Annotated in this window: 203 protein-coding genes, 8 tRNA genes and 4 pseudogenes (2 of these 215 only partly in view); 89 read left to right on the top strand and 126 right to left on the bottom strand. The window is 55.8% G+C overall.

Annotated features, from left to right (window positions below; genetic code table 11):
* The 3 genes in view from ACQG2G_RS16475 to ACQG2G_RS16485 are tightly spaced (at most 2 nt apart) and all read left to right on the top strand, a layout consistent with a single transcriptional unit that may run on beyond the window.
* Nucleotides 1-525, top strand: partial view of a hypothetical protein gene (locus tag ACQG2G_RS16475; RefSeq protein ID WP_061772508.1) — the 3' portion only. 504 nt of this gene lie to the left of the window's left edge; 525 of the gene's 1,029 nt are visible here — the last part of the coding sequence; its start codon lies beyond the left edge, outside the window; it ends in the stop codon at nt 523-525.
* A 2-nt stretch (nt 526-527) separates the two neighbouring features.
* Nucleotides 528-1,616: an AAA family ATPase gene (locus tag ACQG2G_RS16480; RefSeq protein WP_048970724.1), complete on the top strand. Its 1,089-nt coding sequence runs from the start codon at nt 528-530 to the stop codon at nt 1,614-1,616.
* Nucleotides 1,616-2,437, top strand: coding sequence for a hypothetical protein (locus ACQG2G_RS16485; protein WP_061772507.1), 822 nt, complete (start codon nt 1,616-1,618; stop codon nt 2,435-2,437). Before ACQG2G_RS16480 ends, ACQG2G_RS16485 begins: the two co-directional genes overlap by 1 nt.
* 177 nt (nt 2,438-2,614) lie before the next feature.
* Here ACQG2G_RS16485 and ACQG2G_RS16490 read toward each other — a convergent pair.
* A pseudogene (locus tag ACQG2G_RS16490) lies at nt 2,615-3,749 on the bottom strand (IS3 family transposase).
* 59 nt (nt 3,750-3,808) lie between these two features.
* Here ACQG2G_RS16490 and ACQG2G_RS16495 point away from each other — a divergent pair.
* The 3 genes and pseudogenes from ACQG2G_RS16495 to ACQG2G_RS16505 all read left to right on the top strand — a co-directional run.
* Nucleotides 3,809-4,082, top strand: a pseudogene (locus tag ACQG2G_RS16495) (tyrosine-type recombinase/integrase); the annotation flags it as partial.
* 201 nt (nt 4,083-4,283) lie between these two features.
* Nucleotides 4,284-5,201: a HamA C-terminal domain-containing protein gene (locus ACQG2G_RS16500; protein ID WP_048970730.1), complete on the top strand. Its 918-nt coding sequence runs from the start codon at nt 4,284-4,286 to the stop codon at nt 5,199-5,201.
* 1 nt (nt 5,202) lies between these two features.
* Nucleotides 5,203-7,362, top strand: coding sequence for a DEAD/DEAH box helicase (locus ACQG2G_RS16505; protein WP_061772506.1), 2,160 nt, complete (start codon nt 5,203-5,205; stop codon nt 7,360-7,362).
* 380 nt (nt 7,363-7,742) lie between these two features.
* On the opposite strand, the pseudogene ACQG2G_RS16510 reads toward ACQG2G_RS16505, so the two are convergent.
* Nucleotides 7,743-8,072: pseudogene (locus tag ACQG2G_RS16510) on the bottom strand (phage polarity suppression protein); the annotation flags it as partial.
* A 469-nt stretch (nt 8,073-8,541) separates the two neighbouring features.
* On the opposite strand from ACQG2G_RS16510, the gene ACQG2G_RS16515 reads away from it, so the two are divergent.
* Nucleotides 8,542-9,342 carry a DUF4225 domain-containing protein gene (locus ACQG2G_RS16515; protein ID WP_061772505.1) on the top strand — a complete coding sequence of 267 codons (801 nt, stop codon included), beginning with the start codon at nt 8,542-8,544 and terminating at the stop codon, nt 9,340-9,342.
* Here ACQG2G_RS16515 and ACQG2G_RS16520 read toward each other — a convergent pair.
* A complete protein-coding gene (locus ACQG2G_RS16520) occupies nt 9,323-9,634 on the bottom strand; it encodes a hypothetical protein (protein ID WP_045901478.1) in 312 nt (103 codons plus the stop codon). The genes ACQG2G_RS16515 and ACQG2G_RS16520 overlap by 20 nt on opposite strands.
* A 125-nt stretch (nt 9,635-9,759) precedes the next feature.
* On the opposite strand from ACQG2G_RS16520, the gene ACQG2G_RS16525 reads away from it, so the two are divergent.
* Both ACQG2G_RS16525 and ACQG2G_RS16530 read left to right on the top strand, forming a co-directional pair.
* On the top strand, nt 9,760-10,329 hold the full coding sequence (locus tag ACQG2G_RS16525; protein WP_248078631.1) for a hypothetical protein: 570 nt from the start codon (nt 9,760-9,762) through the stop codon (nt 10,327-10,329).
* Nucleotides 10,326-10,739 (top strand): DUF7079 family protein, encoded by a 414-nt coding sequence (locus ACQG2G_RS16530; protein ID WP_248078633.1) that lies wholly within the window; start codon nt 10,326-10,328, stop codon nt 10,737-10,739. The genes ACQG2G_RS16525 and ACQG2G_RS16530 overlap by 4 nt, the downstream gene beginning before the upstream one ends.
* Before the next feature lie 111 nt (nt 10,740-10,850).
* Here the strand turns inward: ACQG2G_RS16530 and ACQG2G_RS16535 are convergent, their stop codons facing one another.
* The 7 genes from ACQG2G_RS16535 to ACQG2G_RS16565 all read right to left on the bottom strand — a co-directional run bounded on the left by ACQG2G_RS16535 (nt 10,851) and on the right by ACQG2G_RS16565 (nt 17,496).
* The gene (locus ACQG2G_RS16535; RefSeq protein ID WP_013098374.1) at nt 10,851-11,861 is read right to left on the bottom strand and encodes a TauD/TfdA family dioxygenase; all 1,011 of its coding nucleotides are present in this window, start codon (nt 11,859-11,861) and stop codon (nt 10,851-10,853) included.
* Between the two features lie 87 nt (nt 11,862-11,948).
* Nucleotides 11,949-12,488: a 3-isopropylmalate dehydratase gene (locus ACQG2G_RS16540; RefSeq protein ID WP_061772504.1), complete on the bottom strand. Its 540-nt coding sequence runs from the start codon at nt 12,486-12,488 to the stop codon at nt 11,949-11,951.
* A complete protein-coding gene (locus ACQG2G_RS16545) occupies nt 12,478-13,833 on the bottom strand; it encodes a 3-isopropylmalate dehydratase large subunit (RefSeq protein ID WP_061772503.1) in 1,356 nt (451 codons plus the stop codon). The genes ACQG2G_RS16540 and ACQG2G_RS16545 overlap by 11 nt, the downstream gene beginning before the upstream one ends.
* Nucleotides 13,834-13,941: 108 nt before the next feature.
* Nucleotides 13,942-15,168, bottom strand: coding sequence for an MFS transporter (locus ACQG2G_RS16550; protein WP_061772502.1), 1,227 nt, complete (start codon nt 15,166-15,168; stop codon nt 13,942-13,944).
* Nucleotides 15,165-15,770, bottom strand: a complete 606-nt coding sequence (locus tag ACQG2G_RS16555; RefSeq protein WP_061772501.1) for an L-threonylcarbamoyladenylate synthase — start codon at nt 15,768-15,770, stop codon at nt 15,165-15,167. Before ACQG2G_RS16555 ends, ACQG2G_RS16550 begins: the two co-directional genes overlap by 4 nt.
* Nucleotides 15,771-15,782: 12 nt before the next feature.
* A complete protein-coding gene (locus ACQG2G_RS16560; RefSeq protein ID WP_061772500.1) occupies nt 15,783-17,009 on the bottom strand; it encodes an HlyD family secretion protein in 1,227 nt (408 codons plus the stop codon).
* Between the two features lie 10 nt (nt 17,010-17,019).
* Nucleotides 17,020-17,496 (bottom strand): YbhB/YbcL family Raf kinase inhibitor-like protein, encoded by a 477-nt coding sequence (locus ACQG2G_RS16565; RefSeq protein ID WP_013098380.1) that lies wholly within the window; start codon nt 17,494-17,496, stop codon nt 17,020-17,022.
* 235 nt (nt 17,497-17,731) lie between these two features.
* Between ACQG2G_RS16565 and ACQG2G_RS16570 the strand changes: the two genes are divergently transcribed.
* Together ACQG2G_RS16570 and ACQG2G_RS16575 are read left to right on the top strand one after the other, a co-directional pair.
* A complete protein-coding gene (locus tag ACQG2G_RS16570; RefSeq protein WP_023620864.1) occupies nt 17,732-18,511 on the top strand; it encodes an L-threonylcarbamoyladenylate synthase in 780 nt (259 codons plus the stop codon).
* Between the two features lie 38 nt (nt 18,512-18,549).
* Nucleotides 18,550-19,143, top strand: coding sequence for an L-threonylcarbamoyladenylate synthase (locus ACQG2G_RS16575; RefSeq protein WP_013098382.1), 594 nt, complete (start codon nt 18,550-18,552; stop codon nt 19,141-19,143).
* Here the strand turns inward: ACQG2G_RS16575 and ACQG2G_RS16580 are convergent.
* Nucleotides 19,127-20,041 (bottom strand): LysR family transcriptional regulator, encoded by a 915-nt coding sequence (locus tag ACQG2G_RS16580; RefSeq protein ID WP_013098383.1) that lies wholly within the window; start codon nt 20,039-20,041, stop codon nt 19,127-19,129. The genes ACQG2G_RS16575 and ACQG2G_RS16580 overlap by 17 nt on opposite strands.
* Nucleotides 20,042-20,381: 340 nt before the next feature.
* Here ACQG2G_RS16580 and ACQG2G_RS16585 point away from each other — a divergent pair, with 340 nt between their 5' ends.
* The 9 genes from ACQG2G_RS16585 (at nt 20,382) to ACQG2G_RS16625 (ending at nt 40,190) form a co-directional block, all read left to right on the top strand.
* Nucleotides 20,382-21,788 (top strand): MFS transporter, encoded by a 1,407-nt coding sequence (locus tag ACQG2G_RS16585; RefSeq protein WP_080453193.1) that lies wholly within the window; start codon nt 20,382-20,384, stop codon nt 21,786-21,788.
* A gap of 183 nt (nt 21,789-21,971) precedes the next feature.
* Entirely contained in the window at nt 21,972-22,328 is a 357-nt protein-coding gene (locus ACQG2G_RS16590; RefSeq protein ID WP_013098385.1) for a hypothetical protein, read from the top strand.
* A 696-nt stretch (nt 22,329-23,024) separates the two neighbouring features.
* Nucleotides 23,025-33,662 (top strand): BapA/Bap/LapF family large adhesin, encoded by a 10,638-nt coding sequence (locus ACQG2G_RS16595; protein WP_248078635.1) that lies wholly within the window; start codon nt 23,025-23,027, stop codon nt 33,660-33,662.
* Between the two features lie 83 nt (nt 33,663-33,745).
* The gene (locus ACQG2G_RS16600) at nt 33,746-35,149 is read left to right on the top strand and encodes a TolC family outer membrane protein (RefSeq protein ID WP_045294743.1); all 1,404 of its coding nucleotides are present in this window, start codon (nt 33,746-33,748) and stop codon (nt 35,147-35,149) included.
* Nucleotides 35,146-37,338, top strand: a complete 2,193-nt coding sequence (locus ACQG2G_RS16605) for a type I secretion system permease/ATPase (protein ID WP_061771961.1) — start codon at nt 35,146-35,148, stop codon at nt 37,336-37,338. The genes ACQG2G_RS16600 and ACQG2G_RS16605 overlap by 4 nt, the downstream gene beginning before the upstream one ends.
* A 10-nt stretch (nt 37,339-37,348) precedes the next feature.
* Nucleotides 37,349-38,518 carry an HlyD family efflux transporter periplasmic adaptor subunit gene (locus ACQG2G_RS16610; RefSeq protein ID WP_086528237.1) on the top strand — a complete coding sequence of 390 codons (1,170 nt, stop codon included), beginning with the start codon at nt 37,349-37,351 and terminating at the stop codon, nt 38,516-38,518.
* Between the two features lie 323 nt (nt 38,519-38,841).
* Complete coding sequence (locus tag ACQG2G_RS16615; protein ID WP_080453047.1) at nt 38,842-39,279, top strand: hypothetical protein; 438 nt, start codon at nt 38,842-38,844, stop codon at nt 39,277-39,279.
* 253 nt (nt 39,280-39,532) lie between these two features.
* Complete coding sequence (locus ACQG2G_RS16620) at nt 39,533-39,832, top strand: type II toxin-antitoxin system RelE/ParE family toxin (RefSeq protein ID WP_014832979.1); 300 nt, start codon at nt 39,533-39,535, stop codon at nt 39,830-39,832.
* 10 nt (nt 39,833-39,842) lie between these two features.
* Nucleotides 39,843-40,190, top strand: a complete 348-nt coding sequence (locus tag ACQG2G_RS16625) for a HigA family addiction module antitoxin (RefSeq protein WP_038980942.1) — start codon at nt 39,843-39,845, stop codon at nt 40,188-40,190.
* Nucleotides 40,191-40,336: 146 nt separating this feature from the next.
* On the opposite strand, the gene ACQG2G_RS16630 is transcribed toward ACQG2G_RS16625, so the two are convergent.
* On the bottom strand, nt 40,337-41,068 hold the full coding sequence (locus ACQG2G_RS16630) for a helix-turn-helix domain-containing protein (RefSeq protein ID WP_038980944.1): 732 nt from the start codon (nt 41,066-41,068) through the stop codon (nt 40,337-40,339).
* 98 nt (nt 41,069-41,166) lie between these two features.
* On the opposite strand from ACQG2G_RS16630, the gene ACQG2G_RS16635 reads away from it, so the two are divergent.
* Nucleotides 41,167-41,586, top strand: a complete 420-nt coding sequence (locus tag ACQG2G_RS16635) for a nuclear transport factor 2 family protein (protein ID WP_061771959.1) — start codon at nt 41,167-41,169, stop codon at nt 41,584-41,586.
* A 2-nt stretch (nt 41,587-41,588) separates the two neighbouring features.
* On the opposite strand, the gene ACQG2G_RS16640 is transcribed toward ACQG2G_RS16635, so the two are convergent.
* The 3 genes from ACQG2G_RS16640 to ACQG2G_RS16650 form a co-directional block, all read right to left on the bottom strand.
* Nucleotides 41,589-42,107 (bottom strand): DUF6622 family protein, encoded by a 519-nt coding sequence (locus ACQG2G_RS16640; RefSeq protein ID WP_061773058.1) that lies wholly within the window; start codon nt 42,105-42,107, stop codon nt 41,589-41,591.
* 85 nt (nt 42,108-42,192) lie between these two features.
* The gene (locus ACQG2G_RS16645) at nt 42,193-43,374 is read right to left on the bottom strand and encodes a PLP-dependent aminotransferase family protein (protein WP_061771958.1); all 1,182 of its coding nucleotides are present in this window, start codon (nt 43,372-43,374) and stop codon (nt 42,193-42,195) included.
* A 19-nt stretch (nt 43,375-43,393) separates the two neighbouring features.
* Nucleotides 43,394-44,281 carry a LysR family transcriptional regulator gene (locus ACQG2G_RS16650; RefSeq protein WP_040023513.1) on the bottom strand — a complete coding sequence of 296 codons (888 nt, stop codon included), beginning with the start codon at nt 44,279-44,281 and terminating at the stop codon, nt 43,394-43,396.
* Between the two features lie 97 nt (nt 44,282-44,378).
* Between ACQG2G_RS16650 and ACQG2G_RS16655 the strand changes: the two genes are divergently transcribed.
* The gene (locus ACQG2G_RS16655) at nt 44,379-44,981 is read left to right on the top strand and encodes a short chain dehydrogenase (protein WP_061771957.1); all 603 of its coding nucleotides are present in this window, start codon (nt 44,379-44,381) and stop codon (nt 44,979-44,981) included.
* Here ACQG2G_RS16655 and ACQG2G_RS16660 read toward each other — a convergent pair.
* From ACQG2G_RS16660 to ACQG2G_RS16680, 5 genes are all read right to left on the bottom strand, one after another.
* On the bottom strand, nt 44,975-45,709 hold the full coding sequence (locus ACQG2G_RS16660; RefSeq protein ID WP_061771956.1) for a class I SAM-dependent methyltransferase: 735 nt from the start codon (nt 45,707-45,709) through the stop codon (nt 44,975-44,977). The two genes, ACQG2G_RS16655 and ACQG2G_RS16660, sit on opposite strands and share 7 nt — an antisense overlap.
* A gap of 74 nt (nt 45,710-45,783) precedes the next feature.
* Complete coding sequence (locus tag ACQG2G_RS16665) at nt 45,784-46,782, bottom strand: transketolase family protein (RefSeq protein ID WP_072200340.1); 999 nt, start codon at nt 46,780-46,782, stop codon at nt 45,784-45,786.
* Nucleotides 46,782-47,627 carry a transketolase gene (locus ACQG2G_RS16670; protein WP_013098399.1) on the bottom strand — a complete coding sequence of 282 codons (846 nt, stop codon included), beginning with the start codon at nt 47,625-47,627 and terminating at the stop codon, nt 46,782-46,784. The genes ACQG2G_RS16665 and ACQG2G_RS16670 overlap by 1 nt, the downstream gene beginning before the upstream one ends.
* Nucleotides 47,628-47,639: 12 nt before the next feature.
* Entirely contained in the window at nt 47,640-48,389 is a 750-nt protein-coding gene (locus tag ACQG2G_RS16675) for a glucose 1-dehydrogenase (protein WP_348595940.1), read from the bottom strand.
* Between the two features lie 35 nt (nt 48,390-48,424).
* Nucleotides 48,425-49,756, bottom strand: a complete 1,332-nt coding sequence (locus ACQG2G_RS16680) for an MFS transporter (protein WP_013098401.1) — start codon at nt 49,754-49,756, stop codon at nt 48,425-48,427.
* 215 nt (nt 49,757-49,971) lie between these two features.
* Here ACQG2G_RS16680 and ACQG2G_RS16685 point away from each other — a divergent pair, with 215 nt between their 5' ends.
* The gene (locus ACQG2G_RS16685; protein WP_348595939.1) at nt 49,972-50,892 is read left to right on the top strand and encodes a LysR substrate-binding domain-containing protein; all 921 of its coding nucleotides are present in this window, start codon (nt 49,972-49,974) and stop codon (nt 50,890-50,892) included.
* A 95-nt stretch (nt 50,893-50,987) separates the two neighbouring features.
* Here the strand turns inward: ACQG2G_RS16685 and ACQG2G_RS16690 are convergent, their stop codons facing one another.
* The 6 genes from ACQG2G_RS16690 to ACQG2G_RS16715 all read right to left on the bottom strand — a co-directional run bounded on the left by ACQG2G_RS16690 (nt 50,988) and on the right by ACQG2G_RS16715 (nt 58,582).
* Nucleotides 50,988-52,367 carry an amidohydrolase family protein gene (locus ACQG2G_RS16690; protein ID WP_094084778.1) on the bottom strand — a complete coding sequence of 460 codons (1,380 nt, stop codon included), beginning with the start codon at nt 52,365-52,367 and terminating at the stop codon, nt 50,988-50,990.
* Nucleotide 52,368: 1 nt separating this feature from the next.
* Nucleotides 52,369-53,325 carry a carbamate kinase family protein gene (locus ACQG2G_RS16695; protein ID WP_205918721.1) on the bottom strand — a complete coding sequence of 319 codons (957 nt, stop codon included), beginning with the start codon at nt 53,323-53,325 and terminating at the stop codon, nt 52,369-52,371.
* A complete protein-coding gene (locus ACQG2G_RS16700) occupies nt 53,322-54,902 on the bottom strand; it encodes a xanthine permease (protein WP_013098405.1) in 1,581 nt (526 codons plus the stop codon). The genes ACQG2G_RS16695 and ACQG2G_RS16700 overlap by 4 nt, the downstream gene beginning before the upstream one ends.
* Before the next feature lie 11 nt (nt 54,903-54,913).
* Nucleotides 54,914-56,329, bottom strand: coding sequence for a DUF1116 domain-containing protein (locus tag ACQG2G_RS16705; protein WP_013098406.1), 1,416 nt, complete (start codon nt 56,327-56,329; stop codon nt 54,914-54,916).
* Nucleotides 56,329-57,870: an acyl-CoA synthetase FdrA gene (fdrA, locus tag ACQG2G_RS16710; protein ID WP_029883714.1), complete on the bottom strand. Its 1,542-nt coding sequence runs from the start codon at nt 57,868-57,870 to the stop codon at nt 56,329-56,331. The genes ACQG2G_RS16705 and fdrA overlap by 1 nt, the downstream gene beginning before the upstream one ends.
* Nucleotides 57,871-57,976: 106 nt before the next feature.
* On the bottom strand, nt 57,977-58,582 hold the full coding sequence (locus ACQG2G_RS16715) for an ankyrin repeat domain-containing protein (protein WP_014832999.1): 606 nt from the start codon (nt 58,580-58,582) through the stop codon (nt 57,977-57,979).
* 318 nt (nt 58,583-58,900) lie between these two features.
* On the opposite strand from ACQG2G_RS16715, the gene ACQG2G_RS16720 reads away from it, so the two are divergent.
* Nucleotides 58,901-59,830, top strand: a complete 930-nt coding sequence (locus ACQG2G_RS16720) for a LysR substrate-binding domain-containing protein (protein ID WP_236275359.1) — start codon at nt 58,901-58,903, stop codon at nt 59,828-59,830.
* Here ACQG2G_RS16720 and ACQG2G_RS16725 read toward each other — a convergent pair.
* Nucleotides 59,803-59,985, bottom strand: coding sequence for a YqaE/Pmp3 family membrane protein (locus ACQG2G_RS16725; RefSeq protein ID WP_236275356.1), 183 nt, complete (start codon nt 59,983-59,985; stop codon nt 59,803-59,805). The two genes, ACQG2G_RS16720 and ACQG2G_RS16725, sit on opposite strands and share 28 nt — an antisense overlap.
* Before the next feature lie 178 nt (nt 59,986-60,163).
* On the opposite strand from ACQG2G_RS16725, the gene ACQG2G_RS16730 reads away from it, so the two are divergent.
* Nucleotides 60,164-60,685 carry a rhodanese family protein gene (locus ACQG2G_RS16730; protein ID WP_057072122.1) on the top strand — a complete coding sequence of 174 codons (522 nt, stop codon included), beginning with the start codon at nt 60,164-60,166 and terminating at the stop codon, nt 60,683-60,685.
* 79 nt (nt 60,686-60,764) lie between these two features.
* Entirely contained in the window at nt 60,765-60,944 is a 180-nt protein-coding gene (locus ACQG2G_RS16735) for a hypothetical protein (RefSeq protein WP_023621597.1), read from the top strand.
* Between the two features lie 38 nt (nt 60,945-60,982).
* Here ACQG2G_RS16735 and stpA read toward each other — a convergent pair whose 3' ends face one another.
* Nucleotides 60,983-61,387 carry a DNA-binding protein StpA gene (gene stpA, locus ACQG2G_RS16740; protein ID WP_013098413.1) on the bottom strand — a complete coding sequence of 135 codons (405 nt, stop codon included), beginning with the start codon at nt 61,385-61,387 and terminating at the stop codon, nt 60,983-60,985.
* A gap of 479 nt (nt 61,388-61,866) precedes the next feature.
* Here stpA and alaE point away from each other — a divergent pair, with 479 nt between their 5' ends.
* Nucleotides 61,867-62,316 carry an L-alanine exporter AlaE gene (gene alaE / locus ACQG2G_RS16745; protein ID WP_013098416.1) on the top strand — a complete coding sequence of 150 codons (450 nt, stop codon included), beginning with the start codon at nt 61,867-61,869 and terminating at the stop codon, nt 62,314-62,316.
* Between the two features lie 32 nt (nt 62,317-62,348).
* Here the strand turns inward: alaE and ACQG2G_RS16750 are convergent, their stop codons facing one another.
* The gene (locus ACQG2G_RS16750; RefSeq protein WP_013098417.1) at nt 62,349-62,693 is read right to left on the bottom strand and encodes a DUF2002 family protein; all 345 of its coding nucleotides are present in this window, start codon (nt 62,691-62,693) and stop codon (nt 62,349-62,351) included.
* A 160-nt stretch (nt 62,694-62,853) separates the two neighbouring features.
* Here ACQG2G_RS16750 and ACQG2G_RS16755 point away from each other — a divergent pair, with 160 nt between their 5' ends.
* The 13 genes from ACQG2G_RS16755 (at nt 62,854) to leuA (ending at nt 78,096) form a co-directional block, all read left to right on the top strand.
* Entirely contained in the window at nt 62,854-63,180 is a 327-nt protein-coding gene (locus ACQG2G_RS16755; protein ID WP_029883716.1) for a DUF883 domain-containing protein, read from the top strand.
* Between the two features lie 243 nt (nt 63,181-63,423).
* On the top strand, nt 63,424-63,663 hold the full coding sequence (nrdH, locus tag ACQG2G_RS16760) for a glutaredoxin-like protein NrdH (RefSeq protein ID WP_013098419.1): 240 nt from the start codon (nt 63,424-63,426) through the stop codon (nt 63,661-63,663).
* Nucleotides 63,660-64,070, top strand: coding sequence for a class Ib ribonucleoside-diphosphate reductase assembly flavoprotein NrdI (nrdI, locus tag ACQG2G_RS16765; protein ID WP_029883717.1), 411 nt, complete (start codon nt 63,660-63,662; stop codon nt 64,068-64,070). Before nrdH ends, nrdI begins: the two co-directional genes overlap by 4 nt.
* Complete coding sequence (nrdE, locus tag ACQG2G_RS16770; protein WP_248766604.1) at nt 64,043-66,187, top strand: class 1b ribonucleoside-diphosphate reductase subunit alpha; 2,145 nt, start codon at nt 64,043-64,045, stop codon at nt 66,185-66,187. Before nrdI ends, nrdE begins: the two co-directional genes overlap by 28 nt.
* A 9-nt stretch (nt 66,188-66,196) precedes the next feature.
* Nucleotides 66,197-67,156 (top strand): class 1b ribonucleoside-diphosphate reductase subunit beta, encoded by a 960-nt coding sequence (gene nrdF / locus ACQG2G_RS16775; protein ID WP_020684925.1) that lies wholly within the window; start codon nt 66,197-66,199, stop codon nt 67,154-67,156.
* A 333-nt stretch (nt 67,157-67,489) separates the two neighbouring features.
* Nucleotides 67,490-68,692: a glycine betaine/L-proline ABC transporter ATP-binding protein ProV gene (gene proV / locus ACQG2G_RS16780; protein WP_013098423.1), complete on the top strand. Its 1,203-nt coding sequence runs from the start codon at nt 67,490-67,492 to the stop codon at nt 68,690-68,692.
* Nucleotides 68,685-69,749 (top strand): glycine betaine/L-proline ABC transporter permease ProW, encoded by a 1,065-nt coding sequence (proW, locus tag ACQG2G_RS16785; protein WP_013098424.1) that lies wholly within the window; start codon nt 68,685-68,687, stop codon nt 69,747-69,749. Before proV ends, proW begins: the two co-directional genes overlap by 8 nt.
* A 9-nt stretch (nt 69,750-69,758) precedes the next feature.
* Nucleotides 69,759-70,754 (top strand): glycine betaine/L-proline ABC transporter substrate-binding protein ProX, encoded by a 996-nt coding sequence (proX, locus tag ACQG2G_RS16790; RefSeq protein WP_013098425.1) that lies wholly within the window; start codon nt 69,759-69,761, stop codon nt 70,752-70,754.
* Between the two features lie 624 nt (nt 70,755-71,378).
* A complete protein-coding gene (locus ACQG2G_RS16795) occupies nt 71,379-72,563 on the top strand; it encodes an MFS transporter (protein ID WP_013098426.1) in 1,185 nt (394 codons plus the stop codon).
* 314 nt (nt 72,564-72,877) lie between these two features.
* Nucleotides 72,878-73,408 (top strand): transcriptional repressor MprA, encoded by a 531-nt coding sequence (mprA, locus tag ACQG2G_RS16800; protein WP_013098427.1) that lies wholly within the window; start codon nt 72,878-72,880, stop codon nt 73,406-73,408.
* A 129-nt stretch (nt 73,409-73,537) separates the two neighbouring features.
* On the top strand, nt 73,538-74,710 hold the full coding sequence (gene emrA, locus ACQG2G_RS16805) for a multidrug efflux MFS transporter periplasmic adaptor subunit EmrA (RefSeq protein WP_013098428.1): 1,173 nt from the start codon (nt 73,538-73,540) through the stop codon (nt 74,708-74,710).
* 16 nt (nt 74,711-74,726) lie between these two features.
* Entirely contained in the window at nt 74,727-76,274 is a 1,548-nt protein-coding gene (gene emrB, locus ACQG2G_RS16810; RefSeq protein ID WP_013098429.1) for a multidrug efflux MFS transporter permease subunit EmrB, read from the top strand.
* Nucleotides 76,275-76,440: 166 nt separating this feature from the next.
* Complete coding sequence (gene leuA, locus ACQG2G_RS16815; RefSeq protein ID WP_348595938.1) at nt 76,441-78,096, top strand: 2-isopropylmalate synthase; 1,656 nt, start codon at nt 76,441-76,443, stop codon at nt 78,094-78,096.
* Here leuA and ACQG2G_RS16820 read toward each other — a convergent pair.
* From ACQG2G_RS16820 to mltB, 19 genes are all read right to left on the bottom strand, one after another.
* Nucleotides 78,074-78,847 (bottom strand): AraC family transcriptional regulator, encoded by a 774-nt coding sequence (locus ACQG2G_RS16820; protein ID WP_094084772.1) that lies wholly within the window; start codon nt 78,845-78,847, stop codon nt 78,074-78,076. The genes leuA and ACQG2G_RS16820 overlap by 23 nt on opposite strands.
* Before the next feature lie 53 nt (nt 78,848-78,900).
* On the bottom strand, nt 78,901-79,416 hold the full coding sequence (gene luxS, locus ACQG2G_RS16825) for an S-ribosylhomocysteine lyase (protein ID WP_013098432.1): 516 nt from the start codon (nt 79,414-79,416) through the stop codon (nt 78,901-78,903).
* 153 nt (nt 79,417-79,569) lie between these two features.
* The gene (gene gshA / locus ACQG2G_RS16830; protein ID WP_013098433.1) at nt 79,570-81,114 is read right to left on the bottom strand and encodes a glutamate--cysteine ligase; all 1,545 of its coding nucleotides are present in this window, start codon (nt 81,112-81,114) and stop codon (nt 79,570-79,572) included.
* 83 nt (nt 81,115-81,197) lie between these two features.
* Nucleotides 81,198-81,626, bottom strand: coding sequence for a YqaA family protein (locus ACQG2G_RS16835; RefSeq protein ID WP_014833021.1), 429 nt, complete (start codon nt 81,624-81,626; stop codon nt 81,198-81,200).
* Nucleotides 81,623-82,189, bottom strand: a complete 567-nt coding sequence (gene yqaB / locus ACQG2G_RS16840; RefSeq protein WP_020686219.1) for a fructose-1-phosphate/6-phosphogluconate phosphatase — start codon at nt 82,187-82,189, stop codon at nt 81,623-81,625. The genes ACQG2G_RS16835 and yqaB overlap by 4 nt, the downstream gene beginning before the upstream one ends.
* Before the next feature lie 117 nt (nt 82,190-82,306).
* Nucleotides 82,307-82,383, bottom strand: a tRNA-Arg gene (locus ACQG2G_RS16845).
* 197 nt (nt 82,384-82,580) lie between these two features.
* Nucleotides 82,581-82,657 (bottom strand) — tRNA-Arg (locus tag ACQG2G_RS16850).
* A 29-nt stretch (nt 82,658-82,686) separates the two neighbouring features.
* Nucleotides 82,687-82,763: transfer RNA gene (locus ACQG2G_RS16855), tRNA-Arg, on the bottom strand.
* Between the two features lie 64 nt (nt 82,764-82,827).
* A tRNA-Arg gene (locus ACQG2G_RS16860) sits at nt 82,828-82,904 on the bottom strand.
* Between the two features lie 4 nt (nt 82,905-82,908).
* Nucleotides 82,909-83,001 (bottom strand) — tRNA-Ser (locus ACQG2G_RS16865).
* A 343-nt stretch (nt 83,002-83,344) separates the two neighbouring features.
* Complete coding sequence (gene csrA, locus ACQG2G_RS16870) at nt 83,345-83,530, bottom strand: carbon storage regulator CsrA (RefSeq protein WP_000906486.1); 186 nt, start codon at nt 83,528-83,530, stop codon at nt 83,345-83,347.
* 241 nt (nt 83,531-83,771) lie between these two features.
* Complete coding sequence (gene alaS, locus ACQG2G_RS16875) at nt 83,772-86,399, bottom strand: alanine--tRNA ligase (RefSeq protein WP_029883887.1); 2,628 nt, start codon at nt 86,397-86,399, stop codon at nt 83,772-83,774.
* A 131-nt stretch (nt 86,400-86,530) separates the two neighbouring features.
* Nucleotides 86,531-87,031: a recombination regulator RecX gene (gene recX, locus ACQG2G_RS16880; protein ID WP_061772096.1), complete on the bottom strand. Its 501-nt coding sequence runs from the start codon at nt 87,029-87,031 to the stop codon at nt 86,531-86,533.
* Between the two features lie 68 nt (nt 87,032-87,099).
* The gene (recA, locus tag ACQG2G_RS16885; RefSeq protein WP_013098438.1) at nt 87,100-88,158 is read right to left on the bottom strand and encodes a recombinase RecA; all 1,059 of its coding nucleotides are present in this window, start codon (nt 88,156-88,158) and stop codon (nt 87,100-87,102) included.
* Nucleotides 88,159-88,247: 89 nt separating this feature from the next.
* On the bottom strand, nt 88,248-88,745 hold the full coding sequence (gene pncC / locus ACQG2G_RS16890; protein ID WP_013098439.1) for a nicotinamide-nucleotide amidase: 498 nt from the start codon (nt 88,743-88,745) through the stop codon (nt 88,248-88,250).
* Between the two features lie 130 nt (nt 88,746-88,875).
* On the bottom strand, nt 88,876-89,754 hold the full coding sequence (locus ACQG2G_RS16895; protein WP_061772095.1) for a metal ABC transporter substrate-binding protein: 879 nt from the start codon (nt 89,752-89,754) through the stop codon (nt 88,876-88,878).
* 14 nt (nt 89,755-89,768) lie between these two features.
* On the bottom strand, nt 89,769-90,629 hold the full coding sequence (locus tag ACQG2G_RS16900) for a metal ABC transporter permease (RefSeq protein ID WP_248078643.1): 861 nt from the start codon (nt 90,627-90,629) through the stop codon (nt 89,769-89,771).
* On the bottom strand, nt 90,626-91,279 hold the full coding sequence (locus ACQG2G_RS16905; protein WP_023620635.1) for a metal ABC transporter ATP-binding protein: 654 nt from the start codon (nt 91,277-91,279) through the stop codon (nt 90,626-90,628). Before ACQG2G_RS16905 ends, ACQG2G_RS16900 begins: the two co-directional genes overlap by 4 nt.
* A gap of 242 nt (nt 91,280-91,521) precedes the next feature.
* Entirely contained in the window at nt 91,522-92,622 is a 1,101-nt protein-coding gene (gene mltB / locus ACQG2G_RS16910; protein ID WP_023620633.1) for a lytic murein transglycosylase B, read from the bottom strand.
* Between the two features lie 274 nt (nt 92,623-92,896).
* Here mltB and srlA point away from each other — a divergent pair, with 274 nt between their 5' ends.
* From srlA to gutQ, 7 genes are all read left to right on the top strand, one after another.
* Nucleotides 92,897-93,460 carry a PTS glucitol/sorbitol transporter subunit IIC gene (gene srlA / locus ACQG2G_RS16915; RefSeq protein ID WP_061772049.1) on the top strand — a complete coding sequence of 188 codons (564 nt, stop codon included), beginning with the start codon at nt 92,897-92,899 and terminating at the stop codon, nt 93,458-93,460.
* Nucleotides 93,457-94,416, top strand: a complete 960-nt coding sequence (srlE, locus tag ACQG2G_RS16920; RefSeq protein WP_020689263.1) for a PTS glucitol/sorbitol transporter subunit IIB — start codon at nt 93,457-93,459, stop codon at nt 94,414-94,416. The genes srlA and srlE overlap by 4 nt, the downstream gene beginning before the upstream one ends.
* 12 nt (nt 94,417-94,428) lie before the next feature.
* Entirely contained in the window at nt 94,429-94,791 is a 363-nt protein-coding gene (gene srlB / locus ACQG2G_RS16925) for a PTS glucitol/sorbitol transporter subunit IIA (protein ID WP_013098446.1), read from the top strand.
* A 14-nt stretch (nt 94,792-94,805) separates the two neighbouring features.
* Complete coding sequence (gene srlD, locus ACQG2G_RS16930) at nt 94,806-95,585, top strand: sorbitol-6-phosphate dehydrogenase (RefSeq protein ID WP_013098447.1); 780 nt, start codon at nt 94,806-94,808, stop codon at nt 95,583-95,585.
* Between the two features lie 67 nt (nt 95,586-95,652).
* On the top strand, nt 95,653-96,012 hold the full coding sequence (gene gutM, locus ACQG2G_RS16935; protein WP_013098448.1) for a transcriptional regulator GutM: 360 nt from the start codon (nt 95,653-95,655) through the stop codon (nt 96,010-96,012).
* A 63-nt stretch (nt 96,013-96,075) separates the two neighbouring features.
* Nucleotides 96,076-96,849 carry a glucitol operon DNA-binding transcriptional repressor SrlR gene (gene srlR, locus ACQG2G_RS16940; protein ID WP_013098449.1) on the top strand — a complete coding sequence of 258 codons (774 nt, stop codon included), beginning with the start codon at nt 96,076-96,078 and terminating at the stop codon, nt 96,847-96,849.
* Entirely contained in the window at nt 96,842-97,807 is a 966-nt protein-coding gene (gutQ, locus tag ACQG2G_RS16945) for an arabinose-5-phosphate isomerase GutQ (protein ID WP_013098450.1), read from the top strand. Before srlR ends, gutQ begins: the two co-directional genes overlap by 8 nt.
* On the opposite strand, the gene norR is transcribed toward gutQ, so the two are convergent.
* Complete coding sequence (gene norR / locus ACQG2G_RS16950; protein WP_058650466.1) at nt 97,804-99,318, bottom strand: nitric oxide reductase transcriptional regulator NorR; 1,515 nt, start codon at nt 99,316-99,318, stop codon at nt 97,804-97,806. The two genes, gutQ and norR, sit on opposite strands and share 4 nt — an antisense overlap.
* Before the next feature lie 184 nt (nt 99,319-99,502).
* Between norR and norV the strand changes: the two genes are divergently transcribed.
* Together norV and norW are read left to right on the top strand one after the other, a co-directional pair.
* On the top strand, nt 99,503-100,945 hold the full coding sequence (norV, locus tag ACQG2G_RS16955) for an anaerobic nitric oxide reductase flavorubredoxin (protein ID WP_236275343.1): 1,443 nt from the start codon (nt 99,503-99,505) through the stop codon (nt 100,943-100,945).
* Nucleotides 100,942-102,075: an NADH:flavorubredoxin reductase NorW gene (norW, locus tag ACQG2G_RS16960; RefSeq protein ID WP_038984768.1), complete on the top strand. Its 1,134-nt coding sequence runs from the start codon at nt 100,942-100,944 to the stop codon at nt 102,073-102,075. Before norV ends, norW begins: the two co-directional genes overlap by 4 nt.
* A gap of 286 nt (nt 102,076-102,361) precedes the next feature.
* Here the strand turns inward: norW and ACQG2G_RS16965 are convergent, their stop codons facing one another.
* The 4 genes from ACQG2G_RS16965 to ACQG2G_RS16980 form a co-directional block, all read right to left on the bottom strand.
* Nucleotides 102,362-103,384: a HoxN/HupN/NixA family nickel/cobalt transporter gene (locus ACQG2G_RS16965; RefSeq protein ID WP_038984766.1), complete on the bottom strand. Its 1,023-nt coding sequence runs from the start codon at nt 103,382-103,384 to the stop codon at nt 102,362-102,364.
* A gap of 1 nt (nt 103,385) precedes the next feature.
* The gene (gene hypF, locus ACQG2G_RS16970) at nt 103,386-105,602 is read right to left on the bottom strand and encodes a carbamoyltransferase HypF (protein WP_094084765.1); all 2,217 of its coding nucleotides are present in this window, start codon (nt 105,600-105,602) and stop codon (nt 103,386-103,388) included.
* Nucleotides 105,603-105,608: 6 nt separating this feature from the next.
* Nucleotides 105,609-106,154, bottom strand: coding sequence for an electron transport protein HydN (gene hydN, locus ACQG2G_RS16975; protein WP_014833044.1), 546 nt, complete (start codon nt 106,152-106,154; stop codon nt 105,609-105,611).
* Nucleotides 106,155-106,288: 134 nt separating this feature from the next.
* Nucleotides 106,289-107,302 (bottom strand): LacI family DNA-binding transcriptional regulator, encoded by a 1,014-nt coding sequence (locus ACQG2G_RS16980; protein ID WP_094084807.1) that lies wholly within the window; start codon nt 107,300-107,302, stop codon nt 106,289-106,291.
* Between the two features lie 215 nt (nt 107,303-107,517).
* On the opposite strand from ACQG2G_RS16980, the gene ascF reads away from it, so the two are divergent.
* Together ascF and ACQG2G_RS16990 are read left to right on the top strand one after the other, a co-directional pair.
* Complete coding sequence (gene ascF, locus ACQG2G_RS16985) at nt 107,518-108,969, top strand: PTS cellobiose/arbutin/salicin transporter subunit IIBC (protein WP_013098459.1); 1,452 nt, start codon at nt 107,518-107,520, stop codon at nt 108,967-108,969.
* A gap of 18 nt (nt 108,970-108,987) precedes the next feature.
* Nucleotides 108,988-110,412, top strand: coding sequence for a 6-phospho-beta-glucosidase (locus ACQG2G_RS16990; protein WP_061772206.1), 1,425 nt, complete (start codon nt 108,988-108,990; stop codon nt 110,410-110,412).
* Between the two features lie 67 nt (nt 110,413-110,479).
* Here the strand turns inward: ACQG2G_RS16990 and hycI are convergent, their stop codons facing one another.
* The 9 genes from hycI to hycA form a co-directional block, all read right to left on the bottom strand.
* Entirely contained in the window at nt 110,480-110,953 is a 474-nt protein-coding gene (gene hycI, locus ACQG2G_RS16995) for a hydrogenase maturation peptidase HycI (RefSeq protein WP_061772253.1), read from the bottom strand.
* Nucleotides 110,946-111,356 carry a formate hydrogenlyase maturation HycH family protein gene (locus ACQG2G_RS17000; RefSeq protein WP_061772252.1) on the bottom strand — a complete coding sequence of 137 codons (411 nt, stop codon included), beginning with the start codon at nt 111,354-111,356 and terminating at the stop codon, nt 110,946-110,948. The genes hycI and ACQG2G_RS17000 overlap by 8 nt, the downstream gene beginning before the upstream one ends.
* Nucleotides 111,353-112,120 (bottom strand): NADH-quinone oxidoreductase subunit B family protein, encoded by a 768-nt coding sequence (locus ACQG2G_RS17005; RefSeq protein WP_014833050.1) that lies wholly within the window; start codon nt 112,118-112,120, stop codon nt 111,353-111,355. Before ACQG2G_RS17005 ends, ACQG2G_RS17000 begins: the two co-directional genes overlap by 4 nt.
* Complete coding sequence (locus tag ACQG2G_RS17010) at nt 112,120-112,662, bottom strand: formate hydrogenlyase complex iron-sulfur subunit (protein WP_061772251.1); 543 nt, start codon at nt 112,660-112,662, stop codon at nt 112,120-112,122. Before ACQG2G_RS17010 ends, ACQG2G_RS17005 begins: the two co-directional genes overlap by 1 nt.
* A gap of 9 nt (nt 112,663-112,671) precedes the next feature.
* On the bottom strand, nt 112,672-114,381 hold the full coding sequence (hycE, locus tag ACQG2G_RS17015; protein WP_047361446.1) for a formate hydrogenlyase subunit HycE: 1,710 nt from the start codon (nt 114,379-114,381) through the stop codon (nt 112,672-112,674).
* 15 nt (nt 114,382-114,396) lie between these two features.
* On the bottom strand, nt 114,397-115,320 hold the full coding sequence (locus ACQG2G_RS17020; protein WP_061772250.1) for a respiratory chain complex I subunit 1 family protein: 924 nt from the start codon (nt 115,318-115,320) through the stop codon (nt 114,397-114,399).
* Nucleotide 115,321: 1 nt separating this feature from the next.
* Nucleotides 115,322-117,136: a formate hydrogenlyase subunit 3 gene (hycC, locus tag ACQG2G_RS17025; RefSeq protein ID WP_236275337.1), complete on the bottom strand. Its 1,815-nt coding sequence runs from the start codon at nt 117,134-117,136 to the stop codon at nt 115,322-115,324.
* On the bottom strand, nt 117,133-117,741 hold the full coding sequence (locus ACQG2G_RS17030; protein WP_061772202.1) for a 4Fe-4S binding protein: 609 nt from the start codon (nt 117,739-117,741) through the stop codon (nt 117,133-117,135). The genes hycC and ACQG2G_RS17030 overlap by 4 nt, the downstream gene beginning before the upstream one ends.
* Nucleotides 117,742-117,811: 70 nt before the next feature.
* Nucleotides 117,812-118,276 carry a formate hydrogenlyase regulator HycA gene (gene hycA / locus ACQG2G_RS17035; RefSeq protein ID WP_013098469.1) on the bottom strand — a complete coding sequence of 155 codons (465 nt, stop codon included), beginning with the start codon at nt 118,274-118,276 and terminating at the stop codon, nt 117,812-117,814.
* Nucleotides 118,277-118,486: 210 nt separating this feature from the next.
* Here hycA and hypA point away from each other — a divergent pair, with 210 nt between their 5' ends.
* The 10 genes from hypA (at nt 118,487) to ACQG2G_RS17085 (ending at nt 128,416) form a co-directional block, all read left to right on the top strand.
* On the top strand, nt 118,487-118,837 hold the full coding sequence (gene hypA, locus ACQG2G_RS17040; protein ID WP_014833056.1) for a hydrogenase maturation nickel metallochaperone HypA: 351 nt from the start codon (nt 118,487-118,489) through the stop codon (nt 118,835-118,837).
* A 3-nt stretch (nt 118,838-118,840) separates the two neighbouring features.
* Nucleotides 118,841-119,704, top strand: a complete 864-nt coding sequence (gene hypB, locus ACQG2G_RS17045; protein WP_020689279.1) for a hydrogenase nickel incorporation protein HypB — start codon at nt 118,841-118,843, stop codon at nt 119,702-119,704.
* On the top strand, nt 119,695-119,967 hold the full coding sequence (locus ACQG2G_RS17050) for a HypC/HybG/HupF family hydrogenase formation chaperone (RefSeq protein ID WP_020689280.1): 273 nt from the start codon (nt 119,695-119,697) through the stop codon (nt 119,965-119,967). The genes hypB and ACQG2G_RS17050 overlap by 10 nt, the downstream gene beginning before the upstream one ends.
* A gap of 2 nt (nt 119,968-119,969) precedes the next feature.
* Nucleotides 119,970-121,091, top strand: coding sequence for a hydrogenase formation protein HypD (gene hypD, locus ACQG2G_RS17055; RefSeq protein ID WP_020689281.1), 1,122 nt, complete (start codon nt 119,970-119,972; stop codon nt 121,089-121,091).
* On the top strand, nt 121,088-122,098 hold the full coding sequence (gene hypE, locus ACQG2G_RS17060) for a hydrogenase expression/formation protein HypE (RefSeq protein WP_061772239.1): 1,011 nt from the start codon (nt 121,088-121,090) through the stop codon (nt 122,096-122,098). The genes hypD and hypE overlap by 4 nt, the downstream gene beginning before the upstream one ends.
* Before the next feature lie 62 nt (nt 122,099-122,160).
* Nucleotides 122,161-124,233: a formate hydrogenlyase transcriptional activator FlhA gene (gene flhA / locus ACQG2G_RS17065; protein WP_061772240.1), complete on the top strand. Its 2,073-nt coding sequence runs from the start codon at nt 122,161-122,163 to the stop codon at nt 124,231-124,233.
* Nucleotides 124,234-124,384: 151 nt separating this feature from the next.
* A complete protein-coding gene (locus ACQG2G_RS17070; protein ID WP_013098477.1) occupies nt 124,385-125,383 on the top strand; it encodes an ABC transporter substrate-binding protein in 999 nt (332 codons plus the stop codon).
* Entirely contained in the window at nt 125,383-126,420 is a 1,038-nt protein-coding gene (locus tag ACQG2G_RS17075; protein ID WP_061772241.1) for a FecCD family ABC transporter permease, read from the top strand. The genes ACQG2G_RS17070 and ACQG2G_RS17075 overlap by 1 nt, the downstream gene beginning before the upstream one ends.
* A complete protein-coding gene (locus ACQG2G_RS17080; RefSeq protein ID WP_058683698.1) occupies nt 126,420-127,181 on the top strand; it encodes an ABC transporter ATP-binding protein in 762 nt (253 codons plus the stop codon). Before ACQG2G_RS17075 ends, ACQG2G_RS17080 begins: the two co-directional genes overlap by 1 nt.
* 14 nt (nt 127,182-127,195) lie before the next feature.
* On the top strand, nt 127,196-128,416 hold the full coding sequence (locus ACQG2G_RS17085) for an MDR family MFS transporter (RefSeq protein ID WP_248078665.1): 1,221 nt from the start codon (nt 127,196-127,198) through the stop codon (nt 128,414-128,416).
* Between the two features lie 5 nt (nt 128,417-128,421).
* Here ACQG2G_RS17085 and ACQG2G_RS17090 read toward each other — a convergent pair whose 3' ends face one another.
* Complete coding sequence (locus ACQG2G_RS17090) at nt 128,422-128,766, bottom strand: nitrous oxide-stimulated promoter family protein (protein ID WP_061772022.1); 345 nt, start codon at nt 128,764-128,766, stop codon at nt 128,422-128,424.
* A gap of 174 nt (nt 128,767-128,940) precedes the next feature.
* Between ACQG2G_RS17090 and ACQG2G_RS17095 the strand changes: the two genes are divergently transcribed.
* A complete protein-coding gene (locus tag ACQG2G_RS17095) occupies nt 128,941-129,186 on the top strand; it encodes a SymE family type I addiction module toxin (RefSeq protein WP_013098482.1) in 246 nt (81 codons plus the stop codon).
* On the opposite strand, the gene ACQG2G_RS17100 is transcribed toward ACQG2G_RS17095, so the two are convergent.
* Nucleotides 129,164-129,643, bottom strand: coding sequence for a hypothetical protein (locus ACQG2G_RS17100; protein WP_061772023.1), 480 nt, complete (start codon nt 129,641-129,643; stop codon nt 129,164-129,166). The genes ACQG2G_RS17095 and ACQG2G_RS17100 overlap by 23 nt on opposite strands.
* Nucleotides 129,640-130,455, bottom strand: a complete 816-nt coding sequence (locus tag ACQG2G_RS17105; RefSeq protein ID WP_038984748.1) for a winged helix-turn-helix domain-containing protein — start codon at nt 130,453-130,455, stop codon at nt 129,640-129,642. The genes ACQG2G_RS17100 and ACQG2G_RS17105 overlap by 4 nt, the downstream gene beginning before the upstream one ends.
* Before the next feature lie 522 nt (nt 130,456-130,977).
* On the opposite strand from ACQG2G_RS17105, the gene mutS reads away from it, so the two are divergent.
* The gene (mutS, locus tag ACQG2G_RS17110) at nt 130,978-133,539 is read left to right on the top strand and encodes a DNA mismatch repair protein MutS (RefSeq protein WP_029883183.1); all 2,562 of its coding nucleotides are present in this window, start codon (nt 130,978-130,980) and stop codon (nt 133,537-133,539) included.
* A 140-nt stretch (nt 133,540-133,679) separates the two neighbouring features.
* On the opposite strand, the gene ACQG2G_RS17115 is transcribed toward mutS, so the two are convergent.
* From ACQG2G_RS17115 to ACQG2G_RS17125, 3 genes are read right to left on the bottom strand one after another with little or no spacing between them, the layout of a single operon-like run.
* Nucleotides 133,680-133,901 (bottom strand): non-oxidative hydroxyarylic acid decarboxylases subunit D, encoded by a 222-nt coding sequence (locus ACQG2G_RS17115; protein ID WP_013098486.1) that lies wholly within the window; start codon nt 133,899-133,901, stop codon nt 133,680-133,682.
* Between the two features lie 10 nt (nt 133,902-133,911).
* Nucleotides 133,912-135,339, bottom strand: a complete 1,428-nt coding sequence (locus ACQG2G_RS17120; RefSeq protein ID WP_348595937.1) for a non-oxidative hydroxyarylic acid decarboxylases subunit C — start codon at nt 135,337-135,339, stop codon at nt 133,912-133,914.
* A complete protein-coding gene (locus ACQG2G_RS17125; RefSeq protein ID WP_248078649.1) occupies nt 135,329-135,931 on the bottom strand; it encodes a non-oxidative hydroxyarylic acid decarboxylases subunit B in 603 nt (200 codons plus the stop codon). Before ACQG2G_RS17125 ends, ACQG2G_RS17120 begins: the two co-directional genes overlap by 11 nt.
* Before the next feature lie 172 nt (nt 135,932-136,103).
* On the opposite strand from ACQG2G_RS17125, the gene ACQG2G_RS17130 reads away from it, so the two are divergent.
* A complete protein-coding gene (locus ACQG2G_RS17130) occupies nt 136,104-136,511 on the top strand; it encodes a MarR family winged helix-turn-helix transcriptional regulator (RefSeq protein WP_020689291.1) in 408 nt (135 codons plus the stop codon).
* On the opposite strand, the gene ACQG2G_RS17135 is transcribed toward ACQG2G_RS17130, so the two are convergent.
* On the bottom strand, nt 136,508-137,395 hold the full coding sequence (locus ACQG2G_RS17135) for a LysR family transcriptional regulator (protein WP_061771973.1): 888 nt from the start codon (nt 137,393-137,395) through the stop codon (nt 136,508-136,510). The two genes, ACQG2G_RS17130 and ACQG2G_RS17135, sit on opposite strands and share 4 nt — an antisense overlap.
* A 109-nt stretch (nt 137,396-137,504) precedes the next feature.
* Between ACQG2G_RS17135 and ACQG2G_RS17140 the strand changes: the two genes are divergently transcribed.
* Both ACQG2G_RS17140 and ACQG2G_RS17145 read left to right on the top strand, forming a co-directional pair.
* On the top strand, nt 137,505-138,713 hold the full coding sequence (locus ACQG2G_RS17140; RefSeq protein WP_061771972.1) for an MFS transporter: 1,209 nt from the start codon (nt 137,505-137,507) through the stop codon (nt 138,711-138,713).
* The gene (locus ACQG2G_RS17145; protein ID WP_061771971.1) at nt 138,710-139,087 is read left to right on the top strand and encodes a DUF4440 domain-containing protein; all 378 of its coding nucleotides are present in this window, start codon (nt 138,710-138,712) and stop codon (nt 139,085-139,087) included. Before ACQG2G_RS17140 ends, ACQG2G_RS17145 begins: the two co-directional genes overlap by 4 nt.
* A gap of 51 nt (nt 139,088-139,138) precedes the next feature.
* Here the strand turns inward: ACQG2G_RS17145 and rpoS are convergent, their stop codons facing one another.
* The 13 genes from rpoS to cysG form a co-directional block, all read right to left on the bottom strand.
* The gene (rpoS, locus tag ACQG2G_RS17150; protein WP_013098493.1) at nt 139,139-140,131 is read right to left on the bottom strand and encodes an RNA polymerase sigma factor RpoS; all 993 of its coding nucleotides are present in this window, start codon (nt 140,129-140,131) and stop codon (nt 139,139-139,141) included.
* Nucleotides 140,132-140,190: 59 nt separating this feature from the next.
* The gene (gene nlpD, locus ACQG2G_RS17155; protein ID WP_023620533.1) at nt 140,191-141,315 is read right to left on the bottom strand and encodes a murein hydrolase activator NlpD; all 1,125 of its coding nucleotides are present in this window, start codon (nt 141,313-141,315) and stop codon (nt 140,191-140,193) included.
* A gap of 116 nt (nt 141,316-141,431) precedes the next feature.
* Nucleotides 141,432-142,058: a protein-L-isoaspartate(D-aspartate) O-methyltransferase gene (locus tag ACQG2G_RS17160; RefSeq protein WP_061771970.1), complete on the bottom strand. Its 627-nt coding sequence runs from the start codon at nt 142,056-142,058 to the stop codon at nt 141,432-141,434.
* Nucleotides 142,052-142,813 (bottom strand): 5'/3'-nucleotidase SurE, encoded by a 762-nt coding sequence (gene surE / locus ACQG2G_RS17165; RefSeq protein ID WP_029883175.1) that lies wholly within the window; start codon nt 142,811-142,813, stop codon nt 142,052-142,054. Before surE ends, ACQG2G_RS17160 begins: the two co-directional genes overlap by 7 nt.
* Nucleotides 142,794-143,843 (bottom strand): tRNA pseudouridine(13) synthase TruD, encoded by a 1,050-nt coding sequence (gene truD, locus ACQG2G_RS17170; RefSeq protein WP_061771969.1) that lies wholly within the window; start codon nt 143,841-143,843, stop codon nt 142,794-142,796. The genes surE and truD overlap by 20 nt, the downstream gene beginning before the upstream one ends.
* Complete coding sequence (gene ispF, locus ACQG2G_RS17175) at nt 143,840-144,319, bottom strand: 2-C-methyl-D-erythritol 2,4-cyclodiphosphate synthase (protein WP_013098499.1); 480 nt, start codon at nt 144,317-144,319, stop codon at nt 143,840-143,842. The genes truD and ispF overlap by 4 nt, the downstream gene beginning before the upstream one ends.
* Nucleotides 144,319-145,029 carry a 2-C-methyl-D-erythritol 4-phosphate cytidylyltransferase gene (gene ispD / locus ACQG2G_RS17180; RefSeq protein ID WP_061771968.1) on the bottom strand — a complete coding sequence of 237 codons (711 nt, stop codon included), beginning with the start codon at nt 145,027-145,029 and terminating at the stop codon, nt 144,319-144,321. The genes ispF and ispD overlap by 1 nt, the downstream gene beginning before the upstream one ends.
* Nucleotides 145,030-145,048: 19 nt before the next feature.
* Complete coding sequence (ftsB, locus tag ACQG2G_RS17185; protein ID WP_003862095.1) at nt 145,049-145,360, bottom strand: cell division protein FtsB; 312 nt, start codon at nt 145,358-145,360, stop codon at nt 145,049-145,051.
* Between the two features lie 166 nt (nt 145,361-145,526).
* Nucleotides 145,527-145,853, bottom strand: coding sequence for a DUF3561 family protein (locus tag ACQG2G_RS17190; protein ID WP_013098502.1), 327 nt, complete (start codon nt 145,851-145,853; stop codon nt 145,527-145,529).
* 58 nt (nt 145,854-145,911) lie between these two features.
* Nucleotides 145,912-146,517, bottom strand: coding sequence for an adenylyl-sulfate kinase (cysC, locus tag ACQG2G_RS17195; protein ID WP_061771967.1), 606 nt, complete (start codon nt 146,515-146,517; stop codon nt 145,912-145,914).
* On the bottom strand, nt 146,517-147,941 hold the full coding sequence (cysN, locus tag ACQG2G_RS17200; RefSeq protein WP_020689300.1) for a sulfate adenylyltransferase subunit CysN: 1,425 nt from the start codon (nt 147,939-147,941) through the stop codon (nt 146,517-146,519). The genes cysC and cysN overlap by 1 nt, the downstream gene beginning before the upstream one ends.
* Before the next feature lie 9 nt (nt 147,942-147,950).
* Nucleotides 147,951-148,859: a sulfate adenylyltransferase subunit CysD gene (cysD, locus tag ACQG2G_RS17205; protein WP_008499613.1), complete on the bottom strand. Its 909-nt coding sequence runs from the start codon at nt 148,857-148,859 to the stop codon at nt 147,951-147,953.
* A 9-nt stretch (nt 148,860-148,868) separates the two neighbouring features.
* Complete coding sequence (gene cysG / locus ACQG2G_RS17210; RefSeq protein WP_165768984.1) at nt 148,869-150,218, bottom strand: siroheme synthase CysG; 1,350 nt, start codon at nt 150,216-150,218, stop codon at nt 148,869-148,871.
* A 246-nt stretch (nt 150,219-150,464) separates the two neighbouring features.
* Here cysG and ACQG2G_RS17215 point away from each other — a divergent pair, with 246 nt between their 5' ends.
* Nucleotides 150,465-151,508, top strand: coding sequence for an aminopeptidase (locus ACQG2G_RS17215; RefSeq protein WP_061771966.1), 1,044 nt, complete (start codon nt 150,465-150,467; stop codon nt 151,506-151,508).
* Nucleotides 151,509-151,579: 71 nt separating this feature from the next.
* Here ACQG2G_RS17215 and cysH read toward each other — a convergent pair whose 3' ends face one another.
* Genes cysH through cysJ form a run of 3 tightly spaced genes read right to left on the bottom strand, consistent with a single transcriptional unit; the run spans nt 151,580 to nt 155,847 of the window.
* Nucleotides 151,580-152,314 (bottom strand): phosphoadenosine phosphosulfate reductase, encoded by a 735-nt coding sequence (cysH, locus tag ACQG2G_RS17220; RefSeq protein ID WP_020689303.1) that lies wholly within the window; start codon nt 152,312-152,314, stop codon nt 151,580-151,582.
* Nucleotides 152,315-152,329: 15 nt separating this feature from the next.
* Entirely contained in the window at nt 152,330-154,042 is a 1,713-nt protein-coding gene (gene cysI, locus ACQG2G_RS17225; RefSeq protein ID WP_020689304.1) for an assimilatory sulfite reductase (NADPH) hemoprotein subunit, read from the bottom strand.
* Nucleotides 154,042-155,847, bottom strand: coding sequence for an NADPH-dependent assimilatory sulfite reductase flavoprotein subunit (cysJ, locus tag ACQG2G_RS17230; RefSeq protein WP_061771965.1), 1,806 nt, complete (start codon nt 155,845-155,847; stop codon nt 154,042-154,044). Before cysJ ends, cysI begins: the two co-directional genes overlap by 1 nt.
* 306 nt (nt 155,848-156,153) lie before the next feature.
* Here cysJ and queD point away from each other — a divergent pair, with 306 nt between their 5' ends.
* Entirely contained in the window at nt 156,154-156,516 is a 363-nt protein-coding gene (queD, locus tag ACQG2G_RS17235; protein ID WP_010434567.1) for a 6-carboxytetrahydropterin synthase QueD, read from the top strand.
* 88 nt (nt 156,517-156,604) lie between these two features.
* On the opposite strand, the gene queE is transcribed toward queD, so the two are convergent.
* From queE to ACQG2G_RS17250, 3 genes are read right to left on the bottom strand one after another with little or no spacing between them, the layout of a single operon-like run.
* Nucleotides 156,605-157,276 (bottom strand): 7-carboxy-7-deazaguanine synthase QueE, encoded by a 672-nt coding sequence (gene queE / locus ACQG2G_RS17240; RefSeq protein ID WP_013098510.1) that lies wholly within the window; start codon nt 157,274-157,276, stop codon nt 156,605-156,607.
* A gap of 54 nt (nt 157,277-157,330) precedes the next feature.
* Nucleotides 157,331-158,038 carry an N-acetylmannosamine-6-phosphate 2-epimerase gene (locus tag ACQG2G_RS17245; RefSeq protein ID WP_023620545.1) on the bottom strand — a complete coding sequence of 236 codons (708 nt, stop codon included), beginning with the start codon at nt 158,036-158,038 and terminating at the stop codon, nt 157,331-157,333.
* A complete protein-coding gene (locus ACQG2G_RS17250) occupies nt 158,038-159,597 on the bottom strand; it encodes a maltose/glucose-specific PTS transporter subunit IIC (protein WP_248078653.1) in 1,560 nt (519 codons plus the stop codon). The genes ACQG2G_RS17245 and ACQG2G_RS17250 overlap by 1 nt, the downstream gene beginning before the upstream one ends.
* Before the next feature lie 166 nt (nt 159,598-159,763).
* Here ACQG2G_RS17250 and ACQG2G_RS17255 point away from each other — a divergent pair, with 166 nt between their 5' ends.
* Both ACQG2G_RS17255 and ACQG2G_RS17260 read left to right on the top strand, forming a co-directional pair.
* Nucleotides 159,764-160,588, top strand: a complete 825-nt coding sequence (locus ACQG2G_RS17255) for a MurR/RpiR family transcriptional regulator (protein ID WP_029883910.1) — start codon at nt 159,764-159,766, stop codon at nt 160,586-160,588.
* A gap of 356 nt (nt 160,589-160,944) precedes the next feature.
* Nucleotides 160,945-162,054, top strand: a complete 1,110-nt coding sequence (locus tag ACQG2G_RS17260; protein ID WP_048971732.1) for an SDR family oxidoreductase — start codon at nt 160,945-160,947, stop codon at nt 162,052-162,054.
* Between the two features lie 53 nt (nt 162,055-162,107).
* On the opposite strand, the gene eno is transcribed toward ACQG2G_RS17260, so the two are convergent.
* From eno to rlmD, 5 genes are all read right to left on the bottom strand, one after another.
* Entirely contained in the window at nt 162,108-163,406 is a 1,299-nt protein-coding gene (gene eno / locus ACQG2G_RS17265) for a phosphopyruvate hydratase (protein WP_013098515.1), read from the bottom strand.
* A gap of 81 nt (nt 163,407-163,487) precedes the next feature.
* Complete coding sequence (pyrG, locus tag ACQG2G_RS17270; RefSeq protein ID WP_013098516.1) at nt 163,488-165,125, bottom strand: glutamine hydrolyzing CTP synthase; 1,638 nt, start codon at nt 165,123-165,125, stop codon at nt 163,488-163,490.
* A gap of 223 nt (nt 165,126-165,348) precedes the next feature.
* Complete coding sequence (gene mazG / locus ACQG2G_RS17275; protein WP_029883908.1) at nt 165,349-166,140, bottom strand: nucleoside triphosphate pyrophosphohydrolase; 792 nt, start codon at nt 166,138-166,140, stop codon at nt 165,349-165,351.
* A 66-nt stretch (nt 166,141-166,206) separates the two neighbouring features.
* A complete protein-coding gene (gene relA, locus ACQG2G_RS17280; RefSeq protein WP_013098518.1) occupies nt 166,207-168,438 on the bottom strand; it encodes a GTP diphosphokinase in 2,232 nt (743 codons plus the stop codon).
* 51 nt (nt 168,439-168,489) lie between these two features.
* The gene (gene rlmD / locus ACQG2G_RS17285; protein WP_013098519.1) at nt 168,490-169,788 is read right to left on the bottom strand and encodes a 23S rRNA (uracil(1939)-C(5))-methyltransferase RlmD; all 1,299 of its coding nucleotides are present in this window, start codon (nt 169,786-169,788) and stop codon (nt 168,490-168,492) included.
* Nucleotides 169,789-169,845: 57 nt separating this feature from the next.
* Between rlmD and barA the strand changes: the two genes are divergently transcribed.
* A complete protein-coding gene (gene barA / locus ACQG2G_RS17290) occupies nt 169,846-172,605 on the top strand; it encodes a two-component sensor histidine kinase BarA (protein ID WP_061771909.1) in 2,760 nt (919 codons plus the stop codon).
* Between the two features lie 79 nt (nt 172,606-172,684).
* On the opposite strand, the gene ACQG2G_RS17295 is transcribed toward barA, so the two are convergent.
* The 8 genes from ACQG2G_RS17295 to syd all read right to left on the bottom strand — a co-directional run bounded on the left by ACQG2G_RS17295 (nt 172,685) and on the right by syd (nt 181,025).
* Complete coding sequence (locus tag ACQG2G_RS17295; protein ID WP_061771908.1) at nt 172,685-173,815, bottom strand: glycerate kinase; 1,131 nt, start codon at nt 173,813-173,815, stop codon at nt 172,685-172,687.
* 77 nt (nt 173,816-173,892) lie between these two features.
* Nucleotides 173,893-175,230 (bottom strand): glucarate dehydratase, encoded by a 1,338-nt coding sequence (gene gudD, locus ACQG2G_RS17300; protein WP_061771907.1) that lies wholly within the window; start codon nt 175,228-175,230, stop codon nt 173,893-173,895.
* A gap of 15 nt (nt 175,231-175,245) precedes the next feature.
* A complete protein-coding gene (locus ACQG2G_RS17305) occupies nt 175,246-176,586 on the bottom strand; it encodes an enolase C-terminal domain-like protein (protein WP_020689314.1) in 1,341 nt (446 codons plus the stop codon).
* Complete coding sequence (gene gudP, locus ACQG2G_RS17310) at nt 176,586-177,941, bottom strand: galactarate/glucarate/glycerate transporter GudP (RefSeq protein WP_013098524.1); 1,356 nt, start codon at nt 177,939-177,941, stop codon at nt 176,586-176,588. Before gudP ends, ACQG2G_RS17305 begins: the two co-directional genes overlap by 1 nt.
* Before the next feature lie 334 nt (nt 177,942-178,275).
* A complete protein-coding gene (locus tag ACQG2G_RS17315; RefSeq protein ID WP_020689316.1) occupies nt 178,276-178,722 on the bottom strand; it encodes a flavodoxin in 447 nt (148 codons plus the stop codon).
* 15 nt (nt 178,723-178,737) lie between these two features.
* Nucleotides 178,738-179,523, bottom strand: a complete 786-nt coding sequence (truC, locus tag ACQG2G_RS17320; protein ID WP_013098526.1) for a tRNA pseudouridine(65) synthase TruC — start codon at nt 179,521-179,523, stop codon at nt 178,738-178,740.
* Nucleotides 179,520-179,849 carry a YqcC family protein gene (locus ACQG2G_RS17325; RefSeq protein WP_061773053.1) on the bottom strand — a complete coding sequence of 110 codons (330 nt, stop codon included), beginning with the start codon at nt 179,847-179,849 and terminating at the stop codon, nt 179,520-179,522. Before ACQG2G_RS17325 ends, truC begins: the two co-directional genes overlap by 4 nt.
* A gap of 630 nt (nt 179,850-180,479) precedes the next feature.
* Nucleotides 180,480-181,025: a SecY-interacting protein gene (gene syd / locus ACQG2G_RS17330; protein ID WP_013098528.1), complete on the bottom strand. Its 546-nt coding sequence runs from the start codon at nt 181,023-181,025 to the stop codon at nt 180,480-180,482.
* 68 nt (nt 181,026-181,093) lie between these two features.
* Between syd and queF the strand changes: the two genes are divergently transcribed.
* From queF to xni, 5 genes are all read left to right on the top strand, one after another.
* A complete protein-coding gene (gene queF, locus ACQG2G_RS17335; protein ID WP_061771906.1) occupies nt 181,094-181,936 on the top strand; it encodes an NADPH-dependent 7-cyano-7-deazaguanine reductase QueF in 843 nt (280 codons plus the stop codon).
* A 116-nt stretch (nt 181,937-182,052) separates the two neighbouring features.
* The gene (ppnN, locus tag ACQG2G_RS17340; protein ID WP_348595936.1) at nt 182,053-183,417 is read left to right on the top strand and encodes a nucleotide 5'-monophosphate nucleosidase PpnN; all 1,365 of its coding nucleotides are present in this window, start codon (nt 182,053-182,055) and stop codon (nt 183,415-183,417) included.
* 511 nt (nt 183,418-183,928) lie between these two features.
* Complete coding sequence (locus ACQG2G_RS17345) at nt 183,929-185,224, top strand: HAAAP family serine/threonine permease (protein WP_013098531.1); 1,296 nt, start codon at nt 183,929-183,931, stop codon at nt 185,222-185,224.
* A 65-nt stretch (nt 185,225-185,289) separates the two neighbouring features.
* Nucleotides 185,290-186,657 carry an L-serine ammonia-lyase gene (locus tag ACQG2G_RS17350; protein ID WP_020689323.1) on the top strand — a complete coding sequence of 456 codons (1,368 nt, stop codon included), beginning with the start codon at nt 185,290-185,292 and terminating at the stop codon, nt 186,655-186,657.
* A 112-nt stretch (nt 186,658-186,769) separates the two neighbouring features.
* Nucleotides 186,770-187,525 carry a flap endonuclease Xni gene (gene xni, locus ACQG2G_RS17355; protein ID WP_044157526.1) on the top strand — a complete coding sequence of 252 codons (756 nt, stop codon included), beginning with the start codon at nt 186,770-186,772 and terminating at the stop codon, nt 187,523-187,525.
* 42 nt (nt 187,526-187,567) lie between these two features.
* Here xni and rlmM read toward each other — a convergent pair whose 3' ends face one another.
* The 4 genes from rlmM to ACQG2G_RS17375 form a co-directional block, all read right to left on the bottom strand.
* Nucleotides 187,568-188,668, bottom strand: coding sequence for a 23S rRNA (cytidine(2498)-2'-O)-methyltransferase RlmM (gene rlmM / locus ACQG2G_RS17360; RefSeq protein WP_061772529.1), 1,101 nt, complete (start codon nt 188,666-188,668; stop codon nt 187,568-187,570).
* Entirely contained in the window at nt 188,661-189,056 is a 396-nt protein-coding gene (locus ACQG2G_RS17365) for a DUF423 domain-containing protein (RefSeq protein ID WP_003862756.1), read from the bottom strand. Before ACQG2G_RS17365 ends, rlmM begins: the two co-directional genes overlap by 8 nt.
* Nucleotides 189,057-189,095: 39 nt before the next feature.
* Entirely contained in the window at nt 189,096-190,013 is a 918-nt protein-coding gene (gene gcvA / locus ACQG2G_RS17370) for a glycine cleavage system transcriptional regulator GcvA (protein ID WP_023622031.1), read from the bottom strand.
* A gap of 349 nt (nt 190,014-190,362) precedes the next feature.
* Entirely contained in the window at nt 190,363-190,590 is a 228-nt protein-coding gene (locus ACQG2G_RS17375; protein WP_008499648.1) for a YgdI/YgdR family lipoprotein, read from the bottom strand.
* Nucleotides 190,591-190,782: 192 nt separating this feature from the next.
* Between ACQG2G_RS17375 and csdA the strand changes: the two genes are divergently transcribed.
* The gene (csdA, locus tag ACQG2G_RS17380; protein ID WP_348595935.1) at nt 190,783-191,988 is read left to right on the top strand and encodes a cysteine desulfurase CsdA; all 1,206 of its coding nucleotides are present in this window, start codon (nt 190,783-190,785) and stop codon (nt 191,986-191,988) included.
* Nucleotides 191,988-192,434 carry a cysteine desulfurase sulfur acceptor subunit CsdE gene (csdE, locus tag ACQG2G_RS17385; RefSeq protein WP_023622033.1) on the top strand — a complete coding sequence of 149 codons (447 nt, stop codon included), beginning with the start codon at nt 191,988-191,990 and terminating at the stop codon, nt 192,432-192,434. The genes csdA and csdE overlap by 1 nt, the downstream gene beginning before the upstream one ends.
* On the opposite strand, the gene tcdA is transcribed toward csdE, so the two are convergent.
* Together tcdA and mltA are read right to left on the bottom strand one after the other, a co-directional pair.
* The gene (tcdA, locus tag ACQG2G_RS17390; RefSeq protein WP_014833111.1) at nt 192,425-193,231 is read right to left on the bottom strand and encodes a tRNA cyclic N6-threonylcarbamoyladenosine(37) synthase TcdA; all 807 of its coding nucleotides are present in this window, start codon (nt 193,229-193,231) and stop codon (nt 192,425-192,427) included. The two genes, csdE and tcdA, sit on opposite strands and share 10 nt — an antisense overlap.
* A gap of 76 nt (nt 193,232-193,307) precedes the next feature.
* Nucleotides 193,308-194,405 carry a murein transglycosylase A gene (gene mltA, locus ACQG2G_RS17395; protein ID WP_020689328.1) on the bottom strand — a complete coding sequence of 366 codons (1,098 nt, stop codon included), beginning with the start codon at nt 194,403-194,405 and terminating at the stop codon, nt 193,308-193,310.
* A gap of 209 nt (nt 194,406-194,614) precedes the next feature.
* Here mltA and ACQG2G_RS17400 point away from each other — a divergent pair.
* The 3 genes from ACQG2G_RS17400 to ACQG2G_RS17410 all read left to right on the top strand — a co-directional run bounded on the left by ACQG2G_RS17400 (nt 194,615) and on the right by ACQG2G_RS17410 (nt 194,912).
* Nucleotides 194,615-194,691, top strand: a tRNA-Met gene (locus ACQG2G_RS17400).
* 34 nt (nt 194,692-194,725) lie between these two features.
* A tRNA-Met gene (locus ACQG2G_RS17405) sits at nt 194,726-194,802 on the top strand.
* 33 nt (nt 194,803-194,835) lie between these two features.
* Nucleotides 194,836-194,912, top strand: a tRNA-Met gene (locus ACQG2G_RS17410).
* 88 nt (nt 194,913-195,000) lie between these two features.
* Here ACQG2G_RS17410 and amiC read toward each other — a convergent pair.
* Complete coding sequence (gene amiC, locus ACQG2G_RS17415; protein WP_013098541.1) at nt 195,001-196,254, bottom strand: N-acetylmuramoyl-L-alanine amidase AmiC; 1,254 nt, start codon at nt 196,252-196,254, stop codon at nt 195,001-195,003.
* Between the two features lie 227 nt (nt 196,255-196,481).
* On the opposite strand from amiC, the gene argA reads away from it, so the two are divergent.
* Nucleotides 196,482-197,813, top strand: a complete 1,332-nt coding sequence (gene argA, locus ACQG2G_RS17420; protein ID WP_013098542.1) for an amino-acid N-acetyltransferase — start codon at nt 196,482-196,484, stop codon at nt 197,811-197,813.
* Between the two features lie 54 nt (nt 197,814-197,867).
* On the opposite strand, the gene recD is transcribed toward argA, so the two are convergent.
* The 12 genes from recD to rppH form a co-directional block, all read right to left on the bottom strand.
* Nucleotides 197,868-199,688, bottom strand: coding sequence for an exodeoxyribonuclease V subunit alpha (gene recD / locus ACQG2G_RS17425; RefSeq protein ID WP_061772162.1), 1,821 nt, complete (start codon nt 199,686-199,688; stop codon nt 197,868-197,870).
* Nucleotides 199,685-203,227, bottom strand: coding sequence for an exodeoxyribonuclease V subunit beta (gene recB, locus ACQG2G_RS17430; protein WP_061772161.1), 3,543 nt, complete (start codon nt 203,225-203,227; stop codon nt 199,685-199,687). Before recB ends, recD begins: the two co-directional genes overlap by 4 nt.
* Nucleotides 203,224-206,106 carry a pitrilysin gene (gene ptrA / locus ACQG2G_RS17435; RefSeq protein ID WP_061772160.1) on the bottom strand — a complete coding sequence of 961 codons (2,883 nt, stop codon included), beginning with the start codon at nt 206,104-206,106 and terminating at the stop codon, nt 203,224-203,226. Before ptrA ends, recB begins: the two co-directional genes overlap by 4 nt.
* Before the next feature lie 140 nt (nt 206,107-206,246).
* On the bottom strand, nt 206,247-209,621 hold the full coding sequence (gene recC / locus ACQG2G_RS17440) for an exodeoxyribonuclease V subunit gamma (RefSeq protein WP_248078662.1): 3,375 nt from the start codon (nt 209,619-209,621) through the stop codon (nt 206,247-206,249).
* Between the two features lie 12 nt (nt 209,622-209,633).
* Nucleotides 209,634-209,957: a prepilin-type N-terminal cleavage/methylation domain-containing protein gene (locus ACQG2G_RS17445; protein ID WP_013098547.1), complete on the bottom strand. Its 324-nt coding sequence runs from the start codon at nt 209,955-209,957 to the stop codon at nt 209,634-209,636.
* On the bottom strand, nt 209,942-210,343 hold the full coding sequence (locus tag ACQG2G_RS17450; RefSeq protein ID WP_013098548.1) for a DUF2509 family protein: 402 nt from the start codon (nt 210,341-210,343) through the stop codon (nt 209,942-209,944). Before ACQG2G_RS17450 ends, ACQG2G_RS17445 begins: the two co-directional genes overlap by 16 nt.
* Nucleotides 210,340-210,903 (bottom strand): prepilin peptidase-dependent protein, encoded by a 564-nt coding sequence (locus tag ACQG2G_RS17455; protein ID WP_061772117.1) that lies wholly within the window; start codon nt 210,901-210,903, stop codon nt 210,340-210,342. The genes ACQG2G_RS17450 and ACQG2G_RS17455 overlap by 4 nt, the downstream gene beginning before the upstream one ends.
* Nucleotides 210,894-211,358 carry a prepilin peptidase-dependent protein gene (locus ACQG2G_RS17460; RefSeq protein ID WP_061773065.1) on the bottom strand — a complete coding sequence of 155 codons (465 nt, stop codon included), beginning with the start codon at nt 211,356-211,358 and terminating at the stop codon, nt 210,894-210,896. Before ACQG2G_RS17460 ends, ACQG2G_RS17455 begins: the two co-directional genes overlap by 10 nt.
* A 184-nt stretch (nt 211,359-211,542) precedes the next feature.
* Complete coding sequence (gene thyA / locus ACQG2G_RS17465; RefSeq protein ID WP_013098550.1) at nt 211,543-212,337, bottom strand: thymidylate synthase; 795 nt, start codon at nt 212,335-212,337, stop codon at nt 211,543-211,545.
* Between the two features lie 6 nt (nt 212,338-212,343).
* A complete protein-coding gene (lgt, locus tag ACQG2G_RS17470; protein WP_013098551.1) occupies nt 212,344-213,219 on the bottom strand; it encodes a prolipoprotein diacylglyceryl transferase in 876 nt (291 codons plus the stop codon).
* Between the two features lie 347 nt (nt 213,220-213,566).
* Nucleotides 213,567-215,813 carry a phosphoenolpyruvate--protein phosphotransferase gene (gene ptsP / locus ACQG2G_RS17475; RefSeq protein ID WP_061772118.1) on the bottom strand — a complete coding sequence of 749 codons (2,247 nt, stop codon included), beginning with the start codon at nt 215,811-215,813 and terminating at the stop codon, nt 213,567-213,569.
* 12 nt (nt 215,814-215,825) lie between these two features.
* Nucleotides 215,826-216,356 (bottom strand): RNA pyrophosphohydrolase, encoded by a 531-nt coding sequence (gene rppH / locus ACQG2G_RS17480; RefSeq protein ID WP_013098553.1) that lies wholly within the window; start codon nt 216,354-216,356, stop codon nt 215,826-215,828.
* A gap of 442 nt (nt 216,357-216,798) precedes the next feature.
* Between rppH and ACQG2G_RS17485 the strand changes: the two are divergent.
* The 6 genes and pseudogenes from ACQG2G_RS17485 to ACQG2G_RS17510 form a co-directional block, all read left to right on the top strand.
* Nucleotides 216,799-216,885: pseudogene (locus ACQG2G_RS17485) on the top strand (hypothetical protein); the annotation flags it as partial.
* A gap of 154 nt (nt 216,886-217,039) precedes the next feature.
* A complete protein-coding gene (gene mutH, locus ACQG2G_RS17490) occupies nt 217,040-217,732 on the top strand; it encodes a DNA mismatch repair endonuclease MutH (RefSeq protein WP_013098554.1) in 693 nt (230 codons plus the stop codon).
* Nucleotides 217,733-217,860: 128 nt separating this feature from the next.
* Nucleotides 217,861-218,079 (top strand): YgdI/YgdR family lipoprotein, encoded by a 219-nt coding sequence (locus ACQG2G_RS17495; protein WP_013098555.1) that lies wholly within the window; start codon nt 217,861-217,863, stop codon nt 218,077-218,079.
* A 132-nt stretch (nt 218,080-218,211) separates the two neighbouring features.
* Nucleotides 218,212-219,252: an NADP(H)-dependent aldo-keto reductase gene (locus ACQG2G_RS17500; RefSeq protein ID WP_013098556.1), complete on the top strand. Its 1,041-nt coding sequence runs from the start codon at nt 218,212-218,214 to the stop codon at nt 219,250-219,252.
* Between the two features lie 306 nt (nt 219,253-219,558).
* Nucleotides 219,559-220,584 (top strand): IS110 family transposase, encoded by a 1,026-nt coding sequence (locus ACQG2G_RS17505; protein WP_048971459.1) that lies wholly within the window; start codon nt 219,559-219,561, stop codon nt 220,582-220,584.
* Between the two features lie 638 nt (nt 220,585-221,222).
* Nucleotides 221,223-222,365 carry an IS481 family transposase gene (locus ACQG2G_RS17510; protein WP_426722958.1) on the top strand — a complete coding sequence of 381 codons (1,143 nt, stop codon included), beginning with the start codon at nt 221,223-221,225 and terminating at the stop codon, nt 222,363-222,365.
* A gap of 83 nt (nt 222,366-222,448) precedes the next feature.
* On the opposite strand, the gene lplT is transcribed toward ACQG2G_RS17510, so the two are convergent.
* Together lplT and aas are read right to left on the bottom strand one after the other, a co-directional pair.
* A complete protein-coding gene (lplT, locus tag ACQG2G_RS17515; protein ID WP_061771866.1) occupies nt 222,449-223,642 on the bottom strand; it encodes a lysophospholipid transporter LplT in 1,194 nt (397 codons plus the stop codon).
* Nucleotides 223,635-225,794 (bottom strand): bifunctional acyl-ACP--phospholipid O-acyltransferase/long-chain-fatty-acid--ACP ligase, encoded by a 2,160-nt coding sequence (gene aas / locus ACQG2G_RS17520; protein ID WP_038420521.1) that lies wholly within the window; start codon nt 225,792-225,794, stop codon nt 223,635-223,637. Before aas ends, lplT begins: the two co-directional genes overlap by 8 nt.
* A 422-nt stretch (nt 225,795-226,216) precedes the next feature.
* Between aas and galR the strand changes: the two genes are divergently transcribed.
* A complete protein-coding gene (gene galR, locus ACQG2G_RS17525; RefSeq protein WP_013098559.1) occupies nt 226,217-227,233 on the top strand; it encodes an HTH-type transcriptional regulator GalR in 1,017 nt (338 codons plus the stop codon).
* On the opposite strand, the gene ACQG2G_RS17530 is transcribed toward galR, so the two are convergent.
* The 4 genes from ACQG2G_RS17530 to ACQG2G_RS17545 form a co-directional block, all read right to left on the bottom strand.
* On the bottom strand, nt 227,194-227,670 hold the full coding sequence (locus ACQG2G_RS17530; protein WP_040021659.1) for a GNAT family N-acetyltransferase: 477 nt from the start codon (nt 227,668-227,670) through the stop codon (nt 227,194-227,196). The two genes, galR and ACQG2G_RS17530, sit on opposite strands and share 40 nt — an antisense overlap.
* Nucleotides 227,667-228,440: a GntR family transcriptional regulator gene (locus ACQG2G_RS17535; RefSeq protein WP_013098561.1), complete on the bottom strand. Its 774-nt coding sequence runs from the start codon at nt 228,438-228,440 to the stop codon at nt 227,667-227,669. Before ACQG2G_RS17535 ends, ACQG2G_RS17530 begins: the two co-directional genes overlap by 4 nt.
* A 90-nt stretch (nt 228,441-228,530) precedes the next feature.
* On the bottom strand, nt 228,531-229,958 hold the full coding sequence (locus ACQG2G_RS17540) for a glycoside hydrolase family 1 protein (protein ID WP_061771864.1): 1,428 nt from the start codon (nt 229,956-229,958) through the stop codon (nt 228,531-228,533).
* Between the two features lie 7 nt (nt 229,959-229,965).
* Nucleotides 229,966-230,686, bottom strand: partial view of a PTS sugar transporter subunit IIC gene (locus ACQG2G_RS17545; RefSeq protein WP_013098563.1) — the 3' portion only. Its footprint extends 605 nt past the window's final position; 721 of the gene's 1,326 nt are visible here — the last part of the coding sequence; its start codon lies beyond the right edge, outside the window — the gene reads right to left on this strand; its stop codon occupies nt 229,966-229,968.

Here is a 230,686-nt window from a genome sequence, read left to right on the forward strand (position 1 = left end):
GAAAAGATATTGGACCTGGCAACATATAGTCTTGAGCGGCACGATTTTTCAGGACTTCCCGCTGAAAAAAACATGAACAGGCTGTTGCTGCGGATGCAGACCGATCTGTTTTACGGTCTGCTAATCTACTTTATGAAAAGCCATTGGTGGGACATTAGTGGGCATCATCATTTGGGACATGATGCGTTTTCACGTAGCAACGCACTGGAACGCTTGTATTCGCATGACATCGCGCCGTCTGACGATCTCGATTATGCGTTAAACAAGCTGACAATGATGCTTGATGATGGTAACAGGAAGGCTCAACAAGCATTCAACGACATTGTCAATTCTGTCCGGTCGATTCTGAACGCACATACATTTGGTGCGCGCACTGTCGGGAAAAATTATATCACTCGTATGAAACGTTCTGGTCCTGATGAGTTCAGTCTGCTCGATTATCTTTACGAAAATGTCACTGGCAGAGTGCCGCCGTTGAACTTGACCCGATCCATGACCATTCGCGATCTCGCTGGAATTCTCTGATAATGATTAAGCAATTACATCTAAAAAACTTCAAATGTTTCACTGAACAACAATTTGAGTTTTCGCCACTGACAGTATTTTGTGGCTCTAACTCTGCCGGTAAATCCACGGCTATACAGTCTCTTCTGAGTATTATTCAGAATAGTGATGCGATGGCAAACGGGAAGTTCAGACTAGATGGAAAGCTGTTCAGCTTTGGAAAGCTTAAAGATCTATTATCGCATCATCCGGTTGATAACGAAATAGTCATTAAAACCGACTCTTTCAGCGTGACGTTGATCGCTGATGATCTTAACAGTAAAGAGTGTCTCATTCAGGACGGCCATATTACGGATCTGGGTTACCTAACATCTCTGTTGAAAAATGATTTTGTCTATCTATGTGCTGAACGATTTGGCCCCCGTTCGAGCTTTGAGATAGGTACCCGTGAAGATACTCTAGAAATGGGGATATTTGGTGAGTTTGCGCTTGCAAACTATCACAAATATCAGGATAAGCCTGCACCAAATCAGGCATTTGCCAGGGTAGTCTGCTCTCATCTATTCACCGGACATGATGCAACCGCACAAGTTGTGTATACAGATGCTCTGGTCCGTGAAGCGATGAACAGAGTATGTCCAGGGTTCGCAATGCAAGTGAATGAGGCGGAGGAGATAGACAGGATATACAATCTTTACACTGCGGGTTCAGAGAACATCAGACCAATCAATGTTGGATTTGGCGTAAGCTATGTGCTCCCTATTATTATCAGCGCTGCGTTAATCCGTCCTGGTGGCACGCTGATTGTGGAAAACCCGGAGGTTCACCTCCATCCCCGCGCGCAATCCTCTCTGGTTCAGATTCTCTGTACGCTTTCACAAACGGGCGTACAAGTTATTATTGAAACTCACAGTGATCACATCATTAATGGTATTCGTGTTTTTGCAAAGGATCATTCATTTGATGAACGGGAAAACATCATTCATTCAGTGACGGACAAAGGGGGGAAACGACAGGTTAAACCCATTCATATTGACAAGGATGGCAACCTGACCGCCGTTGATGAAGGATTTTTTGACCAGATAACTAAAGACTTAATGAGGCTGTTCTGATGGATGTATCCATTAATGACTTGTCTTTTAAAGGGCAGTTTACCTCCTTCAGTGAGATTGAAGCGTGCGTGAATGATCTGATGGCTGTCACTCAGGTGGCAGAGGAGCTTGCCGGGTATAAGCCTGTTCGACGCACGCGAGGACTGGCTGGGCGGATGCTAACGAGGACAGAGAGCCTGCGGTCTTATATGAACAGTTTGTACGGCACTGGACGCGCTGCAGATGAAAAGCTGCTTCAATCAATTCTGCTGACATTCGTCAAAGGGCCTTTTATACCGGATGATGCCTTCGATGATCAGGTTCGTGGCGCTGTGAGTATCTGCGGTGATGTCGTGGACGATACGGCCTTGCATGCCTGCTTTTCGCGAAAGGATGAATCTATTCATGCGGTGATTTCAGCATCATTCCATCCGTATGATTCAGTCCCAGAGATCCGGGTTGCCAGCAACGGCTGTGCGCAAGTGCCGGTACTTAATTTTGTTTCAAGCACACAGTGTACCCCGTTGCTGAGGTATTACGATGCCAATCCAAAGCATGAACTCAAAACCGATAAGCTTGTTAATAACAATGTTCATACGAAAATGGATCTTGACAGTGACACTGCTCTGGCCTGCCTTAGAGACGGTATGCAGGTTATCGGGGATCGGTATGTCTATGGGTATCACAATGAGAAATGGTATGAATTTCGGCCTCATGAGGATGGGCGTTACCATGGTTTCCCGATAGTAGATCCGGGCAATGAAGGCACACTTAATCGTATTATCCGTGTGTTTGGTGAGCCGCCCTACTCTCCTGCAGGATACCAGTTCTGTCTAGCATAATTGACGTTCGGGTTTACCTGGCGTTGGGTAGCCGGTCAGTGGGAAGAGACTTGTAAACCTACGTCTATATATTTAGCACATGCTCCGTAAGCCATCACCCAATTTGAACGGCCTCCTATATAGTTGAACAATTTACTCATAATGGACTGAACCCACAACAGTAGACATTTCCTGTCCTCACGACGAGGCCTGTTCAAAGGCCTCCGGACTGACGCCGCCGAGATGACTGTGGCGCCGGGTCCGGTTGTAGTACACTTCAATGTAATCGAAGATATCCGCCCGGGCCAGATCCCTGGTTTTATATATGCGTTTTCTGATCCGTTCTTTTTTCAGCGAACTGGAGAACGATTCGGCCACCGCATTATCCCAGCAGTTGCCACGCCTGCTCATGCTCGGCGCCAGGTTATTGGCCCGGCAGAAGCGCTGCCAATCGTCACTGCCGTACTGGCTGCCCTGATCGCTATGTACAATAACCTCGCCGTCCGGTTTTCGACGCCACACGGCCATCATCAGAGCGTCCAGCGCGAGTTCGCGAGAAAGAGTGGGCTTCATCGACCCGCCAACCACGTTACGGGCGAAGAGATCGATAACCACCGCCAGATACAGCCAGCCCTGCCAGGTGCGAATATAAGTAATATCGGTGACCCAGACCTGATTGGCCCAGACAACAGTAAACTGTCGCTGCACACGATTAGGCGCAACCACTGAAGGTCTGCCAGCGATACGACGTGGAGCTTTATAGCCGCGCACGGCTTTAATCCGGTTCAGTTGCATAATACGGCCCACCCGATTTTTACCGCAGGTTTCCCCGATTTCGTTCAGGTCGCCATGAACCTGGCGGTAACCGTATACGCCTCCGCTCAGTGAATAGGAGTCACGGATAAGCGTCAGCAGACGCTGGTTATCTTTATCCCGCGCGGAGACCGGGTTATGCAGCCACGCATAAAACCCGGCCCGGGCAACTCACAACACCCGCACATCGTCATGACACCCCATACAGTGCGGTGCTCATTGATGAAGCGGTACTTCAGTCGGGCTTCCTTGCAAAGTACCGCGCGGCCTTTCTCAGAATGTCCCATTCTTCCTCAGTGCGCTTCAGTTGGGCCCTGAGCCTCAGGATTTCGCTTTTCGCTTCCAGTAAATCACGGGCATACTGCTCGCTGTTATCGGGTTTAATTGCCCGCAACCACTTTTAGAGACTGTGTGTTGAAACGCCCAGCCGGTCAGAAACTTCGGCGACGGAATAACCGCGTTCCGTTATCTGACAGACGGCTTCTTCCTTAAATTCAGATGTAAATCGTGGTGTGCCCATACGCTCCTCCTATGCTCAAACTATAGGGCAGGATCGTCTACCGGGGCGGGGTCAGTCCAATTCTTGAAGTGATGAAGCCCGTTAGCGCTCATCGTGACCATGTTTTCCTAAGTTGGAACGATCCAAAACAACCGATGAATATTCAGACTGCTAATGCCACTATAAAACGTATCGGCTATGGTGGAAAACTTGTTGCTCATGGCCTTCGACCTATAGCAAGTACTGCAATGAATGGAATTGCCTTTAATGCCGATGTGATTGAGGCATCTTTAGCGCATAACGATAAAAAATGAGATTAGGCGTATATATAATCGCTCAATATACTCAGATTAACGCATTGTTCTAATGGATTGGTGGGGTGTTTGTTCGTAAATTTTAACCGAAAAACACTCAAACAACTGTTTAAATAAACATGGTTTTATTACCAGTTTTTTTTGTTTTGAATAAATATTATCTTTAGCTTCTTATCAACCAAGAACTTAATGAGAGTCATGAAAGACTCTTACTAAAAACAATAGAATTGCGAGGAATAAAATGGATTTTGATATTCTTATTGATCAAAGCCTTTCATCTTTCGTTACCGGAGGCGGGCCAAGCCAAATATCAAATAACAGTCTCCTCTCTATTATTAATGATTTCGAAGATGGAAGTTGGAGATATCAAAAATTTCACAGATTCATCTGGGATAATATTTTACAAACAGCTCTTTCAAACCAAGAAAGAGAAGCCTTAATTGATGGCCCATTCACCTCACTTGCTCTTGCATCAAAAAACCTTAGACTTACTGATAGCGAACAAGACATAAGTAAAGGAAGCGAACTTGCGGAAATATTTTTGTATGGGATAATGCGACACCACTTCAATGCATTACCTGTCGTACCTAAAATATTCTATAAACAAAACAGCCAAGATAATGCAAAAGGTGCTGATAGTGTACATGTTGTCATTGTAGATAATAATAATTTCTCATTATGGTTTGGTGAAGCCAAATTCTACAACAGTATCGAAGATGGTCGTTTCGACACTATAATAACCTCTGTAAAAAATTCAATTACAACAGAAAAACTAAGAAAAGAGAACAGTATAATATTAAATACCCAAGATCTATATGAATTAGTACAAGATGAAAAATTAAAACTTAAAATATCGGACACATTATCTTCTAATAATTCAATGGATAATATTAAACCTTTACTCAATATACCAATTTTCATTTTGCATGAGTGTCCTATAACAGAAAACTCACACAGTTTATCTGAAAGTTATAAATCCTCCATAACTGAAATGCATAAAGAGCGAGCTCAAGCTTTTTTTAAAAAACATCAAGAAAAGATTAAAGATATTTATGACTATGATAAAATTAAATTTCATTTAATACTGTTCCCTGTACCAAAAAAAGAAATAATAATTGATAAATTTGTAAGTACTGTACGATATCATAAGGAGCAATAATATGGATAATGAATTCAATAAAGATTGCAATGGAGAGTATCATGCAGAACCTACACTACAGGATGAATACATCTTCTCGCACTGCCAAAGTATAAACATTCTAATTGAGCAAAGAAATTATAATGAGGCTAGAAACAACCTCATTTCATTATTAGACTATCATAAAAAAAATAACCTTCACTACAATCCTCTTGTGAACCATCTTATTAGAGCATTAGGGTTATATCCATATCTTCAAACAGACACCTCTGAATGGCATGATAGATTGGTCTATGACCTATTTAAAGTTGATGTAGGATTAGCTAACCCTATAACACTACATCGAGAGCAATCATTAATTTTAAAAAGGCTATTGAGCGGAGAAAACCTAGCAATTAGTGCCCCAACTAGCTTCGGGAAAAGCTTTATTATTGACGCTTTCATATCACTAAAAAAACCTAATAATGTATTAATAATTGTACCAACGATATCCCTCACTGATGAAACTCGTAGAAGATTACATAGGAAATTCTCCTCACAATATAAAATAATCACTACTGCAGATGTTGACCTCTCCGAAAAAAACATCTTTGTATTTCCTCAAGAAAGGGCTATAAGCTATCTTGAAAAAATTGAACATTTAGATCTTTTCATTATTGATGAATTTTATAAAGCCAGTGAGAAACATGATAGAGACAGAGCACCGGCCTTAATAAAGGCAATAATGAAATTTACTAAAATTGCAAAGCAACGTTATTATTTAGCACCAAACATTAGTGAGATCACAAATAACCCGTTTACTAAAGGAATGGAGTTTGTAAAAATAGATTTTAATACTGTTTTTTTGGAAAAGCATGATCTTTCCAAAGAAATAAAAGAAGATGACACTAAAAAATCTAAAGCACTGTTAGAGATCCTTTCAAATACTGACGGGAAGACTTTAATATATGCAGGTACATATAAAAACATTGAAAAAATATCAAACCTTATTTTAAAAACTGAATTCTCTCATGAACCGTATCTTTTGAAAGAATTTTCAAATTGGTTAAAGATTAATTATTCTCAAAATTGGAAACTTGCCAAACTAATTGAGAAAGGAATGGGTATACATAATGGACGATTGCACCGTTCTATCAGTCAGTTACAAATCAAACTCTTCGAGGAAAAGCACGGAATCAAAAACATTGTTTCGACGTCCTCCATTGTGGAGGGAGTAAATACATCAGCTGAAAATGTTGTAATTTGGCAATGTAAAAATGGAAGTAGTAACCTTAAAGATTTTACATACAAGAATATCATTGGCCGAAGTGGGCGGATGTTCAAACATTTTATTGGTAAAGTGTATTTACTATCAGCACCTCCTCAAGAGGAATACAACGAATTGGATTTAACCATTCCTGAGTCTCTTGTGGGTGGAATTGACGAGATTGAGTATAAAAATGATTTAACGCCGGAGCAAATTTCCGCTATCATTGCGTACAAGGAAGAAATGAGATCTATTTTAGGGCATGATACCTTTAATAAACTGTTAAATGAAGGAGCTTTCAAATCTAGTGATTACTTACTAATAAGAGATATAGCCATTGATATAGCAAGCAAACCAAATGAATGGGCAAATATTGCATACCTTAATTCAAATAACCCCGATGAATGGGACTACTACTTATATAAAATAATTAATCTACAACCTGCCGGATGGGGTGGTAGATACTCTAAATTCGTTTCATATATTAAGGTCGCAAGTTTAAACTGGAAATATACAATCCCACAAATTTTAGATACTCTATCTAATGACGGAATAACAATCGATGATTTCTTTGAATTCGAGAAAAATCTAACATTTAAGTTAACCTCACTTTTAAATGATGTTAACGTTTTACTATCTGAATTACTGCCTAATAAAAAAACAGACATATCGCCATTTATATTTAAAACATCAAACGCGTTTCTTCCCCCAATTGTTTATCAGTTAGAAGAATATGGTCTACCTCGCATGCTTACAAAAAAAATATCGATTACTTACAAAATAAACTTCGAAAGCGAATCTTTAACTTTGCATAATATTATTGATCATTTAAAGGGCATAGAATCAATTATAGGGTTGTCAACGTCAATGGATGCAAGCCCTATGGAGGAGTATATCTTGAATAATTTCCTTGAAGGTGTGACATATAACCGATAAGTGAAATGCCGAATGACAGGTCGCAATGAAATTCACACCACTTAAAATTAGGCTAGTCTCAAAAGTAAATTATGCACTTAAAGACACAAATTCTTGTCTGAATAGAAGCGTGTGCTTGAGTCATAGCCATTTTAAATTAAGCACCTTCGATTTCGCGCGCAATGCTCTCCCCGCCTGCCCGTTTAAGGGGGCGCTTTTAATGCAGGTGTATGACCGGCCTCAAGGCACGCCAGTGCTGGCGCTGGCGGGGATACAGTGTCGGGAAAACGCATGCAAAACCATGCACCTTATGCATGCATGGCTTTTTTTAGGGAAAACAGCGGGATTTTCGGGAATTTTTGAAAGGACTATTGCGCGGCCAGTTCTGCGCGTCGGCGGGTTTAATTCAGGTTCTGTGCAGGCATGAATTTTTCACGACTATCACCGCGCGAAGCCGCGTCAGGCCTGAATCCGATGGCCGTTAAAATGTCATTATCCTGCGCCGAATAATTAATTTTTTCACCGGTGACCAGCCAGACCTGCAGCGCCTCACGTAGATAGTCGATCGAGTGCTGCGTGGCGCAGCGCTGAATGGCGGAATGCTGCCCGGAATAATTCATCAGCTCCGGGGCAAGGGCGGCGGCCAGCTCCGCGCCGTGCGCCTGCATAAAATCATTCAGACGGTTACGGATGCTGATGCACTGCCCTTCTTCGTGCGAATGAAGCAAGCTTTTCGCGGTTTGCCTTTTCGACCTACGTTAGTTCATCCCTGACTTGCAGCCAGGTGGAAATGCTTGCCTGACTCCCCATACCTTTGAGTAGTGTCAGTATGATCACTTTAGTCTCTTCGGATGGCTATCCATACTTGTGCGCCAGCCCATTAAACGGCTACCGCCCATTTAGACATAGCAGCACTATCATTGCCCAAAAGATAGTGAGAATCAGCATCGAGTACTATGTCAGAAAGTATCTATTCCGGCATCAGTTTATAATACACCGTCAGAGACATGCAGTTCTTTATTACATGTATTACTAATTGAATACAATTCGGCTGGGGTGTTACAGCATATCATAAAGGTAGCAAAGAGGTCTTTTCTGGATTATGAAAATTGCTCCTGCATAGCAATAATATATACAAACGAATATAGATTGTTATATGCTCTTGGCCGATGCTACCGTAAATCGTACATGAGGGTAATAATGGATATTTCGCTTCTTACAGGACAACGGACTAACGCATGGTCAGCGACCATGATTAATCTTGAAGCTAGAAAACTCATTAACACAGCAAACATGGTAGCGGCTAGCCACCTCAAAGATGGGCTCACCAGAATTCAGTTCATGGAAGACATTAAGTCTTTCATCACTGAGCAATTTTCTCTTGCCCGCAAAGCGAAGTCTGATGAAGAAGGGATTTCCTACATAAAAAATCTAAGGGCAGAGAATGAAAATCTTCTTGAACAGGATCGGCTACTCAGGACGAAAGCTGCACAGATTTATGCCAAAGTTGAATTCATCAAGGAAAACAACAAAATCGTTGGCTATGTGATCTCCGCTGTGCAGATTGTTTTTGCAGGTTTACAAGCCGCAGGTGGATTGATCCTTGCTAGTTCAATGACACCTGTCGGGGTCTTGTTGGGTGCCACATTAGTGATTGATGCGGCAAATACCGTATCCAGAGAAGTAAATAATCAATTACTGAACAAACCTGGGTCACAAGGGTTTGTTGCTGACACAGCGATGTCAGTAGCGGAGTTTATGGGATTTCGCAGTGAAACAGGTCTGGCAGCCTATAAAACGGTAAGTCTTGCTGCAAATGCGTACAGCGTATTCGGTTTACTTCGAAAACCAGGCTCCTGGCGCCTGTTTTATTTTATGCGCTCAGATTTTTACAGAAAAATGGACTCAATGAGTCGGCCAAAACTAACTATGAAAATCATCGGATATGGCATAAACGCAAAAATCGTTTTCGACTTACTGACTATTGATAATCCTTCCTAAACCGCCAGGCTTTATAAGTTAACTTGAGGGGGGTCATCCAGCAGAAGATACCAAAGATAAACAGTACAGCTACACCTGATGAGATGATATTTTCTGGGGACGCGAAGCACACTGCCAGGATGAACAGAACGATAAGTATGGCTGAAAGAATGACAATCCCTTTAAATCGATTTGAAAGAGCAGGAAGCAAAATATCCAATGTAGTACTTTGCGTATCCGCATAGCGTTTAAGCTTTTGAAGCTCTTCTTTTGTAAAACCAGATTTAAGTAACACTTCTTCCGATATCGCCACGTCATTCCCCTTCCTTCTACGCGAAGCCAGTATACCGAGATCTCAGAAAAAAAAAACTACAACCCCCGAATGCGGCTCTCTAGTGATAAATTCAGTAACATGAACAGTTCTACAGCCAGGCAAATTTGTTTGCCAGCAAACCATCAAAAGCTTATGTTTTCTTCTTAGCAAATCCACAGCCACAGAACGCTTCCAGTCCAGACATGGAAACATACCCGAAATTAATGATGCAGCAGGTTCAATCACTCTCTCTGATATTAACCCGCGAAGCGAACGAGTTAACCCAGGCTCAGTGTGAAGTCATACTCAATGGCGAAAGCACGGGTATTCTCATTCCCGGGCACATACTGGAAGCCGTGGTTCAGGTTAATGACCAGCGTTATATCCTGTTTCTGACAGACGATGTCATTTTCGAGGAATCGTTGACCATTGCCCTTATCGACGTGCATGACGGGCTTAAAGAAATTGTTCGTTTAGGTAATGAATACTCGACAGGAAGTTTTGCTGATCTCCAGATCACTGACGATAGCGTGAAGTTCAGGTTTATTGGGGATTATATCTGGACAGTGGAAGTATCAGATTCACCTCGCTTGCGCCTCCCTTTTATTTCCGACCCGAAAGGCGTTAAACGGAAGTCAGGCCTGAAAAAATACATAGCAATTTCTGCAACTCCCTCGCCGGAAAACATCAGTTGAAGCCATTATTTAACAGAATACTCACCTTAACTGACGTAGAGCTGATCGCCCGCGTCCCCGTCTGGCACGCCTTATCAGAACTTTTTTCCGGGCGTGAACTCCAGGAGTATGACTATCAATGGATGGCAGAGGTGCTGAAAAAATCCGGATTAAACCGGGAAGAGATCTTCAGAATTGTGGATGAGGAAGTCGCCCCTGCTCTACAGGCTAACCTGCTTTACAACCCAACGCCGGTGATGGACGGTTGGTCAGAAAAAGACATCAAACGGCTTGTGACAGCGTATTTGAACAGAAAGCCGACAATTATCGAACGCATCATTCCGGCCCGGGTACTTTTAAAACAACGGCGCAAACACATCAGCAAGGAACTTAACAGGCTATCCGCTGAGCTTGATAACGGCTTGTCATAAGTTATAAAGCGAGATGATGACCAAAGAACGTTAATAGCACAGGCCTTCCCGCAAAAACAAAAGCCCGCACACCTCAGGCATGCGGGCTTTTTTATACCAGCAAGGTCACCCTTACTCGGCGACCACAAACCCCGGCAGATCGGCATCGAAGTAGTTGTGATACATATTCATCACCTCGGGATTACGGAAGCTGTAGGTTTTCAGCAGCCAGCGTTTTTCCGCTGAGTATGGATCTCTCACCTGGATGATTTCCCGGTTGTGTAAAGAGTCCTGATTGGCGAAGGAGAACAGGTCGCCTTTGTTAATAGCAACGCGGCCTTTTGCCGCTTTGGTGATGGCCACCTTAAGGTCAATTAATGCTTTGATCGCCTCTGCTGGCGCATCCGGAGAATACGTTGTGCGTGTGTCGTAGTAACGGAAAGTATGAATATTCTCCAGGATCGGATGCAGCTCAGAATCAATCTGGCTGGCGTTCGAGTCGCGAGAGTATTCATCAAAAGGGGTAATAAAAAGTGGCTTTCGTAACCACTCCTGGGATTCAGCCTTCAAATTATCCAGAATCGCTTTACCGTCCAGGTAGCCGGTAAAAATCAGGTTTTCTTCGCTGCAACGCATGCCTAATAAACTGAGAAAATCAGCACGTACCGGGTGAGCGGTGCGATCGTTGTGGTAATAAAGTTCGCCGTCCGTTTTTTGCGTTTGTGTGTTGCTGTATTTTTTGTCGGCATAAACATCATGGAAAAAATCACCGTTGTTGCGCGTACGGTAGGCCAGTAACGGTGAGTCGGTGAGCTGAGCGAACAGCTCCAGCAGCGCCTCTCCTACAAAGGTGAGCTTTTTGGCGTACTTATCGTTAACGGGATTGGACTGATCAAATTCTGGAATGATGGTGTCGAGTGGTACGTTTTTTAATAAATGCGCGTTAATGCCTTGATCCTTGCGCTCTTGCCTGACGCGCTCACAGGCCTGAACAAAAAAAGTGGGCACCAGACCATTTTCAATGAGTTCGGTGATGGACTGCTTGAAGAGTTTGTAGTCTGTATACGGGCTGATGGTGACACGGCTGATAAGTTTTGATAGCTCATCTTTTTGAAGATCGTTAAACTCTAGCTGGGTGATCATAGTTTGATTGCCTTATGTACGCTCAAAACAGACGCTGCACCCTGAGAAAGTAAGGCGTCTTGTTTTGAGTCTTATGGTTGTATTGGATTAAATCTTTCCTGTTTGCCTTGCGTAAGCGAACAAGCCACCGGCGGCGACAATGTTCGCAAGTTCCCCTACCGGAGCGGTTTTCAGAATCCCATCAGCAGTACCAATCTGATGAGCGTCTAAATCGATTTCAATGGTATCCCCCGTTTTCAGCGCACGGATATCACTGCCTTCATTCAGCGTGACGGGCATGATTTGCCCCGTGGATACACAGTTGCGGAAAAATATGCGGGCGAACGACTGGGCGACGACGGCCTTCACACCGGATGCTCCCAGAGCCACCACCGCATGCTCGCGTGATGAGCCACAGCCGAAATTTTTCCCGGCCACAATAAAGTCATAACCGGCTCGCTGCGTCTGCGGGTTAATAAACGGCAGCGCCCCTTCCGGCAGTCCGCACATGGCGAGCGTTGCCAGCTCTTCACGCCCCTCGGCAGAGGCCGGGTTAATTTTCAAATATTCAGCCGTTAATATCTGGTCGGTATCGATATTGTCGCCTAACACATAAACTGTACCGCGCATTACGTTATTAATAGTCATTAGTTAAGTACCGTTCTGGATTAGTAATAAAACCGGCCACTGCCGCAGCAGCCACTGCATAAGGAGAGGCCAGATAAATCATCGCGCCTTTATTTCCCATCCGCCCCACAAAGTTACGGTTGGTGGTGGAGATCACGCTTATCGGATCCCTGACTCTCCCAAAGGTGTCCGCTGGCCCGCCGCAGCAAGCTGCGCAGCCGGGTTCAGAAGATAATTTAACGCCAGCCCGGGTCAGAATTTCATACACGGATCGGCCCTTCACCTGGGTGGTGATCAGATTATGAAAAACCTCTTTGGTCGCGGGAACGGCGTAGGTTGGGATGGCCACCTTGCGCTGCCACAGTATTTCCGCAGCAGCGATAAAATCATCCGTTTTACCGCCCGTGCAGGAGCCAATATAGGCTTGCGAAATGGCAATATTTTCCAGCTGTGTCACTGCCACCACATTATCCGGTGAGTGTGGCCGCGCAATCACGCTGGTTAATGCTGAGACGTCAATATCAATCGTGCGGACGTAATGCGCATTTTCATCAGGCGTCACCACGGAATACGGGACGGTGGTTCTGGTCGCCAGGTAATCCAGCGTGGCCTGATTTGGCACCATAATGCCGTTTTTAGCCCCGCACTCCACAACCATATTGCACATCGTCATTCGCTCTTCGACCGATAATTCATCGATGACGTTGCCGGTAAATTCGATGGCATTATAGGTCGCCCCTTCCACGCCCAGCTCTTTCATTAACACCAGAATTAAATCTTTCGCCTGAACGCTTTTCGCTTTTTTACCGTAGTAATTCACTTTTATGGTGGCGGGAACCATCAACGGGATCTCCCCCGTACCCAGGGCGTACGCCCCGTCGGTGATCCCCACGCCAATGGCGAAGGTGCCAAAGGCCCCGGCGGTCACGGTGTGAGAATCGGTCCCCAACAACACCTCTCCCGGCCGGGTGTGTCCCCCTTCCGCCAGGCCGATATGACACACGCCTTTATAGTCCGGGGTGCCCACATCATAAAAATGGGTAATATTTTGCGCTTTTGCGAATTCCCGCATTACCCGAATATTTTGATTTGCCTGCGGGTCGGCGGAATAAACAAAGTGGTCAGGGATCATAATAAAACGATCCGGGTTCCAGACTTTTGCCTCTTCACCAAATTCTTTTTTAAATACGCTGGCGACGCCAGGCGTGCAGGGATCGTGGGACATTAATACATCAACATTCACGAAAAGAACTTCACCCGGTGAAACATGCGATCTCTTGCTGGCTCTGGCGATTATTTTTTCGGTTAACGTCATCCCCGGCTTTATATTTACCGACGCATAATCATCAGTTTCGTGAATATTCATTTTTCTCTCCTCTTTATCTGATGGGGAAATTACACCGTACAGAGGAGGGGCTTTCAACGGGAATCCGTTATTCGTCAGATTAGTTTCATTTTGCGTATGAATTGTTCCTCAGGTGGAACTGTGCTCCCCGCTGCGCAAATTCTTTAAGTAAAGCAGTGCAGATATGCATACCACCAGAATATAGATCAGGCAGAAGATCAGCATCAGCGTGGAAAAGTCCCGGCTCACCAGCAGCCACGCCCCAACGGCCAGTAAAAAGGCATTGGCCAGCCCGAAATCACGCTCCATGCGCCCGAACACGCGCATACGTTCATCCGGGGTATTGGCAGAGAGATCGAGATTAGCAAGCGTGACGGGCCGGATCGTCCCGGAGCCAAACCCCAGCAGCACCAGCGCCAGCAGCCCGGAGACAAAATAGTCCATGCCTCTCGCTGCAAGCCATTCATTGCTGGCAAAAAGCCCCAGCGCCGCCGTCATAAAAAGGCTTGTCGTCGCCAGTAACGCCGTTACCCCAAACCGTGCGATAAACGGCCCGGCTATTTTGATCGCTCCCCAGGACGAGAGCGTAAAGCAGCTCAGCACGGCACCGAAAAGCAGCGGGTCGACATTCACCATAATAAAGTAGAACGGGATAAAGCCGATGAACGGCGCCAGCGTAAAAGCGCGTGAAATGGAATAGAACAGCATCCAGAAGAGCTGGTCCCCTCTGGGCGAAAAAGAGACCCGCTCAACAGGCCGGGCAGGTTCGGGCTCTGCCTCCTGCACGCGAATCAACGCCACGCACCCGGAGGAGAGAACGCTCACCACAATGGCGGCGATAAACGGCCACTGGGGGTTATAGTCAAACAGAATACTCCCCAGCGACCCGGCGATCAGGGTGGCAATAAACATCCCACTTTGCGACGTGGTCTGGATCTGCATAAACCGGTGCTGGTCGCCTGCGGTGAGCTGGCGCAGCAGGGCCGCATCCGTGGTCAGCGCAATGGTAAATCCCGCGCCGCCAAGCAGCTGCGACACCATCAGCAGAGAGAGGTTAACCTCACTTTGCCGGGTGCTCCAGAGCATCAGCGCCATTCCCAGCGCCTTCATCAGTTCGCCTGCAATCACCGTCTGTCTGGGTGACAAAAAGCGCAGCAGCCAACCGGGTATGCCGCTGCTGAAGGTGCTGGTCAATCCATACAGCGCCAGCAGGAAAATAATCCGGTACATCCCCATGTCTATTGTCCAGAAATAGAGCAGCAAGACGGGAAGATGGAAATAGCAACGGGAAATAATACGGTAGGCCAGGAACAGGCCATGGTTGCCAGACCCGGGATGTAACCGGCGCGTCGTCATGACGCCAGCATCGCCATAATATCCATATCTCCCGCACGAAGGATTTTAATCTCCTTCTCCAGTAACGAGACGATGGTGCTGGAGACCGTTGTCACCGGACGCTGGGCTGCGGGCAGAATATAGCCCACACGGTCGCCAAACGTCTGGCGGGCGGCATCAATGTCGATCAGGCAGTCAGACTCCACGCCGGAAAGATTGGCAGAACTCATCCCCAGCGGGCGGCCAAACAGCGCAATCACCTCTCGCAACACGCTCTGATGATTGCACACCAGAGAGATGGATTCCGGCTTCAGATACGGGTTCTGCGGCACATTGTCCGATGCCGGAACCACCACATTCAGCGCACCGGGCATGGCATCAATCAGTTTGTCGAGCGCAGCGCGGTGCTGGACCTTATCGACGGCGATGTAATCCCATGCCTGCGCCGGTTCCGCGACGAAAAGCGTCAGCGGTTTCTGTCGTTCGCGTTTTTTGAGATCGTAAATTTTCTGGCAGGCGTCAATGTTCCACGGGTCTGCCGCCAGGGCGTAATTCGTGTCCGTGGGGACCAGAACCACCTCGCCGCGCTTCAGGGCGGCGACCGTATTATGTATATGCTGCATCTCTTTTCCTGTTTAAATGTTGACGGTTACGCTACGGCCCGCGAGGCAGAAACTGGCGGGATCCGGCACGTCTTTCCAGTCGATATCGATATGTGCAGTCAGCACTTTCACGGGCAACTGCCGGCGCGCGATTTCAGGCGGGGGCTGTACGTCCCTCTCCCCTACCGCCACGCGTCCACTCCCTGCGCGGAGGGTTCTTATCGTTCCTTTCCAGCGCGTGGCGGATGCGGTGGTCAGACGCACCGTTACCGCCATCCCCGGGCGCAGACTGCCGGCGTCAGCCTCATCAAAAAACGCCTCTACCCAGCGGGTGCGGCAATCCAGAATGCGCACAATCGGGGTGCCGTTCTGGACGCTCGCACCACTCTCCTCCGTCACGTCCCAGATCACGCCGTCCGTGCTGCTGTTGAGCGCCGCCTGCTGACGGGAGTGAAGGAGCGCAGCGACTTCCTGAATGCTTTGCGTCGTCGCCTGCTTGCGGGCAATCAGCTGTAGCTTCTCCTGCTGCATATTCTCGATTGTGAGCGACATATCGCGCTGATTCTGCTGTGGCGCATCCAGCGTTCTTGGCCCTGTCAGCTGAAGGCCGGATTTGGCGGCATTCACGTCCAGTAAACGCTGACGCAGCTCGGCTGCTTTCGCCTCCTGGCTGGCCTGCAACACCCGCGTGTTGTTTTTACGCTCTTCATACTCCATGCGGCTGATGAAACGCTGCTGGTAGAGATTTTCATAGCGCTGAAGCTGCTGTCGGGAGAAGGCGGTTTGCGCCGTAATCGCGCTCAACTCCTCCTTCAGTTGCACAAACGTGGCAGCCGATTGTTTCTCACCTAACTGCTGCTGCATCCTGCTCTCGGCGAGGTACTGCTGCCGCTGCTGCTGATAAACCTGCAGTCGTTGATCGATCCCCGAAATTTGCTTGTCGAGTTCAGCAAGCTGGATCTCCAGCGCGCTGCGCTGGGCCACCAGGCCGGGGATCTGGTCGTTCGCCTGCGTGGTGACCACATTTCCCAGCGATTGCCGGGCACGGACCGCCTGTCCCGGCGCGATGTTCTTCGCCAGCACCAGCTGTCCCGGCAGCGGGGAGAGCACCGTGGATATTCGGCCATTGATAAAGGCCTCCTTGCTGGAGACCCCCATTCCCGCAAAAAACAGCAGAACAATGACCACCAGCACGCCACCCGCCACGCCCCATTTGAGCAGGCTATACCGGGCGAAAACCGCTCTGATTCGGTTAATCACGCACGCCTCATTAACGCTTATACAGCGTGACGACGCTGGCTTTCTCAAGGGTATGCATGTTGATGAGGAAACGTATCACCGCGTTTGGCAGATCCGGCGTCACGCCCAGGTCATCGCAGCTCAGGGCGTGCAGGGTGAAGATATAGCGGTGCGGAATGTCGCCCTCTGGCGGGCAGCAACCGCCGTAGCCAGGCGCACCAAAATCGGAGCTGGCGTGTTTGATGTCGGGTGTGTTCGCCGGATTTCCCGCGCCTGCCGCAAGCCCGGTCAGGCTGGCAGGAATGTTATACGCCACCCAGTGCCAGAAACCGCTGCCCGTTGGCGCATCAGGATCGTACGCGGTTACGGCAAAACTTTTGGTTCCCTGCGGGACATTTTCCCAGGACAAGGCGGGCGAGACATTATCGCCATTCCCCCCAAAATTATGATATTCGTTCGCTTTGGAGAGAAAAGCGTAGTCACTTAAACCTGCAATAGATACTTTCATAGCGTTAACCTCTGTTTAAAAATCGGTATTTACCGGTGGGTTGTTCTATTGGTAACCGATTGAAAGCAAAACCGGTAACAGAATTAACCAACCCGGCATATTGCCCAGGAATAACGCGATATTGTTCCAACACTGAAACAATGCGGTGAAAATTTCTCTGCTGATTGCGAAGCCTCTTATTACACGACATCCTTTCCCTAAATTTATGACACCAGTGCGGTGCAGGGAGAATTGAATGATGAATAAGAAAGTCGCGTGGAATGGTCAGGTTCAGCCGGAAGCGATTAACGTATTATCGGCTGAAGGCGGAATGATTGTTTGCCCTACGAAAGTGGGTTATATCATTATGACCTCAGATAAAGAGGGTCTTGAGAGAAAATTCGAAGCCAAACAGCGAAACCGTAATAAACCCGGCGTGGTATTGTGCGGCAGTATGGAACAGCTGAAATCGCTGGCGGAGATGAACCCGGAAATCGAGGCATTTTATCAGGCCCACTGGGATGCAGACGTATTACTGGGCTGTATTTTACCGTGGCGAGAAGATGCCATCGCCAGATTACCCGATAACGGCCTCAAAGAGCTGATGATGGACGGCAGAAAAACCAGCTGCTTCGTGATTAAATTTGGCAAACCCGGCGAAATGATTGCTAAAGAGCTGTGGGAAAATCATCAGAAATTCTCTTTTGCCAGCTCGGCGAATCCGTCAGGAAAAGGCAACCGCGGCATGGTGGAATTCATTGGGGAACGCATCGAATCGCGTGCAGACTTAATTATTTGTGCCAACGAGTACGTTAAGTCTATTCAGCCTGATGAAACCCAGGAGAGTCGCTATGAACAAGGCGTGATGGTGTCCATGGTGGACAGCGAAGGGAAACTGGTCCCTGAACAGGGTAGTGCCAGAAAAGTAACCCCTTGCCCGGTATTAATTCGCAAAGGTCTCGACGTGAATAAAATTATTAATTTCATGTCCGCCCAGTTTAATACCTGGGACTATCGCCACGGCGATTACTATTAATTTTTGGGTTTAACCGCGTCACAGGGATATCGATAATCATGTCATTTATAGACAAGGCCATTACCGTATTGCGTAATAGCGGGATCATCCTGATCCCTACCGATACCCACTTTGCCCTGGCAGCCGATCCTTACAGCCCGGATGCCGTGGAAAAATTGACGCTGTTAAAAAGATCGCCCTGTACCAGAGAGATGACGTTTTGCTTCTGCGAACTGGCGGACATATGGGAATGGGTGGATGTCAGCCCGTGGCAAAGAAGCAAAATTGAAATGCTCAGCCGGGCCTGCTGGCCCGGCACCCTTAAAATCAGCCTGCGAAAGAAACAGCGCGCCGATTTTCTTCCCGGCGCAGGCGATATTCTCCCGGTCGTCTGCGTGAAAAACAGTCAGATGCGAACCATCATCAGCCGGTTAGGCAGGCCGCTGGTGGTGATCCCGGCAGGGTATCCGCAGGATGAGGGCGATCTTGTCAGTTTTACGCTCGCCCGGGAAGATATGGGAGATTGTGTCGATCTGGTTGTCCCGTCCAACTGCAAAAACCCCAGCCGTACCGCCACCACGCATATCTCTTTGCTGGATGACAAAGTCTCGATCCTGCGTCATGGCGAGCTGGATATCAGTAGCCTGCTTTGACCTCGGCCCCGGCGATCAGCTGCTGAAGTTCGTCGCTAAAGCGTTTAATGCCTGAGGTCATCGTGTTTTTATTTTTGGACAGTAGCCACACTTTATATTCATCCATCTGCCAGCCGGGTAAAAGCCGGACCAGTTTCCCGGTGGCGAGACTTTCTCGCGCAATGTAATTGGGCAAGTAAGCAATGCCGAGGCCGGAAAGCGCCATGCTGATCAGCGCCACGCTGTTGTTGCTTCTGAAGCGGCTATGAACGTCAATATTGACCTTCTGTTTCTCTTTTCTGAACGGCAGCGAAACCGTACGCGCCACACCGCGAAACAGAATGTAGTTGTGGGCCGGGAGATCGCCCGGCGTCAGAACAGGACGCATCCGGGCGATACAGTCAGGGGTGGCATAAAGCCCCCACTGGATGGAGCATAAAAATTTGGTGTGCTCATGGGTTGGTGTGTCCTGCGCCACAATGATAGAGAGATCGTACTGGCTCTCTTTGATATCCACCGCTTTATCCGATAAATCGAGATCGACGTTGGCCATAATATTTCGTTCTAAGTATGCATTTAATGCTGGCACAACATACTCTTTTCCGAACGTCACCGGGGCAAGTATTTTTATTGTCCCCGCCGGCTCCTCATAATAATCCCGTATAAAGCGTTCTGCGGCGCGCAGTTCATTCAATATTTTGAAGCAGTGCTGATAGTAGCTCAGCCCCAGCTCCGTAATCTCTATTTTCCGGGTGGTGCGCTTAAGCAGCATTGCACCAATACGTTTTTCCAGCGTTGAAATATCCCGGCTAACTGATGACTTCGACATTCCCAAAGAGAGTGCGGCCTCGGTGAAGCTCAGGGTTTCGACGACACGCGCGAAAACCACCATCGGAATTAAATTCTCGATTTTTTCCATTCTACAATCTGCACCAGGTCAGCAAACATCACCCGATAATTAGTGGCAAAAGTCCTTGCTATCGTCAAGTGAAAATTTTCCAGCATTGTCGTTCTGCCCCGGTTCGATAATAACTCCGCAGCGCCGCACGGCTATTTTTCACCGCGTAACAAGAATATATTTTCTTCGAAAAATGGGTTAACTCAGAGAGTGAATATCCACGCACTAAAAGAAAAATATCTGGTTTTTTATGCTTTATTTATTGCTTCTGAATACGAATTAAAAATTTAAATCCGCTGATTTCCCTCTAGCATAACGACTCAGGGTGAATGTTACGAGAGGGTTAACCGTGAGTGAATGCATAGTTTCAGGAACACAGTGGGGGGCACAAAACCCCATCCGCGAGGACGATCTTGCGGCAAGGATCGATGCCTTACCGGCTTCCGCCGGACTTTGGCGATTCATCGCCTTGCTGTCCCTTGGCGGTTTTTTTGAGCTTTACGATCTGTTTCAGACAGGCTACATCAGCGCCGGTCTCATTGCTGATGGCATCTTCCACACCGGCCAGCAGGGCGTGTTCGGTATGGCCGACCAGGCCGCGTTTGCGTCCGCAACTTTTCTGGGGCTTTTTATCGGTGCCAGCCTGCTCAGCCCCTATGCTGATCGCATTGGCCGACGCGCGACCTTTATGTATGCCCTGCTCTGGTACGGGCTGTTCTCCCTCGTCATGGCGTTTCAGCATCAGGCAGAATGGGTGATCTTTTTTCGTTTTATGGTAGGCATCGGCCTCGGCGTTGAACTGGTCACCATTGATACCTATCTGACAGAGTGGGTACCTGCTCACCTTCGCACCCGCGCCTTTGCTTTCGCCTTTTTCATTCAATTTCTCTCGGTTCCTGCCGTCGCGCTGATGTCATGGTGGCTGGTGCCGCAGATGTGGTTTGGCCTGAGCGGATGGCGGTTCGTGGTGATCGCTGGCGCGCTGGCGTCCATCATTATCTGGCTGGTGCGCAAGGGGCTGCCGGAATCTCCGCGCTGGCTGCTGCAGCAAAAGCGCTTTCATGAGGTGAGAACCGTCATGCAGGAGATGGAGAAGCGCTGCGGCAGCGGCGAACAGGCGGATTTCCCTCTCCGCGCCGGGCAGCACAACGAACAGAGTTCACTCAAGGGCAGGTTTAAAGATATCTGGTCTCCGCGCTACCGTGGCCGGGTTGCGATGCTGGTGGTGATGAATATCTTTCAGGCGATTGGCTTTTTTGGCTTCGGAAACTGGCTGCCCGCCCTGCTGTCCGGCAGCGGGACATCCGTCACGCACAGTTTGTTATACGCCTTTTTCATCACGCTGGCCTATCCTCTCGGCGCGCTTATCTGCAGCCGCTATGCCGATCGGATGGAAAATAAATGGCAAATCGTCTTGTCCTGTCTGACCACGGTCATCTTTGGTTCGCTGTTTGCGTTTCAGAGCAACCCACTGCTGCTCATTGCCTGCGGCTTTTTTATTACCTGGTCCAATGCCTGGCTGACTTACAGTTACCACTCCTATCAGTCAGAGATTTTCCCCACCCGAATCCGGGCGCGAGCGGTCGGCTTTTGTTACTCCTTTAGCCGTTTATCCACCGTCTTCAGCAGTATAATTATCGGTCTGATACTGCAATATAGCGGCTCAACGGCGGTCATTGCCTTTATTGTGATCAGTATGCTGATTGTTATGCTCACCATTGGTATTTTTGGTCCCAACACGCGCGGTATCGACCTGGAAAATATTTAATCACGGTGACTAATAAAATGCCGTCTCACGCCGAGTGAGCGGCATTTATGATTATTTTGGCTGCCCCGGAGATAATAGCGCCGTTATGGCCTCCACCCTTTTACAGTTTTTTCCTAAAGCCGCTTCGCTTTGTCTGTGACATGCTGAATCACGCTCATAACCGATAACGTAAATGAGGATATTATGAAAAAAACAATTATCGCATTGTCTGCCATTCTGCTGGCTTCTCCAGTATTTGCTGCGACCACACATGCAACTGATGATACCGTCGCCGCGGCGAACGCTAACGCCAACGAAGCGAAGCAAAAACTGCACGAAGAGCAGAACAAAGGTGAAGAGCTGAAGCTGAAACAGAAACATGCTGCAGAAGGTAAAAGCGAAAGCTTTGGTAGCAAGGTCAGCGAAGACTCACAGAAAGTCTGGCACAAAACCAAAGAAGGCACCGAGAAGGGTTGGGACGCCACCAAAGAAGGTGCTGAGAAAGGCTGGAACAAAACCAAAGAAGGTGCCAGCGAGCTGGAAAAAAAAGTCACTGAGTAACCGTCACACAGATAAAAAGGCCGCCTGCGCGGCCTTTTTTATTGCCTCAAATAAAGCCAGGCGTATTTTACCCCTCACCATTCTATTAAATATCGCCTGCTAGCAGAAAATTTAACCCTGTAAAAGAATATTTATAAAATGCGAATAAATATAATATATCTTACATCAAAAACATTACCCTATCTTAAACCGCAATTAAGCAACCATAAACAATCAATGCCAGAATACGATTAAAATCATCACCTACCAATTATTTTCCCGCGGCGAAAATGCATAAAAAACCGACTCATCAAAAATGAACTAATCGCAAACAATCAATGGCTTACAAATTTTAAATTATAAACAAAATCTATAAAGCAATGCCCTCTTCACATCCTTGCGCCATGTTTACTAAAGCTTAATTTGCATATCCAGACTTTTCTGACTATATCATTTTTATACCGTCCCGGATTAATTCCTCTATTAAACACAAGGTTATATAAAAGACAAAATCACATTGTTGATAGTTTTTCTCAAATAAATAGATTCGCTCTGATGTTGCCACTCTGCATTCTGGCGGGCATCGTTCGCGCTGAAAATAAATACGGTGAGCGCTGTTTTAAATAACAGTTACTCCGCCGGGGGCGCGCTTTACCCTTAACAGAGATGGCTCATCTTGCTCGCCGTTAACGATAACTCTGCTGGAGTACTCACTAAATGAGCCAAATCTCTGTTATATCGAAACTTACGGGTGTGGAAACCACCACGGAAGGCACTCAGGTTACGCTGAGCCATTCCTCTATCGTTGAGCTTAAGGTAGAGCGAGCCAATGTCGCTGACTTCGCCCGCAACGGTAACGATCTGGTGATCACGCTACACTCCGGCGAGGTGATTACCGTTAAAAATTTCTTCGTCACCGATGCGCAAGGGGCGAGCCAGCTGGTACTGCAGGACAGTGAGGGCGCGCTGTGGTGGATTCAGGACCCCGCCGGGGCGGCCACCTATGAATCTATTGCCTCCACTGACGTCCTGCTTGCCGCATCCGGAAGTGATGCAGGCGGCGCGGCCATCTGGCCCTGGGTGCTGGGTGGCATTGTCGCCGCGGGTGGCATCGCGGCGGCGGCAAGCACCGGCGGTGGCGGCGGTGGGGATGACGATGATGACAACGGCAGCAACCCCGGCACGCCGACAAACCCTTCCGATCCAGATACCACTCCGCCGAATGCGCCGTCCGGCCTTCAGTTCTCGCCGGATGGTAAAACCGTCTCCGGTACCGCCGAACCGGGCAGTACCATCACGCTGAAAGACGCCGACGGCAACGTCATCGGCACCGGCAAAACCGGCAGCGACGGTAAATTCACCATCGACCTGGGGACGCCGCTGACTAACGGCGAACAAATTACCGCCACCGCGACGGATTCTTCCGGAAATACCAGCCCGGGCACGACCATAACCGCTCCGGACACCACCGCGCCGGATGCCCCGGACATCCTGCTGGTAAATGACGATGCCGGCGACAAAGCGGGCCCGCTGGAAAACGGCCAGCGCACCGATGATGCCCGCCCGACCTTCAGCGGTATCGGCGAGCCAGGCAGCACCATCACTCTCTACGATAACGGCAAGCAGATTGGCACCACCACGGTGGATGCTAAAGGTAGCTGGAGCTTTACCCCCACCACCGATCTCGCCAACGGCAGCCACACCATTACCACAACCGCGACCGATGCGGCAGGCAATACCAGCCCGGCATCCACTGCCGTCAGTTTTGTTGTCGATACGGTTGCGCCCGGCGCGCCCACCATTAGCAGCGCAACGGACGATATTGATCCCGGCAAAGGAACGGTAAGCAGCGGAGGTAGCACTAACGATCCGCGTCCTCAACTTTCGGGGACCGCCGAACCAGGCTCCACCGTAACCATCTATGACGGCTCTGTCGCTATTGGCACGGCGGTCACCGGCAGCAACGGCACGTGGACCTTCACGCCCTCGGTCAATCTGGGTGAAAGCACCCACCAGTTCACCGTTCGGGCAACCGATGCCGCTGGCAACACCGGACCCGCCTCTCCGGTATTCACCCTCACCGTGGATCTCACCCCTCCGGCAACGCCCACGGCGATTGTACTGAGCGATGAGACCGGGGCCATTAAAGGCGCAATTACCGCAGGCCAGTTCACCGACTCCTCTGAACCACTGCTGGCGGGACGGGGAGAGCCTGGCGGTACAATCCTGGTCTATGACAAAGGTGTGCTGATTGGGCAAACCACCGTGCTGCCAAACGGCACCTGGAGTCTCAGGCCAGACAACCCGCTCGCGGAAGGCCCGCACTCGATCACCATTAAACAAACCGATGCGGCGGGCAACCAGAGCGCAGAATCCCAGCCAGTAAACTTTACCGTCGATACCACGCCACCGGCGCTGCCCGTTATTGCCATTAACCCGGTGGGAACCCAGGTTACCGGCACCGCCGAGCCAGGCAGCAAAATCGTCATCACCAACAGCAACGGCGACGTGATTGGCCGCGCCACCACTGACGGCAACGGTAACTTTGTTGCGACCCTTTCGCCTGCACAAACAAACGGCGAACAGCTTTCGGTGGTAGCCACTGACGCGGCGGGCAACCAGAGTCCGGCGGCGTCCCTCACCGCACCGGACACGACACCCGATATCCTCTCTGTGGTGGATGATCAACCCGGCGTCACAGGCCCCATCAGCCAGAATGGGATCACCAATGACCGCACCCCTACCCTGAACGGCACGGCGGAGCCAGGCTCGACCATCACCATCCATAGCGGCGTCGACGTCCTCGGCACGGTCGTTGTTCCATCATCTGGGCAGTGGACCTTTACGCCATCCACCCCGCTGGCCGAAGGTGCCCATGTACTGACGGCGACATCAAGCAACGGTAACGTTTCAAACGCCTGGACCATTACCATTGACGGAACGGCGCCTGATGCGCCCGCCATCACCCAGCTTGTCGATAATGTCCCTGTGGGCACCGGCCCGGTGGGTGCCAACGACACCACCAATGACGCAACGCCGACGCTCAACGGTACCGGTGAACCCGGCTCAACGATCACCATCCGTCTGGATGGCGTCGATATTGGCACCGCGGTGGTCGGTAGCAGCGGCGCGTGGACCTTTACGCCCACCACGCCGGTTGGCGACGGCACACATACCCTGACCGCGATCGCCACCGATGTCGCCGGTAACACCAGCCCGGTATCCGGTGGATTTACCTTTACCGTTGATACCACCCCACCGCCGGTCGCGACGCTGGCAACCGTCACCGACGACGCCGGAGACGTTAAAGGCCCGCTCAGCAGCGGCGATACCACGGATGACACCCAGCCGTTACTTCAGGGGAGCGCCCCAGACGGCACGGTCATCACCGTGTATGACGGCACCACGCTGCTCGGTACCGCAACGCTCGACGGCAGCGGCGGCTGGAGCTTTACCCCTACCACGCCGCTCACCGACGGCCCGCATTCGCTGACGATCCATGCCACAGATGCCGCCGGGAATACCTCGATTTCGGATCCGTTCGAGCTGGTGATCGATACCGTCGCACCGGCCACACCGGACACGCCAGCCATCACCGTAAACCCGGATGGCTCAGCACCCACGTCGCTGAACCCGGGGGAAACCACCCGTGATACCACGCCGACGCTGAGCGGTACCGGTAATCCAGGCGATACGGTGACGATTTACAACGGCACTGACAAAATCGGTGACGCCGTGGTGGACGGCGACGGCAACTGGAGCTGGACGCCATCCACCGACCTGCCCAACGGCACCTATGACATTACCCTGACCGTCACCAACAAGGACGGCGCGGGCAACGAAAGCGCCCCGTCCCAGCCGGTGACTATCACCATCGACACCGACGCGCCGGCCGCGCCCGCGGTCCCGGTCATTACCGACAGCGTCAGCCAGATAACCGGCCCGGTTGCCGATGGCGAAACCATCAACGATCCGCGTCCGGTACTGAGTGGCACCGGTACGCCAAACGATGTGATTACCATTTATGATAGCGTTGATGGCGGCACACCAACCGCCGTGGGTACCGTCACGGTAGACGGCAACGGCAACTGGAGCTGGCGTCCTGAAAGCGCTATTGACGAGGGCAGCCACGAATTTACCGCTACCGCCACCGACGAGGCGGGTAACGTCTCTGACCCTTCTACGGGGATCACTATCACCGTCGATACCCTCGCACCGGATACCCCGGTGATTGGCGCCATCGCCGGTGAGCCGAATGGCGGTGTTACTACGGATACCACGCCAACCGTCGGTGGAACCGGTGTGACGGGTGAAACGGTAATCGTCTATAACAATGGCGTCGAGCTTGGACGCGTGGTTGTGGCTAACGGCGAATGGTCATTTACCCTGCCCACGCAGACGGATGGCCCGCTGAACATCACCGTTGCGGCAGTCGACGCTGCGGGTAACGTCAGCGCACTCAGCCCGGTCTTTACCGTCACCGTCGATACCACTGCACCTGAGATCCCGCAGATCAACAGCGTTGAAGAGAGCCAGCTCACCAACGGGACGCTCTATACCCGCGACGGTACGCCAACCCTCAACGGCACCGGCGAGCCGGGCTCCACCGTGATTGTCAGCGTGGACGGTACGCCATCCACAGTCCAGGTCACCGTCCAGCCGGATGGGACCTGGAGCTGGACCGCCGACACCACGCTGGCGGAAGGCCCACACAGCTTCACCGTCTCGTCGGTCGACCCGGCAGGTAACGCTTCCGGAGACTCTGCACCGCTTGCCGTCACGGTGGATACCGTGCTTCCGGCAGCGCCGGACAATATCAGCGTGGCTGCACAGGGGACGCCGCTGACCGGTACCGGCGAAGAGGGTGCCACCATTATCGTTACAGACGCCAGCGGTAACGTGATCGGTACCGGGGTGGTCTCCGGCGGCAACTTCTCCGTGGCGCTCAGCCCGGCCCAGCAGGACGGCGCGGCGCTGACCATCACCGCCACGGATGCCGCAGGGAATCTCAGCCCTGAAGCCTCCTATACCGTCACCGGTACGCAGCCGAACCTCCCGGACGTGCCCGTCATTACGGTCATCAACGACGATACGGCCCCGGTTACGGGCGATGTGAAAGACAAAACCACTAACGACACGACGCCGACCCTTGTCGGGACAGCAGAGCCAGGCAGCATAATCACTGTCTATCAGGATGGCGTGCAGGTTCTGCTGCCAACCGTGACCGCCGATGCAAACGGCAACTGGAGCTATACGCCAGCTCTGCCGCTGGGTGAAGGAGCGCACACCTTTGAGGTCACCGCCACGCTGAATGGCGAAACCAGCGGACGTTCGCCGGTGGCGACCGTCACCGTTGATCTCACCGCGCCTGACGCGCCTGCCATTGGCGCGGTTATTGATGATGTCGGCCCAGGCACCGGTCCACTCACGGACGGACAGACCACCAATGACAACCGCCCAACCCTGACCGGTAGCGGCACGGCGGGCGATACTATCTCCATTTACAGCAACGGCACCCTGCTGGGCACCACCGTGGTCGGCCAGACGGGTAACTGGAGCTTCACGCCATCCGCGCTGGCGGAGGGAAGCAACGAGCTGACCATCCGTGAGACCGATCCGGCGGGCAACCAGAGTGCGCCATCGGCAGGCTTCACCATCGTGGTTGACACCAGCTCCACCACCCCGGTGATTGTTAACGTCACCGATGATGTCGGCAACACCGCCACGACCGTGGTCAGCGGCAATACCACCAACGACGCAACGCCTACCCTCTCCGGTACGGCGGAAGCGAACAGCGTGGTGACGATCTTTGATGGCAATACGCAGATTGGCATCGTCACGGCGGACGGTACCGGCGCGTGGAGCTTTACGCCTGAGACCGCCCTCGTCGAAGGGTCGCACAGCTTCACCGTCAAGGCCACCGATCCGCAGGGTAACGTCAGCCTGTCGTCAAACGCCTGGAGCGTGGTGGTTGACCTGACGGCGCCGGCGGTCCCCGTGCTGGAAACCGTCAGCGACAACGTGGCGGGCGGGATTGTCGGTAATCTCACCACCGGCCAGGTCACCAATGACACCACGCCAACCCTCAGCGGGACAGGCGCTGTCGGCAGTACCATCCACATCCTGAACAATGGCGTGGAGATCGGTACCGCACCGGTAGACAGCAACGGCAACTGGAGCTTTACCCCTAATCCGGCGCTGGGAGATGGCAGCTATAACATTCGCATCAACGCCAGCGATGCCGCCGGTAACGTCTCAGCCAACTCGCCGGTCTTCGTCTTCACGGTTGATACCGCCGGTCCTTCCGCGCCGGTGGTCACCAGCGTGATTGACGATGTCGGTCCGGTCACCGGGACGCTCACCAGCGGCAGCAGCACCAACGACACGAAACCCACCTTCAACGGCACGGGCGAAGTCGGTGCCACGGTGCACATCATTGTTGATGGCAGCGAGATTGGTACCGCGGTCGTCAATGCTCAGGGGAACTGGACCTTCACCCCGGGCACGGCGCTCACCGAAGGACCACATGCCATTACCTTCAACGCCACCGATGCAGCAGGCAATACCGGCAGCACGTCGGCACCGATTAACCTGACGGTGGATACCTCCGCCCCGACAGCGCCGTCCATTTTGACCGCGAGCGATAACGTGGGCAGCGTTCAGACACCGCTCTCCTCCGGGCAGAGCACGGACGACACCACCCCAACCCTTAACGGCACAGCCGCGGCCAACGCGACCATCACGGTCTATCAGGACGGCCAGCAGGTCGGCACCGCCCAGGCTGACGGCAGCGGCGCGTGGAGCTTTACCCCGTCCACCACGCTGGCGAATGGCAGCCACACCTGGACCGTCACGGCCACCGATGCGGCGGGCAACGTCAGCCCCGCATCGCCTGACTTTACGCTGGTGGTGGATACCACTGCGCCTAACGCGCCGGTTATCAGCCAGGCGGTTGATGACGTGGGCACGATCACCGGCCCGGTCAGTTCCGGACAAAGCACCGACGACACCATTCCGCGTCTCGTTGGTACCAGCGAGCCGTTTGCCACGGTGAATATTTATGAAGGAACGACGCTGGTGGGCACCGGTACCGCGGATGCCAGCGGAAACTGGAGCATTCTGCTGACCACCACGCTGGCAACCGGTCCACATAGCTTTACGGCTCAGGCGACGGATGCGGCAGGTAACACCAGCGCGCCGTCAGCAACCTTCAACCTGACCATCGACACCACGCCGCCTGCGCAGCCGGTGCTGAGCAGCATTGTGGATGATGTCGGCAATGCCGCTACGCCTGTCGCCAATGGCGGATTGACCAACGACGCGCAGCCAACCCTCACCGGGACGGCGGAAGCGGGCGCGACGGTGAAAATCTTCGATAACGGCGTGCAGATTGGCAGCGTTGTCGCCACCGGCGGTAACTGGAGCTTTACGCCATCCCCGGCGCTCAGCGATGGTCAGCACAGCCTGACGTTTACCGCCACCGATGCGGCGGGCAACGCCAGCGCACCCACCACCGGGTATGTGATCAACGTGGATGCCACCGCGCCAGCCGCACCGGTCATCAGCGCGATTGTAGACGACGTGGGCAGCGTTACCGGGCCGGTGACGGGCAATAACCCGACCAACGACACCCGACCAGCGTTGAGCGGTACCGCCGAAGCCAATGCGACGGTGCGTATCTACGACGGTAGCACGCTGGTTGGCACGGTCACCGCCGATGCCAACGGCAACTGGACGCTGGCGCAGACCACCACCACGCTGACGGAAGGTTCGCACAGCTTCACCGCCACCGCCACCGATGCCGCGGGCAATACCAGCGCGCCATCAACCGTGACCACAATCCTGGTGGACCTGACGGCACCGGGCGCACCGACCAGCCTGCAGGTGATCGCTAACGGAACCCAGGTCACCGGTACCGCGGAAGCGGGCAGCACCGTCACCATCACCAGCGGTAACGGTACGGTGCTCGGTACCGCGACGGCAGACGGTAACGGCAACTTTAGCGCTACCCTCACCACGGCGCAGACCAACGGTGAAGCCCTGCTGGTCTACGCGACCGATAAGGCCGGTAACGCTGGCGTAAGCGCCTCGGTGGTTGCGCCATCAACCAACATTCCAAACGCACCGGTTATCGCCAACATTGACGATAACGTCGGTAGCGTTACCGGAGGGCTGACCAACGGTAAAACCACCGATGACACAACGCCAACCCTGAGCGGCACCGCACAGCCGAACGCCACCGTCACGCTGTATAACAACGGCGTGTCGATGGGTACGGTAGTGGCGGATGCCAGCGGTAACTGGAGTTTTACGACCCCGGCATTAAGCGAGGGCTCACACGCCTTTACCGCCACGGCGACCAACTCAGCCGGTACCAGCCCGATCTCCCTCTCGACAACCGTTATCGTCGACGTGACGGCGCCAAACGCGCCTGCCGGGACCTTTAACGCTGACGGCAGCGTATTGACCGGTACGGCGGAAGCGGGCAGCACCGTCACCATCCGCCTCGCGGACGGGTCAACGGTGACCACCACCGCAGACAGCAATGGCGCCTACAGCTACACCTTCCTCAACAAGCAGACCGAAGGCCAGACGCTGCAGATCACGGCCACCGATGCGGCGGGTAACACCTCGCAGCCGGGCTCGGTCCTTGCACCGGTGGTGCCGCTCTCTGCCAGTAATAACGTTGAAGAGCTGGATCTCAGTACCACCGCCACCGTCACCAACAGCCAGTACAGCGACTATGGCTTCTTGCTGGTGGGCGCCGTAGGCAACGTGCTGACCCTGCTGGGCAACGATACAGCCCAGGTTGAGTTCAACGTGGGCAGCGGCGGCAGTGCGGATATTGTGGTCAATGCCAACGCCACGGGGGCGGTGCTTTCGCTGCTCAACACCCTGGAGCTGGTGGTGCAGCGTTTCGATACCGTCAACAACACCTGGACCACCGTCGTGGATACCGGACAACCGCAGTTCGCCGACCTGCTGACCCTTGGGGCCACCGGCGTGTCGCTGAACCTGACCGGGCTCGCTGATGGCCAGTATCGCGTGCTGAGCTACAACACCAACCTGCTGGCAACCGGCTCGTACACCAGCCTGGATGTGGCGGTGAAAGAGACCAGCGCCGGGACCGTAACGGGCGACACCAGCCTGGACGGTAACGTGATCCTGGATACCGATCCTACCGCAGGCAGCGATAACGCTCCGGCAGGTACGACCGTCTCCGCCGTGACCAACGCGCTGGGGGTCGCCACCAGCGTTAACGCCGACGGCACGGTGATTCAGGGGCAGTACGGTACGCTGACCATTAACCGCGACGGCAGCTACACCTACAACCTCACCGACACCAGTGCCGCGGTGATTGGCCGCACGGAGAGCTTCACCTACACCATTACCCATAACGGTGTCAGCGCGTCGGCGAACCTTGTGCTGTCGCTCGGTTCGGGCAGCGTGGCGAATGGCATTGTCGCCGTAGACGACGCGGCTTCCCTGACCTTCGACACCACCGTCCAGGCCATCGATAACGGCACATCGTCGCAAAGCGGCTTTACCCTGGTGGGGATCAATCTCGGCAACACGCTGGGGCTGAACCTGCTGGACGATATGACCAACCCAATCATCTACACCGTGGAGGAAGGTACAACCCGCACCATGACGATTCAGGCCTCCGTGGGGGGCGTAGCCCTGGCTTCGGTGTTCGACCTGTACGTCTATAAGTTCAACAACGCGACCCAGACCTTCGAGCAGATGCGCGTTGAGCCGGGCTGGCTGCGTGCGCCGCTGCTGGGCGGCACCTCCTCGCAGCTGACGCTGAACCTGCCTGCCGGGGAGTATCTGTTCCTGCTCAATACGGCGGCAGGGATCACCGCGCTGACGGCCTACACCCTGAGCGTGCTGCAGGATCATGTCTACAGCGTCTCCAGCATCGGGGAGAGCACCACGGGGGATGTGCTGGCAAACGATCCGGTGCCGGATGGCACGGTGGTGACGGAAGTGAACGGTGTGGCGGTTAACAGCAGTGGAACAACCGACATTCAGGGAGAATACGGCACGCTGACCATTGATTCGTCCGGCCAGTACACCTACACCCTGAATAGCGGCGTGGGTGCGGACCATATCAGCACGCCGGACACCTTCGTCTATACCATTACGGCACCAAACGGCGCGAAAGATACGGGCTCGCTCAACATTACCCCAACCGCGCGGGCAATGGATGCGGTGAACGATGTCAGCACCGAGATGAGTGTCACGTCGGTACACCATACCTCGGCTTACTCTGATACGGATGTGGGGAGCGCCAGTTGGAGCACGCTGGCATTCCCATCATCAGGAAGTGGAAGTGGCACCTTTGTGGTAGATACCAACACAGCTCTGCATAATGCAGTGCTGCATTTCAATGTGGCCTCGCTCCTGTCTCTGGGCGGATTGACGGTTAACTGGACGTTATCTCAGGACGGAACAACAATACGTACCGGTTCATTCAACGGCGGAATATTGCTGGGCGGTAATGCGGATATCCCTTTAACTGGCCTTGATCTAAACGCAGGCACTTACACCCTCAGCTATACCGGTAACGTTGGTGCACTAGGCGTGGGAACCATCACTATTACCCCTAGTGTCACGGGTACCACCTACTCGCTGACCCAGTTCGACTCCACCAGCGGCCACACCGTTGACGGCAATATCTTCGACGGTACGAATTCCGCCGGGGCGATGGATCAGCTGCAGTCGGTCGATACCCGCGTGACCATTACCGGCTTCGACGGCACCACCACCACGCTGGATCCTTACACCGGCAGTACGCTGGTCAACGTCACGGGTCATTACGGCACGCTGTCGATTGGCGCAGACGGCCACTACACCTACACCCTCAACAGCGGGGTGTCGCTCTCAACCATCACGTCGAAGGAGGTCTTCAACTACACCCTCACCGATGCCAACGGCAATACGGACACTGCCACGCTGACCATCAATATGGCGCCGCAGTTCGTCAGTTCTGAGCATAACGATGTCATTACCGGCACCGCGTACGGCGATACGCTGATTTATCAGGTGCTGAACAGCACCGCAGGCAACGCCACCGCGGGTAACGTCAGCAGTACCGCCGGCGATCACTGGACCAACTTCTCGCTGGCCCAGGGAGACAAAATTGACATCGGCGATCTGCTGGTGGGCTGGAACGGCAGTGCGTCAACGCTCGGTAATTACCTGCATGTGACGAACAGCAATGGCAGTACCGTGATCGCCATCGACCGTGACGGTACAGGAAGTACCTATACCAATACCACGCTCGTGACGCTGGATAACGTCCAGACCACCTACGACGAGTTAGTTAACCAGCAACACATCGTGACCTGATAGCACCTGTAGTACCTGACCCGGGCGCACTGCGCCCGGGCATAAACAATAAAGCTGTACTTATTTTTTATTAGGGACATGACATGGGAAAGATGATGCCTTACTGGTGGCTCTCGTGCTGCCTGATATCTGTGCCCGCACTCTCCGCTAATCCGGCGGCGATGATTAATACCGGACAACTTCGCGAAACGCAGGAACTCCCCTCCCTGAATGGCCGCGTGGCGCCTGTGGCGGGCAAGGCCGCCCCCGGCACGCTGCAGCTTGGCGACGCCGTCAACCGCGCCGTCACCTGGCACCCGGCCATCAGTGAAGCGGTAGGAAAACTCTACCAACAGAGTGAAGAGGTGGACGTCGCCAAATCGAAATACTACCCGCAAATTAACGCCGGTATGGACAATGGCTATACCCATGATGGCGACGATAATGGCTTTACGCCATCGCTGGTGCTCTCTCTTTCCCAGATGCTGTACGACTTTGGCAAGGTGGCAAGCCAGGTGCGTGCCGAAAACGCCGGGGTTGCCCAGCAGCAGGCCAACGTGCTGGTGAGCATCGACACCATCGCCCACGATACCGCCATCGCCATGGTGGAAGTGCAAACCTGGCAGCAGATGGTCGATACCGCCAAAGAACAGCTCGACGCTCTCTCCTCCATTGGCAAGCTGACCCGCCAGCGTAACGACGAAGGGGCTACCTCGCTCTCTGACGTGGTGCAGACCGATGCCCGTATCGAAGGGGCCCGCGCCCAGCTCATGCAGTACCAGGCCAGCCTCGACAGCGCCCGCGCCACGCTGATGAGTTTTCTCGGCTGGAACACCCTCAACGAGGTGGGCAACGATTTTCCGCAAAAGCTGGCCCGCAGCTGTGATATCGCCGAACCGGACGATCGTCTGGTGCCAGCGGTGTTAGCGGCCTGGGCGCAGGCGAACGTCGCGCAGGCCAACCTTGACTACGCCAACGCCCAGATGACTCCGACCGTCTCGCTGGAGCCGGAAGTGCGTCACTACCTCAACGACCGCTATGCGGGTAACGAAACGCGGGATCGCACGCAATACTCCGCGTGGGTGAAAGTGCAAATGCCGCTCTATCAGGGCGGTGGTCTCACCGCCCGGCGTAACGCTGCCGGACACGCCGTGGAAGCGGCGCAATCCACCATTCAGCGCACCCGCCTTGAGGTTCGCCAGAAGCTGCTTGAGGCGCGCAGTCAGGTGATGAGCCTGCTCAGCACCCTGCAGATCCAGGGTCGTCAGGAGGCGCTCAGCGCCCGCACCCGCGAGCTGTATCAGCAGCAGTATCTTGACCTTGGCTCACGCCCGCTGCTCGATGTGCTCAACGCCGAGCAGGAGGTCTACCAGGCGCGTTTCACCCAGCAACAGACCCTTGGCCAGCTGCATCAGCTGCAGCTCAACTGCCTCTACAACACCGGGCAGCTGCGCCATGCGTTCGATCTTGATAACCGCACCATCCAGACCGTGGAGATCCAGCCATGAAAGAGCGTGATATGCCGCAAGCTGAGCCCATGACGGATGATGCCCTGGCCCAGTGGGCGCAGGCCTTTGGCTTTATTGCCACGCGCTACCGCGTCGCCTGCTCTCCCGGCGCGCTGCTGGCAGGCGCACCGTGGCTGAAAGGCAAACCGATGGTGCCCGCCCTCACCCAGCTCGCCCGCGAGGCGGGGCTGTCGTTTCAGCTGCTTACCGCCAGCCAGCAGTCGATCAACAGCTGGCGTCTGCCGGTGGTGGTGGCGCTAAACGACGGCAGGGTTGGCGTGATCGAACATTTCGACGGCGACGATACGCTGGAGGTCAGCTTCTTTGACGACCAGACCTACACCAACCGTTTGTCGATGACGGCGATGCTGCCCGCCATCCGCCACGTTATTGCCCTGCGTCCGCTGGCAGCGCTGAAGGACAGCCGCGTGGACGCCTATATCTCAAAATACCGCCCGGACTGGCTCTACCGGCTGGTGATGCGCGACCTGCGCCCCTACAGCTGGGTGATGCTCGCCGCGCTGTTTATCAATGTGCTGTCGCTCTCCGGGATTGTCTTTTCCATGCAGGTGTACGACCGGGTGATCCCCGCCCAGTCCTACCCGACGCTGTATGTATTGACCATCGGGGTGCTGATCGCCACCCTGTTTGGCTTCGTGTTGCGCGTGGCGCGCGGGCACATTATGGATCTGCTGGGTAAACGCTCGGATCTGCGCGTTTCGGATCGCGTGTTCGGTCACGCCCTGCGGCTGCGCAACAGCGCGATCCCACGCTCTACCGGCAGCTTTATCTCCCAGCTGCGCGAGCTGGAGCAGATCCGCGAGATGGTCACCTCCTCCACCATCTCGACGATTGTCGATCTGCCTTTCTTCTTACTGTTTGTGGTGGTGCTGGCGATTATCGCCCCGCAGCTGGCGTGGATCGCCCCGGTGGCGGCGGTGATCATGGTTCTGCCCGGCCTGCTGCTGCAGAAGAAACTGGCGGAGCTGGCGAAACAATCCGCCCATGAATCGACCCTGCGCAACGCGGTGCTGGTAGAAAGCGTGCAGGGGCTGGAGGACATCAAGCTGATGCAGGCGGAAAACCGCTTTTTGCAGCAGTGGAACAGCTATATCCAGATCACCGCGGAATCTGGCCTGCGTACCCGCGAGCTGACGCAGAATCTGATCAGCTGGGGGATGACCATCCAGAGCCTGGTTTACGCCGCCGTGATCGTGGTCGGCGCGCCGATGGTGATCGACGGCACGCTGACCACCGGTTCGGTGGTCGCCGCCTCGATGCTGGCCTCGCGCATGATCGCCCCCATGGCGACGCTGTGCGGCGTGCTGGCCCGCTGGCAGCAGGTGAAAGCAGCAAAAGAGGGGCTGGACAGCATTATGCAGTTACCTACCGAGAACCAGCGCGAGGAGACGCCGATCCGCCAGGACGTGCTGCGCGGTCACTACCTGTTCGAGCAGGCGCAGTTTCGCTATCACCCGGAGGATCCGCGCATGGCGCTGCGCATCAACCATCTGGAGATCAAGCCCGGTGAGAAAGTGGCGATCCTCGGGCGTAACGGCGCGGGCAAATCAACCCTGCTGCAGGCGATGGCAGGCGGGATGGATCTGGCGGGCGGCGAGCTGCGGCTCGACAACCTCAGCCTGCCGCACCTCGACGTCGCCGATGTCCGGCGCAACGTCGGCTTTATGACCCAGAACGCACGGCTGTTTTACGGCACCCTGCGGGAAAACATCACCCTCGGCATGCCGCGCGCCACCGACGAGGAGATTTTCGCCGCACTGGAGTTAACCGGCGCGGCGAGCTTTGTGCAGAAGCTGCCGAAGGGGCTGGACTATCCGATCATGGAGAACGGCGTGGGGCTCTCTGGCGGCCAGCGGCAGTCGATCCTGCTGGCGCGCATGCTGCTGCGCGACCCGAATATCGTCCTGATGGACGAACCCACCGCCTCGCTGGATGAGCATACCGAACGGGAGTTTATCCAGCGTCTGAGCGCCTGGCTCGGCCACCGTACGCTGATCGTCGCCACCCATCGCGTGCCTGTGCTGGAACTGGTCGAGCGGGTGGTGGTGCTCAAGGAGGGCATGCTGGTGATGGATGCCCCGAAAGCGCAGGCGCTGAACAACAGCCGCATGCAACAACAGCAGGCAGCCGCCGCAAGGGAGTGGAAAAATGAAAATCAGTCAGCGTGATGCCGCGGCAATGGACGATCTGGATAATGCGCTCGGTTCTGAAAGCGGCTACACCGGCGCGCGACGAATCGTGATCCTCTCTCTGCTGCTGTTTATCGTCCTCGGCATCTGGGCCTGGTTTGGCGTGCTGGATGAGGTCTCAACCGGTACCGGCAAAGTGATCCCCAGCTCGCGCGAGCAGGTTTTACAGTCGCTGGACGGGGGGATCCTCACCGAGCTGAACGTCCACGAGGGCGATCAGGTGCAGGCCGGACAAGTGCTGGCGCGCCTTGATCCCACGCGTTCAGAATCAAACGTCGGCGAAAGTGCGGCACGCTATCGCGCCTCGCTGGCCTCCAGCGCGCGCCTGTATGCCGAGGTGAACGATCTGCCGTTGAAGTTCCCCCCTTCGCTGAAGGAATGGCCGGAGCTGATTGCGGACGAAACGCGGCTCTACAACTCCCGCCGCGCGCAGCTTGAGGATACCCAGCGGGAGCTGCGTGCCGCGCTCGATCTCGCCAATAAGGAGCTGGCGATCACCCAGCGGCTGGTTAAAACCGGGGCCGCCAGCCACGTAGAGGTGCTGCGCCTGCAGCGGCAGAAAAGTGACCTGGAGCTGAAGCTCACCGACGTGCGTTCGCAGTATTACGTTCAGGCGCGCGAGGCGCTCTCAAAAGCCAACGCGGAGGTGGATATGGTCTCGGCGATCCTGAAAGGCCGTCAGGATTCCGTCACGCGCCTGACGGTGAAATCGCCGGTGCGCGGGATCGTGAAAAACATCAAGGTCACCACCATCGGCGGCGTGATCCCGCCCAACGGCGAGCTGATGGAGATCGTGCCGGTGGACGATCACCTGCTGATCGAAACCCGCCTCTCGCCGCGCGATATCGCCTTTATCCACCCGAACCAGGAAGCGCTGGTCAAAATCACCGCCTACGACTACGCCATTTACGGCGGGCTGCACGGGGTGGTAGAGACGATTTCACCGGACACCATCCAGGACGAAGCCAAGCCGGAAGTGTTCTATTACCGGGTGTTTATCCGCACCAGCCAGGATTACCTGGTGAATAAAGCAGGCAGGCACTTCTCAATTGTGCCGGGGATGATTGCGACGGTGGATATCAAGACCGGGGAGAAAACGGTGCTGGATTATATGATTAAGCCGTTTAACCGGGCGAAGGAAGCGCTGAGGGAGCGGTGATGAAACGCCTTACATCATTTCCTGAAGCCGCCTCGCAGGATTGGATTTCTCCTGGATAACCCTCTTCTTTTTATGGTTAACCGGGCGTATGTTCCTCCCACGCCAGCAAAATCTGGCGTCGGGATTGGCATCCCGGTTATGATTGGAGACGGCGTAAGTCCTTGTTACGCCGCGCGTCTGGCTACATTCCAATGGTGGGCTGGGCGGGGGCGTCGCAAGACGCGCCGGTACACTCCAAGCCGGTAATGCCAACTCCGTTCAGACCTGCCACCCGGAAATTGGCATTTCCGCGGCCGGGTTAATTACCTGATTGGAGAAAAATCATGACCACCAGTAACGCACTTTTCACGACCCCTTTCGACTGCAACACCGACTTCATCGATCTTGCCGACAATTGCCAACGCTATTGCGAAGCGCTGGTGGAAGAGACCAATCCCGCGAGAAAAATAGCCCTCTGCGGTCGTCTTGCCTCGACTTTTGCCCTGCTCCGCCCAATGCTGCTGGAGCCTATCCCTGAGCACCTACAGGAACGTCTCACCGTCGATCGGTTTCCCGAACGTGAGCCTGTATTCAACACCGAATCCGACCAGCTCTGCCGCTACTGCGAGGAAATTACCCAACTGTTGATTAGTGGCGCGCTCACGCCCGGATCCGCACGCGTGATGGGGGATTTGCTCTTTGAACTCACTGGATATTTTGCCGACCAGCTAAAAGCCCCGCGCTGGCTGAGGACGGAGGCTGGAATCGCGTTGCTGGGTTGAGCCCGGATTGCCGGGTGGCGGCTACGCCTTAGCCGGCCTACATGCCCGTAGGCCCGTGCAAGCGCAGCGCCGCCGGGCATAGAGCCATACGCCAGAAGTGGAATCCACCTCGGAGAATTAACCTTTAGTCATGCATCCTACTTCCCTTCAGCCATTCCCCTGGTAACATAACAGCAGACAGAACTGCACTTGCGCACTGTGCGGGAGTGCATTATTATCCACTCAGCTTCATGGACTGGAGCTTACCAGCATTATGATTAATCATTTTCGGGATCAATGGCTTGAGGATTTTTTTCTTTACGGGAGATCGAGCAATGTTATTCCTTCAAATCTGGAAACCGTTCTTGCAAGAAAGCTCGACCTCATCAATGCAGCCATCTCGCATCGGGATTTGCGTTCACCACCGGGCAATATGTTTGAAGCATTGAATCCGCCGCTGAAGGGATATTCCTCAATCCGGGTAAACAGACAATACAGGCTTGTATTTCGCTGGGCAGAGGGAAAAGCAGACGATCTCTATCTCTCTCCACACAAGTACACGCAACACAAGTGAGGCACCACCTATGATACTTCAACAGGCACTCCGCAAACCCACCACGCCGGGCGACGTGTTGCAATATGAGTATCTTGAACCGCTCAATCTGAAAATCAGCGATCTGGCGGAGATGCTAAATGTACACCGCAATACCATCAGCGCGCTGGTAAATAACAATCGCAAGCTTACCGCCGATATGGCGATAAAATTGGCAAAAGCCTTTGATACCACTATTGAATTTTGGTTGAACTTACAACTGAACGTCGATATCTGGGAAGCACAATCAAACGCCAGAACGCAAGAGGAGCTAAGCCGTATAAAAACCGTTGCGGAAGTCATAGCGAAGCGTAAAGGTGGCCAACCGGATGTTGCCTGATTCGGCACAGCATTTACCTACTTAATACTTTTTCAGGAAGAAATCATGCGCCAACCGGGAAGTCACGTTTAATGCCGAATTTCAGGATATCGCCTGGGTTAATCCGGAATCGTTAAAAGAGCGGGATCTCAACGACGCCACGCGCATTACCTTCGCCCAAAAGGGGCTTCTTTAAGCGCCCACTGCCCCGGCGTTTTACCGGTCCACGCGCTGAAGACCTCAATGAATGCGCTGACGCTGCTGTAACCGCAAGACAGCGCAATCCATCCCACCGGCTTCCCCGCGGCCAACCACTCCATTGCCTGCATTACCCGCGCCAGTTGCCGCCAGTTAACGAAGTTCATTCCGGTCTGGGCACGAAACCGACGGTTGAACGTACGCACGCTCATCCCCGCCTGGCGGGCATGGCTCTCAACCGTCTGATTATCATCGACAAACTGCAGCAAATGCCTGACTACGTCCTTCAGACGCGGATCCGTCGGCACGGGCAGAGAAAAGTGCACCTGGGGTGCCACGGCAAGCTCATCCAGCAGCAGGGTGAGCTTTCGCGGATCGTACTCGCTTTCAGCAACGCTTAAGCGGGAAAACAGTGCATGGGTAAGATCGTCGGGCTCGAACAGGGCGGGCACATCGGGAAGCCTTGCACAGCAGGCGGGGTCAAGATAGATGGCGCTGCCTTCTATCGCGCTTTCAGAAAAGGCGGCGTGCTGATTACCTGGCGGGATCCAGCCGATGTGTTTTGCCGGTACGACCGAGCGCCCCCGCTGCGACTCAATCACCAGCAGACCCGTTGCAATGCGCCACAGCTGCCCAGCGCGATGGCTGTGCCAGGGGGTTCGGTACCCGCCAGGATGAAGGAGCGTCTCAGTACTGACCATATCATTTTGACCGAAAATCGTTATTCATCGGCGTATTACAGAAACTGCGTCTTCTGCTGTCAAGGATAATGGCGACTAAACCACATAAGGAGCCCTTAATGAGCATAATCACATCCCTGATAGCCGACACCGACAATGCCGCACAGCGCGAAAAGATGGCGTGCCTGTTAACCCGCTTATTCAACGGCGATATCGATCCGGCAGAGGTCTTTACGCCCGATTACCAGCAGGTTACGGACGGTCACACGCTTGATTACCAGGGATTTATCCAGCACCTGAGCCACGTCAGCTCGCAGACTCGCACGATCGCCTTCACCGTGGCGGAGATAGCCTGTCATGACGAACTTCTGGCTGACCGGCATATCGTGACGGTCACGTATCCTGGCGGTCGTCAGGCAGAGATCGAGGTTTACCTGTTTGCCGCGCTGCGTGAAGGGAAAATCTGGCGGATCCATGAAGTCACGCGGGCCCTCAGCGGCGATGCTTCAGATCGCACGCTGGCCCATGCGACAGAGTAACGTCACTCCGCCGGGCGCGGTACGCTACGGTTATATACCTCAACATAACGCGCAAATTTTCCGATAAACACGCCCGCAAATAGCCCGCCTGAGATAATCGCCAGCGCGCTCATGGCGGGTTGCTGCATTGTATGGGGAGAGATGGCGCTCATCACGCCCAGCACATACTTCACCGCGAACGCCAGCATCATAAACGGCAGCGCGGTGTAGTCTGCCTGACGGTGGAGGCTGCGCGGTGCCTCAGCTCGGGTGATAGCCGCCTGCTTAATCAGGAAGTACCCCAGTGCCGCACCGGCAAGGATCCCCGCCGTCCACAATGCAACAGTCGCAGGAGTCAGCGTGCGATAGACCACCAGATCGTAAATATCCCAGATAAGAAAAATGCCCGGAATGATAGCAAGCCGCTCCAGCGTCACGGTGGCCGGCTTGCGGGCTTTAATGCCGCGGGAGATAAGGAAGATAAACAGCACCCACACCCAGGCGGGTGTGTGCGTAACGACACCGAGCAGAAATTCAAACATGGAGATCACCATGGACGATCGCGGCTCCTGCCGCCCTGAACGCGTATTGCGCATAACGGCAGGAGCGCCATTATGCGCAGGTCTTTTACAGCGATTTTTTCAGGCGACGAACCGCCTCTTTCAGCTCTTCATCCGTTGGCGTGACAAACGACATACGCAGCGTCGAATGGTCTGGCTCATTGCAGTAGAAAAATTCGCCCGGCACAAATACTACGCCGTTACTTAACGTCTTTTCCAGCCAGCGCGTGGTATTACTACCATTTTTCATATTCGCCCACAGGAACATGCCGCCCTTCGGCTTGTGGAACGACATCACATCGCCCAGCTCGGCTTCCAGTTCGTTGGCGAACGTCTGGTACTTCTGACGATAGGCTTCGCGGATCATTTTGATCTGCCCGGCCAGACGCCCGGTTTTCAGGTATTCGTAAGTCATCAGCTGCGACAGCGTACTGGTGTGCAGATCGGTGGTTTGCTTCAGGTTCACCACCGCACGCTTCAGCCACTCCGGTACCAGCACCCAGCCCACACGGGTGCCCGGCGCGAGAATTTTAGAGAAGGTTGAGGTATACACCACGTTCTCTTCGTTGCCGATATCTTTGGCATGGGCAATTAACGGGCGGAAAACTTCGTCGGTGTAATTGATTTCACTGTACGGATCGTCTTCGATAATCACAAAGTCATAGCGCTTCGAGAGTTCCACCAGCTGTTTACGGCGCGTCTCAGACAGCGTAACGCCGCCTGGGTTACCAAATGTCGGCACAATATAAACCGCTTTGATGGGTTTATTTGCCACCAAAGCTTCGAGTTCATCCACTTTCATGCCGTCGCCATCGGTGCCAACGGATTCGAAATTCGCCTGCGCCAGACCAAAGACCTGCAGCGCGGCAAGATAGGTTGGGCGTTCGACGACGACGGTATCGCCCGGATTAATTAACGCGCGCGCCAGCACGTCAAGGGATTGTTGTGAACCGGAGGTCACGACCACATCATCCGCTTTGCAGCGGATCCCGCGCCCTTCGCAGATGCGCTGAATCTCTTCCCGCAGTCCCGGCACACCCTCGGTCAGACCATACTGGAAGGCTTCACCAAAATGCTGCGACAGTACGGCATCAGCGGCGATTTTCAGGCCTTCGTGATCGAACAAAGCCGGGTTAGGAATACCCCCACCCAGCGAAATGACGCCTGCCATTTTGCTATGTTTTAATAATTCACGGATGGCGGAAGATTGCAGGCCCTGCGCGCTGCTGGCGAGTTTGTTTGCAGACATTCTTTGATTACCTTCTTTTTTATATTGTGCCCAATCTTAGCAGAATATGAGCAATAAATTCCGTTAGCTTCGGGAGGGGACGTAAATCCTGACGCCACAGTAAATGCACCGGCCTCGGCGCGGGTGTAAACGGCTCCAGAACCCGAACCAGCCTGCCGCTTGCCAGCTCTTCCGCCACCAGCACCTCCGGCTGCAGAAGCAGCCCCGCCCCGGCGCGCGCCGCCATGCGTAAGCCGTAGCCGTCGTTGCATCGTAAAATGGCATCGCGCTTCCAGCGCACTTCGCCCTCCACACCCGGCAACCGCCATTCGTTGCGCGCGGTCCATACCGTGTGGGAAAGGCAGAGATGGTCCACCAGATCGGCAGGCGTTTGCGGCGTACCGTGGCGCGCCAGATAATCCGGCGACGCGCAGATCACCATGTTGTAAGGGCACAGGTATTTCGCCACCAGATCGTCATTGCGAATCTCACCAATGCGAATGGCCAGATCGACCCCCTCTTCCACCAGATCCACCATCCGGTTAGTGAGATCCAGTTCGATACGCACTGCCGGGTAGCGCTGCAGAAAGGTGGCGGTCAGCGGCGCGATAACGCAGCCGCCAAACGACGTAGGTGCCGTCACGCGCAGGGTGCCCGCCGGTGCGGCGCGCAGACGTTCCACCGCGCTTTCGGCAATGGCCACCTGCTCCAGCACCCGCTTCGCCTCGTCATAATAGACCCGCCCGGCGTCGGTCAGGCTTTGACGTCGCGTATTGCGCTCCAGCAGACGGGTGCCAAGCTCGGATTCCAGCAGCGCAATGTACTTCCCTACCATCACCGACGACATATCCAGCCGGGAGGCCGCCCCGGTAAAACTGCCGCTTTCCACTACGGCGATAAAGGTTTCCATGCCGCGAAGCTTATCCATATTACAAACCTCTGGTTAGCAATCTTCTAACTTTAGCCCAGTTTATCCGACTTTTAATTTATTAAAGAATGAAGACTCACAACATGAGGAGTCGGCTATGAAAATCATCATTATTGGTGCCAGCGGTACGGTCGGTCGTGCAGTAACGGAGGCGCTCAGTCGCCACCACGAAGTGATCCGCGTGGGCCGCACGCAGGGCGATGAGCAGGTGGATATTACGTCACAGGCGAGCGTGCAGGCGCTGTTTGAGAAGGTCGGTCGTGTGGATGCGATTGTCTCCGCCAGCGGCGGGTTGTACTTTGGCCCCCTCGCCACCATGAAAGACAGCGATTTCAATCAGGGGTTACAGGATAAACTGCTCGGACAGGTGCGTCTGGCGCTGACCGGCCAGCACTACCTGAACGATGGCGGCTCCATTACCCTGATTAGCGGGATTGTGGCGCACGAGCCCATCGCGCAGGGCGTCAATGCCACCACGGTGAATGCCGCGCTGGAAGGGTTTGTTCGCGCTGCCGCCTGCGAGCTGCCGCGCGGGATCCGCATCAACCTGATAAGCCCGACGGTCCTCACCGAATCGGTCGAAACGTACGACGGCTTCTTCCCGGGCTTTGAAAGCGTGCCGGCCGCCACCGTGGCGCAAGCCTATCGCCGCAGCGTGGAAGGGGTGCAGAGCGGCCGCGTTTACAAGGTCGGTTACTGATCCTTACGGGCGGAAATCAGCACCAGCATCGGGCGGTCTGCCTCTTCGGCCAACGCGGGCCAGGCGTCAATCTGTGCCTGCGTTGGTCCCCATTCGTTCACTTCGCTTACCGTTAAACCGGCGGTGATCAGCGCGTTAAGCGTGCTGCCCAGCGTGCGGTGATACTTGATCACGCCGTCTGCCAGCCAGTTGCTGACGCGCTGGCCTTCGTCCTGATAGTGGTTCACGCCCCAGAAACGCACGCCGGCGTCGTCGGTCAGCCAACCCTGACGCGTCGCGCAGGTGTAAATCGGGTGCTCCATGGAAAAGACCAGACTGCCGCCGGGTTTCAGCGCACGCTGAACGTTGCCAAACAGAGTATTCAGCTCGGGCAGGTAGTGCAGCGCCAGCGAGCTGTAGACCAGATCGAAACTGTTCGCTTTCATCGCCAGCGATTCCAGATCGCTACGTTGATACACAATCCCGGCATCGTGGGTCAGCTCTTCCGCACGGGCGAGCATTTTTTCGGAGATATCAACGCCGGTTACCGCAGAAGCGCCCAGCTCACGCGCCGCGCGGCAGAACCAGCCATAGCCACAGCCGAGATCGATAACCGATTTGCCGTGTAAATCCGGCAGCATGCTTTTCAGCGCAGGCCACTCCGGCGCGCCATTCAGGCCGTCTACCGAGCGCGGCAACTGGGCGTAACCTTCAAAAAAGGCGGGGTTGTCGTAGATATTTTGTGCCATCACGGACTCCTTCATTGCAACAGAGGCGAGGGTAAAACACCCCTCGCCCGTTGACAACTAAACCGTCTGGCGAATCAAAGCCTGCGCCGGATCTTCTCCACCATGGCTGCCGTTGAGATCCCGTAGCGATCGTGAAGCGTCGGGAGCGCACCTGCATCCAGGAAAGCATCCGGTAGCGCAACGGTATCAAAGTCGACATGCACGCGATGGCGCATCAGCAACGACGCCACTGCCTCACAAAGCCCCCCTACAGTGCTGTGGTTTTCGGCGACCACCACCAGCCGCCCAGGTTTCGCGGCCTGCGCCAGAATGGTCTCCTCATCCAGCGGTTTAATGGTGGGCGAGTGCAGTACCGCCACGCTGACGTTATCCTTACGCAGCTGCTTTGCTGCCTCCAGCGCGCGCATGGTCATTAGCCCTGAGGCGATGATCAGGACGTCGCTCCCCTCTTCCAGCAGCGCGGCTTTGCCCAGCGTAAACTGGTAATTGTACTGGTCCAGCACCACCGGCACCTTGCCGCGCAGCAGTCGCATATACACCGGCCCATTGTGCGCCGCGATCGCCGGTACAGCCTGTTCGGTGTCTATCGCGTCGCAGGGATCGATGATGGTCATCCCCGGAATACCGCGCATAATCGCAATATCTTCCGTCGCCTGGTGGCTCGGACCGTAGCCCGTGGTTAACCCCGGCAGTGCAGCGCATATCTTCACGTTGAGATGCTCTTCGGCGATAACCTGATGAATAAAATCGTAGGCACGACGGGTGGCAAAGACCGCATATGTCGTGGCGAAGGGAATAAACCCCTCTTTTGCCATTCCCCCGGCCGCGCCCATCAAGAGTTGCTCCGCCATCCCCATCTGGAAGAAACGTTCCGGATACGCCTGGGCAAAGATATGCAGATCGGTATATTTCGACAAATCCGCCGTCATACCGACAACTTCCGGGCGCTGTTCCGCCAGCTTCACCAGCGCATGGCCGAACGGTGCAGAGCGCGTCTCCTGGCCGTCTTCCGCAATAGAGGCAATCATGGCCGACGTGGTTAAACGCGGTTTTTTCTCCGTTATCTGGCTCATTACAGCACTCCTTCAGGTTTGTTGGCATCCAGCACGGCGAGTGCCTTTTGCCACTCGTCAGCATCCACGCGAATAAAATGGTTCTTGTCACGTTGTTCGAGGAAAGGCACACCCTTACCCATCAGCGTGTCGCACAAAATGACGCGTGGCTGGTTTTCCGGATAGCGTCTGGCGTTATCAAACGCCGCCACCAGCGCAGGGACATCGTTGCCATTTACGCGCTGCACATACCAGCCGAACGAGGTCCATTTATCTTCCAGCGGCTCAAAGCCAAGGATCTTGTGCGAATTGCCGTCTGCCTGCTGGCGGTTAATGTCCACCAGCACGATCAGGTTCGACAGGCCATGGTGCGCTGCAGACATAGCCGCTTCCCAGGTTGATCCTTCGTCAAGCTCACCGTCCGACATGGAGTTAACGACCCATGCCGCGCTCTGCTTGTGCTTCAGCCCCAGCGCCATGCCGACCCCAATACTTAACCCCTGTCCCAGCGAACCACCGGAGATCTCCATGCCCGGCGTGTAAGTTGCCATACCGGACATTGGCAGGCGGCTGTCGTCCGAGCCGTAGGTCTCCAGCTCCTCTTCAGGAATGATCCCGGCTTCAATCAGAGCGGCATAACAGGCAATGGCGTAATGACCGTGGGAAAGCAGAAAACGGTCACGACCTTCCCACTCCGGCTCGTCCGGCTTGAGGTTCATACCGTGGGTAAACGCGGTGGCCAGTACGTCGGCATAGCCCAGCGCCTGCCCGATGTAGCCCTGCCCCTGCACTTCGCCCATGCGCAGCGCATAGCGGCGAATACGCCATGCCGCCGCGGCAACCTGTTGAACTGTGGTATCCGTCATCGTCGAGTCTCCTTAATGGATCAGCATGCCGCCGTTCACGTCGAGCGTGATACCGGTGGAGTAAGACGAAAGGTCGCTGCCAAGGAACAGCGCGGCGCGGGCAATATCCTGCGCGTCGCCGAGGCGGTTAAGCGGAATGCCCGCCAGGATGGCGGTTTTCATCTCATCGCTGAGCTTGCCTGCGGTGATGTCCGTCTGGATAAGGCCGGGTGTAATGCAGTTTACGCGTACGTTATCCGGACCCAGCTCGCGGGCCATCGCTTTCGCCAGGCCCAGAACACCTGCTTTAGCTGCGCTGTAGTGGGGGCCGCCAAAAATACCGCCACCGCGCTGTGCTGATACCGATGAAATGCAGACAATGCTGCCCGACTTCTGTGCGCGCATGGTGGGGATCACCGCCTGGGACATCAGCAGCGTGCCGCGCAGGCTGACGTCCAGCACCGCGTCGTAATTCTCGCGTTTAATATCCATCAGCTTAATCGGCTGAGTAATTCCGGCGTTATTCACCAGAATATCGATGCGCCCGTATTTTCCCAGCACCTGCTCAATGGCGGCGTTAACCTGTAATCCATTGCTGACGTTCGCCGCAAGGCCCAGATGCTCTTCACCCAGATTCGCCGCCGCTGCCCGACTGGCCTCAGCATCTAAATCGATAATCACCACCTTCGCACCCTGCCCGGCATATAATTTAGCCGTGGCAAAACCCAAACCGCGTACAGAAGCCGCGCCGGTAATAACGGCGACTTTATCTTTCAGTAGCATATATTTACTCCACTATGGTAAAAGGAATTTATTTTTTATTTCGGTTCATCCAGCAACATAATCACAAACAGGCCAATCGCTGCACAAACACCGAAATAAATAAAGACAGAGTTAAAACTTCCTGTTTTATCCAGCAGAAAACCCGCCAGCATCGGGGAAACAAATCCGCCGAGATTTCCGCCGCTATTGATAATTGACGCAGCTATCGGATAGGTTTTACTGTCTGCAACCGCCATACCGTAAGCCGTAAAAGCAGGCCAGCCGATATTCAGACAGAGGCCGACAAAAAACAGCCCCACGCAAACCGCAACGGTGCTTTGCGGAATATTCAGCATGATGACCATCATTAACACGGTGCTGATGGCGGTAAACATCATGGTCGGTTTACGCCGACGGCCGAGCAGTTTGTCGGATACGTAACCGCCAAAAATCGCCCCGATAAATCCGCCGATGCACGGCATACTGGCGACCAGCCCCATGCTCATAAACGTAAAGCCTTTCTCTTTCACCAGATAGAGCGGGATCCACGTCAACAGGCCATACAGCACGCTGACCATCATGAAATAGGCCAGACAATCGCCGAGGATATTCTTCGAGGTAAACAGGCCTTTTACCGTACTCACCGGGGCTAAGTCCCGCACGCGAATCAGGCGGTCAAGGCGCGCAAAGCCCGGTGAAATCACGATGTTTTCCCGTCTGGCATCCGGCGTCTCCTGACCCACAGTAATGGTCTCCAGTTCGGCTTTAGAGACGAATGCGCTCTCTGATGGTCTGGTGCGCACCAGCAAATACCACAGAACGGCAATGACCAGACCGGGGATCGCGAAGGAGAAGAAGACCCAACGCCAGCCCCAGGTCATGGCGATCCACACCGCCAGCGGCGGCACGAGGATCGGCGCGAACATGGTGGCCGCGATGTAGACGCCGGTGGCGGTGGCTTTCTCCTTTGGTGGAAACCAGTTATTGATGGTGGAGGCCAGCCCGACGGGGCACGGCCCCTCCGTTAACCCCAGCCCCAGACGAATAAACTTCAGCCCAAGAACCGAGGTTGCCGTGCCCATCAGCCAGGTAAACGCCGAGAAGCCGAATATCGACAGCGCCACCATGCCGCGAATACCCTTTTTGGCGATAAAAAAGCCCGCTGGAATTTGGCTCAATGCGTATCCCAAAAAGAACATACTGGCGATGGCACCGGCTTCGAAATTATTAATATGAAACTCATCAATGATAAAGGGCAGTACTGCACCAATATTTGTTCGGTCAGCATAGTTAATGGCATACACAATAAAAATTAATGCCAGCACAACGAAACGGTAATTGGTTTTTTTAGTGTTTATGTAGGGGACAGCATGTTCTATACGAGACATAACTTACCTCATTATTCGAACAACGTGAGTCGTTTTATTTTTACGTTCAAGGTCAATATATCGGCTCATGAATGAAACACCATTCAATAAACCTCATTTATTGCTGAGATAAATTTGATTCGCGATACAGCTCAAAAAAATAACATCTGGATTAAATTGCCCGCATGTCGTCTCAATGTTATGTTTTTTATCAATAAACATGACAGGAGTAGGCTATGTCCGCGCAGGATCGCCAGACGTTATCACTGCCCTCGCTCAGAAATTTGCAGGCGTTCATTGCCGTTGCAAACGCATTGAGCATCCATCAGGCGGCGGAGCAGCTCAACGTCACCCCGTCTGCGGTCAGCCATCAGGTCGCGTCGCTGGAGTCGTGGATGGGCAAGAAATTATTCATCCGCAGCGGCAAAGGGGTTCAGCTCACCCCAACGGGAGAAAAATATCTGCGGGAGGTCTCGGCGGCGATGAGCGCCATCGGACGCGCCACCGATCAGATCGTCAAAGAGAAAGATAACGCCGTGCTTCGGGTGCACTCCTCGCCCACCTTCGGGTTGTCATGGCTGTTGCGCCGCCTGGGTAAGTTTCGTGCCGAATATCCCGATATCACCATCAATCTCACCTGCTCCTATGAGAATCTGCAATTCGCCAGAGATAATATTGATATTGATATCCGCCACGGTATCCCGGACTGGGATGCTTACCGGGTGATGACCATTAAAAACGACACGCTGGTGGTGCTGGCCTCGCCGGAGTATGCACAAAAACACCCCATCAGCACCCCCACCGATCTGCTGCAACAGTCACTCATCTCGTCCACCAGCACGCTGGTGAACTGGGAAAAATGGTTCGCCTGGCACAATATCGACAGGCCCTGGCTCAACTTCAGCCTCAGCTTTGACCGCTCCTATATGAGCTTTGAAGCGGCGCGCATGGGGCTGGGATTTATTCTTGAGAGCAAAATGATGGCGACAGACCACCTGAAAGATGGCTCACTGGTGCAGGTACTGCCGGATGAGATGGGGATCGCCATTAACGCGCATCATCTGGTAATGCCGCATATGCATGAACGCGCGTGGAAGATCCAGCAGTTCGTTGAGTGGATTGACCGGGAGCTGCGGCTGTCGGGTTATCATCTGTAACGTCGGGTGGCGGCTTCGCCTTACCCGACCTACAAAATCTGCGGCCTGTTGCCCTCACCCCAACCCTCTCCCACCGGGAGAGGGAAAAATGCACATTAACCCACCGTGCCCCAGACAAGGTTCCCCTTATGGAAGGTCGCGGTGCGCGGTGAAATGCGCGCCACCGCCTCGGCGGAACAGGAGGCGTCAACCAGCACAAAGCTGGCGTCGTCCTGCCCTTTCGGCCAGACGCGTTCACCTTTGTCGTTCAGCGGCAGTACGTCACCGGTCGCAATACCTAAAGCGCGGGACAGCGTCTGCTCATTAGGGCGGATATAGAGCTGGGCGTAGAGATTCGCTTTTTCCAGCATGTCCCCTAAACCGTACGGTGACCAGTGGTCGATCACGCTGTCGGTGCCCGTCATGACAAACACGCCCTTATCGCGCAGCTGCTTCAGCGGCATATGCAGGGTGCCAATCGGCACGGTGGAGGCGATAGTCACCTGCTGCGCCGCCATGCGGGTGGCAATCTCGTCCACCTGCTGCTCGTTGAGCGTGGCCAGCGCAAAGGCGTGGCTGATGGTCAGTTTGCCCTTCAGTTGCGGGGTTTTCTCCACGGTTTCGACCATGTAGTTCACCGCCGCCACGCCCGCCGGGCTGGTTTCGTGCAGGTGAATATCCACCCCTTTGTCGTAATCCAGCGCAATCTGGAACATGGTGTCGAGAGATTTCTCCATCGCCCCGTCAACGTTGGTCGGGTCCAGCCCGCCCACGTAGTGCGCCCCGGCCTGCATCGCCTCGCGCATCAGCTTTTCGGAATTCGACAGCAGCAGGCCGTGCTGTGGAAACGCCACGATCTCGCACTCAAATCCGGGCTTGCGGCGCGCCAGCACCGCCTGCAGGTTCTCGAGATTCTTCAGACCCGAGACTGGTTCAATATTGCAGTGGCTGCGGGCGAGGGTGGAGCCTTTCGACTGGATCAGATCGATCAGCTTTTCGGCGCGCTCCTGGGTATAAGGCTGGAGTTCGGGGAGCAGCTTCTGCTCAAGGCGGATCATATCCTGAATGGTGGTACCCGCCGGGCGGTTGAGCGAACGCCACGGGCCGCCGTAGAAGGTTTTATCCAGGTGAATGTGCATATCGCGCATCGCCGGGAGCATCAGCTTGCCGCCCGCATCATAGTGCGGCAGGGTGGCGTCCGCGTAACTTTTGTTATCCCGCAGGGCGACAATTTTCCCGTCTTTGATCTCCAGCGTTTTCAGCTCGGTGCGGGTGCTCATCGCCACGCCGCCGTCGACGTTAAATCCGGCCTCCAGCAGCACGTTGTCCAGGTAGTAGTGTTTAGCGGTGATGTTCATCGGTTTGCCTGTCTCGCAGGTTGGTTTTGCGGAATCGGCAGCATACGCGACGGAACCGGTCGCGCCAAACAGCGCGCAGGCGGTGACCATTTTGCCGCTCTGGCTGATAAATTCACGGCGGCTTTTATTTTCACTCATCTTATCTTCCTTCATTAACAATATGGGTACCGGTTTCCCCGCGCAGCGCGGCGGGCAGGCAGTCTGGCGAGGTGATGATCACGCGCTTGCCGCCATGGCGTAAAAATTCCAGCGAGGCGACGATTTTGGGCAGCATGCTGCCCGCCGGGAAATGGCCCTCGTCTTTGTAACGCGTCATCTGCGCCACGCTCACCGTGTCCAGCGCCTGCTGATTCGGCTTGCCAAAGTGGATGCACACTTTTTCGACCCCGGTGGTGATCACCAGCACGTCGGCGCGGATCTCGCGCGCCAGCAGCGCGGTGGAGAGATCTTTATCAATCACCGCGTCAACGCTCTGGTAATCGCCCTGCTCAGTGCGCACCACCGGAATACCGCCGCCGCCCGCGCCAATTACCACAAAGCCTTTTTGCGTCAGGGTCTTGATGGCATCGGCTTCAACAATGCGTAACGGCTGCGGCGACGCCACCACGCGACGATAGCCCCGGCCAGAATCCTCAACAAAGTGCCAGTCCGGATGCGCCTGCTGCAGTTCATCGCGCTGCGCTTCGCTGAAGAACGCGCCGATGGGCTTGCTCGGGTGGCTAAAGCCCGGATCGTTTTTATCCACCTCCACCTGAGTGACGATGGTGACCGCTTTTTGCTCACCGCGCGCAGACAGGCGGTTGTTAAGCGCCTGCTGGATCAGGTAGCCGATCCCGCCCTGCGTATCCGCCACGCAGTTGGCCAGCGGCGTGAGCGGCAGTCCCTCCCGCTCGTGGGCAATTTCGGCGCGGCGGAGATCCAGCCCCACCTGGGGGCCGTTGCCGTGGGTAAGCACGATGTCATAGTCCGAGGCCAGCATCTCCAGCACCGACTCTGCCACCGCCTTTACCGCCTGCGCCTGATGTTCAACCGACTGGCTGGCGTTATCTTTGATAATGCTGTTGCCGCCAATGGCGACGACCATAAGCTCTTTCATTTTGTTTCCTTTAGAAGGTGCGTTCTGGTGCCCTCACCCCGGCCCTCTCCCACCGGGAGAGGGGGATTAACAGAGATATCCAGCACATGCTTCACCACAAACATGCCGCCCATCATCAGATACGCCGTCACAAACATCAGCGAACTGCCTTCGGCAAAGCCCACCACCGGGGCGTGGATCACGCCAAACAGCGCCAGCAGTGCGCCACCGGCGGCAGCAACGGCGCCGCGCAGCGGTTTGTTGATAATGGCGAAGATGGCGATGCAGCCCCACAGCATGCTGGCGAGCGGTGCGCCGCTGCCCAGATGCACCAGCCCCTCGTAGTAGATCCCTTTACTGTGCAGCACGTCGGTGCCGATTTTCGCCGCGCTGGTGCCCGCCGCGCCCATCACGCTGTTCATCATGGTCAACGCCCAGTTGGCGATCCACGGGAACAGGCAGATGAAAATCACGGGCACCTCCACTTTGGGCGTTTCCCTCACCACCTGGTTGGCGGTGACAACGCCGATAAACACCAGGATCGGCACGATGGCGGTCATCGGAATGATGGCGAGCATAAACGCCCCCAGCCCGAACAGCGGCACGATAAACATGGTCACGCCGGAGGCCAGCGTGTAGCCGATGCTGGCGCCCATCGCTTTCCAGCCCGCATGACCCACATAGACCGTCACCGGGAACGGATTGCCCATCAGGCAGCCGAGCATGGAGGCCAGGCCGTTCGCCAGCATTACCTTGCGGGTCGGGTACTCGTCTCCCGCCGCGTGGGCGCTTTCAATGTTTTCCAGGTCGAAGATGTAGTTCGCCAGCCCCAGCGGCACGGCAGACGCCAGGTACGGCAGCGCGTGCGGCAAGCCCTGCAGGAAACCTTCTACATGGACTTCGGGCGGGTTAAAGCCGAAAGAGGACATCGAGGCTTTGATTGCCTCCGGGCTTTGCAGGCCGGAGATCCACGCTAACACCGTGCCAGCAATCAACAACAGCAGACCGGTCGGGATCCTGGCGAAGATCGGTTTTTTGCCGAACCAGTTAATGAAGATCAGCAGCAACACAATGAACGACACGGTGGGCGCTTCAAACGCCTGCAGCATCGGGTTCATCGCCAGCAACAGCAGGCCCAGGCCCGACAGACACGAGAGCAGCACGGTACGCGGGATCATCTTGCGGATGGTCTCCCCCAGGAAAGAGCCGCCCGCCAGAATCATCGCCTCGACAAAGCACCACACCAGACCGATCTGAATGGCAAAATCCGCGTCACCGGTTTGCTGGTAGACCGGCATCAGGACCAGAAAAGTAACGGTAAAAATCGACGGCGCGCTCGGGCCAGACGGCAGCGCGGTGACGTCCGTTCGTCCGGTGGCGCGCGCCATCTGCAGGCCAAACCACGCGTAGCAGACGCTCGCCACCAGCACCGCCAGCCCGAAGGCCGGCGCGATGCGTCCATAAACAATCTCCTTCGGGATGCCGACGACAAAAATGAGCAACCCCATCATGGTCAGCAAATTGGTCAGGTTGTTGGTCATCAACCCGAAATATGCCGCCCAGTCACCTCTTTTCCACTCCAGTTTCATGTTTTTCATGGATGCTTGCCTTATAAAAAGTAGCGATCGCGGAAGGTCAACAGCGCCTTTTCAAAACAGCTAAACGGCGGGTGAACAATGCCCGCGCCAATCATGCCAATACCGGCGTCTTTGTGGGCAATAGCGGTATTGATAACCGGCAGAATGCCGCTGCCTGCGACTCGGGTGATGTCGATGGCGGTTGGAATGCCCATAAACGACAGCAGCGGAATGGTGACGTTCGGGTTTTCGCCGAGGGTGATTTCGCGCATCTGGCGGGAGAAATCGATGGCTTCTTCCACCGTACCGCCCACAAGCGCGACAATCGCCGGGGCCGTCGCCATCGCAAAGCCGCCGATACCGTAGGTTTCCGTGATGGCGCTGTCGCCGATATCCAGCCCGGAGTCTTCCGGCTTGTAACCCGCGAACATCGGGCCAATCACCTGCTGCGCCGGGCCGGTGAACCACTGCCCTGGCAGGCCAGAGACGCGCAGACCAAACTCGTAACCGTTACGCGCCATGGTGGTGACCACGGTGCTGTACTCAATGCCGTGGGCGGCGTCCAGCGCGGCCTTACACATCGCCATCCACGTCGGGCCGGAGAAGTAGTCGCTGCTGGCGACAAACTCAAATACCTCGCGCTGCTGCGCCACCGGATAGCCCGCCTGGATCAGCCCCGGCGTCAGCGCCTGGATCAGCAGCGTGGTGCCCGCGTTGTTGCGGTTGTGGCATTCGTCACCCATGTGCAGCGCCTGAGCCAGCATCAGGCGCAGATCGATTTCGCCGATAATCTTCATGGCGTCGCGCAGCATCGGGCCAAGCACATCGCGCATCCAGTTCAGACGGTCAATGACGCTCTGGTCGTTGGCGCCCATGCGCAGGATCTTCGCCATCTGCTCGCTGAGGTTGGTGTAGGCGCGGTTGCCGTAGGTTTTGTTCTCAACGATATGCATAAACATCGACGCGGAGGTGACGCCCGCCATCGAGCCCACGCAGTCGTGCTCGTGGCACGGCGAGAAGGTGATGTCGCCTGAAGCCGCCAGCCTTGCCGCCTCCTCCAGATCGTTCGCCAGCCCTTCAAACACCAGCGCGCCGGTGACAGCGCCTTTCATCGCGCCACACATATTTTCCCAGCTCACCGGAGGACCGGCATGCAGAATGGTGGTACGGGTCATCCCCGGCACAACGTTAATCGCCTGGTCGTACCCCACCAGCACCGGGTGGGACTGAATGATGCGCTCCAGCGCAATCTTGTTGGCGGCAGCGATCTTCTCTGCCAGCGGCTCCGCGGCCAACTGGTCGAGCGCTTCGACGATCTGCATATTGCCCTGCCCCGGCGGTGCCCAGTCGAGCTGGGTGACGGGGACGTGCTGTTTTTTAAGATCGTCACTGAACAGCGCAATACCGACGTTAATGACGTTCAGCGGTTGGTTGAATAAGGTGGTCATCAGGCGTTCTCCCCTTTGCAGACAAATTCGCGTGCCAGTAATCCGGTGTTAGTACTGCTGCTGGCCCAGATCACGCCGGCATCGGTCAAAAGCTGACACTGCTGCGCCAGCGACTGGGGATCCTGGTCGGTGCCCAACACATAGCCGAGGATCTCCAGCGGACGGTTATCGGCTTTCGCAATCGCCTGCGCCTCTTTAATGGCATCGAGCATCACGCCGACCGGATCCTCATGCGCGCCAAAGCCCAGCACGAAGTCCATCACAATTACGCCCACTTCCGGATCGCGCGCCTCCTGCAGCAGGCGGCTGATGCGGTTGGTCGGGTCGATCATCGGGTGCGGTTTGCCGTTGGTGAAATCGTCATCCCCAAAATCGAGGAAGGTGTGAGCCTGGCTGACGTTAATGTCGCGCAGGCGTTTCGCCGGATCGGGCTGAATGTTGCTGTAGACGTCGTCGTACTTCTCAAGCGCGGCGAACATCGCTTCATCACACAGGGTGCCGCCACAGAACAGACCGCGAATGTATTTCTGCTGCGGAGTGAGACGGGCGCGCACCTCTTCAATCAGGGGCCAGTTGAGCGGATGCAGGTCAAGGGACGCTTTGTTGATACCGGTGAGCAGCACGGCCTTCAGGGCCGCCTCTTTGGTGCCGCGGGCGAACTGCAGACCGTCTTCATCGGCGGGCGGTTCGTTGCGACCAAGGAAACAGGCGATGACCGGTTTGCGACAGGCCCGGGCACGCGCCAGCACCTTTTCTGCCACCGCTGGCGCTGGCGGTTTGGAGATCAGCGCGATGACCTGGGTGGCATCGTCGGCCTCCAGCATGTCGATGGCGTCGAGCATCATCAGACCACCGATTTTTTCACTGAGATCGCGCCCGCCGGTGCCAATCAGCTGCGATACCCCGCCGCCAAATTCATGAATGCGCACGCTCAGCTCCTGGCTACCGGTGCCGGACGCCCCGACAATGCCTATCGACCCGCGGCGTACGGCGTTGGCGAAGCACAGTCCTGCGCCGTTGATAATAGCGGTGCCGCAGTCTGGCCCCATCATCAGCAGCCCTTTCTGATGCGCCAGTTGCTTGAGCGCCAGCTCATCGTCGAGGGATACGTTATCGGAAAAGAGCATCACGTTGAGATCGTTTTCAAGCGCCTTGCGCGCTTCGCGTGCCGCAAACATGCCGTTTACTGAAATCACCGCCAGGTTACTGTCGGGACGGTGGGCTTTCGCGCTGGCCAGAGTCGCGTAGCGTGCTTCATGGGTGCCCGCGCTCTCTTTTCGGGTAAATAACGCTTCAATCGCCGCCAGGGTTTCATCATTGGCCGCGTCGCCTTTAATGACGATCATCAGATCGCCGTTTTTCGCATCCTCTAATTCCGGCGTTAACAGCCCGAGATTTTTTAATACGCCTTTGTTCATTTCCGTCGCCATCGCCACAAAGGCCTGCTCAACGCCCGGCAATTTATTGGCTTTGGTGGAAACGGACATTAATGAGACGGAGTCAAAATACGTGTTCTTTTTAATCACGATTTTTGTGGGCATTATTTTCTCCTGAATGCGGATAAAAGGGGGCCGCCGTCGTGCAAAATGCACGTCGGAAAAATACGTTTGAAATGGGGGCCAGCCGGAAACAGGCTGGCCGAATAAATTACGCGCCCGCCGCCAGCAGCAGGTCAGCTATCGCGTGGTAGCCTTTTTCCCGCGCCAGTTCGAGCGGGGTTTTACCGTATTTATCGGTCATGTGCGGATTCGCACCGTGGTCCAGCAGCAGCTTCACGATCGCCTGCTGTTTCGGGCCGCCGTCATTCAGGACAATGGCTTCCAGCAGCGGCGTCCAGCCGACAAAATTGGTGTGATTAACGTTGATATCGGTCTTTTCCAGCAGCTCGCGGACAATCTCCACATGTCCTTTCTCACTGGCGGGCGTAATCCCCACTCCGCCGAAGCGCGTCAGGCGGTCCAGATCCGGGTTGGCGGGCAGAACAAGCCGCAGCAGGGTTAAATCATTGGTCAGGCAGCTTATCAGGAAGGGGTTAAAACAGGTCTGGTCCTGTTTATCTATATCCGCACCGGCGTCAATTAATAACGCGACACAGGGGTAATGTTTTTTCAGGCTGGCAATAACAATGGCGGTTCTTTTCTGACGGTTAGTGGCGTTAATATCGACACCTTTCTCAAGGCAGGCTTTTAGCGCGTCGACATTACCCTGCTCTGCCGCCAGTAAAAATTCCGTCACAAGTTCGTTCGCAGACATACAGACTCCCGATGGTGTGTTGCTGATGACCTGAGAATAGCAACAGCCCTTTCAGAAAAGAATCCGCTTAAAAATCATTCATCGACAGTCAATTCATTGTTGAGTTAAATTCAACGGTTCAGCCAAAACGTGCGTCTGTGCAACCTTTTTCTTATGGGTAAGCGTTTTTTCAGGCCATTCACGGCATTTTGCTTATGACCAAAGAAGCCTTGCATAACAAGGCCTGTAGCTAAACATCAGAACTGTGACCGCCGTCAAATGCGTTGTTGCGCCGCTGTTAAAATATGTTCAAAACTGATGGTAACCCGGAGCCGTAATATGAATTCCATCTTTACTGAAGAGAATCTGCTGGCCTTCACCACGGCGGCGCGTTTTGGCAGTTTCAGCAAAGCCGCCGCCGAGCTGGGTGTGACCACGTCGGCCATCAGTTACACCATCAAACGTATGGAGACCGGGCTGGACGTGGTGCTGTTTGTGCGTAACACCCGCAGCATCGAGCTGACCGAGTCCGGCTTTTACTTTTACCGCAAGGCTACCGATCTGCTGAACGATTTCTATGCCATCAGGCGAGGGATAGACACCATCTCTCAGGGCATCGAGGCGCGGGTACGCATCTGCATCAATCAGCTTTTGTATACCCCACGTCATACCGCGCGGCTGCTGCAGGTGCTGAAAAAGCAGTTTCCCACCTGCCAGATCACCGTCACCACGGAGGTCTATAACGGCGTCTGGGACTCAATCATCAATAACCAGGCCAATATCGCGATTGGCGCGCCGGATACGCTTCTTGACGGCGGCGGCATTGATTACACGGAGATTGGCGCTATCCGCTGGGTATTCGCCATCGCGCCGGAACACCCGCTGGCGTTTGTCCCGGAACCGATCGCGGAAAGCCAGCTGCGCCTCTACCCGAATATCATGGTGGAGGACACCGCGCACACCATTAATAAGAAGGTCGGCTGGCTGCTGCACGGGCAGGAGGCGATTCTGGTGCCGGATTTTAACACCAAATGCCAGTGTCAGATTCTGGGGGAAGGGATCGGTTTTTTACCGGAATACATGGCCCGGGAGGCCATAGCGGACGGGCTGCTGGTGACACGACGCATCAATAACCCGCGTCAGGATTCGCGCATGCTGCTTGCCACGCAGCATGCGGCGACCGGCCAGGTTACGCGCTGGATCAAACAGCAGTTCGGCCCACAGGGCGTACTGACCGGGATCTACAGCGACTTACTGTGGCGCACATAGTTTCTCGTCTGAACCCAAAACGCGTGGATAAGTCCAGGGAAGTAGCCCAGTATGGTCAGAAGGATATTCAGGATAAACGCCCAGCCCAGTCCCTTGCCAAGCAGTACGCCCAGCGGCGGGAGAATAATCGTAAAAACAACACGCCAAAAACCCATAAAGACTCCGTGCAAGCTAACCAATTGAAAATTATAAAAGAGACATCTCTAAGCGTAGCCAGTTTACGGGTAACTGCCATTCGGCTGGCGCGCTTTTACCTGCCTTTACCCTCTTTACACTGGCTTAAATCCTTCTTTAAATGCTCTACTACATAAAACACGATCGTAAGGAAACACCATGTCTCTTCCTCTGATTACGCCACAGCAGGCAAACGCGCTTATTGATGACGGCGCAAAGCTGATTGATATTCGCGATCCTGACGAATATGCCCGCGAGCATATTCCCGCCGCACAGTCCGTGCCGCTGGACACCTTACCCGGCGCACTGAACGCCGGGGCGGGTGAAACGGTGATTTTTCACTGCCAGTCCGGGGCCAGAACATCCAACAACGCCGCACGTCTTGCCCAGGCGGCGTCGCCAGCTCAGGCCTTCGTGGTCGAGGGCGGTATTCAGGGCTGGAAACAGGCCGGACTGCCGACCGTAGAAGATAAATCCCAGCCGCTGCCGCTGATGCGTCAGGTGCAGATTGCTGCCGGGCTGCTGATTCTGTGCGGCGTGGTGCTGGGCTATACGCTCTCCAGCGGCTTCTTCCTGCTGAGCGGTTTTGTCGGGGCCGGGCTTCTGTTTGCTGGCCTGACCGGATTTTGCGGCATGGCAAGACTGCTCAAGGTGATGCCGTGGAACAGACATACCTCATAAGCAGTAATCGATGAACCCTGCTGTACCCGGCGTGTGACGTGGGCTACAGTGAAGATCGCTAAAACGATGAGGAGGTTCTATGTTTTCTGTCGGTGATTATGTGCAACCGCGTCAGGGCGGCCCGAAACTGAAAGTGCTCGAAGTGAATGGGGATAGCATTGTGGCCGTTCAGGCCAGCAATGAGCAGGGCGAGAAATATACCCTGAAAGCAGCGGATGTTGCGCTGTACACCGAAGACGGTGATTTTGGCGTCTGCTAAACAGACAACCGGGCGGAGTCTTCCGCCCGGCTCACGCATTAGATCAGAAAATCATCCAGTGATTTGCCGTTTTCCAGCGCATTGGCAATAGGCTTCGGCGTGCGGCCCTGACCGGTCCACGTTTTCTCTTCACCGTTCTGGTCAATAAAGCGATATTTTGCTTCACGCGGCTTACGTTTTTTCGCCGATTTACCCGCATGCGCCAGCTCTACACCCAGCAGATCGGACGGTGAAATACCATCGGCTTTCATCCGTTCCAGCAGAGCATTAATTTTTTCCTGCTGCTCAGCGCGCTGTTGCTCTAATTCCGCCTGCTCACTACGTTTCTCTTCAGCAACGACCCTGACTTTTTCCAGCATTTCCTCAAGAACGTCCAGGGATAATTCACGCGCCATGGCGCGCAGAGTTCGGATATTATTAAGATTCTGTAACGTCAAAGACATATTATTTGAAAACCTTTTTTGTGGTGAGTCGTAAAATCAAAGCGAAGAATAATTCATTTCAAACATAATATCCACCCATCGACGCTTTTTGTCATTATTGTAAATATTTTTAAAGACACAGCTTATATTATCCGGATATCGCGTTGTCGCGCTGCTTTTAATAAACATTCATAACAACATAAACGGTCGGTTTTAAGGCAAATCACAGGAGGGTACGCTGCGCGCTGCGTGTCGCACGATCACCGCCCACGCATCGCAAGCAACTTGTTGATTTTGCGCATCAAAAAACAGGACGAGAAACAAAATAACGAAGCGAGCAAAAAACCATCACCTTTAGAGGATTTTGTGGAAAAAATGCGAATAAATAAAAATTTAACACTAGTTGTTAGTTTAAAGCCAGAAGGATACGCTATACGCGTCAACCAAACCAACCCAAATCACTAAGATCATTACTTTTGTGCGTCTCAAGGAGCTCAGCCATGTTCTCACCGCAATCTCGCCTGCGCCACGCGGTAGCGGATACTTTCGCGATGGTTGTCTACTGTTCCGTCGTGAACATGCTGATTGAAATATTCCTCTCCGGAATGACCTTCGAGCAGTCACTTTCTTCGCGTCTGGTAGCGATCCCGGTGAACATTATTATCGCCTGGCCTTACGGCTTATACCGTGATGCCGTAATGCGCTTCGCCCGCCGCATCAGCCCGTCTGGCTGGATGAAAAACCTGGCAGATGTGCTGGCCTATGTGACGTTTCAGTCGCCGGTGTATGTGGCGATCCTGTTGACGGTGGGGGCAGACTGGCATCAGATTGCCGCAGCGGTGAGCTCAAATATCGTGATTTCGATGTTGATGGGCGCGGTGTATGGCTATTTCCTCGACTACTGTCGTCGCCTGTTCAGGGTCAGCCAGTACAGCCAGGCAAAAGCCTGATATGAAGCGACTGGCGTATGCCAGTCGCAGTATTATTGTGCGTCGCCAAACAGTCCCTTCAGAAACCGCTCCAGCGCCATACGCGAGCTAAAACCATGCGGAATACCATAATGCTCGTGCGTCTCGCCGCCTAAATAGAGCGGAAATTGCTGGTAGTGATCGCAGGTTTTAATATCCGAGGCAGGCTCAGCAAATGACAGACTTCTGTCTTTCAGCGTCGGGTGAATAATAAGAGCGGTACGCCCCATTCTGGCTTCACGATTCACGTAAACATAATTCTCGCCACGGCGATAGCCATACGCTTTTGGCGTCACTTCATCCATGGTGAATCCCGCTTTTTCAAGAACGCGCGCCACCTCATCCGGTCGTAAATACATATCTTTTCCTCGTTATCTTTTCCTGCCCGGCAACCTTACAGTATTCAGCATTAGCAGGGCTTTCAGAATATTCCATAAACGGCCTGATGAGTCGTGACTCGCTTCAGATATTAAATTTCTGAACTAAACTAAACCGGAAGACAAAATTATGGAGGATCGTATGTTTAACAGACCGAACCAAAACGATATTAACGACGACGCTCAGGATATTCGTAATGATGTCAGCAGATTAGCGGACACGCTGGAGGAGGTGCTGAAATCCTGGGGCTCCGATGCGAAGGACGATGCGGAGGCCGCAAAACGTAAGGCTCAGTCTCTGCTGCGTGAAACACGCGCCCGGATGCATGGCCGCTCTCGTGCCACCCAGGCTGCCTGCGACATGGCAAGTTGCGCCACCACCTTCGTTCGTGAAAAACCGCTGTGTACCCTGGGTACGGTCGCGGCGGTGGGTATTTTTGTTGGCGCCCTGCTTAGCCTGCGTAAGTAAGCACGCGTTATCAGCCCCGGTTGCCTCTGGCGCCGGGGCTTTTCTTTGTCTGAAAGCCTGAAAAACCCGTGCAGCCTGCCCTGCCCCGCTGTGCTCATCATTGGGGCGCCATCAATCTGAATTTCCCATATCTTGTATGGTTGAAACTTAGCACAACTACATCTAGTATTCCCTTTAGCAAGACACACACAACCTGACGCGATGCTTCGCGCCGTTCTCTCATTTTAAATGGAAATACGAATCATGAGCATTATTATTTACACTCGTAACGATTGTGTTCAGTGCCACGCGACCAAACGCGCTATGGAAAGCCGCGGGGTGGACTTTGAGATGGTGAATATCGATCTGGTGCCCGAGGCTGCCGATACACTTCGTGCCCAGGGATTTCGCCAGTTGCCAGTGGTGGTGGCCGGGGAAACCAGCTGGTCTGGCTTTCGCCCGGACATGATTAACCGCCTCGCCGCGCAGGCCGCAAGGGCATGAGTGGGCTGGTTTACTTCTCCAGCAGCTCGGAAAACACGCTCCGCTTTATTGAGCGCGTCGGGCTGCCTGCGGTGCGCATTCCGCTCAACGAGCGGGAGCGTATTCAGGTAGACGACCCTTACATTCTGGTGGTTCCCAGCTATGGCGGCGGCGGTACGGCAGGTGCGGTACCGCGTCAGGTGATCCGCTTTCTCAACGATCCCCATAACCGCGCGCTTATTCGCGGCGTGATTGCGGCGGGCAATCGTAATTTCGGCGACGCCTTTGGTCGCGCCGGGGATGTCATCTCTCAAAAATGCGGCGTGCCGTATCTCTATCGCTTTGAACTGATGGGGACACAGCAGGACGTAGAGAACGTGCGTAAAGGAGTGAACGAATTTTGGCAACGACAACCGCAGAACGCGTAATGCAGGCGACACCGGACTACCACGCCTTAAACGCGATGCTTAACCTCTACGATCGCGAGGGGCGCATCCAGTTTGGTAAAGATCATGACGCCGTGGACGCCTTTTTTGCCGCCCACGTCCGTCCAAACAGCGTGACGTTCGCCAGCCAGGATGAGCGTCTCGACTACCTGGTCAACGAAGGGTATTACGAAGAACGCGTGCTCTCCCGTTACGACCGCGCCTTTGTGGTCAGGTTATTTGAGCGGGCCCACGCCAGCGGTTTTCGGTTCCAGACGTTTCTGGGCGCCTGGAAGTATTACACCAGCTACACCCTGAAAACCTTTGACGGCAAACGCTATCTTGAAAGCTTTGAGGATCGCGTAGTGATGGTGGCACTGACCCTGGCCCAGGGCGATGAAGCCCTGGCTGAACAGCTGATGGAAGAGATCCTCTCCGGACGCTTCCAGCCGGCCACCCCGACCTTCCTTAACTGCGGCAAGGCCCAGCGAGGCGAGCTGGTCTCCTGTTTCCTGCTGCGCATAGAAGACAATATGGAGTCGATTGGCCGCGCGGTAAATTCGGCGCTGCAGCTGTCCAAACGCGGCGGCGGCGTGGCGTTTTTACTGTCTAACCTGCGTGAAGCGGGTGCGCCAATTAAGCGCATTGAGAACCAGTCATCCGGCGTGATCCCGGTGATGAAGATGCTGGAAGATGCCTTCTCCTACGCCAACCAGCTTGGCGCGCGTCAGGGGGCCGGGGCGGTCTACCTGCACGCCCACCACCCGGACATTCTGCGTTTTCTGGATACCAAACGCGAAAACGCCGACGAAAAAATCCGTATCAAAACCCTGTCGCTTGGCGTGGTGATCCCGGATATCACCTTTAAGCTCGCCAAAGAGAATGCCGACATGGCGCTGTTCTCGCCGTATGACATCGAGCGAATTTACGGCAAAGCGTTTGGCGACGTGGCGATAAGCGAGCTTTACGACGAACTGGTTGCCGACGATCGCATTCGCAAAAAATACATCAACGCCCGCGATTTCTTCCAGCGGCTTGCCGAAATTCAGTTTGAGTCCGGCTACCCGTATATCATGTATGAAGACACGGTAAACCGTGCGAACCCGATTGCCGGGCGCATCAACATGAGCAACCTCTGTTCGGAGATTTTGCAGGTCAACAGCGCGTCCACTTATGACGAGAATCTGAACTACGCCGACATCGGCAAAGATATCTCCTGCAACCTCGGGTCGCTGAATATTGCCCACACCATGGATTCACCCGATTTTGGCCGTACGGTCGACACGGCGGTTCGCGGCCTGACGGCAGTATCAGACATGAGTCATATCCGCAGCGTGCCGTCCATTGAGGCAGGCAACGCCGCGTCGCACGCCATTGGTCTGGGGCAGATGAACCTGCACGGCTATCTGGCGCGGGAAGGCATCGCCTACGGCAGCCCGGAAGGGCTGGATTTCACCAACCTCTATTTTTACACCATCACCTGGCATGCGCTGCACACCTCAATGATGCTGGCGCGCGAGCGCAACCAGCGCTTCGCGGGCTTTGAGCAGTCGCGCTATGCCAGCGGGGAATATTTCAGTCAGTACCTGGAGGGCGACTGGCAGCCGAAAACGGAGAAAGTGCGCGCGTTGTTTGCCCGCGCCGGGATCGTTCTGCCCACGCGCGAAATGTGGCAGCAGCTGCGTGACGATGTTATGCGTCACGGCATCTATAACCAGAACCTGCAGGCGGTGCCGCCCACCGGCTCTATCTCCTATATCAATCACGCCACGTCGAGCATTCACCCGATTGTGTCGAAAATTGAGATCCGCAAGGAGGGCAAAACCGGGCGCGTTTACTACCCCGCCCCGTTTATGACCAATGAGAACCTGGCGCTGTATCAGGACGCGTATGAAATTGGCCCGGAAAAAATCATCGATACCTACGCCGAAGCAACCCGACACGTGGATCAGGGCCTGTCGCTGACGCTCTTCTTCCCGGACACGGCCACCACGCGGGATATCAACAAAGCACAGATTTATGCCTGGAAGAAAGGCATTAAAACGCTCTATTACATTCGCCTGCGCCAGCTTGCGCTGGAAGGCACCGAAATCGAAGGCTGCGTGTCCTGCGCGCTGTAAGGAGAAAGGATGAAACTGTCACGCGTGAGTGCGATTAACTGGAACCACATTCAGGATGATAAGGACCTGGAGGTGTGGAACCGCCTGACCAGCAACTTCTGGCTGCCGGAAAAAGTGCCGCTTTCTAACGATATTCCGGCCTGGCAAACCCTGAGTCATGCCGAGCAGCAGCTGACAATTCGCGTCTTTACCGGTCTGACGCTGCTGGACACCATCCAGAATACCGTTGGCGCCCCCGCGCTGATGGCCGATGCGCTGACGCCGCACGAAGAGGCGGTGATGTCGAACATCAGCTTTATGGAAGCGGTGCACGCCCGCTCTTACAGCTCGATCTTCTCGACGCTGTGCCAGACCAAAGATGTGGATGCGGCCTACAGCTGGAGTGAAGAGAGCGAGTCACTGCAGCGCAAGGCCAACCTGGTGCTGGATTATTATCAGGCCGATGAGCCGCTGAAGAAGAAAATCGCCAGCGTGTTTCTGGAATCATTCCTCTTCTACTCCGGCTTCTGGCTGCCGATGTACTGGTCGAGCCGCGGCAAACTCACCAACACCGCCGATCTCATTCGCCTCATCATCCGGGATGAAGCGGTGCACGGGTATTACATCGGCTATAAGTACCAGAAAGGGCTGGAGAAAGTCAGTGATGCCAGACGCGAGGAGCTAAAAGGATTTGCCCTTGATTTGCTGATGGATCTCTATGATAACGAACTGAGCTATACCGAAGAGCTCTACGCCGGAACCGGCTGGGAAGAGGAGGTAAAAGCCTTCCTCTGTTACAACGCCAATAAGGCGCTGATGAACCTCGGCTACGAAGCGTTGTTCCCGCCGGAAATGGCCGACGTGAACCCGGCAATTCTGGCGGCGCTCTCCCCCAACGCTGATGAAAACCACGACTTCTTTTCCGGGTCCGGCTCATCGTATGTGATGGGCAAAGCGGTGGAAACAGAAGATGAGGACTGGGATTTTTAATGAGCGCCTTAACGTTCATTAATTAAATATAAATATTCCAATTTCCTTCCGGATATTTCACCTTCAGCTACACTGTCATCTCCACGACATATTCGCCTGAATCACTCCGATCCAGGCGAATTCTCCCGATGGCGCAGCAAAAAATTCACAAAAATTCAGATCGCGCTCAGCCCTTTACTCATGGGAAATTCAGCCGTTTCGCTTACTGCAAAATTCAACCCATAAGCAAACCCAGGGTTGCCTCAGAATCTGAGTATGTTAGGGTTATGCCCGTTAACAATTTACCATGGTAATCATATCGACATAAACAAATAACAGGACACTCTCTATTGCATGGCAATTAAATTAGAAGTGAAGAATCTTTATAAAATATTTGGCGAGCATCCGCAGCGCGCATTCAAATATATTGAAAAAGGCCTTTCGAAAGAGCAAATTCTGGAAAAAACCGGGCTATCGCTTGGCGTTAAAGACGCCAGTCTGGCCATTGAAGAAGGCGAGATTTTTGTCATCATGGGGTTATCCGGTTCGGGTAAATCCACTATGGTTCGCCTTCTCAATCGCCTGATTGAACCCACCCGTGGGCAGGTCCTGATTGATGGTGTAGACATTGCCCAAATATCAGATGCCGAACTTCGCGAGGTGCGCAGAAAAAAGATTGCGATGGTCTTCCAGTCGTTCGCCCTGATGCCGCATATGACGGTACTGGATAATACCGCCTTTGGTATGGAATTAGCGGGCGTTGCCGCCAGTGAACGTCAGGAAAAAGCACTTGATGCATTGCGCCAGGTGGGGCTGGAAAATTATGCCCATGCGTATCCGGATGAGCTTTCCGGCGGCATGCGTCAGCGTGTAGGTTTAGCCCGCGCATTAGCCATTAATCCCGATATTTTATTAATGGATGAAGCCTTCTCGGCGCTTGATCCCTTAATTCGCACCGAGATGCAGGATGAGCTGGTAAAATTACAGGCCAGACACCAGCGCACCATTGTCTTTATTTCTCACGATCTCGATGAAGCCATGCGTATTGGCGACCGCATTGCCATTATGCAAAATGGCGAAGTGGTGCAGGTCGGTACACCGGATGAAATTCTGAATAATCCGGCAAATGATTATGTGCGGACCTTCTTCCGCGGCGTGGATATTAGCCAGGTGTTTAGCGCCAAAGATATTGCCCGTCGTACCCCGAACGGCATTATTCGTAAAACGCCAGGTTTCGGTCCGCGCTCTGCCCTTAAGCTTCTGCAGGACGAAGACCGTGAATACGGTTATCTGGTTGAACGCGGCAATAAATTTGTCGGCGTTGTCTCCATCGATTCTCTCAAAACCGCGCTCAGCGAAAACCAGGGAATTGATGCGGCGTTAATTGACGCTCCGCTCGCCGTGGATGCCGAAACGCCGCTCAGCGAGTTGCTCTCTCACGTCGGCCAGGCACCCTGTGCCGTGCCGGTTATTGGAGAAGAACAACAGTACGTCGGCATCATCTCAAAACGGATGTTGCTGCAGGCTTTAGATCGCGAGGGGGCAAACCATGGCTGATCAATCTAACCCGTGGGGCACCACAGAGGCAGCAGACAGCGCTGCGCAATCTGCCGATGCGTGGGGTTCCACGCCAGCACCGGCCGATGGCGGTGGCGCGGCAGACTGGCTCAATAATGCGCCAGCACCGGCACCAGAACATTTCAATATTATGGATCCGTTCCACAAAACGCTGATCCCCCTGGACAGCTGGGTAACGGAGGGGATCGACTGGGTGGTTACCCATTTCCGTCCCGTCTTCCAGGGGATCCGCGTTCCGGTGGATTACATCCTCAACGGCTTCCAGCAGCTGATGCTGGGCATGCCCGCGCCGGTGGCGATTGTGCTGTTCTCGCTGATCGCCTGGCAGTTTGGTAGCGCAGGCATGGGGATCGCCACGCTGATCTCGTTGATTGCGATTGGTGCCATTGGCGCGTGGTCGCAGGCGATGATCACCCTGGCGCTGGTGCTGACCGCCCTGCTCTTCTGCATTGTCATTGGTTTGCCTACGGGGATCTGGCTGGCGCGCAGTCCACGGGCGGCGAAGATCGTTCGTCCGCTGCTGGATGCGATGCAAACCACGCCAGCGTTCGTTTATCTGGTGCCCATCGTGATGCTGTTCGGTATCGGCAACGTGCCGGGCGTGGTGGTGACCATTATCTTCGCTCTGCCGCCGATTATTCGTCTGACAATACTCGGGATTAACCAGGTGCCTGCGGATCTGATTGAGGCCTCCCGTTCGTTCGGTGCCAGCCCGCGGCAGATGCTGTTTAAAGTTCAGCTCCCGCTGGCAATGCCTACCATCATGGCGGGGGTTAACCAGACGCTGATGCTAGCGCTCTCGATGGTGGTGATCGCCTCGATGATTGCCGTTGGCGGGCTGGGTCAAATGGTACTGCGCGGTATTGGCCGCCTCGATATGGGGCTGGCGACCGTCGGCGGCGTGGGCATTGTGATCCTCGCCATTATCCTTGACCGCCTGACCCAGGCTGTCGGTCGTGATTCACGCAGTCGCGGCAACCGTCGCTGGTATACCACCGGCCCTGTCGGGTTACTCACCCGCCCATTCAGAAAATAAGGAACAACGATGCGACATAAGGTACTTTTTGCCACAGCGTTTGCCACCCTTGTCTCCACCAGCGCATTCGCCGCGGACCTGCCGGGTAAAGGCATTACCGTGCAGCCGGTGCAGAGCACCATTTCGGAAGAGAGCTTCCAGACGCTTATCGTCAGCCGCGCGCTGGAGAAGCTGGGTTATACGGTCAATACGCCGAGCGAAGTGGATTACAACGTCGGCTACACCTCGATTGCCTCCGGTGATGCGACCTTCACTGCCGTCAACTGGCAGCCGCTGCACGACGATATGTACGCCGCGGCTGGCGGTGATAAGAAGTTCTACCGTGAAGGCACCTTCGTGACCGGTGCGGCGCAGGGTTATTTGATCGACAAGAAAACCGCCGACCAGTACCACATCACCAATATTGAGCAGCTCAAAGATCCGAAGATCGCCAAACTGTTCGACACTAACGGCGACGGCAAAGCCGATATGATGGGCTGCTCGCCGGGCTGGGGTTGTGAAGCGGTGATTAACCACCAGAACAAAGCGTACGGTCTGGCGAAAACCGTCGACGTGAGCCACGGCAACTACTCAGCGATGATGGCCGACACCATCGCCCGCTTTAAAGAGGGTAAACCGGTGATTTATTACACCTGGACCCCGTACTGGGTGAGCGACGTGCTGAAGCCGGGTAAAGATGTGGTGTGGCTGCAGGTGCCGTTCTCCTCCCTGCCGGGCGAGCAGAAAGATATCGACACCAAACTGCCGAACGGCATGAACTATGGCTTCCCGGTGAATACGATGCATATCGTCGCCAACAAAGCCTGGGCGGAGAAAAACCCGGCCGCGGCCAAACTGTTCTCGGTAATGAAGCTGCCGCTGGCGGACATCAACGCCCAGAATGCGATGATGCACGCGGGCAAATCGTCTGAGGCGGATGTGAAGGGCCACGTTGACGGCTGGATTAAAGCCCACCAGCAGCAGTTTGATGGCTGGGTGAAGGAAGCGCTTGAGGCGCAGAAGTAAAGTAATTTTCCCTCATCCCGGCTCTCTTAATCGTTCCCTCTCCCTGTGGGTTGAGGGATCCCCAGTAATTTTTTACCGAAAGCGATGAATGTTGCTTCAGGAAAATGAAGGACTTACAGCGACGCCCTGGTCCGGCTGTAAATCGCTGAGGCGTTTCCTGCAGGCCGGGGCGAGGCGCATGGATGCGCCGAGAGGGCGGCTTTACAGGGACGTTACATCCGCCCGCCCCCGATAAGCCGGAAGGAATAAGCCGAGGGCACCGCGAAGCGGCGATTTACCGCCGGGAGCCCGGGTCGCCAGGGCGGTGGCGATTGAGCCGCCCTGGCACGTTCACAAGTCATGCCGTTACAGAGTAGCAAGGAACATAAAGTGAACGGAATGACCTCTACAGCCATATGTTCCCCCTCACCCCAGCCCTCTCCCTCAAGGGAGAGGGGGTCCTCCGTGCAGGCATTATTTTATGGGGAACCCTCAGCCCTGTGGGAGAGGGTTTGGGTGAGGGCACCAGACCGCACCATCCCCTAAACCGCACAATCCATCACCCAACAATCCCCCATCCTTCACAATCATTGGTTATTATTGTTTCCGGAAAAATAATCACTTAACTAATGATTTCTGAAACCCATGACAAAAACATCTCAGGGGCTTAGCCCCGCGCTTATTCTTTTAATGTCCGTGGCAACGGGTCTGGCGGTCGCCAGTAACTACTACGCTCAACCTCTGCTCGATACCATCGCCCGGGCGTTTAACCTTTCTGCCAGCTCGGCAGGCTTTATTGTCACCGCCGCGCAGCTCGGCTATGCCGCCGGGTTGCTGTTCCTGGTGCCGCTCGGCGACATGTTTGAGCGCCGGATGCTGATTGTCTCCATGACCCTGCTGGCCGCAGGCGGCATGCTGATCACCGCCAGCAGCCACTCTTTAACAATGATGATTATCGGCACCGCGCTGACGGGTCTGTTCTCCGTGGTGGCGCAAATTCTGGTTCCACTGGCCGCCACCCTCGCCGCACCGGAAAAGCGCGGCAAAGTGGTGGGCACTATCATGAGCGGCCTGCTGCTGGGGATACTGCTGGCACGTACCGTAGCAGGTCTGCTGGCCAGCCTTGGCGGCTGGCGTACCGTCTACTGGGTGGCAAGCGTGCTGATGGTGGTGATGGCGCTCGCGCTCTGGCGCGGCTTGCCGAAGGTGAAGCAGGAAAATCACCTGAACTATCCTCAGCTTCTGGCCTCCGTGTTCAGCCTCTTTACCCGGGATAAACTCCTGCGCACCCGCGCGCTGCTGGGATGTTTCACCTTCGCCAACTTCAGCATCCTATGGACGTCGATGGCCTTTCTGCTGGCCGCACCGCCATTTAACTATTCCGAAGGGGTGATTGGTCTGTTTGGTCTGGCCGGTGCGGCGGGGGCGCTCGGCGCGCGTCCGGCAGGCGGGCTGGCCGATAAGGGCAAATCTCACATGACCACCAGCGCGGGACTGGTGCTGCTTCTGCTCTCCTGGGCGGCCATCTGGTACGGTCATACCTCCGTGCTGGCGCTGATCGTCGGCATTCTGGTGCTCGACCTCACCGTACAGGGCGTGCATATCACTAACCAGACCGTGATTTACCGCGTGAAGCCAGACGCGCGAAACCGTCTTACTGCCGGGTACATGACCAGCTACTTCATCGGCGGTGCTGCAGGCTCGTTAATTTCCGCCTCGGCGTGGCAGCATGGCGGGTGGACAGGCGTGTGCGCGACAGGGGCCGTTGTCGCCGCGCTAAACCTGGTAGTATGGTGGCGTGGATACCATCGTCAGGAAGCCATTCACTAAGTTTTACATAGCTTTGGGCCTCTTAGGGTGTAAAGGGGCCCCTCACTCTGTTAATGTAAACGTAATCATTTATCCCAGAAATTTTAATGTGGGTGACATATTTTCAAACGGCATGAATAGTTCAGACCCCTGTCCTCACATCCTCTCTTCAGCGGGTTCATCCCTCTCTCTTTCTGTGCTCACCGGGTCACGGACTTACCCGGCGCTTTCTGATAGTGACATTAGTTTGGCGGATTTAACCGCACAAATAATTCATTTACATTATTTGTCACTGTCGTTACTATATCGGCTGTAATTAATGAGGTTATGCCCAAATGGATAGTTCGTTTACGCCCATTGAACAAATGCTTAAATTCCGCGCCAGTCGTCATGAGGACTTTCCGTATCAGGAAATCCTGCTGACCCGCCTGTGCATGCACATGCAGGGGAAACTGCTGGATAATCGTAATAAGATGCTGAAAGCTCAGGGGATTAACGAGACGTTATTTATGGCGTTGATTACGCTGGAGTCTCAGGAAAACCACAGTATTCAGCCGTCTGAGCTGAGCTGCGCGCTGGGTTCGTCCCGTACGAACGCCACCCGTATCGCTGATGAGCTGGAAAAGCGCGGCTGGATTGAACGCCGTGAAAGCGATAACGACCGCCGTTGCCTGCATCTGCAACTGACCGACAAAGGTCACCAATTCCTGCGTGAGGTGCTGCCACCTCAGCACAACTGCCTGCACAAACTCTGGTCTGTTCTCAGCACAAGCGAGCGCGACCAGCTTGAGCACATCACTCGCAAGCTGCTCACCCGTCTGGATCAGATGGATGAAGATGGCGCCATCCTTGAGGCGCTGCGCTAACGCGACGACACGCTCGAACATCCAGATTTAAAAAAAGAAAACTGACAGGCCAGCACGTGACACTGCTGGCCTTTCTGACAACAGGTCGGCTCAGCCGATGTGAAAATAAGAAGATCGTGGAGAACAACAATGAGCGCAAATGCGGAGAACACAACCCCGCAGCAACCGGCCAACAAGAAAGGCAAACGTAAGAGCGCCCTTCTTCTGTTGACCTTGCTCTTTATCATTATTGCCGTGGCATATGGGATCTATTGGTTTTTAGTATTGCGTCATGCAGAAGAGACAGACGACGCATACGTGGCAGGGAATCAGGTACAAATTATGGCGCAGGTGTCGGGCAGCGTGACGAAAGTCTGGGCTGACAATACCGACTTTGTGCAAAAAGGGGATGTGCTGGTCACGCTGGATCCGACCGACGCTCAACAGGCGTTTGAAAAAGCACAGACCGCGCTGGCCTCCAGCGTGCGTCAGACCCGTCAGCTGATGATCAACAGTAAGCAGCTGCAGGCCAACATCGACGTGCAGAAAACCGCACTCGCCCAGGCGCAGAGCGACCTGAACCGTCGCGTGCCGCTCGGTACCGCCAATCTGATTGGCCGTGAAGAGCTGCAGCACGCCCGCGATGCCGTTGCCAGCGCCCAGGCGCAGCTGGATGTGGCTATTCAGCAGTACAACGCTAACCAGGCGATGATTCTCGGTACCAGCCTTGAAAACCAGCCTGCGGTACAACAGGCGGCGACCGAAGTGCGTAACGCATGGCTTGCCCTGCAGCGTACCAAAATCGTCAGCCCGATGACCGGCTACGTCTCCCGTCGTTCCGTACAGCCAGGCGCGCAGATCAGCCCAACCACGCCGCTGATGGCGGTCGTGCCGGCGGACAATCTGTGGGTTGATGCGAACTTTAAAGAGACGCAGCTTGCCCATATGCGTATCGGCCAGACCGCAACTGTTATCAGCGACATTTACGGCGACGACGTGAAGTACACCGGTAAAGTAGTGGGTCTGGATATGGGTACCGGCAGCGCCTTCTCGCTGCTGCCTGCGCAAAACGCCACCGGTAACTGGATCAAAGTGGTGCAGCGTCTGCCTGTGCGTATCGAGCTTGATCCTAAACAGCTGGCAGACCATCCGCTGCGTATTGGCCTCTCCACGCTGGTAACGGTGGATACCGCTAACCGCGACGGCCAGATTCTGGCAAGCCAGGTACGCAGCACCCCGGCTTATGAAAGTAACGCCCGTGAAATTAGCCTCGATCCGGTCAACAAGCTGATCGATGACATCGTGAAGGCAAACGCCGGTTAATCCGAAGGTGAGCGTTATGCAACAGCAAAAGCCGCAAAAACCGCTGGAAGGCGCGCAGCTGGTCATTATGACCATTGCGCTGTCGCTGGCGACATTCATGCAGGTGCTGGACTCCACCATCGCAAACGTGGCAATCCCGACGATCGCCGGGAACCTTGGCTCGTCATTGAGCCAGGGAACCTGGGTCATTACCTCGTTCGGGGTGGCAAACGCCATTTCCATTCCGATTACCGGCTGGCTGGCGAAGCGCGTCGGTGAGGTGAAGTTGTTCCTGTGGTCAACGGTGGCGTTTGTGCTGGCCTCCTGGGCGTGCGGGATGTCCAGCAGCCTGACGATGCTGATTTTCTTCCGCGTCATCCAGGGGATTGTCGCCGGGCCGCTGATCCCCCTTTCGCAAAGTTTGCTGCTGAGTAACTACCCGCCTGCAAAACGCTCCGTCGCGCTGGCGCTGTGGTCAATGACCGTGATCGTCGCGCCTATCTGCGGGCCGATTCTCGGCGGGTACATCAGCGATAACTACCACTGGGGCTGGATCTTCTTCATTAACGTTCCGATTGGAGCGGTTGTGGTTCTGATGACGCTGCAATCCCTGCGCGGTCGTGAGACCCGTACCGAACAGCGGCGAATCGACAGCATTGGTCTGGCGCTGCTGATCCTCGGTATCGGCAGTCTGCAGATCATGCTCGACCGGGGTAAGGAGCTGGACTGGTTCAACTCGCAGGAGATCATCATCCTCACCATTGTCGCGGTGGTGTCGCTGAGCTTCCTGATTGTCTGGGAGCTGACGGACGACAACCCGATAGTCGATCTCTCGCTGTTTAAGTCGCGAAATTTCACCATCGGCTGTCTGTGTATCAGCCTCGCCTATATGCTCTACTTCGGCGCGATTGTTCTGCTGCCGCAGCTGCTGCAGGAGGTGTATGGCTATACCGCGACCTGGGCGGGTCTGGCCTCTGCGCCTGTTGGGGTGATCCCGGTGCTGCTGTCGCCAATCATTGGCCGCTTTGCCCATAAGCTCGACATGCGCAGGCTGGTGACCTTCAGCTTCATTATGTATGCGGTGTGCTTCTACTGGCGTGCGTATACCTTTGAACCGGGGATGGACTTTGGCGCCTCTGCGTGGCCGCAGTTTATTCAGGGCTTCGCGGTAGCGTGCTTCTTTATGCCGCTGACCACCATCACGCTGTCTGGCTTACCGCCTGAGCGTCTGGCGGCCGCGTCGAGCCTGTCGAACTTTACCCGTACATTAGCGGGCTCCATCGGGACATCGATCACCACCACGCTGTGGACAAACCGGGAATCGATGCACCATGCGCAGCTGACCGAAGCGGTAAATCCGTACAACCCGAATGCGCAGCAGATGTATAGCCAGCTTCAGGGGATGGGCATGACGGAACAGCAGGCGTCCGGCTGGATTGCCCAGCAGATCACCAACCAGGGGCTGATTATCTCGGCTAACGAGATTTTCTGGATATCCGCGGGGATCTTCATCGTCCTGCTGGGGCTGGTGTGGTTTGCCAGACCGCCGTTTGGTGCCGGCGGTGGAGGGGGTGGCGCGCACTAGTCCTCTGCGTGAAATGCCCGGTGGCGCTTCGCTTACCGGGCCTAGGATATGTGCACATCCGGCATAACCCGCGCTGTTGTCCAAAACGCGACAGCAATTGTCACATCCGATAAAGCAGCGCTCCTGAAATCCATTCACGATAGTGAAAAGACAACAGGAGCGCATCATGCTGAACACACCCGCCGACAAGTACCAGCCTTATCCCGTTATTTCTCTTCCCGACCGTCGCTGGCCTGAGCAACGCATCACCCATGCCCCGCGCTGGCTCTCAACCGATTTACGCGATGGTAACCAGGCCCTGGCCGAACCCATGGACAGCACGCGCAAGCTGCAGTTCTGGGATCTGCTGTTAAGCTGCGGGTTTAAAGAGATTGAAGTTGCCTTTCCTTCTGCCTCGCAGACGGATTTCAACTTTGTTCGCCAGTTGATTGAAGAGAATCGCATCCCGGATGACGTCACAATTCAGGTATTAACCCAGGCACGGGAAGACCTGATCGTCCGCACCTTTGAATCGTTACGTGGCGCGAAACAGGCCACCGTCCATCTGTATAACGCCACCGCCCCGCTGTTTCGCCGCCTGGGGTTCGGCCTGGAGAAAGCGCAAATCGTTGAGCTGGCAACACGCTCCACGCGGCTTATCCGCACGCTGTGCGAAGAGAACCCGGAGACGCGCTGGCAGTACGAATACTCCCCGGAGACCTTCTGCTTTACCGAGCCGGAGTTTGCGCTGGAGATTTGTGAAGCGGTGGCGGAGATCTGGCAGCCCTGCGCCGAACGGCCCATGGTGATCAACTTACCGGCCACCGTGGAGGTCAGCACGCCGAACGTGTATGCCGATCAGATCGAGTATTTCTGCCGCCACTTTAGCCGTCGCGCCGATGTTTGCATCAGCGTTCATCCGCATAATGACCGCGGTACCGGCGTGGCCAGCGCGGAGCTGGCGGTGATGGCGGGTGCGGACCGGGTGGAAGGCTGTCTGTTTGGCAACGGCGAACGCACGGGTAACGTCTGCCTGGTAACGCTGGCGATGAATCTCTACAGTCAGGGGATCAGCCCGAATCTCAACTTTAGCGATATGAACCGGGTGGTAGAAGTGGTGGAAGCCTGCAACCAGCTTCCGGTGCACCCGCGCCATCCGTGGGCGGGACGGCTGGCCTATACCGCCTTCTCGGGCTCGCATCAGGACGCCATCAAAAAAGGCTTTGATGCCCGCAAACCGGGCGAGCGCTGGGAGATGCCGTACCTGCCCGTCGATCCGCAGGATATTGGCTGCACATATGAAGCGGTGATCAGGGTTAACAGCCAGTCCGGGAAAAGCGGCAGCGCCTGGCTCATCGAGCAGAATCATGGTCTGAAGTTGCCCCGCGCGTTGCAGCAGGATTTTAGCCAGCATGTGCAGCAGGAGACCGATCGCCATGGTAAAGAGATGACGCAGCACGCCCTGTGGCAACTGTTTCGCAGCCGCTACGGGCTGGTCGCAGAGCCACACTTTGCCCTGCAATCTTATCGCAGCGACAGTCAGCAGGACGGTCAGTTACGTTTGACGGCAAGCGTCGTGACGCAGGGCGCAACGCGCCAGCTTGAAGGCCAGGGCAACGGGCTGTTATCCGCGGCCGCCAGTGGGTTAAGCCGCTGGCTCAACACCCCGTTTGTGATTAAAGACTACCACGAACATACGCTGGGGGAGCGCAGCGACAGCCGCTCGGTGGCTTACATCCGCTGCCTGTTCCAGGACGGCAGCAGCCGTTGGGGAGTGGGCATTGACAGTGACGTGGCGCGCGCCTCGCTCCAGGCGCTGTTTAATGCGGTGAGCTGTCTTTGAAGTAATCGCTGGGTGATGTCCCCATCACCCGGCGAAACATCGCGGTAAAGGCGCTGTGGCTACCGTAGCCCAGATCCAGCGCTACGCGTAGCACGGGCTGCCCCTGAGCCAGCCGTTGCAACGCCTCCAGCAGGCGCGCCCTTCTCAACCACTCCGCGTAGCGTAAACCGGTCTGCTGTTGAAAATGACGGTTCAGTGTGCGCTCGCTCATGCCTGCGGAGCTCGCCGCCTCAGTACTGCTCCAGCTTTCACCGGGTGCCTGGCGGATCCGCTGGCAAAGCTGGCGTAACGGCTCGCTTTCCGGCTCCGGCAGATGAAACGGCAGCACTGGCATCAAACGGATCTCATCCAGAATCAGCTCATACACCCGCTCGTCTCGGCTCCCCGGCGAGTAAGACTCATCAAGCAGCAGGGAAGCGAGGATCAGTTCGCGTAACAGCGACGAGATCTGCACGATCTGGCAGGTTGCAGGGAGATCGGCCCGCGCCAGCGGATCGATAAACAGCGTACGCGCCGCCACGTTGCCGGTGATGCGAAGCGAGTGTTGCGTTCCTGCTGGCAGCCAGACGCCACGGCCCGGCGGAACAACCCAACAGCCCGATGCGGTATCCACTCTTACCACCCCGCTCAGGGTGTGCAGCAGCTGGGCACAGTCGTGCTGGTGCCACGGCTCGCTGTCACCATGAACGTAATCATGGGCAAACGGAACGAGGGGACGATGGGTAAAGGAGAAGGTAGACGTTGTGGTCATGGGTTAAACAACCCTCACCCTACCCTCTCCCGGTGGGAGAGGGAAAAGGTGCACTAGATGTGCAGTTCCTGCAGTTTTTCTTTTGGCAGGGCCAGCTCTTCGTTGCTGTTGACGCGAACATCACGCTCGATGATGTGACGCGCGATCTCCTGGGCTTCTTCCAGAGAGTGCATCTGGTATGTGCCGCACTGGTAGACGTTCAGCTCGGGGATCTGGTTCTGCTCTTTTACCTTCAGCACGTCCTGCATGGCCGCTTTCCAGGCATCAGCAACACGCTTCTCTTCAGGCTGGCCGATCAGGCTCATGTAAAAACCGGTACGGCAGCCCATCGGAGAAATATCGATAATCTCCACGCCGTTACCGTTCAGGTGGTCACGCATAAAACCAGCAAACAGGTGTTCCAGCGTATGAATGCCTTTCTCCGGCATCACTTCTTTATTCGGCACGCAGAAGCGCAGATCGAAAACGGTGATCGTGTCGCCGTGCGGGGTGTTCATGGTCTTCGCCACGCGGACTGCAGGTGCTTCCATACGGGTATGGTCGACAGTAAAGCTATCTAATAACGGCATACGTCACCTCCGATAGTGATTTTTTTTAAAATAAACTGAACTCTTCTACAGAATGCACGTCTGAGTATATGAAAGACGCGCATTTGTTATCATCATCCCTGAATTCAGAGATGTATATTTTGGCCACAGCGATGTGGCCTTTTTCTTTTCTGCTTAAGCCTGCTTCGCCAGGAACGCCTCAAACGACTCCGTATCCGCCGCTTCGACCTCTTTCTGACGTACGACAGACGCATCGCGCTCCGCCGCAAAATCCGCTTCGCTCAGGATCTCTAATGGCTCCTGCATCAGCATTTCACGGTACTCCGCGGAGAGGGCACGCCCTGTTCCGCCGATGCCCTGATCAATCATAGAACGCAGAATACGCGCCGAGAATGTCAGTTCCGGGTTATCAAAGCATTCCACTAACTGGTCGCAGACCTGTTGATACGCTTCGCCACCGTAAAGGCTGTCCATTGTCTGGGCAACGCGCTTCAGGTCGCGGAACAGATCTTTACCCACTTTCGGCAGCGGGAACTGCGCCGTTTCACAGCCGATACCCAGCGTCAGGCCCGGTTTGCGCCCTTCCAGGATCACGCGGTTCCAGTTAGTGCGGGTACAAAGCAGTTCGTCTGAACTCATTTCCGGCGCATCGGCCAGCACACACCAGACCATAAACAGATCCAGGAAGCGAACCTGCTGCTCATCAACACCGACCGGTGAGAACGGGTTGATATCCAGTGAGCGCACTTCAATGTATTCGATCCCGCCGCGCTGCAGCGCATCCGACGGGGTTTCACCGCTGCGCGTCACGCGCTTCGGACGAATCGGTGCGTACAGTTCGTTTTCAATCTGCAGCACATTGCTGTTGATTTGCAGACGTTTGCCGTCTTTTTCGAGGCCGATTTTCTCGTACTCTTCCGACGGGGTTTTGATCGCCCGCTTCAATCCTGCCACATATTCGTGCAATTCGTTAAACGTAATACCGAGATTGCTTTGCGATTTATTGGTATAGCCAAGGTCGCTCAGACGCAGCGAGGTGGCATACGGCAGGTAGTACATTCCGCACGCGGTCTTCTCGAACGGTAGCGTCGTCGGTTTCCCCTGCAGGAACGAGGAGCATATAGCCGGAGACGCACCAAACAGGTAAGGAATAACCCAGCCAAAACGGTAATAGTTGCGGATCAGGCGGAAATAACCCGCGGAGATCGCGTCCTTATCCGTTTCACCGCATTTCGCCTGCCAGAAAGCCATCGGCAAAGAGAAGTTGTAATGTACGCCTGAGATCGTCTGCATCAACGCGCCGTAGCGGTTTTTCAGACCCTCGCGATACAGCGTTTTCAGTCGACCGATATTCGACGTGCCGTATTGCGCCAGTTCAATCTCCTGCCCCTGCTCGATATAGCAGGGCATGCTGAGCGGCCACATACGCTCATCGCCCATATTTCGGGCGGTGTAGCGATGGATGTCGCGCAATATCGTCAGCATATGATCAATATCACCGTCCACCGGAGTGATAAATTCCAGCAGTGCTTCAGCGAAATCGGTAGTGATCCATTTATGTGTCAGCGCCGAGCCTAACGTCTTCGGGTGACCCGTCGTCGCTAAGCTGCCATCCGCGTTTACGCGCAGCGTTTCACGCTCAAGGCCACGCTGAATACCCTTCAGTGCCTGAGGGTGGTTTTCCAGCCAGGCCAGCGCCTGTGATACGTCCGGGATCAAATTGACCTCCCGCCTGTCAAAGTAATGTTACTCAGCATAATTGTAATGGTTGACGATTGAAGGTCGCGTATTCATTCCACCAATTAGTGCCACCACGTCATACCCTGTAGTGTTGCCCACGCCACAAGAACATAGCGCAACGCCTTGCCAAGGCACAAAAAAAAGAGCACCGGCCCCCAGGAGATGCGCATCCATCCCGCTAGCAGACACAGTAAATCGCCTATTACAGGCATCCAGCTTAATAACAGCGTGGCAGCGCCATAGCGTTTTAGCCAGCCGACTGCCTTTTCCTGCCAGCGCGATTTTTCACGCAGCGGAAAGAAACGCCCAAGAATAACGTTAGTCAGCCCTCCAAGGCTATTACCCATTGTTGCTATTAACACAAGCAACCAGGGCTGACTCACGCCAGACAACAGCATCGCCACCAGCACCACTTCCGAATTACCCGGTAAGAGCGTAGCACTTAAAAAACTGCTGGCGAATAATGATAAAAGTGACAGCGCGTCACTCACAGTAAGCGAACATCCACCGCATCCATTCCGGCAGCACGCGCGGCCTGAATGCCAAAGTCGGCATCTTCAAAGACAACGCATTTTGCCGCCGGCACACCCATTCGTTCTGCGCAAAGCAGGAAGGTGTCCGGTGCGGGTTTGTGATTTTTAACATGGTCGGCGGCAACCACCGCAGAAAAATAGTGGCGCAGGCCAAGATGGTTGAGCAGCGCTTCGGCGATGGCGCTTTCGCTGCCCGTGCCGACCGACATCGGGCGACGTCCGTGCCACTCTTTTACCACGTCAATAAGCGGCAGAGGACGCACGGTATCCAGCAGGATAGCTTTGACTGCATCGGTTTTTTCACGCGCGAGCTGGTGCGGATCGAGATCGGCCTGATTAAGTTCAATCACGGCCTGTGCGATACGCCAGGTAGGTGATCCGTTGAGGGCAATCATCGCCTGGAGATCGAAGCGCATACCGTAACGTCCAAGAACGTCCGTCCAGGCCTGGCGATGCGTGGGTTCGGTATCCAGAAGCGTGCCATCCATATCGAAGATCAAACCGTCATACTGTGCGTACATCGTGCTCTCGCTAACCGATTAACAAAGGGTTACTTTATCGTAAACGGGCGTTTTTGTCGCTGACAGAGAGTGTGATTGCTGACGGAACGTCGAAGGAATAAACAAACCAGGAGAAGATGGTGCATCCGGGAGGATTCGAACCTCCGACCGCTCGGTTCGTAGCCGAGTACTCTATCCAGCTGAGCTACGGATGCATCGGGATTTACTGCTATTGCTGCTGATACTTGGTGTCACCTCAAAAGCAACACAAAGTAATAGATGGTGCATCCGGGAGGATTACTCGGCTGCGCCTCGCCCTTCGGGCCGTTGCTAAAGCAACGTTATCCTCCCTGGTGCTTGCGATTAACTCGCAGACCTTGTAACAACAGTATCGCTGTTATCTCGGAGAATATGGTGCATCCGGGAGGATTCGAACCTCCGACCGCTCGGTTCGTAGCCGAGTACTCTATCCAGCTGAGCTACGGATGCATCAGGGTACTGCTTTCAGAAATAGTAAATGGTGCATCCGGGAGGATTCGAACCTCCGACCGCTCGGTTCGTAGCCGAGTACTCTATCCAGCTGAGCTACGGATGCATCGGGATTTACTACTGTACTGCTCGATGTTCATATCACTTCTAAAGCAATATGAAGTAATAGATGGTGCATCCGGGAGGATTCGAACCTCCGACCGCTCGGTTCGTAGCCGAGTACTCTATCCAGCTGAGCTACGGATGCAAAATGGCGGTGAGGCGGGGATTCGAACCCCGGATGCAGCTTTTGACCGCATACTCCCTTAGCAGGGGAGCGCCTTCAGCCTCTCGGCCACCTCACCACACAACGCCTCTTTCGAGTGCTTCGAGCCACTCGTTAAGAGCTTCTCGTCGCTGCGTGGCGCATATATTACTTTCTGGGACTTATAAGTCAAACAATTTTCCAAAAGCTTTTATCGTTTGCACAAATCACAGGCAATTCGCATGTAAAAGCCGCAAAGAGAGTGTTTTATAAGCGGATTTTGCAGGCATCCTCACAGAAATCTATGAAGAGAAGCGTGTGGTTTGGACGAGATAAGCTGGCGAGAGTGGTTAAAAACAGAGCGATTGAAATCGAACGGTAACTTTAAGCAGGAAAAATAACAGGAGGGGTTGCGTCTCGCCCGACAGCGAGACGCGACAATATCAGTAACTGGACTGCTGGGATTTTTCAGCCTGGATACGCTGGTAGATCTCTTCACGGTGGACAGATACTTCTTTAGGAGCGTTAACACCAATACGTACCTGGTTACCCTTTACCCCTAAAACTGTCACGGTGACCTCATCCCCAATCATGAGGGTCTCACCAACTCGACGAGTCAGAATCAGCATTCTTTGCTCCTTGAAAGATTAAAAGAGTCGGGTCTCTTGTATCCCGGCATTATCCATCATATAACGCCAAAAAGTAAGCGATGACAAACACGTAAAGTGTAAGCAGTCACGGCATCACATTCTGTTAAACGTAAGTTTAGCCGATATACACAAACTCAACCTGACTTTATCGTTATCGATAGTGCAGTGAACAAGACGCCATAACGTTACCGCTATGGCGTCTGTTTGTGCTTTGTAGTTATTACAGTTTCGCGCTTACCCAGCTTTCAACGCTGGCCAATGCCGCAGGAAGTGCCGCCGCATCCGTACCACCGGCTTGCGCCATGTCCGGACGACCGCCACCTTTGCCACCCACCTGCTGGGCAACCATGCCAATCAGTTCCCCTGCTTTAACGCGGTCGGTCACATCCTTAGAGACGCCCGCAATCAGAGAAACCTTACCTTCTGCTACCGTCGCCAGTACGATAACCGTCGAACCAAGCTGGTTCTTGAGATCGTCGACCATGGTACGCAGCATCTTAGGCTCTACACCTGCCAGATCGCTGACAAGCAGTTTGACGCCCTTAATGTCTACAGCTTTGCTGGAGAGGTTTGCACTCTCCTGCGCCGCAGCCTGCTCTTTCAGCTGCTGCAGCTCTTTTTCCAGCTGGCGAGTACGATCCAGCGCAACACGCACTTTCTCACCCAGATTCTGGGTATCGCCTTTCAACAGCTGCGCGATATCGTGCAGCTGGTCGCTCTGCGCATGCAGGCTGGCAATCGCGCCTTCACCGGTCACCGCTTCAATACGACGCACACCTGCCGCCGTACCGGATTCAGAAACGATGCGGAACAGACCGATATCACCGGTACGCGATGCGTGTGTACCACCGCACAGCTCGGTAGAGAAGTCGCCCATGCTCAATACGCGAACACGGTCGTCATATTTCTCACCAAACAGGGCCATCGCACCTTTTTTCTTCGCCGCGTCGAGATCCATAATGTGGGTTTCGATTGGCAGGTTACGACGGATTTGCGCGTTCACCAGATCTTCCACCGCACGGATCTCAGACGGTTTCATCGCTTCAAAATGCGAGAAGTCGAAACGCAGCACTTTGTCGTTAACCAGAGAACCTTTCTGTGCAACATGCGTTCCCAGAACCTCACGCAGTGCAGCGTGCATCAGGTGCGTTGCCGAGTGGTTCAGACGGATGCGTGCGCGGCGCGCTTCGTCAACATTAGCCTGAACGCCCTCGCCCACTTTCAGGGAGCCTGAAACCAGTTTACCCAGATGACCAATCGCCTGGCCGTATTTCTGAGTGTCGTTCACACTGAAGCTGAAACCGTTGCCTTTCAGTTCGCCTTTATCGCCAACCTGACCACCGGATTCCGCATAGAACGGAGTTTTATCCAGAATGACAACTGCATCCTGACCTGCGCTGATGCTGTCTACGGCTTTGCCGTCAACAAACAGGGCGGTCACTTTGCCAGTCAGTTCCAGCGCTTCATAACCTTTGAATTCAGACGCGCTGTCCACGCGGATCATCGCGTTGTAGTCTGCGCCAAAACCGCTGGACTCACGCGCACGACGACGCTGCTCTTCCATCGCCGCTTCGAAGCCTGCTTCGTCCACTTTGATGTTGCGCTCACGGCAAACGTCCGCCGTCAGGTCAACCGGGAAGCCGTAAGTGTCGTAAAGGCGGAAGGCGGTTTCGCCATCCAGCGTGTCGCCCTTAAGCTTAGCGAGTTCTTCATCCAGCAGCGCCAGACCACGCTCCAGCGTGCGTGCAAACTGCTCTTCTTCAGTTTTCAGTACTTGCTCAACCTGCGCCTGCTGGCGTTTCAGCTCATCACCCGCAGAACCCATTACGCCAATCAGTGGCCCAACGAGCTTATAGAAGAAGGTGTCCTTCGCGCCCAGCATGTTGCCGTGACGGATCGCACGACGAATGATACGACGCAGCACATAGCCACGGTTTTCATTCGACGGAATAACACCGTCAGCAATCAGGAACGCACAGGAACGGATATGGTCTGCGATTACGCGCAGTGATTTGTTGTTCAGATCGGTCGCGCCGGTCACTTCTGCAACGGCTTTGATCAGGGTGCTGAACAGATCAATTTCGTAGTTGGAGTTAACGTGCTGCAGAACAGCCGCGATACGCTCCAGGCCCATACCGGTATCAACGGACGGCTTCGGCAGCGGCTCCATGGTGCCGTCGGCCTGACGGTTGAACTGCATGAAGACGATGTTCCAGATCTCAATGTAGCGATCGCCGTCTTCTTCCGGGCTGCCTGGAGGGCCGCCCCAGATGTGGTCGCCGTGATCGTAGAAGATCTCGGTGCATGGACCGCAAGGGCCGGTGTCACCCATCTGCCAGAAGTTGTCAGACGCGTACGGTGCGCCTTTGTTGTCACCGATGCGAATAATACGTTCGCGCGGGATACCGACTTCTTTTTCCCAGATTTCGTAGGCTTCGTCATCGGTTTCATAGACGGTAACCCACAGACGCTCTTTCGGCAGGTTGAACCAGTTTTCACCAGTCAGCAGTTCCCACGCGTATTGAATAGCATCATGTTTGAAATAGTCGCCGAAGCTGAAGTTACCCAGCATTTCGAAGAAGGTATGGTGGCGCGCGGTGTAACCGACGTTTTCCAGATCGTTGTGTTTACCGCCCGCACGCACGCAACGCTGTGAGGTTGTGGCGCGGGAATAATTACGCTTGTCGAGACCAAGGAACACATCCTTGAACTGGTTCATCCCGGCGTTGGTAAACAGCAGAGTTGGGTCGTTGTTCGGCACCAGGGAGCTGCTGGCAACAACCTGGTGTCCCTTACTATGGAAAAAATCGAGAAACGCCTGACGGATCTCAGCGGTGCTCTTGCTCATAATTATCCTGAAATCAAGCTAACGAAATGTCGTAGCAAGCCGGTATCGGTAAACCCCTGGACAGACCTGCTACTGGAAAAAGTGGGAATAAGATAAGTTTTCTTTAGTGGGAAGTAAAATCCCGCATGCGTTCAATCGGCAAAATTACGCCAGATATCCTGAATATCTTCCATCAGAAAGCCGCGGTAGAGCAAAAAGCGCTGGATTTTGACTTTTTCTGAAAATTCACGCGGCAGCGGTTCACCGTATTTACGAATCGCCTGCTCTTTTGCCAGCGCACACCAGTCGGTGTCACAGTCGCGCATCGCTTTTTCGATGGACTCACGGGCAACGCCCTTCTGGTTCAGCTCCTGACGGATACGCGCCGGACCGTATCCCTTGCGGCCACGGCTGGCCAGGAACCGGGAAGCAAAACGGTCGTCATCCAGATAGTGATGCTCGTAGCACCAGGCAATCACCCGGTCATAATCTTCCGCGGTGGCATCAATCTCTTCCGTCCCATTTTTACTCATCACCGGGGCCGACAGTTTACGCCGCAGCTCTTGTTCACTGTGGTCACGCACGGCAAGGATCCGCACCGCGCGGTCCAGTAATCGCGCATAAGCGGGTCGACGCGTTGTGGATTCGCTCATAAAAAACCTGCTGGTTCAGAAATGCAAAAAGGGCCGCATCAGCAGCCCTTCATTTTTAAACGAAAGCCTTAAAAGTCTTCGTTAGTTTCTTCAGCATCCGCACCATCAACCACAAAATCAGGTTTAGAGTCCTGGTTGTTCAGCAGAAGCTCACGCACTTTCTTCTCGATCTCTTTCGCTGCAGCCGGGTTCTCTTTCAGCCAGGAGATCGCATTCGCTTTACCCTGACCAATTTTATCGCCGTTGTAGCTGTACCATGCGCCCGCTTTTTCGATCAGCTTCTCTTTCACGCCCAAGTCAACCAGTTCGCCGAAGAAGTTGATACCTTCACCGTAGAGGATCTGGAATTCAGCCTGTTTGAACGGCGCGGCAATCTTGTTCTTCACGACCTTCACGCGGGTTTCACTCCCCACCACGTTCTCACCTTCTTTCACCGCGCCGATACGGCGGATATCCAGACGGACAGAAGCATAGAATTTCAGCGCGTTACCACCAGTAGTGGTTTCCGGGTTACCGAACATCACGCCAATTTTCATACGGATCTGGTTGATGAAGATCAGCAGCGTATTGGACTGCTTCAGGTTACCGGCCAGCTTACGCATTGCCTGGCTCATCATACGTGCCGCGAGGCCCATGTGAGAGTCGCCGATTTCGCCTTCGATTTCCGCTTTTGGCGTCAGCGCAGCAACGGAGTCGACCACGATAACGTCAACCGCACCGGAACGCGCCAGCGCGTCACAAATCTCCAGCGCCTGTTCACCTGTATCTGGCTGAGAACACAGCAGGTTATCGATATCCACGCCCAGCTTACGAGCATAAACAGGATCCAGCGCGTGCTCGGCATCGATAAAGGCACAGGTTTTACCTTCACGCTGCGCCGCGGCAATCACCTGCAGCGTCAAGGTGGTTTTACCGGAGGATTCTGGCCCGTAGATCTCTACGATACGGCCCATTGGCAGACCGCCCGCGCCCAGCGCGATATCCAGAGAAAGCGAACCGGTGGAGATCGTTTCCACATCCATGGTACGGTCTTCACCCAGGCGCATGATGGAGCCTTTACCGAATTGCTTTTCGATCTGGCCCAGTGCTGCCGCCAACGCTTTCTGTTTGTTTTCGTCGATAGCCATTATTACTCCTGTCATGCCGGGAGAAGCGACTGTGCTTCACCGTGGATTTCTGTTCTGTTGGTGCAATTATACTGTATGGTCATACAGTATCAAGTATTTTGTAGAAATTGTTGCCAGAGCGTTTTTAACGCATAAACGGTGGCCTGACGACGCACGCTTTCACGATCACCGCTAAAGCACTCGCGACGCGTGATCCCTTCACCTTTAGAGGTGGCAAAACCAAACCAGACGGTGCCGACAGGCTTCACGTCACTGCCGCCGTCCGGGCCGGCGATGCCGCTAATAGAGATGGCATAATCTGCACGCGCCGCTTTTAGCGCACCAATTGCCATCTCAATCACCACCGGCTCGCTGACCGCGCCATGCTGTTCAAGCGTGGATTCGTGCACGCCAATCATTTGCGCTTTAGCTTCGTTACTGTAGGTCACAAAGCCGCGTTCAAACCAGGCGGAACTGCCTGCAATATCGGTAATGGCTTTAGCAACCCAGCCGCCGGTACAGGATTCGGCAGTCGTAATAGTCGCGCCACGTTGCTTAAGCGCCAGTCCTACGACTTCGCTAAGCTGCATCAATTCATGGTCAGTCATTCTCGCTCCGGGCATCAGAAAAACGTGCAGCACAAGATAGCACTTTCTCGTCAGATATGGAGATGAGGATCATGTTTTACGAGGGGGCTTCAGAAAAAAGCCGATGCGAAGGCACCGGCTGAGAAAAAGGTTACTTCATGCTCCTGGCGAGGGTATTCACGTTATGGCGAAACGCCTTAACGTAGGTATCCGCCACGCCGCCTTTGGCCGACAGCGCCTCCGGGTAAAGTTCGCCCCCCGGCTGCGCACCGGTGGCCGTGGCAATTTGTTTAACCAGGCGCGGGTCGAGCTGGTTTTCCATAAACCAGGTTTTCACCCCGTCCGCTTTAATCTGATTGATAATCTCAGCCACCTGCGCTGCGCTGGCTTCGCTCTCTGACGACAAGCCCTGCGGCGCAATAAAGGTTACGCCATAGGCGCGGCTGAAGTAGCCGAAGGCGTCATGGCTGGTGAGGACTTTACGTTTCACCTGCGGGATCTGGCTGAACTGCGTTTTGGCCCAGTTGTCCAGTTGCATAAGCTGCGCGATATAGGGTCGACCGGTGGCCTCCAGCGCCGCCTTATCTTCAGGATCGGCTTTTACCAGACCGGCAAGGATATTTTGCGCATACAGTGCCCCGTTCGCCGCGCTGTTCCAGGCATGCGGATCGGTCACGGTTTTCCCGTCCTCTTCAAGCGTGTGGGTTTTCACCCCGGTCGAAGCCACCACCAGTTGGCCCTTAAATCCGGAGGCCTTCACCAGACGGTCGAGCCAGCCCTCCAGCCCCAGACCGTTCACCACCACCACATCGGCCTTGCTGAGCGCCGCACTGTCTTTCGGCGACGGTTCAAAGGTATGCGGATCGCCGTCCGGCCCCACCAGCGTGGTCACATTGACCCGGTCTCCCCCTACCTCACGCGTGATATCTCCCAGAATGGAAAAACTGGTGACCACATTAAGCGTTTTCGCCATTACGCCCTGTGACAACATCCCAAGCGCGAGCGCCATTATTAACCCTGTACGTTTCATCATTTCCCCTTGCGTTAAAAAAGCGCACGCAGGCTGCCAGCCAGGTGGCTTCGTGTGCCAAATAAAACAGAAATAAAGAACAGCGAGCTGGCGGTCAGCACGATGGACGGCCCGGCGGGTAAACTCACCGCCCAGGAGAGGCTTAACCCCAGCCATGCGCAAAAAACGCCGCTGATGCCCGCCAGGCAGAGCAACCCTGGCAGGGTGCGCACCCAGCAGCGTGCCGCCACCGCCGGCAACATCATCAGTCCGACGGCCATCAGCGTGCCGAGAACCTGAAAACCGGCCACCAGGTTAAGCACCAACAGCGCCAGAAACAGCCCGTGCAACAGGCCGGGCAGCCAGCGGGCATTAACCTGTAGCCAGGCGGTATCGAACGCCTCGGTCACCAGCCCACGATAGAAAACTGCCAGCGTCACCAGCGTGAAGATGCATACGCCAGCCACAAACAGCGCGGCGTCGTTATCCACCGCCAGAATGGAGCCAAACAGCAGGTGCAGCAGATCGACGTTCGAACCACGTAGCGACACCAGCGTCACGCCCAGCGCCAGCGAGCCGAGATAGAACCCGGCAAAACTGGCATCCTCTTTGAGCGGCGTACGTCGACTGACCAGCCCGGCCACCAGCGCCACGGCGATCCCGGCGATAAACCCGCCGATGCTCATCGCCAGCAGTGACATACCGCTCAGCAGATAGCCCACCGCAACGCCGGGTAAAATGGCGTGTGAAAGGGCATCGCCCATCAGACTCATCCGGCGCAGCTGAAGAAATACGCCCAGTGCCGTGGTGCTGACGGACAGCGCCAGGCACACCACCAGCGCGCGACGCATAAAGCCGTATTCGATAAACGGCTGAAAGAAGAGATGCCAGATCATGCCACCCTCACCCGCTCGGTTTTCCAGTGCGGAATAGCCGTATCCAGCCGTAGCGTTTGCGGAAAATGACGCGATACGCGCTCGCTGTCATGCAATACCGCAAGCAGGGTCTGGCCCTGCATGTACATCTCGAGCATCAGGTCCATCAGCACGTTACAGGTAGCTTCATCGACGCCGGTAAAGGGTTCATCCAGCATCACCAACGGCGCCTGTTGCACCAGGATCCGCGCAAACAGCATGCGCTGAAACTGGCCGCCGGAGAGTGCATCGATGGTAGATAACGCCATGGCGTCCAGCCCGACACGCTCCAGCGCGCTGGCAATGCGCGAGCGTGTTTCCCGACGAAAGCCGGAAAAGAGCGACACACGCGGCCAGCAGCCCATACTCACCACATCCTGCACCGTCAGCGGAAACTGCGCCTCCAGCGCGTGACGCTGTGCCAGCCAGCCAATCACCGGGCGTTTCTCCTGCCAGCGAAAACGGCCGCTCACCGGCGGAATAAACCCGGCGAGCGTTTTGAGCAGCGTGGATTTTCCACATCCGTTGGCCCCGATAATCGCGGTCATACTTCCGCGTTCAATTACGCCCGACAAGGCATGCGTAACGGGCATGCGGTCGTAACCCGCAACCAGTTCATTCATGACAATCATGGCAATGCCACCGCCCAGCGCACGGCCAGCCCGATAAACACGATAATCACCAGCGCCAGCAGAAACCTAACTGCCGCAGACAAAGAGAAAAGGGACGTTGACATGTTGACACCACATTAAATGTTATAACGTAACAATAATGAAAGGCGATTGAGATGTAAATGGCGCGTTTGCAAAGGGAGTGTGGCGAAATGTTTCTGCAAAATTCCCCTCTACCGTGGGAGAGGGGGGAATAAAGCGACTTACTGACTGAACGGTGACGCCGCAGGGACACGCGCCTGCGATACCGCCAGGCCCAGTTGCCACACGGCCATCGCATAGTGCGTGCTGTGGTTATAGCGGGTAATGGTGTAGAAGTTTGGCATACCGTACCAGTACTGATACCCGGTTCCTACATCCAGACGCAGCAGGCTCACCTGATCGACATTACCCAGCGGCTGCGTTGGCGTTAAACCTGCTGCCGTCAGCTGCGCAACGCTGTATTTGGTTTTGAAGCCGTTTTCCAGACCAAACGCTTCGCCGTTAGCCTGCACGGCAACCTGCCCACCCGGCGTCCAGCCGTGTGCCTTGAAGTAGTTCGCCACGCTGCCGATGGCATCCACCGGATCCCACAGGTTGATGTGACCATCTCCGTTAAAGTCGACGGCATACTGTTTGTAGGAAGAGGGCATAAACTGGCCGTAGCCCATCGCTCCGGCAAACGACCCTTTCAGATCGAGCGGGTCATCCTGTTCGTTACGCGCCATCAGCAGGAAGGTTTCCAGCTCGGAAGAGAAGTACTCGGCACGACGCGGATAGTTAAACGAGAGCGTGGCCAGCGCATCAAGAATGCGCGTTTTGCCCATCACGCGGCCCCAGCGCGTTTCCACACCAATAATGCCGACGATGATTTCAGGCGGCACGCCGTAGACCTGCCACGCGCGATTGAGGGCATCTTCATACTGATTCCAGAACACCACGCCATTTTGCACGTTGTCCGGGGTAATAAACTGTTTGCGATAGCGCAACCACGCACCGTTTGGCCCGGTTGGCACCTGCGCTGACGGTGCCTGCCTGTCCATCAGGCGCAGCACGTAGTCCAGACGTTTCGCCTGCGATAAGATTTCATGCAGTTGCTGTCTGTCAAAGCCGTGTTTGCTCACCATTTTATCGATGAACTGTTCGGCCGCCGGGTTATTCGCGAAGTCGCCCCCCATCTGCATCATATTGTGCTGCGGCTCCAGCAGGAATCCTCCTGAAGGCGCGCCAGCCGTCTGCACAGCGGCTTCAGTCTTGGGTTTACTACTACAGGCGGACAGCAGAATAAGCGCAGGTAACAACGCTGCATAACGACGCTTGAACATGGGACATCCATTTAACGGGTTCGATAAGAACCCAGTATGGTAAAGCATCCGCAACACCTCAAGGAAGCGGTACGCGCCTTACCCACCAAATCTTTACGCTCCTCAACGCAAATCTGCGCTTTTTTCAACCAAAATGCGTCACCCCCGCCCATTAACTTTCAAAATAATCCATTTTTCTTTCATTGTGAGATCTGATTAACACTTTAAAACCTTTCAAAGTGATTATTATTAGTCCCGGAAATACAAAACAAGAAAAGCCTCACAGGAGAGAAGAATGATAGAAACCATCACCCACGGCGCCGAGTGGTTCATCGGGCTGTTTCAGAAAGGCGGAGAAGTCTTCACCGGCATGGTGACCGGGATCCTGCCCCTGCTGATCAGCCTGCTGGTGATCATGAACGCGCTGATTAATTTTATCGGCCAGCAACGCATTGAACGCTTCGCCCAACGCTGTGCCGGGAACCCGTTATCCCGTTACCTGCTGTTGCCCTGCATTGGAACCTTCGTTTTCTGCAACCCCATGACCTTAAGCCTCGGCCGCTTTATGCCAGAAAAATACAAGCCGAGTTATTACGCCGCCGCCTCATATAGCTGTCACTCCATGAACGGCCTGTTCCCGCATATCAACCCGGGGGAACTGTTTGTTTATCTCGGCATTGCCAGCGGCCTGACCACGCTTGGCCTGCCGCTCGGCCCACTGGCGGTGAGCTATCTGCTGGCCGGCCTGGTCACCAACTTCTTCCGTGGCTGGGTGACCGATCTCACCACCACCATTTTTGAGAAAAAAATGGGCATCCAGCTTGAGCAACGCGTTCATTTGTCAGGAGCCACAGCATGAGCCGGATCCGCATTGAGAAAGGTACGGGTGGCTGGGGCGGCCCGCTGGAGTTCGACGCCACCGAAGGCAAAAAAATCGTCTATATCACCGCAGGCACACGCCCGGCGATTGTCGACAAACTACGCGAGCTGACCGGCTGGGAAGCGGTCGACGGTTTCAAAGAAGGCGAACCACCGGAGGCGGAAATCGGCGTGGCGGTTATCGACTGCGGTGGCACCCTGCGCTGCGGCCTCTATCCGAAGCGTCGCATTCCGACGGTGAATATTCACTCCACCGGAAAATCAGGCCCGCTGGCGCAGTACATCCTCGAAGACATTTATGTCTCAGGCGTGAAGGAGGACAACATCACGCTGGTGAATGGCACTTCCGCGCCGCAAAAAGCCGCACCGCGTGATTACGACACCAGTAAGAAGATCACCGAGCAGAGCGACGGCCTGCTGGCGAAGGTCGGCATGGGAATGGGATCCGCCGTGGCGGTACTGTTCCAGTCCGGGCGCGACACCATCGACACGGTGCTAAAAACCATTCTGCCGTTTATGGCCTTCGTCTCCGCGTTAATCGGCATCATCATGGCCTCCGGTCTGGGAGACTGGATCGCCCACGGCCTCGCCCCGCTTGCCAGCCACCCGCTCGGTCTGGTGACGCTGGCGCTGATCTGCTCCTTCCCGCTGCTGTCGCCGTTCCTCGGGCCGGGGGCGGTGATTGCTCAGGTCATCGGCGTCCTGATTGGCGTGCAGATTGGTCTGGGCAACATTCCTCCGCACCTGGCTCTGCCTGCGCTGTTTGCCATTAACGCTCAGGCGGCCTGCGACTTCATTCCCGTTGGCCTGTCTCTGGCCGAAGCGCGCCAGGACACCGTACGCGTGGGCGTGCCGTCTGTGCTGGTCAGTCGTTTCCTGACGGGCGCACCGACGGTGCTGATTGCCTGGTTCGTTTCCGGCTTTATTTATCAATAAGAGGTTCCTGCGATGACCGTGATTTATCAGACCACCATCACCCGCATCGGCCAGAGCGCGGCCGATGCGCTCAGCGACCAGATGCTGATCACTTTCCGCGAAGGTGCACCGGCAGATATCGAAGAGTTTTGTTTTATCCACTGCCACGGCGAGCTGCACGGAGCGTTAAAGGCAGGAAGCCAGCTGGAGCTGGGTGACACCCGCTATGCCGTCACCGCCGTGGGCGACGTGGCCGAGCAAAACCTGCGCGAGCTGGGCCACATCACCCTGCGGTTCGATGGCCAGCCGCAGGCAGAGTATCCCGGCACGGTTCACGTGGAGGGGCCGGTTCCGCAGGCTGTTACCCCAGGCTGCACATTAAAATTTGTTGCGTAATTAAGGAGAGCGTTATGAGTCAGGTTGCCGTTGTCATTGGTGGAGGACAAACCTTAGGAGAGTTTCTCTGCCGTGGGCTTGCCGCAGAAGGTTACCGCGTGGCGGTAGTGGATATTCAGAGTGAGAAAGCCGCCCGCGTGGCGGATACCATCAACACCGAGTTTGGTGAGGGGATGGCGTACGGGTTTGGTGCCGATGCCACCAGCGAGCAGAGCGTCATGGCGCTGGCTCGCGGGGTAGACGAGATTTTTGGCCGTACCGACCTGCTGGTCTACAGCGCAGGGATCGCGAAAGCGGCGTTTATCAGCGATTTCGAACTGGGGGACTTTGACCGCTCGCTGCAGGTGAATCTGGTGGGTTACTTCCTCTGCGCCCGCGAATTTTCCCGTCTGATGATCCGCGACGGCATTCAGGGGCGCATCATTCAGATCAACTCCAAATCGGGCAAAGTGGGCAGCAAGCATAACTCCGGCTACAGCGCGGCGAAATTTGGCGGCGTAGGGCTGACCCAGTCTCTGGCGCTGGATCTGGCCGAATACGGGATTACCGTTCACTCGCTGATGCTGGGCAACCTGCTGAAGTCGCCAATGTTCCAGTCGCTGCTACCTCAATACGCCACCAAGCTTGGCATCAAAGAAGACGAAGTGGAGCAGTATTACATCGACAAAGTGCCGCTGAAGCGCGGGTGCGACTATCAGGACGTGCTGAACATGCTGCTGTTTTACGCAAGCCCGAAAGCCTCGTACTGCACCGGCCAGTCGATTAACGTCACCGGTGGGCAGGTGATGTTCTGATCGAGCAGTCTGATGCCCTCACCCTCCCCCTCTCCCACCGGGAGAGGGAATATAACAAGGAGCCGATATGGTAACCGCACTCATCACCGTCGCCGCCCTCGCCTGGATCTGCCAGATGGCATTCGGCGGCTGGCAGATCCATCAGTTTAACCGCGCGTTTGACGCCCTGTGCCAGAAGGGTCGCGTGGGCGTCGGGCGCTCCGGGGGGCGCTTTAAACCGCGCGTTGTGGTTGCAATTGCGCTGGATGAACAGAATCGGGTATGCGACTCCCTCATCATGCGCGGGATGACGGTGTTTGCCCGCCCGGTGAAAATTCAGGCAATTAACGGCATATCGTTGCAGGAATTACAGCCTGATGTGATCTTCCCCCACGATCCACTCTGTCAGAATGCACTATCATTAGCGCTTAAATTGAAACATGGATAATTTCGTTGTGAACGCGATAAGCTTGCGAAATTATCATTTCGCAACGTAAGGAACGAAGCGCCTATGAAACCTCGTCAGCGGCAGGCGGCCATTCTTGAGCATCTGCAAAAGCAGGGAAAATGCTCGGTAGAAGAGCTGGCCCACTACTTTGACACCACCGGCACAACGATACGCAAGGACCTGGTATTGCTCGAAAACGCAGGCGCGGTCATTCGAACCTACGGTGGGGTGATGCTCAACAAAGATGAAGCCGACCCACCTATCGATCACAAAACGCTGATCAACACTCACCAGAAAGCGCTGATTGCCGAAGCCGCCGTGAAATTTATCCATGACGGTGACTCCATTATTCTTGATGCGGGCAGTACCGTCCTGCAGATGATCCCGCTGCTCAACCGCTTTAACAACATCACGGTGATGACCAACAGTCTGCACATCGTCAACGCCCTGGCAGAGTTCGACAGCGAACAAACCATTCTGATGCCCGGCGGTACCTTCCGTAAGAAATCGGCGTCCTTTCACGGCCAACTGGCGGAAAACGCCTTCGAGCACTTCAGCTTTGACAAACTGTTTATGGGCACCGACGGCATCGACCTGAACGCCGGTGTCACCACGTTCAACGAGGTGTTCAGCGTCAGTAAAGCCATGTGTAACGCCGCCCGGGAAGTCATTTTGATGGCGGACTCCTCGAAGTTTGGCCGTAAAAGCCCCAACATTGTCTGCAGCCTTGAAAGCGTCGATACGCTGATTACCGACGCAGGGATCGATCCGGCGTTCAAAAAAGCGCTGGAAGAGAAAGGCATCGATGTGATCGTAACGGGAGAAAAAGATGAGTGATTTTCTGTTAAACGCAGGCCGTCAGACCCTGATGCTGGAGCTACAGGAGGCCAGCCGCCTGCCGGAACGGCTGGGCGACGATTTTGTCCGCGCCGCCAACACCATCATCCAGTGTGAAGGCAAAGTGATTGTCTCCGGGATCGGCAAGTCCGGCCACATCGGCAAAAAAATTGCCGCAACGCTGGCGAGCACCGGGACACCGGCGTTCTTCGTGCACCCGGCAGAAGCCCTGCACGGCGATCTGGGGATGATTGAAAGCCGCGACGTGATGCTGTTTATCTCCTACTCCGGCTCGGCCAAAGAGCTGGACCTCATCATCCCGCGCCTGCAGGAAAAATCGATCGCCCTGCTGGCCATGACCGGTAAATCCCGTTCGCCGCTGGCGCTGGCGGCCAAAGCGGTGCTGGATATTGCCGTGGAGCGCGAAGCCTGCCCGATGCACCTCGCCCCCACCTCCAGTACCGTCAACACCCTGATGATGGGCGACGCGCTGGCAATGGCGGTGATGCAGGCGCGCGGTTTCAATGAAGAAGATTTCGCCCGTTCACACCCTGCCGGGGCGCTCGGCGCACGGCTGCTGAATAATGTTCATCACCTGATGCGCTCTGGCGATGCCATCCCGCAGGTCAAACTCGACACCAGCGTGATGGACGCGATGCTGGAGCTGAGCCGCACCGGGCTGGGGCTGGTCGCCGTCTGCGACGATACGCGGCAGGTGAAAGGCGTCTTTACCGACGGCGACCTGCGCCGCTGGCTGGTGGGCGGCGGCAAGCTGGAGGCTCGCGTCTCAGAAGCGATGACCTCTGGCGGGTTAACGCTGAATGCCAACAGCCGCGCCATTGAAGCCAAAGAGGTGCTGATGAAACGTAAAATCACCGCCGCGCCGGTGGTGGATGACGCTGGCCGCCTGTGCGGCGCCATCAACCTGCAGGATTTCTACCAGGCAGGCATTATTTAACCCTTCAGTCCCAGACGCTTCGCCAGCCGGTGCAGGTTGGCGACGTCCATTTCCAGCGCCCGCGCGCACGCCGCCCAACTCCGGTTGTTCTGTTCCAGCGCGCGGGTAATCATCTGACGCTGAAATTCTTCCGTCGCTTCACGCAGATTCTCGTTCACGCTTTCAGGCGCAGCGGGCTTCACGGACGGTATATTTTCATCATGCAGGGCAAAATGGCGCGCATGAATCACGATGTCATCCCCCGAGCGCGTCGCCCGCGCCAGCACCACCGCGCGATGGATGGCGTGCTCCAGCTCGCGTACGTTACCCGGCCAGCCGTAGGTCAGCAGATGGCCTCGCGCCCCCGGGCTTAATACCACGCGCGACAAGCCCATTTTGAGCCGACACTGTTCGCAGAAAAACCCCGCCAGCAGCACCACATCGTCCCCACGCTCGCGCAGCGGCGGCACAGTAAGCGGAAAAACACTCAGACGATGGAACAGATCGGCGCGGAAATTGCCGTTCAGCACCGCTTCGCGCAGGTCGCGGTTGGTTGCCGCCAGCACGCGCACGTTGACCCGTAAGCTGCGGTCGTCTCCCACGCGCTGAATATCACCGTACTGTAATACGCGCAGCAGCTTGGCCTGCAGCGACAGCGAAAGCTCGCCTATTTCATCGAGGAACAGCGTGCCGTTATCGGCCATTTCAAACTTGCCGCTGCGGTTGCTGATGGCCCCGGTAAATGCCCCTTTGACGTGACCAAACAGCTCGCTTTCCGCCACGCTTTCCGGCAGTGCGGCGCAGTTAAGGTAGACCAGCGGGTTCGCCGCACGCGGTGAAGCTTCGTGAATGGATTTCGCCACCAGCTCTTTACCGGTGCCGGTCTCACCGAAGATCAGCACGTTCAAATCGGATGCCGCGACGATCTCAATCTCTTTTTTGAGTTGTACCATGCCTGGCGAGAGGCCAATCATCTCCGTATGCGCGACCTGTTCAAACGCCGCCGGGCTGCCGGGAAGAATATTCTGGCTCTCCAGCTGTTCAATCAGCAGAGCATTGTTCAGCGCCCCGGCCGCCAGGGCCGCAATCAGGCGCAGCTCCTCGTCGCTGAAGGTATCGAACTGGTCCGGCGACATGCCGTCGAGGGTCAGCGCCCCAATCAGGTTTTGTCCGGCAAACAGCGGCAGGCCGATACAGGCGTGCACCTTCAGGCTCTCCTGCCCGGGTATAAGGCCGTCGTACGGGTCGGGCAGATCGCTGTCTGCCGGAAAACGCACCACGTCACCCGCCCGGGCGATGGTCTCCAGCCGCGGGTGGCCTTCCAGCGTAAAGCGTCGCCCGAGCACGTCCTGCGCCAGCCCGTCGATGGCCAGCGGAATAAACTGCCGTCCCTCGTAGCGCAGCAGCGCCGAAGCGTCGCATTCCAGCACGTGGCGCAGCGTGGAGATCAGCCGCTGAAAACGATCCTGATGCCCGATGCCGGTTTGCAGTTCAATGGCGATTTTCGCCAGCACGTCTACGGAAAAGCTCATGTCTGCCTCGCTGTCATTTTGACAATACATAGTGTCATATTGACATCTTTAACGATAGTCATAATGACTACCCATTCGGGGGCATAAAAAATTTAACCCATAAAAATCAACAAAATAAAAGTTGGCACGCAAGTTGATATAGACAAAACAACTTATTCAACACGCCGTATTATTTGAGGTTGCTATGTCTATTCTGGTTAAAAATAACATTCATTGGGTTGGTCAACGTGACTGGGAAGTGCGTGATTTTCACGGAACGGAATATAAAACGCTGCGCGGCAGCAGCTATAACAGCTATCTCATTCGTGAAGGTAAAAACGTACTGATCGATACCGTCGATCATAAATTCAGCCGCGAGTTCGTGCAGAACCTGCGCAGTGAAATCGATCTGAACGACATCGACTACATCATCATCAACCACGCGGAAGAGGATCACGCCGGGGCGTTGACCGAGTTGTTGTCCCACATTCCGGATACCCCGATCTACTGCACCACCAACGCCATCGACTCCATCAACGGTCACCATCACCATCCGGAGTGGAACTTCCACACCGTGAAAACCGGCGACACGCTGGATATCGGTAACGGTAAACAGCTGATCTTCGTAGAAACCCCGATGCTGCACTGGCCGGACAGCATGATGACCTACCTGACCGGCGATGCGGTGCTGTTCAGCAATGACGCCTTTGGTCAGCACTACTGCGACGAACGCCTGTTTAACGATGAAGTGGATCAGACCGAGCTGTTTGAACAGTGCCAGCGCTACTACGCCAACATCCTGACCCCGTTCAGCCGTCTGGTGACGCCCAAAATCACCGAGATCCTCGGCTTCAACCTGCCGGTGGATATGATTGCCACCTCCCACGGCGTGGTGTGGCGTGAAAACCCCACCCAGATCGTTGAGCTGTACCTGAAATGGGCGGCGGATTATCAGGAAGACCGCATCACGATTTTCTACGACACCATGTCCAACAACACCCGCATGATGGCAGACGCCATCGCCCAGGGCATCAACGAGGTGGACCCGAACGTGGCGGTGAAAATCTTCAACGTGGCGCGCAGCGATAAAAACGAGATCCTCACCAACGTCTTCCGCTCTAAGGGCGTGCTGGTGGGCACCTCCACCATGAACAACGTGATGATGCCGAAAATTGCTGGCCTGGTGGAAGAGATGACCGGCCTGCGCTTCCGTAACAAACGTGCCAGCGCCTTTGGCTCCCACGGCTGGAGCGGCGGCGCGGTAGATCGTCTCTCCACCCGCCTGCAGGATGCCGGTTTTGAGATGTCCATGAGCCTGAAGGCCAAATGGCGCCCGGATCTTGACGCGCTGGAAGTCTGTCGTCAGCACGGCCGCGATATTGCTCGTCAGTGGGCGCTTGCACCGCTTCCTGAGGCCGCAGCACTCCCCGCCGAACAGCCGCAAACCTGTGCCGGGGCAGCCAGCGCCGATCTCGGTCCACGCATGCAGTGCAGCGTCTGCCAGTGGATCTACGACCCGGAACTGGGCGAGCCGTTGCAGGACGTGGCTCCAGGTACGCCGTGGAGTGAGGTGCCGGACAACTTCCTCTGCCCGGAATGTTCCCTCGGAAAAGACGTCTTTGACGAACTGGCAACGGAGGCAAAATGAGCAACGGTATCGTCATCATCGGCTCGGGCTTTGCCGCCCGCCAGCTGGTGAAAAATATCCGCAAACAGGACGCTAACGTGCCGCTGACGATGATCGCGGCCGACAGCATGGACGAGTACAACAAGCCCGATTTAAGCCATGTGATTAGCCTGAACCAGCGCGCCGACGATCTCACCCGCCAGACGGCGGGGGAGTTCGCGGAGCAGTTCAACCTGCGTCTGTTTCCGTACACCTGGGTCACCGATATTGACGCCGATGCCCACGTGGTAAAAGCGAAAGATAAAACCTGGCAGTACGACAAGCTGGTGCTGGCGACGGGGGCCTCTGCGTTCGTGCCGCCGGTTACCGGCCGCGAGCTGATGATGACGCTCAACAGCCAGCAGGAGTATCGAGCCAGCGAAACGAAGCTTCGTGATGCAAAACGGGTAATGATTGTTGGCGGCGGTTTGATTGGCACCGAGCTGGCAATGGATTTTTGTCGGGCGGGTAAAGCCGTCACCCTGGTCGACCACGCGGCAAGCATTCTGTCGGCCTTGATGCCTGCAGAAGTAAGCAGTCGCTTACAGCACCGTCTGACCGACATGGGCGTGCATCTGCTGTTGAAATCGCAACTGCAACATCTGAGCGAAACCGAAGGCGGCATTCGCGCGACGCTTGACCGCCATCGCAGCCTGGAAGTCGATGTGGTGGTTGCCGCGACGGGGTTGCGCCCGGAAACGGCGCTGGCGCACCGCGCAGGCGCTGAAACAGGCCGTGGCGTGAAGGTGAATAGCTACTTGCAAACCACGCAGCCCGACATTTACGCCCTGGGGGACTGCGCGGAAATCAACGGCCAGGTACTGCCTTTCCTGCAGCCGATCCAGCTTAGCGCCATGTATCTGGCAAAAAACCTGCTCGGCAACAGCGCGCCGCTGAAATTACCGGCCATGCTGGTGAAGGTGAAAACGCCAGCGTTGCCGCTACATCTGGCAGGTGAAACCCAGCGCCAGGATCTGAACTGGCAGATCGCTGTGGAAGCTCAGGGAATGGTCGCGCGCGGCTCTGACGCCGATGGCCAGCTCCGCGCTTTTGTGGTTAGCGAAGATCGGATGAAGGAGGCTTTCGCGCTACTGAAATCGCTGCCCGCTTAACCCTTAACCTTTTACCACGCTTACTTAACCCTGGGATTTTATTATCCGCAGCCCCGATGTCCCGGGGCTTTTTTTTACGTAATTTATTAGCAAGATAAATACAAAAGAGGTAAATCATCGCCATCTGTCCTTAACTTATTATTTGACTGAATATAAAAGAGTGAAAACCTTCATAAACAGCAAGATATGCATTCCATTTTTCCAGCAAAACGGCACCCTGCTTCGCTTTACCGGAACGACATCATGGCGATTTTACCCCTCAAACACAATGGTTTTAGCGCAGCGCTCAGGAATGTATGACCAGCGCGTCGTAGCCGCGCCAGCGATAGTTGATCATGGAGATCAGCCAGCAGGCGACAAACAACCCAACCACCACAAAACCGGCGTTGCCGAGGTTATCGTTGACGGCACCAATGCGATCCCAGATGCCGCCGCTGAGGGCAAATTTTTCCATCAGCAGCCCCAGCGCTTCCAGCCCGCCGATAAACACCGCCACCACCACAGAGGTACCGGTAATGGTCATGTTGTAGTAGAGCTTGCGCTGCGGCTTGTTGAATGCCCAGCCGTAAGCCCCCACCATCAACAGGTTGTCGAGGGTATCCACCAGCGCCATGCCGCTGGCGAAAAGCGCCGGGAAGATCATGATTGACCACACCGACATACCGTTTGAGGCGCTGGCGGCAGAGATCCCGAGCACGCCGATTTCAGTGGCGGTATCAAAACCAAGCCCGAACAGAAAACCGACCAGATACATCTGCCAGCTTTTGTTGACCAGGCGGAAAGTCGCGCCAAACAGCCAGTTCATTATTCCGCCCTGCGCCGGGAGGGAGATGTCTCCCTGCACCGCCTGCCCGTTTTTCAGCGCCTGAAAATTGCGCCAGACACCGCGTAAAATCACCATATTAACTAACGCCATCGCCAGCAGGAACGTCGCGGAGACAGCCGTGCCAATCAGGCTGCCGGTTTCATGAAACCAGGCCATATTTTTCTGAAACGCGGTCGCCGTCGCGGCAATGGCGATGGAGGCCAGCACCACAATGGTGGAGTGCCCCAGTGAGAACCACGCCCCGACGCCTGAGGGGCGCTTGCCCTGCTGCATCATCTTGCGTGTCACGGTATCAATGGCCGCGATGTGGTCAGCATCCACCGCGTGACGCAACCCATAGCACCAGGCAAGCAGGCTTGCGGCCATTAACGCAGAACTGCTGCTAAAGGCGTTCCACGCCCAGCCCCACGCCAGAAGATTAGCCATTACCAGCGCCAGCAGCAGGAGCGCGGCGCGAGGTTCATTGCGTAAGCGTCGTAACATTTTACATCCTTTTTGAACATGACCGGGCTGCGGCAACCACCGCCTGCCCGAAGGAGATAGCCCCGTCACCCGCAGGCAGATGATGGGGAAAAAGAAGCGTGAAATCAGAGAGGTGTACCCGCAGACGCGCCCGCAGCAGGCGGTTATGCAACACGCCGCCGCTGAAACAGACGGTAGAGAGCGACAGGCGTCGGGCATGGTGTCGGGCTAACGCCGCCAGCCCTTTTGCCAGCGCATCGTGAAAGGCCCACGCGCGCTCACAGGGTTGCGCCTGCCAGGCCAGCCACTGCCGCCAGAAGAGCGCAAGGTTTTCAACCTGAAGCGTCACCGGGTGCTCAACACCCGGGCACTGCGCGGCCAGCGCCTCCAGCCTGCAGGCGGCTTCGCCTTCATAGCGTTGTGTTTCAATACCCAGAGCACAGGCCACCGCATCAAACAACCGCCCGCAGGACGACGCCAGCGGCGCGTTAAGGCCGCGCTGAACGGCGGTCGCTAAAAGCGGCCAGTTTTGCGAACGTACGGCGCGGGTTTCCGGGTAGCGTTGCCAGTCAGGAACAAACGCCAGGCAGTGTGCCAGCAGATTTCGCCAGGGCTGCATGGCCGCGAGATCGCCGCCCGGCATCGCCACGGCGGGCAGGCCGCCCAGATGCTCGCACTCAAGGTAGTTCACCCGCAGACACTCCCCGCCCCACAGCGCGCCGTGCTCGCCCATGCCGATCCCGTCCAGCGTCAGGGCGATGGCGTCGCCACCGTCGAGCGGCCAGCCGTTTTCGGCAAGGCAGGCCGCGGCATGCGCGTGATGATGCAGTACAGTATCGACCGGCAGCGCCTGCTCCTGTGCCCAGTGCCGGGCGTGATAGCCAGGATGGGCATCGCACACCAGCCGCTCTGGCTGAAAGGCGTAGATCTGCTGCATCAACGACAGTGCCGACCGCCACTGGGCCTCGACACCGTCGTCACTGAGATCGCCAAAATGCTGGCTCAGCACCGCCTGGTTACCGCGCACCAGACAGAAGGTATTCTTCATGTCGGCACCGGTCGCCAGAATAGAGGGAACAGGGCTAAAACCGGCGGGTAACGTGATGGCATCCGGCACGAATCCACGCGCCCTACGCAGCATGGCCCCGTCCCGATCCATCACGGAATCGTCCATCCGCTGCAGGATGTCGCGGTTATGGAGCAGAAAACCGTCAGCGATCTCTGCGAGCTGTTCCAGCGCCTGGGGATTACTGATGGCAGGCGGTCTGCCGCAGAGGTTGCCGGAGGTCATCACCAGCGGGCGTTGCGTCTCCTGCATCAGCAAATGCTGCAGCGGATTGGCCGGGAGCATCACACCGAGGCTATCCATGCCCGGCGCGATGTCGTCCGGAAAGGTCGGTAGCCAGGCTTTAGGGATCAGCACGATGGGCGCGGCAGGCGAGCGCAGCCGTGTTTGCACCGGCTGCGGAAAGCCGTCGGCGTTCGGGATCATCACCGCCAGCGGTTTCCCCGGACGCTGCTTACGTGCCCGCAGCATTGCCACCGCCTGCGGGTTAAGCGCGTCGCAGGCCAGATGAAATCCGCCCAGCCCTTTGATAGCCACAATGCCACCGTTTTTCAGCATCTGCACCGCCGCGCTCAGCGCAGCCTCACCGGCAGCAGTGACGTCGCCCGCCCGCCACGCAAGCACGGGTCCGCAGTCCGGGCAAGCCACCGGCTGGGCGTGAAAACGTCGGTCCGCAGGGTTGCGGTATTCCGTTTCGCACGGCGAGCAGAGCGGGAATGGCGCCATGGCCGTGGCCGGGCGGTCATACGGCATGGCGCGGATAATGGTAAAACGCGGGCCGCAGTGGGTGCAGTTAATAAACGGGTAACGATAGCGGCGCTCGTGGGGGTCGTTCATCTCCGCAAGGCACGCGGGACAGGTGGCGGCATCCGGTACAATCTGGGTGTCCATTGCTCCGCCCGCGCTGTGGCGAATGGTGAATGTCTCCGGCAGCGTTGACCAGTGGAACGGCTGCGTGTCGATACTCTCGATGCGCGCCAGCGGCGGGCAGTCCTGGCGCAGCCTCGCGGTGAAATGCCCCCCATTACCCGCGAGGCGCACCAGCACGCCCTCTCCGTCGTTGCAGACATCGCCGGTCAACTGCAGCGCCTGAGCCAGTTGCCAGACGAAGGGCCGAAAGCCCACGCCCTGCACCTTGCCACGCACCCGCAACTGTACGCCGTTACCGCCCATGACGGATCAGAACAGCAGAGATGAGGTGGTATCGAACGCTGCGCGACGGCGCTTTTCGGCGCTCATCTGCTCGAGCTTATCGCGATCCACGCAAACCAGCGCGTGTGTCGGGCAGGCCTCCATACAGGCCGGACCGGCGTCACGGTGATAGCAAAGATCGCATTTGTTGGCTTCGGCTTTTTCCGCCCGCACGTTCAGCCCCATGCCGCTGTTGCGGACCACCGGACGAACCACCACCTCCATCGCGCCGTACGGGCAGGCGACCACGCAGGTTTTACAGCCGATACAGCGCGCCTGCATCACATGCACAAAGCCTTTTTCACGTTTGATTGCACCGTTAGGGCAGACGTTGGCGCACGGCGCGTCTTCGCACTGACGGCAGATAGCGGCGGTGGAAATATTCACGCCTTTGATGACGTGGATCCGCGGCAAAAAGGTCTCAGGCGTAAGCGAAGCGCAATCCTGCTCCGCCTGATGAGACACCACGCACGCCACTTCACAGGTACGGCAGCCAATGCATTTACTGGCATCAGCCATAATAAAACGGTTCATCTGCTTCTCCAGCATTACAGTCATGCGCGGAGATATTCATAAACCGTGCCAGTTTTTAACTCGTTGATTTATAGTGATTTAGAAAATGACGCCAGGGCTGTCATCGTCACTTCTGACGATGACAGCTGTCGACATCAGCGGTGCGGGCCGTCGATGACAGAGTCGCGCAGGATAAGCTCACCCGAGAAGGTTTGCTGATATTTAAACTCGCCGCCGTCGAGCATAAAAATCAGGCGGCTGATGGTCTCTTTAATCATCTCCGTGACCGGAATACGCACGCTGGAGAGCGAGGGCACGATGTAGGGCGCAATCGCCACATCGTCGAAGCCTACCACCGACACCGCATCAGGTGTGGCGACGCCGCTGTCGTGAAGCTGTTTCATGGCGCCAATCGCCATATCGTCGTTGCTCGCCACCAGCGCGGTAAAGGTTTCGCCGCGCGAGAGCAGCTCAGACACGGCCGCCGCGCCGCTGGCGGGGTTCCACTTGCCCTGTGCGATCAGCCTCGGGCGCAGCGGGATCTGGTGCTGCGCCAGCGCGTCTTTGTAGCCGGAGAGACGCTCTACGCCCGTGGGCGAATCCAGCGAGCCGGTGATAAACGCAATGTCACGGTGCCCTTTCTCAATCAGCTGCGACACCGCCTCCTGGCAGGAGGCTTTATGATCTGACCAGACGCTGTGGCTGCTGTTTTTTCGCAAGCGGCGGTTCAGTACCATGATCGGCTGTTCGTATTTCTCGACGATCTCGTCCATCTCCTCCACGCTCAGAAAACGTGGATAGATGATCACCGCGTCACAGCGCATATCAAGCAGGTACTGGATGGCTTCGCGCTCTTCATCAGCGCTGTGCTTGCCGTCCGCCAGGATCAGCTGCCGCCCCTTCTCTTCCGTCATGCGGGCGGCGTGAAACAGCAACTCACTAAAATAGACGCCGTGATACAGGGTGTTGGTCACCACCAGTCCCAGCGTCTGGGTGCGTTTGGTCGCCAGGTTGCGCGCCAGCAAATTGGGGCGATAGCCGCTCTCTTCGATGGCCTGAAACACCCGGTCTTTGGTCTCCTGGCTGACATAGCCATTCCCCGACAGCACCCGGGAAACCGTCGCTTTCGAAACGCCTGCCCGCTTCGCCACTTCAAGCATCGTGGTCATGTTGTTATTCCCTTTCATACTGATGGCACGCAGTGTACTGCACTGCAAAACAATTGTCGCAACGACGCGCTCACGCTTTTTGAAGCGTCTGGTGATCGCCATCACGAAATGAAAAAATGGTCAAAATGCGATCTTGTTTCATTCAAAGAAACTCATGATGATTATGTGGAACCGGTTTCCTACATACTCTCACAACGACAACAGGATCACATCCGATGGCCAAAAATTATGCCGCGCTGGCGCAAGACGTTGTCAGCGCGCTTGGCGGCAAAGACAATATCGTCGCCGTCACCCATTGCATGACGCGACTGCGTTTCGTCCTGAAAGACGAAACCGCTACCGATACCGCACGCCTGAAAAATATCAGCGGCGTACTGGGCGTGGTACGTAACGACAACCAGTGCCAGGTGATTATCGGCAATACCGTTTCTCAGGCGTACCGTGAGGTGGTGAGCCTGCTGCCAACCGACCTGCAGCCTGCCGTACCGGAAGGCCCACAGAAATTGACCCTGCGCCGCATCGGTGCCGGGATCCTCGACGCGCTGATTGGCACCATGTCGCCGCTGATCCCGGCGATCATCGGCGGCTCGATGGTCAAGCTGCTGGCGATGATCCTTGAGATGACCGGCGTGCTGGAGAAAGGCGCGCCGACGCTCACCATTTTGACCGTCATCGGCGACGGGGCGTTCTTCTTCCTGCCGCTGATGGTGGCAGCGTCTGCCGCGGTGAAATTCAAAACCAACATGTCGCTGGCGATTGCCATTGCGGGGGTGCTGGTGCACCCGAGCTTTATCGAGCTGATGGCGAAAGCCGCACAGGGTGAGCACGTCGAATTCGCGTTTATTCCGGTGACGGCGGTGAAGTACACCTACACTGTGATCCCGGCGCTGGTGATGACCTGGTGCCTGTCGTATATCGAACGCTGGGTGGATCGCATTACGCCTGCGGTGACGAAAAACTTCCTCAAGCCGATGCTGATCGTGCTGATTGCCGCCCCGCTCGCCATCGTGCTGATTGGGCCGCTGGGGATCTGGATCGGCAGCGCCATCTCCGCGCTGGTCTACACCATTCACGGCTATCTGGGCTGGCTCTCCGTGGCGATCATGGGCGCGCTCTGGCCGCTGCTGGTCATGACCGGGATGCACCGCGTCTTTACCCCGACTATCATTCAGACCATTGCCGAAACGGGTAAAGAGGGGATGGTGATGCCGTCGGAAATCGGTGCCAACCTGTCGCTCGGCGGTTCATCCCTGGCGGTGGCGTGGAAAACGAAAAACCCGGAGCTGCGCCAGACGGCGCTGGCCGCGGCGGCTTCCGCCATCATGGCGGGCATCTCTGAACCGGCGCTGTACGGCGTGGCGGTTCGCCTGAAACGCCCGCTGATTGCCAGCCTGATTAGCGGCTTTATCTGCGGTGCGGTGGCCGGTATTGCGGGGCTTGCCAGCCACTCGATGGCGGCGCCGGGGCTGTTTACCAGCGTGCAGTTCTTCGATCCGGCCAACCCGATGACCATTGTCTGGGTATTCGGCGTCATGGCGCTGGCGGTCGTGCTCTCCTTCGTGCTGACCCTGATATTAGGCTTTGAAGATATCCCGGTCGAAGACGAGGCTGAAAAAGCCCGCGCCCTGCAGAGTGCGCCGGTGCAGGCCAAAACCGCACAAGTTTAACCGTATAACGAGGTAGAAATGTCTGTTTTTCCACAAGGATTTTTATGGGGCGGCGCGCTTGCCGCCAACCAGAGCGAAGGCGCTTACCGTGAAGGCGGCAAAGGGCTGACCACGGTCGACATGATCCCTCACGGCGCAAACCGCCTGGCGGTGAAGCTTGGTAAGGAAAAGCGTTTTTCGCTGCGTGACGACGAGTTTTACCCAAGCCACGAGGCGATCGATTTTTACCATCGCTACAAAGAGGACATCGCCCTGATGGCGGAGATGGGCTTTACGGTGTTCCGCACCTCGATTGCCTGGAGCCGCCTCTACCCGAACGGCGACGAACCGCTGCCGAACAAAGAGGGCATTGCCTTTTATCGCGCGGTGTTTGAAGAGTGCAAAAAGTACAACATTGAGCCGCTGGTCACCCTGTGCCACTTCGACGTGCCGATGCATCTGGTGACGGAGTACGGCTCCTGGCGCAACCGCAAGATGGTGGATTTCTTCGCCCGCTACGCCCGCACCTGTTTCGAAGAATTTAACGGTCTGGTGAAATACTGGCTCACCTTCAACGAGATCAACATCATGCTGCACAGCCCGTTCTCCGGCGCGGGGCTGGTGTTCGAGGACGGTGAAAACGAAGATCAGGTGAAATACCAGGCCGCGCACCACGAGCTGGTCGCAAGCGCGCTGGCGACCAAAATCGCCCACGAGGTAAACCCGGAAAACCAGGTCGGCTGCATGCTGGCGGGCGGGAATTTCTACCCTTACTCCTGCAAGCCGGAAGACGTATGGATGGCGCTGGAGAAGGACCGCGAGAACCTGTTCTTTATCGACGTGCAGGCGCGCGGCAGCTATCCGGCCTACTCCGCCCGCGTGTTCCGCGAAAAAGGGGTGGTGATTGTGAAAGATCCGGGCGACGACGAAATGCTGAAAAACACCGTCGATTTTGTATCGTTCAGCTATTACGCCTCGCGCTGCGCGTCGGCCGATATGAATGCGAACAATACCAATGCGGCGAACATCGTCAAATCCCTGCGCAACCCGCATATTCAGGTGAGCGAATGGGGCTGGGGCATCGATCCGCTCGGCCTGCGCATCACCATGAACATGATGTACGACCGTTATCAGAAACCGCTGTTCCTGGTGGAAAACGGCCTCGGCGCAAAAGATGTCATTGATGAAAACGGCGAAATTAACGATGACTACCGCATCAGCTATCTGCGCGAGCATATCCGCGCGATGGGCGATGCCATTGAGGACGGTGTGCCGCTGATGGGCTATACCACCTGGGGCTGCATTGACCTGGTGGCGGCCTCAACGGGCGAAATGAGCAAGCGCTACGGGTTTGTCTACGTTGACCGCGACGATGCCGGAAACGGCACGCTGGAGCGCAAACGCAAGAAATCGTTCTGGTGGTATAAGAAGGTGATTGCGAGTAACGGGGGGGATCTGGCGTAGCCTGTTGCTTCCCCCTCACCCCGGCCCTCTCCCCACAGGGGAGAGGGTGTATTTTGTCCCCTCTCCCCTATGGGGAGAGGGTTAGGGTGAGGGGCTGGAACCCACCCTTTCCAACCCACCCCGCAAGCCGTGAATAGACCGCTTCCACCGCTGCTTTCACCGGGGGTGTCATCGGGTAATAAAATCCGACAATGTCCGGCTGAATGCCCAAAAACAGCACCTCGCCCACGTCCTCTTTGATCTGATCCACCAGATAGTTAAGCGGCATATTATGCGTGGTCATCATGAACATGTCGGCAATGTCGTCCGGGTCGATCAGGCGGATGTCCCCCGGGTTCAGCCCCATATCCGTAGCATCGACAATCAACAGCCGATCAGGGTGAAGCTCGCGGATGGCCACCACGTCGTTTTCCGGCGCGCTGCCGCCGTCAATCACCACCCAGTTGCCCTGCGGGTTCGCGGCACACATCTCTGCCAGCAGCGGGCCTGCGCCGTCGTCGCCCATCATGCTGTTGCCGACACACAGTAAAACGTCAGTCACGTAATCTCCTCACCATCAGGTAGATGGCACTTTCCTGATGAATATCATGCAGCATGCTGAGCAGCGTTTTGCTCCACGCCTGCTGTTCGGGGGTTTGCCGTTTCAGCGCCGCGTCAAACGCGTTCGCCAGCATCGCAATATGGTTGGCGTCGATAACGATCTCACCGTACTTCGGTACCCCTCCCATTTTGCGCCGCGCCGTACTGCCCTCCTCCAGCGTGGCGATCCACGCCAGATAGTCGGACCACGGGCAGCTCAGCGCCGCCTCCAGGCAGTCGATCACCCCGAGGTGATGCCCAATTGCCAGGCTGTAATAGACCACCTGCTGCGCCGCGTCCGGCGTGGCATCGTTCTCATCAATAAATTTACGGCTCAGCTGACTGAACACCACCGTCTCACTCATCGGATACGCGCCTCATCCACAATGCTGTTCAGGTTCGCCACAATCTCATTGAGACGCGGGTCGTTTTCCGCCTCCAGCCAGCGCGCCACCTGGTGCTCGCCCTGGCTCAGCAGGCGCAGGTAATCGTCGGCAATCTGACGGCCATAGCGATAGCCCGCCAGCCTGCGCGCCGTGCGATCGACCTTCACCCGCAGCGGCTGCACCATGTCCGGGTGCAGGATCATCGCAGGCTGATTGTCGGGTTCACCCGGTTCACGGGCATGGATTTTCTGCTCCAGCAGGCCGAGCGCCATGGCAAAGCCATACAGCGTGGCGGCAGGCGTCGGTGGACAGCCCGGAATGTAGACGTCCACCGGCACGATTTTGTCGGTGCCGCCCCACACGCAGTAGAGGTCGTGGAAGATGCCGCCGCTGTTACCGCACGCCCCATAGGAGATGCAGATTTTCGGATCGGGCGCAGACTGCCAGGCGCGCAGCGCGGGCGATCGCATGGCGCGGGTGACGGCCCCGGTGAACAGCAGAATGTCGGCATGACGCGGAGACGGCACCACTTTGATGCCGAAGCGTTCGGCGTCAAACAGCGGTGACAGCGTGGCGAAGATCTCAATCTCGCAGCCGTTGCAGCCGCCGCAGTCCACGCGGTAAACGTAGGCCGAGCGTTTGATTTTTTTCAACAGCGACGCCTTCATGCTGGCGATGGACTCCTCCACCGTCATTGGCACCGGAATGCCCCGCTCGTCGCGCGGACCGAGTAAGTTTTCCATCAGCTGGCCTCTCTCATATGACGGGTGATATCGATGCGGTCGGACGGCAGCAGACATTTCTGCCGTTTGCATTCCGGGCAGGTTTCAAAGCTTTCGCGATGATGCTCCGCGCGGGCGTCGCCGTTGTGCTTAAGCAGCGCGATGGCATAGTCGATCTCTTTTTGCACGGCGAACGGACGTTTGCAGACTCGGCAGTTACACAGGGCAAAACGCGACTGCTGCAAAAAGTCCTCTTTCTTCCACACCGCCAGCTCGTACTCCTGAGACAGACGAATGGCGACCGTCGGGCAAACCTCTTCGCAGCGGCCGCAGAAGATGCAGCGTCCGAGGTTAAACTGCCAGGCCAGTTGGCGGGTTTTCAGATCCGTTTCCACCGTCAGGGCATTCGACGGACAGGCGTTGACGCAGGCCGCACAGCCGATGCACTGCTGCGGGTTGTGCTCCGGCTTGCCGCGGAAGTTTTTATCCACCGGCATCGGCTCCAGCGGGTAGCGGCTGGTGGGCGTGCCGGTTTTGATCACTTTTTTGATAAAGGTAAACATGACGAGTCCTTATTTCAGCGGCGAGTTCTTACGCTCGATGCTGTAGCGCTCAAGCTCTTTGTACGGCACCACCTGGCTTTTCTTCTTGCGCACGTCCACCACGGTCATACGGTCGGTGCAGGAGTAGCACGGGTCGAGGCTGCCGATGATCAGCGGCGCGTCGGAGACCGTGTTGCCGCGCAGCATATAGCGCAGGGTTGGCCAGTTGGCGTAGGTGGCCGCACGGCAGCGCCAGCGGTAAAGCTTCTGGTTATCGCCGGTCATGCTCCAGTGGATGTCGTCCCCGCGCGGCGCTTCGGCAAAGCCGAGGGCAAAGCGGTTCGGGATGTAGGTGAAGCCCTCCACCATCAGCGGGCCGCCCGGCAGGTTATCGAGCCCAAAGTCGATCATATTCAGCGCGGTGAAGACCTCGTTGATACGCACCTTCAGGCGGGAGATGACGTCGCAGCCCTGTTCGCTGTGTACGGTCATTGGCAGCAGGCCGTAACCGACAAACGGGTGATCGGCGCGGGTATCGCGGGCGTGACCGCTGGCGCGCACCATCGGGCCGACGTTGCTGAAGTCGCGGGCGATCTCCGGATCAAGGCGGCCGATCCCCACGGTACGCTGCTCGATGTTGGGCGTGCTGAGCAGCATATCCACCAGCTCCTGCACGTCGCGACGCATCTGCTGTGCCAGCTGTCGGGTCTGGATCATGTCGTTTTTAAGCAGGTCACGGCGGATCCCACCGATCAGGTTCAGACCGTAGGTTTTACGCGCCCCGGTGAGGATCTCCGCCATCTTCATCGACGCCTCGCGCACGCGGAAGAACTGCATAAACCCGGAGTCGAAACCGACAAAGTGACAGGCCAGACCGAGATTCAGCAGGTGCGAGTGCAGACGTTCCACTTCCAGCAAAATGGCGCGGATCATCTGCGCGCGCTCCGGCACCACGATCCCCATGCCGTTCTCCACCGAGGTGGTATAGGCGGTGCTGTGGGCGAAGCCGCAGATGCCGCACACGCGGTCCGAGAGGAATGTCACCTCGTTATAGCCCATCCGGGTTTCCGCCAGCTTTTCCATGCCGCGATGGACGTAGAACAGGCGGTAGTCGGCGTCAATAATGTTTTCGCCGTCAACAAACAGGCGGAAATGGCCCGGCTCATCAGAGGTGACATGCAGCGGACCAATCGGCACCACGTTATTCTTTTTGTTGCCGAGCTCATTAATGAACTCGTAGGTTTCGCTGTCGGTGGTCGGGGCCGGACGCTGGCGGTAGTCCATGCTGTCCTTGCGCAGCGGATACAGTTCGTCCGGCCAGTCGTCCGGCAGCACCAGGCGGCGTTCATCCGGCAGCCCCACCGGCACCAGGCCATACATGTCACGCACTTCGCGCTCGCCCCAGACGGCGGCAGGCACACGCGGCGTGACGGACGGGTACTCCGGTTTATTCGGGTCGACTTCCACGCGCACGGTAAGCCAGCATTTTTCGCCCTGCTCCATCGACATCACGTAGTACACCGCGTAATTGCCGCACAGCTGACGCTCGTCATTACCGAACAGCACCGACAGCCAGCCGCCCTGCTGGTAGTAAAGAAATTCCACCACTTCCGGCAGATAGTTCACCTTAATGGTGACGGTTACCTGGTCTTTGGTCTGCCATCCTTCCTCCAGCACAACACCCGGAAAAGCCTGATGCAACGCGGCGAGATACTGCTGACCTTTTTTTTCTTCAGACATAAATACTCTCTTTAATCACGCCACCAGCAAGGAGACGAACGCTAAAAATGCAAAACCAAAACCGGCCCAGGTGATGCGCGAGGTCGCGACAAAGCGCAGACGCGCCATGCTGTTTTCAAACAGGGCAATCACCAGCACGCCAACCAGCAGCTTGAGCGCGGCAACCACCACGGCCAATACCAGCCCCCCAGCGGAAAAGTGCGTCATCTGCCCCCACGGGAAGAAGACGCCAACAAACATCTGCAGGACCACCAGCTGCTTAAGGCTGATGCCCCACTTAAGCACCGCAAAGCCGTAGCCGCTGTATTCGGTCAACGGCCCTTCCTGTAGCTCCTGCTCGGCTTCTGCGAGGTCAAACGGCAATTTGCCCATCTCAATAAAGGTGGCGAACGCGCAGGCGCAAAGGGCCAGCACTAGCGGGAGGGTACGTGACACCGGCCAGTGGTAAACGGTGTGGGTGATAAAGCTGATATGGGTGGAACCCGCGACCTGCGCGGCCACCCACAGCCCCAGCAGCAGGATCGGTTCGACCAGCACGCCCAGCATCGCCTCGCGGCTGGCGCCGATACCGGTAAACGGGCTGCCGGTATCCAGGCCCGCAATAGCAAAGAAGAAGCGGGCAATGGCGAAGAGGTAAATCAGCGTAATCAGATCCCCAAGTACAGGCAGCGGCGAGCCCACCGTAACCACCGGCAGCGCGGTGGCGATGGTCAGCATCACGCCGACCATCACGAACGGCGTCAGGCGGAAGACCCAGCCTGCGGCATCCGGCGCCACGCTCTGGCGGGAGAGCAGCTTGAAGAGATCGCGGTACTCCTGGAGCACGCCAGGCCCGCGACGGTTGTGCATCCGGGCGCGCGCCACGCGCGTGATGCCCGACAGCAGTGGCGCAACGGCGAACAGCACCAGCGCCTGAAGTATTGCCAGTAACAGACTCATGTCAGGCTCCTCGTGAAATCACAATGACCACCAGCACCGCCAGTTCGATCAGCGCCAGACGGCGGAACAGCGCAGGTACGGTGGCGCTCTGCCAGCCCGGCATCCAGCCCACCGGGTTCAGCCAGTGGCGCAGCTTCAGCACGGCAGCGAAGTTCTCTTTCACCGGCATGGCAAAACCGTGGGCGGTGATGACCATTGATTGTTCGTGTTCGTAGCCACAGGCCCAGGCCGCCCCGCGCGAGCGGGAGGGGAGTCGGTCGCGCCTGAAGAACAGCATCAGCACAAACGGCAGCAGCGGTGCGGCAATCAGCAGCAGCGCCATCATCGGCTGGGAGACGGTGGTATGAGCGGTGGTCAGCGGCAGTGGAATGGCGTTACCCAGCAGCGGCAGCAGCCATGGGGCGGCGACCCCGCCCGCGATGCAGCACAGCGCCAGCGCGACCACGCTGGCACACATCAGTACCGGGACGCAGCAGGCGTTTTCCGCTTCCCGCGTGCGCGGTGCGCCGAGGAAGGTGACGCCGTAGACTTTTGCCATACACATCACCGCCAGCGCCCCGGTTATCGCCAGCCCAACCGCCAGCAGCGGGCCGAGCAGTCGGGCGATAAAGGCGTCGCTCTGACCGAGCGCGAAGAAGGCCTGGTAGATCACCCACTCTCCCGCAAAGCCGTTCAGCGGCGGCAACGCGGCCATCGCCATCAGCCCGACCAGCATGGCGAGAGAAATCACCGGCATCTTTTTGCCAATGCCGCCGAGTTTTTCGATATCCCGATGACCGGTACGGAACCAGACGCTGCCCGCGCCCAGGAACAGGGTGCTTTTAAACAGGCTGTGGTTAACGAGGTGATACAGCCCCCCGATAAACCCGGCGGCAATCAGCGCCGGTTGATTAAGTGCCAGGCCGGTCACGCCTGCGCCGATGCCGAGCAGGATAATGCCGATATTTTCCAGGGTGTGGTACGCCAGCAGACGCTGAATGTTGTGCTCCATCAGCGCATACAGCCCGCCGACAAAGGCGGTAACCATACCTGCGATAAGCAACGCGACACCCCACCACAGCGGCGGCTGGCCGCCGGTCAGGGTGATCGTCAGAACGCCGAACAGACCGACTTTCATCACCACGGTGGAGAACAGCGCGGCAGCAGGTGCAGAGGCGTTCGCGTGCGCCTGCGGCACCCAGCCGTGCAGAGGGATGATCCCGGCCAGCAGGCCAAAGCCCACCACGCCCAGCAGCCAGACGTCATTTCCCAGCGGCTGACCGTTAAGCGCTGCGAAGTCGAGCGTGCCGAAACGTTGCCACACCAGCCAGCAGACCAGCGCCAGCAGCAGCGTGCCGAGGCGACCGAGCGCAAACCACAGCTTGCCGGAGGCGCTACATCCCGTCAGGAATACGCCGCAGAGCGCCATGATCTCCGCCATCACCACCAGCGCGCCGAGGTTGCTGGCAATGACGGTGCAGACCGCCGACGCCATCAGCAGGTTAACCAGCAGACCATTCGCGCGGGTGTGCTGATGGCGGTGCCAGTCAATATTGAACAGGCTGATAAACACCCCGCACAGGCCAAAAGTCACCAGCCAGATGGCGTTCAGCGGCGTGAGCTGAACGGTATGACGGACGATCGGAATCATTGCTTCGGCGGTCTGGCCGCTGAGTAACACTGCCGTACCTGCTGCCAGCGTCATCAGGCTGCCCACCGCCCCGCCGATACCGGCGATCCAGCCGCTCAGGGTTTTATGGAATGACAGGAGCCACGCCAGCACAGCAGCGGCGGCAAAGTACGCCACGGCGCTGTTAATCATAGATATCGCGTTCATTTCGCCCCCTCGTTAAGCGCCTGAAGCAGAGAAAGATCGCCGACGTCGGTATTAATGGTCAGCTCGCGCTTGCGTTTGCTGGTGCGGGCAATATCGCGAATGTTGACCAGAATCAGCGCTTTGGTCGGGCAGGTGCGCACGCAGGCCGGGCCCTGCTCATCGAAGCTGCACAGGTCGCACTTCACCGCCACCGCACGCACGCCGGGCACCCAGTCGAGCAGCGTGCTCACCCGTGCCGGAGCCGGTGGCGCAGGCGGCGCTTTTGGGGTGTTGGCATTCGCCGGAATATGCAGCGGACGGCTGCCGGAAAATTCAATCGCACCGAACGGGCAGGCTATGCCGCACAGCTTGCAGCTCACGCACAGGCTTTCGTTCAGCTGTACCGCGCCGTCAACGCGGGTGATGGCATTCACCGGGCAGACACCTGCGCACGGCGCATCTTCACAGTGGTGGCAGAGCTGCGGGGCAGACTCTTTTTCATTACGCATGACGCGCAGGCGCGGCATGGACTGGAACCCGTGCAGGCGGTGCGTTTCCGAACAAGCCGCCTCACAGGTTCGACAGCCAATACAGACCGTCGAGTCAGCAATTACAAAACGGTTCACCGGGTCATCCTCTGGTGATAGTCATTTTTGACGAAAAACTGTCATGTCGACACTTCTCGACACGTGATGATCAGGCCACGTCCGCTGAGGCGTGTTCATCCATCAGCTGCTTCAGGTTGACCGGGAGATCGTGTTCAACGGCCGTGTACAGACCGTTATAAACTGGCGCGATTTTTTCCAGATAGTGCTCCAGCACCTGCTGGCGATCGCGGTTGCTGACGTGACCGTCAACCATGCCGTCGGCCATCAGTTGCGCCTTCGCAATACACTGTTTTTCACCCTCTTTTGTCTCGACGTAGTACTCAATGGTGTGGCTGTTGAAGGTGTCGGCCAGGGTGACGTAAATCGTGAAATGGCCGAACAAAACAAAGCGCATATCCCCCTGCGCCGCACAGCTCATGGCGTGGTGAAGACGGGCTTTGGAGAGGGTGATCCCCTGGACCAGTGAGTTGCAGTAAAGGTGCCACTGGTCCTGTAACTGCTGGTGACGCTGCGCGATGTAATCCGCTTTTTCGCTAATTTCCCAAATAGTCATAGAAGGTATCCGGTTAATGGAGATAGCGGCTGTTAAGCAGATTCCATGCCAGTTTTTAATACATTGATATCTAATGGATTTAATTCAAAACAGGCTGTCAACAAGAGGGTGTCGACGTGTCATTTCGACAGCGTTGACATCGTCACCCCCTAACTAAAACCAGGCTGGCATTGTTATTGCATTAACGGGGCAATTCATTAAGGAGGCGTCATGCACGAAATCACCCTCTGCCAGCGGGCACTGGAACTCATCGAACAGCAGGCAGCGCAAAACCACGCGACGCGCGTGACCGGCGTCTGGCTGAAGGTCGGGGCCTTTTCCTGCGTCGAAACCAGCGCCCTCACCTTCTGTTTTGAGCTGGTGTGCCGCGGCACGCTGGCGGAAGGCTGCGAACTTCATATTGAAGAGCAACAGGCGGAGTGCTGGTGCGAGCAGTGTCAGCAGTACGTCACCCTGCTGTCGTCGAAGGTCCAGCGCTGCCCACAGTGTCAGCACACCGGCCTTCGCATCGTGGCGGATGACGGGATGCAGATCCAACGCCTTGAAATCGAGAAGGAGTAAAGTATGTGTAGTACCTGCGGTTGCGCCGAAGGCAACCTGTATATCGAAGGGGATGAACACCGTCCTCACTCCGCGTTTCGCTCCGCCCCTTTTACCCCCGCACCGCGTCCGGCAGCGGCACTCACCGGGATTCGCTTTGCGCCTCAACGCTCCGATATGGGCGATCTTCATTACGGCCATGGCGAGGCGGGTACCCATGCGCCGGGCATGAGCCAGCGCCAGATGCTGAACGTAGAAATCAACGTACTCGATAAAAACAACCAGATCGCCGCCCGCAACCGCGCCCGGTTTGCCGCACGTCAACAGCTGGTGCTCAACCTCGTCTCCAGCCCCGGCTCCGGCAAAACCACGCTACTGACGGAAACGCTCAAACGCCTGAACGAACGCGTCTCCTGCGCGGTGATCGAAGGCGATCAGCAAACGGTCAACGATGCCGCCCGTATTCGTGAAACCGGCACCCCGGCGATTCAGGTCAATACCGGTAAAGGCTGCCATCTGGATGCGCAGATGATTGCCGATGCCGCGCCGCGTCTGCCACTGGCGGATAACGGCATTCTGTTTATCGAAAACGTCGGCAATCTGGTCTGCCCGGCCAGCTTCGATCTCGGGGAGCGGCATAAAGTGGCGGTCCTCTCGGTGACCGAAGGAGAAGACAAGCCGCTCAAATATCCTCATATGTTTGCCGCCGCGTCGCTGATGCTGCTGAACAAAGTCGACCTGCTGCCGTACCTGAATTTCGACGTGGATAAATGTCTGGCTTATGCCCGTGAAGTGAACCCGGACATTGCGATCCTGCTGGTCTCCGCCACACGCGGCGACGGCATGGCGCACTGGCTAAACTGGCTGGAGAGTGAACGATGTGCATAGGCGTCCCTGGACAAATCCATTCCATTGACGGAAACCAGGCCAAAGTGGAGGTCTGCGGCATATTGCGTGACGTCGATTTAACGCTGGTGGGCAGCACCGATGAGACGGGCGTCTCGCGCCTTGGTCAGTGGGTGCTGGTACACGTGGGGTTTGCCATGAGCGTGATTAATGAAGCGGAAGCGCGCGACACGCTGGATGCCCTGCAAAACATGTTTGATGTGGAGCCGGACGTCGGCGCGCTGCTGTACGGCGAGGAACGGTAATTATGCGTTACGTTGATGAATACCGCGCACCTGAGCAGGTGATGCAGCTTATCGGTCATCTGAAAACGCGGGCCGCCCTGCTGAAACACACGGCGGAAAAGCCGCTGCGAATCATGGAAGTCTGCGGCGGGCACACCCATGCCATTTTCAAATTTGGCCTCGATCAGCTGCTGCCGGACAACATTGAGTTTATCCACGGCCCGGGCTGCCCGGTTTGCGTGCTACCCATGGGGCGCATCGACAGCTGTATCGAGATCGCCAGCCAGCCTGACGTCATTTTCTGTACCTTTGGCGACGCGATGCGCGTGCCGGGGAAAAAGGGCTCGCTGCTGCAGGCCAAAGCGCGCGGCGCGGATGTGCGCATCGTGTACTCGCCGATGGATGCCCTGAAGCTTGCAACCGATAACCCTGGCCGAAAGGTGGTATTTTTCGGGCTGGGTTTTGAGACCACCATGCCCGCTACGGCGATCACGCTGCAGCAGGCAAAACGCAGCAACGTCACCAATTTTTTCTTTTTTTGTCAGCACATTACGCTTATTCCGACGCTGCGCAGCCTGCTTGACGCCCCGGACAACGGCATTGACGCGTTCCTGGCACCGGGCCATGTCAGCATGGTGATCGGTACCGGGGCCTACGGCTTTATCGCTGACGATTACCATCGCCCGTTAGTCGTCGCTGGTTTCGAACCTCTTGATCTACTGCAAGGCGTCACCATGCTGGTTGAGCAGAAAATAGCAGCCCTGAGCGCGGTGGAAAATCAGTACCGCCGCGTGGTGCCGGATGCCGGGAATGAACGGGCGCAGCAGGCGATAGCTGACGTATTTAGCGTTGAGGGCGACAGCGAGTGGCGCGGGCTGGGGTTGATTGCTGAATCCGGCGTGCGCCTGACCCCAGCCTACCGGTCGTTTGATGCAGAAACGCATTTCCGCCCACAGCCACAACAGGTTTGCGACGATCCCCAGGCCCGCTGTGGCGAGGTCCTTACCGGAAGATGTAAACCCCACCACTGCCCGTTATTTGGCAACACCTGTAACCCGCAAACGGCATTTGGCGCGCTGATGGTCTCTTCCGAAGGGGCATGTGCCGCGTGGTATCAGTACCGCAACCAGGAGAGTGAAGCATGAACACGGTTGAAATGGCACACGGCAGCGGCGGTCTGGCGATGCAGCAGCTGATAAACCGGCTGTTTATGGAGGCCTTTGATAACCCCTGGCTCGCCGAGCAGGAAGACCAGGCCCGCATTGACCTCGCTTCCCTCACCGCCCAGGGCGACAGGCTGGCCTTCTCCACCGACAGCTATGTGATTGACCCGCTATTCTTCCCCGGCGGCGATATCGGCAAGCTGGCCGTCTGCGGTACCGCGAACGATGTCGCCGTCAGTGGTGCCATTCCGCGCTACCTCTCCTGCGGATTTATCCTTGAAGAAGGTTTGCCGATGGAGACGCTCGCGGCGGTGGTCAGCAGCATGGCGCACACCGCGCGCGAGGCAGGGATTGCTATCGTCACCGGCGATACCAAGGTGGTGCAGCGCGGCGCGGCGGATAAGCTCTTTATCAACACCGCCGGGATGGGGGCGATCCCTGCCGATATTCACTGGGGCGCGCAGCAACTGGCCGTGGGCGACGTGCTGCTGGTCAGCGGCACGCTGGGCTGTCACGGGGCGACCATCCTTAACCTGCGCGAAGGCCTGGGGCTGGACGGGGAACTGCGCAGCGACTGCGCGGTGCTCACCCCGCTTATCCAGACGCTGCGGTCGATCCCCGGCGTGAAAGCCCTGCGGGATGCCACCCGTGGCGGCGTCAATGCCGTGGTGCATGAGTTCGCGGCCTGCTGCGGCTGCGGTATTGAACTTACTGAGCGCAGCCTGCCCGTGAAGCCTGCGGTTCGCGGACTGTGCGAGCTGCTGGGACTGGATCCGCTCAATTTTGCTAACGAAGGCAAGCTGGTGATAGGCGTTGAGCGCGCCGCGGCCGAAGCCGTACTTGAACAGTTGCGGGCGCATCCGTCAGGAAAAGAGGCCGCGATAATTGGTGAGGTGGTTGAGCGCAAAGGGGTGCGCCTGGCCGGACTGTATGGCGTGAAGCGCACGCTGGATCTGCCGCACGCGGAACCGTTATCCCGCATTTGCTAGAACCGCGCGAAAAGCGGTCGGCACGGAATTTATTTTTTTGCCCGTTTCTACTGGAAAGCACTATGCCGTATACACCGATGAGCGATCTCGGACAGCAGGGTCTGTTCGACATTACGCGAACACTTTTACAGCAGCCCGACCTGGGTGCGCTGAGCGATGCCCTGACGCGCCTGGTCAGGCAATCTGCACTGGCAGACAGCGCCGCCATTGTGCTCTGGCATAGCGGGAGCCATCGTGCGAGCTACTTCTCCACACGAGAAAACGGAAAAGCGTTTGAATACGAAGACGAAACGTATCTCGCTCACGGGCCGATACGCCGTATTCTTTCCCGGCCGGAAGCGCTGCACTGCAATTTTGAGGAGTTCCGTCAGGCGTGGCCGATGCTGGCCCGGAGCGCCTTATATCAGCCGTTTGGTCATTACAGCCTGCTGCCGCTGGCGGTGGAAGGCCACATTTTTGGTGGCTGCGAGTTTATCCGTAATACCGACCAGCCATGGAGCGAGGCGGAATATGAGCGTCTGCACACCTTTACCCAGATAGTGGCCGTCGTCGCCGAGCAGATCCAAAGCCGCGTCAGCAATAATGTGGATTACGACCTGCTGAGCCGTGAGCGTGACAACTTCCGCATTCTGGTGGCAATCACCAATGCCGTGCTCTCCCGTCTCGACATGGATGAGCTGGTCAGCGAAGTGTCGAAGGAGATCCATCACTACTTCAAAATTGACGCCATCAGCATTGCCTTGCGCGGCCATCGCAAGGGCAAGCTCAACATCTACTCCACGCACTATCTCGACGAAGCGAACCCGGCCCATGAGCAGAGCGAGGTGGATGAAGCGGGAACCCTTTCTGAACGGGTGTTTAAAAGCAAGGAGATCCTGCTGCTCAATCTCAGCGAGCAGGATGTGATGGCGCCTTACGAGCGAATGCTGTTTAACATCTGGGGCAACAAAATCCAGACCCTGTGCCTGCTGCCGTTGATGTCCGGTAACACCATGCTGGGCGTTCTGAAGCTGGCGCAGTGTGAGGAAGGGGTGTTCACCACCGCCAACCTGAAGCTGCTGCGTCAGATTGCCGAGCGTATCTCCATCGCGCTGGATAACGCGCTGGCGTATCAGGAGATCCACCGTCTGAAAGAACGGCTGGTGGATGAAAACCTGGCGCTGACGGAACAGCTTAACAATGTCGACAGCGAGTTTGGCGAAATCATCGGACGCAGCGATGCCATGTACAGCGTGCTCAAACAGGTGGAGATGGTCGCGCAAAGCGACAGCACAGTGCTGATCCTGGGCGAAACCGGTACGGGTAAGGAGTTGATTGCCCGCGCGATCCACAATCTCAGCAACCGCAACAGCCGCCGGATGGTGAAAATGAACTGTGCCGCCATGCCTGCGGGTCTGCTGGAAAGCGATCTCTTTGGCCATGAGCGCGGCGCGTTTACCGGTGCCAGCAGCCAGCGCCTGGGCCGTTTCGAGCTGGCGGATAAAAGCTCGCTGTTCCTCGACGAAGTGGGCGATATGCCGCTGGAGCTACAGCCTAAACTGCTGCGTGTGCTGCAGGAACAGGAGTTCGAACGTCTTGGCAGCAATAAGCTGATTCAGACCGACGTGCGGCTGATTGCCGCCACCAACCGCGATCTGAAAAAAATGGTCGCCGACCGCGAGTTTCGCAGCGACCTCTACTATCGCCTGAACGTGTTCCCGATTTGCCTGCCGCCCCTGCGCGAGCGCCCGGAAGATATCCCGCTGCTGGTCAAAGCGTTTACCGCCAAAATTGCCCGCCGGATGGGACGCAACATCGACAGCATTCCCGCCGAGACGTTACGCACCCTTTCCTCGATGGAGTGGCCCGGCAACGTGCGCGAGCTGGAAAACGTCATTGAGCGTGCGGTGCTGCTGACACGCGGTAATGTGCTGCAACTCTCCCTGCCGGAGGTTTCTCTGCCGGAATCTCCCGCGGCCGCGACCGACATGGCCCAGAACGGGGAAGATGAATATCAATTGATCGTCCGCGTACTGAAAGAGACCAACGGCGTGGTGGCCGGGCCGAAAGGGGCAGCCCAGCGTCTGGGGTTAAAACGCACCACCCTGCTGTCGCGCATGAAGCGCCTTGGAATAGATAAAGAGAGCCTGATTTAAGGCGCATTCCGGCGGTGCTTTCTGGCACCGCCTTTTGTCACCCTGCGTTATTGTCCCTCATTGACACACAATATTTTCCTCTGTATAAAATTCCGCCTTAATAATGAGTTTCATTTGCATCAAAAATAACTTTAATGAAGGGTAGCGTTTAATGAAGAAGGTCATCTGCGCGTTAGGCCTGGCGGTTGCGTCGGTCAGTTCTGCTCTGGCAACCACTTATCCTCTGACCATTGAAAACTGCGGTTATAAAGAGACCTTCACCAAAGCGCCGGAACGCGTCGTGGCCCTTGGTCAAAATACCGTTGAGATTTTGCTTCTGCTGGGTCTGGAAGATAAGGTGAAGGCCAGCGCCTTCTGGCCGACCAAAGTGCTGCCGCAGCTGGCGGAACAGAATGCCAAAATCAAAACGCTCACCGTCGAAATTCCTACGCTGGAATCTATCCTTGCGCAAAACCCCGATTTTGTTCCTGCACAATTGCCGCTGCTGCTCGGGCCAGAAAGTAAGGTCGCAAAACGTGAGGATCTGGCTACCGTCGGCGTGAACAGCTATTTATCACCGGGCATGTGCGCCACTAAAAAAGCCTCGGGCGATATGTACGGCAGCCGCCAGAAGCTGTGGGACATGACATACCTTTATAAAGAGATTGAAGATTTCGCCAAAATTTTCAACGTTGAAGACCGTGGTCAGGCCGTTATCGCCAGCTTCAAAAAACGTGAGGCAGACCTGCGCAAAGAATTTGGCAAAAGCAAAAAAGATCTCTCCTTTGTGTTCTGGTTCTCAAGCGCCTCCCCTTCTGCTGATGCCTACGTGGGCGGTAAAAACAGCGCCTCAGGCTTTATCGCTGACGTACTGGGTGGCCATAACGCCATCACCGCCGAGGCCGAATGGCCAACCGTGGGCTGGGAAAGCATCATTGCCGCTAACCCGGACGTGATTGTGGTCTCAAGCCTTGACCGTAACCGCTGGGCGCTGGATAACGCGGAAGAGAAAATCAAATTCCTGAAAAGCGATCCGGCCGTCAGCCAGCTTGATGCCGTCAAAAAAGGCCATATCGTGGTGATGGACGGCCAGGCAATGAACCCGACGATCCGTACCATTTATGGCGCTGAACAGGTGGGCGAACAGCTCAGAAAACTGGGGCTGAACTGATGACGGCAGCCGTACTTCAGGCCCGACAGGGCCTGTTCCTGACCACTTCCGCTCTGCTGGCTATTGTCCTGCTGTTTCTGGTGATCGCCCTTGGCGTAAGCGTCGGAGAGTTGTCGATTCCGCTGTCCAATGTCTTTTATGCTATCGGTAATAAGCTGAGGCTGACCGCGGTTCCGCTCAACCGCATCTATGAGAGCGTGATCTGGGACTTTCGCCTGAGCCGCGCGCTGGTGGCGGCCTGCTGCGGTGCGGGGCTGGCTATCTGCGGCGCGGTTTTGCAGAGCCTGCTGAAAAACGCGCTGGCTGAACCTTACGTGCTCGGCGTCTCTGCGGGGGCGTCCACCGGCGCGGTTTCCGTCGTGGTGCTGGGGATGGGGACCGGCGCGGTGTCGCTCTCTGCGGGCGCGTTTGCTGGCGCATTCGCCGCCTTTGCGTTTGTCGCCTTTCTGACCAACGGCGCGCGCGGCGGCAACGAGCGCACCATTCTGGCGGGCGTTGCTGCCTCTCAGCTCTTCAACGCCATCACCGCCTATACCATCAGCACCTCTGCCAGCGCGCAGCAGGCGCGTGATGTGATGTTCTGGCTGCTGGGCAGCTTTAGCGGTGTACGCTGGCCTGAATTCCAGCTGGCACTGGTTGTGGTGCTGATTGGGTTAGCCATTTGCCTCTACTATTCCCGGGCGCTGGATGCCTTTACCTTTGGTGACGATGCCGCGGCCTCGCTGGGGATTGCCGTCCCCTGGGTGCGCCTGGCGCTCTTTACCACCACCGCATTGATCACCGCAACCATCGTCAGCATGGCGGGCTCAATCGGCTTTGTCGGGCTGGTGGTTCCGCACGTCATGCGTTTCTTGTTCGGTCCTCTGCATCGTACTCTGCTGATTGCCAGCGCACTGGCGGGGGCGATCCTGATGGTGCTGGCAGATATCGCCTCGCGCATGCTGATTGCCCCGCAAAGTCTGCCCGTCGGGGTGGTAACCGCCCTGGTTGGCGTGCCGTTCTTTGCCGTGATCATCTACCGCTCAAGGAATAAGTAATGAGTATCTGCGCTGAAAATATTACCTGGAAGGTAGGCAAAAAGGTCATCGTCAATAACGTGTCGCTCAAGGTGGCGCGCGGTGAAACGGTAGGTCTGCTTGGCCCTAATGGTTGCGGTAAATCATCGCTTTTGCGCATTCTGGCTGGCCTGCGCCGCCCGGATGCGGGCTGTGTGACGCTGGACGATCAGGACATTTCCCGCATCGCCAAAAAGCAGCTTGCGCGCCGGGTGGCCTTCGTTGAACAGCACGGTATGACCGATGCCAATATGCGCGTTCGCGATGTCGTCAAACTTGGTCGCATCCCGCATCACTCCCCGTTCTCGAACTGGAGCAAGCAGGATGACGAGACCGTTACCGCCGCCCTGCAGCGGGTGGATATGCTGGAAAAAAGCGATCAGGGCTGGCTGAGCCTCTCCGGCGGGGAGCGCCAGCGCGTGCATATCGCCAGGGCGCTGGCGCAGACGCCTACAGAAATTTTGCTGGATGAACCGACCAACCACCTGGACATTCACCATCAGATGCAGCTGATGCACCTGATAAGCGACCTGCCGGTGACCAGCATTGTGGCTATTCACGATCTCAACCATGCATCGATGTTCTGCGATTCGCTGATTGTGATGCAGCAGGGGCAAATCGTGGCCACCGGAACGCCGCAGGAGATCCTCTCTGAGGCGTTGCTCTGGGACGTTTTTCGGGTCAAAACCAAAATCGAGATCTCGCCGTTCCATGGCAAAAAGCACATTCACTTTATCGTTTAAGCGCCCGTAACATGATGCCCCTGCGCCCTGCCACAACGCTCTGGCCGCCCGTCTTACTGGGCAGCCAGTTTGTGTTTAACATCGGTTTTTACGCGGTCGTCCCCTTCCTGGCGATCTTTTTGCGCGACGACATGCTGCTTTCCGGCGGCCTTATCGGGCTGATTCTGGGGCTGCGTACCTTTTCGCAGCAGGGGATGTTCATCGTCGGCGGTGCGCTCTCAGACCGCTTTGGTGCCAAAATCATTATCCTCTGCGGCTGCGTCATCCGCGTTGCGGGTTATCTGCTGCTGGCATTTGGACACGCGCTCTGGCCCATCATCCTTGGCGCCTGTCTGACCGGCATTGGCGGTGCGTTGTTCTCTCCCTCCATCGAAGCGCTGCTGGCCAGGGCGGGTACGCATAGCGAGACTAAAGGTCAACGCAGCCGTGCAGAGTGGTTTGCGCTGTTTGCCGTCTGCGGTGAACTCGGCGCGGTGCTGGGCCCGGTTGTCGGGGCGTTGCTCACGGGGCTGGGGTTTCGCCAGGTGGCGCTGGCGGGGGCGGGGGTCTTCGTCGTCGCGCTGATTGTGCTCTACTTCTGCCTTCCGGCTGCGCAACACAGCAAGCAGACACTTAATATTGTTCCCTGGTGGACAACCTTCCGTCAGCCGCGCTTTGTCGCCTTTATCATCGCCTACAGCTCGTGGCTGTTGAGCTACAACCAGCTCTATCTGGCGCTGCCCGTAGAGATCCAGCGTGCCGGTGGCAACGAGAAAGATCTCGGCCCCCTGTTTATGCTGGCCTCTGTGCTGATCATCACCTTGCAGCTTCCGCTGGCCCGCTTTGCACGACGCGTGGGCGCGTTGAGAATTTTGCCGGTGGGCTTTTTACTGCTCTCGGCATCTTTTGCGAGCGTGGCGGTGTTCGCCCCGACGGTGCCGCCGGAAGGCTGGCTGCGCTTGCTGCCGTCGGTATGTTTTGTGGCGTTATTAACGCTTGGACAAATGCTGCTGGTGCCCTCGGCGAAAGATCTGGTTCCACGCTTTGCGGAGGAATCGACGCTTGGCGCGCACTACGGCGCACTCGCCACCGCAGGCGGTGTTGCGGTGCTGCTGGGGAATTTGCTGTTTGGCAGTCTGCTGGATCGTGCGCTTGTCCCTTCGCCGCAGGCGATGTCCCCCTGGCTGCTGCTGGCCCTGTTCCCGCTATGCAGCGCGATCGCCATGAAGATCATTTGTCGCCCTTTCACACACTGAGACGGTTACTTTTTCGGGCGATACTTTTCCGGTAATTCCGGTACCGGGCGACGATCGTCAAGCAGATGGCGTACCGTCAGGATGGGGTAACGCCACAGCATGCGGGGCCCCGCCCAGCGCATAATCTGCTTCATCTCTTCACGCCTGGCGGGCTGGTAGCAGTGTACCGGACACTGTTTACAGGCCGGTTTTTCCTCACCAAAGACGCACTTATCCAGACGCTTATCCGCATAGGCATTCAGCGCCTGATAATGTCCCTCTTCCTGAGAAGCCTCCGGGCACTGTTTTTCATACAGAGCGATCATTCTGGCGATCGTCTTTTTTTCCCGTGAAATACGTTTACCAGACATAGCGGCTCACCGACTAAAAACATGCATTAATAATACTCCTTTATCTCCCACTTTTCAGTCGTTGCATTTCGTTTTCTGAAGCCGCCTTCCACTATTAAGCCCACCCCCACCCTTTTTTACTGGTATTTTATACAGGCATTAACAACACGCGTCGCTCATCGTTACGGAGGCTATATGCAAGAGATCGCCACGACCAAACACTACCGCCACTTAAAAGTCGGTTATTTCAGAAAGCGTCACGAAGACCGGAAGACCAAAATCCCGCGACGTTACAGCGTACATGCGGCGTTGAGCTTAAAAGGCGACTGGCTGGAGCAGGCAGGGTTTACTACCCACTCTCAGGTCAGGGTGGGGGTTGAACAGGGGAAAATTGTCATCGAACTACTGAAAGAAGATCTCAGCGAGAGCAGAAGAAAATAGGACGCTTACCGACGGTAAATAGAAACCCTCTGGGCCCTTGTTTCAGAATGGTATAGTTCAATTTATGGTTCGGATAAATAAAGAAATCAGGCAACACGTCGCCGAGTACATTATCCGGCAGGGAGTCTTCATTAACCTCATGGATCTTCACAGAGGTAAACTGGAAAGAGTCTTTGTTTTCGGTCCAGATATAAGACACATCCCGGCGGATAGAGGCTATCGCCTTGTCGTTTTTAAAATATGTACCGCTTAGCGCGATGACCCCGGTCTGCTTTTGCATGGTGTACATAAAATCCAGCGTCAGGTTTGCGCGGGCATCTTCATAGTAAACAACAACAGAAACTGAACAGGCTTCCGTATTTTGTTTTTTTTCTAAGTGATAATGATAAAGCCAGGACGTCAGCGCCCCAACGGCAAACAGGACGAGACACAGAATGGCAGTAGACTTTTTAGTCACTGATTGTACCCCCTAAAATAAAGCGTAACGCATCCTGCATCTTCTTCTTGCTCATACGGTTTTCTGCAAATGAGTACAGAAAGTGCCGGAGCCGTGCTGGATGAAGAGAAGTAGGCCCAGGGGTATTTTTTACAATCGAGCCCTGTTCGCATGATAATTTGCTTATAACGCGTGAAGTTACCCCTGCTTTTAATATCATCGTTTCGTGAGAAAAAATGGCAGCCATTTTCCGTACTGCTTATGGTGTAGTCTTTAAAAAAATCTTTTCTGGAATAGTCATGGACCGCCAGATGAAGAATAAAATAGCCCAGCCCAAAAGAGAGGGCCATAAAAAGCAGTGGAAGATAGCGACGATAGTGATGACGCGGGGTCTTATCTTTCACCTGAACGGCAGCAGTTTCCGCAATCACCTCTTTCGAGCCGCTGACAGGCTGGGCTTCTGCTATCGCGCTTTCTGATTCTGTTACGTCGTTTTCAATTCGGCTGACCTTAACTTCTTTTTTAATCTGGAACCCTTTTCTGGGTACCGTGGCAACCAGCGTGTCGTCAGTCTCTCCCGTCGTGCGCAGCCCACGCCGGATAATGGAGATATTCTGATAAAGGGTATTGGCCGGAACTAACATTCCGTCTTCACCCCAAACTTTAGTGAAGAAATCCCTTTGATTAACCACTTCCGGGGCGGACTCAAGCAGAAGTACCAGACAGCGACTGGCTGGCGTCGTCAGAATGACGCTCAACTCCGGTCGGGTCATAGAGACAAGTAAGTTTTTCTCTGGACAAAATTTAATATTATCGTTAATTATCCAGAACATATGAGACTCACTATGCAATAAACAGAATCAGAAAACTGTTGCCAGAGTTAGCAAGTATACTCTGCGAATATTCCTTGTCAAAGCAGTAAGTTATGGTGTTTGTTCAGCAGTAACACCGAAATAAAATAATATGAGCATAATAGAATATTATCCCCACATCGAAGACAAATACGTTTCTGAAACAGAAAAAAAAGATGACGTTATATTCTGACGCCTTTATTCCCGTTTACGTTTAATACGCAAGGAATATCGCGCGGTGTTCCTTTAGCGTTACCGGACCAGCGTGCCTGTCGCAATTGCGGCAAGACAGGCCCACGTCTTCAGCATCGCTGGAATCAGGTGCGCATTTTAGTCGAAAGAGCCTGCACGTCTGTTTTCCTGTCCAGCAGAGTCCGTTATCATGGTCCGTGAACGATTCATGATAAGAAACGCAGGCTGTCATGCGTTCCAATGAGAGAGTAAGAAACCTGACAATAAAAAAGACAACTCATTGAAATTGAAAAAAATGGACACGGTAACCTAATGAGTACACTTGAAAATTTTGACGCCCATACCCCAATGATGCAGCAGTACCTGAAGCTGAAAGCGCAGCATCCGGAAATTCTGCTGTTTTACCGCATGGGCGATTTTTACGAGCTGTTTTATGACGATGCTAAACGGGCATCGCAGCTGCTCGACATCTCTCTGACCAAACGTGGCGCATCGGCAGGTGAACCCATCCCGATGGCAGGCATTCCGCATCATGCGGTAGAAAACTACCTGGCCAAGCTGGTGAATCAGGGCGAGTCGGTTGCCATCTGTGAGCAGATCGGCGATCCGGCCACCTCAAAAGGCCCGGTTGAACGCAAGGTCGTGCGTATCGTCACGCCAGGCACCATTAGCGACGAAGCCCTGCTCCAGGAGCGTCAGGATAACCTGCTGGCGGCCCTGTGGCAGGACGGCAAAGGGTTTGGTTACGCCACGCTGGATATCAGCTCCGGGCGTTTTCGTCTGAGCGAGCCGGCTGACCGGGAAACCATGGCAGCCGAGCTGCAGCGCACCAACCCGGCGGAACTGCTGTATGCCGAAGATTTTGCCGAAATGGCGCTGATCGAAGGTCGTCGCGGCCTGCGCCGCCGTCCGCTGTGGGAATTTGAAATTGATACCGCTCGCCAGCAGCTCAACCTGCAGTTTGGTACCCGCGATCTGATTGGCTTTGGGGTGGAAAACGCCCCGCGCGGACTGTGCGCCGCGGGCTGCCTTTTGCAGTATGTGAAAGATACCCAGCGCACCGCCCTGCCGCATATCCGCTCTATCACCATGGAGCGCCAGCAGGACAGCATCATTATGGATGCGGCCACGCGTCGGAATCTGGAGATCACCCAGAACCTGGCGGGTGGCGTTGAGAACACGCTGGCATCCGTCCTCGATAACACCGTGACGCCGATGGGCAGCCGCATGCTGAAGCGCTGGCTGCATATGCCCGTCCGCGATACGGATACGCTCGTTTGTCGTCAGCAGACCATTGCCGCGCTGCAGGATCGCTACACCGAACTGCAGCCTGTGCTGCGTCAGGTGGGCGATCTGGAGCGTATTCTGGCTCGCCTGGCACTGCGCACGGCGCGGCCTCGCGACCTTGCACGAATGCGTCATGCCTTCCAGCAGCTGCCGGAACTGCGTGCTCAACTGAGCGATGTTGACAGCGCACCGGTTCAGAAACTGCGCGAAACCATGGGCGAGTTTGCTGAACTCCGCGATCTGCTGGAGCGCGCTATCATAGATGCGCCGCCGGTTCTGGTGCGCGACGGTGGCGTAATTGCCCCTGGTTACAACGAAGAGCTGGACGAATGGCGCGCGCTGGCGGACGGCGCAACGGATTACCTCGACAAGCTGGAGATCCGCGAGCGCGAACGTCTCGGGCTCGATACCCTGAAAGTCGGCTATAACGCAGTCCACGGTTACTATATTCAGATCAGCCGCGGGCAGAGCCATCTGGCGCCGATTCACTATGTGCGTCGCCAGACGTTGAAAAACGCTGAGCGCTACATCATTCCTGAGCTGAAAGAGTATGAGGACAAAGTTCTCACCTCGAAAGGCAAAGCGCTGGCCCTGGAAAAGCAGCTTTACGACGAGCTGTTCGACATGCTGATGCCACACCTCGCGGACCTGCAGTTAAGCGCTGGCGCGCTGGCGGAGCTGGATGTGCTGGTAAATCTGGCTGAGCGTGCTGAAACGCTGAACTATACCTGCCCGACCTTTACCGACAAGCCCGGCATTCGCATTACCGAAGGCCGCCACCCGGTGGTGGAGCAGGTACTGAACGAGCCGTTCATCGCTAACCCGCTGAGCCTGTCGCCGCAGCGAAGAATGCTGATCATTACCGGTCCGAACATGGGCGGTAAAAGTACCTATATGCGCCAGACGGCGCTTATCGCCCTGCTCGCCTACATCGGCAGCTACGTTCCGGCGCAGAAAGTGGAGATTGGCCCCATCGATCGTATCTTCACCCGCGTGGGTGCGGCGGACGATCTGGCCAGCGGCCGTTCCACCTTTATGGTCGAAATGACGGAAACCGCCAATATCCTGCACAACGCGACAGAACACAGCCTGGTGCTGATGGACGAAGTCGGACGCGGCACCTCAACCTACGACGGTCTGTCGCTGGCATGGGCGTGTGCGGAAAACCTGGCGAATAAAATCAAGGCCATGACGCTGTTCGCGACGCACTACTTTGAACTGACGCAGTTGCCGGAGAAAATGGAGGGCGTGGCAAACGTCCACCTGGATGCGCTTGAGCATGGCGATACCATCGCCTTTATGCACACGGTGCAGGAGGGGGCCGCGAGCAAGAGCTATGGCCTGGCCGTCGCGGCACTGGCGGGTGTGCCTAAAGAGGTAATTAAACGCGCGCGTCAGAAACTGCGCGAGCTGGAAAGCCTGTCACCGAATGCGGCGGCCACCCAGATTGACGGTACACAGATGTCGCTGCTGGCACCTGCGGAAGAGACGTCACCCGCTGTTGAAGCGCTGGAGAATCTCGACCCGGATTCACTGACGCCACGTCAGGCGCTGGAGTGGATTTATCGGCTGAAGAGTCTGGTTTAGTTTTCTGCGGTCTGTTTTGTCGGGTGGCGGCTTCGCCTTACCCGACCTACAAAACCCGTAGGCCCGGTAAGCGTAGCGCCACCGGGCAAAGGACCGCACGATGTTACCGCCCGGTAAGCGCTGCGCCACCGGGCTTTTTTTTACAGCAATGGCGGAATGGTCGGCACCTGCGGCGCCTCATCAATATCCTTCTGCGTCATGCGGAACGCTTCAGGGTAATGTTCGCGACTGGTACGACGCAGCGGCTCGGTATCGCGCCAGGTATACAGACAATGCTGGCACTGATAAACCGTCCAGATCCCTTTCACCGGTGATGTGGCCATCACCTCAATTTGCTCATCGGCACAACGTGGACAAATCATCTTTTCCTCCTTATTGGCGTGCTGCCAGCATCGCAGTCAGCTTTTCAGCCCAGGCTTTGGTTTCCGGTAAATCCTGCACCGGCTGGCTGTAGTGACCGCGGTTATCCGGCGCAACAGGCGTGGTGGCATCAATAATCAGCTTGTCGGTGATCCCTGCCGGGCTGGACCCAGGATCAAGCTCAAGAACCGACATGTTCGGCAGCTGCACAAGATCCCCTGCCGGGTTCACTTTTGATGACAGCGCCCACATCACCTGCGGCAGGTTGAACGGATCGACATCTTCATCCACCATAATCACCATCTTCACATAGCCCAGGCCATGCGGCGTGGTCATGGCGCGTAAACCGACCGCGCGGGCAAAACCACCGTAGCGTTTTTTGGTGGAGATGATCGCCAGCAGACCGTGGGTGTACATCGCGTTCACCGCCTGCACTTCAGGGAACTCCGCTTTCAGTTGCTGGTAAAGCGGCACACAGGTGGCTGGCCCCATCAGGTAGTCGATCTCGGTCCAGGGCATCCCGAGATAGAGGGATTCGAAAATCGGTTTGGTGCGGTACGAGACTTTATCAATACGGACCACCGTCATATTGCGTCCGCCCGAATAGTGCCCGGTAAACTCACCGAACGGCCCTTCAATTTCACGTTTACGGCCTTCAATCACCCCTTCCAGGATCACTTCAGACCCCCACGGCACATCGAAGCCGGTCAACGGCGCGGTCGCAATCGGGTACGGGCTTTCACGCAGCACCCCGGCCATTTCATACTCGGACTGATCGTATTTCAGCGGCGTTGCGCCCATCAGGGTGATGATCGGATCGTTGCCCAACGTAATCGCAATCGGCAGGTCTTCACCACGCTCTTCGGCTTTATGCAGATGCAGGGCGATATCATGCATCGGCACCGGCTGCAGGCCGAGCTTACGTTTGCCCTTCACTTCCATGCGATAAATACCGACGTTCTGCTTGCCGAAATGGTCCGGGTCGAGCGGATCGCGCGAGACAACGCACGCTTTGTCGAGATAAAAACCGCCGTCCCCGTCGTTCAGGCGAAACAGCGGCAGGATGTCGAACAGGTTAATCTCCTCACCGTCCACCGTATTCTGCGCCCATGCGGGGTTGGCCCGGCGCTCCGGTGCGACCGGGAATTTATCCCAGCGGCGAATAAACTCATCGATTTGCTTTTTGACCGGGGTATTCGCTGGCAGCCCCATCGAAATGGCGTGGTTCTGCCAGGAGCCGATGGTGTTCATCACCACCCTGGCATCGGTAAACCCACGAATGTTATCGAACCACAGCGCAGGCGCACCGTCACCGATACGTCCCGTCGCGTTAGCGGCCGCCGCCAGATCCGGCTCCGCATTGACCTCTTCTTCAATTTTCAGCAGTTGCCCTTGCTCATCGAGCGCCTGCAGGAAGCTTCTCAAATCATCAAATGCCATCGTTATTCTCCTGTGAAAAATGTTTCGCCGCCTGCAGGCCGTTCCAGCGACGCGCCTTTTTGTGCTCCAGACCAAACTGGTCGAGCACGCGGGTCACGATATGCAGGGTGATATCATCGGCGGTTTGCGGGTGGTTGTAATACGCAGGCATGGGCGGCACCATCGCCACACCCATGCGGGAAAGCGCGAGCATGTTCTCCAGATGTATGGTGCTGAGCGGCGTTTCACGCGGGACCAGCACCAGCTTGCGCCCCTCTTTCAGCACCACGTCTGCCGCACGGCCCACCAGCCCTTCGGCATAGCCCGCGCGGATACCCGCCAGCGTTTTCATGCTGCAGGGAATGACGATCATGCCGTCGGTACGAAACGAGCCGGAGGAGATGGTGGCAGCCTGATCGGCAGGACTGTGAACGACATCTGCCAGGGCGGCGACATCCTGCGCGGTATAGGGCGTTTCCAGCTCAATGGTAGTTTTCGCCCATTTCGACATCACCAGATGGGTTTCAACCTCTGGCATGTCCCGTAACGCCTGCAGTAAAGCCACCCCCAGCGGAGCACCTGTTGCTCCCGTCATTCCCACGATCAATCTCATTCAGCACCTCAATTAATTTGTTCGCATACGAACATAATGACTACGTTACTCCCGGTGAGCTGACCTGACAATATTGTTCGTACACGATCACACGTAATGCTAAAAACTGCTGCGTTAAAATCGCAGGCAATAGCGGCTATCATAGGGGGAGATTTTTTTCGTCGGAGTGTTCATGGAACTGAGACAAGAAGCGTTCCACCTGCTACGGCAGCTTTTTCAACAGCATACTGCCCACTGGCAACATGCTTTACCGGCGCTGACCAAGCCGCAATATGCGGTGATGCGATCTGTTTCTGAAAATCCGGGGATCGAGCAGGTCGCCCTGACGGAAGTTGCCGTGAGCACAAAAGCGACGCTGGCCGAAATGCTGAGCCGCATGGAATCGCGTGGGCTGGTGAAGCGCGAACACGATCCTGCGGATAAGCGCCGCCGGTTTGTCTTCCTCACGCCTGAAGGAGAAGCCCTGCTTGCAAGCTGTAAACCGGTCGGCAATGAGGTGGATGAGGCGTTTTTAGGGCGTCTCAGCCAGGACGAGCGGGAACAATTTACGGCACTGATCAAAAAGATGATGCATGACTAGTTCACCCGGGCACGCATAAAATCAATAAATGTCCGAACCTTAGCGGGTACATGCTGGGCATCTGGATAAACGGCATAGATGCCCTGCTGAGCAAACGTGTATCCCGGTAAAAGCGATACCAGAACCCCCGAATTCAGTGCGTTTCGCACCAGCCACTCCGGCAGCAGCGCCACACCACATCCCGCATGCGTGAAAGCCATCAGCGCCTGGGCGCTATCTGCGTACAGGCGCGGGGCTTTTTTAATCTCAAAGGCAACCAGATTGCCATCTGCATCTTTTACCTGCCAGTGCAGCGGCGAAGGTAAACGCTCGTGAACGATCCACTCTGCCTGTGCCAGGTGTTCGAGAGATTCAACGGGATGGTTAGCCAGCCACCCGGGGGCGGCAACCGGCAGGATAGTAAAGTTTGAAATCAAGGCGGCGTGGTAGCGCGAATCAGCGAGTGTTCCCAGCCGGATGGCGACATCAAAGCGCTCCGAGATAAGATCGGCATGCTGAGACGACGAAACATGACGAACGCGAAGCTCCGGATGCTGCTGGCTAAATTCGGCCAGCAAAGGCACAACCACCTGCGAGCCGTATTCGGGCGTGGTGGTGATCCGCAATTCGCCGGTCAGGCCGGCATGGTTAGCGCGAACGTCGTCCTGCAGGCGTTCAGCCTCCTGTAAAAGCCTGACGCTTCGCTGATGAAAAAGCACGCCCGCCTCGGTTAACGTCAGGCGACGGGTGGATCGCAACAGCAGCGTGACTCCCAGCTCATCTTCCAGCTGGCGAATATTGAAGCTGACCACGGCCTTTGTCAGCCCCATCGACTCTGCGGCGGCAGTAAAACTGCCCGCATCCGCTACCGCCACAAACATCGCCGTTCGCTGGAGATTCAGCATCCTTAACCTTCATAATTGTCAAAATAGTTTTGACAGTATATCGCGAATTGTTGCGTTTATCGGCACCGGACAAGCCGATACGATACGCCCCCTCACCGGAGGATCCACCATGACGTATCGCAGCAAAGTCGCCGTAGTCTATCTGCTGGGCTTTTTTCTTGATTTGATCAACATGTTTATCGCCAGCGTCGCCTTTCCGGCAATGGCGCAGACCTATCACGCCACGCCCTCTGCACTCGCCTGGGTCAGTAACGGGTATATTGCCGGCCTGACGCTGGTGATCCCGTTCAGCAGTGCCCTGACGCGCCGCATCGGGGCAAAGCACGTCATCCTTCTCTCGCTGGTTCTCTTTAGCGTAGCCTCCACCGCGGCAGGCTTGTCTGCCACACTTGAAAGTCTGATTGCCTGGCGGGTGCTGCAGGGCGTGGGCGGTGGCTTATTGATCCCCGTAGGGCAGGCGCTGACCTGGCAACAGTTTAAAGCGCATGAACGCGCCAGGCTCTCTTCCGCCGTCATGCTGGTTGCACTGCTTGCCCCCGCATGCTCACCTGCGTTAGGGGGCGTACTGGTTCAGGCGTTAAGCTGGCGGTGGGTATTTTTTGCTACCCTCCCGGTTGCTCTCCTGACCTTTGCGTTGGCCTGTCTGTGGCTTAAGCATGAAATGCCCGCGATGAAAGCAAACCGACTGCTGAACCTGAGTTTGATCGCCGATCCGCTTCTGCGCGTTTCCATGATGGTTTATGTATGTGTCCCCGGCATGTTTATCGGAATAAACGTCACCGGCATGTTTTATCTGCAGAGCGTGGCCAACATGACGCCAGCCGCGACGGGCATGCTGATGCTGCCGTGGTCTCTGGCATCGTTTATGGCCATCACCGCAACGGGCCGTTACTTTAATCGTGTCGGCCCCCGACCTCTGTTGATCGCGGGTTGCCTGCTTCAGGCGTCAGGTATTCTGCTTTTGCTCTGCGTCAGTGCGACCACGGGCACGCTGCCAGCGATCGTTGCGTTTGCATTAATGGGCGCAGGAGGCAGTCTTTGCAGCAGTACGGCGCAGAGCAGCGCATTTCTGACAACGCGTCGGGAAGAGATGGCTGATGCCAGCGCGCTGTGGAATCTTAATCGTCAGCTGAGTTTTTTTGCGGGTGCCTTTCTGCTGGCACAGGTGCTGGATCTGGCCCAGAGGTATTTGCCCCCCGTCGCCGCGTGGCACGGGATGTTTCTGGTTGCTTCGGCCATCACCCTGGTGCCCGTCATCTCTGTATTTCGTCTTAACAACCCGCAGGTGCTTGCACAACTGCAACAGGAGCAACCATGACGCCTTTCGAACACGACATCATTGATATTCATATCGCACTGGAAAACTGGCTGGGTGCCGGTGAAGGTAATATTGATGCCCTGCTCGCCCGTTTCCAGCCAAACTTTCTGATGATTCCCCCGAGTGGGGCGCATTTAAACCATGACGCCCTTGTCCGTTTTCTGCACGCCCAGCGTGGAAGCCGACCCGGCCTTAAAATCATCATTGATGAGCTAGCCACGATTCAGTCATGGGATAACGGTGCGGTGCTTCATTACCGGGAGACGCAGACCCGCCCGGACCAGCCCGTCAACGTACGCTGGTCAACCGCGGTGCTCAATCGGGAAGGCGAGACGATCAGCTGGCGTCTGCTGCACGAAACGGCGCAGCCGTAAGAGATAAAAAAGGCCCGTCTCACGACGGGCCTTTTTTTGACGAAAGGTTGCTTATTCGCGGAACAGCGCTTCGATATTCAGACCTTGCCCCTGCAGAATTTCACGCAGGCGGCGCAGACCTTCAACCTGAATCTGACGAACACGTTCACGGGTCAGGCCAATTTCACGGCCGACGTCTTCCAGTGTCGCAGCTTCATACCCCAGTAAACCGAAACGACGTGCCAGCACTTCACGCTGTTTGGCGTTCAGTTCGAACAGCCATTTGACGATGCTCTGTTTCATGTCATCGTCCTGCGTGGTGTCTTCCGGGCCGTTGTCTTTTTCATCGGCCAGGATATCCAGCAGCGCTTTTTCGGAGTCGCCACCCAGCGGGGTGTCAACCGAGGTAATGCGCTCGTTGAGACGCAGCATGCGGCTTACGTCATCAACCGGTTTGTCGAGTTGCTCAGCAATCTCTTCTGCGCTTGGCTCGTGGTCCAGTTTATGGGACAACTCGCGCGCGGTACGCAGATAGACGTTCAACTCTTTGACGATGTGAATCGGCAGGCGAATCGTACGGGTTTGGTTCATAATGGCCCGTTCGATGGTCTGACGAATCCACCAGGTCGCGTAGGTGGAGAAGCGGAACCCACGTTCAGGGTCAAACTTCTCTACTGCGCGGATGAGACCTAAGTTGCCCTCTTCAATCAGATCCAGCAGAGCCAGACCACGATTGCCGTAACGACGGGCAATTTTCACGACCAGACGCAAGTTACTTTCAATCATGCGACGGCGCGAGGCAACATCACCACGCAAAGCACGACGTGCGAAATAGACTTCTTCTTCGGCCGTTAACAGTGGGGAGTAACCAATCTCCCCAAGGTAAAGCTGAGTCGCGTCCAGTACACGCTGTGTGGCACCCTGCGATAACAGCTCTTCTTCAGCCAAATCGTTATCACTGGGTTCCTCTTCTACTAAGGCTTTTTCGTCAAAAGCCTCTGCTCCGTTCTCATCAAATTCCGCATCTTCATTTAAATCATGAACTTTCAGCGTATTCTGACTCATAAGGTGGCTCCTACCCGTGATCCCTGAACGAGACACCCTGGCTGGCATGCCCCGTCAATTTATCGCTGCGGCAAATACTGCAGCGGGTTTACGGATTTCCCCTTGTAACGAATTTCAAAATGCAAGCGTGTAGAACTGGTTCCGGTGCTACCCATGGTAGCGATTTTTTGCCCCGCCTTAACTTCTTGTTGTTCCCGGACCAGCATTGTGTCGTTATGGGCGTAGGCACTCAGGTAATCATCGTTGTGTTTGATGATAATAAGATTACCGTAACCGCGCAGAGCGTTACCGGCATACACAACGCGTCCGTCTGCGGTCGCGATGATAGCCTGTCCCTTACTTCCTGCGATATCGATCCCTTTGTTCCCTCCTTCGGAGGAAGAGAAGTTCTCGATAACCTTACCGTCAGTTGGCCAGCGCCAGGTTGAAATTGGCGAACTGGAACTCATACTGCTGGCAGTCGGTTCAGTAGAGCTAACCACAGGTGCCGTAGCCGGTGCTGTGACAACAGTCGCAGTCCCTTTATTATTCGGCAACATTTTGTTAGCAGTCTGATCACCTGAATCTTCAGAATACGTAATTACAGGTTGTGAAGCAACCACCGTGGTGGATTTTTGTGCAGGCTTAACGCTGTTATTTTGCGCAGTCACGTCGGCTGCAGAAACGGTATTGCCAGGCGTAAGCGGCGTACCCGTTGCGTTGCCCACCTGGAGCGTCTGCCCGACTTCCAGCGCATACGGTGCCTGGACGTTGTTGCGCTGCGCGAGGTCACGGAAATCGTTCCCGGTGATCCACGCGATATAGAACAGCGTATCGCCACGTTTCACGGTATAGGTGCTGCCGCCGGTATAGCTGCCTTTCGGAATGTTCCCATACTGACGGTTATACACTATGCGGCCATTTTGGGTCTGAACAGGTTGTTCGACTGGCTGAATCTGTGTTGGCTGTGTAACAGGATGTTGCACAGGCTGAATTTGTGGTGTTTGCTGCGGCGCAGCAGTGCCCATTTTAGGTGGCGGCGTGATCAACATTCCGCTGGACGTGTTACCGGAGCCGCTGTTTCCGCCAACAGAACTGACAGGCGCAGGTGCATTGTTAGAACTCGAACAGCCTGCCAGCCAGAGCGAAACCAGTGATAATGCCGCAACACGGCTGATGGTGAATTTAGGGCTTCCCGCGCTCATTTATCCCCCAGGAATGTGTTAACTACCAGTGACTTAAAATTAACCGTGATGGCACGACTCTTTCGCGCCACACCATACGCTGAATTTGCCTTAATAACCCTGGATAATTCCGAGTCTTAGGCCAGTTCCCCCTTTACCAGAGGCACAAAGCGCACGGCTTCTACGGTATCGATAATAAACTCGTCGCCACGTCGACGAACGCGCTTTAACAGCTGCTGCTCATCGCCAACAGGCAATACAAGAATGCCCCCCTCATCCAGCTGCGACAACAGGGCCGCAGGGATCTCCGGTGGAGCCGCCGTCACGATGATTGCGTCAAACGGGGCGCGAGCCTGCCAACCCTGCCATCCATCACCGTGTCGTGCCGAAACATTGTGTAAATCAAGTTGTTTCAGGCGACGACGCGCCTGCCACTGTAAACCTTTGATCCGCTCAACCGAGCACACATGATGCACCAGATGCGCCAGAATCGCAGTCTGATACCCGGACCCGGTGCCAATCTCCAGCACGCGGGAGTCGGGGGTGAGCTCCAGCAGCTCCGTCATGCGCGCCACCATATAGGGCTGCGAAATCGTCTGGCCCTGCCCGATGGGCAAGGCCACGTTTTCCCACGCTTTGTGTTCAAACGCCTCATCTACAAATTTCTCACGCGGAACCTGGGCGAGCGCGTCAAGCACATGCTCGTCGCGGATCCCCTGTGCGCGAAGTTGTTCCAGAAGAGTTTGTACACGTTTACTTACCATTGCGCGTTCACTCCTGCGCGATCAAGCCAGCCCGACACCACATCATGCGCGCTATACGCGGTTAAATCTACGTGCAGCGGCGTTACCGAGACATAGCCTTCATCCACAGCGGCAAAGTCGGTATCCGGCCCCGCATCGCACTTATCGCCGGGAGGGCCAATCCAGTAGAGCGTGTTGCCGCGCGGATCCTGCTGCGGGATGACCTGATCGGCCGGATGACGGCTTCCGCAACGCGTGACGCGAATGCCCTTGATTTCATTCAGCGGGAGATCCGGCACGTTGATGTTGAGGATGCGCCCGGTACGCAGCGGTTCACGGCTAAGTGCCCGCAGGATAGAACAGGTTACCGCTGCCGCCGTGTCGTAATGAGTGTGACCATTTAACGATACCGCCAGCGCCGGAAAGCCAAGATGACGGCCTTCCATTGCGGCCGCCACGGTACCAGAGTAGATAACGTCATCACCCAGATTCGGCCCGGCGTTAATCCCGGAAACGACGATATCCGGGCGCGGGCGCATCAGCGCATTCACCCCAAGAAAAACGCAGTCCGTTGGCGTGCCCATCTGCACGGCAATATCGCCATTTTCAAAAGCAAAGGTGCGAAGCGACGACTCCAGCGTCAATGAGTTAGACGCTCCACTGCGGTTACGATCGGGAGCCACGACCTGCACATCCGCAAATTCGCGAAGGTGTTTCGCCAGCGTCTGAATGCCTGGCGCATGGATCCCGTCATCGTTACTCAGCAATATTCGCATAATCACCCGACGTGTTGATAAGTTCCCTGACAACACTGGTGGCAAAGCTACCTGCCGGCAGCCAGAAACGTAACTCAACGGTTACGTCATCCCACCAGTTCCAGCTTAACTGCTGCGGGTAGAGCAACATCGCCCGGCGTGCTGCTTCGACTTTTTCCCGCACCAGCAATGATTGTAATTCTTGCGCTTCGGCAACGGCTGCCTGCTCCGCGGCCAGCGCGTCACCCTGCGTACCCCAGTCGCCCGTGCCGGGCAAGGCTGCGGTGATCATCAGCGTTTTAGCGTCCACGCGCGACTGAATATCGGCCATTTCTTCGGCCGTTGCCACAAACCAGCTACCGCGTCCCGCTAATTGTAGCGCATCGCCGACAACAACTTGATTCGCGTCCGGTTTTTTCAGCCGTTCGCTTACGATCTGATTAAACAACGCACTGCGGGCCGCCGACAACCAAAAACTGCGTTTATTCCTGTCACGCAGCGGCGCATCGCTCTGCGCCCAACGCAGTGCGCCCTGCAGGTTACTGCCGCCGATGCCAAAACGCTGTGCGCCAAAGTAGTTAGGCACACCGCGTTCATTGATGGCCTGCAAGCGTTTTTCCACGTCGTCACGGTCGGTCACTTCACGCAGTACGAGGGTAAAGTTGTTACCTTTCAACGCCCCCAGACGCAGTTTGCGCTTGTGACGGGCGTACTCCAGCACCTTACAGCCCTCAAGCTCAAATTTGCTTAAATCAGGCATCGCATTGCCGGGAACGCGCGCGCAAAGCCACTGTTCGGTGACCGCGTGTTTGTCTTTCTGCCCGGCGAAGCTCACTTCGCGGGCATGGATTTTCAGAAATTTAGCCAGCGCATCGGCCACAAAGCGGGTATTGCAGCCATTTTTGAGGATGCGCACCAGGATATGCTCGCCTTCGCCGTCCGGCTCAAAGCCCAAATCTTCCACGACCACGAAATCTTCGGGGCTGGCTTTCAGCAGACCACTCCCCAGCGGTTTACCGTGCAGGTAGGTCAGGTTGTCAAAATCGGTCATTTGCTCGCCTTCACCAGCAGCGCCACGGCTTCGCAGGCGATGCCTTCGCCGCGACCGGTAAAGCCCAGTTTCTCCGTGGTGGTCGCTTTGACGTTGACGTCATCCATATGGCAGCCCAGATCTTCAGCGATAAATACGCGCATCTGAGGAATATGCGGCAGCATTTTGGGGGCCTGAGCGATGATCGTCACATCGACGTTACCCAGGGTGTAACCCTTCGCCTGAATACGGCGCCAGGCTTCACGCAACAGCGCACGACTGTCTGCGCCTTTAAACGCCGGATCGGTGTCCGGGAACAGCTTGCCGATATCGCCCAGCGCCGCCGCGCCCAGTAAGGCGTCGGTTAAGGCGTGTAGTGCCACGTCGCCATCAGAATGCGCCAGCAGCCCTTTTTCATAAGGAATACGCACGCCGCCAATGATAATTGGGCCAACGCCTCCAAAGGCGTGTACATCAAAACCGTGTCCAATTCGCATTATGCCTTCTCCTGATGGGTCGAACGGGTAAGATAAAATTCCGCGAGCTGTAAATCTTCCGGACGCGTCACTTTTATATTATCAGCGCGCCCTTCAACAAGCGTTGGGTGGAAACCGCAATACTCCAGCGCAGAGGCTTCGTCGGTGATGGTCGCACCTTCTTTAAGCGCGCGCGTTAAGCAGTCGTGGAGTAATTCGCGGGGGAAAAATTGTGGCGTCAGCGCGTGCCAGAGATCGACGCGCTCAACGGTATGCGCGATAGCCTGTTTGCCAGGCTCGGCACGCTTCATGGTGTCACGTACCGGCGCGGCCAGAATGCCACCGACTTTACTGGTTTCACTCAGCGCCAGCAGGCGCGCAAGATCGTCCTGATGCAGGCACGGGCGCGCAGCGTCGTGGACCAGTACCCATTGGGCATCGCCAGCGGCCTGGATGCCCGCCAGCACGGAATCGGCGCGCTCGGCACCGCCATCAACGACGGTGATCTGCTGATGAGCGGCCAGCGGTAACTGTGCGAACCGGGCATCGCCCGGACTGATGGCGATGATGACACGCGTCACTCGGGGGTGCGCCAGCAGCGCCGCCACGGCATGTTCGAGGATCGTTTTATCGCCAATAGAGAGGTATTGCTTGGGACATTCTGTCTGCATGCGCCGGCCAAAACCCGCGGCCGGCACCACGGCGCATACGTCCGAAAAAGTCACTGCCATGTCGTAATCCTGGGCCTGATTATCGATTGTTTTGTGCTGAGCCCTGATTGCGTTTAGACGCATCCGGAACCAGACGATAAAAGGTTTCGCCCGGTTTAGTCATACTGAGTTCATTGCGTGCGCGTTCCTCAATCGCCTCCTGCCCGCCATTGAGGTCATCAATTTCAGCAAAGAGTTGATCGTTTCGCGCCTTAAGTTTGGCGTTAGTTGCCTGCTGAGCCGCGACGTCATCACTTACCCGGCTATAGTCGTGCAGTCCGTTTTTACCGAACCACAGCGAATATTGCAGCCAGACCAGCAGAGCCAGCAACAGCAGCGTTAGTTTACCCATCCTGCCCCCTGAAAAACGGCATCTTCATCCCACAACGCCCCCGGCGCTCTATGCCGGAGTAACAGAGATGCCGCAACATCGCGGGCAAATGTACCACATTTTTTCCGCAGAATCGCCCTGCTCAATATCGTCACACAGTTGGTTACGGTTTGAATTATGGCTGAAGTTAGCCCATGAGCCACAAAAATAACAGACCAAACATCAGGACCACCGTCACAATCGTGACAACGGTGCTGTACAGCAGTTTGCCGTTAAGCAGTGAATGCAGGGCGATGCCGACGACAACCGCCACGGGCATCAGCGCCAGGAAGAAGGGCCAGGTGTAGAGAAAGAAGAACAGCGTGTTACCGCCGTAGATGAGAAACGGGATGCCCAGCGCCAGCAACCACGAGACGAAGCCGACGAAGGCCCCGGGAAAGGACCAGGTCGTCTCGTCGTCGGTCGCTATCGGATCCGACCCGGTGGTAATCATGTAGTTTTCACTGTTGCGCATAGCTAATCCTGTGACCGTGACTCATCGTTCGGGAAGACAGCTCCCGAACGATACCGTCTCAGGATCTGATAATATCGTCCCGTCTGAGCAGGTCTAATAATTGGCTTACTAAATTTGTTACCAATTGTTGACCTTCCAGGTGAATCTCAGGGGATTCGGGCGCTTCGTAGACCGAGTCGATGCCGGTGAAGTTTCGCAGCTCACCCGCGCGGGCTTTTTTATACAGCCCTTTCGGATCGCGCGCTTCGCAGATTTCCAGCGGCGTATCGACAAACACCTCGATAAATCGATCCTGACCGACGCGCTCGCGTACCATCTGCCGCTCGGCGCGGTGAGGCGAGATAAACGCGGTCAGCACCACCAGCCCGGCATCCGCCATCAGGCTGGCTACTTCCCCAACCCGACGGATATTCTCCTTACGGTCTTCATCGCTAAACCCTAAATCACTGCACAGGCCGTGACGCACGTTGTCGCCATCCAGCAGGTAGGTGCTCACCCTCTGCTGATGCAGCGCCTCTTCCAGCGCGCCCGCGACCGTCGATTTACCGGAGCCGGACAGCCCGGTAAACCACAGCACAACCCCACGGTGGCCGTGGAGTTGCTCCCGCTGAGCGACGGTAACCGGATGAGGATGCCAGACGACGTTCTCATCATGGGCGGCCATTACTTGCCTCCCAGCAGATCGCGTGCGCCCCAGTGCGGGAAGTGCTTACGCACCAGCGCATTCAGCTCAAGCTCAAAGGCGCTGAATTCAGACACCGCTGCCGCCTGTTGATTAGGCTCGCGGACCATACCTGCACCAACGGTAACGTTGGTCAGGCGATCGATAAAGATAAGTCCACCCGTTACCGGATTTTGCTGGTACTTGTCCAGCACCAGCGGCTCGTCAAAGGTGAGATCCACCAGGCCAATACCGTTCAGCGGCAGTTCGCTCACTTCACGCTGGGTCAGATTGTTGATGTCCACCTGGAACTGGATACCGTCCACGCGGGCGCGGGTTTTCTTACCGGCAATTTTGATGTCGTAGCTTTGGCCTGCGGTCAGCGGCTGTTCAGCCATCCATACCACATCCACGGCAGCACCCTGCACCGCCGCCAGCGTTTCCTGCGCATCCACCAGTAGATCGCCGCGGCTGATATCAATCTCATCTTTCAGCACCAGCGTCACCGCTTCACCGGCACCCGCTTCCTGCAGATCGCCATCAAAGGTGACGATACGGGCAATGGACGACTCCACACCCGACGGCAGCACTTTGACGCGCTGCCCCACCGTGACGGTGCCCGAGGCGAGGGTGCCGGAGAAGCCGCGAAAATCGAGGTTCGGGCGGTTCACGTACTGCACCGGGAAGCGCATTGGCTGGGTATCCACCACGCGCTGAATTTCAACCGTCTCCAGCACTTCCAGCAGCGTCGGGCCGCTGTACCACGGCATGTTGGCGCTCTGGGAGGCGACGTTATCCCCTTCCAGCGCCGAGAGCGGCACAAAGCGAATATCAAGGTTACCCGGCAACTGTTCAGCAAAGGTCAGGTAGCTCTGGCGGATCTCCTCGAAGGTCTCTTCGCTGAAGTTCACCAGATCCATTTTGTTCACCGCCACCACCAGGTGTTTGATCCCCAGCAGCGTGGAGATGAAGCTGTGACGACGGGTTTGATCCAGCACGCCTTTACGGGCGTCGATCAGCAGGATCGCCAGCTCACAGGTTGATGCACCGGTGGCCATGTTGCGGGTGTACTGCTCATGCCCCGGCGTGTCGGCAATAATAAATTTGCGTTTTTCGGTGGAGAAATAGCGGTACGCAACATCAATGGTGATGCCCTGCTCGCGCTCCGCCTGCAGGCCGTCCACCAAAAGCGCCAGGTCGAGCTTTTCGCCCTGAGTACCATGACGTTTGCTGTCGTTATGCAGGGAAGAGAGCTGGTCTTCATAGATCTGACGCGTGTCGTGCAGCAGGCGACCAATCAGCGTGCTTTTACCGTCATCAACGCTACCGCAGGTCAGAAAGCGCAGCAGGCTCTTGTGTTGTTGCGCGTGCAGGTATGCTTCTACGCCGCCTTCGTTGGCAATTTGTTGGGCAATCGTGGTGTTCATGGCGGCTCCTTAGAAATAACCCTGACGTTTCTTCAGCTCCATCGAGCCTGCCTGGTCGCGGTCAATGACGCGCCCCTGTCGCTCGCTGGTGGTCGATACCAGCATCTCTTCGATAATCTCTGGCAGCGTTTGCGCGTTGGACTCCACCGCGCCGGTCAGCGGCCAGCAACCAAGAGTACGGAAACGCACCATCTGTTTTTTGATCACTTCGCCCGGCTGTAAATCAATGCGATCGTCGTCGATCATCATCAGCATGCCGTCGCGCTCCAGCACCGGGCGTTCAGCCGCCAGGTAAAGCGGAACGATCTCGATATTTTCCAGATAGATGTACTGCCAGATATCCAGCTCGGTCCAGTTGGAGAGCGGGAAGACGCGAATGCTTTCGCCTTTGTTGATCTGGCCGTTGTAGTTGTGCCACAGCTCAGGACGCTGGTTTTTCGGATCCCAGCGGTGGAAGCGGTCGCGGAAGGAGTAAATACGCTCTTTGGCGCGGGATTTCTCCTCGTCACGGCGCGCACCGCCGAAAGCGGCGTCAAAACCGTACTTGTTCAGCGCCTGCTTCAGCCCTTCGGTTTTCATGATGTCGGTGTGTTTGGCGCTGCCGTGAACAAACGGGTTAATGCCCATCGCCACCCCTTCCGGGTTTTTATGCACCAGCAGCTCACAGCCGTAGGCTTTGGCGGTACGGTCGCGGAACTCATACATCTCACGGAATTTCCAGCCGGTATCCACGTGCAGCAGCGGGAACGGCAGCGTACCCGGATAAAACGCTTTACGCGCCAGATGCAGCATCACGCTGGAATCTTTGCCGATGGAGTACATCATCACCGGGTTAGAGAACTCGGCGGCCACTTCGCGGATAATATGGATACTTTCCGCTTCAAGCTGTCGCAGGTGAGTAAGTCGTTTTTGGTCCATAACCGTTCCTTAAGCCAGATTCACCACAGAGGAGCCAAACCCCTCTGAGTCTGTTGTATGTTGAAACCAGGCGAGCGTGCTGTGCAGCTGTACCACTTCGCCCACCACAATAAGCGCGGGCATCGGGGCGTCTTTCGCCAGGACTGCAAGGTCTTGTAGCGTACCGGTCACCACACGCTGATCGACGCGGGTACCGCGAGAAATCACGGCCACCGGCGTTGTCGCCTCGCGACCGTGCTGAATAAGTTGTTCACTGATGTCCGCCGCCTTCATGGTGCCCATATAGATGGCCAGCGTCTGTCGGCTCTGGGCGAGATGCGACCAGTCAAACGGCGTACTGTCGGCCTTATAATGACCAGTCACAAAGGTCACACTCTGGGCGTAATCGCGGTGCGTAAGCGGAATACCTGCGTAGGCCGTTACCGCGGAGGCCGCCGTAATCCCCGGCACCACCTGGAACGGCACGCCCGCTTCGGCTGCCGCCTGCAGTTCTTCGCCACCGCGACCAAAGATGAACGGATCGCCCCCTTTCAGGCGCACCACGGTTTTGCCTGCTTTCGCTGCGGCAATCAGCATCTGATTGGTGTCGTGCTGCGGTACCGAGTGCTCGCCTGCGCGTTTACCCACGCAGATTTGCTCGGCATCGCGACGAATTAGCTCGCGCACACCGTCGGTGACCAGATGGTCATAGAACACCACGTCCGCGTCCTGCAGCACCTGCAGTCCGCGTAAGGTCAGTAACCCGGCATCCCCCGGACCTGCCCCCACCAGAATGATCTCGCCGCCCGTGCTGCCGGGGTTATCCAGCTCGTCTTCGAGGATTTTTTGCGCTGCCGTCTCATTACCGGCGTGCATAAGGCTGGCAAAGCGGCCACGGAATACCCGCTCCCAGAAGCGACGGCGTTCCGTTACGCTGGTCAGGCGGGTTTTCAGATGGTTGCGCCAGTAGCTCGCTTTCTCTGCCATACGTCCGAGACTGGTTGGTAACAGCGCTTCAATCTTTTCCCGCAGCACGCGCGCCAGCACCGGTGCGGTACCGCCGGAGGAGATCGCCACCAGCAGCGGCGAGCGGTCGACAATCGACGGGAAGATAAACGAGCACAAAGGCTGGTCGTCGACCACGTTCACCAGGCGGTAACGCGCCTGAGCGGCCTCGGAAACGCGTCGGTTAAGTTCGCGATCCTCCGTCGCTGCAATCACCAGCACCACGCTGTCGATTTGTGACTCGTCGAACTCCGCTTCTGCGACAACCCGCACCTGCGCGCCCGCGCGCTGCAGAAACGCGATTTTGCGATCGGCAATTTCACCCGTACCCACAACCAGTACCGGTTTTTCTTTAATCGCAGCAAAAAGGGGCAGATAGTCCACAAGCAACAACTCACTAACAACGAGGAATAGAGGGACTATAGGGGGCGGCTTAGACCGAATGAAATTACGAATTGGAATGAGTAGTTACTCAATGGAATAACGCGATGAAAAAGCAAATATCAAAAAGTGCTTAACACGCGAAATTTCGGGCATTTAAGAGCAATTCAAATTGTGTATGGCCGATCACAGTTTCATACTAAGCGGGTTATAATTTTGCTCTGTTTTTAAGGACTCACTATGTTTTCCGCAATGCGCCACCGATACGTTGCCCTGGCGCTCGGCGTTTGCTTTATCCTTCCGGCTCAGGCAAAAAATCAACCGTATGGTGAAATCGCCAATATGCAGGCGCGGCATATTGCCACCGTTTTTCCCGGACGCATGACCGGCTCCCCTGCGGAAATGCTTTCCGCTGACTATCTTCGCCAGCAGTTTGCCGATATGGGCTACCAGAGCGATATCCGGTCGTTTCACAGCCGCTATATCTACACCTCACGAAATAAAACAAAAAACTGGCATAACGTGACAGGCAGTACCGTTATTGCGGCACATGAAGGTAGCGCGGCTGAGCAGATCATTATTATGGCGCACCTGGACACTTACGCGCCCATGAGCGACACCGATACCGATAACAATCTGGGCGGGCTGACGCTGCAAGGGCTGGACGATAACGCGGCAGGTCTGGGCGTGATGCTTGAACTGGCCGAGCGAATGAAAAACATTCCGACAAAATACGGTATTCGCTTTGTGGCAACCAGCGGCGAAGAGGAAGGCAAACTCGGCGCGGAGAATTTCCTTAAGCGCATGAGCGCTGAGGAGAAGAAAAATACGCTGCTGGTGATTAACCTCGATAATTTAATCGTTGGCGATAAGCTCTATTTTAATAGCGGACAGAGTACGCCGGGTACCGTACGTAAACTGACCCGTGACCGGGCGCTGGCGATTGCGCGCAGCCATGGCGTGTATGCCACGACCAATCCTGGCGGCAATCCGGCTTATCCGCGCGGAACGGGCTGCTGTAACGACGGTGAAGTGTTCGATAAAGCGGGCATCCCGGTGCTGTACGTCGAAGCCACCAACTGGGCGTTAGGCAAGAAAGATGGCTATCAGCAGCGGGCTAAAACGAAAGCCTTTCCGGACGGGACGAGCTGGCATAACGTGATGCTGGATAATCAGCAGCATATTGATAGCGCACTGCCGCAGCGCATTGAGCACCGTAGCCGCGATGTGGTGAAAGTAATGCTGCCGCTGGTGAAGGAGCTGGCGAAAGCGGGGAAAGCCTGAGGTTTTTGAACGCTGTGCGGCCTGATGCCCTCACCCCAACCCTCTCCCACCGGGAGAGGGAGTCAATGAAATTACCCTTCGTGTAACCCACACTCGCGCTTCAGCCCAAAGAATCGCGTCTCTTCTTCCGCCATTCCCGGTTCCCATTTGCGCGTGGTGTGGGTATCCCCCACGGACAGGTAGCCCTGATCCCACAGCGGATGGTATTTCAGCCCGTGTTTTTGCAGATACTGGTACACCGTACGGTTATCCCAGTCGATGATCGGCAGCACTTTAAACACGCCGCGCTGCACCGCCAGCACCGGCAGCGTGGCCCGGCTGCCGGACTGCTCGCGGCGAAGACCGGCAAACCAGGTTTGAGCGTTCAGCTCTTTCAGCGCACGGTTCATCGGCTCGACCTTGTTGATCTCATTGTATTTCTCAATGCCCTCAACGCCCTGCTCCCAGAGTTTGCCGTAGCGCGCCTCCTGCCAGGCCGCGCTCTGCTCCGCGCGGTACACTTTCAGGTTCAGCTTAAGCTTGTCCGTCAGCTCATCGATAAACTGGTAGGTTTCCGGGAACAGATAGCCGGTATCGGTGAGGATCACCGGAATATCCGGGCGGATCTGATTCACCAGATGCAAACTGACCGCCGCCTGAATGCCGAAGCTCGACGACAGCACGTAGTCACCCGGCAGGTTTTCCAGCGCCCACGCCACGCGCCCTTCGGCGTCCAGCTTTTCCAGTTGGGCGTTGGTTTCTGCAAGTGCCAGAATGCGTTCGACTTTTGGCAATGCGTTAAGCGCGTTTAGATCGAGTACGGACATAATTACCTCTCGTGGTTACTCCCAGAAATCCCTTGCGGGATCGAGCACCGGGCGAATAATGCCCGCACGCACCGTAAAGTCGCCGAAGCCTTCACCCGCTTCGCGCTCTTTCGCCCAGCGCCCGACAAGCTCGTCGATGGAATCGAGAATTTCTGGCTCAGTGATATTCTCGCGGAACATACGCGGAATACGCGTGCCGATACGATTACCGCCCAGGTGCAGGTTATAGCGACCCGGCGCTTTCCCCACCAGCCCAAGCTCGGCCAGCATCGCGCGGCCACAGCCGTTCGGACAGCCGGTAACGCGCATAACAATATGCTCGTCCGGAATACCGTGTTTTTCCAGAATCGCTTCCACTTTGTCCGTAAATGACGGCAGGAAACGTTCCGCTTCCGCCATCGCCAGCGGACAGGTCGGGAACGACACGCAGGCCATCGAGTTTTCGCGCTGCGGTTTGACCGCATTCATCAACCCATGGTCACGCGCCAGCGCCTCAATTTTCGCCTTTTCACTTTCCGGCACACCAGCAATAATCAGGTTCTGGTTGGCGGTAATGCGGAACTCACCTTTGTGGATCTTCGCGATTTCCAGCAGGCCGGTTTTCAGCGGACGGCCCGGGTAATCCAGAATACGGCCGTTTTCGATAAACAGCGTCAGGTGCCATTTATTGTCGATGCCTTTTACCCAGCCGATGCGATCGCCGCGACCGGTGAATTCGTAAGGGCGGATCGGCTCAAATTTGATCCCCGCGCGACGCTCCACTTCCTCTTTGAACGTCTCAACGCCCACGCGCTCCAGGGTGTATTTGGTTTTCGCGTTTTTACGGTCGGTACGGTTACCCCAGTCGCGCTGGGTGGTGACCACCGCTTCCGCCACGGCCAGCGTGTGCTCCAGCGGCAGGAAGCCGAACTCGCTCGCGGTGCGGGCATAGGTTTTCTTGTTACCGTGTTCAATGGACAGACCGCCGCCCACCAGCAGGTTAAAGCCCACCAGCTTGCCGTTTTCGGCAATTGCCACAAAGTTCATGTCGTTGGCGTGCAGATCGATGTCGTTCTGCGGCGGGATCACCACCGTGGTTTTGAACTTACGCGGCAGATAGGTCTGACCGAGGATCGGTTCTTCATCGGTGGTCGCAACTTTTTCCTGATCGAGCCAGATCTCCGCATAAGCGCGGGTACGCGGCAGCAGGTGCTCGGAGATCTTCTTCGCCCACTCATAGGCTTCAGCGTGCAGCTCGGACTCATACGGGTTCGAGGTGCAGAGCACGTTACGGTTCATGTCGTTGGCCGTCGCCAGCGCGTCCAGTCCGACGGAGTGCAGCATCTGGTGTACCGGCTTCACGTTCTTCTTCAGAATGCCGTGGAACTGGAAGGTCTGACGGTTGGTCAGACGAATGCTGCCGTAAATGGTGTTTTCACCGGCAAATTTATCAATCGCCTGCCACTGTGTCGTGGTGATTACTCCGCCCGGCAGACGGCAGCGCAACAGCATCGCGTGACGCGGCTCCAGCTTCTGTTCAGCACGCTCGGCGCGAATGTCGCGGTCGTCCTGTTGATACATGCCGTGGAAACGGATCAGCAGGAAGTTGTCGCCTTTGAAACCGCCGGTGAGACCGTCATTCAGATCTTCAGCAATGGTGCCGCGCAGATAGTTGCTTTCCAGCTTCATGCGCTCGGCGTCTGACAGTTTACCTTCGACCACCAGGGGCCCTGGATGTTTTTCGCTCATTAGTAGACATCTCGCTGATAACGGCGCTCAACGCGCAGCTCACTTAAAAATTCATCCGCCGCTTCGGCATCCATACCGCCGAATTCGGCAATCACTTCCAGCAGTGCCTGCTCAACGTCTTTCGCCATGCGATTGGCGTCACCGCAGACATAAATGTGGGCACCGTCATTGATCCAGCGCCACAGCTCTGCGCCCTGTTCGCGCAGTTTGTCTTGTACGTATACTTTTTCTTTCTGATCGCGCGACCAGGCCAGATCGATACGGGTCAGCACCCCTTCTTTCACGTAGCGCTGCCACTCAACCTGATAGAGGAAATCTTCGGTAAAGTGCGGGTTGCCGAAGAACAGCCAGTTTTTACCCGGTGCCTCGTCCGCCGCACGCTGCTGCATAAAGGCACGGAACGGCGCAATGCCGGTACCCGGGCCAATCATGATTACCGGCGTTTCCGGGTTCGCCGGCAGACGGAAGTTGTCGTTGTGCTCGATAAAGACGCGCACTTCGCCCTCTTCCTCCACGCGATCGGCCAGGAAGCTGGAGGCACCGCCCGCGCGGGCACGGCCTTCGATGTCGTACCGCACCACGCCCACGGTGATGTGCACTTCGCTCTCGACTTCAGCCTGCGATGAGGCAATGGAGTACAGACGCGGCGTAAGCGGACGCAGCAGGCCGATCAGCGCGTTGGCATCCAGCTGTGCCGGAGAGAAACGCACCATATCGACAATCGGTGTGGTCGCCGCGTAATGCTGCAGCTTCGCCTTATCGCCGACTAACGGCAGCAGCGATTCGCTGCGCGTTAAGGTGGCATAGTTCTCAACGATATTGGCGGTATTTACCGTCAGCTCGAAGTGCCACTGCAGCGCTTCAGAGAGCGGCTGTGTTTTGCCTTCGACGGTGACAGGCTCGTCGCCTTTCAGCCACAGCAGTTCGACCAGCTCCTTGACCAGCGCTGGATCGTTTTGATACCAGACCCCCAGCGCATCGCCAGGCTGATAGCGCAGACCCGAGTCGCCCAGATCGATCTCGATATGGCGCACATCTTTTTCAGAGTCGCGACCGGTAATTTTTTGATTAACCGACAGGCTTGCCGACAGCGGCGCCTCTTTGGTGTACGGGCTGGTGTGAATGTCGTTGACCACGCCGGTCGCGGTGATCGCAGCCTGGGCTGGTGTCTCTTTCGGTACGCGTGCTTTCAGCACGTCAACAATGCGCGCACGCCACTCTGCAGCGGCAGCCTGGTATTCCACATCTGCATCAACGCGGTCCAGCAGGCGCTCTGCGCCCAGCTCCGCCAGCTTGCTGTCAAAATCTTTGCCGGACTGGCAGAAGAATTCATAAGAGGTATCGCCCAGGCCGAACACGGCAAACGCAGTGCCATCGAGTCTGGGCGCTTTTTTCGAGAACAGGAATTTATGCAGCGCGACCGCCTCTTCAGCGGGTTCACCCTCGCCCTGCGTTGAGGCCACAACCACCAGCAGTTTTTCTGACGCGATCTGTTTGAATTTATAATCCCCGGCGTTTACCAGGTTCACGTTCAGTTTGGCGGCCAGCAGGTCGTCACGCAGCGCTTCTGCCACGCGGCGGGCATTGCCCGTCTGTGAAGCGGAGATAAGCGTAATGGCAGGAATTTCTACCGCCGTTGCCGGAGCCGCAGCCACAGCGCCAGGCTGCTGGTTGAGCATTCCCCAGAAATAGCCAGAGACCCAGGCAAGCTGGGTGGGAGAAAAATCAGAGGTGGCAGCCTGAAGGCGCGCCAGTTGCTCCGGGTTCAGGGGAAGCAAATTTGAAGGTGGGGCCTGTGTTGTCATGCGTCGTTATGTTCCAGTAGCCAAGCGGACTTTAAGCGAATAAATCCAAACTGAAGATAAGGTTAACGGCGAGGATAATAACAATTAAAGAAGGGATGGAAATAATAAATAACCAAATGGACTAACCTGTTTTAGTTATCGTTCTTAACGGTAAAAGCGATAAACTAACCGACTGTGAAATAAGGATATAAATCACAAAGCGACGGCTTTTTTGCTGCGATGAAGGTAAAGGCCGTTTTAGTTAATGCTAAAAATTGTGCTTTCCGGTACTATGCGGCGGTTTTTTCCGCATTACTGAGAGCGATCATGTCCACCACACTGTTTAAAGATTTCACCTTCGAAGCCGCCCACCACCTTCCGCATGTTCCTGAAGGACATAAATGCGGCCGTCTGCACGGGCATTCGTTTATGGTGCGTCTTGAGATCACCGGTGAAGTTGATCCGCATACCGGTTGGATCATGGATTTTGCTGAGCTGAAGGCGGCATTTAAGCCGACTTACGATCGTCTGGATCACTATTACCTGAACGATATCCCGGGCCTTGAAAACCCGACCAGCGAAGTGCTGGCAAAATGGATTTGGGATCAGATGAAACCGCTGGTACCGCTGCTGAGCGCAGTGATGATCAAAGAGACCTGTACGGCAGGCTGCGTGTATCGCGGCGAGTGATGCTTGCCGGGGGTCGGCTTCGCCTTACCCGGCCAACAAAAGCCTGGAAACGTAGGCCCGGTAAGCGCTAGCGCCACCGGGCTTTTTTTTAGGCAATATTCAGGTATTTGTGCGTCTGCATCGACAGGCGCCAGTTACGCGCGATACAGGTTTCAATGCACAGGCGCGTGGCGTCTTCTTTCTGGCTGATAGGCTGCAGCGCAATCACGCGCTGTTTTTCGTCCGTCAGCGTCGCCAGCAGTTCATCCAGCGCTTCGATATCACGTACTCGCCCTACCGGGTGTTTAATCTCATCAGCACGTTCCAGCGCCTGAGACAGTACGTCGTAGCCGCCGCGCATGTTTACTTTAGGCGATACCGTCACCCAGGTGGTGTGGGAGCAGCGCACTTCATGCGTACCGCTGGTTTCAATCTGGCAACTGTAGCCGTTCTTTTCGAGCAGTTCGGTCAGCGGCGTCAGATCGTGGATGCAGGGTTCGCCCCCGGTAATGACCACATGGCGCGCCGTCCAGCCCTGACGACCAATAATGGCCAGCAGATCTTCCGCGCTGCCAGCACCCCACTTATCGCTCTCTTTGGTTTTCGCCAGAACGCTAAACAGCGACACTTCCCGATCTGCGAGTTTATCCCACGTATGTTTGGTATCACACCAGGCACAGCCAACCGGGCATCCCTGTAAACGAATAAAAATTGCGGGAACGCCGGTAAAGTAACCCTCGCCTTGCAGGGTCTGGAACATCTCGTTAATCGGGTACTGCATAGTCATCTCAGTTAAGGGGATAAACGATAAGTATCGCAGATCCCCGTGAGATGGTCATGCTCGATCGGTGCTTTGCGCGTCAATTGCCGCCATAAAGCGTTCCGTAATCTGCTGCGGGCGGGTGATTGCCCCGCCCACCACCACCATATGCGCCCCCAACGCCAGACATCTGGCGGCGCGTTCCGGGGTGTCCACGTTACCTTCGGCCACCACCGGTACCGTGACGGCTGCCAGTACCGCTTTCAGAAACTGACAGTCATCATCGGGTAAGGCGTGTCCGGCGGTCTGCGCGGTGTAGCCGTAAAGCGTGGTCCCGACACAATCAAACCCCAGCGCCTGCGCCGTGACGGCCTCATCAACAGTGGCTATATCAGCCATAAGCAGCACCGAGGGATAACGGGTACGAATGCGCGTAACCAGCGTTGCCAGAGATTCCCCGCCAGGCCGCGCCCTGTCGGTCGCATCAAGCGCAATGATCGCCGGGGAGACGGTCATCAGTTCATCCACCTCTTTCATCGTCGCGGTGATAAACACCTCGCTGTCGGGGTACTCCCGCTTGATGATGCCAATAACCGGCAGCGTAACCTGCTCTTTAATCGCCTCAATATCCACCACGCTGTTGGCACGGATGGCCGCAGCCCCTCCCTGACGCGCCGCCAGCGCCATTCGCGACATAATAAACGGGCTATGCAACGGTTCATTCTCAAGCGCCTGACAGGAGACGACCAGTTTTCCCTTCAGGGTATCCAGTACAGTTTTCATTACGATAAGATCTCTTCCACTTCGTTTTTGATAATCGTGACATGCGGACCATAAATGACCTGAACGCCATTTCCGCGCACAATCACGCCGCGCGCACCGGTGGCTTTCAGCGCCGCGTCATTCACTTTGCTGCCGTCTTTAACCGTGACGCGAAGACGCGTGGCGCAGCAGTCCACCTCTTCCAGATTGTCTTTTCCGCCCAGTCCGGCGATCACCGCACTTGCGCGTTCGTTCTGGGCGAACGTCACGTCATTGGCCACCGCCTCCTTTTCCCGACCCGGCGTGGCAAAATCAAAGCGATTAATCAGATAGCGGAACGTGAAGTAATAGAGGAAGAACCACGGTACGCCCACCAGCGGCACTAACATCCAGTGGGTTTTGGCCTCCCCCTGCAAAATGCCGAACAGCACAAAGTCGATAAAACCGCCGGAGAAGGTCTGCCCAATGGTGATGTGTAAAATATGCGCGAGCATAAACGCCAGCCCGTCAAAAAATGCGTGAATGACGTACAGCACCGGCGCGATAAACAGGAAGGAGAACTCGATGGGCTCGGTGATCCCCGTCAGGAAGGAGGTTAATGCCGCTGAAAGCAACAACCCCGCGACGCGTTTTTTGTTCTCCGGTTTAGCCGTGTGATACATCGCAAGGCAGGCCCCGAGCAAACCAAACATCATCGTGATAAAGCGCCCGGACATAAAGCGCGACGTCCCTTCATAAAACTGGCGCGTCGTGGGATCGGCCAGCTGAGCGAAGAAGATCCGCTGCGTACCTTCAACCAGTTGCCCGTTGACAATCTCGCTGCCGCCAAGCGCGGTGGTCCAGAACGGAAGATAGAAGATGTGGTGTAAACCGAACGGGCCCAGCATGCGCAAAATGAAGCCGTACAGCAGTGTTCCCAGATAACCGGTCGCTTCCACCAGCCCGCCCAGACCAAAGATCAGCTTCTGGAAATGTGGCCAGACTACGGTCATTAAGGCTCCGACCAGGATCGCAGCCAGTGAGCTGATAATCGGCACAAAGCGTGAGCCGCCAAAGAATCCCAGAAATTGTGGGAGCGCGATCTTATTAAACCGATGATGCAGCGCGCAGGTAACAAGACCAATGACCACCCCACCAAATACGCCGGTCTCCAGCGTCTGGATCCCCAGCGTCATGCCTTGCCCGACCGCCCCCGGATTCTCGTGCGCCAGTTTTCCGGTGAGGATCAGCAGTGCGTTAATGGTGGCATTCATGACCAGAAACGCGAGTAACGCCGCCAGCCCTGCCGTACCTTTATCATTTTTTGCCAGCCCGACGGCAACCCCAACGGCAAACAGCACCGACAGATTCGCGAACACAATCGAACCGGCGCTGCTCATGATGGTGAAAATAGCCTGTAACCAGTCCACATCTAAAAACGGATATGCCGTAAGCGTATTGGGATTCGATAACGCGCCGCCTATCCCCAGCAGCAGACCCGCCGCAGGCAGTACGGCAATGGGCAACATAAAGGATTTGCCAAAGCGCTGCGCTTTTTCAAACCATCCGCCGGACGAAGCACCACTGAACATTTGCATCATTTTTTCATCCCCTTAGTTAACGATGAAAATTTTTACCATAATTATATTTAATAGTGAAAATCACCATCAAAAACCAGGAGGACGATCATACTTTTTCGAAATGACTGGCATCCCTGCCCCGCTTTCCGCCACACTAGGACGCAGAGAAACGCATTAAGGATCTAGCATGTCAGACCATGAAAACCTGCTGCTGAAGCTGCGCCAGGAGGCTTCCGGGTACAGCCCCACGCAAAAAAAACTGGGAGAGTTTGTTCTCAACGATCCGGCCCGGGTGCTCTACCTGACGATCACCGAACTGGCACGGGAGAGCCACACCAGTGAAGCCAGCGTGACGCGTCTTTGCCGGACGCTCGGCTGCAAAGGCTATAACGAATTCAAGATGGCACTGGCGCTGGATATTCAGCAGGGTCAGCCCGCACGCGTGGCCGGGGACGAAATTGATAACGTCGTCGATGAGTCTGTTCAGGCGCTGCAGGATACCGCCAGACTGCTCGACAGAGCACTGCTGGAAAAGGCCGCTCAGGCGCTGCATCAGGCGCAAGCCGTACAAATATATGGGGTGGCCGCCAGTGCGATCCTCGGTGAGTATTTACATTACAAACTGTTGCGACTCGGCAAACCTGCACAGCTTTTTAGCGATATGCATCGTGCGGCCATGAATGCAGCAACGCTTTCAGAAGGGACGCTGGTGGTGGCCATTTCCAGTTCCGGTTCAACGCGGGATTTGCTCCACGTCGTAAAACTTGCACGCAAACGCGGCGTTAAGGTGTTATCCCTTAGCAATACGCCCCGCAGCCCGCTGGCTTCGCTTAGCGATATGCAGCTGGTCGCCGCAAAACCGGAAGGACCACTCAGCGCAGGCGCGCTCAATGCTAAAGTGGGCGTAATGTTACTGGTTGAGTTACTTACAACTTCCCTGATTGCGATTGATGGCCATTACGGTGAGGTTAGCCAGCAAACCGCGAGTGCAACGCTGCCTTTATTACTCTAAAACCCTTTGCAGGCTAAATAAAATAGCCTGCATGGCGTGATGTCGATTCCATTTAAGTGCTGATACGGTTATTTCGTGCGCGGCATAATGGTGTAACAAATTATTTTATTTATTACATATTCAATGAGTGTTAAAAGCAATAAAATCGCACAAATAACAGAACAAAATCAGTTGGTTAAAATTATTTGATTTATAAATTGAATTTTTCTCACTCTGCTAGTGTCCAATATTTCCACCTGAATTCCTTACCTTAAAATAAGCTTAAGACGCCGTCAGCTTTGCCATTTTTCTATTTAAATGCCGTTTACTTTTGCCTGCCTACAATCCGCCTCATCAATCATTATGAGACGGTATGGATTAATATGTTATTTATTACAGGCGTGACTGGTTTTCTGGGCGGTGCAGTACTTGAAAAAATACTGACCAGCAATAGTTCAGTAAAATTACTGCTGCTTGCGCGCGCCAGTGACCCGCAACAAGGGCTGGAACGCGTGCGGGACAACATGCGTAAATTCAAGGTTTCAGAGGAGACGCTGGCCGCGTTGAGTGAGGAGAATATCCTTATCGGCGATCTCAGCCAGCCGGAGGGGTTCCTGAACGACCCGCGTCTGGAACAGGTGACGCATGTTCTTAACTGCGCGGCCGTCGCGTCATTTGGTAACAATCCGCTGATCTGGAAAGTAAATGTGGAGGGGACGCTGGCGCTCGCCAGACGCATGAACCAGGTTGCCGGTTTACAGCGCTTTCTGCATGTGGGAACAGCCATGTCGTGCACGCCGGAGCAGGATTCGCTGGTCGCCGAAAGCGCGGAGTTCAGAGAGAACGCCGAGCATCTGGTGGAATACACATATTCGAAATCCACCATTGAACAACTGATGCGCCAGCACTGCCCCAACCTGCCGCTGCTCATCGCCCGTCCGTCCATCGTGGTCGGCCATACCCGTCATGGCTGTACGCCGTCGAGCAGTATTTTCTGGGTCTTCAGCATGGGGCTAATGCTGCAAAAATTCATGTGCTCAATGGAAGACAAAATAGATGTCGTCCCGGTGGATTACTGCGCCGATGCGTTGCTGATGCTGCTTAACAGCGCTGCGCAGCCGGGAGAAGTGGTACATATTTCTGCCGGAGAAGAGAACAGCGTGCGCTTTGCGGATATTGATAATGCGATGGCACAGGCGCTGGAGAAAGCCCCGGTCGGTGATAAGTATGCCCAGGTAAGCTACGAAACGCTGGTCAGAATGCGACGTGAGCTGAAGGATATTTTTGGCCCCTGCAACGAACGGCTGATGCTGAGAGCAATGCGCTTGTACGGGGCCTTTGCCACACTGAATGTACGTTTCAGCAACGACAAGCTGCTCAGTATGGGCATGCCTAAACCGCCGCGTTTTACGGACTATATTGCCCGCTGCGTACAAACTACCCGGGGATTGAGCATCCCGGAGCAAATGGCGGTTGATTTCAAATAACCAAAAAAAATGCCAGTCTTTCGACTGGCATTTTCATTTTAAGGCTTAAGCAATTATGCCTGGCCTTTGATCTCTTTACGACCGTTGTAAGGTGCTTTTTCGCCCAGCGCTTCTTCGATACGAATCAGCTGGTTGTATTTAGCAACACGGTCAGAACGGCTCATAGAACCGGTTTTGATCTGGCCAGCAGCGGTACCAACAGCCAGGTCAGCGATGGTAGCGTCTTCAGTTTCGCCAGAACGGTGAGAGATAACAGCGGTGTAGCCAGCGTCTTTCGCCATTTTGATCGCAGCCAGAGTTTCGGTCAGAGAACCGATCTGGTTGAATTTGATCAGGATGGAGTTAACGATGCCTTTCTCGATGCCTTCTTTCAGGATCTTGGTGTTGGTTACGAACAGATCGTCACCAACCAGCTGGATTTTGTCGCCCAGTACTTTAGTCTGGTATGCGAAACCATCCCAGTCAGACTCGTCCAGACCGTCTTCGATAGAAACGATTGGGTACTGTTTGGTCAGGTCTTCCAGGAAGTGAGTGAACTCTTCAGAGGTGAACGCTTTGTTGCCTTCGCCAGCCAGAACGTATTTACCGTCTTTGTAGAATTCAGATGCTGCGCAGTCCATCGCCAGAGTGATGTCTTTGCCCAGCTCATAGCCAGCGGCTTTTACTGCTTCAGCGATAACAGCCAGTGCTTCTGCGTTAGAACCCAGGTTTGGCGCGTAGCCACCTTCGTCACCCACAGCCGTGTTCATACCTTTTGCTTTCAGAACTTTAGCCAGGTTGTGGAACACTTCAGAACCCATACGTACTGCTTCTTTCAGGGTTTTCGCGCCAACTGGCTGAATCATGAATTCCTGAATATCAACGTTGTTGTCTGCGTGCTCACCACCGTTGATGATGTTCATCATTGGTACAGGCATGGAGTATTTGCCTGGGGTGCCGTTCAGTTCAGCGATGTGCTCGAACAGTGGCATACCTTTCGCTGCCGCAGCGGCTTTGGCGTTCGCCAGGGAAACCGCCAGGATTGCGTTCGCACCGAAGTTAGATTTGTTTTCAGTACCGTCCAGATCGATCATGATCTTGTCGATGCCAGCCTGGTCTTTAGCGTCTTTGCCAATGATTGCCTGAGCAATAGGACCGTTTACAGCGCCAACAGCTTTCAGTACGCCTTTGCCCATGAAACGGGATTTGTCGCCATCGCGCAGTTCCAGCGCTTCGCGGGAACCAGTAGAAGCACCTGATGGAGCAGCTGCCATACCGACGAAACCACCTTCCAGATGAACTTCGGCTTCAACGGTCGGGTTACCACGGGAGTCGATGATTTCACGACCGATGACTTTAACGATTTTGGACATTAGATTTTCCTCAGTACAAGTTAAACTAAAACTCCAGACAAACAACGCGTACCGGGGGTACGCGTTGCCGTTCTAACTTTTTTACTTCGCCTGACGCTTCTGATACTCGCTGGCGGCTTTCACGAAACCTGCAAACAGCGGATGCCCGTCACGTGGCGTTGAAGTAAATTCCGGGTGGAATTGGCAGGCGACAAACCACGGGTGGTTTGGCACTTCGATGATCTCGACTAACTGATCATCCCCGGAGCGGCCCGCAACACGCAGACCCGCAGCTTCAATTTGTTTCAACAACATGTTGTTGACTTCATAGCGGTGACGATGACGCTCGGTGATGACCGGTTCGCCATACAGCTTACGAACCACGCTATCGTCAGACAGCTGGCAGGCCTGTGCGCCAAGACGCATAGTGCCACCCAGATCGCTCTTCTCGGTACGGACTTCGACGTTACCGTCTTCGTCGCGCCATTCAGTGATAAGCGCCACTACAGGGTACTTACAGTCTGGCACAAATTCCGTAGAGTTCGCGTTTTCCATTCCCGCTACGTTGCGCGCAAATTCGATTAGCGCAACCTGCATACCCAGGCAGATGCCGAGGTATGGAATATTGTTTTCACGCGCATAGCGTGCAGTGGCGATCTTGCCTTCTACACCACGGTAGCCGAAGCCGCCAGGGATGAGAATCGCATCCAGATCTTTCAGAATTTCGACGCCACGTGTTTCAACATCCTGCGAATCAATCAGCTTGATGTTCACGGAGACGCGGTTCTTCAGACCACCGTGTTTCAGCGCTTCGATAACGGACTTATAGGCATCCGGCAGTTCGATGTACTTGCCGACCATACCGATAGTCACTTCACCAGCCGGATTGGCTTCTTCATAAATAACCTGTTCCCATTCAGACAGGTTAGCTTCCGGACAGTTCAAGCTGAATCGTTTACAAATATAATCGTCCAGGCCCTGTGATTTCAACAGGCCCGGGATTTTATAAATGGAATCGACATCTTTCATTGAAATAACGGCTTTTTCAGGCACGTTACAGAACAATGCAATTTTCGCACGTTCGTTCGCCGGAACCGCGCGATCGGAGCGGCAAACCAGAATGTCAGGCTGAATACCGATGGAGAGCAGCTCTTTCACGGAGTGCTGAGTCGGTTTGGTTTTCACTTCACCTGCGGCTGCCATGTAAGGCACCAGCGTCAGGTGCATGAACAGCGCGTGTTCACGACCGATATCAACCGCCAGCTGGCGAATCGCTTCCAGGAACGGCAGGGATTCGATATCACCTACGGTACCGCCGATTTCAACCAGCACCACGTCGTGGCCTTCGCCACCCGCAATGATGCGTTCTTTGATAGCGTTAGTGATGTGCGGGATAACCTGTACGGTTGCACCCAGATAATCACCACGGCGCTCTTTACGCAGAACGTCGGAGTAGATACGGCCAGTCGTGAAGTTGTTCCGACGGGTCATTTTGGTGCGAATGAAACGCTCGTAGTGGCCAAGATCCAGATCGGTTTCAGCGCCGTCTTCAGTAACGAACACTTCCCCGTGTTGGATTGGGCTCATGGTGCCAGGATCGACGTTGATGTACGGATCCAGTTTCATCATGGTCACATTGAGGCCACGGGCTTCAAGAATGGCTGCGAGGGAGGCTGCGGCAATGCCTTTACCCAGAGAGGATACGACCCCGCCGGTCACAAAAATATAGTTCGTTGTCATGCTGAACCTGAGAAGTTAGGGTGAAACGATGGAATAACCAGGACGGGAAAGTAGTATACCCGAACACGGCGAGCGCCACAAACTTTCATTCTCCGTCTCCATTCCAGGCCATGACAAACATAAGGAGTGAGAAAATAGCCCCTTTTGGGTAAATGTTTTTGACGCAAATCAAGCGCTTGTCATTTAAAAAATCACACAAATTGCGCTTGATCGCAAAATTCCGTTAGAGATCAGATTCCTGGCGTTTTACTTCCTGCCAGACTTCTTCCATCACATCGAGGTCAATTCCGGTCATTTCCAGGCCGCGCGAGGCCACAATGCGCTCGACTTCGCGAAAGCGTCGTTCGAACTTAAGGTTGGCTTTTTGCAGGGCCGTTTCCGCTTTTACACCCAGGTGGCGCGAAAGGTTGACGGTGGCAAACAGCAAATCGCCCATCTCTTCTTCAAGCTTTGCTTCATCCACCACGGCCTGCTGCGCTTCGTGCATCACTTCGTCGATTTCTTCATGGACTTTGTCCAGTACCGGGCCAAGCGAGTGCCAGTCAAACCCTACTGCCGAGCAGCGTTTCTGGATCTTATGGGCACGCATCAGGGCGGGCAGACTCAGCGGAATGTCATCCAGCGCGGAGTGTTGGGATTTTTCAGCCCTCTCGGCGCTTTTAATCTGCTCCCAGCGCGCCAGCACTTCCGCGCTGTTGCCCGCCGTAGCATCGCCAAAGATATGCGGATGGCGGCGCTCAAGCTTGTCGCTAATGGCGGCGCAGATATCGTCAAAATTAAAGCGCCCCTCTTCCTGCGCCATCTGCGCATAGAACACCACCTGGAACAGCAGGTCACCGAGTTCGCCGCGCAGGTCGTCAAAGTCCTCACGTGAAATGGCGTCCAGTACTTCATAGGTCTCTTCGAGGGTGTACGGGGCGATAGTCGCGAAAGTCTGCTCTTTATCCCACGGGCAGCCGTTTTCCGGGTCGCGCAGGCGTTTCATGATGCCGAGCAGGCGGTCGATTTGAGTCATAGTACTGTCCTGATGAAAAAATGCCGGGTGGCGGCGTTGCCTTACCCGGCTTACAGAAGAGGATGTTTAACCGCCGTGGAGACGACGCGCGTCAATCACATCCGGGACCTGGTTCAGTTTGCCAAGCACGCGGCCCAGCACCTGCAGGTTGTAGATTTCGATGGTCATATCGATGGTGGCAAGCTGCTCGCGGGTATCGCTGCGGCTGGCAACGCCCAGCACGTTGACCTTCTCATTGGCAAGAATGGTCGTAATGTCGCGCAGCAGACCGCTGCGGTCGTTGGCGGTGACGCGCACCACCAGCGAGTAGCCGGCAGAGTAGCTTTCACCCCAGACGGCTTCAACGATGCGTTCCGGCGCATGCGACTGCAGCTCAGCAAGCTGGTCACAGTCTGAGCGGTGAATCGAAATCCCACGCCCCTGGGTGATAAAGCCGACGATGTCGTCCCCCGGGATAGGCTGGCAGCAGCGGGCGATGTGGTGCATCAGATTGCCGACGCCTTCCACCACCACGCGGCCATTGTCTTTGCTGCGCTGCTGCGGGGCGTAGGTTTTCTGCTGCAGCTGTTTCAGCGCCGCCGCATCCTGCTCTGCCGCACTTGGCTTGTTGAACTGCGCCTGCAGGAAATTCACCATCTGGTTGAGACGAATATCGCCGCCGCCAATGGCCGCTAACAGCTCATCGAGCTCATTAAAGTTGTAACGCGGCAGCAGGAACTTCTCCGCCTCTTTCAGGCTGATGCCTATATGCTCCAGCTCGTCATCCAGGATCTGACGACCGGCAAGGATGTTCTTGTCACGATCCTGTTTACGGAACCAGGCGTGAATTTTGGAGCGTCCGCGGCTGGTGGTGACATACCCCAGGTTCGGGTTCAGCCAGTCACGGCTCGGGTTTGGCTGCTTCTGGGTGATGATTTCAATCTGATCGCCCATTTGCAGCTGGTAGGTGAACGGCACAATGCGCCCGCCGATTTTCGCACCAATGCAGCGGTGCCCGACATCGCTGTGGATGTGATAGGCAAAGTCGAGCGGCGTTGACCCGGCAGGCAGGTCGACAACGTCCCCTTTAGGCGTAAAGACGTACACCCGGTCGTCGAAGACCTGGCTGCGCACTTCGTCGAGCATCTCGCCGGAGTCGGCCATCTCTTCCTGCCACGCAATCAGCTTACGCAGCCAGGCAATGCGGTCTTCGTGACCGGTGCGCGCTCCGCCCGAGGTGCCCTCTTTGTATTTCCAGTGCGCGGCGACACCCAGCTCGGCGTCTTCGTGCATCTGTTTGGTACGGATCTGAATTTCAACCGTTTTACCGCCGGGGCCCAGCACCACGGTATGAATAGACTGGTAGCCGTTAGGTTTCGGGTTGGCGACATAGTCATCGAACTCATCCGGCAGATGGCGGAAGTGCGTGTGCACGATCCCCAGTGCGGCGTAGCAGTCCTGCAGACGCTCCGCCACAATACGCACGGCACGCACGTCGAACAGCTCGTCAAAGGCGAGGTGTTTCTTCTGCATTTTGCGCCAGATGCTGTAGATATGCTTTGGCCGACCGTACACTTCGGCACGGACGTTCTCTTCCTTCATCGACTGGCGCAACCCGCTGACAAATTCTTCAATATAGTGTTCGCGGTCGATACGGCGTTCATGCAGCAGTTTCGCAATGCGCTTATATTCCGCCGGGTGCAGATAACGGAAGCAGTAGTCTTCCAGCTCCCATTTGAGCTGACCAATGCCTAAGCGGTTCGCCAGCGGCGCATAAATGTTTGTACACTCTTTGGCGGCGAGTACGCGCTCATCTTCCGGCGCGTCCTTCACTTCACGCAGGTGGGCGATACGCTCGGCAAGCTTGATCACCACGCAGCGGAAATCATCCACCATGGCCAGCAGCATCCGGCGAACGTTATCGACCTGTTCAGAGGAGACGGAATCGGTGTGTGCGGCTTTGAGCTGACGAATGGCCGCCATATCGCGGACACCGTGGATCAGCGCCACGACCGATTTTCCGACGCTTTCACGCAGCACGTCTTCCGTGACGACGTCCGCATCGGCAAGCGGGAACAGAAGCGCGGCCTGCAGTGTTTCGATATCCATATTAAGCATGGATAAGATTTCGACCATCTCCACGCCGCGCCACAGCAGCAGCTCGGCGTCCGGATGCCCCAGCGTGGTGCGCTGACAATAGGCCCAGGTTTCGGTTAAGCGTTCACACGACTGCTGGCTGGAAATTCCCAGACTTGCGATCCATTTTTGAGGGTCAAACTCACCAGCTTTATTAAGATGTGCACTTCTTACCGCAACCATCGTCCTCTCCTTTAGGGACCAGGGCCTGTCGAAGTCGACAAGCCAAACTAATTAGATGTGCTCGAACAACACCATTGATTCCAGATGCCCAGTGTGCGGGAACATGTCCAGCATTGCCAGACGCTGAATCTGGTAACCCGCGCTGAGTAATGCCTCGCTATCCCGGGCAAGCGTTGCCGGGTTACAGGAAACGTAGACCACGCGTTTCGGGGCGAGTTTAATTATATGCTGCATCACGCCCGGTGCGCCTGCCCGTGCCGGGTCGAGCAGGATTTTGTCAAAGCCCTGTTTTGCCCAGGGCTGCTGCGTGACATCTTCCTCCAGATTTTGATGAAAGAATGTCACATTTTGCAAGCCGTTCTGTTGCGCATTCTCCTGGCCTTTCGCCACCAGCGCGTCGACGCCTTCTACCCCCACAACACTCGCCGCTTTACGGGCCAGCGGCAGCGTGAAATTGCCCATGCCGCAGAAGAGATCAAGCACGCGGTCGGTCGGCTGGACATCCAGCCACGTCAGCGCGGTTTCGATCATCTGCTGATTGACGCCGTCATTAACCTGGATGAAATCCCGCGGACTGAACGTTAAGCGTAGTCCGTTTGACGCATACCAGGGCGCGTCACCTGTAACCTGCTCCAGTATCTCGCTTTGTGGGGCGAGAAAAAGCGCCAGCTCGTGGGAATGCGAAAAGCGTTCCAGTTTTTCGCGGTCTTTTTTGGACAGCGGCGCGGTATGGCGCAGCACCATCAGCGGACCATTGTTTGCCAGGACCAGTTCCACATGCCCGAGGTGGCGAACACTGTCCAGCCCGGACAGGCATGCGTGCACGTCCGGGAGCAATGCCTCAAGACGGGGCACCAAAATGGGGCACTGCCTGATATCGACGATATCGCTGGAGCCCGCTTTGCGAAACCCCATCTCCAGCCGCTCGTTTTTGGGCTGATAGCTAAGGCTCAGCCGCGCGCGACGACGATAGCCCCAGGGCTGGTCGGCAATGATGTCGTCAACGTCATGCCTGAGCAGGCGTGCCAGGGCATTACTCTTACTTTTTTGCTGTAAAACTACGCTGGCATGTTGTTGCTGGCAGCCTCCGCAGACGCCAAAATGCGGGCAGCGTGGCTCTGTGCGCTCCGGGCTGGTGGTCAGACGGCGCTTCACCTTCCCGCGTGCGTACTGGCGTTTATCTTCCGTCAGCGTAATTTCTGCTCGTTCTGTGGGCAGCAAACCTGTTATAAACAGTGTCTTACCATTGTGATGCGCGACGCCCTGACCAAAAGGGTCAAGGTCCGTGGCTTCGACAGTGATGATCTGACGCGTCGTCACGCGTCGCTTTGCAGAGTAGAATTGCGCCATCGCCGGGAATTTTCTCAAATATACATAATTATCTTAATTGTCCCATAACGGAACGCCATGACCAACTACAGCCTGCGCGCGCGCATGATGATTTTGATCCTCGCCCCCACCGTTCTCATCGGTTTGCTGCTGAGCATCTTCTTCGTTGTGCACCGCTATAACGACCTGCAGCGACAGCTGGAAGATGCCGGAGCCAGCATCATCGAACCCCTGGCCGTGTCCAGCGAATACGGGATGAACCTGCAAAACCGCGAATCGATTGGTCAGTTAATCAGTGTGTTGCATCGCCGCCACTCGGATATTGTGCGTGCGATCTCCGTCTATGACGAGCATAACCGGCTGTTCGTCACCTCTAATTTTCATCTTGATCCGGCAGCGTTAAAAATTCCTGACGGTTCGCCCTTCCCGCGCCATCTCACGGTGATGCGGCGGGGCGATATTATGATCCTGCGCACGCCGATAATTTCGGAAAGTTATTCGCCGGATGAGTCCGCGCAATCCGACGCCAAGTCCAGTAGCAATATGCTCGGATATGTGGCGCTGGAGCTGGACCTCAAGTCGGTGCGACTGCAGCAGTACAAAGAGATTTTTATCTCCGGCGTGATGATGCTGTTCTGTATCGGCATTGCGCTTATCTTTGGCTGGCGACTGATGCGCGATGTGACCGGGCCCATCCGCAATATGGTCAACACCGTTGACCGCATTCGCCGTGGCCAGCTCGATAGCCGCGTGGAAGGGTTTATGCTGGGCGAACTGGACATGCTGAAAAACGGCATCAACTCGATGGCGATGTCGCTGGCGGCCTATCACGAAGAGATGCAGCATAACGTGGATCAGGCTACTTCGGATCTGCGCGAAACGCTGGAGCAGATGGAGATCCAGAACGTCGAGCTGGATCTGGCGAAAAAGCGTGCCCAGGAGGCTGCCCGCATTAAATCGGAGTTCCTTGCCAATATGTCACACGAGCTGCGTACGCCGCTCAATGGCGTGATTGGCTTTACCCGCCTGACCCTGAAGAGCGAGCTCAACCCCACCCAGCGCGATCACCTGCACACCATTGAACGTTCGGCCAACAATCTGCTGGCAATCATCAATGACGTGCTGGACTTCTCCAAGCTGGAAGCGGGAAAGCTGATTCTGGAGAGCATTCCGTTCCCGCTGCGCAGTACGCTTGATGAGGTGGTTACGCTGCTGGCGCACTCGTCGCACGACAAAGGGCTTGAGCTGACGCTGAACATTAAAAACGACGTGCCGGATAACGTCATCGGCGATCCGCTGCGCCTGCAGCAGGTCATTACCAATCTTGTCGGTAATGCCATCAAATTTACCGAAAGCGGCAACATCGACATTCTGGTGGAAAAACGTGCCATCAGTAATAACAAAGTACAGATTGAAGTTCAGATCCGCGATACCGGCATTGGCATTCCCGAACGGGATCAATCCCGTCTGTTCCAGGCGTTTCGTCAGGCGGATGCGAGTATTTCACGGCGTCACGGTGGTACGGGCCTGGGGCTGGTTATCACGCAAAAACTGGTTAAAGAGATGGGCGGCGATATCTCTTTCCACAGCCAGCCAAACCGGGGGTCGACGTTCTGGTTCCATATCAACCTGGATCTCAACCCGAACGTGCTGACGGACGGCCCGGTGACGGATTGCCTGAAAGGCAAGCGCCTCGCTTACGTGGAGCCGAACGCCGCCGCTGCCCAGTGCACGCTGGACATCTTAAGCACCACGCCGCTGGAGGTGGTCTACAGCCCGACCTTCTCTGCGCTTACCGTTGAGCATTACGACATCCTGCTGATGGGGATCCCGGTCACCTTTACCGGGGAGCTCACCATGCAGCAGGAACGGCTGGCGAAAGCCGCATCAATGACCGACTACCTGCTGCTGGCGCTGCCGTGCCATGCGCAAATCAATGCCGAAGAGTTGAAAAACGACGGGGCGGCCGCCTGTCTGCTTAAACCGCTCACCGCCACACGCTTGTTGCCTGCTCTGACGGCCTACTGCCGCCTGAATGAGCATGCCGTGGCGCTGGTTAATGACGAGCAGAGGCTGCCGATGAGCGTGATGGCGGTAGATGATAATCCGGCAAACCTGAAGCTGATTGGCGTGCTGCTTGAGGATCAGGTTCAGCATGTTGAGCTCTGCGCCAGCGGTGCTGAGGCGGTTGAACTGGCCAAACAGATGCAGTTCGATTTGATTCTTATGGATATTCAAATGCCGGGTATGGATGGCATTCGCGCCTGCGAGCTTATCCGCCAGCTACCTCACCAGCAGCAAACGCCGGTCATTGCCGTGACCGCGCATGCGATGGCCGGGCAGAAAGAGAAGCTGCTCGGCGCCGGAATGAATGATTATCTGGCGAAACCTATCGACGAAGAGAAACTGCATAACCTGCTGCTGCGCTATAAGCCGGGGCATATCGGCGGCACGTATACCTTATCAGCAGAACCAGTTGAGATTAGCGTGAATCAGAACGCCACCTTTGACTGGCAGCTTGCGTTACGCCAGGCGGCGGGGAAACCCGATTTAGCCCGCGAGATGCTACAGATGCTGGTCGCGTTTCTGCCGGAAATTCGCAATAAGGTAGAAGAACAGCTGGTGGGCGAAAACCCGGAGGAGCTGCTGCAGGCTATCCACAAGCTGCACGGTAGCTGTGGTTACAGCGGCGTGCCCCGCCTGAAAAACCTCTGCCAGTTGCTGGAGCAGCAGCTACGCGCAGGGACACCAGAATCTGAACTGGAACCGGAGTTCCTTGAACTGCTGGATGAGATGGATAACGTGACGCGGGAAGCGATGAAGGTGTTAGGAAACTGAGGTAAATGCCCGGTGGCGCGACGCTTACCGGGCCTACACCCTCCCCCCTCTCCCACCGGGAGAGGGAGAACTACATCCCTTACCCGAGTTTCAGTACCGCCGCGATATTTCTTGCGGCCATCCTGACGTTCTCGCTGGCATTTTCCAGCGCATCTTCCAGCGAGCAGATGGTGTAAATCACGCTAAACACCGCATCGATGCCGTGATCGTGCACGACGCCAACGTCCGCCGTCAGACTGCCTGCAATCCCGATAACCGGCTTGTTGAAGCGTTTGGCTACCTTCGCCACCCCAACCGGCACTTTGCCGTGGATCGTCTGGCTGTCGATGCGACCTTCACCCGTTATCACCAAATCCGCATCGGCAATCTGGTCAGCCAGATGTAGCGCATCGGTGACGATCTCAATGCCCTGGCGCAGCTGCGCACCGCAGAAGGCGTACAGCGCCGCCCCCATTCCACCTGCCGCGCCGCCGCCCGCCAGGTTGAGCACATCCATATCAAGATCCCGGGCAATGACCCGCGCATAGTGCGCAAGCGCGTTGTCCAGAGTGATGATCATCTCGGGTGTGGCCCCCTTTTGCGGGCCAAAAACCGCTGATGCGCCCAGCTTACCGGTAAGCGGATTCGTCACATCGCAGGCCACTTCTATGCGGCACTCGGCCAGACGCTTGTCCAGCCCGCTCAGGTCGATACGGGCAAGTTTGCCCAGCTCGCCTCCGCCCTGCCCCAGCGGCTGTTCACGGTCGTCCAGCAGCCTGGCCCCCAGCGCCTGCACCATTCCTGCACCGCCATCATTGGTGGCGCTGCCACCGATGCCGATGATGATATGCTTAACGCCCGCATCCAGCGCGTGACGGATAAGTTCACCCGTGCCCCAGGAGGTCGTTTTCAGAGGATCGCGCTGCGAAGGTGCAACCAGCTCAAGACCACTGGCCGCCGCCATTTCGATAAAGGCGCTCTTCTCGTCGCCGGATATCCCGTAAAACCCTTCCACGCGATGGCCCAGAGGGCCGGTCACCGGAACATGCACAATGCGTCCCTGCGTTGCCGCGATCATCGCTTCGACGGTGCCTTCACCGCCGTCCGCGACCGGCAGTTTGACGTAAACCGCCTCAGGAAAGATCTCGCGAAAACCCTGCTCTATCGCTGTCGCAACCTCAAGCGCACTCAAACTTTCCTTATACGAGTCCGGTGCGATAACAATTTTCATAAGCCATCCTTACGCATAGTCGTTACGTTAAGCATACACCACGTAAAGAACCGCTCATGGGAGCGGTCCCAATGCGTTTATCGTACCATGCACGGACGTTTATTGTCGAATGTCCACTCTGGGATCAGATACTGCATCGCCATCGCGTCATCGCGCGCACCCAGCCCATGTTTCTGGTACAGCTCGTGAGCTTTCATCACCTGATCCATATCCAGCTCCACGCCCAGACCCGGTGTGGACGGGACCTGCACCATCCCCCCTTTGATTTCAAATGGCGCTTTCGTCAGACGCTGATTGCCTTCCTGCCAGATCCAGTGGGTGTCGATCGCGGTGATCGTGCCCGGCGCGGCAGCGGCCACGTGGGTGAACATCGCCAGCGAGATATCAAAGTGATTATTGGAGTGCGAGCCCCAGGTCAGACCGAACTCATGGCACATCTGCGCCACGCGTACCGAGCCCTGCATCGTCCAGAAATGCGGGTCCGCCAGCGGAATATCGACAGACTGCAAGGACAAGGTGTGCCCCATCTGACGCCAGTCGGTGGCGATCATGTTGGTCGCGGTAGGTAAACCGGTGGCGCGGCGGAACTCCGCCATCACTTCACGGCCAGAGAAACCTTGTTCTGCCCCGCACGGATCCTCCGCGTAGGCCAGCACGCCTTTCAGCTGCTTGCCGATGGCGATCGCTTCATCAAGCGACCAGGCCCCGTTCGGATCCAGCGTGACGCGCGCCTGCGGGAATCGTTTAGTCAGGGCTGAGATAGCTTCGGCCTCTTGTTCCCCGGCCAGCACGCCGCCCTTCAGTTTGAAATCATTAAAACCATATTTTTCGTACGCGGCCTCCGCCAGGCGCACCACAGCATCCGGCGTCATCGCTTCATCGTGGCGGAGTCGGTACCAGTCACATTGCTCGTCCGGCTGGCTCTGGTATGGCAACGGCGTCAGGTTGCGGTCGCCAACAAAGAACAGATAGCCCAACATCTCCACTTCGCTGCGTTGCTGCCCCTCACCCAGCAGGGAAGCAACGTTAACCCCCAGGTGTTGACCTAACAGATCCAGCATGGCGGCTTCGATGCCGGTCACCACGTGGATGGTGGTGCGCAGATCAAACGTTTGCAGCCCACGGCCACCCGCATCGCGATCGGCAAAGGTATTCCGCACGGTATTTAAGACGTTTTTATATTCGCCCAGCGTTTTTCCCACCACCAGCGGGATGGCATCTTCAAGCGTTTTGCGGATCTTCTCACCGCCCGGGATTTCCCCCACGCCGGTATGCCCGGCGTTATCTTTAATAATGACAATATTGCGGGTGAAAAACGGCGCATGTGCGCCGCTCAGGTTCATCAGCATGCTGTCATGGCCGGCAACCGGAATGATCTGCATGGAAGTAACAACAGGGGTGGTAAAAGTGCTCATGGTGCAATCCTTTTATCAGTGACGTCCAAAAACTGGGCGCTTACGGTCAAATGTCCAGCCAGGGATCAGGTACTGCATCGGCCCGGCGTCATTACGCGCGCCGCCCGGCAGTTTTTTATACGCTTCATGCGCCTTGTGGACCTGATCCCAGTCAAGCTCCACGCCCAATCCCGGCGCATCCGGTACGGCGATGGTGCCGTTTTTAATTTCCAGCGGATTTTTCGTCAGGCGGGCCTCACCCTCCTGCCAAATCCAGTGTGTGTCGATAGCGGTTGGGTGACCCGGTGCCGCCGCGCCAACGTGGGTAAACATCGCCAGCGAAATATCGAAATGGTTATTGGAGTGACAACCCCAGGTGAGCCCCCAGTCATCACACAGCTGCGCCACACGCACGGCGCCTGAAAGCGTCCAGAAGTGCGGGTCTGCCAGCGGAATATCGACCGCATTCAGCATGACCGCATGGCCCATTTCACGCCAGTTGGTGGCGATCATGTTCGTAGCGACCGGTAGCCCGGTGGCACGTCGGAATTCCGCCATCACCTCGCGACCCGAGAAGCCTTGTTCAGCTCCAACCGGATCTTCCGCGTAGGTCAGGACATCCCCCAGACCTTTGCACAGGGCGATAGCCTCATCCAGCAGCCAGGCTCCGTTAGGGTCAACGGTAATGCGGGCATCCGGAAAACGTTTCTTGAGCGCACGCGCGGTTTCAATCTCCTGCTCGCCGGGTAATACCCCGCCTTTGAGTTTGAAGTCTTTAAAACCGTAGCGGTCCTGTGCCGCCTCGGCCAGCCGAACCACCGCGTCACTGGAGAGCGCCTCCTGGTGACGCAGGTGATACCACTCATGGTGGCCCGGCGAGTGCGCCAGATAAGGCAGATCGGTTTTTTGCCGATCGCCAACATAAAACAGATAGCCGAGTACCGTCACCGCGTCACGCTGCTTGCCCGGCCCCAGCAGTTCACAGACCGGAACGTTCAGCGCCTTACCGAGCAAATCGAGCAGGGCGGCCTCCAGCGCGGCGACAGCATTGACGCGCAGCTCAAACGTCCAGGCGCCTTTGCCGAAGGTGTCAAAGTCCGCCGACTGGTTGCCTTTGTGAACACGCTGGACCACTTTATTCAGACGGGCGACCTCCTGGCCGACCACCTGCGGAATGGCGTCTGACAGCGTCTGGAAAATTACCTCACCGCCCGGCGCTTCCCCAACGCCGGTGTTCCCTGCGCTGTCGGTCAGCACCACGATATTGCGGGTAAACCAGGCGTTATGCGCGCCGCCAATGTTAAGCAGCATGCTGTCCTGGCCGGCCACCGGGATGACCTTCATGTCGGTAATAACCGGGCTCGATTGTGTTGTCATCAGCCACGCTCCGCTACAGGTTTGAGTTCAATGCGTTTGATATCACCCACCAGCACCAGATAGCTCAGGACCGCCACCAGGGCGTGCACACCCACATAAATCAGCGCACCGTTGAATGAGCCCGTGGTCCCGACGATGTAGCCAATGGCAATCGGGGTGACAATCCCGGAGATGTTGCCGAACATGTTAAACAGACCGCCGCTCAGGCCGCTGATCTCTTTTGGCGCGGTATCCGCCATCACTGCCCAGCCCAGCGCACCAATCCCTTTCCCGAAGAAGGCCATCGCCATAAAGCCGATGATCATCCACTCCGCGCTGACGTAGTTACAGAACACCATGGTCATTGAAAGCAACATGCCGAGCACAATTGGCGTTTTACGGGCGATGTTCAGCGAACCGGTACGACGCATCAGCCAGTCGGAAATCACCCCACCCAGTACGCCCCCCACAAAGCCGCAGATAGCCGGTACGGAGGCGACAAAGCCTGCTTTCAGAATCGACATACCGCGTGCCTGCACCAGATAGACCGGGAACCAGGTGATAAAGAAGTAGGTTAAGGCGTTAATGCAGTACTGCCCCAGGTAGATGCCGATCATCATGCGCGAACCGACAAGCTGCTTGATCTGCGCCCATTTCTGGCTCAACGGAACTTTTGCTTTTTGGCTTTTCTGATCCATGTTGATCAGCGCCCCGCCTTCCGCAATGTACTCCAGCTCTTTCTTGTTTACGCCCGGATGTTGGTTCGGCTCGTGGATCACTTTCAGCCAGATAAAGCTGATGACGATCCCCAATCCGCCCATGAAGAAGAAGACGTGTGACCAGCCCACTTCATGCGTCAGCCAGCCCATGATTGGCGCAAAGATCACCGTCGCGAAATACTGTGCAGAGTTAAAAATCGCCACCGCCGTTCCCCTCTCCTGCGCCGGGAACCAGGCGGCCACGATGCGGCTATTACCCGGGAAGGATGGCGCTTCTGCTAACCCCACCAGGAAGCGGAGAGTAAAGAGCGCGACGATAATACCGAAGCCGCTGAAGATATCGACGAAGCCCTGCAACAGGGTAAACATCGACCAGATAAAGATGGACCAGAAGTAGACGCGCTTGGATCCAAAACGATCGAGCAGCCAGCCACCCGGGATCTGTCCAATAACATAGGCCCATGAAAATGCGGAGAAAACATACCCCATGCCAACCGGATCAAGCCCAATGTCTTTTGCCATTTCAGAGCCGGCAATCGACAGCGTGGCGCGGTCACCATAGTTAAAGGACGTGACGATAAACAGCATCACCACTATCCAGTAGCGAGCGTTAGTGCGCTTCTCCGCACTGCTCGCCGCGTGGCTTAATGTACTCATTGTTGCACTCCTGAAACATAGCTTTCGCCTGGTTCACTCTGTACAGCACCGGTAGGGTAATCAGAATGAGATTTGTGTTTGTCGTTTTGGTACGGCCTGAAGCCGTTTTATTGTGACCGGGAAAGTATATGAAGGAGTGACACGTTCTCTCACCGTGCAAAAACACAACATTAAGGGGCATGAGAAAGGTTGTTTGTGGCAAAAGCCTAAAAGAATGGAAGATGGTTCACGGAATTGGCGTTTGGTGCGGAAGTTATCGCCGGGTGGCGGCAACGCCTGACCCGGCCAGGAAAACCCGCAGGCCCGCGCAAGCGAAGCGCCGCCGGGCAGGATGTTATTTAAGCAGTGTGGCCCAGTTCTCAACCCACGGGTTTGATTCGCTTTCGGGTTCCGGGTGTTCTCCGGCGTCAATCAGCAGCATGTCGCCCACGCGCTGGGCGCTCTGTTCCTGCAGGAGTGCGTCGAACTGCTTGCCGCCGCCGCAGAAATTGGCGTAAGAGCTGTCGCCCAGGGCGATGATGCCGTAGTGAACGTCCGGCTGGTAGCCAATATCTTTAATGCCCTGGAAAAGCGGCACGATGCTGTCCGGCAGATCGCCCTGCCCGGTGGTGGAGGTGACCACCAGAATGTATTTATCTTTATACTTTTCCCAGTCTGCCAGCTCCGGATCTTCATAAACCTTGGCTTTATGACCCTGGCTTGTGAGTATCGCTTCCGCCTCTTCCGCAACCAGCAGCGAGTTGCCGTACATTGTGCCGACAAAAATGCCTACTTCAGCCATGATATGTTCCCTAAATTATTGCGCTTGCCGTTCATCCTGAACGTTGCCCGGTACAAACTCAACCCTTTCATTTTTGGGGAGTTGCCCCAGCCAGCCAAACTGTGACAGCGCCTGCATCCAGACATCATCCAGCCCCGCATGGATCGTCAGAGGTTTGCCGGTAAACGGATGCGTCAGGCTCAGTTCGCTTGCGTGCAGCATCAGACGATCGCAACCAAAATGTTCAGCCGCACTGCGGTTCTGGCGCAGATCGCCATGCTTGCTGTCACCGATAATCGGATGTCGCAAATGCTTCAGGTGTCGGCGGAGCTGGTGTTTACGCCCGGTTTTGGGCAAAAGCTCAACCAGGCTGTAGCGAGTGGTGGGAAATTTGCTGGTTGCCACCGGCATTTCAGTCGTCGCCATACCGCGATACTCGGTTACCGCAGGTTGCGGACCTTTGTCATCACGGGCAAATTTATCGGCGATTTTGTCCAGCTCTTCCACCAGAGGATAGTCAAGCGTCGCGGCTTCTGTCAGCCAGCCACGCACGATCGCGTGGTAGCGTTTCTGGATCTGATGCTGCTCAAACTGCTGCGCCAGCAGACGACCCGCTTCGCTGGACAGTCCCATCAGCAGTACACCGGAGGTGGGTCTGTCCAGGCGATGGGCGGTAAACACATGCTGACCAATCTGGTCGCGCACGGTCTGCATCACAACCACCTTCTCGTCACGATCCAGCCAACTGCGGTGCACCAGCCATCCCGACGGTTTGTTCACTGCCACCAGCCACTCATCCTGATAGAGGATCTCAAGCGTCATGCGTCATCACCGGCAAACAGCGCATCCAGCTTTTCCAGCTCAGCCAGCATGACAGCACGCGCCGGGTGGCTGGCCTCCAGCGCCATTTCATAGTAAGGCGAGACCGCAAACGCCTGAGGCAGCGGATGTCCCCCCTCCAGCAGCGCATGCATACGGGGAATTAACACCCACTGGAGCCACTCAAACGGTGCCAGCGTATCCAGGCAGAAAGGCTGGGTGCTTGCGAACGCCTCTGGCTGCGGCGCGGTCTCCTGCCACAGCTGATGTTGGCGCAAAAGAGCTTCGATGGCGTGCAACCGGGCACGAACGCTATCGTGTTGCGTCATAGTAACCTCAACTGAAAAAATGAACGGCGCGCAGCATAGCATTGCAGGCAGCAGAAATAAAAAAAGGGAGCACTGTAAAAACAGTGCTCCCGGTTCGTTTCGCAGCATTCCAGCTACAATTTATGCTCCCTGCTCTTCCGTGACAACTTTTCCTGAAGCCCGAAGGCCTGTTCATCCGTAAACTGTTTGCATCCTGCACACATCGTCCTGATGTGTCTGTTTCATCCTGAAACGTCCTGGCCATCCTGACCCACCGATCATCCTGAGCGGCTCTCGTTCTCCTTCCTGGAGGTGTCCCTTACGCGTCCTGCGTTATCCTTTGCTTCATCCTGAAGCCTTCCTGCAGCGCCATCCTGACGTGTCCTGTGTGAGAAGCGCCATCATCCTGATGTTCGTTTCTCGTGTCGGCGTCCTGTCGACAGAGATAGAATCCGCTATTCCGCTTCGTCTTACAACCCACCCTGTAAGCGTTGTCAGCCTCCGAAAAGCGGGTTTGCTGCATCAGAATTTTATTAATCCTTTGATAATTATCATAATATTTTTCTTAATTACGTAAGGTAATACTGATCGTTGCGGCGATCTCTCACAAACCGTGTAAGAGATCTCTCACACGCGCTGTAGCATGATGGATTACAGAAGCGGCTCAAGTCGGGTAAGGAAATCCGCAAGTGAGGGGGCGAGGGTCTCGCGATTGCGGGTGCCGATTGTCTCTTTGATCACTTCACCAGACAGGTTGCAGACGGAAATAACATCCAGTTCACTGTCCAGCGTGGCAATAAAGAGTGTCGGAGAAAGCTTAAGGCGTTTTTGCGTGACCAGATGACCAATCAGGTTTTCCTGAACACGCTGCAGATCGTCTTCGCTCCAGGTCTGCAACAGCGTCAGCGTTACCTCACCAAAGCGGGCAGGCATATCCCCTGCAAACTGCGTGGTGTAGAACGCGTGAACCGCTGGTTGTACCACAATGTCCATTGCCCGTTCAACCGCATTTACATTCTCCTCGACAGACCAGGGCTGCGGCTGCCAGATAACGTAGTCGTCCACCGAAGAGATAATGCAGGGCGAAGGCACACCATAGAGATCAGCACTTTGCGGCCAGGTGCCCCGGGTGTCATGCCATGCGTCGCAGTAACGGGTCGTGAAGGTCTTGAGGGCATTTGCAGTTTCGATATCCACCGATTTCTCTCTTCTGGTAAGACAGGATAAACTCAGCCCTAAGTGTACCTGTAAAGTGACTATGAAACATGTCTTACGAAAATCATCAGGCGTTAAGTGGCTTAACGCTGGGTAAATCGACCGATTACCACGACACCTACGATGCCAGCCTGCTGCAGGGCGTTCCGCGCAGCCTTAACCGCGATCCTTTAGGGCTGCGTGCAGACGCGCTGCCGTTTGTCGGCGGTGATATCTGGACGCTGTATGAGCTCTCCTGGCTGAATGCTCGCGGTCTGCCGCAGGTGGCGGTAGGCCAGGTTGAGCTGGATCATGCCAGCCTTAACCTGGTGGAATCCAAAAGCTTCAAGCTGTATCTCAACAGTTTTAATCAGACCAAATTCACCAGCCTGGAAGAGGTTCAGCACACGCTGGAGCGTGATTTACGCGCCTGCGCCCAGGGCAACGTGACCGTTGCGCTGTATCGCCTGAATGAACTGGAAGGGCAACCTGTCGCCCATTTTAACGGCACCTGCATTGACGATCAGGATATCGAGGTGGATAACTACGAGTTCAGCGCCGGGTACCTGGAAAATGCGGCAAGCGGGAAGATCGTGGAAGAGACGCTGGTCAGCCATCTGCTGAAGTCCAACTGCCTGATCACCCACCAGCCGGACTGGGGTTCTGTGCAAATCCAGTATCGCGGCCCCAAAATTGACCGGGAAAAGCTGCTGCGCTATCTGGTGTCGTTCCGCCATCACAACGAATTCCACGAGCAGTGCGTGGAGCGCATCTTCAGCGATATTCAGCGCTTCTGCCAGCCAGAAACGCTGAGCGTGTACGCGCGCTACACCCGTCGTGGCGGGCTGGATATTAACCCGTGGCGCACCAATACCGATTTTGTGCCTGCAACGGGCCGACTGGTGCGTCAGTAATATAAATATTTTCACAATATGCGCGGGTAATGCAGCGCATTAGGTTGTGAAACGTCACGCGGCAGGGCTATTGTAATCAGCAGGGAATGACGATAATCGTCCCATAAGGAGCTCACTTGATTACACATATTAGCCCGCTTGGCTCAATGGATATGTTGTCGCAGCTGGAAGTGGACATGCTTAAACGCACGGCCAGCAGCGATCTTTATCAACTGTTTCGTAACTGTTCACTTGCCGTACTGAACTCCGGAAGCCTGACAGACAACAGTAAAGAACTGTTATCCCGCTTCGAAAGCTTTGATATCAACGTGCTGCGCCGCGAGCGCGGCGTAAAACTTGAAGTGATCAACCCGCCGGAAGAGGCCTTCGTCGACGGGCGGATTATTCGTTCCCTGCAGGCCAACCTGTTTGCCGTGCTGCGTGACATCCTGTTTGTTAACGGGCAGATCCACAACGCGGGCCGCTTCCAGCATCTTAACCTGGAAAGCTCGGTTCATATCACCAACCTGGTGTTTTCTATTCTGCGTAACGCCCGTGCCCTGCACGTTGGCGAAGCACCGAATATGGTCGTCTGCTGGGGCGGTCACTCCATTAACGAAACCGAATACCTGTACGCCCGTCGGGTGGGTACCCAGCTCGGTCTGCGTGAGCTGAATATCTGCACCGGCTGTGGCCCAGGCGCGATGGAAGCGCCAATGAAAGGTGCCGCCGTGGGTCATGCCCAGCAGCGTTATAAAGAGGGGCGCTTTATCGGCATGACCGAGCCGTCGATCATCGCCGCTGAGCCACCTAACCCGCTGGTCAACGAGCTGATTATCATGCCGGATATCGAAAAGCGCCTGGAAGCGTTTGTCCGTATCGCTCACGGCATCATCATCTTCCCGGGCGGCGTGGGTACGGCAGAGGAGCTGCTCTATCTGCTGGGGATCATGATGAACCCGGCCAACAAAGATCAGGTTCTGCCGCTGATCCTGACCGGGCCGAAAGAGAGTGCCGACTACTTCCGCGTGCTGGACGAGTTTATCGTGCATACGCTGGGTGAAGCCGCGCGTCGTCACTATCGCATTATCATTGACGATGCGGCAGAAGTGGCGCGTCAGATGAAAAAAGCGATGCCGCTGGTGAAAGAGAACCGTCGTGATACCGGTGATGCCTACAGCTTTAACTGGTCAATCCGTATTGCGCCGGATCTGCAGATCCCGTTCGAACCTTCGCATGAGAATATGGCGAACCTAAAACTCTATCCTGACCAGCCGGTAGAAGTGCTGGCCGCCGACCTGCGACGCGCCTTCTCGGGCATTGTGGCGGGTAACGTGAAAGAGGTGGGGATCCGCGCCATTGAGCAGTTTGGCCCGTATAAGATCCACGGTGACCCGGAGATGATGCGCCGCATGGACGACATGCTGCAGGGCTTTGTCGCCCAACACCGTATGAAGCTGCCGGGCTCGGCTTATATTCCTTGCTACGAAATCTGCACATAAGGCGTTAATCGTTCTTCTGAGGGCCGGAGCGCGTTCTGTCGTTACCCGGCCTTTTTTTCGCATCAATTCATAGTTATCGCTTATAGAATTTATAAAGTGCACGCCAACGCAAACGATTACCTGGATTTTAAAACCATAAATTATCAGCTTTAAAGCAAATTACTCATCAGAAAATCCTAAAACCCACCATCTTTACAGCGCAAGACACCTATCTTCGGGGCCGCTCTTTCCGGACATATGTTGTTAATGGTAGCCTTCGCGCCCGTAAATTCTCTTTGATGTTTTTTTAACAGAGAAATGGTCTAAATATACCCACATCATGAGTGGATTATTGCATTTGGGATCGCGATCACTGATACATTCATAAGTAGAATGTATCTTTCCGCCCGCCAATAGTTACGGGTGAAAATTATTAAAAAACCGTCACTGAACGAATTTCATATTACCGTCAGGCATTTTTTCATCGGATTTGACTACAAACCTGACAATTTGCTTCCTCCAGGAGATACAGATGGAAACCACTCAAACCAGCACCGTTGCTTCGATTGAATCCCGAAGTGGTTGGCGCAAAACGGATACCATGTGGATGCTTGGCCTTTACGGCACAGCAATCGGCGCTGGTGTACTGTTCCTTCCTATCAACGCAGGCGTCGGCGGTCTGATCCCGCTGATCATTATGGCCATCATCGCGTTCCCGATGACCTTCTTCGCACACCGCGGTCTGACCCGCTTCGTGCTGTCCGGTAAAAACCCGGGCGAAGACATCACTGAAGTGGTTGAAGAGCATTTCGGCGTTGGTGCAGGGAAACTGATTACCCTGCTCTACTTCTTCGCCATTTACCCGATTCTGCTGGTTTACAGCGTGGCGATCACCAACACCGTTGAAAGCTTCATGACGCACCAGCTGCAGATGACGCCGCCACCGCGTGCCATTCTGTCCCTGATCCTGATCGTCGGTATGATGACCATTGTGCGCTTCGGCGAGCAGATGATCGTTAAAGCGATGAGCGTTCTGGTGTTCCCGTTTGTTGCCGCACTGATGGTGCTGGCCTGCTACCTGATCCCACAGTGGAACGGTGCGGCGCTGGAAACCCTCTCCCTGAGCAGCGCATCTGCAACCGGTAACGGCCTGATGATGACCCTGTGGCTGGCGATTCCGGTAATGGTCTTCTCCTTCAACCACTCCCCGATCATCTCTTCCTTCGCCGTGGCGAAGCGTGAAGAGTACGGCGCAGGCGCAGAGAAGAAGTGCTCCAGCATCCTGGCACGTGCACACATCATGATGGTGCTGACCGTAATGTTCTTCGTCTTCAGCTGCGTACTGAGCCTCTCCCCGGCGGACCTGGCAGCAGCGAAAGAGCAGAACATCTCCATTCTGTCTTACCTGGCGAACCACTTTAACGCACCGATTATTGCGTGGATGGCACCGATCATCGCCATTATCGCCATCACCAAATCCTTCCTCGGCCACTACCTGGGCGCACGTGAAGGTTTTAACGGTATGGTGATCAAATCTCTGCGCGGTAAAGGCAAGAGCATTGAAATCAGCAAGCTGAACAAAATCACTGCACTGTTCATGCTGCTTACCACCTGGGCCGTTGCTACGCTGAACCCAAGCATCCTGGGCATGATTGAAACCCTGGGCGGTCCGGTTATCGCGATGATTCTGTTCCTGATGCCGATGTACGCAATTCAGAAAGTCCCTGCTATGCGTAAGTACAGCGGTCATGTGAGCAACATCTTTGTGGTTATCATGGGGCTTATCGCTATCTCTGCGATCTTCTACTCCCTGTACACCATGTTCTGATTATCACCCGCGCCGTCCCCGGACGGCGCACTCCTTCCTCTCTGACTGAAAGCAATGGACGCATCATGATTAGCGTATTCGATATCTTCAAAATCGGTATTGGTCCTTCCAGCTCTCACACTGTCGGACCAATGAAAGCCGGTAAGCAGTTCACGGATGACTTGATTGCACGCGGCATCTTGCACGACATCACCCGCGTGGTTGTCGATGTGTACGGCTCGCTTTCCCTGACCGGAAAAGGCCACCATACCGATATCGCCATTATCATGGGCCTGGCGGGAAACCTGCCGGATACCGTTGATATTGATGCGATCCCTGGCTTCATCCAGGACGTAAACACCCACGGTCGCCTGCTGCTGGCAAACGGCGAACACGAAGTGGAATTCCCGGTTGACCATTGCATGAATTTCCATGCGGACAACCTGTCGCTGCACGAAAACGGCATGCGCATTACCGCGCTGGCCGGCGACACTGCGGTTTACAGCCAGACCTATTACTCTATCGGCGGCGGGTTTATCGTCGACGAAGACCACTTTGGTCAAACCAGCACCTCATCTGTTGACGTGCCGTATCCGTACAAAACTGCGGCCGATCTCCAGCGTCACTGTCAGGAGACGGGGCTTTCCCTCTCCGGTCTGATGATGAAAAACGAGCTGGCCCTGCACAGCAAAGCGGAGCTGGAACAGCACTTTGCTAACGTCTGGGAGGTGATGCGCGGCGGGATTGAACGAGGGATCACCACCGAAGGCGTTCTGCCCGGTAAGCTTCGCGTACCGCGTCGTGCGGCCGCGCTGCGCCGTATGCTGGTGAGCACCGACAAAACGACCACCGACCCAATGGCCGTCGTAGACTGGATCAACATGTTCGCCCTGGCGGTGAACGAAGAGAACGCCGCAGGGGGGCGCGTGGTCACGGCGCCAACCAACGGCGCCTGCGGTATCGTTCCGGCCGTGCTGGCGTACTACGACAAGTTTATCCGTGAAGTGAATGCCAACTCGCTGGCGCGCTACCTGCTGGTCGCCAGTGCGATTGGTTCTCTGTATAAGATGAACGCCTCCATTTCCGGCGCGGAAGTGGGCTGTCAGGGTGAAGTGGGCGTGGCCTGTTCCATGGCCGCTGCGGGTCTGGCAGAGCTGTTAGGCGCAAGCCCGGCGCAGGTTTGCATCGCCGCCGAAATCGGCATGGAGCATAACCTGGGGCTGACCTGTGACCCGGTTGCCGGACAGGTTCAGGTGCCGTGTATCGAACGTAACGCGATCGCCTCCGTGAAGGCAGTGAACGCCGCACGAATGGCGCTGCGCCGCACCAGCGAGCCACGCGTCTGCCTCGATAAGGTTATCGAAACCATGTACGAAACCGGTAAAGATATGAACGCCAAATACCGTGAAACCTCTCGCGGTGGTCTGGCAATGAAGATCGTGACCTGCGATTAAGCTTCTCAGGAAGCCTCGTTTTGCGAGGCTTCTTCCTGTTTTCCCCGCCGCGCATAGTTTCATACCGCTGACAGTGTTACCCTTCCTTCATGAGATAGAAGGGAGATTATCTGTGGCTGTTCATTTGCTTATCGTCGACGCGCTCAACCTGATTCGCCGGATCCATGCAGTGCAAGGCACGCCCTGTAAGGACACCTGTTTGCACGCGCTGGAGCAACTTATTCGCCACAGCGAACCGACGCATGTCGTGGCCGTATTTGATGACGAGGCGCGTAATTCCGGCTGGCGACATCAGCGTTTGCCAGACTATAAAGCCGGACGGGCCCCCATGCCGGACGATTTGCATTCAGAAATGCCGATGATTCGCTCGGCATTCGAAAAGCGCGGCGTGCCCTGCTGGGGCGCACAGGGCAATGAAGCGGACGATCTCGCGGCGACGCTTGCGGTCAAAGTGGCCAGCGCCGGGCATCAGGCAACCATTGTGTCGACGGATAAAGGCTACTGCCAGCTGCTCTCACCCACTATCCGCATTCGTGATTACTTCCAGAAACGCTGGCTCGACGCCCCGTTTATTGCCAGTGAATTTGGCGTCTCGCCTGAGCAACTTCCTGACTACTGGGGGCTGGCGGGGATCAGCAGCTCTAAAGTGCCGGGCGTTGCCGGTATTGGGCCAAAAAGCGCCGCACAGTTGCTGACGGATTTTCAGAACCTGGAAGGGATCTACGCCCGGCTCGACGAAGTTCCGGAAAAATGGCGTAAGAAGCTGGAGGCCCATAAAGAAATGGCCTTTATCTGCCGGGATGTGGCGACGTTACAGACGGATTTACAGCTGGACGGGAATTTGCAGCAGTTGAGGTTAGAGCGTTAAAAGTCCCCTCTCCCCGTTGGGGAGAGGGTTAGGGTGAGGGGCCTATCGCTCGTCGCGACGCCCGCCCACGGCCGCCCACCAGCGACGAATATGCACCGTCACCTCTTCGCGATCGTGATACAGCTGACGCGCCTGGATCTCCACGTTAATGCCGTGTTCATCCAGTTGCTGCTGAATATAGGCCAGGTTCTGAGAGACCTCCTCATAGCGCTTTTTCATTGGCAGCTTGAGGTTAAAAATCGTCTCACGACACCAGCCGTTCACCAGCCAGGAGGCCATCAGTGCCGCCACTTTCGCTGGTTTTTCCACCATATCGCACACCATCCAGGAGATGTTATTGCGGGTTGGACGATAGCGGAAACCGTCTTCACGCAGCCACATGACCTGCCCGGTGTCCATCAGGCTTTGCGCCATCGGGCCGTTATCAACAGACGACACCCACATGTTGCGTTTCACCAGCTGATAGGTCCAGCCACCGGGGCACGCGCCGAGATCGACCGCGTACATGCCGTTGGCCAGACGCTCATCCCACTCATCCGCCGGAATAAAGACGTGAAACGCCTCTTCCAGCTTCAGGGTTGAACGGCTCGGCGCATCAGCCGGGAACTTCAGGCGTGGGATCCCCATAAAGAACGGAGAGTTGTTGTTGGTATAAGAGTAACCGGCGTAGCAGCAGCCCGGGGCAATAAAGAAGATATGCACGACCGGACGTTTTGGCGTTTCGTAGTTTGTCAGCACGCCGGCATCACGCAGCGCCGCGCGCAGCGGTACGGTGAACTTACGGCAGAACTTCATCAGCTCTTTGCTTTCGTTGGTGTCGGCCACTTCAACGCGCAAATCGCCCCCCTTCTCGACCACGCCCTGCAGCATGCCCACAATCGGGGTGATGCGATCTTCTGGCGGGAGATCTTTCAGCAACTCACCCGCGACAAACATCTGGCGCGCAAAGATCAGTGAACTGAACGGCAGCTCGCGTGCCAGCTTATCCGCATCGTCAGGCTGGTAGCATTCGAACACCACATAGCCCGCATTATCCTTAACGCGCGCAAAACCGAAGACTTCTCGCTTCGCCGCTTTATCCGTAATTTCCGCGGCGCACTCTTTCTCAAACCCCGGGCGACAATATAAAACAACCTTATTCATGAACAACGCCCTTGCGTTTCAGACGGATAGCTCCGATAAACATTAATACCCACCCTGCCAGGAAGCTGACGCCGCCGACAGGTGTAACAAACGCCCACAGGCGCAAATGCGAGAGCGCAAGGCAGTAAAGGCTGCCGCTGAACAGCACCGTACCCAGCGCCAGGAAAACGCTGCTCCAGTAAAACCAGATGCTGATGCGGCGCTGCATCGCTACCGCCAGCCCAAAAATAGCCAGCGTATGGAACGCCTGGTATTCAAGGCCGGTCTGGATCCAGCCCATCTCCACCACACCCAAAGACTTGCTTAAGACATGTGCGCCAAACGCGCCCAGTGCAACAAAAATAAAGCCACTCACCGCGGCAAAAATCAGCATGAATCGGCTGGTCATGTTTCAGTCCTAAAGTAATGCGTGCCCGGCACACAAAAGTTATTGTTCATACCTGAAGCGGAATTTTTCTTGCTCGCTCGCCGCTTTCGCCAGTATCCACTGCCGGAAAGCGGCTATTTTACCCAGTTCTGCCTGACTGTCATGACAAACCAGATAAAACGCATTCTTGCTGACCAGTACATCATTAAAAGGGCAAACCAGACGGCCGGCCTCAATTTCGGACTGCGCCATGACGTTGTTCGCCAACGCAATGCCCTGTCCGTGAATGGCAGCCTGTAGCACCATCGCACTGTGGCTAAAGATGGGGCCCTGCTGCACGTTTATATGATTAAGACCTAATTGACGGGTATAAGTTTGCCAGTCGCGGCGAGAAGCATCGTGTAACAGCGTATGTTGTGCCAGATCGGCGGGCGTTTTTAACGCTTTATCGCCTGTCAAAAGCAGCGGTGAACAGACTGGCAGCAGATATTCTGCGTATAATTTCTCGACACGCAAGCCCGGCCAGTTACCACGCCCATAAAAAATGGCAACGTCCACATCGTCCGCCAGTTTGTCTTCCTGACGATCCACCGCCTGGATCCTGACATCAATTCCCGGATAAGCTGAGTTAAAGCTTGAGAGTCTGGGCACCAGCCACTGAATGGCAAAACTGGGCAATAAACTGACCGTCAGTGCGCCTTTTGCACTCCTGGCCTGCAGTTTGCGCGTGGCTTCCGTGAGCTGGGAAAAAATCTCTTTAATATCCTGAAAATAGCTCTGCCCCTCTTCCGTCAGCAACAGCGAACGGTTGCGTCGGCGAAACAGCTTGAGGCCCAGAAAATCCTCCAGGGACTTGATTTGGTGACTTACTGCGGCCTGTGTCACAAAAAGCTCATCTGCTGCGCGGGTGAAGCTTAGATGACGTGCTGCTGCATCAAAAACACGTAATGCATTTAGGGGTGGCAATCGCTTGGACATGGTTATCTGGCTTAGATGTTAACGAGATTTAACAAACAGGAAACAACGTTTAACCTATTAGTTTTTTTTATCTGAGCCATTATAATTTGTCCGTTGAGGAACTACCAGCAAATACCTATAGTGGCGGCACTTCCTGAGCCGGAACGAGAAGCTTTTTTTGGAATGCGTGTTCTGAAGAGCTTTTGGCTTACGGTTGTGATGTTGTGTTGTTGTGTTTGCAATTGGTCTGCGATTCAGACCACGGTAGCAACGCTACCAATTTTTCACTTCCTGTACATTTACCCTGTCTGTCCATAGTGATTAATGTAGCACCGCCAATTTGCGGTGCTTTTTTTTGCTTAGCGATCTGTTAATGCTCGATCTCTTTCATCTCTTTCACGTCCGTGCGGTTGATCTGCTGCTTGTTCCCGTTAGCATCTTTGTATGAAATCATCCCGGTATCGTTATCGGTTGTCGGTTTCCCTTCCGAAACAATGGAACGACCATCGTTAGTGTGCATGACGTAGTTGTTACCAGAACAGGCGCTCAGGGCAAAAGTAAACGCACAGGCAGAAATGATTGCAGCTGTCTTATTCATGATTCTTCTCCTTTAGCAATTAATGCTATTCAAACCTCGATTTATAACAGGCTAAAACATCCGCCTAACACTATTTAGCATAACCTGCTTTTTCAAGGGCGTTGGGATAAGCAGACAATTCTGATAGATATCAACCTCCTTGCCCTGCCGCTGAAATTGCGCGACGATCTCAGTAATGCAATGAGGAATTCCATGAACGCTTTCAGCCCTGCGCAGTTTCGCGCACAGTTTCCGGCGCTGGCCGATGCCGGCATTTATCTCGATAGCGCTGCCACAGCCTTAAAGCCGCAGGCGGTTATTGAGGCAACGCAGCAGTTTTATAGCCTGAGCGCAGGCAATGTGCATCGTAGCCAGTTTGCCGAGGCCCAGCGCTTAACCGCACGCTACGAAGCGGCACGCGATCAGGTTGCTCGTCTGATCAATGCCGAAAGCGGGAAAAACATCGTCTGGACGCGGGGTACCACCGAAGCCATAAACATGGTGGCCCAGTGTTATGCCCGCCCACTGCTTCAGCCCGGAGACGAGATCATCGTCAGTGAAGCGGAACATCACGCCAACCTGGTCCCATGGCTGATGGTGGCAGAGCAAACAGGGGCACGGGTGGTAAAGCTCCCGCTGGGGACAGATTACCTGCCGGATGTAGCACAGTTACCGGAGCTGATTACACCGCGCAGCCGCATTCTGGCGCTTGGACAGATGTCGAACGTCACCGGTGGCTGCCCGGATTTGGCGCAGGCTATCCGCATCGCGCATGCCAACGGCATTATAGTGATGGTTGACGGCGCGCAGGGTGTGGTCCATTTCCCGGCCGATGTGCAAAAACTGGATATCGATTTTTATGCCTTCTCAGGGCATAAGCTCTACGGACCAACCGGTATCGGGGCGCTGTACGGTAAGCCTGAGCTGCTGGCAAAAATGACGCCGTGGCTCGGTGGCGGAAAGATGATCGCGGAAGTCTCTTTCGAGGGCTTTAAAACCCAGGACGTCCCTTACCGGCTGGAAGCGGGTACGCCAAACGTGGCGGGCGTCATTGGCCTGAGCGCCGCGCTCGAATGGCTCGACGAAACGGACATTGTCCAGGCGGAAAGCTGGAGCCGGGGTCTGGCGACGCTGGCTGAAGAGGAGCTTAAAAAACGCCCTGGCTTCCGTTCGTTCCGCGTGCAGGATTCAAGCCTGTTAGCCTTTGATTTTGCGGGCGTACACCATAGCGACATGGTGACCCTGCTGGCAGGATATGGCATTGCGCTGCGTGCCGGGCAGCACTGTGCCCAGCCGCTGCTGGCAGCGCTTGGCGTGAGTGGTACACTGCGTGCCTCGTTTGCGCCTTACAATACCCAAAGCGATGTCGACGCGCTGATTTCCGCGGTTGACCGCGCCCTTGAACTCCTGGTGGATTAATGACTAGCTCAGCTTTAGCCGGACATCCGTTTGGCACAGTGATCACAGAAGAAACGTTAAAACAGACGTTCGCGCCGCTCACACAGTGGGAAGATAAATATCGTCAACTGATCCTGCTGGGTAAGCAGCTTCCGGCTCTTTCTGACGATCTCAAAGCGCAGGCAAAAGAGATCGCGGGCTGTGAAAACCGCGTCTGGCTTGGGTTCAGCGTATCCGGTGAGAAACTGCATTTCTTTGGCGACAGCGAAGGACGTATCGTGCGCGGTCTGCTGGCGGTGCTGTTAACCGCCATCGAAGGGAAAAGCGCGGCGACGCTACTGGCGCACTCGCCGCTGGCTCTGTTCGATGAGTTAGGGCTGCGCGCGCAGCTGAGCGCCTCACGCGGTCAGGGCCTGGTCGCCCTTAGCGAAGCGGTGCAGGACGCCGCCCGTCAGGCTCAGGCCTGACGTTCCGCCTTCGCCATCATCTTTTTCAGTGCGTGAGACACTGCGACAAAGCCAAAAGAGGCGGTCACCATAGTGGCCGCGCCAAATCCTGAGGCGCAATCCATCCTTTTTGGCCCTTCCGCCGTGCTTTTCATTGCACAGACCGAGCCGTCCGCCTGCGGATACACCAGCGCTTCGGTCGAGAAAACACAGTCGACGCCCAGCTTGCCCTTGCTGTTTTTCACCACGTTAAAATCGCTTTTCAGACGTTCACGCAGCTTGGCCGCCAGCGGATCCTGAATGGTTTTGGCCAGATCGGCCACCTGGATCTGTGTGGGATCAATTTGTCCGCCTGCGCCACCGGTGGTCACCAGTGGCACCTTGTAACGACGACAGTACGCAATAAGCGCCGCTTTTGGACGCACGCTATCGATCGCGTCAATCACGTAGCTGTAGCCCTTACTCATATAGTCTGCGACATTATCCGCCGTCACAAAATCATCAATCACCGTGACCCGACATTCCGGGTTGATCAGGCGGATACGCTCTGCCATGACCTCAGATTTTGCCAGTCCGACGTTGTCACGCAGGGCATGGATTTGACGGTTGGTGTTGGTGACGCACACGTCATCCATATCAATCAGCGTGATTGCGCCAATACCGGTTCTCGCCAGCGCTTCTGCCGCCCACGAGCCCACACCACCAATGCCCACGACGCAGACATGCGCATCCGCAAACAGCTGCAGGGCTTTTTCACCATAGAGACGTGCCGTACCGCCAAAACGCTGGCGCCAGGCGTCGCTGATTACCACAGACATAAAACCTCAGATGTAAAAAGGGTGAGGTTTTTCCTCACCCTGAACAGTAATCCGTATTCCGCTCAGAATACCACAATCAGCCGCTGAATACGTTTCCGGTGCCAGGCGCTGTCTTCAGTACCCATACGCGGCCATAGTGGTTATACCAGCCCGCCCGGTGACCGGCATCCGGACCAATTCCCTGATAAATATCGAAGTGCTGGCCTTTAATCGCGCCACCAACGTCCAGTGCCACCATCAGACGTAGCTCGTACTGGCCGTTAAATTTACCGTTATTATCCAGCAGCGGCACTTCTGCCAGCAGCGTGGTGCCCGCAGGAATGATGGAACGATCCGATGCTACCGACGCACGGCCAATCAGCGGCACGGCGCTCGCCCCTTTCACCGGCGCAAAGTTTTGCGGTTTGAAGAAGACGAACGACGGGTTCTGCTCCAGCAGCTCGCGTACCTCAGCTTCACTGTGTTTTTCGCCCCACTCGCGGATCGCCTGCATCGACATATCTTCTTTTTTTACTTCGCCACGGTCGATCAGCACTTTACCAATGCTGCGATAGGCATGGCCGTTTTTACCGGCGTAGCTAAAGAAGTTCAGCGGAGAACCGTCACCAAAATCGATGTAGCCGCTGCCCTGAACGTCCATGATGAAGTTATCCATCAGGGAGTTGCTGTAAGCCAGGACGTAGTTTTCGCTAAGCGCACCGGCGTAGATCTCTGCGCGGGACGGCAGGCGACCACGTTTTGGCGGCATACGATAAATAGGATACTGGAATTCGCCCTGACGCGTATGTCGCGCCTGGATAACCGGGGTGTAATAGCCGGTAAACTGCACGTTGCCGTAGTTGTCCGCCCCTTCCATCTGCCAGGCGTCGATACCAAACTGGCGCATATTGCGCGTATCGCCGCCCGCGCGCAGCCAGTCCTGCACCGCGTTATAGACGCTACTCTGGGCACCATACAGGCGCGGCGACGCATTGCGGATCTGGTAAACCTGCTCGGAGAAATCACCGGCGTTGATCGGTGCGCCAACAGCATCCGGCTGGTTAACTAAAGAGAAAGGCTGGGATAACTTCCCGTCTTTATACTGTTGACCGCGATCGGTCGGTTTAGAAGAACAGGCCGCAAGAATGGCTACCATTGCGCCCGTGATCAGATACTTTGCCCAACGTCCTTTCATTATATCTCGTCTTTAAGTTGCCCATTTCCGCGTGATGAAGATAACAAACCCACTGTTCTAATGAAACGGAATCACATGCCCTTTGGCAAATTCTGAGCAAAAAATAGTCCAAAGGTTTCAATGTCGTTCAATTTACATACAAAATTAATGAATTATGTGAAAAAGGGGTTGCATCACAAACCTAACCGAGTATAGTGCGCTTCCACGGACGCGGGGTGGAGCAGCCTGGTAGCTCGTCGGGCTCATAACCCGAAGGTCGTCGGTTCAAATCCGGCCCCCGCAACCAATTAAAATTTGATGAAGTATAAGCAGTACGGTGACGCGGGGTGGAGCAGCCTGGTAGCTCGTCGGGCTCATAACCCGAAGGTCGTCGGTTCAAATCCGGCCCCCGCAACCAATCAAATTTGATGAAGTAAAAGCAGTACGGTGCCGCGGGGTGGAGCAGCCTGGTAGCTCGTCGGGCTCATAACCCGAAGGTCGTCGGTTCAAATCCGGCCCCCGCAACCAATACTTCTAAAAACAATAAACACCCTTAAGGGTGTTTTTTTGTATCTGTCGTTTGTGAATTTGCCGGGGGTTACCCCGGCGTTCAGCATTATCCACGTCGTGCCAGCGTCGCCCCGTCAGAGAAATACGCCCGGATCCCTGCCAGAATAGACTCAGCCACTTCCTGCTGGAATTTGGCCGTCTTGAGCTTACGCTCCTCTTCCACGTTACTGATAAACGCCGTTTCAACCAGGATAGACGGAATATCCGGTGCCTTCAGCACCGCAAACCCGGCCTGCTCGACGCTGTTTTTGTGCAGCTTATTGACCCGCCCCAGCTTGCCCAGTACCGCTTTACCAAACTTCAGGCTGTCGGTAATGGTCAGCGATTGCACCATGTCGAACATGGTGTGATCGACGTAGCGGTCGCCGCTTTTGCTCACACCACCGATGAGATCCGAGGCGTTCTGCGTGTCCGCGAGGTAACGCGCCGCGGTACTGGTCGCCCCTTTGGTCGAGAGTGCAAATACTGACGATCCACTCGGCTGACGGCTGGTAAAAGCATCAGCATGGATAGAGACGAAGAGATCCGCCCGCTGCTTCTGGGCTTTTGCCACGCGGACTTTCAACGGAATAAAGACGTCTTCGTTACGCGTCATGTAGGCGCGCATGTTGCCCTCTCTATCGATTAACGCCTTCAGACGGCGGGCAATCTGCAACACCACATCTTTTTCCCGCGTCCGGTATTTGCCTACCGCACCCGAGTCTTCTCCGCCGTGGCCAGGATCGAGCATGATCACAATCGGGCGATCGCGCCCTGCTTTTCCGGGCTGCGGACCACTTTGCGCAGGCGGAACCTGTTTCTCCAGATTGCCCTGGTTGTAGTCTTCCAGTAACGCCAGGAGCGGATCCTGAATGTCCGTTGCATTCGCCGGATAGAGATCCATCACCAGACGCTCTTTGAACGATGCCACAGGCGCAAGGGCGAACAGCTGCGGTTTCACGTTCTGCTTGAGTTCAAACACCATGCGCACGGTTTGCGGATCAAACTGCCCAACGCGCGCCGATTTGATAAACGGATCGTCACCGCGGATCTGCGCCGCCATCCCCTTCAGAACGGAGTTCAGGTTAACGCCTTCGAGATCCACCACCACACGCTCAGGGTTGCTCAGGGCAAATTGCTTATATTTCAGCACCCGATTGGATTCCACCGTCACACGCGTATAGGTTGACGACGGCCAGACGCGCACCGCCACCACCTGACTTGTGGCGGCAAGACCCACCTGGCTGACGCTGAGCAGCCACATCGCCCCTGCCCCTTTTAACAAACGGCGGCGGCTTATTGCTGAATTGGATCCCGACATGCTTCTCCCGAGCAAGAAATCTGATTGACAGACAAAACATCAAAATTGACCGAAAACTTTAACGAATGACGCATAAACTGTCATCTATAAAAGGGTAAACAATCATACGTTAACGCACGGATTACTTATTATTTTCTGTGGGTCGCAGAAAATTTAGGCTTGCACATGCGGCCACAATCGAATAAAAATACAGAAATTACGAATAAACATTCATTAAGGGTTGTGCCATGGTGAAGGAACGTAGAACCGAACTGGTCCAGGGATTCCGCCATTCTGTTCCCTATATCAACGCCCATCGGGGAAAAACGTTTGTCATCATGCTCGGCGGCGAAGCCATTGAGCATGAAAACTTTTCCAGCATCGTCAATGACATTGGCCTGCTGCACAGCCTCGGCATCCGCCTGGTGGTGGTGTATGGTGCGCGTCCGCAGATCGACGCGAACCTGGCCGCACACCATCACGAGCCGATTTATCACAAGCATACCCGCGTTACGGATGCCAAAACGCTTGAGCTGGTGAAACAGGCAGCGGGTCTGCTGCAGCTTGATATCACCGCGCGTCTGTCCATGAGCCTGAACAACACGCCGCTTCAGGGGGCGCATATCAACGTCGTCAGCGGTAACTTCATCATCGCTCAGCCTCTCGGCGTGGACGACGGGGTGGACTATTGCCACAGCGGACGTATTCGTCGTATTGATGAGGAAGCCATTCATCGTCAACTGGACAGCGGTGCCATTGTGCTGATGGGGCCGGTGGCCGTTTCCGTAACCGGCGAGAGCTTTAACCTCACTTCAGAAGAGATTGCCACCCAGCTGGCGATCAAACTGAAGGCGGAGAAAATGATTGGGTTTTGCTCTTCTCAGGGCGTCGTGAACGAAGAAGGGGTGATCGTGCCAGAGCTCTTCCCGAATGAGGCCCAGGCACGCGTGGAAGCGCTGGAAGCCGAGGGAGATTACTACTCTGGTACCGTCCGGTTCCTGCGCGGTGCTGTGAAAGCCTGCCGCAGCGGCGTGCGTCGCAGCCACCTGATCAGCTATCAGGAAGACGGTGCCCTTCTGCAGGAGCTGTTCTCCCGCGACGGTATCGGTACCCAGATTGTAATGGAGAGTGCGGAGCAGATCCGCCGCGCCACCATTAACGATATCGGCGGTATTCTGGAGTTAATTCGCCCGCTGGAGCAGCAAGGGATCCTGGTACGCCGTTCCCGCGAACAGCTGGAAATGGAGATCGACAAATTTACGATTATCCAGCGCGATAATCTGACCATCGCCTGCGCCGCGCTCTATCCGTTCCCGGAGGAGAAGATCGGCGAAATGGCCTGCGTTGCCGTCCATCCAGACTACCGCAGCTCTTCACGCGGCGAGATGCTGCTTGAGCGCGTGGCGGCTCAGGCGCGCCAGATGGGCCTGAGCAAGCTGTTCGTTTTGACCACGCGCAGCATTCACTGGTTCCAGGAGCGCGGATTTACGCCTGTGGATATTGATTTGCTGCCTGAAAGTAAAAAAGAGATGTACAACTATCAACGCCGCTCAAAGGTGCTGATGGCCGACCTGGGATAACAGATCCTTCGCCGGGTGGCGTTGCGCCGACCCGGCCTCTCTTTCTCACCTCATTCAGAGGGACTCAAATATCGCGCTCAGGCCGCTTCGCCGTTCTGTACGGGTGGCAATCGCCTGCACCAGCACGCGCTCGTCGGTATAGAGCGACAAGCGCTGACGCGCGCGGGTGATGGCGGTGTAGATGAGCTCGCGGGTAATCACGGGTGAAAGCTGGGTGGGCAGGATCAACGCCGCATGGTTGAACTCCGAGCCCTGGGACTTGTGTACCGTCATCGCCCATGCTGTTTCATGTTCAGGCAAGCGACTGGGCTGCACAGACTTCACGCTTCCGTCCGGCATCAGGAACCAGACGCGTAGACCCTGTCCACGGTCAAGCGCAATGCCAATATCGCCGTTAAACAACCCCAGCGCGCTATCGTTACGGGAGATCATCACTGGCCGACCTTCGTACCAGCGTGAATGCGGCGTGCGGGTGATTTTGCGCTTTTGCGCAAGCAGTTGCTCAAGCCTGTCGTTGAGGCCGCTAACGCCAAAAGGCCCTTCCCTCAGCGCACACAGCAGCTGATATTCGCCAAACGCGGCAATGACCTGCGCAGGCGTATGTTGCTGCTGCACGCTCGTCAGGAAGTGCTGATAGCCCAGCAGGGCATCATCCAGCATCGCCTGATACTCTTCCCCGGTTTGCAGCGATTTTTTCTCAATATCACTGAAGCTGCCGTCAAAAACGGCGCTGGTCGCATGCCGATCCCCTCTGTTCACGGCCGCCGCCAGTTGGCCAATGCCGGAATCACTCCCGAAACGGTAGCTTTTTTGCAGCAGACAGAGGCTGTCTCGCAGCGCCGCCGCGAGAGACTGACTTTCGGCTGCGAGCGAACATCCAGTGAGGCGGGCTAACTCCTCAGCACGTTCCGCGGTATACCCAAGACTCGCATAGGTGCAGATATCGCCCAGTACGGCCCCGGCTTCCACCGAGGCAAGCTGGTCACGATCGCCCAGGAAAATTACGCGCGCGTGAGGAGGTAAGGCGTCAATCAGCCGCGACATCATCGTCAGGTCGATCATCGACGCTTCATCCACCACCAGCACGTCAAGATGCAGCGGGTTTCCGGCGTGGTAACGCAGGCGCTGGCTGCCCGGCTGGGCGCCCAGTAGCCGGTGCAGGGTGCTGGCTTCATTGGGGAAAAGCGCAAGCTGTTCCTGCGTGAGCGGCAGTTTTTGCAGCGCGCCACCTAACGACTCCGTCAGCCTGGCCGCCGCTTTGCCGGTGGGCGCCGCCAGGCGAATACGGCATTTTTGCTCACCCGACAGCTGAATCAGCGCGGCAAGCAGTTTTGCCACGGTGGTGGTTTTACCCGTGCCCGGTCCGCCCGAGATCACCGAGATCCGCCGCGTTAAGGCGACGGCCGCCGCCACTTTCTGCCAGTCTGTCGCCTCATCTGAGGTAAACAGGGCATCCAGCGTTTGCCGGAGTTGCGCTTCTTCACAGGGAAGCGGCGCGTTTGTCTCGCTGAAAAAGCGCGCTACCGTCAGTTCATTACGCCACAGCCGGTTAAGGTACAACCGGTCGCCGATGAGGATCATGGGCGTCTGGGTATCGGCTCTGCTGACAGCAGGAGAGCTTAGCAAAACGCTCTGCCAGTCTACCGACTCGCCCAGCAGGGCAAAACAGGACTGAAGAGCCGCAGGCATTTTCTCATCAATGGTCAGGCGCGAAAGCGGCAGGCAGACATGTCCTTCCCCCGCGTCGTTGCTCAGGATAGCGGCAGCCAGCATCACGGCCGGCTGCTCGCCAGCCACCATGATGGCGAACTGCACATCAAGATGGCGCAGTAAACGCTGTTCTACGGCTTCCAGCAGTAATTCCTGCATCGTCATGCCAACTCCTCCGTGCCTGCGGCAAATAAACTGTCCATTTTCTCAATCAGTGCCGCGTCCGGGCGCGTACTAAAAATACCAGACTGCGGATCGGCGGCATCCACCCCGCGCAGGAAGAGGTAAATCACCCCGCCAAAATGGTCTTCGTAGCGGTAATTTGCAATGCGATGACGCAGATAGCGATGCAGCGCCAGGGTATACAGCTGGTACTGCAGATCGTAACGATGCATCTGCATGGCAGAGGCCATCGCCTGTTGGGTATAGGCTTCGCTGTTTTCACCCAACCAGTTCGATTTGTAATCCAACAGGTAGTAACGCCCTTCATGGCGGAACACCAGATCGATAAAGCCCTTCAGCATCCCCTGAACCTGACGGAAGTTAAGTGGCGGGCAACCGGCGGATAGCGGGTCGTGCTCGCGGATCAGCGCATCCAGTGCCTCGGCTCTTAGCGGGCTGGCGATGGGGAGATAAAACTCCATCTCCACCTGCTTATCTCTGGCGGTCAGCTGGCTGAGCGAAACACCCTGTGCCGTGAGCGGGGCGTGAAGGATAGCGGTGATCCATTCGCGGAGCACCGGCTGCCATTGCGCGTCGTAGCCGCCGCTTTGCAACATTTTCAGCACCCACTCCTCAGAGACAGGTTGCGTGAAATCCAGCTCTTCAAACAGGCTGTGTAAAAATGTGCCCGGTGACGCGCCGCGCGGAAATTGATGAGGGGTCAGCACCGGTTCATCCGGCACACTGCCGGTACCTGCGGCATCCACGTCAAGCTTAGGCATCAGATCCTGCGCAATGCTCTGCCCGTGCTGCTGTAAACCGGAATAGCTGGTCACTCGCCAGTCGTCTGCAACGGTTCGCGTAATCTGCCGGGCCTGCAGGTCGGTTGTCTGCTGTTCTGGCAGCTGCCAGCGACTGTTATCGGGTTGCGACGGGATATGCAGGGCAATATGTTCCCCGCACAGTGTTTCAATACACTGACGCAGCCCGGCCGCATCTTTTGGCTCACCAAGCTGAATCAGCCTGCCCAGCGCGCTCAGATGAAAATCGGTCTCGCCTGCCTTTTCGCCACGGCGGCGGAATAGCGGAGCGATACCCAGACTGCAGTGCCAGACCGAGCGGGTCAGGGCCACATAGAGCAAGCGTAAATCTTCCGCCAGGCGCTCGGCCTCGGCCAGTTCTACGCTGGACTCTGCTTTGCTGAGATCGAGCACCGCGTCGAACGACTCGCGATCGTGATAAAAAGCCTGATCCTGCACCCGATAATTGGCGATAAAAGGCAGCCAGACCAGCGGATACTCCAGGCCTTTCGACTTGTGAATGGTGACGATTTGCACCAGGTGCTTATCACTCTCAAGACGCATCTGCTGGCTCGACGAGTTACTGTTCGGATCGGCAATTTGCTGCGCCAGCCAGCGCACCAGGGCATGCTCGCTCTCCAGCTGCGTGCCCGCCTCCTGCAACAGTTCGCTGATATGCAAAATATCGGTCAGACGGCGCTCGCCGCCCGCTGTGGCGAGCATATTCTCGGCAATGTGACGCTGTCTCATCAGTTCACGCAGCATCGCCATCACGCCGCGTTTTTGCCAGCGCTCGCGGTACTGCACAAACTCTTCGACCACCGCATCCCAGGCGGCTTCGTCGCAATTTAGCGTATCAATATCGCGCGCGTTCAGTCCCAGCATGCTGCTTGCCAACGCGCTGCGAAGGGTGCTTTCCCGCTCCGGCGCCAGCACGGCCTGCAGCACCCACAGCATCTCCTGCGCTTCCAGCGTTTCAAAGACGCTATCGCGGTTAGAGAGATACACGGACGGGATGTTCAGTGACGTCAGGGCATCACGGATAAGCGCCGCCTCCTGACGGCTGCGCACCAGCACTGTAATATCGGATGCTTTTACCGGGGCTGATGTGTCCCCCTTCCAAAGCAACGCCCCACCGCACGTACCTGCGCTGAGCCAGTCCCGGATCTGCGCGGCGCAGTGCTGAGCCATCGCATGTTGATAGTCCGTAACGCCGCACCCCTCGCCGTCCAGCAGCCAGAAATTCATGGCGGGCTGGTTCACGCCGTTGAATTCAAAGCGCAACGAAGCATTTCTGGCGGCGAACTTTACCGGCTGGAAAGGAATTTCCCTGAACATAAACGCCGAATCCATGCGGCCGAACAGCGCATTGACGCTCTCAACCATCCCCGGCGAGGAGCGCCAGTTGGTGTCCAGGGTGTAGTGCGCCTCAACCTCGCTGCGGGCTTTCATGTAAGTGAAAATATCCGCGCCACGGAAGGCATAAATGGCCTGTTTTGGATCGCCAATGAGCAACAGTGCCGTGTTGGGCTGCTGTCGCCAGATGCGGCGGAAAATGCGGTACTGCTGGGGATCGGTATCCTGAAATTCGTCAATCATCGCCACCGGAAAGCGCGTGCGGATGGCGGCGGCAAGCGCCTCGCCATTTTCACTGCACAACGCCGCGTCCAGGCGACTTAGCATATCGTCAAAGCCCAGCTCACCCCGGCGGCGTTTCTCACGCGACACCGCTTCACGGATCTCCGCCATGGCGCGGGTGATCATCAGGTCGTTAAGGGTTAATGGCTCTGCCAGCAGGGTTTCGATCTCAACAAACAGCGGGTGCTCCGGAACAATGCCATCGGCTTTGGTTCGCTCAACCAGAAAACGCCGGGAAAATTTTTCCAGCGCATCCGGGAGCTGGTAACCGTGCGTCTCTTCCTGCGCCCAGGCAGTGATCTTGTCGATCCATTTCCCCTGATTGCCACGGTTAAACTTGCGCCTGTCGATCCCGGAGTTTTCGATAATGGCGTCGATCTCGCCGACAGACTCAATCCATTTTTGCTTAACGGCAGCAATCTTTGCGACGATTTTTTCATGGCGCGAGGCCAGCGTTTCATCCGCAGGCGGTGGAGATTTAATGACCGGGGCCTCCCCCTGGAGATAGCGCTCAATGGCGCGCAGAAGCTCCTCAGGGCCTTTCCACAACGCATGTACCGCTTCGGCGATGTCCCGCTGTAACGGATAGCAGTGGCGACGCCAGAAATCAGCACAGGCCTGGTAGCGAAGCTCAGACTCATCTTCAATAAGCTGCAGTTCAAACAGCATGCCGGATTCAAACGCATTCAGGCTCAGCATGCGCTGGCAAAAACCGTGGATGGTGAAGACAGATGCCTCGTCCATTTGCCGTTCAGCCAGAAGCAGCCACTGTGCGGCCTGCTGTTTATCGGCAATCTCTTCCAGCAGGCTCGCGTAGAGAGGGTTATCCGTGCTTTCGCGCAGACAGGCGATACGCAGTTCATGAATATTGGCACGGATACGGCCGCGCAGCTCAGCGGTGGCGGCCTCGGTGAAGGTCACCACCAGCAGCTCCTCCACGCTTAACGGACGCGGAAAAGCGGCCTGGCCGCCAAGCCCCAGCAACAGACGCAGATAAAGCGCGGCAATGGTGAAGGTTTTTCCCGTTCCCGCTGAGGCTTCAATCAATCGTTCACCCTGCAGAGGTAAACGTAAGGGATCAAGGGACTCAGCGGTGTCGGTCATTCTTTCTTACTCCAGGGCATAGATTGCTGCAGGGCGCTGACGCTCTTCCAGATTTTCCAGCCTTTCGGGTTAACGTAGTCCGTTTTTCCGTTCTGGCTACCAGAAACCTGAGACAGAATGGCTATTCCCTGCGGTTTAACCACCGCCTGATGGAAGAAGTCGGCAACCTTCTGAGGCGTCAGCTGTTTTATCTCGGCCACTACTTTATCACGCGAATCAAATTTCAGATTACCGCGATCGAAATCTTTGCTCAGTTGGGATGCTTCTTCACCCAGCGTCTGAGGCGGCTGCATCACCTGCGCGATGACGGCCTGCTGGATTTGGGCAAACTCATCCGGCTTCATGGCTCGCAGTTTAGCTTCCGCTTGCGGGAAGAAAGCCTGGTAACGCTGCCAGAGATAAGCGGGCTGTTTATCGCTGCTCTGCAGCAGGAAACCCAGCCCCCACTGGCGGCCAACGTTCATGGAGAATGCAAAGACCGCGTAGCCAAGCTGCTCTTCTGTGCGCAGCTGATTGTAGAACCACGGCTGTATAATTTGTCCCAGAACGGCACTCTGCGCAGAGCTGGCAAATTCATTATAGCCCGCAGGAACAAACACGGCGGCCAGCGCGGAATCCGTGCTGTTACCTGCTTTTTCAAAAATCACATTCTGTTTTTTCTCAACCAGCACGTCCTGGTTACGGCACCACTCGTCGCCTTTTGAACCGAGCTGCTGACGTACGTTCTCCGCCAGCGTTTTGGCCTGGTCCTCGCTCATGTTGCCGACGATAAGAAACTCCGGACGCGTGTTAGTTTTCAGCGCGTCGCGGTAGGCCAGCACCTCTTTTAATGTGATGGATGGCAGCAGCGCCCGGCGATCTTCACGCTGGAAATAAGGGATTTGCGACAGCATCTGCGCCGGCATAATCGCCTGATCGTACGCCTTGCCTTTCTCAGCGGAATCCATCATCTGCGCATACCAGGACTTCGCCTGCTCAAACTGCTCTTCCGTTGGCGTGTAGCTGAAATAGCCCTCCAGCAACGCCTGGAACAGCTGAGGCAGACGCTGGGTATAGCCGTTTGCATTGACCATCAGTCCGTTATTGGCGTTGGTAGAGAAGCTGATCCCACCTACGGCGGCCTGGTTGCTGAGCTGGTCAAGTGCGATACCGGCCAGATAGTCATTGAGCGCAAACATCACCTGATTTTTGGCGCTATCCATCGCTTTCGGGTTGCGAAGAACAACGCTGACATCGGCTTTTGGCTCGCTGGCGAAGTAGTGGCTTGGGGTGTACACCACGCGCAACGTCGGCTCATCAACAATAAGCTGCGGGTGTGGGTACGCTTTCGCGGTTTTAATCAGGGAGAAATCATCCGGGATGTAGGGATTCAGTTCCGGCAGCTTCAACGCGATCTCGCTGGCCTTTTTCTGCCAGTTTGCGAACGTTTGCTCACTGATTTTATCCACCTGGTAAGGGGCATCCACGAAATAGGCCGTTTTGTTATGCGGCTCGTTCGGGCTGATGTACCAGATGCGGGCATTCTGTGGGGTCATCATTGCCAGGCGCGTTTTTATCGCCTCAGCGTCATACTGGTCGGCAATGTTGACCGCGTCCAGGGTATGTTCAACCGGCACGCGGATCATGGTATCCGCCAGCCACTCAACATAGTCCATGTCGCGGGTAATGGACGGATAGCGGAAATCGAGATCCAGCACGTGTGCCAGTTCGTCAAAGTAGCGTTTATCGACGCCTTTATCGCGCAGCAACGAGAGATAGCTGAAGATAGCCGCGACCACCTCGTCACGGTGCGCCAGCCCTTTGTCGGTCAGGGTGGCGGAAATCGCCAGCACACCGCTGTTGCCGTTAACCACAGGATCGGAGTCGGCACGGATCCCTTCCACCAGCCCCTGCTTTTGCAGCCAGTCAGAAAGCGTTCCCGGGCTGCGGTTACCAATAAGATAGGTGACCAGTTCATCCGTTTTACTGCGGAACTGTGCGGTATTGTTATCAATGCGGAACTCAACGCGTAACACCTTGCGCGGCAGTGCGGGCACGTAGTGGATCACGATCCCTTTCTGCGCGTCGGTGACAACCGGTACGTTTATCTGCGGCAGGTCGATGTTTTTATTTGGTACCCGTCCAAAGGTCTGCGCCGCCATGGCAGCCAGTTCTGGCAACGGTTTGTTGCTGTAGATAACCGCTTTCATCAGGTTTGCGGAGTAGTATTTGTCGCGAAACGCGTGCAACGCATCAAGCACCGGGCTGTTTGGTTTGTCACTCAGCGTCTCGAGGTTACCCCCGGAAAAACGGGATCCAGGGTGCGCCGGGTTGATGGTTTCGGCGCTCACCTGCGCCATGCGCATACCGTCTCGCGTGCGGGCCAGGGTCAATTCAGCATTGACGGCATTACGTTCACGGTCAGCGTATTTTTTATCCAGCAGCGGTGCGGCAATGGCATCGGCGAGACGATCCACCGCCCCTTCCAGCGCATCATTTTCGACTTCCAGATAAAACGCCGTCCGATACGGTGCCGTACTGGCGTTGTGGCTGCCGCCATGCATTTTCAGAAATTCGGAGAGGCTATCCGGCTGGGGGTATTTTTTGGACCCCATCAACGTCATATGTTCCAGATAGTGCGCAAGACCCGGGTGCGCTTCGGGATCTTCCAGCGACCCAACGGGTACCACGAGCGCCGAGAGGGATTTCACCGCCTGCGGATCGGAAACCAGCAGCACGGTCATCCCGTTATCAAGGCGGACAGCCTGATACTGACGGGTATCTTTTTCGCTTTTACGGATAGTTTCCTGGATGGGTTGCCAACCGGAGTCTGCCTGAGTGACGGGAGCCCAAAGGGCGACAAACAAAACAAACGCTTTGAACAAGGTGCTGCCTGGCATTAACGACCTCTTTATCACGGCTACATCATTAACAAACTTCGTGCTGGACACGCCAGCATCTCTTTCTTTCTGTACATCAGTCCGTGATAGCAGGTGCATCATAAATGAACACCCATTACTGCGCAATTTTTATACAGCGCTCAGGACTGATTAAATTTGAACAACGGTAACAGGTAACGTTGTGCCTCTTCCGTGATGGTCTCAAAGTATTCTGGCTCAAGCGTTCGCCATAACCGTTGATACCAGACATCATCGCCTTCACCACGGACCATCATGTTACCTTCCCAGGCCTGAACAAATTTACTCCGCGCTTTCTGCAGTGAAGCGTCATCCGTTAACATCGCATCATTCTGCGCGTCATAACAGGCTTTTATCCACGCCCCGCCACTTTCAGGCAGCAGCAGCAGCGGCTTGTTCATCCCCTGACGATAACCTTCAATGTACAAGGACAAGTAATGTAACGCCTGCTCCGGCTCCATTGGCGGGAAACGCCACTCGCCCTCCTTGCGTACAAACATCCGGCTTTCACCCTGGTTACCGCCAGCACTGTAGACAAGATGTTCGAGCCAGAGTTGCAAACCCTGTGAAACGCTCAGCATGGAAGGCCGCCAGCGCAGCAGCCCGTCCGGTTGAACCTGCGTCAGCCAGCCCGTCAGCTGGATACCGTTGCAGTTGAGGTCGATTTCGAGGCTTGTTCCCGGCTGTCGGCATTCGATAACACGCTCGGCAAGCGCCTTCATCTCTGTGCACTGCGCCTCCCAGACGATCTCCCCAAACGCACCATACGGTAATTGCCCCGCAGCGCGATAGCGGCGGAACAGTTTGTCAGCATCTTCCTGCTCCACCAGCGCATTCAGCAGCTGGAGGTTTAACTGATAACGTTCCAGCCCTTCCAGCGTAAACGGTTCTGCGTCAGGAATTTCGCTCTCTTCCGAGCGGAAATTTACCTGCAACCGCTGCTGGAAGAAGGCGCGTACCGGATGCGCCCAAAACCGCTGCAGTTGTTCGAAGGTCAGGGTTTCAATGGGCCGCGCGTCGAGCTCCTGAATGAAATCGCTGTGCGCCCTCCCCTCTTTCTTCGCCGCGGGGAGCCACTCCTGGGCATAGCTCTGCAATTCGCTGGCGACGTAGTTCATCGGGTCAAACGGCATACGGCTGTGACAACAGGTGATATGCGCTTTCACCCGCTGGTCGCTCTCATCGCAGTTACGTTCTTCATCCCCCGGCAGGTAGTGGCTCTGTCCGATATAGTCCACCAGTTCCTGCACCAGAACAGAGGGAAAACGCTCGCTGTTGTCCTGAATCGACCGACCGATATAACTGATGTAAAGCTTGTTCTGCGCGGAAATAAGCGCCTCAAGGAAGAGGTAGCGGTCATCATCACGACGGCTACGGTCGCCCCGCTTCGGTGCCGGGCTCATGAGATCAAAGCCCAGCGGCGGCAGGGCTCGCGGATAAACACCGTCATTCATACCAAGCAGACACACCACTTTGAAGGGAATGGAACGCATGGGCATCAGCGTGCAGATATTGATCGGCCCGGCAAGGAAGCGCTGGCTGATACGCTCCTGATCGAGGCGCAGGGTCAATTCGTCCCGCAGAAGCGAAAGCGGGATCGCTTCGTTATAGTGGGAGTTCACCCCCTCATCGACTATCGCCTGCCACTGTGTTTCAATCAGCGCCATTGCGGCTTCCGTGTCACTGTCCGGCAGGAAGAAATCATTGAGCAGTTCCCGGCAAACCGGCAGCCACTCCTCCAGCGGACGCGGCTGCATTAGCGCACGTCGCCAGCGGTTAAGCTGCATCAGCAGCGAGGCTAAATGCCCGACAAGCTCCGCGATGAGCCCGCTGGACTCATCATAAGGCAGGACCTCGTTCCACTCGCCCTGGCTGCTTTCCATGGCATACCCCAGCAGCATACGCGTCAGACCAAACTGCCAGGTGTGCTGCCCGGTAGGGGGAAGCTCAAACTCCTGTACGTTGTCGTCATCGATCCCCCAACGTACGCCAGACTCGTTTACCCACTGACGAAGGTAGCGCAACCCCTCTTCGTTAATGTTGAAACGAGCGGCCAGCACGGGGACATCGAGCAATGCCAGGACATCTTCGGAAATGAAGCGGCTGTCGGGCAGTGACAGCAGGGTAACGAATGCCTGCAAGGCCGGGTGAGACTGGCGAGCCCGACGGTCAGAGATGGCATAAGGCAGGTAGCGCTCTCCCGTCGCACTGCCGAAAACGGCCTGAATAAAGGGGCTGTAGCTGTCGATATCCGCCACCATCACCACGATATCACGCGGTGTCAGGTCAGGATCGTCCTGCAGCATGGCGAGCAACTGATCGTGCAGGACTTCGACTTCACGCTGCGCACTGTGGCAAACATGCACCGTGATACTGCGATCGTCGGGATCCAGTCTCCGCTTCGTGTCGCTGCGTTCAAATTCTTCTGCCGTCACGCCCATCACCGCGCGATTTTCCAGATCCAGAATATCGGACTGGATATTGTGCAGCAGGCTGTCCGGCGTGATTTCAACAAACGCATCCACGTCGCCTTCGCCTGACGAGGTGATATCAGAGAGCATATGAATGTAGTCCCGGCCCAGCTTGCCCCAAGAGGCAAGCAGCGGGTTTGGCAGGTTCTGAATGCCCTGCTCATCAAAAAGCTGCGCGGCAGAGGCACTGTCTTTAAACAAGGGCACCGTGCGTTCTTCAAAGAGACGTCGCCGCTGGCGCGTCACAAGCCGCGAAAGCCACCGGTCATCCTGAATGTCGCCCCAGTAATGGCGGCAGGGGTTAGTAAACAGAATATGGATGTCGATGTGTTTTCCGAGCGCTTTCAGCGCATCCAGATAGACGGGTGGCAAGGCGGAAATACCGCAAATAAATACGCGGGAGGGCAGCCGGGCCGGTCGGTCAGTGCTATTTTCCAGTATGGAGATGAACCGTTGGTAGAGGTTCGCACGGTGCCACTTAGGTTGACCCAGCTTTTCGGTATGCTCCACCAGCGCTTTCCACAGCGGCGCCTGCCAGACCTGCGCCTCCGGCAGACCTTCTACCAGCTCACCCGCCTCCCAGCGAGTCAGCCATTCCGGACGATACACTAAATACTGGTCATAGAGATCCGCGGTACGTGATGCCAGCTGGAACAGCTTGCGTTTGTCGGTATCGTCATGCAGGTAGTGGCGCAGCATGGCAAACTCATCATGCGTGAGCATATCTGGCAAAAGCGCCATCAGCTTCCAGCTCATGCTCTGTTTGTTAAACGCGCTCTGCTCCGGGATGTCAGGCAACACGCGGACAAACATCTCCCAGATAAAGCTCGCGGGAAGCGGAAAATCGATATTCGCCGCGATGCCAAATTTACGGGAAAGCGACATCTGCAGCCATTGTGCCATACCGGTGCTCTGCACCAGCACCATTTCAGGCTCAAACGGATCGTCGAGCCGCTCACGCTCAACGATAAATTCCATCAGCGCTTCCAGCACATCCAGACGATTTGAGTGGTAGACCCTTAACATAGACGCTCCCGACTACTGGCTAACCGGGCAATGCAGACGCGTCATCTCACCGCGTCGACCCAGAGGAGAAATAAGTGTAACCGTGATGCTGACACATCCAGACTGCGTTGTCTGCATCCGGTTTATCTGCCAGCCTGCTGGCAGCGCACCAGCATCCATCTGCGACTGCGTCCAGGCGATGTGCCAGAGCTGACGATACTGGCTAAACAGGGCAAAGCGGGAAGCCAGCGCCCGGTGATAGCCGGACAGCGCCGTTACGATCGCCACCAGCAGCATCATCGCCAGCAACACGTCGACCATGCTGAACCCCTTTTCATTCTTTACGGCAACCGACATAACGCACGCTCCTTTAGCGGGCAAAAATCACTCCAGCCATGAGGTAAAAAGCGTATGTGCCCGTTGACAATCTCCCCGCCACGCCAGAGCAACAGCTCTCCATCTCCAGCGATGAGTAACACCTGCGACTCATTCAGTACACGCAAACAAACACGTTGCGTTTGTCTCTGTTTGCACTGTACATCAGGCTGCAACGACCAGTGCTGAACGCGCCCCCACTCCAGCGCAGACTGCGCGGCTGCCTGCTGCTGGATGGCGCGGCTCTCGTCGCCAACCAGCATGGTAAATGTTATGAGTTGCTGGTTAAGGCCGGTCAGGATCAGTGTGCCTAACACCAGTAACAGCAGAACCAGCGTCAGTGAGGCAATCCCATTCTGGCGGTTCACAAGTTAAACCCCGTAACGCCATAGCGAACCTGGTAAGGGGCAGCGTGCTTATCATTCACCCCGCTGGCGGACAGCTCGAGATATAACGCTGGCGCAAATCCCGGGTGCTCATGTTTACGTACCACAAATGTGTGGATCATAAGCCGGGCCGGGTCGGTAAGCTTCTCCCATCCTTTTCCTTCACACCCCGTCGCGCCACGCAGGGTTTCCAGCGCGCCTGATTCCAGACGAAACCCCGTACTTTCGTTATCCGATGCTGAGGTGTCCCAGGTGCCGTTACTGTTTGCATCCCACCGGACAATCACACAGCTTCCCTCCCTGCCGATGGTCAGGCTCTGCCCCTGACAATTACCCGCGCAATATCCCGCGCGTTGTAACTGCTTGCCAATCGCGAACAGGCGTTGCCAGATCTCTTCTTCACGCTCCTGCGCCCTGGATTGCAGCAAAACTGCCCGTTGCAGCTCCGGTAAAAAACGCGACGTGCTGAGTAACAGAATGCTGCTGATCGCCATTGCAACCAGCACCTCTGTGAGTGAGAAGCCGTGCTGGTTCATCGGCATGCATTTTCCCCTGTAACATTGCACATCCTGATACGCCCTCCGTTTGAGACGACAATCATCCATTCTCCTGCCCTGCTCTGTACCCGTATCCGCCCTGCCCACGCCGTGTCCCTTAATCCATAGAATCCTAATGAAGGCGTAACCTCCCTTAGCACGACGTCAGGCCACAACGGTCTGAGCACATACGGGCTGTTGTTCTCACAGCCCTGCACTGCAGAGCTCATCAAACAGCCGCCTCTGTCTTCCTGCTGAAGCGTGATCAGGTGGTCACGGTTGTGACGATTGGCATCGTTTCGCAGAAACACCAGATAGTCGCGGACCTGACAGGCGACCTGCCACAACCTCTGCCGCTGTTGCCAGTTGTCCCAGCCGGCGAGCCCTGTCGCGCTGAGGATAATAACCAGCGAAATGGCAACCAGAGTTTCGATAAGCGTAAAGCCGTGCTCTTTTTTCATGCCGGGAGTGTGGCGAAACGCCGTGAACATGACGAGCCGCAATTCGGGGTTTTACGAGGCGTTATCCAGAGAATGTTATCCGTTGCAGCGCGTTGCACGCCGACTGGATAACGCCTCGGGGAACAGAGTACAGACGAAAAAAAACCGGCGCGTAAATGCGCCGGTTATGTAACGATTTGCTGTATCAGATTGCGACAGGCGCTTTGATGCCCGGATGCGGGTCGTATCCCTCAATCTCGAAGTCGTCAAAGCGGTAATCGAAGATCGATTCCGGTTTACGTTTGATAATCAGCTTCGGCAGTGCACGCGGTTCACGGGTCAGCTGGAGATGCGTCTGTTCCATGTGGTTGCTGTACAGGTGCGTATCCCCACCGGTCCAGACAAAATCGCCCACTTCCAGATCGCACTGCTGGGCCATCATATGTACTAACAGCGCATAGCTGGCGATGTTAAAGGGCAGGCCGAGGAAGACATCGCAAGAGCGCTGGTAAAGCTGGCAGGAGAGTTTGCCATCAGCCACATAGAACTGGAAGAACGCATGGCACGGTGCCAGCGCCATTTTATCCAGCTCACCCACGTTCCAGGCAGAAACGATAATACGGCGCGAGTCCGGGTCGTTTTTCAGCTGGTTCATCACGGTGGTGATCTGGTCAATATGGCGGCCATCAGGCGTTGGCCACGCACGCCACTGCTTGCCGTACACCGGGCCCAGATTGCCGTTTTCATCTGCCCATTCGTCCCAGATGGAGACGTTGTTTTCGTGCAGATAGGCAACGTTGGTATCGCCTTGCAGGAACCAGAGCAGTTCATGAATGATCGAGCGCAGGTGGCAGCGCTTTGTCGTCACCAGGGGGAAGCCTTCTTGCAGGTTGAAGCGCATCTGGTGGCCAAAAATGGAGAGCGTGCCGGTTCCGGTACGGTCATTTTTCGGCGTGCCCTCGTCGAGCACTTTTTTCATCAATTCAAGATACTGTTTCATGGTTCCTCAGGAAAGTTGTTGCTGTGGACGACGACGATACGCCCAAATCATCATAATGGCACCCGCGACGATCATCGGAATGGAGAGGATTTGCCCCATGCTGATGTACTGTACCCACTCGCCGGTGAACTGCGCATCCGGCTGGCGGAAGAACTCAACGATGATACGGAACGCACCGTAGCCAATCAGGAACAGGCCGGAGACAGCCCCCATCGGGCGCGGTTTGCGGATAAACAGATTCAGGATGATAAACAGCACCACGCCTTCCAGCGCCAGCTCATAGAGCTGAGACATGTGACGCGGCAGAACGCCGTACGTATCAAAAATGGATTGCCATTCAGGATGAGACGGCAGCAGCGCCAGGTCTTCCGCGCGCGAGCCCGGGAACAGCATAGTAAAGGAAACGCTCGGGTCGACACGTCCCCACAGCTCGCCGTTGATGAAGTTGCCCAGACGACCAGCCCCCAGACCAAACGGAATCAATGGCGCGATAAAGTCCGATACCTGGAAGAAGTTGCGTTTGGTGCGTTTGGCAAAAATCACCATCACCAGAATCACACCAATCAGGCCGCCATGGAAGGACATCCCCCCGTCCCAGACGCGGAACAGATAGAGCGGATCGTTGAGGAATACCGGGAGGTTATAGAACAGGACATAGCCAATACGGCCACCAAGGAACACACCGAGGAAGCCCGCGTAAAGCAGGTTTTCGACTTCGTTTTTGGTCCAGCCACTGCCAGGACGACTGGCGCGACGGCCAGCAAGCCACATAGCAAAAATGAAGCCCACCAGGTACATCAGACCGTACCAGTGAAGCGAAACGGGTCCTACTGAGAAAATGACCGGATCAAATTCCGGAAAATGCAGATAACCACTGTTCATCTGTCACCACAAGATGTTGTTATTCCGCTGAAAGTGGACAGCGGTAGAGATGCGCCCCGGCGGTCAGCAGAGGCTCCAAAGTTGCGAATCATAGCACAAGGCGGACGCGGAGGATGCGCCAGAGATGTAAAAGATGTGTATAGAGGATGGTGTGGGATGTTGCCCTCTCCCACGGGGCAGAGGGATCCCCACCGAAAAATTACGCACGGACGGCTCCCTCTCCACCTGAGAGAGGGCTGGGGTGAGGGGGAACATACAGCTCTGGTGGTCATTCTGAGAGCAGCGTTATTGCTTCTGTTTATGAACCATTGTGGATCCCTCAGCCTACAGGAAGAGAGAGAAAGACCTCAGCGGCCACCGCGGATCAGGCCGCCCATGCCGCGTCGCTCCATAAACGCGGCGACCTGATGACGCACTTCCGTTGCCAGCTGCGCTTCAAGACTGCGCTCGGCCAGCTCGCGGGCATCCTCGATGTCAATATGGCGCAGCAGGTACTTCACACGTGCGACAACGCGGCCGTTCATCGACAGATGGCGATACCCCAGGCCGATGAGGATCGCAACGCACATTGAATCCCCGGCCATTTCGCCACACAGCCGCAAATCGATACCGTATTGCTCCGCTTCGCGGGCAATCATCGCCAGCGCCCGAATGATAGCCGGATGCAGGCTGTCATAAATACTGGCAACACGCGTGTTGTTACGATCGACGGCCAGAATATACTGCGTCAGATCGTTGGTTCCGACAGAGATAAAATCGACCCGGTTCGCCAGCTGCGGCAGCATGAAGACCATGGAAGGCACTTCGAGCATCACCCCGATCCGCGGTTTGGGGATCGCGTAACCGATCATCTCTTCGACTTCACGGCCTGCACGTTCGATCAACCGTCGCGCTTCGTCGATCTCATCAATGCTGGTGACCATAGGCAGTAAAATGCTGAGGTTCCCGGTCGCCGCATTCGCGCGCAGCATGGCGCGCACCTGGATCAGGAAGATCTCAGGCTGATCCAGCGTAATGCGGATCCCACGCCAGCCCAGGCACGGGTTTTCTTCACTGATTGGCATATACGGCAGCTGTTTATCCGCACCAACGTCCAGGGTACGCAGGGTAACCGGCTTGTCGTTAAACATCTGCAACATGCCCTGATACTGTGCAACCTGCTCCTCTTCTGAGGGAAAGCCGCTTTGCAGCATGAACGGGATTTCGGTGCGATATAAGCCGATGCCATCAATGCGGCTGCCGAGCTTCTCTTCATGCTCGGGGCTTAACCCTGCGTTGAGCATAACTTTGATGCGCTCGCCGCTTTTAAGCTGTGCAGGCAGGTCGACGTCATCTTCCGCCAGCTTGCTTAATTCATTCTCTTCACTGATAAGGCGCTGGTATTCCTGGAGCAGGACCGGCTCAGGATCGACCAGGAGCTCACCGCGATAGCCATCCACCACCAGCGTGCGTCGGTGCAGCACCGAGGGCTGAATATCGGCCCCCATAACGGTGGGGATACCCAGGGCACGAACCATAATAGCCGCATGGGAGTTAGCTGCGCCATCGCGCACCACCACACCTGCCAGCCTGTCCTGCGGCAGCTCCGCCAGCGTGGTCGCGGACAGTTCATCGGCAACCAGCACAAAGCGTTTTGGCCAGGCATTCGGCCCCTGGATCGTGTCATCAAGGTGGAACAGCAGACGCTGACCGAGTGTACGTAGGTCTCCCGCACGCTCTTTCAGGTAACTGTCTGTCAGTGCGGCAAATTGCTCCGCAAATTTTTCGATGACCTTTTTAACGGCCCATTCCGCTACGGCACCTTTATCAACCTCGGCAAAAAGCTCACGGCGCAGACGCGCATCGGAGAGCAGGTGCGAATAGAGGTCAAAAATGGCCGCCGTCTCTTTTTGCGCCCCGGCGGCAAAGCGTTTGCTGTAACGCCGAAATTCGTTGGCCGCCTCTTCCAGCGCCGCGGTGAGGCGCTCGCGCTCAAGCGCTTCATCCAGAGTTGAGGCTTCGTACACCTGTTCCATCAGCGGCAGGGTGGCGTCCATCCAGCCTTCAGCAATCGCCACGCCAGGCGAGGCCGGCAGCGCACGAATACGCGTGTGACGGTACTGCCCAAACAGGGCGGCAAGCTGAGACTGAGAGAGGATCGCAGCCATCTGCGTGGCTAGCGTCACGAGGAAAGACTCTTCGCTTTCGTCATACTGACGCAGTTCGCGCTGCTGAACGACCAGTACGCCAAGCAGTTGACGACGCTGGATGATCGGTACGCCCAGGAAGGCGCGGAAACGCTCTTCTTTTACGGAGGGAATGTATTTAAAGCTGGGGTGCTTTTGCGCGTCGGCAAGGTTGATGGGTTCAGCCAGTCGCCCCACCAGGCCTACGATACCTTCATCAAAGGCGAGCGTAACGGTACGACCGCGTGGTTTTTTTAAACCACGGGTCGCCATCAGGTAGTAGCAACGTCGGTCATGATCGGCCAGATACACCGAACAGACTTCAGTTTCCATCGCAAGACAGATGTCAGTGACCAGAATATTCAGCGCCTCGTTCAGACGAGGCGCACTGGCCACTTTCTCGACTATTTCTCGCAAGCGGGTGAGCATGATTTGCGTAGCTTAACCTCTTTTACGTCGCCAGGCAGGTGCGCTCTGCGGCTTAGGCGGGATCTCCTGAAGCTGCATGACAACACTTGCGAACTCTTTCATCACCCTACGGTAAACATCGCGTTTAAATGACACGACCTGACGAACAGGATACCAGTAACTCACCCAGCGCCAGCCATCAAACTCCGGCGTACTGCTGGTTTGCATATTGATATCTGAATCGTTGCCCACCAATTGCAACAGAAACCACTTCTGTTTCTGGCCGATACAAACCGGCTTTGTGTCCCAACGCACCAAACGTTTCGGTAACTTGTAACGCAACCAGTTGCGGGTCGAAGCCAGGATGCGAACATCTTTTCGGCTTAAACCGACCTCTTCAAACAGCTCCCGGTACATCGCTTGTTCTGGGGACTCCCCTGGGTTGATCCCGCCTTGCGGAAACTGCCAGGAGTGCTGACCATATCGCCGGGCCCACATCACCTGGCCCTGACGATTACAAATTACTATTCCTACGTTCGGGCGGTAGCCATCGTCATCAATCACCGGACTACCCCAAACTAAATCTGATATATGAATGATTGTTTCACACTACAGGGAGGCGGTAAACCACTCTCTTACAGGCCTGCAACCTAATAACATTTGAATAACTCACAAATATGCGCAGAGTTATAAACAGATAAGCGGCAACAAGGGCAATTTTATTCACCTTTTCTGTGGATATAGTTGTGAAGAAGTGTGGAATTACCGATGAACAACCTGAAGAGCCCCTCGCTACACCGTGTCACCCGCCGAAAACATTCCTATAATTTTCATTTAATTAGCTCTGTTTTTAGCGCCCCGGGAAGGAATTACGTGATGATCATCACACCTATGATCGTTATGCTGATGAAAGATCGAACAGCGTCGGTTTTATCCACAGATTGTGCCAATAAGTTAAGCACGATTTGTGTGAAAATTCGATTTTCGTCGCACGTCAAGGCTGTAAATTGAAACAGTAGTCAGGGTTATTCCCAGTTATCCCACTTTTCTGTGGATAACATGGTGTAAGATCCTGTTTATTGTCAGTGACCAGAATTGAACAACCCGTTTTTCACTTCTGAAAGGACGGTCGCACATAACTAAAAAAACCTAAAAATCATGCACATGGCATATTCGTACAGAAAAAGTTAAACTCTATCCACAGGGGATAGTTTCTTAGTTTATTTTTTAATCAAAAGGTTGCCGTCATGCTTGCGCTCTCACCCATGCTTTCTCCGCCAACAAGCGAAGCCCAGTTGCTTGGGCAGGCGCAGCGTCTGGCGGGCTTTTCGCTTGGCGAACTGGCAGCGATGGCAGGATTGCCGATCCCAAAGGATCTGAAACGGGATAAGGGCTGGATCGGCATGTTGCTTGAGCTGTGGCTGGGGGCTAGTGCGGGGAGTAAACCCGAGCAGGATTTTGCGGCTCTGGGCGTTGAGCTAAAAACCATTCCCATAGACCGTCTGGGAAAGCCCCTTGAAACCACCTTTGTCTGCGTGGCGCCGTTAACCGGGAATACCGGCGTGACGTGGGAAACCAGCCATGTTCGCCATAAACTCAAGCGCGTACTCTGGGTTCCGGTTGAGGGTGAACGCCAGATCCCGCTGGCTGAACGCCGGGTAGGCGCGCCGCTGCTCTGGAGCCCCGATGAAGATGAAGAGCGGCAGCTAAGGCTGGACTGGGAAGAGCTGATGGATATGATCGTCCTTGGGCAGGTAGAGCGCATCACGGCCCGACACGGAGAAGTTTTACAGCTGCGTCCGAAAGCGGCCAACAGCAAAGCCCTCACCGAGGCTATTGGCGCCAAGGGCGAACCGATACTCACGTTGCCGCGCGGCTTTTATCTCAAAAAGAACTTCACAGGTGCGCTGCTGGCTCGCCATTTCTTACTGAAAACATAGTTTTTTACTCATTTTGCGAACTATCAAACATAATCGACGGGGATTTAAGATTTTCCCCCTTTCTCCTTTCGATATATCAGGTTAATACTACACTATGATTTGATACGAGCTAGGTGAGGACGATAACGATGAAAAAATGGGCAGTGTTGATTTCAGCAGTGGGTTTAGCGTTTGCGGTATCGGGCTGTAGCAGCGATTACGTTATGGCGACGAAAGATGGCCGGATGATCCTGACCGACGGTAAACCTGAAGTCGACGATGATACTGGCCTGGTCAGCTACCATGACCAGCAGGGTAATAAAATGCAGATCAATCGCGACGAAGTTTCACAGATTATCGAGCGATAAACAGATAAAGGTCAGTGGCTTGCTGGCCTTTTCGATTTTTTTCTTCCCCTTTTGCTTCCCCTCTGCCATGTTTATATTCCTTTGTCGGGAGGTTCCTGACGTGGTCTGTATTTCTAATGAAGGAAGCCGGCTATGCATTATCACCGTATCCCCCACAGCGCTCTGGAAATAAGCCAACTGGGGTTGGGCACGATGACATTTGGTGAACAAAACAGCGAAGCCGATGCCCATGCACAACTCGATTATGCCGTCAGCCAGGGCATTAACCTGATTGATGTTGCAGAGATGTACCCTGTACCGCCTCGTCCGGAAACGCAGGGGCTTACCGAAACCTATGTCGGCAACTGGCTCGCCAAACGCGGGAATCGCGAAAAGCTGGTTGTTGCGTCAAAAGTCAGCGGCCCCGCACGCAACAACGATGCCGGGATCCGTCCAAACCAGATCCTCGATCGCAAAAATATCCGCGCCGCGCTGGATGCCAGCCTGAAGCGCCTGCAAACCGACTATCTCGATCTCTATCAGGTTCACTGGCCGCAGCGCCCCACCAACTGCTTTGGAAAGCTGGGCTATAGCTGGAATGAGAGCGCCCCGGCCGTTACGCTACTGGAAACGCTGGAAGCCCTGGCCGAATGCCAGCGAGCGGGAAAAATCCGCTACATCGGTGTCTCTAACGAAACGGCCTTTGGCGTGATGCGCTATCTGCACCTGGCGGACAAACATGACCTGCCCCGCATCGTCACCATCCAGAACCCATACAGCCTGCTCAACCGCAGCTATGAAGTGGGTCTGGCCGAAGTGACGCAATACGAAGAGGTGGAGTTGCTCGCCTATTCATGTCTGGGCTTTGGTACGTTGACAGGGAAATACCTGAACGGCGCGAAACCTGCCGGAGCGCGTAACACCTTGTTCAGCCGCTTTACCCGCTACAGCGGTGAGCAGACACAAAAAGCCGTGGCGGCCTATGTGGATATCGCGAAACGTCACGGTCTTGATCCGGCTCAGATGGCTCTGGCCTTCGTGCGTCGTCAGCCGTTTGTTGCCAGCACTCTGCTGGGCGCAACGACCATGGAACAGCTGAAAACGAATATCGAGAGTTTCCATCTGAATCTGAGCGAAGAGGTATTAGCAGAGATTGAAGCGGTGCATCAGGTATACACCTACCCGGCACCGTGATAAAAGCAAACGGCAACCTGGTTGCCGTTTTTAGGGTTTGCCCCCTCTCTCTGTGGGCTGAGGGATCCCCAGTTTTTTTACCGAAAGCGATGAATGTTGTTTCAGGAAAATTAATGACTTACAGCGACGCCCTGGTCCGGCTGTAAATTGCTGAGGCGTTTCCTGCAGGCCGGGGCGAGGCGCATGGATGCGCCGAGAGGGCGGGTTTACAGGGAAGGGATAATGAGATGGACGCTCCAGATTTTGCGGTATCAAGGTACCAGACTGGATCGTTGCAATACGTCCTGAAAAATGAGGAGCGTCCACATGAAAGTATCAACTCTTGGTATCGACCTGGCAAAGAACGTTTTCCAGCTTCATGGTGTCGATCACGAAGGTCATACAGTTTTGCGTAAAAGGCTAACCCGGGCCAAATTCGTTCAGTTTGTCATTCAACTGGAACCTTGCCTGATTGGCATGGAGGCCTGCTCGTCCAGCCATCATTTTGCACGATTATTCAGTCGTCACGGCCATGAGGTAAAACTGATTCCTCCGCAATATGTGAAGCCATATGTCAAAACGAACAAGACGGATGCAGCAGATGCTGAAGCAATCTGCGAAGCGGTAACCCGCCCGAATATGCGTTTTGTACAGATAAAAACCGAAGAGCAGCAGGCCGTTTTAGCGTTACACACTGAACGGGGAATACTTATCCGCGAGCGGATCGCCTGTTCCAATAGTTTAAGAGCCACACTTGCTGAGTTTGGTATTACGATTGCAGCCGGACAAAGCCATTTAACCCGTGAGCTACCAGCCATTCTGGAAGACAGCGAAAATGGTTTATCTCCCTTTGTCAGAGCCAGCATCTACAGACAGGCTAACCATATCCGGGAACTTGAGGAGCAGATTAAACAGGTAGAAGAAGCTCTGGCCTCCTGGTATAAAACGCAGACGGCCTGCCAGAGACTGGCCAAAATCCCTGGGGTAGGCATGCTAACGGCCACTTATGTGGTAGCAGCAGTGGGTAATGCCCAACAATTCAGCACCGCAAAGCAATTCGCTTCATGGCTGGGGCTGACACCAAAAGAACATTCCAGTGGCGGCAAACAGCAACTGGGCGGGATAAGCAAACGCGGAGATGGATATTTCCGATACCTTCTGGTTCACGGCGCACGAGCACTGACAGCCTGGGTCAACCGGAAAGGCTCAGTTGAGGAGAATGCCTGGCTTCAGGGGCTGCTTGAGCGGAAGCACTACAATGTTGCAGTTGTCGCGATGGCGGCAAAAACGTCGAGAATAATGTGGTCAATGCTGACACACGACACGGAATATAAGCCTCGTCAGGCCGCCTGACACAAGGCCAGTCAACCTGACGAGGTGCTGAAAAAGAGTTACGTCCTGGTAGGTGCAGTTGACTTCAGAAGATGGCAAAACAGGTAAGACCGCAGGCAGGATACACCGAGAGGCAACAAGGGCAAGTCAGCCCGAAGAGGATGATTGGTACCTGTCTGGCGGATTTCATCATGGTTCGGGATAAATAAATCCTATCAGAAACCGGATATATGGCTGCATCTACCCGTTTAATTGCTGAACTGAAGAAAACGTTGCATTCCGGGAGCGTCCATATATGTTACCTCCGCCCGTCCCCGATAAGCCGTAAGGAATAAGCCGAGGGCACCGCGAAGCGGCGATTTACCGCCGGGAGCCCGGGTTGCCAGGGTGGTGGCGACTGAGCCACCCTGGCACGTTCACAAGTCATGCCGTTACAGAGTAGCAAGGAACATAAAGTGAACGGAATGACCTCTACAGCCATATGTTCCCCCTCACCCCAACCCTCTCCCTCAAGGGAGAGGGGGTCCTCCGTGCAGGCATTATTTTATGGGGATCCCTCAGTCCTGTGGGTGTACGGTCCGGGGACATAGTGAACACTTGTTCGGGGACATGGTAGACACTTACAACTAAGGCATAAGAACCCGTTTATGGAGTCGCTTATGCCCTGGGATGCGAGAGATACCATGTCATTACGTACTGAGTTTGTTTTGTTCGCCTCGCAGGACGGGGCGAACATCCGTTCCCTCTGCCGTCGCTTCGGCATTTCACCTGCCACCGGCTACAAGTGGCTTCGCCGCTGGAGGGAGGAAGGGGCCGCCGGCCTTCAGGACCACCCGCGCATACCGCACCATTCCCCGAACCGCTCGTCTGACGACATCACTGCCCTGCTGCGTATGGCCCATGACCGCCATGAACGCTGGGGCGCACGCAAGATAAAGCGCTGGCTCGAAGACCAGGGGCACCGTATGCCCGCCTTCAGCACCGTTCATAACCTGATGGCCCGTCACGGCCTGCTGCCGGGCACTTCTCCGGGCATTCCCGCCACGGGGCGGTTCGAACATGACGCGCCGAACCAGCTCTGGCAGATGGATTTTAAGGGCCACTTTCCCTTTGGCGGTGGCCGCTGCCATCCGCTCACCCTGCTGGATGACCACTCCCGTTTTTCCCTGTGCCTGGCGCACTGTACCGATGAACGGCGTGAGACCGTGCAGCAGCGGCTGGTCAGCGTGTTTGAACGCTACGGCCTGCCGGACCGGATGACAATGGACAACGGCGCCCCGTGGGGAGACACCACCGGCACCTGGACGGCACTGGAGCTGTGGCTGATGCGCCATGGTATCCGGGTGGGGCACTCCCGGCCGTATCATCCGCAGACGCAGGGCAAGCTGGAGCGTTTTCATCGCAGCCTGAAGGCAGAGGTGCTGCAGGGTAAGTGGTTCGCGAACGAGGGCGAACTGCAGCGCGCCTTCGACCACTGGAGGACGGTCTATAACCTTGAACGCCCGCATGAGGCGCTGGACATGGCGGTACCGGGCTCGCGGTATCAGCCGTCTGCACGGCAGTACAGCGGCAACACAACGCCCCCGGAGTATGACGAGGGCGTGATGGTCAGGAAAGTGGATATCAGCGGAAAGCTGAGCGTGAAAGGGGTAAGTCTGAGCGCAGGCAAGGCATTCAGGGAAGAACGGGTCGGGCTGAAGGAGATGCAGGAAGACGGCCGCTACGAGGTGTGGTGGTACAGCACAAAAGTGGGGGTGATCGACCTGAAGAAAAAGTCGATCACCATGGGTAAAGGATGTTAAAAAGTGTTCACCATGTCCCCGAACACCTGTCTACCATGTCCCCGGACTGTACAGTGGGAGAGGGCCGTGGTGAGGGTCACAGATCAACGGCGACGCTGCCAGATCCATAATCCGGTAATCGCCAGCGCAAACAGCGCACCGAATCCTACGCCAATCCCCACCACCGGCACACCGACTTTAACGGCCAGCGAATAGAGCCCCAGCATTAACAGCATCGCCAGGTTTTCACCGAGGTTTTGCACCGCAATGGCATTCCCTGCGCCGACGGTCTGCTTGCCGCGCTCCTGCAACAGCGCATTGAGCGGCACAACGAAAAAGCCCCCCAGAATACCAATCAGGACAAGCAGCGCGTAGGCGGGTAGCAAGGCGTGCTGCAGCGAGAAGATAAGCACCACCACGCCAATCAGGATCCCCGCAGGCATGCAGCGTGCAACGGTCTCAAGCGTCACCAGCTTCGCCGCCGCGCCAGCCCCAACGACAATCCCAATCGCCACCATTGCGTTAAGATAAGTCGGTGTCGCATTGTCAGTAATCCCCAGCGCCACCGGCACCCACAGCACCAGCAGGAAACGCAGCGTGACGCCTGCGCCCCAGAACATGCTGGTGCCCATCAGGGAGAAGCGCGTTTCACCGTTACGCCACAGTACGCGGCAGGCGTTGAAGAAACTGCCTGTCATAGGCGCAAAGCGCCAGGATTGCCCCGGGCGAGCCACCGGCAATTTTGGAATAAACAGGTTGGCTACCACCGCCCCGCCATACACCACTGCACACACGCTCAGCGCCGCCAGCACATGCCAGTCCGCCAGCACGCCCCCTGCGACAGAGCCGAGCAGGATCGCCGCAATGGTAGAGGACTCCATCAGCCCGTTGGCTTTCACCAGCTTATCGCCGGTCGTGAGTTCCCCCAGGATGCCATACTTCGCCGGGGAGTACGCCGCTGCGCCAATGCCCACCAGCGTGTAGCCGATAAACGGGTTGATACCAAAACAAATACTGGCGGCGCCCAGCAGTTTAAGGCCGTTCGCAAACATCATCACCCGGCCTTTCGGGAAGCTGTCCGCCACCTGTCCGACAAACGGAGCGAAAATAATGTAAGCACCCACAAACACCATCTGCAGGATGGGCTGGCTCCAGTCCGGATAAAACTCGGCCTTCAGCAATGCCAGGGTGGCAAACAGTAACGCATTGTCACCGAAGGCAGAGAGAAACTGGGCGGCAATGACCGCCATCATGCCCTTCGACCAGAGGGAAGTGTTAGTGTGTACTGACTCACGCATTTTGCTGTTCCGCCTCGTCAACCATGCCCTTCAGGGTCACGAAATCAGGCTTCCCGCTGCCCAGCACCGGAAGCTGCTTCAGGTAACGAATATCGCGCGGTACCGCCAGCTCAGGAATGCCATGTTCACGCGCATGCTGTAGCAACCGGTCGCGTTTCAGTTCGCTGTCTGTGGTGAACAACACCAGTGCTTCGCCTTTGCTGGCATCGCTCTTCACAACCGTAGCATGCAGCTTGTCAGCGGATACCGCTGTCGCCAGTTGCTCAACCATCTCCAGCGAGACCATCTCACCCGCAATTTTGGCGAAGCGTTTAGCCCGGCCCTGGATCTGCACGAAGCCCTGTTCATCGAAACGGACAATATCTCCGGTGTCATACCAGCCCGTCTCACTCTCGCCATTGACGTTTTCCGCCGTCGGCACTTCCAGCACGCCCGGATTTTCCACGCGCAGATAACCGTTCATGACGTTTGGCCCCTTGAGCTGCAGACGGCCACCGTCCTCAATGCCAGGTACCGCCAGCAGACGCGCATCCATTCCCGGCAGAATACGGCCCACCGTCCCCGGCTTCGCCGCCATCGGCACGTTGATCGAGACCACCGGCGCGCATTCGGTAACGCCATAGCCTTCAAGAATGCGCAGACCAAACTTGTCCTGCCAAATCTGGCGCGTGCTCTCCTGCAGTTTTTCCGCCCCGGCCACCACATAGCGCACGCGGTAAAAGTCATACGGATTGGCAAAGCGCGCGTAATTACCGAGGAAGGTTGAGGTGCCAAACAGCACGGTGCAGTTACGGTCATACACCAGCTCCGGCACAATGCGATAATGGAGCGGGCTTGGGTAAAGGAACACTTCGGCACCGGTCAACAGCGGGGTAAAAAGCCCCACTGTCAGACCAAAGGAGTGGAACAGCGGCAGCGCCGACATGAACCGGTCATTGGCGGTAAAGTCAGCAATACTTTTAATCTGCTCCACGTTTGCCAGAATGCTCTTGTGACTGTGAACCACCCCTTTCGGGTTTCCCTCTGAGCCAGAAGTAAAGAGGATAATGGCGTCATCTTCCGGCTGCTGTTTGACCTGGGCCAGACGCGGCATCAGCAGGTGAGCGAAAATCCACAGCTTGTCACCCGTCGTCACATCCGCTTTCAGATCTTCCAGGAAGACCCAGCGTACCTGCGTCAGCTGCTCCGGCAGGTGCCACAGCTTGCCTTTATCGAGGAACTGGCGCGAGGTGAAAACGGTATTGATTTGAGCCGCGGTGATGGCGCTGGTCAGCCCTTTTACGCCCGCCGTGTAGTTCATCATCGCCGGGATACGGCCCCGGGAAACCGCACCAAAAATCACCGCCGCGCTGATCCCGGCGTTAGGCAGCATCAGGCCAATCTTCTCGCCTTTCTGGCTGTATTTCTCAAGAATACGTCCCACGAACAGGGTTTTGGTCAGCAGCTTGCGATAGGTGTCCGGGGTAAAGTTAATGTCTTCAATGCAGTTTTTCTTCGCGCCATAGCGGTACTGCGCCGACAGCAGAGATTCATAGAGCGTTTCGCGCGGGCGGACGGCCATCCGCGCTTCCATCATGATCTGGTGCAGCATTTCACCGGCGATTTTACGGCGGTCGCGCGCACGCGGCGCGTCGGGCATCGGTAATGAGGTTGGCGGCAGAATATGCAGGGTAATTTTCGGGAACAGGCGCTGCTTCACTAACCCTTTCAGACGACTGAAATGGGTGAGCTCCGCCCCTTCAATACGCAGTGGCACAACGGTCGCTTTTGACTTCGCCGCCACAAACCCTGCCCCGTCGTAGATTTTCATCAGCGAGCCGGTGACCGAGATCCGCCCTTCCGGGAAAATCACCACCGGACGTCCCTGCTCAACCAGACGTACCAGATGTTTAATCATCATCGGTTTTGTCGGGTCGAGCGGCACAAAATCAATCAGCGGGGTGAGCCAGCGCATGTACCACTGCTGACTAATAGAGGTATAGACCGCAAACACCGGGCGCACAGGCAGAAACAGCGCCAGCAGGATGCCGTCGATAAAGGAAACATGGTTTGGTGTGATAAGTACACGCTCGCCGCGGAGCGCCGTTGCATCGCCCGTTAAACGGACGCGAAAGAGGATACGGAACAGTGTGCGAAAGAACCCAAAAAGCATCTCAACTCCCTTTGCCAGCCAGTGTGAAGGGTAAGTAAATGGTGGCAGATTACACGAGAAGTGGTACAGGAGCGACAGCAAAAATAGAGGCGAAAAAAAACCTGCGCATCCGCGCAGGTTGGTGCAAGAGATGAGTACGAAACCGTACTAAGAAATCTCACCAATCAATACCTCTGGGATCTCAACTTTATCAATGTCGTCTACTTTCCCGCTATCGGACAATCGCAACAGCCTGAGGCAAAGTGTAACTAAAGGTTCAGATTGACATTATTCCGACATGTCTGGCCGTGTAACGATTACACCGCCGGGGTTGTGCTGCGTCACGTTTGTGGAGAGGGAAAGTGCGCCCCCCTTGAATGCACAGCGCTTTTCCGCAACACTTATTGGCGTGTAAACGCTTACCCCCACTAAGAAGGTAATGAATGGCGACAATAAAGGATGTGGCCCGTCTGGCAGGTGTTTCCGTCGCGACCGTGTCGCGCGTGATCAACGACTCCCCAAAAGCCAGTGACGCATCACGCCAGGCGGTGCAAAACGCCATGGAATCTCTGAACTACCATCCTAATGCTAACGCCCGTGCGCTTGCTCAACAGTCAACCGAAACCATCGGGCTGGTTGTGGGTGATGTCTCTGACCCCTTTTTCGGCGCCATGGTGAAAGCGGTTGAGCAGGTTTCTTATCAGACCGGGAATTTTTTGCTGATCGGCAATGGCTATCACAATGAACAAAAAGAACGCCAGGCTATCGAGCAACTGATCCGCCACCGCTGCGCGGCGCTGGTTGTCCATGCCAAAATGATCCCCGACGCCGAACTCATTCATCTGATGAAGCAGATCCCCGGCATGGTGATCATCAACCGGATTATTCCCGGGTTTGAGAAACGCTGCGTGGCGCTCGACGACCGCTACGGTGCCTGGCTTGCCACCCGCCATCTGATTCAACAGGGTCACACCCGCATTGGTTATCTCTGCTCAAACCACCCCATTTCCGATGCCGAAGATCGCCTGCAGGGGTATTACGATGCCCTGCGCGAAAACGGTCTGCCGTGCAATGACCGGCTGGTGGCTTACGGTGAACCCGACGAGAGCGGCGGCGAACAGGCAATGACAGAGCTGTTAGGACGTGGAAGGAACTTCACCGCTGTCGCCAGCTATAACGACTCGATGGCAGCCGGGGCAATGGGGGTGTTAAATGACAACGGGATTGAGGTACCGGGAGAAATTTCCCTTATTGGCTTCGATGATGTGCTGGTCTCCCGCTACGTGCGCCCTCGCCTGACCACCGTCCGCTACCCCATTATCACCATGGCCACGCAGGCGGCCGAGCTGGCGTTAGCACTCGCCGAGCAGCGTCAGCCACCGGAAATCACCCACCTGTTTAGTCCAACGTTAGTGCGCCGTCACTCTGTTGGGGCACCCGCCGAAGCCCCGGACGAATAGCGATAGAGATGTACCGTTTTGTCCGGGTACTCCAGCGCATCGCCGATATACTGCCAGCCGTAACGTTCGTAGAAGTCACGGCAGGCAGACCAGAGATGCAACGTGTCATACCCGGCCTGTGCGGCATAGTGGATAACATGCTTTTGCAGCAGCCCCGCCAGCCCCTTGCCTCGCGCCGCATCATCCACATACAGGGCTGCCAGCCAGGGGCAAAGATCCTGTCGGGTGATCAGATCGCAGCGCCAGAGCCCCACGGTGCCTACAAGCTGTTCGTTCTCCAGGGCAATAAAGGTCAGCGGTAATGCGCCCGGCGTCTGGCTGTGCTCAACAATACTGTGGAAAAACGCCCGGGGCAGGCCGTCGCCAAAGGCCTGCCAGATCCAGTCGGTCACCTGCTCCGCATACTGCGGTGCGGCGTAGAGCGGCAGAATAGTCATACCAGCTTCCCCTGGAAAATAGGCACAGATTCAAAGAGATAGCCGTCAAAGTCCGGCGCGTCTTCGTCTGAGAGTTCAAGTAAGCTTTTTTTCACGTTTTCCAGATGCTGGAACATTGCCTGCCAGGCGCCCATGACGTCACGGCGGCGCAGCGCGGCCAGGATGGTTTGCCGGTCACCCAGCCATTTCAGGCGGTACGCGCGGCTGGCGATGTGGCCATTAAACTGCTGCCACAGCGGACTGCTGTCCATGTGATGCCAGATACTCTCCACCGTCGCCAGCAGCATCTGATTTTGCGTCGCGCCCGCCAGGACCAGATGGAACATCTTATTGTTGTCCTGACTATTATCGTCGGCGGCAATCGCGCGTTGCTCCTGCTCGATAATACGGCGCAGATTGTCGATGTCTGCACGGGTCGCCATTTTGGCGGCAAACGCGGCAATATTGCTTTCGAGGAGCTGACGGGCCTGTAAAATCTCAAACGGCCCCACGTCGCTATTGAGAAAACGCTCTTCTTCGTTTTCATGCTCTTCGGGGATGCGCATCACATAAACACCGGAGCCCTGGCGAATATCCACCGTGCCCTGCAACTCCAGCATCAGTAAGGCCTCGCGCACGATGGTGCGGCTTACGCCGTACTTCTCGGCAATATTGCGCTCAGGAGGAAGGCGCGAACCAACGGGATAGTGCCCCTGGATAATCTGCGCCCGTAAATCCTCGCCAATTTCCTGGTACTGTTTTTTTTCCGGCAGGATGACAGCCTTATCCACGTTTTCACCTGTTTTTTCAGTTAATGCGCAGACCGGGCGTCCTCCCGGCCAGTTTGTGCGCTATTTTACCAGAACCGGCATGCTTTTCGCCTACTTCCATTCATCATCAACCTGAAGCGTGAGCCTCCGCGTATCGCGTAGCTGCCGGAACCAGGAGGCTGATTTTTTTGCTCGTCTGGCACGCTGGTTATCCAGATCGATCTCAATCAACCCGTAGCGGTTTTTAAACGCGTTCATCGGTGAGACGTTGTCGGTAAATGCCCACAGCATATAGCCATGGCAGTTCGCCCCCTCCTCCCGCGCCAGCAGTGTGTAGTAGAGGTGTTCGCTGATGAAATCGATGCGGTAAGTGTCGTCGATAATCCCATCGCGATTGCGAAATTGCGCTTCGTTTTCCACTCCCATTCCGCTTTCCGCCACGAACCAGTCGATATTGCGATAGTCTTTTTTAATCCGCATCGCCATGTCGTAAATAATGCGCGGGTAGATCTCCCAGCCGCGGGAGCGGTTCATGCGCCGCCCCGGCAGTTCAAACGGCTCGTAGTAGTATGCCGGGTGGAATGGCGTGTCCGGATGCCAGGCGCGGGAAGGTGCCTTCACACGGTGCGGGTAGTAGAGGTTAATCCCCAGTTCGTCGACGGTGTTATCCGCAATCAGCGCCAGCTCGTCCGCGGTGTACTCCCACTCAACCTGATGCTGCTCCAGCAGGGTAAAAAGCTCTGCGGGATAGCGCCCGTGCACCAGGGGGTCGAGGAAGAGACGGTTGTAGAACAGGTCATACATCTCAGCGGCCCGCACGTCATGCGGTGCGCGGGAGCGGGGATAGGTCACCTCCGGGTTGAGAATACAGCCCACAGAACCGCGATGGCCTTTCTCGCGAAACAGCTTCACCACCTTTGCCGTCGCCAGCACCTTATGGTGATTCCACTGCATCCACGTGCCGGTGTTCTGCTCATATGGCCAACGCAGCGCGTCCAGAAACACGCGGGTCTGGACGACAATCGGCTCGTTGAAGGTAAACCAGCGGGTCACTTTTCCGTGGTAGCGTGCAAAGACCTTTTCCGCATAGCGGACAAACAGCTCAACCACATGCTTTGACGCCCAGCCGCCGTAGGTATCCAGCAGCACGCCCGGCAGTTCGTAATGTTCGAGGCAGATCATCGGCTCAATGCCCTGACGGTGCATCTCATCGAACAGCGCGTCGTAGTAGGCAGCGTACTCTTCATCCACCGTCGCGTTTTCGTAGTCGGTTAAAAAGCGTGACCAGTTGATCGAGGTGCGGTAGTGCGTCAGCCCCGCCTGCTTCATCAGGGCCACATCCTCGCGAAAACGATTGATAAAATCGGTCGCCACCGCCGGGCCATAGCCGTTGTGCCAGACGTGACGGTCATTCTTGTACCATAGATCGATCCATGAATCCTGCCCCGGCTTTTTACCGCTCCAGCCTTCGGTCTGCCAGGCCGATGCGGCCGCGCCGAGAATAAAATCCTGCGGTATGGCTATCTGTTTTGTGCTCATCGCATCCTCACGGGTTGTCAGTGGCCTGCTGCAGCGCGGCCTGCTCTGCGCGGCGTGAAGCGATTTTCACAAACGGCAGATAGATAATGACGGCAGTCACAATGCAGATTAGCTGGGTGATCACCGCCCCCATCGAACCTGCCGTAGAGAGCCAGGCGTTGATCAGCGGCGGCGTCGTCCACGGCACCATCACCACCGCTTTACCGGCAAACCCGGTCACGGTGGCGAAGTAACCGATGGAGCCCGTCACCAGTGGAGTGATAATGAAGGGAATGGCGAGGATCGGGTTAAGCATGATTGGCATACCGAAGATCACCGGCTCGTTGATATTAAAAATCCCCGGGCCGATGGAAAGCTTGGCGATCTCTTTCATCTCTTTGCGTTTGGTGGCAATCATCACCGCGATCAGCAGGCCGATAGTCAGGCCCGAACCACCAATGCTCATATATACATCCCAGAACGGCATGGTGATGATGTTCGGCACCTCTTTACCCTGCTCAAACGCGCTCATGTTGACGGTGATCGCCCCCAGCAGCAGCGGCTCGCGGATCGGCTTGATCATCTGGTTGCCGTGGATACCAATCACCCAGAAAAGCTGTGCAACGAACATCAGCAGCAGGATCCCAGGCAGACTTTGCACCACCCGCTCCAGCGGCTGTTGCACCACCTGATACACCGCGTCGTAGAGATACATCCCGGTGATCTGATGAAACACAAACCCCAGCGTG

This window comes from Enterobacter cloacae complex sp. 382A5 (genome assembly GCF_050031095.1).
GTDB lineage: Bacteria > Pseudomonadota > Gammaproteobacteria > Enterobacterales > Enterobacteriaceae > Enterobacter > Enterobacter cloacae.

Coding starts and splice junctions, on each gene's coding strand:
- ACQG2G_RS16480 (WP_048970724.1), top strand. CDS start 528: ATGATTAAGCAATTACATCTAAAAAACTTCAAATGTTTCACTGAACAA.
- ACQG2G_RS16485 (WP_061772507.1), top strand. CDS start 1,616: ATGGATGTATCCATTAATGACTTGTCTTTTAAAGGGCAGTTTACCTCC.
- ACQG2G_RS16500 (WP_048970730.1), top strand. CDS start 4,284: ATGGATTTTGATATTCTTATTGATCAAAGCCTTTCATCTTTCGTTACC.
- ACQG2G_RS16505 (WP_061772506.1), top strand. CDS start 5,203: ATGGATAATGAATTCAATAAAGATTGCAATGGAGAGTATCATGCAGAA.
- ACQG2G_RS16515 (WP_061772505.1), top strand. CDS start 8,542: ATGGATATTTCGCTTCTTACAGGACAACGGACTAACGCATGGTCAGCG.
- ACQG2G_RS16535 (WP_013098374.1), bottom strand. CDS start 11,861: ATGATCACCCAGCTAGAGTTTAACGATCTTCAAAAAGATGAGCTATCA.
- ACQG2G_RS16540 (WP_061772504.1), bottom strand. CDS start 12,488: ATGACTATTAATAACGTAATGCGCGGTACAGTTTATGTGTTAGGCGAC.
- ACQG2G_RS16545 (WP_061772503.1), bottom strand. CDS start 13,833: ATGAATATTCACGAAACTGATGATTATGCGTCGGTAAATATAAAGCCG.
- ACQG2G_RS16550 (WP_061772502.1), bottom strand. CDS start 15,168: ATGACGACGCGCCGGTTACATCCCGGGTCTGGCAACCATGGCCTGTTC.
- ACQG2G_RS16555 (WP_061772501.1), bottom strand. CDS start 15,770: ATGCAGCATATACATAATACGGTCGCCGCCCTGAAGCGCGGCGAGGTG.
- ACQG2G_RS16565 (WP_013098380.1), bottom strand. CDS start 17,496: ATGAAAGTATCTATTGCAGGTTTAAGTGACTACGCTTTTCTCTCCAAA.
- ACQG2G_RS16570 (WP_023620864.1), top strand. CDS start 17,732: ATGATGAATAAGAAAGTCGCGTGGAATGGTCAGGTTCAGCCGGAAGCG.
- ACQG2G_RS16575 (WP_013098382.1), top strand. CDS start 18,550: ATGTCATTTATAGACAAGGCCATTACCGTATTGCGTAATAGCGGGATC.
- ACQG2G_RS16580 (WP_013098383.1), bottom strand. CDS start 20,041: ATGGAAAAAATCGAGAATTTAATTCCGATGGTGGTTTTCGCGCGTGTC.
- ACQG2G_RS16590 (WP_013098385.1), top strand. CDS start 21,972: ATGAAAAAAACAATTATCGCATTGTCTGCCATTCTGCTGGCTTCTCCA.
- ACQG2G_RS16595 (WP_248078635.1), top strand. CDS start 23,025: ATGAGCCAAATCTCTGTTATATCGAAACTTACGGGTGTGGAAACCACC.
- ACQG2G_RS16600 (WP_045294743.1), top strand. CDS start 33,746: ATGGGAAAGATGATGCCTTACTGGTGGCTCTCGTGCTGCCTGATATCT.
- ACQG2G_RS16605 (WP_061771961.1), top strand. CDS start 35,146: ATGAAAGAGCGTGATATGCCGCAAGCTGAGCCCATGACGGATGATGCC.
- ACQG2G_RS16610 (WP_086528237.1), top strand. CDS start 37,349: ATGGACGATCTGGATAATGCGCTCGGTTCTGAAAGCGGCTACACCGGC.
- ACQG2G_RS16615 (WP_080453047.1), top strand. CDS start 38,842: ATGACCACCAGTAACGCACTTTTCACGACCCCTTTCGACTGCAACACC.
- ACQG2G_RS16620 (WP_014832979.1), top strand. CDS start 39,533: ATGATTAATCATTTTCGGGATCAATGGCTTGAGGATTTTTTTCTTTAC.
- ACQG2G_RS16625 (WP_038980942.1), top strand. CDS start 39,843: ATGATACTTCAACAGGCACTCCGCAAACCCACCACGCCGGGCGACGTG.
- ACQG2G_RS16630 (WP_038980944.1), bottom strand. CDS start 41,068: ATGGTCAGTACTGAGACGCTCCTTCATCCTGGCGGGTACCGAACCCCC.
- ACQG2G_RS16635 (WP_061771959.1), top strand. CDS start 41,167: ATGAGCATAATCACATCCCTGATAGCCGACACCGACAATGCCGCACAG.
- ACQG2G_RS16640 (WP_061773058.1), bottom strand. CDS start 42,107: ATGTTTGAATTTCTGCTCGGTGTCGTTACGCACACACCCGCCTGGGTG.
- ACQG2G_RS16645 (WP_061771958.1), bottom strand. CDS start 43,374: ATGTCTGCAAACAAACTCGCCAGCAGCGCGCAGGGCCTGCAATCTTCC.
- ACQG2G_RS16650 (WP_040023513.1), bottom strand. CDS start 44,281: ATGGATAAGCTTCGCGGCATGGAAACCTTTATCGCCGTAGTGGAAAGC.
- ACQG2G_RS16655 (WP_061771957.1), top strand. CDS start 44,379: ATGAAAATCATCATTATTGGTGCCAGCGGTACGGTCGGTCGTGCAGTA.
- ACQG2G_RS16660 (WP_061771956.1), bottom strand. CDS start 45,709: ATGGCACAAAATATCTACGACAACCCCGCCTTTTTTGAAGGTTACGCC.
- ACQG2G_RS16665 (WP_072200340.1), bottom strand. CDS start 46,782: ATGAGCCAGATAACGGAGAAAAAACCGCGTTTAACCACGTCGGCCATG.
- ACQG2G_RS16670 (WP_013098399.1), bottom strand. CDS start 47,627: ATGACGGATACCACAGTTCAACAGGTTGCCGCGGCGGCATGGCGTATT.
- ACQG2G_RS16675 (WP_348595940.1), bottom strand. CDS start 48,389: ATGCTACTGAAAGATAAAGTCGCCGTTATTACCGGCGCGGCTTCTGTA.
- ACQG2G_RS16680 (WP_013098401.1), bottom strand. CDS start 49,756: ATGTCTCGTATAGAACATGCTGTCCCCTACATAAACACTAAAAAAACC.
- ACQG2G_RS16685 (WP_348595939.1), top strand. CDS start 49,972: ATGTCCGCGCAGGATCGCCAGACGTTATCACTGCCCTCGCTCAGAAAT.
- ACQG2G_RS16690 (WP_094084778.1), bottom strand. CDS start 52,367: ATGAGTGAAAATAAAAGCCGCCGTGAATTTATCAGCCAGAGCGGCAAA.
- ACQG2G_RS16695 (WP_205918721.1), bottom strand. CDS start 53,325: ATGAAAGAGCTTATGGTCGTCGCCATTGGCGGCAACAGCATTATCAAA.
- ACQG2G_RS16700 (WP_013098405.1), bottom strand. CDS start 54,902: ATGAAAAACATGAAACTGGAGTGGAAAAGAGGTGACTGGGCGGCATAT.
- ACQG2G_RS16705 (WP_013098406.1), bottom strand. CDS start 56,329: ATGACCACCTTATTCAACCAACCGCTGAACGTCATTAACGTCGGTATT.
- fdrA (WP_029883714.1), bottom strand. CDS start 57,870: ATGCCCACAAAAATCGTGATTAAAAAGAACACGTATTTTGACTCCGTC.
- ACQG2G_RS16715 (WP_014832999.1), bottom strand. CDS start 58,582: ATGTCTGCGAACGAACTTGTGACGGAATTTTTACTGGCGGCAGAGCAG.
- ACQG2G_RS16720 (WP_236275359.1), top strand. CDS start 58,901: ATGAATTCCATCTTTACTGAAGAGAATCTGCTGGCCTTCACCACGGCG.
- ACQG2G_RS16725 (WP_236275356.1), bottom strand. CDS start 59,985: ATGGGTTTTTGGCGTGTTGTTTTTACGATTATTCTCCCGCCGCTGGGC.
- ACQG2G_RS16730 (WP_057072122.1), top strand. CDS start 60,164: ATGTCTCTTCCTCTGATTACGCCACAGCAGGCAAACGCGCTTATTGAT.
- ACQG2G_RS16735 (WP_023621597.1), top strand. CDS start 60,765: ATGTTTTCTGTCGGTGATTATGTGCAACCGCGTCAGGGCGGCCCGAAA.
- stpA (WP_013098413.1), bottom strand. CDS start 61,387: ATGTCTTTGACGTTACAGAATCTTAATAATATCCGAACTCTGCGCGCC.
- alaE (WP_013098416.1), top strand. CDS start 61,867: ATGTTCTCACCGCAATCTCGCCTGCGCCACGCGGTAGCGGATACTTTC.
- ACQG2G_RS16750 (WP_013098417.1), bottom strand. CDS start 62,693: ATGTATTTACGACCGGATGAGGTGGCGCGCGTTCTTGAAAAAGCGGGA.
- ACQG2G_RS16755 (WP_029883716.1), top strand. CDS start 62,854: ATGTTTAACAGACCGAACCAAAACGATATTAACGACGACGCTCAGGAT.
- nrdH (WP_013098419.1), top strand. CDS start 63,424: ATGAGCATTATTATTTACACTCGTAACGATTGTGTTCAGTGCCACGCG.
- nrdI (WP_029883717.1), top strand. CDS start 63,660: ATGAGTGGGCTGGTTTACTTCTCCAGCAGCTCGGAAAACACGCTCCGC.
- nrdF (WP_020684925.1), top strand. CDS start 66,197: ATGAAACTGTCACGCGTGAGTGCGATTAACTGGAACCACATTCAGGAT.
- proV (WP_013098423.1), top strand. CDS start 67,490: ATGGCAATTAAATTAGAAGTGAAGAATCTTTATAAAATATTTGGCGAG.
- proW (WP_013098424.1), top strand. CDS start 68,685: ATGGCTGATCAATCTAACCCGTGGGGCACCACAGAGGCAGCAGACAGC.
- proX (WP_013098425.1), top strand. CDS start 69,759: ATGCGACATAAGGTACTTTTTGCCACAGCGTTTGCCACCCTTGTCTCC.
- ACQG2G_RS16795 (WP_013098426.1), top strand. CDS start 71,379: ATGACAAAAACATCTCAGGGGCTTAGCCCCGCGCTTATTCTTTTAATG.
- mprA (WP_013098427.1), top strand. CDS start 72,878: ATGGATAGTTCGTTTACGCCCATTGAACAAATGCTTAAATTCCGCGCC.
- emrA (WP_013098428.1), top strand. CDS start 73,538: ATGAGCGCAAATGCGGAGAACACAACCCCGCAGCAACCGGCCAACAAG.
- emrB (WP_013098429.1), top strand. CDS start 74,727: ATGCAACAGCAAAAGCCGCAAAAACCGCTGGAAGGCGCGCAGCTGGTC.
- leuA (WP_348595938.1), top strand. CDS start 76,441: ATGCTGAACACACCCGCCGACAAGTACCAGCCTTATCCCGTTATTTCT.
- ACQG2G_RS16820 (WP_094084772.1), bottom strand. CDS start 78,847: ATGACCACAACGTCTACCTTCTCCTTTACCCATCGTCCCCTCGTTCCG.
- luxS (WP_013098432.1), bottom strand. CDS start 79,416: ATGCCGTTATTAGATAGCTTTACTGTCGACCATACCCGTATGGAAGCA.
- yqaB (WP_020686219.1), bottom strand. CDS start 82,189: ATGTACGCACAGTATGACGGTTTGATCTTCGATATGGATGGCACGCTT.
- csrA (WP_000906486.1), bottom strand. CDS start 83,530: ATGCTGATTCTGACTCGTCGAGTTGGTGAGACCCTCATGATTGGGGAT.
- alaS (WP_029883887.1), bottom strand. CDS start 86,399: ATGAGCAAGAGCACCGCTGAGATCCGTCAGGCGTTTCTCGATTTTTTC.
- recX (WP_061772096.1), bottom strand. CDS start 87,031: ATGAGCGAATCCACAACGCGTCGACCCGCTTATGCGCGATTACTGGAC.
- recA (WP_013098438.1), bottom strand. CDS start 88,158: ATGGCTATCGACGAAAACAAACAGAAAGCGTTGGCGGCAGCACTGGGC.
- pncC (WP_013098439.1), bottom strand. CDS start 88,745: ATGACTGACCATGAATTGATGCAGCTTAGCGAAGTCGTAGGACTGGCG.
- ACQG2G_RS16895 (WP_061772095.1), bottom strand. CDS start 89,754: ATGAAACGTACAGGGTTAATAATGGCGCTCGCGCTTGGGATGTTGTCA.
- ACQG2G_RS16900 (WP_248078643.1), bottom strand. CDS start 90,629: ATGATCTGGCATCTCTTCTTTCAGCCGTTTATCGAATACGGCTTTATG.
- ACQG2G_RS16905 (WP_023620635.1), bottom strand. CDS start 91,279: ATGATTGTCATGAATGAACTGGTTGCGGGTTACGACCGCATGCCCGTT.
- mltB (WP_023620633.1), bottom strand. CDS start 92,622: ATGTTCAAGCGTCGTTATGCAGCGTTGTTACCTGCGCTTATTCTGCTG.
- srlA (WP_061772049.1), top strand. CDS start 92,897: ATGATAGAAACCATCACCCACGGCGCCGAGTGGTTCATCGGGCTGTTT.
- srlE (WP_020689263.1), top strand. CDS start 93,457: ATGAGCCGGATCCGCATTGAGAAAGGTACGGGTGGCTGGGGCGGCCCG.
- srlB (WP_013098446.1), top strand. CDS start 94,429: ATGACCGTGATTTATCAGACCACCATCACCCGCATCGGCCAGAGCGCG.
- srlD (WP_013098447.1), top strand. CDS start 94,806: ATGAGTCAGGTTGCCGTTGTCATTGGTGGAGGACAAACCTTAGGAGAG.
- gutM (WP_013098448.1), top strand. CDS start 95,653: ATGGTAACCGCACTCATCACCGTCGCCGCCCTCGCCTGGATCTGCCAG.
- srlR (WP_013098449.1), top strand. CDS start 96,076: ATGAAACCTCGTCAGCGGCAGGCGGCCATTCTTGAGCATCTGCAAAAG.
- gutQ (WP_013098450.1), top strand. CDS start 96,842: ATGAGTGATTTTCTGTTAAACGCAGGCCGTCAGACCCTGATGCTGGAG.
- norR (WP_058650466.1), bottom strand. CDS start 99,318: ATGAGCTTTTCCGTAGACGTGCTGGCGAAAATCGCCATTGAACTGCAA.
- norV (WP_236275343.1), top strand. CDS start 99,503: ATGTCTATTCTGGTTAAAAATAACATTCATTGGGTTGGTCAACGTGAC.
- norW (WP_038984768.1), top strand. CDS start 100,942: ATGAGCAACGGTATCGTCATCATCGGCTCGGGCTTTGCCGCCCGCCAG.
- ACQG2G_RS16965 (WP_038984766.1), bottom strand. CDS start 103,384: ATGTTACGACGCTTACGCAATGAACCTCGCGCCGCGCTCCTGCTGCTG.
- hypF (WP_094084765.1), bottom strand. CDS start 105,602: ATGGGCGGTAACGGCGTACAGTTGCGGGTGCGTGGCAAGGTGCAGGGC.
- hydN (WP_014833044.1), bottom strand. CDS start 106,154: ATGAACCGTTTTATTATGGCTGATGCCAGTAAATGCATTGGCTGCCGT.
- ACQG2G_RS16980 (WP_094084807.1), bottom strand. CDS start 107,302: ATGACCACGATGCTTGAAGTGGCGAAGCGGGCAGGCGTTTCGAAAGCG.
- ascF (WP_013098459.1), top strand. CDS start 107,518: ATGGCCAAAAATTATGCCGCGCTGGCGCAAGACGTTGTCAGCGCGCTT.
- ACQG2G_RS16990 (WP_061772206.1), top strand. CDS start 108,988: ATGTCTGTTTTTCCACAAGGATTTTTATGGGGCGGCGCGCTTGCCGCC.
- ACQG2G_RS17000 (WP_061772252.1), bottom strand. CDS start 111,356: ATGAGTGAGACGGTGGTGTTCAGTCAGCTGAGCCGTAAATTTATTGAT.
- ACQG2G_RS17005 (WP_014833050.1), bottom strand. CDS start 112,120: ATGGAAAACTTACTCGGTCCGCGCGACGAGCGGGGCATTCCGGTGCCA.
- ACQG2G_RS17010 (WP_061772251.1), bottom strand. CDS start 112,662: ATGTTTACCTTTATCAAAAAAGTGATCAAAACCGGCACGCCCACCAGC.
- hycE (WP_047361446.1), bottom strand. CDS start 114,381: ATGTCTGAAGAAAAAAAAGGTCAGCAGTATCTCGCCGCGTTGCATCAG.
- ACQG2G_RS17020 (WP_061772250.1), bottom strand. CDS start 115,320: ATGAGTCTGTTACTGGCAATACTTCAGGCGCTGGTGCTGTTCGCCGTT.
- hycC (WP_236275337.1), bottom strand. CDS start 117,136: ATGAACGCGATATCTATGATTAACAGCGCCGTGGCGTACTTTGCCGCC.
- hycA (WP_013098469.1), bottom strand. CDS start 118,276: ATGACTATTTGGGAAATTAGCGAAAAAGCGGATTACATCGCGCAGCGT.
- hypA (WP_014833056.1), top strand. CDS start 118,487: ATGCACGAAATCACCCTCTGCCAGCGGGCACTGGAACTCATCGAACAG.
- hypB (WP_020689279.1), top strand. CDS start 118,841: ATGTGTAGTACCTGCGGTTGCGCCGAAGGCAACCTGTATATCGAAGGG.
- ACQG2G_RS17050 (WP_020689280.1), top strand. CDS start 119,695: ATGTGCATAGGCGTCCCTGGACAAATCCATTCCATTGACGGAAACCAG.
- hypD (WP_020689281.1), top strand. CDS start 119,970: ATGCGTTACGTTGATGAATACCGCGCACCTGAGCAGGTGATGCAGCTT.
- hypE (WP_061772239.1), top strand. CDS start 121,088: ATGAACACGGTTGAAATGGCACACGGCAGCGGCGGTCTGGCGATGCAG.
- flhA (WP_061772240.1), top strand. CDS start 122,161: ATGCCGTATACACCGATGAGCGATCTCGGACAGCAGGGTCTGTTCGAC.
- ACQG2G_RS17070 (WP_013098477.1), top strand. CDS start 124,385: ATGAAGAAGGTCATCTGCGCGTTAGGCCTGGCGGTTGCGTCGGTCAGT.
- ACQG2G_RS17075 (WP_061772241.1), top strand. CDS start 125,383: ATGACGGCAGCCGTACTTCAGGCCCGACAGGGCCTGTTCCTGACCACT.
- ACQG2G_RS17080 (WP_058683698.1), top strand. CDS start 126,420: ATGAGTATCTGCGCTGAAAATATTACCTGGAAGGTAGGCAAAAAGGTC.
- ACQG2G_RS17085 (WP_248078665.1), top strand. CDS start 127,196: ATGCCCCTGCGCCCTGCCACAACGCTCTGGCCGCCCGTCTTACTGGGC.
- ACQG2G_RS17090 (WP_061772022.1), bottom strand. CDS start 128,766: ATGTCTGGTAAACGTATTTCACGGGAAAAAAAGACGATCGCCAGAATG.
- ACQG2G_RS17095 (WP_013098482.1), top strand. CDS start 128,941: ATGCAAGAGATCGCCACGACCAAACACTACCGCCACTTAAAAGTCGGT.
- ACQG2G_RS17105 (WP_038984748.1), bottom strand. CDS start 130,455: ATGTTCTGGATAATTAACGATAATATTAAATTTTGTCCAGAGAAAAAC.
- mutS (WP_029883183.1), top strand. CDS start 130,978: ATGAGTACACTTGAAAATTTTGACGCCCATACCCCAATGATGCAGCAG.
- ACQG2G_RS17115 (WP_013098486.1), bottom strand. CDS start 133,901: ATGATTTGTCCACGTTGTGCCGATGAGCAAATTGAGGTGATGGCCACA.
- ACQG2G_RS17120 (WP_348595937.1), bottom strand. CDS start 135,339: ATGGCATTTGATGATTTGAGAAGCTTCCTGCAGGCGCTCGATGAGCAA.
- ACQG2G_RS17125 (WP_248078649.1), bottom strand. CDS start 135,931: ATGAGATTGATCGTGGGAATGACGGGAGCAACAGGTGCTCCGCTGGGG.
- ACQG2G_RS17130 (WP_020689291.1), top strand. CDS start 136,104: ATGGAACTGAGACAAGAAGCGTTCCACCTGCTACGGCAGCTTTTTCAA.
- ACQG2G_RS17135 (WP_061771973.1), bottom strand. CDS start 137,395: ATGCTGAATCTCCAGCGAACGGCGATGTTTGTGGCGGTAGCGGATGCG.
- ACQG2G_RS17140 (WP_061771972.1), top strand. CDS start 137,505: ATGACGTATCGCAGCAAAGTCGCCGTAGTCTATCTGCTGGGCTTTTTT.
- ACQG2G_RS17145 (WP_061771971.1), top strand. CDS start 138,710: ATGACGCCTTTCGAACACGACATCATTGATATTCATATCGCACTGGAA.
- rpoS (WP_013098493.1), bottom strand. CDS start 140,131: ATGAGTCAGAATACGCTGAAAGTTCATGATTTAAATGAAGATGCGGAA.
- nlpD (WP_023620533.1), bottom strand. CDS start 141,315: ATGAGCGCGGGAAGCCCTAAATTCACCATCAGCCGTGTTGCGGCATTA.
- ACQG2G_RS17160 (WP_061771970.1), bottom strand. CDS start 142,058: ATGGTAAGTAAACGTGTACAAACTCTTCTGGAACAACTTCGCGCACAG.
- surE (WP_029883175.1), bottom strand. CDS start 142,813: ATGCGAATATTGCTGAGTAACGATGACGGGATCCATGCGCCAGGCATT.
- truD (WP_061771969.1), bottom strand. CDS start 143,843: ATGACCGATTTTGACAACCTGACCTACCTGCACGGTAAACCGCTGGGG.
- ispF (WP_013098499.1), bottom strand. CDS start 144,319: ATGCGAATTGGACACGGTTTTGATGTACACGCCTTTGGAGGCGTTGGC.
- ispD (WP_061771968.1), bottom strand. CDS start 145,029: ATGGCAGTGACTTTTTCGGACGTATGCGCCGTGGTGCCGGCCGCGGGT.
- ftsB (WP_003862095.1), bottom strand. CDS start 145,360: ATGGGTAAACTAACGCTGCTGTTGCTGGCTCTGCTGGTCTGGCTGCAA.
- ACQG2G_RS17190 (WP_013098502.1), bottom strand. CDS start 145,853: ATGCGCAACAGTGAAAACTACATGATTACCACCGGGTCGGATCCGATA.
- cysC (WP_061771967.1), bottom strand. CDS start 146,517: ATGGCCGCCCATGATGAGAACGTCGTCTGGCATCCTCATCCGGTTACC.
- cysN (WP_020689300.1), bottom strand. CDS start 147,941: ATGAACACCACGATTGCCCAACAAATTGCCAACGAAGGCGGCGTAGAA.
- cysD (WP_008499613.1), bottom strand. CDS start 148,859: ATGGACCAAAAACGACTTACTCACCTGCGACAGCTTGAAGCGGAAAGT.
- ACQG2G_RS17215 (WP_061771966.1), top strand. CDS start 150,465: ATGTTTTCCGCAATGCGCCACCGATACGTTGCCCTGGCGCTCGGCGTT.
- cysH (WP_020689303.1), bottom strand. CDS start 152,314: ATGTCCGTACTCGATCTAAACGCGCTTAACGCATTGCCAAAAGTCGAA.
- cysI (WP_020689304.1), bottom strand. CDS start 154,042: ATGAGCGAAAAACATCCAGGGCCCCTGGTGGTCGAAGGTAAACTGTCA.
- cysJ (WP_061771965.1), bottom strand. CDS start 155,847: ATGACAACACAGGCCCCACCTTCAAATTTGCTTCCCCTGAACCCGGAG.
- queD (WP_010434567.1), top strand. CDS start 156,154: ATGTCCACCACACTGTTTAAAGATTTCACCTTCGAAGCCGCCCACCAC.
- queE (WP_013098510.1), bottom strand. CDS start 157,276: ATGCAGTACCCGATTAACGAGATGTTCCAGACCCTGCAAGGCGAGGGT.
- ACQG2G_RS17245 (WP_023620545.1), bottom strand. CDS start 158,038: ATGAAAACTGTACTGGATACCCTGAAGGGAAAACTGGTCGTCTCCTGT.
- ACQG2G_RS17250 (WP_248078653.1), bottom strand. CDS start 159,597: ATGATGCAAATGTTCAGTGGTGCTTCGTCCGGCGGATGGTTTGAAAAA.
- ACQG2G_RS17255 (WP_029883910.1), top strand. CDS start 159,764: ATGTCAGACCATGAAAACCTGCTGCTGAAGCTGCGCCAGGAGGCTTCC.
- eno (WP_013098515.1), bottom strand. CDS start 163,406: ATGTCCAAAATCGTTAAAGTCATCGGTCGTGAAATCATCGACTCCCGT.
- pyrG (WP_013098516.1), bottom strand. CDS start 165,125: ATGACAACGAACTATATTTTTGTGACCGGCGGGGTCGTATCCTCTCTG.
- mazG (WP_029883908.1), bottom strand. CDS start 166,140: ATGACTCAAATCGACCGCCTGCTCGGCATCATGAAACGCCTGCGCGAC.
- relA (WP_013098518.1), bottom strand. CDS start 168,438: ATGGTTGCGGTAAGAAGTGCACATCTTAATAAAGCTGGTGAGTTTGAC.
- rlmD (WP_013098519.1), bottom strand. CDS start 169,788: ATGGCGCAATTCTACTCTGCAAAGCGACGCGTGACGACGCGTCAGATC.
- barA (WP_061771909.1), top strand. CDS start 169,846: ATGACCAACTACAGCCTGCGCGCGCGCATGATGATTTTGATCCTCGCC.
- ACQG2G_RS17295 (WP_061771908.1), bottom strand. CDS start 173,815: ATGAAAATTGTTATCGCACCGGACTCGTATAAGGAAAGTTTGAGTGCG.
- gudD (WP_061771907.1), bottom strand. CDS start 175,230: ATGAGCACTTTTACCACCCCTGTTGTTACTTCCATGCAGATCATTCCG.
- ACQG2G_RS17305 (WP_020689314.1), bottom strand. CDS start 176,586: ATGACAACACAATCGAGCCCGGTTATTACCGACATGAAGGTCATCCCG.
- gudP (WP_013098524.1), bottom strand. CDS start 177,941: ATGAGTACATTAAGCCACGCGGCGAGCAGTGCGGAGAAGCGCACTAAC.
- ACQG2G_RS17315 (WP_020689316.1), bottom strand. CDS start 178,722: ATGGCTGAAGTAGGCATTTTTGTCGGCACAATGTACGGCAACTCGCTG.
- truC (WP_013098526.1), bottom strand. CDS start 179,523: ATGACGCTTGAGATCCTCTATCAGGATGAGTGGCTGGTGGCAGTGAAC.
- ACQG2G_RS17325 (WP_061773053.1), bottom strand. CDS start 179,849: ATGACGCAACACGATAGCGTTCGTGCCCGGTTGCACGCCATCGAAGCT.
- queF (WP_061771906.1), top strand. CDS start 181,094: ATGTCTTACGAAAATCATCAGGCGTTAAGTGGCTTAACGCTGGGTAAA.
- ACQG2G_RS17345 (WP_013098531.1), top strand. CDS start 183,929: ATGGAAACCACTCAAACCAGCACCGTTGCTTCGATTGAATCCCGAAGT.
- ACQG2G_RS17350 (WP_020689323.1), top strand. CDS start 185,290: ATGATTAGCGTATTCGATATCTTCAAAATCGGTATTGGTCCTTCCAGC.
- rlmM (WP_061772529.1), bottom strand. CDS start 188,668: ATGAATAAGGTTGTTTTATATTGTCGCCCGGGGTTTGAGAAAGAGTGC.
- ACQG2G_RS17365 (WP_003862756.1), bottom strand. CDS start 189,056: ATGACCAGCCGATTCATGCTGATTTTTGCCGCGGTGAGTGGCTTTATT.
- gcvA (WP_023622031.1), bottom strand. CDS start 190,013: ATGTCCAAGCGATTGCCACCCCTAAATGCATTACGTGTTTTTGATGCA.
- ACQG2G_RS17375 (WP_008499648.1), bottom strand. CDS start 190,590: ATGAATAAGACAGCTGCAATCATTTCTGCCTGTGCGTTTACTTTTGCC.
- csdA (WP_348595935.1), top strand. CDS start 190,783: ATGAACGCTTTCAGCCCTGCGCAGTTTCGCGCACAGTTTCCGGCGCTG.
- csdE (WP_023622033.1), top strand. CDS start 191,988: ATGACTAGCTCAGCTTTAGCCGGACATCCGTTTGGCACAGTGATCACA.
- tcdA (WP_014833111.1), bottom strand. CDS start 193,231: ATGTCTGTGGTAATCAGCGACGCCTGGCGCCAGCGTTTTGGCGGTACG.
- mltA (WP_020689328.1), bottom strand. CDS start 194,405: ATGAAAGGACGTTGGGCAAAGTATCTGATCACGGGCGCAATGGTAGCC.
- amiC (WP_013098541.1), bottom strand. CDS start 196,254: ATGTCGGGATCCAATTCAGCAATAAGCCGCCGCCGTTTGTTAAAAGGG.
- argA (WP_013098542.1), top strand. CDS start 196,482: ATGGTGAAGGAACGTAGAACCGAACTGGTCCAGGGATTCCGCCATTCT.
- recD (WP_061772162.1), bottom strand. CDS start 199,688: ATGACGATGCAGGAATTACTGCTGGAAGCCGTAGAACAGCGTTTACTG.
- recB (WP_061772161.1), bottom strand. CDS start 203,227: ATGACCGACACCGCTGAGTCCCTTGATCCCTTACGTTTACCTCTGCAG.
- ptrA (WP_061772160.1), bottom strand. CDS start 206,106: ATGCCAGGCAGCACCTTGTTCAAAGCGTTTGTTTTGTTTGTCGCCCTT.
- recC (WP_248078662.1), bottom strand. CDS start 209,621: ATGTTAAGGGTCTACCACTCAAATCGTCTGGATGTGCTGGAAGCGCTG.
- ACQG2G_RS17445 (WP_013098547.1), bottom strand. CDS start 209,957: ATGTCGGTTGCCGTAAAGAATGAAAAGGGGTTCAGCATGGTCGACGTG.
- ACQG2G_RS17455 (WP_061772117.1), bottom strand. CDS start 210,903: ATGCCGATGAACCAGCACGGCTTCTCACTCACAGAGGTGCTGGTTGCA.
- ACQG2G_RS17460 (WP_061773065.1), bottom strand. CDS start 211,358: ATGAAAAAAGAGCACGGCTTTACGCTTATCGAAACTCTGGTTGCCATT.
- thyA (WP_013098550.1), bottom strand. CDS start 212,337: ATGAAACAGTATCTTGAATTGATGAAAAAAGTGCTCGACGAGGGCACG.
- lgt (WP_013098551.1), bottom strand. CDS start 213,219: ATGAACAGTGGTTATCTGCATTTTCCGGAATTTGATCCGGTCATTTTC.
- ptsP (WP_061772118.1), bottom strand. CDS start 215,813: ATGCTCACCCGCTTGCGAGAAATAGTCGAGAAAGTGGCCAGTGCGCCT.
- mutH (WP_013098554.1), top strand. CDS start 217,040: ATGCTTGCGCTCTCACCCATGCTTTCTCCGCCAACAAGCGAAGCCCAG.
- ACQG2G_RS17495 (WP_013098555.1), top strand. CDS start 217,861: ATGAAAAAATGGGCAGTGTTGATTTCAGCAGTGGGTTTAGCGTTTGCG.
- ACQG2G_RS17500 (WP_013098556.1), top strand. CDS start 218,212: ATGCATTATCACCGTATCCCCCACAGCGCTCTGGAAATAAGCCAACTG.
- ACQG2G_RS17505 (WP_048971459.1), top strand. CDS start 219,559: ATGAAAGTATCAACTCTTGGTATCGACCTGGCAAAGAACGTTTTCCAG.
- ACQG2G_RS17510 (WP_426722958.1), top strand. CDS start 221,223: ATGCCCTGGGATGCGAGAGATACCATGTCATTACGTACTGAGTTTGTT.
- lplT (WP_061771866.1), bottom strand. CDS start 223,642: ATGCGTGAGTCAGTACACACTAACACTTCCCTCTGGTCGAAGGGCATG.
- aas (WP_038420521.1), bottom strand. CDS start 225,794: ATGCTTTTTGGGTTCTTTCGCACACTGTTCCGTATCCTCTTTCGCGTC.
- galR (WP_013098559.1), top strand. CDS start 226,217: ATGGCGACAATAAAGGATGTGGCCCGTCTGGCAGGTGTTTCCGTCGCG.
- ACQG2G_RS17530 (WP_040021659.1), bottom strand. CDS start 227,670: ATGACTATTCTGCCGCTCTACGCCGCACCGCAGTATGCGGAGCAGGTG.
- ACQG2G_RS17540 (WP_061771864.1), bottom strand. CDS start 229,958: ATGAGCACAAAACAGATAGCCATACCGCAGGATTTTATTCTCGGCGCG.